Here is a 230,686-nt window from a genome sequence, read left to right as displayed (position 1 = left end):
CATGAGAATGCGCCTGGCCTGCCCGTACCGTGAGCACCGTATTCAGTAACAGTACGCCCTGGCGCGCCCAGCTTTCCAGATAACCGTGCGCGGGGCGAACAAAGCCGGGAATGGAGGCTTCCAGCTCTTTGTACATATTCACTAATGACGGCGGGGGAGCGATCCCAGGGCGCACGGAAAACGCCAGACCATGTGCCTGGCCGGGGCCGTGGTAAGGATCTTGTCCCAGGATCACCACCTTAACGTCGCCCAGTTCCGTGAAGCGAAAGGCGTTAAACACATCTTTTTGCGGCGGGTAGACCGTGATACCCGACTGACGCTCGCCAGCAACAGTGTGAAGCGTATTGATAAAGTAAGGTTGCTGTTTCTCATCAGCCAGCACATCGTGCCAGGTTAACTCAGTCGCCATCTCGCTCTCCTGCGAATTTCCAGTTCCCTTAGCTTAACTGCTTCTTTCTGCAGTGCAAAATCCTGCGTGCTACAAAAACGGTTACCTACAAAAGATAGTTGAAAATTTATGTAAAAAGTTTATAGGTCTGAATGGTGTAAGTTGATGTAAAACAATAAATTCCCTTCATCACCCTTTTTATGGTGTGGTTTTTATTGATTTAAATCAAAGAATGAAGGGTGATCGAAGGGTATATATACACTCAAGCAACAATGGTTTTACCAATTGGCCGGGATTAGGCCGACCGAAATCAAATAATTTTGCCTGGGGAGGCATCACATGATTACAGGTATCCAGATTACTAAAGCCGCTAACGACGACCTGCTGAATTCCTTCTGGCTGCTGGACAGCGAAAAAGGCGAAGCGCGCTGCATCGTTGCAAAATCCGGCTTTGCTGAAGATGAAGTTGTGGCTGTCAGCAAACTGGGCGAGATTGAATACCGTGAAATTCCGATGGAAGTTAAACCGGAAGTACGCGTTGAAGGCGGTCAGCATCTGAACGTTAACGTTCTGCGTCGTGAAACTCTGGAAGACGCGGTTAAGCATCCGGAAAAATACCCGCAGCTGACTATTCGTGTTTCTGGTTATGCGGTGCGTTTTAACTCCCTGACGCCGGAACAGCAGCGCGACGTTATCGCTCGTACCTTTACCGAAAGCCTGTAAGGCTTATCCGGTAATAACAAGCGGAAGAGGCCGGGCCTTTTCCGCTTTTGTTTTATTTGGGTCAGTAAAAAATCCGCACCGCGCAGTACACCAGCAGTAACGCCAGAATGATATTTAACTGGCGACCATAATGGCGAAACGCCCGCTGAAACAGATGTCCCGCCAGCGCCCAACACACATTACCGAACGTGCCGATCAATGCCAGCAATATACTGACGCCGATGACCCAATTCAGCGCCTGCGTTTGCGGTAAAACAAATGTAGACAGAGCGGTAATGCCGTACAGAATAATTTTGACGTTCACAAACTGCAGACCAAAGCTTACCCAAAAGCCAACCGGTTTTGGTCTGGCGTTCTCATCCGCCGCTGGACTGGTAGCAATTTTCCACGCCAGCCACAGGATATACGCAGCCCCCACCCAACTGAGCAAATGAATGATTGCCGGATCGATAACCGCAAGGGAAAACGCGATCCCGGCGCACAGCAGCATGACGACCAAAAATCCCAGACTCATACCTGCCAGTACACGAATACTCTGCCGAAAACCATGTGCAGTTGCTGCGCTAAGCGCGAGAATATTGTTAGGGCCGGGGGTAAGGGCGGTGATTAATGTATAAGTCCAGAAAGCGCTTAAAAGCATCGGTGTCACTTGTCATCTCCTCTGTTTTAGCAGACAGTACCCGATATGAAATATTTAAAAAAATGAATGTTTTTTAATTCTGAATTCGAGATTTTCGATAGGTTGGTGGTTATGGATCTGCGTCGGTTTATTACGCTGAAAACGGTAGTGGAAGAGGGCTCGTTTCTGCGGGCTTCGCAAAAGCTGTGCTGCACTCAGTCGACGGTAACTTTTCATATTCAACAGCTTGAACGTGAGTTTTCCCTGCAACTGTTCGAGAAAATAGGGCGCCGAATGTGCCTGACCAATGAGGGGAAAAAGCTGATGCCGCATATCCATGAACTGACGCGTGTGATGGAGTCGATTCGTGAAGCCGCAAGACAGGATGCGGAACCCGGCGGAGAGCTGCGCGTGGCGACAGGTGAAACCTTACTGGCGTACAAAATGCCGCAGGTTTTACAACGTTTTAAGCTGCGAGCGCCGAATGTCAGATTGTCGCTACAGTCGCTGAATTGCTATGTGATACGTGATGCGTTGCTGAATGACGAGGTCGATCTGGGCGTTTTTTATCGCGTAGGTAATGATGACGCGCTCACGATGCAGCAATTGGGGAAGCAGTCGCTGGCGCTGGTGGCCTCTCCACTGCTACAGGATGCTGATTTTACGCAGCCAGATCAGCATATTCCCTGTAGCTTCATCATCAATGAACCGCAATGTGTCTTCCGCCAGCTGTTTGAAAGTACGCTACGGCAGAGGCGGATTACGCTGGAAAACACCATTGAACTGTGGAGTATTGAAAGCATTAAACAGTGTGTGGCTGCTAACCTGGGCATCAGCTTTTTACCACGTTTTGCCGTTGAACGAGAACTTAGTACCGGTCAGTTGAAAGAGCTGCCGTTTGGCGCGCCGTCGCTATCGATCATGGCGCTGTGCGCCCATCATGCCGGGAAAGCGGTCAGCCCGGCAATGCAGATATTTATGCAGTGTATGGAGGCGTGTTTTACCGTGGAAGATAAAAAAATGCCGGGTTAACGAACCCGGCATTATCATCACTCTTCGCTGGATTGCTCCTGCATTTTCGTACCGCTTGGCTTGCGGCGCTTACCGATATTTTTTGTATCGCGGTGACGTTTCTTCACGCGCGGCTTCTCTTTTTCTTTCTCTTTTTTCTTCTCGGCGCGTTTCGCCAGCACTTTTTTCGACGGTTTGCCGGTCAACTTTTCGCTAGGCGCACGCGTGGTCGGGCGAAGCTCATCAATGACGCGCGCTTTTAGCGGCTCTTCGATGTAGCGACCGATTTTCAGCAGCAACAGATGGTCGTGGGCTTCTACCAGCGAGATTGCAGTGCCTTTGCGGCCAGCACGGCCTGTACGACCAATGCGATGCAGATAGGTATCGCCACTGCGCGGCATGTCGAAGTTAATGACGTGGCTGACGTCAGGAATATCAATCCCGCGTGCCGCGACGTCGGTCGCGACCAGCACGTTAACGCGACCGTCGGTGAGACGCTTAATACCTTCGTTACGTTTGATCTGCGCCATCTCACCTTCAAGATAGCAATTGTTGATCCCTGCCAGACGCAGCGTTTCAGCCAATTCATGGACGCGTTCACGTTTACGTACAAACACGATAGAACGGGTTGCATCGTCTTGTTTTAGCAGGTGCTTCAACAGCGCAACTTTATGTTCGAAATTGTCGGCACGGTAGTACCACTGGTGAATTTTCTTACGCTCGCGGGTTGACGGATTGGCAGAAACCTCAACCGGGTCTTCCAGCAGGCGCTCGGCAAAATCTTTAATCGCATCGCCTTCCAGCGTGGCGGAGAACAGCATCGTTTGTTTACGCCAGCGGGTCTCACCAGCGATATGTTCAATGTCCTGAGCGAAGCCCATGTCGAGCATCCGGTCAGCTTCGTCAAGGATCAGTGTTTCAACCGCCCGGCAGTCAAAGTTCTCTTCTTTTATATATTGCAGCAGACGGCCCGTCGTGGCGACCACGATATCCTGGTTTTCGCTAAACACTTCAGCATGGTTCATATAGGCCACGCCGCCGGTAATCGTGGCGATATCCAGATGAGTATGCTTAGCCAGTTCACGAGCGTGATCGGCAACCTGCATTGCCAGTTCGCGGGTTGGCGTCAGGATCAGAATGCGCGGCGGCCCCGATTTTTTACGCGGAAAGTCGAGCAGGTGCTGCAACGCCGGCAGCAGATATGCCGCCGTTTTACCGGTGCCTGTCGGCGCAGAACCGAGTACATCACGGCCATCGAGCGCAGGCGGAATGGCGGCAGCCTGAATGGCGGTCGGGCGAGTGAAACCTTTATCCTGGAGGGCATCCAGCAGGCTTTCGTCGAGTTCAAGTTCGGAAAAAGTCGTTACAGTCATGTTCTACCTCTGTGTGGGGCGCTGATTATAGACGTTACGGCCGCAATCTTCATCTGTTTGTATGGATATCCCTTCTCAGGTATTGTTTTCACCCGGCGCTGTCGCCGTTTTTTGCAAGGTTGTTTTTACATGTCTCAGTCTGGCTCCGTTCTTCGTCGTAACGGATTTACGTTTAAACAGTTTTTTGTCGCACACGATCGGTGTGCGATGAAAGTGGGAACTGACGGTATTTTACTCGGGGCGTGGGCGCCGGTCGCGGATGTAAAGCGAATTCTGGATATCGGTACTGGAAGCGGTCTGCTGGCGTTAATGCTGGCGCAGCGGACGGATGACAATGTGCCTGTTGACGCCGTGGAACTGGATGCCGGGGCTGCCATGCAAGCGCAGGAAAACGTGGCTCACTCTCCCTGGCCGCATCGAATAACGGTGCATACTGACGATATTCAGCGTTGGGCGCCTCGCCAGACGGTACGCTTTGATCTTATTATCAGCAACCCGCCTTATTACGAACCCGGAGTGGAATGCGCCACGCCGCAGCGGGAGCAGGCGCGTTACACCGCTACGCTGGATCACCAGACGTTATTGGCTATTGCGGCGGATTGTATTACCGAAGACGGCTTTTTTTGCGTAGTCTTGCCGGAACAAATAGGTAACGCTTTTACACAGCAAGCGCTCAACATGGGATGGCATTTGCGATTACGTACTGACGTTGCGGAAAACGAAGCGCGCTTGCCGCACCGGGTTTTGCTCGCATTCTCCCCGCAAGCCGGAGAGTGCTTTAGCGACAGATTAGTAATTCGCGGGTCAGACCAGCATTATTCTGAAAGTTATACGGCGCTGACCCAGGCATTTTATCTGTTTATGTGAGGCGTTAACGGCGAAAGGATCGATGGGCCTGATTCAGCCAGTTGTTGCGGATAATCCAGCGTAAAGTGCAGCCCCCGGCTCTCTTTACGCATCATCGCGCAACGCACAATCAGTTCGGCCACTTGCACCAGATTGCGCAGCTCCAGTAAATTATTCGAGACGCGAAAGTTGGCGTAATATTCGTCAATCTCTTGTTGCAACATAGTAATACGCCGTAGGGCGCGCTCCAGCCGTTTCGTCGTGCGCACAATGCCCACATAGTCCCACATCAGCAGGCGCAGTTCATGCCAGTTATGCTGAATCACCACCCGCTCATCGGCGTTCTCCACGCGGCTTTCATCCCAGGCGGGAAGGACGTCAACGCTGTGGACAGAAGGCATTCGCCTGTCGATATCCATTGCCGCGGACCAGCCGTACACTAAGCATTCCAGCAACGAGTTGGACGCCATACGGTTAGCGCCGTGCAGGCCGGTGTAACTGACTTCGCCAATGGCATATAAGCCGTCTACATCGGTACGACCATAATCATCGACGACCACGCCGCCGCAGGTATAGTGCGCGGCAGGAACAATGGGAATCGGTTCTTTGGTTAAATCCATCCCCAAATCGAGCAGTTTCGCATAGATCATCGGGAAGTGCTGGCGGACAAAATCGTCAGGCTTGTGGCTAATATCGAGAAACATACAGTCTGCGCCGAGTCGTTTCATCTCATGGTCAATAGCGCGGGCGACAATATCGCGCGGCGCCAGTTCCCCGCGTTCGTCAACGTCCGGCATAAACCGTGAACCGTCCGGACGTTTAAGGTATGCGCCTTCGCCGCGCAGCGCTTCGGTAAGGAGAAAATTACGCGCCTGCGGGTGATAAAGGGCGGTGGGATGAAACTGGTTAAATTCCAGATTAGCGACCCGACAGCCTGCGCGCCAGGCCATCGCGATACCGTCGCCGGAGGAAATATCCGGGTTAGTGGTATATTGATACACCTTTGAGGCGCCGCCGGTCGCCAGCACCACCGACTTCGCATGACAGGTTTCAACCCACTCTTTATTGCGATTCCAGATCCAGGCGCCGACGACCCGGCGAGGCCCCGGCAGACCCATTTTATCGGAAATAATTAAATCAACGGCGTTGCTGCGTTCCAGCACCTGAATATTAGGATGATTTTGCGCCCGACTGACCAACGTGGTTTCGACTTCCTTTCCGGTAGCGTCGGCGGCATGAAGGATACGGCGATGACTATGGCCGCCTTCACGCGTGAGATGATAGCTCTCCTTGCCGTTTGGCTGGACATGCGTATCAAACAGGACGCCCTGATCGATAAGCCACTGCACGCAGGTACGGGCGTTGCTGGCGACAAACTCCACCGCGTGGCGATCGCAAATTCCGGCGCCGGCAATCAGCGTATCTTCGACATGCGACGCAATACTGTCGGTTTCATCAAACACGGCGGCAATACCGCCCTGCGCATAAAACGTGGAGCCCTCGCTCACCGGCCCTTTACTCAGGACGATAACCTTATGTTTTTCAGCCAGACGCAGCGCCAGCGAGAGTCCGGCCGCGCCGCTGCCGATAATTAACACATCACAGGACAGTTCAGGAGTTGTCATCATGGTTCTTGTTTAATTTACTAAACATGGTTGCGGCAGATTAGCACTATATGGCGCTAAAAAGCACGTGATGATTTCGCTGGTGTTGTGCTTATTAAACATAAAATAAAAATACGGCGAGAGATAAACGGCAAAAAATATTTTATAGGGCAGGGTGTTAGCGTCGGATTTTGTAGTGAAATAAAGATGCTGTTAGGTTACTCTGCAAACGACGAAATGGGCATTTCTGTACAGATAGTGCGTTGTTCAGCATCTGTAGACTTATAATGGAAGATAAGACCTGTCTACAACATGACAAACAAAAACAAATGCGTAACGGAACTTTACGAAACATAGACACTCTAACCTGTTGCTTGCTCATAGTGCGGCTTATGGAGTGGCGTTTCGAAAGCGCGTGGAAATTTGGTTTGGGGAGACATTACCTCGGATGAGCGAGCAGTTAACGGACCAGGTCCTGGTTGAACGGGTCCAGAAGGGAGATCAGAAAGCCTTTAACTTACTGGTAGTGCGCTACCAGCATAAAGTGGCGAGTCTGGTTTCCCGCTATGTGCCATCGGGCGACGTTCCCGATGTCGTACAGGAATCATTTATTAAGGCCTATCGTGCGCTGGATTCTTTCCGGGGGGATAGCGCTTTTTATACCTGGTTGTATCGCATTGCGGTCAATACCGCGAAGAACTACCTGGTTGCGCAGGGGCGTCGTCCGCCTTCCAGTGATGTAGACGCGATTGAAGCAGAAAACTTTGAAAGCGGCGGCGCGCTGAAAGAAATTTCGAACCCTGAGAACTTAATGTTGTCAGAAGAACTGAGACAGATAGTTTTCCGAACTATTGAGTCCCTCCCGGAAGATTTACGTATGGCAATCACCTTACGGGAGCTGGATGGCCTGAGCTATGAAGAGATAGCGGCTATCATGGATTGTCCGGTGGGGACGGTGCGTTCACGTATCTTCCGGGCGCGGGAAGCTATTGATAATAAAGTTCAACCGCTTATCAGGCGTTGACGATAGCGGGATACTGGAAAAGGTATTAGGCATGCAGAAAGAAAAACTTTCCGCTTTGATGGATGGCGAAACGTTGGATAGTGAGCTGCTCAAAGCGCTTACGCACGACCCGGAAATGCAGAAAACCTGGGAGAGTTATCACCTGATCCGCGATTCAATGCGGGGGGATACGCCTGACGTTCTCCATTTCGATATATCCGCTCGCGTGATGGCCGCTATTGAAAACGAGCCAGTACGTCAGGTGTCGCCATTAATCCCTGAGGCCCAACCCGCTCCGCAGCAATGGCAGAAAATGCCGTTCTGGAAAAAAGTGCGTCCGTGGGCGGCGCAGCTTACCCAAATGGGCGTGGCGGCGTGCGTTTCACTTGCAGTTATCGTCGGTGTCCAGCACTATAATGGGCAATCTGAAACATCCCAACAACCTGAAACGCCGGTTTTCAATACCCTGCCTATGATGGGGAAAGCCAGCCCGGTAAGTCTGGGAGTGCCTTCTGAAGCAGCGCCTGTCGGCAGTCAGCAACAGCAGGTACAGGAGCAGCGTCGTCGCATTAATGCCATGTTGCAGGACTATGAACTGCAGCGCCGACTGCACTCCGAACAGCTTCAGTTTGAGCAGGCGCAAACCCAGCAAGCCGCGGTACAGGTGCCAGGAATCCAAACTTTAGGAACGCAATCGCAGTAATGAAGCAACTTTGGTTTGCCATGTCCCTTGTGGCGGCTAGCCTGTTCTTCTCAGTAAACGCCTCGGCCGACCCTGCGTCCGGGGCGTTATTGCAGCAGATGAACATCGCCAGTCAGTCACTGAATTACGAGCTGTCATTCGTCAGCATCACGAAACAAGGCGTTGAATCTCTGCGTTATCGACACGCACGCCTGGATAGTCGCCCGCTTGCGCAATTGCTACAGTTGGACGGTCCCCGCCGGGAGGTCGTACAGCGTGGTAATGAAATCAGTTATTTTGAACCGGGCCTTGAGCCGTTCACCCTGAACGGTGATTATATTGTCGATTCTCTGCCTTCCCTGATTTACACCGACTTTAAGCGCCTGGCGCCTTACTACGACTTTATTTCTGTCGGACGCACCCGTATCGCAGACAGATTGTGCGAAGTTATCCGCGTTGTGGCGCGCGATGGTACGCGTTACAGCTATATCGTCTGGATGGACATGGACACCAAACTGCCGATGCGCGTTGATCTGCTGGATCGCGATGGCGAGACGCTGGAGCAGTTCCGCGTTATTGCGTTCACGGTGAGTCAGGATATCGGCAGCAACATGCAGGCGCTGGCGAAGGCGAATCTGCCGCCGCTGCTTTCTGTTCCCGGTGGCGAAAAAACGAAATTTAACTGGAGTCCATCCTGGGTACCGCAAGGCTTTAGCGAAGTTTCCAGCAGCCGTCGTCCGTTGCCGACGATGGATAATCTGCCTATCGAATCGCGGCTTTATTCTGACGGTCTGTTTAGCTTTTCCGTCAATGTGAACCGGGCGACGCAAAACAGCAGCGATCAGATGCTGCGCACCGGGCGCCGAACGGTTTATAGCAGCGTTCGCGACAACGCAGAAATCACCATTGTCGGCGAGCTTCCGCCGCAAACGGCGAAGCGCATTGCCGACAGTATCAAATTCAGGGCAGTACAATGATTAAAGAGTGGGCAACCGTTATCTCCTGGCAGAATGGTCAGGCGGTGGTGAGCTGCGACGTTAAAGCGTCATGCAGCAGCTGCGCCTCCCGTGCGGGATGCGGCAGTCGCGTGCTGAATAAATTAGGGCCGCAAACCACGCATACCATTGTTGTGCCAAGCGCGGAGCCGCTGGCGCCGGGGCAGAAAGTCGAGTTGGGCATCGCCGAAAAAAGCCTTTTAGGTTCGGCGTTGCTGGTCTATATGTCGCCTTTAGCGGGGCTATTTCTTTGTGCGGCGCTTTTTCAGATGCTGTTTGGATCTGACCTTGCCGCATTAAGCGGGGCCGTGCTGGGCGGCGTGGGCGGTTTTCTGGTTGCCCGCGGCTATTCCCGAAAACTGGCGGAGCGTGACGCCTGGCAGCCGGTGATTTTAAACGTTGCCCTCCCGCCTGATCTTGTCCGCGTCGAAACTACCTCAATCGAAACGCGCCAGTAAACGTTTTGCCCAACGATACACCTGCCGCGTTGGGTTGTTGTCCCGATAAACATGCGCTTTTCCTGCGTTGCGGTGTTTTACAGGAAAAAAGCGAGGCGTTTTCCAGTTCCCGCTCTCCGTACACTATGAACATTTCCTCGCCTTAGCGTTGTAGTGTAGAATGCGGCGTTTCAGTTAAAACAGACGTTAAGCTCAGAACAGCGACCTCTAAAGTCTGGTCAACCAGGCGTAAGGCATAATAATTTATCTCTATGAAGAACATACGTAACTTTTCGATCATTGCTCACATTGACCACGGTAAATCGACGCTGTCTGACCGTATTATCCAAATCTGCGGTGGCCTGTCTGACCGTGAAATGGAAGCTCAGGTACTTGATTCGATGGATCTTGAGCGTGAGCGCGGTATTACTATTAAAGCCCAGAGTGTGACGCTGGATTTTAAAGCGTCTGATGGTGAAACTTATCAACTGAACTTTATCGACACGCCGGGACACGTTGACTTTTCCTATGAAGTTTCCCGTTCGTTAGCCGCCTGCGAGGGCGCGCTGCTGGTGGTGGATGCCGGCCAGGGCGTAGAAGCGCAAACGTTGGCGAACTGCTACACCGCGATGGAAATGGATCTTGAAGTGGTGCCGGTGCTTAACAAGATTGACCTGCCGGCCGCCGATCCGGAGCGTGTGGCGGAAGAAATCGAAGACATTGTCGGTATCGATGCGACGGACGCGGTACGCTGCTCCGCCAAAACGGGTGTCGGCGTGACGGATGTTCTGGAACGCCTGGTGCGCGATATCCCGCCGCCGCAAGGCGATCCGGACGGCCCGCTGCAGGCGCTGATTATTGACTCCTGGTTCGATAACTACCTGGGCGTGGTATCGCTGGTGCGTATTAAAAACGGCACCATGCGTAAAGGCGACAAAATTAAAGTGATGAGCACCGGGCAGACCTACAACGCTGACCGCCTGGGGATTTTCACGCCGAAACAGGTTGATCGTACCGAGCTGAAGTGCGGCGAAGTAGGCTGGCTGGTCTGCGCCATTAAAGATATCCTCGGCGCGCCGGTTGGCGATACCTTAACCTCAGCGCGTAACCCAGCGGAAAAAGCGTTGCCGGGCTTTAAGAAGGTGAAACCGCAGGTCTATGCAGGTCTGTTCCCGGTCAGCTCCGACGATTATGAAAGTTTCCGCGACGCGCTCGGCAAGCTGAGCCTGAACGATGCCTCACTGTTTTATGAACCGGAAAGCTCCTCGGCGCTGGGCTTTGGTTTCCGCTGCGGCTTCCTCGGCCTGTTGCACATGGAGATCATTCAGGAGCGTCTGGAACGCGAATACGATCTGGATCTGATCACCACTGCGCCGACCGTGGTTTATGAAGTAGAAACAACGGCGAAAGAGACTATCTATGTTGATAGCCCCTCCAAGCTGCCGCCGTTGAATAACATTTATGAACTGCGCGAGCCTATCGCCGAGTGTCATATGCTGTTACCACAAGCCTATTTAGGTAACGTTATTACGCTGTGTATTGAGAAACGCGGCGTACAAACTAACATGGTGTATCACGGTAACCAGGTCGCGTTGACCTATGAAATCCCGATGGCGGAAGTGGTGCTCGACTTCTTTGACCGTCTGAAATCAACGTCGCGCGGCTATGCGTCTCTGGATTATAACTTCAAGCGCTTCCAGGCTTCCGATATGGTGCGTGTTGATGTGTTAATCAACAACGAGCGTGTCGATGCGCTGGCGCTGATCACGCACCGTGATAACTCGCAAAGCCGTGGTCGCGAGCTGGTGGAGAAGATGAAAGATTTGATTCCACGCCAGCAGTTTGATATCGCGATTCAGGCGGCGATTGGTACGCATATTATTGCCCGTTCGACGGTAAAACAGTTACGTAAAAACGTGCTGGCGAAGTGCTACGGCGGTGATATCAGTCGTAAGAAAAAACTGCTGCAGAAACAGAAAGAAGGTAAGAAACGCATGAAGCAGATCGGTAACGTCGAGCTGCCTCAGGAGGCGTTCCTCGCCATTCTGCATGTCGGTAAAGACAATAAATAATCCCTAAGGAGTTGGCATGGCGAACATGTTTGCCCTGATTCTGGTGATAGCCACACTGGTGACGGGCATTTTATGGTGCGTTGATAAGTTTGTTTTCGCGCCAAAACGTCGGGCGCGCCAGGCTGCCGCGCAAACGGCGTCGGGAGATGCGCTGGATAACGCTACGCTCAATAAAGTGGCGCCTAAGCCGGGCTGGCTGGAGACCGGGGCGTCGGTTTTCCCGGTTCTGGCGATCGTTCTGATCGTTCGTTCATTTCTTTATGAACCCTTTCAGATCCCGTCAGGCTCAATGATGCCGACACTGCTTATCGGCGATTTTATTCTGGTGGAAAAATTTGCCTACGGCATTAAAGATCCGATCTACCAGAAAACCCTGATTGAGACCGGTCATCCAAAGCGCGGGGATATTGTGGTATTTAAATATCCGGAAGATCCTAAGTTAGATTACATCAAACGCGCCGTCGGTTTGCCGGGCGATAAAATCACTTATGATCCGGTTGCGAAAGAGGTGACGATTCAGCCTGGCTGTAGCTCCGGTCAGGCGTGCGAAAATGCGCTGCCGGTTACCTACTCTAACGTTGAGCCGAGCGATTTTGTACAGACCTTTGCCCGCCGTAACGGCGGAGGAGCGACCAGCGGTTTCTTTGAGGTTCCGCTAAACGAGACGAAAGAAAACGGCATTCGCCTGACCGAACGTAAAGAGACGTTGGGCGATGTGACGCACCGCATCCTGATGGTGCCGATAGCTCAGGATCAGTTGGGCATGTATTACCAACAGCCAGGACAACCGCTGGCGACCTGGGTTGTACCGCCGGGGCAATATTTCATGATGGGCGACAACCGCGATAACAGCGCGGATAGCCGTTACTGGGGATTTGTTCCGGAAGCGAATCTGGTCGGTAAAGCGGTCGCTATCTGGATGAGCTTTGACAAGCAGGAAGGGGAGTGGCCGACAGGCGTACGCCTGAGTCGTATCGGCGGTATTCACTAACTGTGACGAAATGATCGTTCACGCTGCCGTCTTTTTAGCGGCAGCGTGAATTATTTCCTGGATAAATTCCCTCAGACTAACGACATCCCCTGTCGTTGTGTATAGAATATTCCCCCGAAGTTTTAGGTTGGCGCCGTTTGGTCGCCACGGCACACGAAACAGCGTTGGTTATAGACAACCTTCTTTCCGCTGCAGCGATGCGGCAGGACAGATGACGTGTATCAGGTCTGTTTCGTGTGCTGGATTGTTGACGCATTCATTTATTGGTATCGCATGAACCCCATCGTAATTAATCGGCTTCAACGGAAGCTGGGCTACACTTTTAATCATCAGGAGCTGTTGCAGCAGGCATTAACTCACCGCAGCGCCAGCAGTAAACATAACGAACGCCTGGAATTTTTAGGCGATTCAATCCTGAGCTTCGTTATCGCTAATGCGCTTTATCACCGTTTTCCACGGGTGGATGAGGGAGATATGAGCCGTATGCGCGCCACGTTGGTACGTGGTAATACGCTGGCGGAATTAGCCCGTGAATTTGATTTAGGCGAGTGCCTGCGTTTAGGGCCGGGCGAATTAAAAAGCGGCGGATTTCGTCGGGAGTCCATTCTGGCGGACACCGTGGAAGCGTTAATCGGCGGAGTATTTCTCGATAGCAATATCCAGACCGTCGAGCAGTTAATCCTTAACTGGTATAAAACCCGTCTGGATGAGATAAGCCCGGGCGATAAACAAAAAGATCCTAAAACGCGCTTGCAGGAGTATTTGCAGGGTCGCCATCTGCCGCTGCCATCTTACCTGGTTGTGCAGGTACGCGGCGAGGCGCACGATCAGGAATTTACTATCCACTGCCAGGTCAGCGGCCTGAGCGAACCGGTGGTTGGCACGGGTTCCAGCCGTCGTAAGGCGGAGCAGGCTGCCGCCGAACAGGCGCTGAAAAAACTGGAGTTGGAATGAGCACTGACAAAACTTACTGCGGATTTATTGCCATCGTCGGACGTCCGAACGTTGGCAAATCCACCTTGCTGAACAAACTGCTTGGGCAGAAGATTTCAATCACTTCCCGTAAAGCGCAGACCACGCGCCACCGCATTGTCGGTATTCATACCGAAGGCCCGTATCAGGCAATTTATGTCGATACCCCGGGACTGCATATGGAAGAAAAGCGCGCCATTAACCGTTTGATGAATAAGGCGGCGAGCAGTTCGATTGGCGACGTTGAGCTGGTGATTTTCGTTGTGGAAGGCACCCGTTGGACGCCGGACGACGAAATGGTCCTGAACAAACTGCGCGATGGCAAAGCGCCGGTTATTCTCGCCGTTAACAAGGTGGATAACGTGCAGGAAAAAGCCGATTTGCTGCCGCACCTCCAGTTCCTGGCAAGCCAGATGAACTTTCTTGATATCGTACCCATCTCTGCTGAAACGGGTATGAACGTCGATACCATTGCCGGTATCGTGCGTAAACATTTACCGGAAGCGATTCATCACTTCCCGGAAGATTACATCACCGATCGCTCTCAGCGCTTTATGGCGTCTGAAATCATTCGTGAAAAGCTGATGCGTTTTCTCGGCGCCGAGCTGCCGTATTCCGTTACCGTTGAGATTGAACGTTTTGTTACCAACGAACGCGGCGGCTATGATATCAACGGGCTGATCCTCGTCGAGCGCGAAGGGCAGAAGAAGATGGTGATTGGCAACAAAGGCGCCAAAATCAAAACCATTGGTATTGAAGCGCGTAAAGACATGCAGGAGATGTTCGAAGCGCCGGTACACCTGGAATTGTGGGTGAAAGTGAAATCCGGCTGGGCCGATGACGAACGCGCTCTGCGCAGTCTCGGTTACGTAGACGATCTGTGAGTTAACACAGCGTGGAAGGGTGGCAGCGCGCATTTGTCCTGCACAGTCGCCCCTGGAGCGAAACCAGCCTGATGCTGGACGTCTTCACGGAAGAATCGGGGCGCGTGCGACTTGTCGCCAAAGGCGCGCGATCTAAACGTTCCAATCTGAAAGGCGCGTTACAGCCTTTTACGCCGTTATTGCTACGCTACAGCGGACGCGGCGAGGTGAAAACCCTGCGCAGCGCCGAGGCAGTTTCTCTGGCGTTGCCGTTAAGCGGTATTACGCTCTATAGCGGCCTGTATATCAACGAACTCCTCTCTCGCGTACTGGAATATGAAACGCGCTTCTCCGAACTCTTTTTTGATTATCTGAACTGTATTCAGGCGCTGGCGGGAACCACTGGCTCGCCTGAACCGGCGTTGCGACGTTTCGAACTGGCGTTGCTGGGCCATCTGGGGTATGGCGTCAATTTCACCCATTGTGCAGGCAGCGGCGAACGGGTGGATGACACCATGACCTACCGTTACCGCGAAGAAAAAGGCTTTTTCGCCAGCGTCGTCATCGATAACAACACCTTTACCGGACGGCACCTGAAAGCGCTGGAGGCGCGGGAATTTCCGGATGTAGATACCCTGCGTGCCGCTAAACGCTTTACCCGTATGGCATTAAAGCCGTATCTTGGGGGAAAACCGTTAAAAAGCCGGGAGCTGTTCCGGCAATTTATGCCCAAACGCACAGTAAAAACGAAGAAAGATTAACGAGGATTGTCATGGCTGAATTACTGTTAGGCGTCAATATTGACCACATTGCCACGTTACGTAATGCGCGCGGCACCGACTATCCGGATCCGGTACAGGCGGCGTTTATTGCTGAACAGGCAGGCGCGGACGGCATTACCGTACACCTGCGCGAAGATCGTCGCCACATTACCGATCGCGATGTGCGCATTCTGCGTCAGACGCTGCATACGCGTATGAATCTGGAGATGGCGGTGACCGAAGAGATGCTGGCGATCGCCGTAGAAACCAGGCCGCATTTCTGTTGTCTGGTGCCGGAAAAACGCCAGGAAGTCACCACCGAAGGCGGCCTGGATGTGGCCGGACAGCGCGATAAAATGCGTGATGCCTGTGCGCGCCTGGCGGCGGCTGGCATCCAGGTTTCGCTCTTTATCGATGCCGATGAAAGGCAAATCAACGCGGCGGCGGAAGTCGGCGCGCCGTTTATCGAAATCCATACCGGCTGCTACGCCAACGCAGAAACCGATGCGGAACAGGCAAAAGAGCTGGCGCGTATTGCCAGCGCCGCGACCCTGGCGGCCCGTCTGGGGCTAAAAGTAAATGCGGGTCATGGCCTGACTTACCATAACGTCAAAGCTATTGCCGCACTGCCGGAAATGCACGAGCTCAATATCGGTCATGCCATTATTGGTCGGGCGGTGATGACGGGGCTGAAAGAGGCGGTGGCTGAAATGAAACGTTTGATGCTGGAAGCGCGCGGCTAATGGCGATTCTCGGCCTGGGAACGGATATTGTAGAGATTGCCCGCATTGAGGCAGTGATCTCCCGTTCCGGCGAACGTCTGGCAAGGCGTGTGCTCAGTGACAACGAGTGGGCTATCTGGGAGACGCATCAGCAGCCGGTGCGTTTTCTCGCCAAGCGTTTTGCGGTCAAAGAGGCGGCAGCGAAAGCTTTTGGCACCGGCATCCGCAACGGTCTGGCGTTCAATCAGTTCGAAGTGTTTAACGATGAGCTGGGAAAACCACGTTTGCGGCTGTGGGGCGAGGCGTTAATTCTGGCGGAAAAACTCGGTGTGGCGCACATGCATGTCACGTTGGCCGATGAACGCCATTACGCCTGCGCTACGGTCATTCTGGAAAGTTAGATTTGCCGGATGGCGGCGTAAACACGTTATCTGACCTACAGGCCGATATATTGTCGGCCTGATAAGCATAGCGCCATCAGGCATTGTTGCGTTGGAAGTGCGTTAACCCGCTTACAGTTTATCTGCGTGATGCATCAGAACAAACTTATCCCACAACTGTTCTTCGGTTTCGACATGGGCGGGATCCTGCAAAATCGTATTGGGGATCGGGCAGACTTTCTGACAGGTCGGCGTTTCGTAATGGCCTACACACTCGGTGCATTTGTCGCTGTTAATCTCATAAATGCTGTCGCCCATTGAAATCGCCTCATTCGGGCACTCCGGCTCGCACATATCGCAATTGATACATTTTTTGGTGATTAACAGCGCCATCAGGAAATTCTCAGAAACAACACAAATCGGGCGGGCATTATACGCCTATTTTCTGCTCGGGCCAGCTCTTTTCTGGCGCTGATTTGTTATCTACAGTGTAAAAATTTTTGATCTGCTTGAGCAGGCAGATGGTTGCGTTATCCAGTGAAAGGTCATTACTGTGCACCAGCATGACAGGAATAAAGAATGCGGGGATGCCCAGTGAAACCAGGCGAACATTTTTGGGTGTCGATAAATGGGTTAGCGAGCGGGTAATAAATGCGATGCCAATCTGCGCTTCGGCATACTCAAGGCATGAGTAGTGGTTATCCAGTTCGCAGATGACGTTAGGAACGACTTTGCGGTTATTAAATTCTGTGGTGATGATCCCTCTTAATAGCAGAGAGTCATTAAGCACGATAATGGGCTGGTCGTTTAAATCTTTTAGATGCAGACGTTCGCGTGTCGCCAGAGGATGAGAAAGTGGGATTGCAGCGATAATTTCATCTTCAAACAGCATGGTCGAGCTTAGCTGGGCAGGGAGCACTGTTCGATAAACAATGCCAATATCAACGGCGCTATCCGTCAGCTTTTTAATGGTTTGCTCAGTTGAGAACTCTTTAACATTTAAAGATATTTCCGGATGGTGCGCCATAAAGTTGCGAAAAGCGGGCAGGACCAGGTAGCTGCCTGACACCCCGATTGAAATAGTATCGCGCTGTTGATCCTGATAGGGAAGAAGTTCATTTTCGGCATTTTTTAAATCCAGCATTATTTTGTTAGCGTGTCGTTGCAAAATAATGCCTGCTTTTGTTAATTTAATTCCTCTACCTTTTCGCTTAAATAATATTGTTTTAAGTGATGACTCAAGTTGTTTGATTTGCTGACTTAATGATGGCTGAGTGATAAACAGGCGACTGGCTGCCCGACCATAATGTAATTCATCACACAATATCAGGAAGGAATGTAGTTGTTTGATATTCATTAAAATTTAATGCCAATCGATTGGGTTTTGTTATAACGATTATAAAAAATACCAAATTGTTTGCCTATTTTGCTTTTTTTAAACTGTGATCAGTGCATTTTAAAAAGGGAAAATTATGTCGGCATCAATCAACCGCTGGGGAATGCTTGCCGCTCACGTGTGCATCAATTTTGTGCTCGGGGGCGTCTACGCATTTAGCTATTTCAAAACACCACTCATGGCGCAATATCACTGGGATCCGGCTACGCTGGCGTTAGCATTCTCTATCAACATGGGGATCATTCCTTTACCGATGATTTGGGGTGGGAGAATGATCGACAATGGTAAAGGAAAGCAGGCGATAGTTATCGGCGGTATCCTGTTTTCTTTAGGTTTTATCTTGTCCGGGTTTGTGGATAATTTGCCCATGCTGTTTTTAACCTACGGCGTCATTGCCGGGTTGGGATCGGGCCTGGCTTTTACGGGTAATCTTAATAATATTCTGAAATTTTTCCCTGACCGTCGCGGTCTGGCCAGCGGTATCGTACTGGCGGGTGTTGGCGTCGGGACGCTACTTTGCACCCGCCTGGCCGAATATTTTATGGCGCAAACTCACGATGTTAGTCGGGCGTTGTTATATCTGGGCATTGTTTATCTGGTGGTTATTTTTATCGTCCAGTTCTTTATTCGTAGCGCGCCAGCAAAAGATAGTGGAGGAATTAAAGCGTCGCCACTGGATAAAGACTATCGGCACATGCTGAAAGATCTGCGCTTCTGGCTGCTGTTTATGATTCTGGCGCTGGGCGTGTTCTCTGGGATGGTAATTAGCTCAAGTTCTGCGCAAATTGGTATGACGCAGTACGGTTTATTGTCCGGTGCATTAGTCGTTAGCCTGGTCTCGATATTTAACTCGATCGGTCGCCTGTTCTGGGGAGGGTTAACCGATAAATTAGGCGGCTATAATACGCTGGTTATTGTTTACCTCTTTACTTGCTTGTGTATGCTGCTGTTATTTTTCTTCAATGGCAATACTTCGGTATTTTATTTCAGCGCTCTGGGCGTGGGCTTTGCTTATGCCGGTATATTAGTTATCTTCCCTGGTTTGACCAGCCAGAATTTTGGTATGCGTAACCAGGGGCTAAACTACGGCTTTATGTATTTTGGTTTTGCCGTCGGTGCGGTTATTGCTCCTTATGTAACGTCCGCTATTGCAAAATATACCGGAAGCTACAATACAGTATTTATTTTAACCACGGTGCTATTGCTTATTGGAGTCGTGTTGACCCTGATAACGAAAAAATATGTCGCAACGGTTTTAGCCAAAATTCATTAATCAGATAATAAGGAAATAAAAATGAAAATTGCAATCGCAGGTGCAGGCGCTATGGGGTGTCGTTTTGGCTATATGCTGCTGGAGGCCGGGCACGACGTGACGCTTATCGATAGCTGGCAGGAGCATGTCGACGCTATTCGTAGCAAGGGGTTGTTTGTCGAAACGGAAACGACTCAGAAGTATTACCCCATCCCTGCTATGTTGGCTGATGAATCCCAGGGGGAGTTTGAGCTGGTTATTCTGTTTACCAAAGCCATGCAGTTGGATAGCATGTTACAGCGTATTAAGCCGCTGCTGCCAGCCGCGAAGGTCGTGATGATTTTATCTAACGGCCTGGGAAATATCGAAACGCTGGAGAAATATGTCGATCGGCAGAAAATCTATGCGGGTGTGACGTTATGGTCCAGCGAACTGGAGGGGGCTGGGCATATTATGGCCACCGGTACCGGAACGATTGAACTGCAGCCGATTGCCAGCCAGGATTCGGCTCAAGAGGCTAAGGTCATTGCCACCCTTAATAGCGCGGGATTGAATGCTGAAATAAGCCCTGACGTATTATTATCGATCTGGAAGAAAGCAGCCTTTAATAGCGTAATGAACACCTATTGCGCGCTACTGGATTGTAATGTCGGCGGATTTGGTCAGCGGCCTGGTGCTTTAGATTTAGCGCAAGCGGTAGTTGATGAGTTTGTGTTAGTTGCTGCCAGCCAGAATATTCCGTTGACTGAGCAAATGGTGATGAATACGGTGAAGAAAGTGTTCGATCCGCGTGAGAGCGGCCACCACTATCCTTCTATGCATCAGGATTTACATAAAGGCCGACTGACTGAAATCGACTATTTAAATGGTGCGATTGCGCGAATCGGCGCTCAGAACAATATTGCCGTACCGGTTAACACACTCCTGACGCAATTGATTCACGCGAAAGAAGCGCAATAAACTTGATAGCTCTTCTGCATGAGGCGGAAGAGCCATTTTCAAACCAGTTTTTTTACCAGCGCCTCGCTATGGCGAATACGCTCCGGCGCCCGCTCTAAATCCTGTTGTACCAGCGCCATAAACAGTAAGTCGGTCAACATCATTTGCGCATGTGTCGAGGAGATAGCGGCGCTGCGCGTCGCTTGCTCTTCGGCAATCGTATACAGACAGCGGGTGGCGCGCTGCTGCAAGGCGTTGGGAGAAAAACCGGTAATTGCCAGGATTTTCGCGCCTGCGCGTAATGTTTCGTCCGCCGCCAGGTTCAGCTCGCGCCGCTCCCCGGAATAAGAGATCGCCAGCAGCAGATCCTCCGGCGCCAGCGCCTGCACCGTCGCCAGCAGGGCGTGCATGTCGCGCTCAACCACCGCGTTAATGCCAATCTTCAGTAGCTTCCAGGCAAAATTTTGCGCCACCAGCCCAGAGGCGCCAATCCCGGTGATCACAATACGGCGGGCGTGGCGCAGCATCGTGACGCTTTCTAACAGCTTTTCTTCACTGTTAACGTCCAGCGTGGCGTGCATCGCCGCCACATTCTCTTTAATTAATTTTTCCCCGACCAGGCGCATCGGATCGTCGCCGCGAATCTGGTTATGAACGGGAACGGAATGCGGATTAGGATTGCTGGCCAACGCTTCGCTGAGAGCCAGTTTCAACGCCGGAAACCCTTTAAACCCCAGTTTTTGCGCGAACTTGACTACGCTGGATTGGCTGACGCCCGCTTCAGCCGCCAGTTGCTGCGAGCTCAGATGCCGCGCCGTATCCGGTTGCGCGAGCAGATAATCCGCCAGTTTCCTGTCGCTTTGCGCGAGATCCGGATAACGCTGGCGAATACGAATCAAACAGTTCATGAGCAGCTCCTGCGAAACGTGATGGCGACGACAAAACGAAATTTCACTCGCCTGGGGGAATATTCTATTCCATCATGGACGCTTATTATGAATTAAAAATTCCAGAGGGACAAAAATGAATCTTGGTACCTTAGTGTCTGAAACCCGTAACCCGCAAACGATGGATCTGGATGCGTTGCCTACTCCTGAATTAGTTAAGCGTTTTAATGAACAGGATACGCTGGTAGCGGAAGCGGTAAAAGCCACTCTGCCTGACGTTGCGCGTGCGGTGGATGCCGCGGCGGCGGCGCTGAAGTCTGGCGGACGTATCATCTATATGGGCGCGGGCACCAGTGGTCGGCTTGGCGTACTGGATGCCTCAGAATGCCCCCCGACGTTTGGCGTTCCGCACGGTCTGGTCGTCGGGCTGATTGCCGGCGGGCCGGGCGCGTTGCTGAAAGCGGTCGAAGGCGCGGAAGACAGCCAACAGGCAGGCGAAGACGATCTTGTCGCGCTAAATCTGCAAGAACAGGATCTGGTCGTGGGGCTCGCGGCGTCGGGTCGTACACCCTATGTGATTGGTGGCCTGCGCTATGCGCGACAGTCCGGTTGTACCACTGTTGCCGTCTCCTGTAATCCAGATTCGGCTATTGCGCGGGAGGCTAATATCGCTATTTCGCCCGTTGTCGGGCCGGAAGCGCTTACCGGCTCCACGCGGCTGAAATCCGGCACCGCGCAGAAAATGGTGCTCAATATGATTTCTACCGGCGCGATGGTGAAGTTCGGTAAGGTCTATCAGAACCTGATGGTGGATATGAAAGCCACCAACGTCAAACTGGTCGATCGCGCGTGTCGGATGGTCGTTGAAGCGACCGGGATAGGTCGTGAAGAGGCGGAAACGTTGCTGAAACAGACCGATTTTGAGGTTAAGCCCGCCATTTTGATGGCGCTTACGGGGCTGGATGCTGCAGCCGCCAGGGAAAAACTCGCCACTCATCAGGGCTTTTTAAGGGCGGCGTTAGAACACTAAAGAGGTGTGTATGGATAAGACGGCAGCGCTCGCCAGCGACATTTTACGTGGTATCGGCGGAGAGCAAAATATTCTGCGCCTGGAAAACTGTATGACGCGAGTCAGGGTGGAGGTACAGGACGACAGCCAACTGGATATTCCGCGCTTAAAAGCGTTGCCTGGCGTCAGTGGATACGTAAAGCAAGGGGAGCAACATCAGCTGATCGTTGGGCCGGGGAAGGCTGCGCAGGTGGTTGATGCGATGCGCGTGCAGATTGCCGCAGGTGGTGTAAAGCCGGATGACGCTATGGCGCGTACCAAATCCGAGGCGAAAGCGAAGTATAAAGCGCCGATGAGCGATGCGTTGCGTAAGCTGGCGAATGTTTTTATACCGCTTATCCCCGCCTTTATCGCATCCGGCTTGATTACCGGCATTATCAACATTCTTAAACGTCCGGATATCGTCGGCGATGTTGCCGTCCACTATCCTAACCTGCTGGGCCTGATGGGGATATTTGGTAGCGCGGTGTTCGCTATCATGAACATTCTGGTTGGCGTCAATACCGCGAAAGTCTTTGGCGGATCGCAGGCGTTAGGCGGCGTGATGGCGGGGATCCTTTCCAGCCCGCAACTGGCGCAGATTACGCTCTTTGGCGAGGCGCTTCAGCCGGGACGGGGCGGCGTTATCGCCGTCCTGCTGGTGGTGGCGTTAATGTGCTGGATTGAGCGCCAGTTCCGTAAGCTGCTGCCGGGGTCGCTGGAGTTAATTCTTAACCCTTTATTGACGACTGTTATCACCGGCGCGGTAGCGATTGTCGCTCTGCAACCGCTTGGCGGCTGGATTTCAGACGCTATCGCTCACGGCGCGTCCTGGGCTATCGATCGCGGCGGTTTTCTGGTGGGCGCGGTGTTAGCCGGAACCTTCCTGCCGTTGGTACTGACCGGGCTGCATCAGGGGCTGGTGCCTATTCATGTGGAGCTGGTGCAAGCGCACGGCTATAACGCGCTGTTTCCCATCCTGGCGATGGCGGGCGTTGGTCAGATAGGCGCGGCCATTGCCGTACTGATGAAAACCCGCAATGCGCGGCTCAAAAAGGTGATTAAAGGCGCGCTTCCGGTCGGACTGCTGGGGATTGGCGAGCCGCTGATTTTTGGCGTCACGCTGCCATTGGGTAAGCCATTTATTGGCGCTTGCCTCGGCGGCGCGGTAGGCGGGGCGTTGATCAGCTACTGGAAAGTGGCGACGGTAATTACCTTTGGTATTTCCGGTTTGCCGCTGGCATTAACAATTGTTGCCGGAAAAGTCCTGTTCTATCTGTTAGGCTATTTAATAGCGGTAATTGCCGGGTTTATTTTTACCTGGCTGCTGGGGTTCAATGATCCAGAGGAGTAAGGTTTGGTCAGCCACGAGCGTCGTGTCGTCTTTTTTGATTTGGATGGAACGTTACATCAACAGGATATGTTCGGCAGTTTTCTGCGTTATTTGCTGCGCCGTCAGCCGCTAAATGCGCTGCTCGTACTGCCGCTGTTGCCCATTATCGGTATCGGTTTACTGGTAAAAGGGCGTGCGGCCCGCTGGCCGATGAGTCTGTTATTGTGGGGCTGTACTTTTGGCCATAGCGAAACGCGTTTGCAGGCGCATCAGGCGGATTTTGTCCGTTGGTTTCGCGCTAACGTCACGGCGTTTCCGGTTGTACAGGAGCGTCTGACCACCTATCTATTGAGCTCTGACGCGGATATCTGGCTTATTACCGGTTCTCCGCAATCATTGGTAGAGCAAGTCTATTTTGATACGCCGTGGTTGCCGCGCGTTAACCTCATCGCCAGTCAGATGGCGCGACGGTATGGCGGCTGGGTATTAACCGTGCGCTGTCTGGGCCATGAAAAAGTCGCGCAACTGGAACGTAAAATCGGTACGCCGCTGCGTCTTTATAGCGGCTACAGCGACAGCAAACAGGATAACCCGCTGCTTTATTTTTGCCAGCATCGCTGGCGGGTGACGCCGCACGGCGAGTTGCAGCAGCTCGAATAGTGAAACGCATAGCGTCTGTGTATAATGCCGCCCGCTTTCATTACCGGAGTTACCTCTTTGTCTGATGTCGAATTAGATCACGAATACTGGATGCGCCACGCGCTGACGCTGGCGAAACGCGCCTGGGACGAACGCGAGGTTCCGGTTGGCGCGGTATTGGTGCATAACCATCGCGTCATTGGCGAAGGCTGGAACCGACCCATTGGCCGCCACGATCCTACTGCGCACGCTGAAATAATGGCGCTGCGTCAGGGCGGTCTGGTATTGCAGAATTACCGGTTACTGGATACCACGCTGTATGTCACGCTGGAACCCTGTGTGATGTGCGCAGGCGCTATGGTGCATAGCCGCATTGGACGCGTTGTCTTTGGCGCGCGCGATGCAAAAACCGGCGCGGCCGGATCGCTAATTGATGTGCTGCACCATCCGGGAATGAATCACCGGGTCGACATTATTGAAGGGGTGCTGCGCGATGAATGTGCGACGCTGCTCAGTGATTTTTTCCGTATGCGTCGTCAGGAAATTAAAGCCCTGAAGAAAGCCGACCGTGCGGAAGGCGCGGGGCCGACAGTATAGCGCAATGCCGGATAAGAGGTTACGCGTCGCCATCCGATAAGACCACCGCGCTATTTTTCTTCTTTCTTCTGCGGCGTAAACAGTAAAGACGGCGAATGCGTCAGGTAGCCTGATGACTGCGATAAAAACGACAGGAAGGGGAAGGGCGCTTTATTCAGCTCCTCCGGCGACACCGCCGGATAATCCTGCGCCAGTTTCATGGCTTCCGCTTCCTGCTTTTCTTTTTCCTGCAAATACCCCACCAAACTTATCTGGTATTTACGGATATTTTCCACATAAGCATAAGCCTCATGTCCACGCGCGTAACCGTAGGTTAGCTTACTGTAATACGGTTTTTGGCTTAACAGAGGCAAACGCTGCTTCACATCGGTCCAGCTATCCGGATTGCCTTTGGTTTTTACCGTCAGCGATCTGGCATCGAGCATGTGCGCATAACCCATATTGTAGGCGGCTAAGGCAAACCAGATGCGCTCGTCTTCCGGAACGGTTTCGGGAACTTTAGCCATCATATCTTCAAGATAGCGAGCGCCGCCGCTGATGCTTTGCTCCGCATCGGTACGGTCGGTCAGCCCCAGACTTTGGGCGGTATTTTTAGTCAGCATCATCAGGCCGCGCACGCCGGTTGGCGAGGTCGCCAGCGGGTCCCAGTGTGATTCCTGATAAGAAATCGCCGCCAGCAGGCGCCAGTCTATCTCTTTGGCATATTTTTTAAATAACGGTTCCAGCTCCGGCAGGACGTTATCTACCGCTCGCAGGAAAGAGCGGGTATCAACGTAGTCGAAATCATCGCCATGTCCCAGATATTTCTCTTCGATCCGCGCCAGAGAACCGTCTTCATTGATCGAATTGAAAAAATCGAGCAGCGCGGCGGAGAGCGTATTATCGTCGTCCAGTCGGCTAAACCAGGTCACGGGCTGTTCATCCGTGACATCCAGCGCCACGGCCAGCTCGGGATGAACGCGCTGAAACAGACTGATCGCCACTGAATCGGCAATGGTGTAATCCAGTTTGCCGCTGATGACCTCTTCCAGCAGCGTCGTCGAGCCTTTTTTATCATCCACTTTCCAGCTCAGGTCGGGAAACTTTGTCTCTTTTAAACGCTGTAAGTCATTGACCACGACGTGCCCTGGCGCAATGGTAAGCTGATTCTCGTTAACGGTCGCCAGCGAACGTGGGCGATATTGTCCGACCCGGTAGACGAGCTGTTGCGAAACCGAATAATACATGGGACCAGGCTGATAGTTTTTAACGCGCGCGCTGTCGTAGACCAGCCCTGCCGCGAGCAGGTCGGCATTGCCGTTATCGAGATCGTCAAACAACTGGCTGATATTCTGGCGCACCGTCACTTTCAGCTTCACGCCGAGATAGTTGGCGAACTGCTGCGCCAGTTCATAGTCCAGACCATATTTTTTACCGTTGATAACGGAATAGGTTAATGGCGAGTCGATCGTACTGACGCGCAGTACCCCCCGGGCTTGAATCGCGGCGATATGGTTTTCGGTTTTACCGAACCAGGGGATTGAGGGCCAAAGGGCTGCTGCCAGCAGCAGCGTCAATATGCCGATGAACAGATAATTAATCTTTAATTTTTTCAATTAGTTAATTCTCTGGATCGTGCGTTGCCTCGGGCTGAAAAAGATGTTTTGCTGCAATAGATAAGTCATTAATGAGCGGCATTTTGCGTAACAATGCGCCAGTTGGCAACTTATTCGCAACGATAGCCGCACCGTATGACAAGAAAAAGCGGTGATTTTATTTCTACGCAAACGGTTTCGTCGGCGCGTCAGATTCTTTATAATGACGGCCGTTTCCCCCCTTGCGCACACCGAAGCTTAGAAGACGAGAGACTTATGATGGAAATTCTGCGTGGTTCGCCTGCACTGTCTGCATTCCGTATCAATAAACTGCTGGCGCGCTTTCAGGCTGCCAACCTCCAGGTCCACAATATATACGCTGAGTATGTCCATTTTGCTGACCTGAACGCCCCGTTAAATGATAGCGAGCAGGCGCAGCTTACCCGTCTGCTGCAATACGGCCCGGTGCTTAGCAGCCATACGCCGGCGGGTAAACTCCTGTTGGTCACACCGCGTCCTGGTACCATCTCCCCCTGGTCTTCAAAAGCAACGGATATCGCCCACAACTGCGGCCTGCAACAGATTGACCGTCTGGAGCGCGGCGTAGCGTACTATATCGAGGCTTCGACGTTGACGTCGGAACAGTGGCGACAAGTGGCCGCAGAGCTGCACGACCGTATGATGGAGACGGTGTTCTCTTCTTTAACCGATGCGGAAAAACTGTTTATCCACCATCAGCCTGCGCCGGTTTCCAGTGTCGATCTGCTGGGAGAAGGCCGTCAGGCGTTAATTGACGCCAACCTGCGTCTTGGTCTGGCGCTGGCGGAAGATGAAATCGACTATTTGCAGGAGGCGTTTACCAAACTGGGGCGCAACCCGAACGATATCGAACTGTACATGTTCGCCCAGGCGAACTCCGAGCACTGCCGCCACAAGATTTTTAACGCCGACTGGATTATCGACGGTAAACCGCAGCCGAAGTCGCTGTTTAAAATGATTAAAAACACCTTCGAAACCACGCCGGACTATGTGCTCTCTGCCTATAAAGACAATGCTGCGGTGATGGAAGGATCTGCGGTGGGGCGCTACTTCGCCGACCACAATACCGGCCGTTACGATTTTCATCAGGAGCCCGCGCACATTCTGATGAAGGTCGAAACGCATAACCACCCAACCGCCATCTCTCCGTGGCCGGGGGCGGCGACCGGTTCCGGCGGCGAAATTCGTGATGAAGGCGCCACCGGGCGTGGCGCGAAACCAAAAGCCGGGCTGGTGGGCTTCTCCGTTTCCAACCTGCGTATTCCGGGCTTTGAACAGCCGTGGGAAGAGGATTTTGGCAAGCCGGAACGTATTGTCACCGCGCTGGATATCATGACCGAAGGTCCGCTGGGCGGCGCGGCGTTTAACAACGAATTTGGTCGCCCGGCGCTGACCGGTTACTTCCGTACTTATGAAGAGAAAGTGAACAGCCACAATGGTGAAGAGCTGCGCGGCTACCATAAGCCGATCATGCTGGCGGGCGGGATCGGTAATATCCGCGCCGATCACGTGCAGAAAGGCGAGATCGTCGTCGGCGCGAAGCTGATCGTCCTTGGCGGCCCGGCGATGAATATCGGCCTCGGCGGTGGGGCGGCTTCTTCAATGGCTTCCGGCCAGTCTGATGCGGATCTCGATTTTGCCTCTGTTCAGCGCGATAACCCGGAAATGGAACGCCGCTGCCAGGAGGTGATCGACCGCTGCTGGCAGTTGGGCGACGCTAACCCAATCTTGTTTATCCATGATGTGGGCGCGGGCGGTCTCTCCAATGCGATGCCGGAGCTGGTAAGCGACGGCGGGCGCGGCGGGAAATTCGAACTGCGCGACATTCTTAGCGACGAGCCGGGCATGAGCCCGCTGGAAATCTGGTGTAACGAATCCCAGGAGCGCTATGTGCTGGCGGTCGCGGCTGACCAGTTACCGCTGTTCGATGAACTGTGTAAGCGCGAACGCGCGCCGTATGCGGTCATTGGCGACGCTACCGAAGAACAGCATCTCTCGTTGCATGATAACCATTTCGACAATCAGCCGATCGATCTACCGCTGGATGTCCTGCTGGGCAAAACACCGAAAATGACCCGCGATGTGCAAACATTGAAGGCGAAAGGCGATGCGCTGAACCGCGCGGATATCACGATTGCCGACGCGGTAAATCGTGTTCTGCATCTGCCGACCGTGGCGGAAAAAACCTTCCTTGTCACTATTGGCGACCGTACCGTCACCGGTATGGTGGCGCGTGACCAGATGGTTGGCCCGTGGCAGGTCCCGGTGGCTGACTGCGCGGTCACTACCGCCAGCCTCGACAGCTACTACGGCGAAGCGATGTCGATTGGCGAGCGCGCGCCGGTGGCGCTGCTGGACTTTGCCGCCTCCGCCCGTCTGGCCGTCGGTGAAGCGTTGACTAACATTGCCGCGACGCAGATTGGCGATATCAAGCGCATCAAGCTTTCCGCTAACTGGATGGCGGCAGCCGGTCATCCTGGCGAAGATGCCGGTTTGTATGACGCGGTTAAAGCGGTGGGAGAGGAAATCTGTCCGCAGCTTGGCCTGACGATTCCGGTGGGCAAAGATTCGATGTCGATGAAAACCCGCTGGCAGGAAGGTAACGAACAGCGCGAAATGACCTCGCCGCTGTCGCTGGTGATTTCCGCGTTTGCCCGCGTGGAAGACGTGCGTCACACCCTTACGCCGCAGCTGTCAACGGAAGATAACGCCTTGCTGCTGATCGATCTTGGCAAGGGCCACAACGCGCTGGGCGCAACGGCGCTGGCGCAGGTCTATCGTCAGCTTGGCGACAAACCCGCGGACGTGCGTGACGTCGCGCAACTGAAAGGCTTCTATGACGCCATGCAGGCGCTGGTCGCTGCGCGTAAATTACTGGCCTGGCACGACCGTTCCGACGGCGGTCTGCTGGTGACGCTGGCCGAGATGGCCTTTGCCGGCCACTGCGGCGTGCAGGTCGATATCGCCGCGCTGGGCGATGACCATCTGGCCGCACTGTTCAACGAGGAGCTGGGCGGCGTGATTCAGGTACGCGCTGAAGACAGAGACGCGGTCGAAGCGCTGTTGGCGCAGTACGGCCTTGCTGACTGCGTCCACTACCTTGGTCAGGCCCTGGCTGGCGATCGCTTTGTGATTACCGCTAATGACCAGACGGTATTCAGCGAAAGCCGCACTACGCTGCGTGTCTGGTGGGCGGAAACCACCTGGCAGATGCAGCGTCTGCGCGACAATCCGCAATGTGCCGACCAGGAACACGAGGCGAAAGCGAATGATGCCGATCCGGGCCTCAACGTGAAGCTGTCGTTTGATATTAATGAAGATATCGCCGCGCCGTACATTGCGACAGGCGCACGACCGAAAGTCGCTGTACTGCGCGAGCAGGGGGTGAACTCTCACGTGGAGATGGCGGCGGCGTTCCATCGTGCGGGCTTTGACGCGATTGACGTCCATATGAGCGACCTGCTGGGCGGTCGTATCGGTCTGGGCAACTTCCATGCGCTGGTGGCTTGCGGCGGCTTTTCCTACGGCGACGTGCTGGGGGCGGGCGAAGGCTGGGCGAAATCCATTCTGTTTAACCATCGGGTGCGCGACGAATTCGAAACCTTCTTCCATCGTCCGCAGACGCTGGCGCTGGGCGTGTGCAACGGTTGCCAGATGATGTCGAATCTGCGCGAGCTGATCCCGGGCAGCGAACTGTGGCCGCGTTTTGTACGTAACCATTCTGACCGCTTCGAAGCCCGCTTCAGCCTGGTGGAAGTGACGCAAAGCCCATCGCTGCTGCTGCAAGGAATGGTAGGCTCACAGATGCCGATTGCGGTTTCCCATGGGGAAGGGCGCGTTGAGGTGCGTGACGATGCGCATCTTGCCGCGCTTGAGAGCAAAGGCCTGGTCGCCCTGCGCTACGTTGATAACTTTGGTAAGGTGACCGAAACCTATCCGGCTAACCCGAACGGTTCGCCGAACGGCATCACGGCGGTGACGACCGAAAACGGTCGGGTGACGATTATGATGCCGCATCCGGAACGCGTATTCCGCACCGTCGCCAACTCCTGGCACCCGGAAAATTGGGGCGAAGATAGCCCGTGGATGCGTATCTTCCGTAATGCGCGTAAGCAGCTTGGTTAATTAGCCCGATAGCCATTAAGCCCCTCTTCACGAGGGGCTTTTTTGTAGACGGCGCTTATCAGGCCCACGGGGAAGCGCGGTTGAAGCTACCGTCTTGAACGTCAAGCGGTAGGCCGGATAAGGCGTTTACGCCGCCATCCGGCAATAAACTAGTGCTTATGCCGCAAGATTAAAGTGTCGGGAAATCCCGACATGAGTGGGGATAGGTTGTCGCCAAAAGGAGACGTTTAACCATTTGATTTAAAATGATTTTATTTTTAGGTGTTGCAGGTGTTGCTGATTGGCGACAGAAAGGGCAAAAAACAGACAGAGCCATTTTTAGCATGAATAGCGATATTTTTCATATCTATCATTGTGTTAACAAAGTCTTTTGAATGTTGGCACAATTACTGCATAATGATAACCAGTGGCTCATTCACCTTCTTATGTCAGCCCCTTAGGGACGCGCTACATAAACTTCGAATGACGCACAACAAGGTGCCTGCCGTCCAACTTCTGATAATAGCGTAGCTTTATCAACCTCCGGGCGAAACGTCGAGTTAGGCACCACCTTATTCCATAACAAAGCCGGGTTTAGCCCGGCTTTGTTGTATCTGGCGCTTCCCTCGGTTAGCATCTTTTTTATTCTTCTTTTATGTGAGCGACACGTTGAAGCGCTGGTCTGTTTTCCCCCGTTCTTTACGACAATTGGTCATGCTGGCCTTTTTGCTGATCCTGCTGCCGTTGCTGGTTCTGGCCTGGCAGGCGTGGCAAAGCCTTAACGCGTTAAGCGATCAGGCTGCGGTGACTAACCGCAGCACGCTTATTGACGCCCGGCGCAGCGAGGCGATGACCAACGTCGCGCTGGAGATGGAGCGAAGCTACCGACAGTATTGTGTGCTTGACGATCCGACGCTGGCAAAAGTGTATCAAAGCCAGCGTAAGCGCTATAGCGATATGCTGGATGCCCATGCCGGCGTATTGCCGGATGATAAGTTGTATCAGGCGTTACGCCAGGATTTAAACGCGCTGGCGCAATTGCAGTGTAAAGATAGCGGCCCGGAAGCGGCAGCGGCCGCGCGTCTGGAGGCCTTTGCCAACGCTAATACGGAAATGGTGCAGGCGACGCGTACTGTGGTTTACTCGCGCGGGCAGCAGTTACAACAAGAAATCGCCGAGCGCGGACAATTTTTCGGCTGGCAGGCGCTGGTGCTATTTCTGGTGAGTCTGGCGATGGTGCTACTTTTTACCCGCATGATTATCGGGCCGGTGAAAGGAATTGAACGGATGATTAATCGCCTGGGTGAAGGCCGTTCTTTGGGGAATACCGTCACCTTTACCGGTCCGCGTGAATTACGATCGGTGGGGCAGCGCATTATCTGGCTGAGTGAGCGTCTGGCGTGGCTGGAATCCCAACGCCATCAGTTTCTACGTCACTTGTCCCATGAGCTGAAAACTCCGCTGGCCAGTATGCGCGAGGGGACAGAGCTGCTGGCCGATCAGGTGGTTGGGCCGCTGACGCCGGAGCAAAAAGAGGTGGTCGATATTCTGGATGACAGCAGTCGTAATTTACAAAAATTGATTGAGCAATTGCTTGATTACAACCGGAAACTGGTAGACAGTGCCACAGAGCTGGAAGCGGTCGATATCGCGCCGCTTGTGGATATGGTGGTTTCCGCCCACAGTTTGCCTGCCCGCGCTAAAATGATGCATACCGATGTCGACCTGGAGGCCGAACGCTGCATAGCAGAGCCCATGTTGCTGATGAGCGTGCTGGATAATCTCTATTCCAACGCGGTGCACTATGGCGCTGAATCCGGTAACATTTGTATCCGTAGTCGCTCTCAGGGCTCCACGGTTTATATCGATGTGGTTAATAGCGGCGAACCGATTCCGCAAACCGAAAGAGAAATGATTTTTGAGCCTTTTTTCCAGGGAAGCCACCAGCGAAAAGGGGCGGTAAAAGGCAGTGGGTTAGGGCTGAGTATCGCCAGAGATTGTATTCGTCGAATGCAGGGAGAGATCCAACTGGTGGATGACAACGCGCAGGAAGTTTGTTTTCGCATCTCGCTGCCATTGCCTGCATCTGACAAACACTAATATGAATTTAAGCCTGGTGCGTATGTCACACGTTTTCGTCCAAACTATTAAACGATGCCTTTTGCGGTGGGGAATACCGGTGGGCATATCGTGTCTGGCGCTGACCGCATGTGTTCCCCATGCTTCACAGCAACTGCCCGGTAGCGCAGCGCAGGACACGCTCCCCCATTATCAACTGGCGGATTATCTCCCGACGGCGTGCGCGGATATCTGGTCGCTACGCGGGCAGGCGGTAGAGACGAATCCGCTGTACTGGCTACGCACGATTGACTGCGCCGATCGTCTGATGCCGGTTCAGTCGCGCGCAGAGGCGCGCGCGTTGACGGATGATAACTGGCAAAATGCCTTCAGGCGCGGGATCTTACTGGCGGATGCAAAAATTACGCCGCCGGAGCGGCGCGCCATAGTGACCCGTCTGGAGGCGTTAAGCGCGCAAATACCGGCTCAGGTACGGCCCGTCTACCAAATCTGGCATGACGGTCAGGCGCTGCAATTAGCACTTTCTGCCGAACGTCAGCGTTATAGCAAACTCCAGCAAACGTCAGATAGTGAGCTGGATGCGCTGCGCCAGCAGCAACAGGCCTTGCAAACGCAGCTCGATCTTACCACCCGTAAGCTGGAGAGTTTAACCGATATTGAGCGCCAGCTTTCGACACGAAAACCGGCAGGGAATTACAACGCCGATACGCCGCATACGAATGACAAACCCGCGACGTCTGAAGATGGCGCGGCGCCGTCGCCGTCACAAGATGAGGTAACGCCATGATAAGCCGTAAACCGGCGCACCTGCTGCTGGTCGATGACGATCCCGGATTACTGAAATTGCTCGGTATGCGCCTGACCAGTGAAGGATACAGCGTCGTGACCGCAGAGAGCGGCCAGGAAGGACTACGGGTACTACATCGGGAAAAAGTGGATCTGGTAATAAGCGACCTGCGCATGGACGAAATGGATGGTATGCAACTGTTCACAGAAATTCAGAAAGTACAGCCAGGAATGCCGGTTATCATTCTGACGGCGCATGGCTCCATTCCGGATGCGGTGGCCGCTACCCAGAAAGGCGTATTCAGCTTTTTGACGAAGCCGATCGACAGAGACGCGTTATATAAAGCGATAGATGAAGCGCTGGAACAGTCCGCTCCCGCGATGGACGATAGCTGGCGCAACGCTATCGTTACCCGTAGCCCGCTGATGCTGCGACTGCTTGAACAGGCGCGCATGGTCGCGCAGTCGGATGTCAGCGTATTGATTAACGGACAAAGCGGCACCGGAAAAGAGATTTTCGCACAGGCGATTCATAATGCCAGCCCGCGCAGTAACAAGCCGTTTGTCGCCATCAACTGCGGCGCGTTACCGGAACAGTTGCTGGAGTCCGAATTATTCGGCCATGCGCGCGGCGCCTTTACCGGCGCAGTGAGCAATCGTGAAGGGTTGTTCCAGGCGGCGGAAGGCGGCACGCTGTTTCTGGATGAAATTGGCGATATGCCCGCGCCGTTACAGGTGAAGCTGCTGCGGGTGTTACAGGAGCGCAAAGTCAGGCCGCTGGGCAGCAATCGCGATATTGATATCGACGTGCGAATTATTTCCGCGACGCACCGCGATCTGCCGAAGGCGATGGCGCGGGGCGAATTTCGTGAAGATTTGTACTACCGGCTGAATGTCGTGAGCCTGAAAATTCCGGCGCTGGCGGAGCGTACCGAGGATATTCCGCTGCTGGCTAATCATCTGCTCAGACAGTCGGCACAGCGGCATAAACCGTTTGTTCGCGCCTTTTCTACTGATGCAATGAAACGGCTGATGACGGCAAGCTGGCCGGGCAACGTGCGCCAACTGGTCAACGTCATTGAACAATGCGTGGCGTTAACTTCTTCGCCGGTGATCAGCGATGCGTTGGTCGAGCAGGCGCTGGAAGGCGAAAACACCGCGCTGCCCACCTTTGCCGAAGCGCGAAACCAATTTGAACTGAACTATCTGCGCAAGTTACTGCAAATTACCAAAGGTAACGTGACGCACGCGGCAAGGATGGCGGGGCGCAACCGCACGGAATTCTATAAGCTACTCTCCCGTCACGAACTGGATGCGAATGATTTCAAAGAGTAGTTTTCATGCCGTAAAGTAGCGCGAAATATGTTACGTTTAACCGATCAAAACACAGGCGACCTTTTCAAGGAATAGCATGAAAAAGATTGATGCGATTATTAAACCCTTCAAGCTGGACGATGTCCGTGAAGCGCTGGCCGAGGTAGGTATTACCGGCATGACGGTCACCGAAGTCAAAGGCTTTGGCCGTCAAAAAGGCCACACCGAGCTGTATCGCGGCGCGGAATATATGGTGGATTTTCTGCCGAAGGTAAAAATTGAAATCGTTGTGCCTGACGACATCGTGGATACCTGTGTTGACACCATCATTCGTACCGCGCAGACGGGGAAAATCGGCGACGGTAAGATCTTTGTCTTTGATGTCGCCCGCGTTATTCGTATCCGTACTGGCGAAGAAGACGACGCGGCTATCTGATGTGCCGATTCGCTGCCCGTCCCCTCCTTGTGGGCAGCGAACCACCGTTTAATCGCCCTGCGGTAGCGCCGATGTTGTCCGGGTGCAAACCCATCTCAGGCCGACAATGGCGACGATCAGCGCCACGCAACTTAGCGTCCACTCGCCCATTTGCGAGAAAAAGTGTCCGTAGGCGGCTACCGCCGTATCACTAATTTGCGATTCCGTGGTTTGTTGCGCGACGACGCCAGCCAGCCAGTTAGCGACCGCGCCGGTCGCCAGCATATAAATACCGGTCAGTACACCCGTGACGCCAGGCAGGTTGAGGCGGGTAATTTGCGCCATCGCGACCGGATCAATAAACAGCTCTGCAAAGCCCATCAGCGCCAGCCCTGCGATCATCATTCCCATTGATGCCTGCCCATCTAACCGGGCCTGATGCGCGTTTAGCGCCAGCAGCATAAAACCGCCGCCCATTAATACCAGCCCCACGGCAAATTTAAGCCAGACGCGCAGCACCGAGCGGGCGCTCTCTTTCGGGCTGCTCAGCCACGCCAGCACCACGCCTGCCGCCATCACCGCAATCGCATTGACCGACTGGAACAATGCGGTGGGGACGGTCATGTTCAGCCAGTGGCGGTTGACAAAACGGTCGATGAATAAACTGATCGAACTTCCGCCCTGCTGCGCCAGAACCCAGAAGAGAGTGCCGGTGATCATTAACAGAACGATTTGCCACAAGGCGCGACGGTGTTCGGGAAATTTAACCATAATACGGGCGATAAGTTGCGCCGCGAAGACGCAGACAATGGCCAGCACATAGCCAGACCAGTTATTTTCCAGCAGGAGGGTGAAGAATACCGGCGCGATACACAGCATTAATACCAGCCAACCCCAGGTTGGAAGGGCGAATTTAACCGCCCGCAGCGCGGGGCGATTAACACCGCGTGTCTGCTGAAAGTGGCGATGACCGCTTAAAAAGATGAGCAGGCCGATGAACATTCCCACGCCCGCCAGCGCAAAGCCGACATGCCAGCCATACCACTGCGCCGCCAGACCACAGGCGATCGGCGCGGCTATCGATCCAATATTTCCGGCGGCGTAGAGCAGCGAGAATCCCCCGTCGCGGCGGTTGTCATCAGGGGCGTAAAGTTCGCCCAGCAGACAGCTAATATTGGATTTAAACAAGCCGTAGCCGCAGATAATAATGGCGAGCGCCGCATATAAACTCAGCGTTGAATCAGATTCTAAGCCCAATACCACATGACCCAGCGTCATCAATAAGGCGCCGGTGATAACCGCCACGCGGTTGCCAAGCAGGCGGTCGGCAAGCCAGCCGCCAAGAATAGGGGTAACGTAAACTAAAGAGGCGTAGGCGCTGAAGAGGTTGATCGCGTGGCTGTCATTAAAACCAAGCTGGTGGGTAAGATAAAGGATGAGTAAGGCACGCATGCCGTAAAAGCTGAAGTATTCCCAAATTTGAATCGCCACGATGTAAAAAATCGCGCGCGGTTGTGAGGGTGTTTTCATAAAGTCTCCTTGCTGCGTGAAAAAAGGGAAGTGGCAAGCCACTTCCCTTTGGTACTTATTTCGTATTTTCTTTCAGCACCTTAACGGTGTAACGTCCGTCTGCCTGACGATAGGCGCCGTGGATATCGGTTTCGAAGCCCGGATAGTGGGCGCCGATTTCGCACAGCATTTGCAGGAATTCCAGTACCGGACGGCTTTCCTCGGTGATCATTTCACCAGGCATCACCAGCGGCACTCCCGGAGGGTAAGGAAGGATCATGTTGGCGTTGACGCGTCCAACCATCTCTTCAAGATACACCTCTTCCGTTTCGCCATGCAGCTCTTTCTGGAACGCAGTATACGGCGTCATCACCATTTTCGGCAGCACTTCAAACGCACGGTACATTAAGTCCGGCAGATTATGATGTTCGACCAGTTTATGAATATTCTGCGCCAGTTCCTGGATGCGCATATTTTCATAAAACTCAGGCGCTTCGCGATACAGTGCCGGCAGAATGTTTTTGACGCGCAGGTTCAGGTCAAAGGCGCGTTTAAATTCAGTGAGCGCGCGCAGCAGGCTCAGAGCTTTGGTTTTGTCGATACCAATGCTGAACAGGAACAGCAGGTTGTATGGACCGGTTTTTTCTACGATGATGCCGCGTTCATCGAGATATTTGGCGACCAGACTTGCCGGAATACCGAACTCATCCATCGTACCGTCTTTCTTCATCCCCGGCGTCAGGATAGTGACTTTGATCGGGTCGAGGTACATGTGTTCGTTATCGATATTTTTGAAGCCATGCCATGCGCTATCTGAACGCAGCGGCCAGCACTCAGCTCCATCGATATGCTCCGGCTGCCATACGTCAAAGAACCAGCCGTCAGATTCGCTTTTCAGGCGTTTAATTTCTTTACGGAATTTAATCGCACGTTCAATAGAGCCGTTAATCAGGCGTTTACCCGCATTACCTTTCATCATCGCCGCTGCGGTTTCAGTAGACGCTACGATACCGTAGTGCGGAGAAGTGGTGGTATGCATCATGTAGGCTTCGTTAAAGGTTTCTTCGTTAATGTCGCCTTTAACATGAATCATGGATGCCTGTGAAAACGCCGCCAGCAGTTTATGCGTGGACTGGGTTTCATAAATGATTTTGCCTTCTACACGGTCGCCGCTCATACCGCATTTACCCTGATAAATAGGGGAGAAATTGGTATAAGGCACCCAGGCGGAGTCAAAATGAATGGACTTCACATCCAGAGTTTTCTTGATGTAGTCAGTGTTATACAACAAACCGTCATAGGTTGAGTTAGTAATAACAGCATGGACCGGCCAGGTTGCGTTAGGCGTCTCTTTTACCCGTTTAGCGATAGTGGCGTGCTGGAACTCGCTTTGCGGGATACCGCCAAGAATACCGTAGGCGTTACGGGTTGGGCGGAAATAAATCGGCGTAATGTCGCTCATCATCATCAGATGGGTCAGCGATTTATGGCAGTTACGGTCAATCAGTACCGTGCTGCCTGCCGGCGCGGAGTACATACCGACGATTTTGTTCGCCGTAGAGGTGCCGTTCGTCACCATGTAGCTACGTTCGGCGTTAAAGACGCGGGCGATATACTCTTCCGCTTCTTTATGCGGGCCGGAGTGGTCCAGCAGCGAACCCAGTTCAGAAACGGAAATCGAAATATCGGATTTCATCGTGTTCGGGCCGAAGAAATCATAAAAGATGCTGCCGACGGGGCTTTTCTGGAAAGCGGTCCCGCCCATGTGGCCAGGCGTACAGAAAGTATATTTCCCTTCGCGCACATATTTGAACAACGCTTTTGTCAGCGGCGGCAGAATATTGTCGATGTATTCATCGGTATTCTGGCGAATTTTCGCCGCTATATCGGCTGCGGCGCCTAAAGCATATTCAAAGAAGCGAACCTGCATTCTCAGATCGTTGAGGCTGACGTCCAGCGTAGAGTAGCTGTTGGCGAAGGCGTACAGCGGCATATACTCGTTCAGCTTGCTAATCTCTTCGCAAAGCTCAAGGTTATATTTATCCCAGTCGAAAATGACGCCGCAAAGGCGGGAGTTATTTTCAATCAGCTTCAGCAGGTCTTCTCGGTCGTTTGGATAGACGATACGGAAATTTAAACCTTCCAGTGCACGATGCAGTTCACGAATAGGCTCTTCTTTAAAGTAGACGCCCATGTGGTTCATGATAGCAATAACGTTCATAGTCTTGTTCCTGGTAAAGTGGGCCCCTCCCGCTACGCTATAGCAGGTGACGAAAGGGGCTTTGAGAAAAAGGAGTTAGCGGTTAAAGCGCTTCAGCCGTATTGTTGTCGCTGTCGTTGTTCTGGCGCTGGTGCATTTTGCGACCGTAGAACATCAGGATGATCAGACTGACGATAAAGGTGCCGGAGAGTTCGAAGGAGCTGGCGCCCATCAGTGCGATGAAGCAAAATGCGCAGCCCAGTACAGAACAAATCAGGCTTACCGAGTTACGGATGTTGAACCCTTCGAAGCGAATCAGGTCAACACAGGAGTAGAAGTACGGCAGCATGGTAAGCAGTACGGCAATCCCGGTCAGTTCGCCGAACAGGTCGGACGCTTTACCGCCGCTGGAGTTCATGATGGTGATCAGAATCATCAGCGCCGTCATTTTCACCGCAGCCAACAGCAGACCTTTTTTCGGAATACCGTTTTTATCCATTTCACCGTAAATTTTCGGGAAGTTGCCGTCGTTGGCGGCGCGAACCCCAGCCTGGCCGACCAGCATCATCCAGGAGCCCAGAGACGTCAGGCAGGCGAAAGCGGTAAAGGCGGAAACCAGCGGCGCAGCCCAGCCACCCAGAATCGTGGAGGTACTGATAGCGAACGGCGCGCCGGAAGAGGCCATAACGGAAGCTGGGAACATCCCGGCGATAACCTGAGTCGCGGCGATATAGATGATGCCTGCCAGCGCGGTACCCAGCATGGTTGCCAGCGGTACGGTGCGTTTCGGGTTTTTCACCATGCCGGTGCTGACGGCGGCAGACTCAACGCCAACGAACGCCCACAGGCAGAGCAGAATACTTTTAACAATGGCGTGAGAGTCGGTCGTCGTGGACGTGTTCCAGTTCGCGTGATAGGTCGCGATATCGAACCAATGCCAGCCGGCGACTGCGGTCAAGACTACCGGGATCAGCACCAGGAATAGGCCAATCGTTGTCAAGCGGCTGACCCAGGCCCCACCCAGCATATTAATAAAGGTGAACAGCCAGACGATAGCAATACAGGCAATACCTGCCGGTATTGGATTATTTAATGCCGGGAAGAACGTAGAAAGATAAGAAACAGCGGTAATACCGATAGCTAAGTTACCAATCCAGTTTGCGTGATAATAAAGAACGCCGGTCTGGAAACCAAACGCCGGAGATATTTCCCCAGCATAAGCGATAGGGCCACCCTGTTGCGGGTTTTTGGTTGCCAGCCTCGCATAAACATAAGCCAGCGACATTGCCCCAATAATAGAAATTACCCAGCCCCAGATGGCAATGCCACCAATACTGGCAAGGTTGGCGGGTAATAATGCAATCCCGCTCCCCATCATATTACCGGCAACGACGCCAGTACAGGCAAATAGCCCGATCTTTTTGACAGAACTCATGTTCATTTCTCCTGAGCTGTATTTTTAAGAACCGGGCTTATGCTTCATATATGCTGCGTGCCCGTTCAACTGTCGACAAGATTAACGAATGGGTTGAGATAAGTCCTAAAGAAAAAGTGAAATAAACACAAACATGAAAAAACTGATAGATTGATTTTTTTGAATTAACATATAAATATCATGGAAAATATCATGAAAGGATAAACATCTTTTAATTACAAAGAGTTATATTTACATATCTTTGCGATGAATATGTTGCCAAAATTAACATAAGCTATTTTTGGCAACATGTTTTTCACAAAATAAAAGCGAAAAATTTAATATCTTTTCGCTTTTATTTGTCATGGTTCAGCGTTAAATTTAATCTTCTGCCAGAAAACTATTCAGATAAGGGACAATTTTCTGAACGGATGTCTGAAATACGCCATTTTCGATCCAGTACAGCGTGTTTTCACCTGGACGTAAATTAAAGGCGGTCAGATAGGCATCAGCGGCCAGACGATTCTCACCTTTCATTTCGTAAACTTTCCCCAACAGGACATAGTTAAACCACGACATTTCAAGCTCGATGCTTTTATTGATTTCCTCATACGCTGCATCGATATCACCTTTGCCCAAAAGATCAACGGTCTTGATTTTATAATAAACAGACGTTTTCTCAACGCCCGGAATTTGATCTATTTTTTTAAACTCTTCGTTCAGCGCAGCCACTTGTTCTTTATCAAACGGCTGTTGTGATTGCCGTAATACATCTACCAGCACTTTATATTCATAGGCATAGTTGAAATCAGGCGTTTCCTTAATAATGCCATTCAGAATATCGCTGGCTTTACTTAGCGCCTGCGCATCGCCGCTCAGAATAAGCTGGCGCGCCTCATAAAAACGCATCAGCGCGGTATTTTGCGGCGTTCTGAACAGGGCCAGTTGTTCTCGCATACGATTAGGCCAGGGCTGTGTTAAAACGAAAGACAGGCTATTAAACAGATCATCCTGGATGGACAACTGGTTAGTATTGGTGACGAAATAACGCTTATCCAGCATGGTTGAACCATCGGCGTTATCAATGAGCACCACAGACATAAAGCACTGCTGCGCCCGATAGTGGCGCTGATTGACAAACTGAATGGTTAACGTCTTACCGGAGCTGCTTGGCTCATTGACCCGGTAATTGGTTTTATCGTGCACCATAAAGGTCGAGTAGGTGTTCAGCAGGTCGGTGATTAAGCCGCCCAGACCGATGGCGTAGGACTCCTGCGAGACCCAGTTATTACAGGAATTGCCGCCTTCAAAACGAACATCTATATCTCGTGGGTTAAGTAATAACCGCGTTTTTGTTACCGCGGCATTATGATCTACCACCGACATCACGATAAACACCACCAGCGTCGCCAGCGAGAGCAGGAACATCACCCACGTCCAGAAAGCGGCGATACGCGGCTTTTTCGCCTTTTTAGTCGGCGTTTGCAAAGAGGCGGGCGGCACAGGCGCAGCGGCAGGAACCCCCTCCGTCGGTTCTGCATTCGTCGCTGCGATCGGCGGCGGCGGCGACGTTGATGAATTATCGATCTCATCGCTATTTTCTTCGCACCAGATAACCGGCGCCGTCAGCTTATAGCCGCGTTTAGGTACGGTAACGATGTATTCAGCATTGCTGTCTCCGCCATCTCTTAATGATTTGCGTAGTTCAGAAATGCTTTGGGTGACAACATGGTTGGTCACGATGGTGCGCATCCAGACATGATCAATAATGTTATCCCGGCTTAACACTTCATCCGGATGATGCGCAAAATACATCAGAAGATCGATCAGCCGTGGTTCAAGAGTAATCTGACGTCCCTGGCGACTGATCTGATTAACAGAAGGTGTAACCAGCCACTCTCCAATGCGTACAACAGGTTGCTGCATAAAAAGATGCCCTAACGAGCTAAGTCAAACGTTAATAATAACACGATTTGCACAGACTTTTTTTATTCCCCTTTTTTGTAAAAGAAAGGCATAAAAAGCAGCGCAATAAGCAGGGGAACGGGGAGGAAAACGGGCGTTCGCCTTAACGATAACGCCCGTTTTTTCAGAGGATTTCTTGCAATTACAGCACTTTATGCGGGCCGAAGCATTCGTAATGAATGTTTTCGTGATTCACGCCAAGGGAAACCAGTTGTTTTGCGGCAAACTGCATAAAGCCTACCGGGCCGCAAAGATAGAACTGCATTGCCGGATCGCTGATCGCGGCTTCCAGTTTGCTTAAATCCATCAGCCCTTCGCTGTCGAAGAGGCGTTGGGTGCGATCGGCCTCGGTCGGCTCGCGGTACCAGGTATGGGCAGTGAAACGCGGCAGTGTACGGCCCAGCTCGCTCACTTCGTCGGCAAACGCATGAACGTCGCCGTTCTCCGCCGCGTGGAACCAGTTCACCTGCGCGGTATGCTGTCCTTTCGCCAGCGTATCGAGCATCGCCAACATCGGCGTCTGGCCGACGCCAGCGGAAATCAGCGAAACGGGGGTATCAGCGGCGACATTCATAAAGAAGTCACCTGCCGGCGCAGCCAGATGCACCACATCGCCTACGCTGGCGTGATGGTGTAACCAGTTTGATACCTGGCCGCCGTCTTCACGCTTCACGGCAATCCGGTACCCTTTGCCATCGGGTTTACGGGTCAGTGAATATTGGCGGATCTCCTGATGCGCAAAACCTTCCGGCTTCAGCCAGACACCCAGATACTGCCCGGGACGGTATTCCGCCACCGTACCGCCGTCGACCGGTTCAAACTCAAAGCTGGTGATCAGTGCGCTACGCGGGGTTTTCGCAACGATGCGGAAGGGGCGCGTGCCTTCCCAGCCGCCGTCTTTGCTGGCGTTCTCGTGATAAATCTCGGCTTCCCGATGAATAAAGACGTTAGCCAGTACGCCATAGGCTTTGCCCCACGCGTCCAGCACTTCCTGGCCTGGGTTGAACATTTCGTCCAGCGTCGCCAGCAGATGCGTCCCGACGATGTTGTACTGCTCCGGCTTAATCTGGAAGCTGGTGTGCTTCTGCGCGATTTTTTCTACCGCCGGCAGCAACGCCGGTAAATTTTCGATATTGCTGGCGTAGGCCGCGATAGCATTAAACAGGGCTTCGCGCTGATCGCCGTTACGCTGGTTGCTCATATTGAAGATTTCTTTGAGCTCCGGGTTATGCGTAAACATACGGTCGTAGAAGTGGGCGGTCAGTTTCGGTCCTGTTTCAACCAGCAGGGGAATGGTGGCCTTTACTGTAGCGATGGTTTGTGCGTCAAGCATACGTGCTTCCTTTATGTGAAAATCTAATGATGTATATCAAATGCATCTTATAAAAATACCCTTGCATTGTAAATGGATCTTCTCTGCTTTACGTTATGGATGTAACAACGTGAAAAATCTGCATCACAAAGCTGAAAAGAAATCCGTTGAAATTCGTCAGGCTCTCGTTCAGGAAACCCTTATCTGACGCATAGGTAATCGTTTGCGTAAAAACCTTTGTCAAGACCTGTTATCGAAGAATGATTCGGTTATACTGTTGGCCGAAGTCCCACGGACTGCCTTTTCAGGCACAAATTTTATTGTTAGCTGAGTCAGGAGATGCGGATGTTAAAGCGTGAAATGAACATTGCCGATTATGATGCCGAATTGTGGCAGGCTATGGAGCAGGAAAAAGTACGTCAGGAAGAGCACATCGAACTGATCGCCTCCGAAAACTACACCAGCCCGCGCGTGATGCAGGCGCAGGGGTCTCAGCTGACCAACAAATACGCTGAAGGATATCCGGGCAAGCGCTACTACGGCGGTTGCGAATACGTTGATGTCGTTGAGCAGCTGGCTATCGACCGCGCGAAAGAACTGTTCGGCGCCGACTACGCTAACGTGCAGCCGCACTCCGGTTCTCAGGCTAACTTCGCTGTTTACACCGCGCTGCTGCAACCGGGCGATACCGTTCTGGGTATGAACCTGGCGCAGGGCGGCCACCTGACTCACGGCTCCCCGGTTAACTTCTCCGGTAAACTGTACAACATCGTACCTTACGGTATCGATGAGTCCGGTAAAATTGACTATGACGAGATGGCGAAGCTGGCCAAAGAGCATAAGCCGAAGATGATTATCGGTGGCTTCTCTGCCTACTCCGGCGTGGTTGACTGGGCAAAAATGCGTGAAATCGCTGACAGCATCGGCGCATACCTGTTTGTCGACATGGCGCACGTGGCGGGCCTGATTGCCGCAGGCGTTTACCCGAACCCGGTTCCCCATGCTCACGTTGTCACCACCACCACCCACAAAACCCTGGCGGGTCCGCGCGGCGGCCTGATCCTGGCGAAGGGCGGCGATGAAGAGCTGTACAAAAAACTGAACTCCGCCGTGTTCCCAAGCGCGCAGGGCGGCCCGCTGATGCACGTGATCGCGGGTAAAGCGGTAGCACTGAAAGAAGCGATGGAGCCGGAGTTCAAAGTTTACCAGCAGCAGGTGGCGAAAAACGCCAAAGCGATGGTAGAAGTGTTCCTGAACCGCGGCTACAAAGTGGTGTCTGGCGGCACTGAGAACCACCTGTTCCTGCTGGACCTGGTGGATAAAAACCTGACCGGTAAAGAAGCTGACGCCGCGCTGGGCCGTGCTAACATCACGGTGAACAAAAACAGCGTGCCGAACGATCCTAAGAGCCCGTTCGTGACCTCCGGTATCCGTATTGGTTCTCCGGCGGTTACTCGTCGCGGCTTCAAAGAAGCGGAAGTGAAAGAGCTGGCTGGCTGGATGTGTGACGTGCTGGACAACATCAATGATGAAGCCACCATTGAACGCGTGAAAGCGAAAGTACTGGATATCTGCGCCCGCTTCCCGGTTTACGCGTAAGCGTTTGTGTTGTGTAAATGTCCCGATGGCGCTGCGTCTGTCGGGCATTACTTATGCGCCATAACGTGACGCCGCCGGAAGTCATTATCCGGCGGCGTTGCCGTTTGAACTTCTCCCTCCGCCTGTTAACCTTATGTTACCCTTGCCAGCGCAACCGTTTACCGCCAGACTATCGCCTCCAAACGGGAGGGAATCATGGCATTGCATTCCACGCGCTGGCTGGCGCTCAGTTATTTCACCTACTTCTTTAGTTACGGTATTTTTCTGCCCTTCTGGAGCGTCTGGCTCAAAGGTCTTGGGCTAACGCCGGAAACCATCGGTCTTCTTCTGGGCGTGGGTCTGGTCGCGCGTTTTCTCGGTAGTCTGCTCATTGCGCCTCGCGTAAGCGATCCTTCGCGGTTGATCTCCGCGCTGCGCGTACTGGCATTGCTGACGCTGGTATTTGCGCTGGCATTTTGGGCAGGAACGCATGTCGCGTGGCTAATGGTGGTGATGGTTGGGTTTAACCTCTTCTTTTCACCACTGGTGCCGCTGACCGATGCGCTGGCCAATACCTGGCAAAAGCAAATTACCCTGGACTATGGTCGGGTGCGGCTGTGGGGGTCCATCGCCTTCGTGATAGGGTCGGCGCTGACCGGTAAGCTGGTGAGTTTATACGATTACCAGGCGATTCTGGCGCTACTGACGCTCGGCGTCGCCTCGATGTTGCTGGGTATGTTGTTACGTCCCAGCGTGCCGCCGCAAGGGGAAAGTCGTCAGCAGGAGAGCGCAGGCTGGCCCGCCTGGCGTACGCTGGTGGCACAAAGTTGGCGTTTTCTGGCCTGCGTCTGTTTGCTGCAAGGGGCGCACGCCGCCTACTACGGTTTTAGCGCCATCTACTGGCAGGGGGCTGGCTATTCAGCATCGGCGGTCGGCTATTTATGGTCGTTGGGCGTGGTGGCGGAAGTGATCATTTTTGCCCTGAGTAAAAAGCTATTCCGCCGGTTTAGCGCCCGCGACTTGCTGTTGCTTTCCGCTGTGTGCGGGGTGGTACGCTGGGGACTGATGGGCTGGAGTACGGCGTTGCCGTGGCTGATTGTGATACAAATCCTGCACTGTGGCACGTTTACCGTTTGCCATCTGGCCGCCATGCGCTATATCGCTGCGCGTCAGGGAAGCGAGGTGATTCGTTTGCAGGCCGTCTATTCCGCTGTGGCGATGGGCGGCAGCATCGCGATTATGACGGTATTTGCCGGTTTTCTGTATCAACATCTGGGCGGCGGCGTGTTCTGGATTATGGCGCTGGTGGCATTGCCCGCTATCTTCCTTCGGCCCAAAGTGGTTGCCGCGTCATGATTCCAGGATCTTGCGGATCTGCTGCTGCTGGTGCGCTGTGAGGGTGCGATCCGCATGAATTAACGGCGGTGAGAAGAGCGGTAGCGGCGTGGCGTAAGGGGTAACAATCAGCGCTACGCCGCGCGGGCATCCCTCTTTTTGAAACGCCTGGAGCGATATCCGTCTGATATTCAGCGGCAATAGGGTCAGTTCACGCAGTTGCTGCTCAATATGCGTCTCCAGCGCATCATTTTTATCTGCTAACAATACGATCTGTCTCTCATGCAAATCGTTATCCTGCATTAGCCAGGCGCCGAAAATCACTGCCACCAGCCCCGTCTCTTCCTCGGAAAAGTGGATACCATATTCGGCTTCAAACCCGGCGAGCGCCTCACGTGTGGTGCGAACCAGACGCGGATAAAGACGGTTAAACTCTTCCGGAAGCGTATTATCGATGCCAATCGTGAATAAACTTCGGTTCAGCGCCTGGGCGAGATGGACATACAGCTGATCGTTAAGCCCTTGTTCGTCGCTGAAGCGTACGTTCCCTTTTTCTCGAAAGCGCAGCACCAGCCGCGCCACTTCCAGTCGCAGTTGCTGCGCCCGTTGATGCGTGTCGCGAATCGGGTCGGGGAGGCGAATCATTGAAAACAGTAACGCCATAAACAGCGCTTCATTGAGCGGTGCGGCCTGCATCACGTGGCGCTGCCAGTGACGACCAATTTCCTGGGCGAGTGGATATTCCGCGCACGACTGCGCCCAAATCTGCTGCACAGGGTTGAATTCCGGGGTGATGCCGGCATGGTGTTGTAGCAGACAATACTGTAAAAAGAGACGCAGGAACTGCACGTCGCGATGTTCAAATGGTTTTTGCAACCGGCGGGCGCACAGATTGATGAGCGCGTGAAGATTAATATCATCATACAGCGGACGCGCGATACCGCGCTGTTTTAGCGCGTTTTTTAAGGCCGGGGTAAACTGTTGCGTGACGAAGGTCGGGCATAAACGCAGGCCGCGCCTGAGCCAGTGTAAAAGGCAAAGGCGCTGATCGAGTGCTGTACCTTCGATCCGATAGCAACCGTTCTGGCATGTTGTGATGGCAAGGCGATGATAGCGCTGGATCTCCAGGCTTGTCTCAGTGATATCCTCACGGGCAGTATCATCATCAACGCCATTAAGCGCGCTGAAGATTTCCACCGTGGCAATTGGCTCCGGCTGGAAAAGCGTCAGCAATACCTGACAGCGGCGCTGGGGAGCGGAAAGTACAGATGGTGGGGCAATTGTCGGCATCATCTGTCAGGTCTCCCGTTAGTTTGTCTGGTAAGGATAGCTAAAGTTTGCGCGTGAAAAATGTGATAAGCGTGCTTTTAGGCCAGGAATGCTGAGGAACGTCACAGAATTTTTATCGCGAGGAACAGATGAAGCCAGTGAAACGCAGCGCCTTAACACTATTTCTTGCCGTTTTATCTTTCGTGGCGGCGGCGCATCCGCACAGCTTCATCCGTCTGCAAACGCAGGTGGTCAGTGAAAATGAGCAATTTGTGGCGTTAAAAATGCGCTGGACAATGGACGCGCTGACGTCCGCAGATCTGCTGTATGACGCCGGAAACGCGGCACCGGGGTCAGAAATATGGAAAAAGTTGGCGGCGGAAGTGATGGCTAACGTACTTGGGCAGCACTACTTTACAGAAGTGTGGCGCAATGGCGCGAAAGTGAAGTTTAAAAACAGGCCGACAGAATACGGTATGACGCGTGACGCGCATCAGGCGGTATTGACCTTTACGCTGCCGCTGGCTGAACCGCAGCCGTTAAGCGGACAGACTTATACCTTTTCAACGTTTGATCCCTCTTATTATGTCGATATGCATTATGACCAGGACAGCGATATCACGATGCCGGAACCGCTGCGCGAAAAGTGTCGGATTCAGGTTTATACTCCTGCGCCCGGCGAAGAGACACTACGTTTCGCCCAGTCGCTGGATAAAGAGGACGCGCCGCCGGAGGATATGGATTTAGGTAAACAGTTTGCCCAAACGGTGACCTTGCAATGTCAGTAATTTTTTCTCAACGCACTCCGGGGCGGCGCTGGCTCTCGCTGTGGCCATTGGCGTTATTCCTGCTGCTGATGCTGGTTGGCGGTCTGTGGATATGGCAGGCCTGGCCGCAGGTGATGTTGAAAAGCGCTCTTTGGCAGCGGGACGTGAATCAGCAGTTGAGCGCGCTGCTTAACGCGGTGTCGACGCATCCTGAGCGGGCGGGCAGATCGTTGCTTCTGCTGAGTTTTATGTATGGCGTGCTTCATGCGCTGGGGCCGGGACACGGCAAAGTGGTGATCGCGACATGGCTGGCGACGCATCCTTCGAAGCTGAAATCAAGTATCGTGTTAACCCTCGCCGCCGCGTTATTACAGGGGTTCGTGGCTATCGGGTTGGTGGTGGGCGTGCTGACCGTATTGCAACTTCCGGCCAGGCAGCTCCATCTGAGCGGCTTCTGGCTGGAAAAGGGGAGCTATGCGTTAGTTGGCGGGCTGGGCATTTTGCTGTGCTGGCGGGCCATAAAAAGGTTACGCGCGCTGCTACGTAAACCTGTCTTTATCGCTTTTACGCCGCGCCATGTTCACCATGAAAAATGCGGCTGCGGACATCAGCATCTACCGACGCAGGAACAATTGCATAGCGGCGATGACTGGCGCGCGCGATTCATGATCGTACTGTCTATGGGGATGCGGCCCTGTTCCGGCGCGATAATGGTGCTGTTATTCAGTAAAGTGATTGGCGTTTTTAGCTGGGGAATGGCGTCGGTACTGGCGATGGCGGCGGGAACCTCGCTAACGATTACCTCGCTGGCGTTGCTGGTACACACTTTTCGTGCTCTGGCGGTGAAGCTCAGTGGAAACAAAGCGCCAGCGTTATGGCGGCAGGTAGGCTGGTCAACGCTGGCGCTGGCCGGAGGGGTCATACTGCTTGTTGCGGCGCTGGTCATGTGGTTTAGCGTGCCGCAGCCTGTGGGCGGGCTGCGGCCATGGCGTGGTTGATTAGTGCCCGGCGGGTTTGAGATGCATCCGCGCGACGGATTCGTCTTCGGCCCAGTAAATGCGTTCGGCGACCATCGCTTCCGGATTGAGCTGAACGCCGCGCAGTACCCGTTCTTTAAAACGCAGGTAGCCGCCTTTGTCGATCAGATGGCCCATATGGAGATAGATCGGTTTTCCGCCGAGCATCTCTTTTTCAAATTCATACAGGTTAACGATCACCTGCTTTATCACATCTTCAGTCACCCAGTTGAGGAAGAGCTTGCCGACGCGCGGCGTCTTTTTACTGGTGCGTCCGCCCAGACGGACTTGCCAGAGCTGATCCGGCTTACGTTGCCAGGCCAGCGTCGGACAGGCCAGCACGCACTCGCCGCAGCCGATACAGGCGGACTCTTCTTTGACCGCTTTGCCGTTCTTCAGCGCCAGGCAGCCTACCGCGTGGTGACTACAGGCCTTCACGCAGGCGCCGCAACCGATACAGCGATCGGCAGTGAAGCGCATTTTCGCCACGCCAATAATTCCCAGATCGGCCATTGACGCCTTCGCGCAATCATTCGGGCAGCCAACGATGACCGTTTTGAGATGATAAGGGCTGGGATAGACCAGTTTTTCAAGACGACGGGACAGACCGGTCGTGTCAGTGTTGGCTTTCTGGCAAATGCGGTTCCCCTGACAGGCGACAATATTTCGCCCGCCAATAGCGAGATAGCCCGCTTTGGTATCCTCAACCTGGACGTCGCACAGTTCTATTTCAATCTCGCGAAGAAACGGCTCCAGCGCAGCGTTCACGTTGTCGATATCTTCGTAACGGATACCCGGCATCGCCAGCTTCTGGCGGGTAGTGAGGTGAATTTGTCCGTTGCCCCAGGTTTCGGCGATGTCACGCGCCACCGTTAGCAAATGCGCAGGCAAAATACCACCGGGAATGCGGACGCTGATCATGGCTTCGCCGCGCACTTTTGACAGGCGATATTCGTTTTTCGCACGGGCTTTAATGATATCAATATCAATGCTCATGATGTTCTCCTTAATCGGCAAAACGTTGCGCGACAGCGTAGTTAAATATCGGGCCGTCGGTGCAGACATACACTTCGCCCATACGGCAGTGGCCGCACTTCCCGACGGAGCAGGCCATCCGGCGTTCGTAGTCCACCCAAATTTGCTCCGGCTTGAGCCCTTTTTGCAGCAGCATTTTTACGGTAAAGGTAATCATTATTGGCGGCCCAACGACGATGGCCTGCATGGTGTCGATATCGCTAAGCGTCATGTCGGCAAGCCGATCGGTCACCCGACCAATCTGGTAACGGTCATCAGCCTCGCCTTCATCCAGCGTGAGCACCAGATTATGTTTGCCGCGCCACGTCGCCATTTCTTCTTTGTACAGCACGCAATCGCGATTTTTATAGCCGAGAATCATATCCAGTTGACCAATTTCCTGGGGATTCTCAACGAAATAGCGCATTAAGCCTTTCACCGGCGCGACGCCCGTGCCGCCTGCGACAACCAGTAAGGGTTTATGGCGCAGCGTATCGACCGGATAGCCATTGCCATAGCAGCCGCGTAGCCACACGTTGTCGCCTTCTTTCAGCGTAAAGAGGGCGCTGGTCACTTTTCCGACATTACGGATCAGCAGATCTATCCAGCCGTCGCCGTAGTCGGAAACGGAGATGGGCGCTTCGCCGACGCGCGGCAGCGACACCTCAACAAATTGCCCCCAGTGCGCAGGAAAATCGACGGCCACGCGGAAATTCCACTCCAGCGGCGTGTGGCGAGTAATACTGAGGATGCGGTACGCCGCAGGCAGCAAACTGTGCTGCGGTTTATCATGACAGGAACAATGTGACATGCGTTATGCCTCCTCTGCCAGCGCCTGCCGAACGGCAGCGGTCATTTTATTGATAATCAAAGAAAATTTGATGTATTGCGGGCAGCGATCGTCGCAGCGGCCGCAGCCGACGCACATATGTTCAATGCCGTTGCGCGCTTTGTAGTCATTGACCTTATGCAGGGCGCGGTAGCGCAGACGCTCGCCGGGTTTTTCGCGAAAACCATGACCGCCGGCCATGTCGCTAAAGCCCGGCACCATGCAGCTTGCCCACTGGCGACGGCGTTCGCCGCGCTGCGGATTTTCATCATAGGCGATGTCAAAGACGCTATAGCAGGTACAGGTTGGGCATCCGGTAGTGCAGCGGCCACAACTGATGCAGCGGCTGTCGTAGGCGTCCCATAGCGGATGGCGGGTGAGAATGTCGCGAATTTTTTGCGGATCGCGGCAAACGCTGTCCGGCGTGACGACGGTTTCCCGGTTTTCGCTGACGAAAGAGGGGGTATAGTCAGCCTCCTGCCCCAGCCCTTGTATCGCCGCCTCGATAAAGGGATCGCGGATGCTGACAAGCGCGCCCTCATCGCTAAAACGCATGGCGGCGCTATAACAGTCAGTTTTATTAGTACCCATTGAGACGCAGAAACAATTTTCGAAGCTTTCTTCACACTCAATAAGGACGAAACGAATATGCTCCCGTAGCAGTTGATAACTGTAATCGGAATTATTCCCATTTGATAAATACATATAATCCAGCCGCGACATGGCGTTAATGTCGCAGGCGCGGGCAAAGATGATTATCGGGGAAGTGTCTGTCTCGGCAATTTGGATGGTGTCTTTATCGAAATAAAAGAGCGTTTCGGTGATAGGGGCAATTATGGTATTCGGCGACATGTGCGATTTCTCGTGCCAGATGAGATCGCGCCAGCCGCTAATCCGTTGATAAATAATGTTGTCAGTGTCGGAAAAACGTCCGCCGCGAAACTCTGCGGACGGGGCAAACACGCGCCATTTTTTGTTTAATCGCTGGATAAGCAAACTAAACTCGTCAGGCGTAATTTTGATAGCCATCACATACTCCACAGTAATATTCAGGAAAAACAAATGAAAATAAATTGTTATAAAAATCAGTTGAATATTACTGTTACGCTAGCGCTAATCCACTGCCTTCGCTAACGGGAAAAAATGGTTTTTACTATCGGTATAATAAATATATTCTTAATCATAAAATATGCATATATACAGCGTCGCGCTATTTAGCGGATAGCGCGGTCTGAATAAATTTAATCATTGCATCACGGTAAAGGTTTGCATAACGTCCGGAAAAAGCATCAATGTGATCGCCGTCAGGAATGAAGATTTTTTGTTTGGGCTCCCGGGCGAGGGCATACAATTTCTCACTGTCCTGCCAGGGAATAACATGGTCTGCCGTGCCATGAAGAATCAATACCGGAATGGGGCTGACGCTGGCGATATTGCGATCCGCGCTATAGCGGTCATCAAGCAAATAGCCGCTGCCCGGGATCATCTGGTTGGCGATGGAGGAATAGGATAAAAACGTTGAGTCGAGGATAATCGCACGTATCCCCGCCTGGTCGGCGTAGCGCATATTTGCGCAGCCTACGCAGTGGCCTACGGCGGCCAGCACATTATTACCGCCCAGGCTCTGCCCCAGCAGTATCAGGCGCTCGGGGTTAACGTCGGCACGATGCCGCACATAATCTATCGCGCTTTTCGTATCGTCCAGTAGCCCTTCTTGTGATGGGGTACCCTCAGATTCGCCAAAACCACGGTAATCAAACATAAACAGGTTTACGTTGCGTTCTGGCAGCCAACTGACTAACGGCCAGTGCGCCGACATATTTCCGGCGTTGCCATGGACATGAATCACCGTCGCGACGGCGTTTTCCGGCCTGCCGAAAGCAGTGGGAATAAACCAGCCGTGCAGATGCGTGCCATCTTTGGCGGTAAAGGTAATGGATTCAGCTTCGGCAGGGGTTGGTCCATAGACTTTATTGTCCGGGTAATAAAAGGCATTGATCGCTACGCGGGGTAGCAGGTAAATACAGACCACAATAATAAACAGAATAAAAAGGGATTTGACGATGCGTCGGGTATGTTGAAGGGTCATGTTCGCTTCCTTGCCGCTTTATGCCAATAGCGGAGCAGGGAGCGATCGTACAAAAACATGCAGGCAAGTAAAGCGATGAGGCTGTGTTTAGGAAAAACGCCTGAAAAGGCACGGCGGATGAGTGGCCCCATCCGCCGAAGAGACTTAGCGCTTCAGCGCATCGCTCAGTTCGTCGCGCATATTCGCCAGCATGGCTTTAACGACGCGCGGATTCCCCGCCACGATATTACCGGTCATCATGTAGTTATGACCGCCGGTGAAATCGCTGACGATACCGCCCGCTTCACGAACCAGCAGTTCGCCCGCTGCGAAATCCCACGGACGAAGGCCAATTTCAAAGAAACCATCGACACGACCTGCAGCCACATAGGCCAGATCCAGCGCGGCGGAACCGGTGCGGCGGAAATCGGCGCATTCGGTGAACAGCTTGCCGATAATATTAATGTAGGTGGTCGCGTATTGTTTGGCTTTGAACGGGAAGCCGGTAGCGAGAATAGTGCCGTCCAGATCGCGAGCGGTACTGCCGCGCAGACGGTAGCCGTTCAGCTGCGCGCCCTGACCGCGGGTGGCGGTGAACAGTTCGTTACGCATCGGATCGTAAACGACAGCCACTTCAGTACGGCCTTTAATGCGTACGGCAATGGAAACGGAGAAGTGTGGCAGACGTTTGATGAAGTTGGTGGTGCCATCCAGCGGATCGATAACCCATTGAACATCCTGATCTGTGCCAACGTGCTCACCGCTTTCTTCGGTGATAATAGTGTGTTGCGGGTAAGATTTGCGAATGGTGTCGATAATTACCGCTTCAGCGGCCTTATCTACATTGGTCACAAAATCGTTACTGCCTTTTTGGCTCGCTTCTACAGCGTCCGGAGTTTCATAGTTTTTGGCAATTACATTACCCGCCTTGCGCGCTGCGCGCACGGCGATGGTCAGCATCGGATGCATCGGTCTCTCTCACTGGATGTTAAAGAACGGGAAAACGGCGCAGAGTATAGCAGCGAGATCGGAATCTGTCTTGGTTTTATGGTAAGATGTCAGAATAATCTTTAGCTGAAGAAAGACAATGCTGCAAAACATTCGAATTGTGCTGGTGGAAACCTCCCACACCGGCAATATGGGCTCTGTGGCTCGCGCTATGAAAACCATGGGCTTAACTAACCTGTGGCTGGTAAACCCGTTGGTGAAACCGGACTCCCAGGCCATCGCCCTGGCGGCGGGCGCCAGCGATGTGATCGGTAATGCGCAGATCGTCGATACGCTGGATGAAGCGTTGGCTGGCTGTAGCCTGGTGGTCGGCACCAGCGCCCGTTCCCGTACTTTGCCGTGGCCGATGCTTGATCCGCGCGAGTGCGGCTTAAAAAGCGTGGCGGAAGCGGCAAATACGCCGGTTGCGCTGGTTTTTGGTCGTGAGCGTGTCGGGCTGACTAACGATGAGTTGCAAAAATGCCATTATCACGTCGCGATTGCCGCTAACCCGGAGTACAGCTCGTTGAATCTGGCGATGGCGGTACAGGTCATCGCGTATGAAGTCCGTATGGCCTGGCTGGCGACGCAGGAAAACGGCGACGCGGCAGATCATGAAGAGACGCCGTATCCGCTGGTGGACGATCTTGAACGTTTCTACGGCCATCTGGAGCAGACGTTGCTCTCCACTGGCTTTATTCGCGAAAACCATCCGGGGCAGGTGATGAATAAATTGCGCCGTCTGTTTACCCGCGCCCGCCCGGAAAGCCAGGAGTTGAATATTCTGCGTGGGATTCTGGCGTCTATTGAGCAGCAGAATAAAGGCAAGTAACCGCGTCAATACCGCACGGAACGCTAAATACCTGACTAATTTACTCAAGTAAATAGTTGACCAAATTACTCGGGAATGTCAGACTTGTCCCTGCTATGCAATACCCCCATTTTACAATAAAAAACCCCGGGCAGGGGCGAGTTTGAGGTTAAGTAAGACATGAGACTGACATCTAAAGGGCGTTATGCCGTGACCGCAATGTTAGACGTTGCGCTCAACTCCGAAGCGGGCCCGGTACCGTTGGCTGATATTTCTGAACGTCAGGGGATTTCCCTTTCTTATCTGGAACAGCTATTTTCCCGTTTACGTAAAAACGGTCTGGTTTCCAGCGTACGCGGGCCGGGCGGCGGTTATCTGCTGGGTAAAGATGCTGGCAGTATCGCGGTCGGCGAAGTGATCAGCGCGGTTGATGAATCCGTTGACGCGACCCGTTGCCAGGGCAAAGGCGGCTGCCAGGGCGGCGATAAATGCCTGACCCATGCGCTGTGGCGTGATTTAAGCGATCGTCTGACCGGTTTTCTCAACAATATTACTTTAGGCGAGCTGGTGAATAACCAGGAAGTTCTGGATGTGTCTGGTCGCCAGCACACGCATGACGCGCCGCGCGCCAGTGGTCGTGCGCAGGACGCTATCGACGTTAAATTACGCGCTTAATTAAAATATTACGCCATCTCTTCTGGCGGCCTCATGCGGTGAATGCCGCGGTCGTCTGAAGGATGAAGCGTAAAAAAGAATTCAGAATCAGGCCGGGACGCGGACGTCCCGTCAACACGGTCGTACATCCAGCCGGTTGCCTGATTCCTTGCATTGAGTGATGTACGGAGTTTAAGAGCAATGAAATTACCGATTTATCTCGACTACTCCGCAACCACGCCGGTGGACCCGCGTGTTGCCGAGAAAATGATGCAGTTTCTGACCCTGGACGGAACCTTTGGGAACCCGGCGTCTCGTTCACACCGTTTCGGCTGGCAGGCTGAAGAAGCCGTCGATATCGCCCGCAACCAGATTGCTGAACTGGTCGGCGCCGACCCGCGTGAAATCGTCTTTACCTCAGGGGCGACGGAGTCCGATAACCTGGCGATCAAAGGCGCTGCCAACTTTTATCAGAAAAAAGGCAAGCACATCATCACCAGCAAGACCGAGCACAAAGCGGTGCTGGACACCTGCCGTCAGCTTGAGCGCGAAGGGTTTGAAGTGACCTACCTGGCACCGCAGCGCAACGGCATCATCGATCTCAACGAGCTCGAAGCAGCGATGCGTGACGACACCATTCTGGTTTCCATCATGCACGTGAACAACGAAATCGGCGTGGTGCAGGATATCGCGACCATCGGCGAAATGTGCCGCGCGCGCGGTATCATCTACCACGTTGACGCCACCCAGAGCGTGGGCAAACTGCCTATCGATCTGAGCCAACTGAAAGTGGATCTGATGTCCTTCTCCGGTCATAAAATTTATGGTCCGAAAGGCATTGGCGCCCTGTATGTGCGTCGTAAGCCGCGTATTCGCATTGAAGCGCAGATGCATGGCGGCGGGCACGAACGCGGTATGCGCTCTGGTACTCTGCCTGTCCACCAGATCGTCGGCATGGGCGAAGCTTACCGTATCGCGAAAGAAGAGATGGAGACCGAAATGGCCCGTCTGCGCGGTCTGCGTAACCGTCTGTGGAACGGTATCAAAGATATTGAAGAAGTTTACCTGAACGGCGACCTTGAGCAGGGCGCGCCAAACATTCTCAACGTGAGCTTTAACTACGTTGAAGGCGAGTCGCTGATCATGGCGCTGAAAGACCTGGCGGTCTCTTCCGGTTCCGCCTGTACATCCGCCAGTCTGGAACCGTCCTACGTGCTGCGCGCGTTGGGCATGAATGACGAGCTGGCGCATAGCTCTATCCGTTTCTCTTTAGGTCGTTTTACCACTGAAGAAGAGATCGACTACACCATTGATCTGGTACGTAAATCCATTGGCCGTCTGCGTGACCTTTCTCCACTGTGGGAAATGTACAAGCAGGGTGTGGATCTGAACAGCATCGAATGGGCACATCATTAATCGGTATCGGAATCAGGAGAATTTATAATGGCTTACAGCGAAAAAGTAATCGATCACTATGAGAACCCGCGTAACGTAGGGTCGTTTGACAACAACGACGATAACGTGGGAAGCGGCATGGTTGGCGCTCCGGCCTGCGGCGACGTCATGAAGTTGCAGATTAAAGTTAACGATGAAGGTATCATTGAAGACGCGCGCTTCAAGACTTACGGCTGCGGTTCCGCTATCGCCTCCAGTTCTCTGGTAACGGAGTGGGTGAAAGGGAAATCCCTGGACGAAGCGCAGGCGATTAAAAACACCGACATTGCAGACGAACTGGAGCTGCCGCCGGTGAAAATTCACTGCTCTATTCTGGCGGAAGACGCGATTAAAGCCGCTATTGCGGATTACAAAAGCAAACGCGAAGCGAAATAAAATAGAACGTTAACATTGAGGTTTTGTTATGTCGATTACACTTAGCGACAGTGCAGCAGCGCGAGTTAATACCTTCCTGGCCAACCGTGGTAAAGGGTTTGGTCTGCGTCTGGGCGTGAGAACCTCCGGCTGCTCAGGTATGGCTTATGTACTGGAATTTGTTGACGAGCCAACGGCGGAAGACACCGTGTTTGAAGACAAAGGCGTTAAGGTAGTGGTTGACGGCAAGAGCCTGCAATTTCTGGACGGTACACAGCTGGACTTCGTAAAAGAAGGTCTGAACGAAGGGTTTAAATTCTCCAACCCGAATGTGAAAGATGAGTGTGGTTGCGGCGAAAGCTTCCACGTGTAACCGTGTTCCGCTGTTATACCGAGCATTCGTGCTGCAGAAAAGCGGCAATCGAGTGAATCCCCAGGCGCTTACTTGAGTAAATGACTGGGGGAACCCGCGCAGACAACGCATCTGCGGCGCGAAGTAAGAAGGTATAACCCCACCGTGGTCGCCTGCGTGTGGGGTTTGTTCTGACAGGCTATCCCTGAGAATGTTATGGATTACTTCACCCTCTTTGGCTTACCAGCCCGTTATCAGATTGACACCCAGGCGCTGAGCCTTCGTTTTCAGGATCTGCAACGCCAGTATCACCCTGACAAATTTGCCAACGGCACCCAGGCGCAGCAGCTTGCCGCCGTCCAGCAATCCGCCACGATCAACCAGGCCTGGCAAACGCTGCGTCACCCTTTGACGCGCGCGGAGTATCTGCTCTCCTTACACGGGTTCGATCTGGCCAGCGAGCAACATACGGTACGCGACACCGCGTTTCTGATGGAACAACTCACGCTTCGCGAAGAGCTGGACGATATCGAACAATCAAAAGACGACGTGCGGCTGGAAAGCTTCATCAAACGCGTACAAAAGATGTTTGATGCTCGTCTTCAGCAAATGGTGGAACAGTTGGACAACGCCGCGTGGGACGCGGCGGCGGATACGGTACGCAAACTGCGGTTTCTCGATAAACTGCGAAGCAGCGCAGAACAACTCGAAGAAAAGCTGCTCGATTTTTAACTGGAATCTAACATGGCCTTATTACAAATTAGTGAGCCTGGTCTGAGCGCCGCGCCGCATCAGCGTCGTCTGGCGGCGGGCATCGACTTAGGCACTACCAACTCTCTGGTTGCGACGGTTCGCAGCGGCCAGGCGGAAACTCTGCCTGACCACGAAGGGCGCCACCTGTTGCCTTCAGTGGTTCACTATCAGCAGCAGGGCCATACGGTCGGTTACGCTGCGCGCGACAATGCCGCGCAGGATACGGCCAACACTATCAGCTCTGTGAAACGCATGATGGGACGCTCGCTGGCGGATATCCAGGCGCGCTATCCGCATCTGCCTTACCGGTTTAAGGCAAGCGTTAATGGGCTGCCGATGATTGACACGGCGGCTGGATTGCTCAATCCGGTACGCGTATCGGCTGATATTCTCAAAGCGCTGGCCGCGCGGGCTAGCGAATCGCTCTCCGGCGAGCTGGATGGCGTGGTGATTACCGTTCCCGCCTATTTCGATGATGCCCAACGTCAGGGGACGAAAGACGCCGCGCGGCTGGCAGGCCTGCATGTGCTACGCCTGCTCAACGAACCGACGGCGGCGGCGATTGCCTACGGTCTGGACTCAGGCAAAGAAGGCGTTATTGCTGTTTACGATCTCGGCGGCGGTACCTTCGATATCTCTATTTTACGCCTGAGCCGCGGGGTGTTTGAAGTGCTGGCGACGGGCGGTGATTCTGCGCTCGGCGGCGACGACTTTGACCATCTGCTGGCGGACTATATTCGCGAGCAGGCGGGAATTGCCGATCGTAGCGACAATCGCGTTCAGCGCGAACTGCTGGATGCCGCGATTGCGGCGAAAATCGCCTTAAGCGATGCCGATACCGTTCGCGTTAACGTTGCGGGCTGGCAGGGGGAGATCACTCGCGAGCAGTTTAACGATCTCATTTCCGCGCTGGTTAAGCGCACGCTATTGGCCTGCCGTCGCGCATTGAAAGATGCCGGCGTTGAGCCCCAGGACGTTCTGGAAGTGGTCATGGTCGGCGGTTCGACCCGTGTACCGCTGGTGCGTGAGCGGGTGGGCGAATTTTTTGGCCGCACGCCGTTAACCGCTATCGACCCGGATAAAGTGGTCGCTATCGGCGCAGCGATTCAGGCCGATATTCTGGTCGGCAACAAGCCGGACAGCGAAATGCTGCTGCTGGACGTGATTCCACTCTCTCTTGGGTTGGAGACGATGGGCGGCCTGGTGGAAAAAGTCATTCCGCGCAACACCACTATCCCGGTGGCGCGCGCGCAGGATTTCACCACCTTCAAAGACGGTCAGACTGCGATGTCTATCCATGTGATGCAGGGCGAACGCGAACTGGTGCAGGACTGCCGTTCGCTGGCGCGCTTTGCGCTGCGCGGGATTCCGCCGCTGCCGGCGGGCGGGGCGCATATTCGCGTGACCTTCCAGGTAGACGCCGATGGCCTGTTGAGCGTCACCGCAATGGAAAAATCCACCGGCGTCGAGGCCTCCATTCAGGTCAAACCTTCCTATGGCCTGACCGATGGCGAAATCGCCTCGATGATCAAGGATTCCATGAGTTTTGCCGAGCAGGACGTGAAAGCGCGTATGCTGGCGGAGCAAAAAGTCGAAGCCGCGCGCGTGCTGGAAAGTTTGACCGGCGCGCTAACTGCCGACGCCGCGCTGTTAAGCGCCGCAGAACGTCAATGCATTGATGATGCCGCCGCACATTTAAGCGCGGTCGCACAAGGCGATGATGTTGACGCCATAGAACAAGCCATTAAAAACGTAGATAAACAAACCCAGGAATTTGCCGCTCGCCGCATGGACCAGTCGGTTCGTCGCGCGTTGAAAGGCCATTCCGTAGACGAGGTTTAACATGCCGAAGATTGTTATTCTGCCTCATCAGGATCTTTGTCCGGATGGCGCAGTTCTGGAAGCTGAGACCGGTGAAACCATTCTTGACGTTGCGCTGCGCAACGGCATCGAGATTGAACACGCCTGTGAGAAATCGTGCGCCTGCACCACCTGTCACTGTATTGTACGTGAAGGCTTCGACTCCTTGCCGGAAAGTTCGGAAGAAGAAGACGATATGCTGGATAAAGCGTGGGGGCTGGAGCCGGAAAGTCGACTGAGCTGCCAGGCCCGCGTTACCGACGACGATCTGGTTATCGAAATTCCACGTTACACAATCAACCATGCGCGTGAGCATTAACAGAGGGTAGTATGGGACTCAAGTGGACCGATAGCCGCGAGATCGGTGAAGCGTTATACGACGCATATCCTGATGTCGATCCTAAAACCGTTCGTTTCACCGATCTGCATCAGTGGATCTGCGAACTGGACGATTTTGACGACGACCCTAACGCATCCAATGAAAAAATTCTGGAGGCGATTCTGCTAGTCTGGTTGGATGAAGCAGAGTAAGTCAAATAACGGGCTGCCCTACGGCGGCCCGTTTGCTAATAAGGAAAATAACAATGACAGAAGCCATGAAAATTACGCTTTCCACGCAGCCTGCCGATGCGCGCTGGGGCGATAAAGCCACTTACAGTATTAATAACGACGGTATTACCTTGCATCTTAACGGTAAAGACGATCTGGGGTTGATCCAGCGTGCGGCGCGTAAAATCGACGGCCTGGGAATAAAACAGGTCGCGCTGACAGGCGAAGGATGGGATACCGAGCGTTGTTGGGCATTCTGGGCGGGTTACAAAGGACCAAAAGGCGTCCGTACCGTAATGTGGCCGGATTTAGACGATGCCCAACGTCAGGAGCTGGATAACCGCCTGACCATTATTGACTGGGTGCGCGACACCATTAATGCTCCGGCGGAAGAGCTTGGGCCGGAGCAACTGGCGCAGCGCGCGGTGGATCTGCTGTGCAGCGTCGCGTGCGATAGCGTCACTTATCGTATCACCAAAGGCGAAGATCTGCGCGAGCAGAACTATATGGGGTTGCATACCGTAGGCCGTGGTTCTGAGCGTCCGCCAGTGCTGCTGGCGCTGGATTACAACCCGACGGGAGACAAAGATGCGCCGGTTTATGCTTGCCTGGTCGGTAAAGGTATCACCTTTGACTCCGGCGGCTACAGTATCAAGCAAAGCGCTTTTATGGACTCAATGAAATCCGATATGGGCGGCGCGGCGACAGTAACGGGCGCGCTGGCGTTCGCTATTACCCGTGGGCTGAATAAACGCGTAAAACTGTTCCTGTGCTGCGCCGATAATCTGATCAGCGGCAATGCGTTTAAACTGGGTGATATTATTCGCTACCGTAATGGTAAGAATGTCGAAGTCATGAATACCGATGCGGAAGGGCGACTGGTACTGGCGGATGGCCTGATTGACGCCAGCGCGCAACACCCGCAGCTAATCATTGATATGGCGACGTTAACTGGCGCGGCGAAAACGGCGCTGGGTAACGACTATCATGCGCTATTCAGTTTTGACGATACGCTGGCGGGGCGCTTGCTGACCAGCGCGGCGCAAGAGAATGAACCGTTCTGGCGTCTGCCGCTGGCGGAGTTCCACCGTAACCAGCTGCCGTCTAACTTTGCGGAACTGAACAACACCGGCAGCGCGGCGTATCCCGCCGGGGCAAGCACCGCCGCGGGTTTTCTGTCGCACTTTGTTGAAAATTACCGCGAAGGCTGGCTGCACATTGACTGTTCCGCCACTTATCGCAAAGCGCCGGTTGAGCAGTGGGCTGCCGGGGCAACCGGTCTGGGTGTGCGCACCATCGCGAATTTGCTGACCGCCTGAACGGTGTTTTTGTAGGCCGGGTAAGCGAAGCGCCACCCGGCATTTTGCCTGATGGCGACGCCGTGCGTCTTATCAGGCCTACAACCCATATACATAATTTGTGATTCCTATGTCCGAAACTAAAAATGAATTAGAAATCTTGCTGGAGAAAGCGGCGACTGAGCCCGCGCATCGTCCGGCATTTTTCCGTACCTTACTGGAGTCCACCGTCTGGGTGCCGGGCAGCGCTGCCGAAGGCGAGGCGATTGTGGAAGACAGCGCTCTGGATTTGCAGCACTGGGAAAAAGAAGACGGCACGACCGTCATTCCCTTCTTTACTTCTTTGGAGGCGCTGCAGCAGGCCGTGGAAGACGAACAGGCGTTTGTGGTGATGCCAGCGCGCACGCTGTTTGAAATGACGCTTGGCGAAACGCTATTCCTCAACGCTAAATTGCCGACCGGCAAAGAGTTTATGCCGCGTGAAATCAGCCTGCTTCTCGCTGAGGAAGGCAGTCCGTTAAGTACGCAGGAAGTGCTGGAAGGCGGCGAGTCGCTTATTTTATCCGAAGTGGCCGAGCCGCCGTCGCAGATGATTGATTCCCTCACTACGCTGTTTAAAACTATCAAACCGGTGAAACGCGCATTTCTCTGCGCGATTAAAGAACATGCGGACGCCCAACCCAATCTGCTGATTGGCATTGAGGCTGACGGCGAAATTGAAGAGATCATTCACGCAGCGGGCAATGTGGCGACCGACACGTTACCGGGTGACGAACCGATCGATATTTGTCAGGTGAGGAAGGGCGAGCAGGGTATCAGCCACTTTATCACCGAGCATATCGCGCCGTTCTACGAGCGCCGCTGGGGCGGGTTCCTGCGCGATTTTAAACAGAACCGCATCATCTGAAGAAAAGAAAGCCGCCCAACAGGGCGGCCTCCTGGCTTACCTGCTCTGGACGTTGAGCGTTACGGGAACAGAATTACCTGGGTGGCTTCTGTCTGCGTGAAGACACAACGTGCCAGAAACAAGAAGCACGACACAAAAGTATCGTACCTTCATGTTGCGGTCCTTGCGAAGACCGCATCACGGCAGCACCGCTGGCGATAATGCCGTGATAGCAGGCACTACGGTGTGCCTGCGCTTACGGCCATGGGTTATCCTCTCCTGAAGCCAGCGCCCGTTTGCGAGACGGCGGAAAGGGCCGGGAAAGATAATACCTCAAATGTTGAATAGTTTCCCGGTAAATCATATTGACATTTGCTCCCTTAAAAGGGAGTATTAATCCCCTACGGTGTGCCTGCGTTGCTATGGCAACAAAGCCTGCTGGAAAGGCCGCGAACCGGACCAGCACAAAAAAACCGCTCAATTGAGCGGTTTTTTTGTGACCTGCTTAAACCGAATTTATGTAGATTCGTTTTACATCAGCCTGAACGGTAGGCCGGATAAGCGTGAGCGCCACCCGACATCATGTCGATTAATCGACGAGCGCGTCCAGTTTTGCCCAAAACGCCTCATGATAATCCTCCAGGTCAAGTAAAGCGGCATCGCGTTTTTCATTCATTTTTTGCTGTGCCTTCCATTGCGGAAGATGTAAATCCTCTTCGGTAAAGCCGATGTCTTTAGCGCCCGAAATAATATTATAGAGATATTCCACCAGAGAAGACTCCGCCAGCCAGAACTCATTACGTTCCATGCGGGCAATAGGGTATTCGCCGTTGGCATCCCGTTCTGTGATATAGATAAAAATGGCCTGATCGCCGACATGATCGATACGAATTAATGCCGGAAGACGGGGATCGTTACTCCAGACAGGCATCAGATCTTCAATATCAATACCTGAGCTATCCATGCCAGCGCCGTAATACGCCTCTTCATCAGGGGAGTAAGAATGAATTACTCCCTCTTTATCAATAGATCTTTGTAATGTTTCAATCACAGGCATATTATAATTGCTAAGTAGATCGCGGTCGTAGGCCAGTAGCGCCTTCAGGCTTTCAGGCAACTCAGTGGTTTCCGTATTTTGCGGATCGCGATACTTACGCACTCGCAGACGACTTATTTCCTCGGCAGGCATAGAATTAGGCACCTTATTACGGTTAACCTTTTTAACCAACTCAATTAAATTAGCGAGTAAAATATCCATTTTCCATCCTTAAAAATTATCTTTACAGGAGTTATTTCCCGGTGAAAACCAAAACAGCGGTGATGATACTCCTTATACCCGGCGTAAAGTATTTACCGATAAAAAATAGGATTTTATTAAGAGAAAATAATGCCCGTTTGCAGGACAGCGGAAAAGAGCTGAATAAAAACAATGTCTGTAGATCGTTTTACATCAGCCTGAACGGTAGGCCGGATAAGCGTGAGCGCCATCCGGCATGGCGGATATTAAGCGGGTTCAACCGGTAAATCGGTACGCGCGCCCCATTCGCTCCACGCGCCGTCGTAAAGCGTGACGTCAGGCACATCCAGCGTGGCGAGCGCCAGCACCACGACCGCGGCCGTCACGCCGGAACCGCAGCTGGCGATAATCGGTCTGTCGAAACTCACGCCGTGGCTGAAAAAAACCTCATTCAGTTCGTCAGTGGTCTTTAATTCGCCCTCATACACCAGTTCCGTCCACGGGACGTTTAGCGCGCCAGGAATGTGTCCGCGCCTCAGTCCCGGACGCGGTTCATCAGCCTGAGCGTTAAAACGTGCCGCCGGACGCGCGTCAACGATTTGCGCGGTTTTTTCATGACTTGCCAGCAATACGTCGGTGAGACGCACCACGGCTTGCGGCGCGAATTTCGCCTCAAACTCGCCTCCTTCATGCGCTTCTTCGCCTTCGCGCAATAGCCATTCGTCGCGCTGCCAGCCCGCCAGTCCGCCCGCCAGAATGGACACTTTCTCGGCACCGAACGTGCGCAGCATCCACCATGCCCGCGGAGCGGAGAACAGATTGCCTTCATCGTATATGACCAGGTGTTTATCCTGGCGAACACCCAGTTCACGCATGGCCACCGCAAACGCTTCCGGGCGCGGCATCATATGCGGCAGCGGCGATGCGCGATCGGAAAGCGCTTCAATATCAAAAAACAGCGCGCCGGGAATATGTCCGGCGCGATATTCGCCCGCCATATCACGATGTTCCTGTCCCGGCGGCGCCATACGGGCGTCAAGAATCTGTATTTCCGGATCATCAATATGTTCGGCAAGCCAGTCGGCGGCGACAAAAAAGGCGGTGGTCATGGGCATCTCCATTGTTACCTGATTATGGTCAAATTGTCGGACGTTTCCCGAAAAGGGACAAGTAGAAGAGGCTGTTTTGGCTGGCGAAACCACATTTCTGCGTAAAATTTTCGCATCATCACAGTAATACGGACTTACACAATAAAATTTCTCGCGCATAATATCTCATCAACCGTTGCTGACAGGCCGTTAAGGCCAGGGATGAAAGATGAAACATTTACGCGTGGTGGCCTGCATGATCATGCTGGCGCTGGCGGGATGCGATAACAACGATAAAACCGCCCCGACGACTAAAAGCGAAGCGCCAGCCGTAGCGCAGCCCTCGCCCGCGCAAGACCCGGCACAGCTACAAAAGCTGGCGCAGCAAAGCCAGGGCAAAGCGCTCACGCTATTAGACGCCTCCGAAGCGCAGCTCGACGGCGCGGCGACGCTGGTGCTGACGTTTTCAATTCCTTTAGATCCTGAACAGGATTTCTCCCGTGTGGTTCACGTGGTTGATAAGAAAAGCGGCAGCGTTGACGGCGCATGGGAGCTGGCGCCAAATTTAAAAGAGCTAAGGTTACGTCATCTGGAACCTGAGCGTGTGCTGGTGGTCACGGTTGATCCCGCCGTTAAGGCGCTGAATAACGCCACCTTCGGCAAGTCTTATGAAAAAACGATTACCACGCGTGATGTCCAGCCCAGCGTCGGCTTTGCCAGCCGGGGATCGCTGCTACCGGGGAAAATCGCGGAAGGACTGCCGGTCATGGCGCTTAACGTCAACCATGTTGATGTAAACTTTTTCCGCGTTAAGCCCGGATCGCTGGCGTCATTTGTCAGCCAGTGGGAGTACCGTAGTTCTCTCTCTAACTGGGAGTCCGATAATCTGCTGAAAATGGCGGATCTGGTTTATACCGGTCGTTTTGATCTTAATCCGGCGCGTAATACGCGTGAGAAACTGCTGCTGCCATTAAGCGATATTAAGCCGCTGCAACAGGCGGGCGTATATGTGGCGGTAATGAATCAGGCTGGACACTACAACTATAGTAATGCCGCTACGTTGTTTACCCTTAGCGATATCGGCGTGTCCGCGCACCGTTACCATAATCGGCTGGATATCTTTACGCAAAGCCTGGAAAACGGCGCGGCGCAGTCGGGAGTTGAGATCGTTCTTCTGAATGATAAAGGTCAGACGCTGGCGCAGGCGACGAGCGACGCGCAGGGACATGTACAACTGGAGGCTGATAAAGCGGCGGCGCTATTACTGGCGCGTAAAGAGGAGCAGACCACGCTGCTCGATCTCACGCTTCCGGCTCTGGATCTGTCGGAATTTAATGTCGCTGGCGCGCCCGGCTACAGCAAGCAGTTCTTTATGTTCGGCCCGCGCGATCTCTACCGACCGGGCGAAACGGTTATCCTCAACGGATTACTGCGCGATAGCGACGGTAAAACGCTGCCCGATCAACCCGTTAAGCTGGAAGTGGTAAAACCAGATGGACAGGTGATGCGTACCGTCGTCAGCCAGGCGGAAAACGGGCTATACCGTTTGAATTATCCGCTGGATATCAACGCGCCGACCGGCTTGTGGCATGTCCGCGCCAACACCGGCGATAATTTGCTGCGGAGTTGGGATTTCCACGTGGAAGACTTTATGCCGGAGCGGATGGCGCTCAACCTGACGGCGCAAAAAACACCGCTGGCGCCTGCGGATGAGGTGAAATTCTCCGCTGTCGGCTATTACTTGTATGGCGCGCCTGCTAACGGCAATACCCTGCAAGGGCAACTTTTCCTGCGTCCGCTGCGCGACGCTGTCGCGGCGTTGCCTGGCTTCCAGTTCGGCAATATTGCCGAAGAGAATCTTTCGCGCAGCCTGGACGAAGTTCAACTGACGTTGGATAAAGGCGGACGTGGTGAAGTGAGTGCTGCCAGCCAGTGGCAAGAAGCGCATTCGCCGCTGCAGGTAATTCTACAGGCCAGCCTGCTGGAGTCTGGCGGTCGTCCGGTCACTCGTCGCGTAGAGCAGGCGATTTGGCCTGCCGATACGTTACCGGGAATTCGTCCACAGTTCGCCGCCAAAGCGGTATACGACTACCGTACGGATACCACCGTTAATCAACCGATTGTCGACGAAGACAGCAACGCCGCATTCGATATTGTTTACGCCAACGCGCAGGGCGAGAAAAAAGCGGTGTCCGGTTTACAGGTGCGGCTCATCCGCGAGCGTCGCGACTATTACTGGAACTGGTCGGAAAGCGAAGGCTGGCAGTCGCAGTTTGATCAAAAAGATCTGGTGGAGGGCGAGCAGACGCTGGATCTGAACGCGGATGAAACCGGAAAAGTCAGCTTCCCGGTGGAATGGGGCGCGTACCGTCTGGAGGTCAAAGCGCCGAATGAGACGGTCAGCAGCGTTCGTTTCTGGGCCGGCTATAGCTGGCAAGATAACAGCGACGGTAGCGGCGCGGCGCGTCCGGATCGCGTCACCCTCAAACTGGATAAAGCGAATTATCGTCCAGGCGATACCATGAAATTGCATATCGCCGCGCCGGTCGCCGGTAAAGGTTATGCCATGGTGGAGTCCAGCGACGGTCCGCTGTGGTGGCAGGCGATCGATGTGCCGGCACAAGGTCTGGAGCTCACGATTCCGGTGGATAAAACCTGGAATCGCCACGATCTCTATCTCAGTACGCTGGTGGTGCGTCCCGGCGATAAATCTCGTTCCGCGACGCCAAAACGCGCCGTGGGGTTACTACACCTACCGCTGGGGGATGAAAATCGCCGCCTCGATCTGGCGCTGGAAAGCCCGGCTAAAATGCGCCCGAATCAGCCGCTCACCGTCAGGGTGAAAGCCAGCGTTAAACACGGCGAAATGCCAAAACAGATCAACGTGCTGGTCTCCGCGGTCGATAGCGGCGTATTGAACATCACCGATTACGCGACGCCGGACCCGTGGCAGGCGTTCTTCGGTCAAAAACGCTACGGTGCGGATATCTACGATATTTACGGCCAGGTCATTGAAGGGCAGGGGCGGCTGGCGGCGTTGCGTTTTGGCGGCGATGGCGACGCCCTTAAGCGCGGCGGAAAACCGCCGGTAAACCATGTCAATATCATCGCGCAGCAGGCGCAGCCGATCACGCTCAATGAGCAGGGCGAAGGGGTCGTAACGCTGCCGATTGGCGACTTTAACGGCGAACTGCGGGTTATGGCGCAGGCATGGACAGCGGACGATTTTGGTCGCGGCGAAAGCAAAGTCGTTGTCGCCGCGCCAGTGATTGCCGAGCTGAATATGCCGCGTTTTCTGGCGGGAGGGGATGTTTCGCGACTGGTGCTGGACGTCACCAATCTGACCGACCGCCCGCAGACGCTGAATATTGCGCTCGCCGCCAGTGGGTTACTGGAACTGCTTAGTCAACAGCCGCAACCGGTCAACCTGGCGCCGGGCGTGCGCACCACCTTATTCGTTCCGGTACGCGCGCTGGAAGGTTTTGGCGAAGGCGAAATCCAGGCGACCATTAGCGGTCTGAATCTGCCGGGAGAAACCCTCGGTGCGCAGCATAAGCAGTGGCAAATCGGCGTGCGTCCGGCCTGGCCTGCCCAAACGGTAAATAGCGGCATTGCGCTGGCGCCGGGAGAGAGCTGGCATGTACCAGAGCAGCATCTGGCAAACGTCTCGCCAGCCACGTTACAGGGACAACTGCTGTTAAGCGGAAAACCGCCGCTCAATCTGGCGCGCTACATTCGCGAACTGAAAGCATATCCGTACGGGTGCCTGGAACAAACCGCCAGCGGGTTATTCCCGGCGCTGTATACCAATGCCGCTCAATTGCAGACGCTCGGTATTGTCGGCGATAGCGATGAAAAACGGCGCGCCGCGGTGGATATCGGCATCTCACGGGTACTACAGATGCAGCGTGATAATGGCGGTTTTGCGCTATGGGATAAAAATGGGGCGGAAGAGCCCTGGCTAACGGCCTACGCGATGGATTTCCTCATTCGCGCGGGCGAGCAGGGATATAGCGTCCCGCCGGAGGCGATTAACCGGGGCAATGAGCGACTGCTGCGCTATTTGCAGGATCCCGGCACGATGCTGATTCGTTATAGCGATAATACACAGGCCAGTACTTTTGCCGCTCAGGCTTACGCCGCGCTGGTACTGGCGCGTCAGCAGAAAGCGCCGCTCGGCGCGCTGCGCGAAATCTGGGAGCGCCGTAGTCAGGCGGTTTCAGGACTGCCGCTGATGCAATTGGGCATCGCGTTAAATACGATGGGCGATGCCAGACGCGGCGAAGAGGCCATTACGCTGGCTCTGAATACGCCGCGTCAGGACGAACGTCAATGGATAGCGGATTACGGCAGTTCTCTGCGCGATAACGCTCTGATGTTGTCGTTACTGGAAGAGAACAACCTCAGACCGGACGCGCAAAACGCGCTATTAAGCTCGCTTTCTGAGCAGGCCTTCGGTCAGCGCTGGCTCTCTACCCAGGAGAACAATGCCTTGTTCCTCGCCGCGCATTCGCGACAGGCCAGCGCAGGCGCCTGGCAGGCGCAGACCTCTTTAGAGGCGCAGCCGCTGGCGGGCGACAAGGCGCTGACCCGTAATCTGGATGCTGACCAGTTGGCCGCCCTTGAGGTGACGAACACCGGTAGCCAGCCGCTATGGCTGCGTCTGGATAGCAGCGGCTATCCCTCATCTGCGCCTGAGCCTGCCAGCAACGTTTTGCAGATTGAACGACAAATACTGGGGACCGATGGTCAGCGCAAATCGCTGTCCTCGTTGCGTAGCGGCGAACTGGTGCTGGTCTGGTTAACGGTAGTGGCCGATCGCAATGTGCCGGATGCGCTGGTGGTGGACCTGCTCCCGGCCGGGCTGGAGCTGGAAAACCAGAATCTGGCTGACAGCAGCGCCAGCCTGCCGGAGAGCGGTAGCGAAGTGCAAAATCTGCTTAATCAGATGCAGCAGGCGGATATTCAGTATATGGAATTCCGCGACGATCGGTTTGTGGCTGCCGTCGTTGTCAATGAGGGCCAGCCCGTGACGCTGGTCTACCTGGCGCGCGCGGTAACGCCGGGGACGTACCAGCTTGCACAACCGCAGGTGGAATCGATGTACGTGCCTCAGTGGCGGGCAACCGGCGCGAGCGAGGGGCTGCTGATTGTGACGCCTTAAATGAACGGTTGGCGTGGTAAACGTGGCCGCTGGCTGTGGCTGGCGGGCGCGCCGCTTTTTATTTTCCTGGCGTTATGGGCAGCGGATAAACTCTGGCCGCTGCCGCTCAATGAGGTCCATCCTGCGCGGGTCGTGGTAGCCCATGACGGTACGCCGCTGTGGCGCTTTGCCGACGCCGGGGGGATCTGGCGTTATCCGGTGACGATTGAAGAGGTCTCTCCCCGCTACCTGGAGGCCCTAATCAATTACGAAGATCGCTGGTTCTGGCGGCACCCTGGCGTTAACCCTTTCTCCGTCGCGCGCGCGGCATGGCAGGATCTTACCGCCGGGCGCGTTATTTCCGGCGGCAGTACGCTGACTATGCAGGTGGCGAGACTGCTGGACCCGCATTCGCGCACGTTCGGCGGTAAAATCCGCCAGCTTTGGCGCGCCTTCCAGCTTGAATGGCATTTGTCCAAGCGCGATATCCTGACGCTGTACCTGAACCGCGCGCCGTTCGGCGGCACGCTACAGGGTATTGGCGCTGCAAGCTGGGCCTACTTCGGCAAGCCGCCCGCGCGCCTGAGCTACGCTGACGCGGCGCTGCTGGCCGTATTGCCGCAGGCGCCGAGCCGGCTACGCCCCGACCGCTGGCCTGCGAGAGCCGAAGCGGCACGAAATAAAGTGCTGGATCGGATGGCGGCGCAGGGCGTCTGGCCTGCCGAAACGGTACGCGAGTCGCGTGAAGAGCCGGTCTGGCTGGCGCCGCGTCAAATGCCGCAACTGGCGCCGCTTTTTGCCCGAATGATGTTGAGTAAAAGCCAGAACGACAAAATTGTGACCACGCTGGACGCCGGATTGCAGCGGCAACTGGAAGATCTGGCGCGGGCATGGAAAGGGCGGCTGCCTGCACGCAGTTCGTTGGCGATGATCGTTGTCGATCATACCGATATGAGCGTGCGCGGTTGGGTAGGATCGGTAGACCTTAATGACGACAGCCGTTTTGGTCATGTCGACATGGTAACGGCGATCCGATCGCCGGGATCGGTACTCAAACCCTTTGTGTACGGTCTGGCGCTGGATGACGGCTTGATCCATCCCGCATCATTATTACAGGACGTTCCGCGCCGCACCGGAGATTACCGCCCGGGAAACTTCGACAGCGGATTTCACGGCCCGGTCAGCATGAGCGACGCGCTGGTACGCTCGCTGAATCTGCCTGCCGTTCAGGTGCTTGAAGCCTATGGGCCGAAACGATTTGCGGCAAAACTGCGTAACGTCGGCCTGCCGCTATATTTGCCTGCTGGCGCGGCGCCCAATCTTTCGCTGATTCTGGGCGGCGCGGGCGCGCGGCTTGACGAGATGGCGGCGGCATACAGCGCGTTCGCTCGTCATGGGAAAGCGGCGAAACTACGGTTACAGCCGGACGATCCGCTGTCGGAAAGACCATTAATGTCGCCGGGAGCGGCGTGGATCATTCGACGGATTATGGCGGATGAAGCGCAACCCTTGCCGGATAACGCGCTGCCGCGCATTGTGCCGTTGGCGTGGAAAACCGGCACCAGCTACGGCTATCGCGATGCGTGGGCTATTGGCGTTAACGCGCGCTATATCATCGGCATCTGGACAGGCAGACCCGACGGCACGCCTGTGGTGGGGCAATTTGGTTTTGCCAGCGCGGTGCCATTACTTAACCAGGTCAATAATCTGTTACTGGCGCATACGGGACGCCTGCCGGAAGATCCGCGTCCGCAGACGGTAAGCCGCGGCGTCATTTGCTGGCCGGGTGGACAGACTCTGCCTGCCGGAGACAGCAACTGTCGCCGCCGACTGGCGACATGGCTGCTTGACGACAGCCAGCCGCCCACGCTGCTGTTACCTGAGCAGGAAGACATCAACGGTATTCGTTTCCCGGTCTGGCTGGATGATACGGGGCGGCGTGTCGCTGCCGACTGTCCGCAGGCGCGTGCGCATACGTTTATCGTCTGGCCGCGGCCGCTGGAGCCGTGGCTGCCGCCTGCGGAAAGACGTAGCGCCCGCTTGCCCGCGGCGTCCGACCACTGTCCGCCGCTACAGGGCAATGATGCCGCGCCGTTAATGCTGTCAGGAGTGAGGGATGGCGCGGTGATCAGGCAATTGCCAGGCCAGGAAAACGTCACGCTGCCCGTCTCGACTACCGGCGGCAAAGGGCGTCGCTGGTGGTTTTTAAATGGCGAACCTGTTAATGGCGAAAATAATCGCCTTTCTTTATTACTCAATATCGCTGGACGTTATCAACTTGTCGTAATGGATGAGTCCGGTCAGGTTGCAGCGGTTAATTTTGAATTAATACGTTAACAACTCTTCAGAATAAATTATGAATTTCATTTAATTTAAAGTTAATGAGAATTATTAATTTTTCCGGAATTACCCTTAATGAGGGAGCTTGATAAATATCAAGAGATCTAACACTTAAAAACGTGAGAATGGGTTTTTATTTGACGAGTCGGATCATGAAAAATATAAAAAGCCAGGGAAATGGCGAACAGCCCGCTATTTCTCGCCGCCACTTTATCCAGGCCAGCTCCGCGCTTATTGCGTTACCGTTTGTCTCCTCGCCAGCTACCGCTCAGGCGCGTGCTGTGACGGCAACTGAAAACAGGCCTGCGGAAAAAGTCGTTCAGACATGCAGCACTTTTGACTGCGGGGGCAAATGCGATATTCGGGCGCATGTTAGTGACGGTATCGTGACGCGAATTTCAACGCGACCGGATAATGCGCTGGATGCGCAAATGCCGGTGATGCGTGCCTGTGTTCGTGGACGCGCATACCGTAAATTTGTTTATCATCCTGACAGACTTAAATATCCCATGAAGCGCGTAGGAAAACGCGGTGAAGGAAAATTCGAGCGAATTTCCTGGGATGAAGCGACAACCTTAATCGCCGATAATTTAAAATCGATTACTGAAAAATATGGCCCGGCTTCGCGCTATGTTCATGTTGGCACCGCCGTTTCCGGCGGCACCTTTTCCGGCGATAAAATGGCGCGTCGCCTGCTGAATCTGACCGGCGGCTATCTCGAAAGCTACCATTCTGTGAGTATGGGCAACACGGCGGCCGCGACGCCTTATACTTACGGCATTGCCGCCAGCGGCAGTTCGCTGGATACGCTTTTGGACACCAAACTGGTGATTCTGTGGGGCCATAACCCGACGGAGACCATTTTTGGTCATACCAACTATTTCTTGCAGAAGATGAAGCAGAACGGTACGCGGTTTATCGTGGTCGATCCGCGCTATTCCGACACCGTTTCGTCGCTGGCGGATCAGTGGATCCCGCTACTGCCCACCACCGACAATGCGCTGATGGACGCGATGATGTACGTCATCATCAGCGAGAATCTGCACGATCGCGCATTTATTGCGCGCTACGCTATCGGTTTTGACGAAGACTCAATGCCGGAAGGCGTACCGGCTAACGAATCGCTGGTGGCGTATCTGACCGGCGCCAAAGACGGTGTCGTTAAGTCCCCCGAGTGGGCGGAAAAGATCACCCATGTGCCGGCGCAAACCATACGCCAGTTAGCGCGTGATTACGCGAATACCAAACCCGCCGCGTTGATTCAGGGGTGGGGACCACAGCGCCACAACTGCGGCGAGCGCACCGCGCGCGGCTCGACCCTACTGGCGACCATTACCGGTAATGTCGGCATCAAAGGCGGTTGGGCTGCGGGTTACGGCGGCTGCGCTAACCGTAAATTCGCCGCGGGTCCGGAGATGCCGGATAACCCGGTAAAAGCCAAAATTTCGGTGATGAACTGGGTGCAGGCCGCAGACGACGCCAGCAAAGTGACGCCGGATATGGGGCTGAAAGATGCCGATAAGCTGGACAGTAACATTCGTATTCTGTTCTCGCTGGCCGGGAACTATCTGGCGAATCAGAACCCCGATCTGCACCAGGCGGTACGCGTACTGGAGGATGAATCAAAGATCCAGTTTATTGTCGCCAGCGATCTGTTTATGACGCCGAGCGCGAAATACGCTGATCTACTGCTGCCGGAAACCAGCTTTATGGAACGCTGGAACATCGGTGAAACCTGGGGTACGGCAAGCTACCTGATACTCTCTGAAAAACTGATCGAGCCTGAATTTGAGCGGCGCTCCGACTACGACTGGCTACGTGAGGTGGCGGCGAAATTAGGCATTGAGAATGAATTTAGCCAGGGGCGCGATGAGAAAGCGTGGATTGAACACATCTGGGAACAGACGCGCCTGGCGATGCCGGACGAAAATCTGCCGGATTTCGCCACGCTGCAAAAGACCCGTCAGCATCTGTTCAAAAGCGCGCCATTTATCGCCTTTGAAGACAATATTCGCGATCCGGAAAATCATCCGTTCCCGACGCCGTCAGGGAAAATAGAGATCTTCTCGAAGCGCCTGTACGACATGCAGCATCCGGAAATCCCGGCGTTATCGCACTACGTTCCCGCGCATGAAGGCCCGGAGGATGCGCTGGCGAAAGATTTTCCGCTCCAGTTAATTACGTGGAAAGGAAAAAACCGCGCCAACTCAACGCAATACGCTAACCCGTGGCTGATTGAAGTGCAGCAGCAGACATTGTGGATCAACCCGCAGGATGCGCAAAAGCGCGGCATTACGCATGGCGACATGGTGCGCATTCATAACTCACGCGGGATTTGCGAAATCCCGGCGGAAGTGACGCCGCGCATTATTCCCGGCGTTGTCGCGATGCAGGCCGGCGCCTGGTGGCAGCCGGATGAGCACGGTATTGATAAAGGCGGCTGTGCGAACGTCCTCAGCTCGGCCCGTATTACCGCGCTGGCGAAGGGAAATTCACATCAAACCATGCTGGTGGAGGTGGCTAAAGCATGAGTCAGTTTACACATTACCCGCCGGTGAGCGATAAACAACTGGGGTTTTTCATCGACTCCTCACGCTGCTCCGGTTGTAAAGCCTGCCAGGTGGCCTGCAAAGACAAAAACAATCTGGAAGTAGGCCGTCGTTTCCGCCGCGTCTATGAAGTCAAGGGCGGAAGTTTCATCCCGACCGGGCAGGGCGGGGTCAGCAATAACGTATTTGCTTATACGCTTTCCATTTCCTGCAACCACTGTGCGGACCCTGTCTGCACCAAAAATTGCCCGACTACCGCTATGCATAAACGCCCGGGCGACGGCATCGTGCGCGTTGATACCGACAAATGCGTCGGCTGTGGCTATTGCGCCTGGTCCTGCCCTTACGGCGCGCCGCAGCTTAACGAGCAGACTGGCCAAATGTCCAAGTGCGACATGTGCGTTGATTTACTGGCGAAAGGTGAACCGCCCGTCTGTGTTGCGACCTGTCCGCTGGAGGCCATCAAGTTTGGCCCGATTGATGAACTGCGCGCGAAGTACGGTAGCGTATGCGACGTTAACGGGCTGCCAGACTCATCCATAACCAAACCTAATCTGGTTGTCAAAGCGCATCAGGGCGCAGAAAAAGAGGGTAAACGCCATGCATGAGTTACCGCTGCTGATTTTTACGCTCTGTTTGCAAGGGTCTGTGGGTGTGACTCTGTGGCTGGCGTTGGGCCGCCAGTACGCCGTAGAGGGACGCGTGCCTGCACGCGGCGCGCTTCCCGCGATGGCGGGGGCGTTTGTACTGGCCTGCGTGGGGCTGCTTGCTTCAGCGCTGCACATGGGCTATCCCCTGAATGCGCTAAATGCGTTACGTCATGTCGCCAGTTCGTGGCTGAGTCGCGAAATCGTCTTTGCCAGCCTTTATCTGGCGGCGCTGGGGCTAGGGGTTGTGCTGCTGTTTTTCCGAAAGCCAGGCTGGCAGCCGCTGCTGGCGCTGGCGGCAGCGTTTGGGCTGGTGGATGTATTCTGCATGGCGCAGGTTTATATCCATGCCTCGGTGGCGACCTGGCAGCATAGCAACACGCTGGCGCTGTTCTTTGGCACGTCAGGCATTATCGGCTCGGTAGTCATTGCGCTGGCTTATCTACGCAACGCTGGCGCCGCAATGCGCTGCGCTGTGGTGGTGGTCGCACTGATGGTGCTGATTCGCCTGATCATGCAGCCGCTATGGCTGGCGGATATTAATGCGGTGGATACGACGGTCGTCACTTTCCCGCATCATCCGCTACAGGCGCTGGCGCAGTTGCGTGACGTCTATCTTCTCGGCTGGTGTGTCTCAGCGGCGGGAATGCTCTGCTTTGCCGCAGGCGGTCTGCGAAACGCCAGAGGGACTCTGGTGGCGGGCAGCGTATTGCTGCTTCTCGGCGAGATTATGCTGCGCTACGTCTTCTTTAGTATTGGCTGATGGTTAACCTGACGATCGATCCGGCGGTAGACGTGACGCAGGCCTGCGTCCGTCGTCGCTTTCGTTTTTCTTCCTGCCGCGCTTGCACCGATGTTTGTCCGGCGCAGGCGTTTTCGCTGGCGCAGGGGCAGGTCAGCATAGATACGACACGCTGCATAGCCTGTGGCGACTGTCTGTTTGTCTGTCCTGTTGACGCCATTACCGGTATCAAACCGGTTAAACGCTTTGTGCAGGGGGATACGTTGGTGGGGCCGTTTTCGCTACAGGCGCCAACGGTCGATGAACTGCTTCTCTGGCACAGCCAGTACGGTATTCGCTTTATTGATATTGCGGTGGAGCGATCGGCGCAGTGGCTGATGGCGCTGGCGGGGCTAAATTTAGCGCTGCGCCGCTACGGCGAGCCGGGCTGGTCTTTCAAACACGTTGTCGGCGCGGAGATTAACGCCTCGCGGCGCACTCTGTTTCATGTTCCGCGCGACGCCATTACCCCGTGCGCCGTCGAGCCGGGGAAACGGCGTCTCAGACAGGCGTTTTCCGCGTTCAGCGAATGCGTACCCGAAATCAGTCCGCAAGAGTGCAGGATGTGCGGCGCCTGCTGGCGAAGCTGCCCGGAGAACGTTATCCAGTTTGACGACAATACCCTGACGATAGCGGCGGCGCGTTGTACGGGATGCGGCGGCTGTGCGGCGGTATGTCCGCATCAGGCGCTGCGGCTGCGGTTTGACGTGGAACCCGCCTCAACGCGGCATAGTGCGGCGTATACGCTCACCTGCGAAAGCTGCAAACGTACTTTCCATGCTCTCACGCCTGAACACACGCACTGCGTGCTGTGTCAGTCCCCTGAGTTTGCTGTGCGCCTTTAACTTTTGTTGCTAATGCTCATTTTATTTTAAAAAAATGTTACCTGCATCCATAGGCAATTGATGGGATGCTCTTTATAATCCGCGCCTGACATAACAACAGAACATATTTCAGAGGTAAACATGGCTATTGAACGGACTTTTTCCATCATTAAACCCAACGCGGTGGCAAAAAACGTTATTGGCAGCATCTTTGCGCGCTTTGAAGCTGCAGGGTTCAAAATTGTTGGCACTAAAATGCTGCACCTGACCGTTGAGCAGGCGCGCGGCTTCTATGCTGAGCACGACGGCAAGCCGTTCTTTGACGGTCTGGTGGAGTTCATGACCTCTGGCCCTATCGTGGTATCCGTGCTGGAAAGTGAAAATGCGGTACAGCGTCACCGCGATCTGCTTGGCGCCACCGATCCGGCGAACGCGTTGGCGGGTACGCTGCGCGCCGACTACGCTGATAGCTTAACTGAAAACGGCACCCACGGTTCGGATTCGCTGGAATCCGCGCAGCGCGAAATCGCCTTTTTCTTCGGTGAAGGCGAAGTGTGCCCGCGCACCCGTTAATCTCCTTCGTCTTTCACGCTGCAAATGCGTTGGCGATAAATTATCGGTTCAAATATTATTTTTGCTAATGCCGCGTGCAGACGTGGCATCCTTACGCCAGAATTTGTACAATGCAGCGCCCCCGGACGAGCAGTAAGCTTACCGGGGCGTTTCTTTTTTCAACCCTCCAGGGGCCATAACGTGTAATAACGAGGCCGGAATAGCATATGTCTGAACAAATTGTCACACCTGAAAGCAGTACCCCGGTAGTTCTTAACAACGAAACAAAAATCAACCTGCTGGATCTCAACCGTCAGCAGATGCGCGAGTTTTTTAAAAACTTAGGTGAAAAGCCTTTCCGCGCCGATCAGGTGATGAAATGGATGTATCACTATTGCTGCGATAATTTTGATGAGATGACCGACATCAACAAAGTGTTGCGCGGCAAATTAAAAGAGGTCGCGGAAATCCGCGCGCCGGAGGTCGTTGAAGAGCAGCGTTCCTCAGACGGCACCATTAAGTGGGCGATTGCTGTCGGCGATCAGCGCGTTGAAACGGTCTATATCCCGGAAGACGACCGCGCTACGCTGTGCGTCTCTTCACAGGTAGGGTGCGCGCTGGAGTGCAAGTTTTGTTCAACTGCGCAGCAGGGCTTTAACCGCAACCTGCGCGTATCGGAAATTATCGGTCAGGTCTGGCGTGCGGCGAAAATCGTCGGCGCGGCCAAAGTCACCGGCCAGCGTCCGATCACCAACGTGGTCATGATGGGGATGGGCGAGCCATTGCTTAACCTGACCAATGTCGTACCGGCGATGGAAATTATGCTCGATGACTTTGGTTTCGGCCTGTCCAAACGTCGTGTCACGCTCTCAACGTCCGGCGTGGTGCCTGCGCTGGATAAACTGGGCGATATGATAGATGTCGCGCTGGCTATCTCCTTACATGCGCCGAATGACACTATTCGCGACGAAATCGTCCCGATCAACAAAAAATACAATATCGAAACGTTCCTGGGCGCGGTTCGCCGCTATCTGGAGAAATCCAACGCCAATCAGGGGCGCGTGACGATTGAATACGTGATGCTTGACCACGTCAACGACGGCACTGAACACGCGCATCAACTGGCGGAGCTATTAAAAGAGACGCCTTGCAAGATTAATCTGATTCCGTGGAACCCATTCCCTGGCGCGCCGTATGGCCGCAGCTCTAACAGCCGTATCGATCGCTTTTCTAAAGTTTTGATGAGTTATGGTTTCACGACCATCGTACGCAAGACGCGTGGCGATGACATTGATGCGGCATGCGGACAGTTGGCAGGCGATGTGATTGACCGTACTAAACGTACCCTGCGTAAGCGTATGCAGGGAGAGGTGATTGACATCAAGGCTATTTGATAGCAGTTGCGCCACGGTGCATTCATTATACCGTGGCGCAATGTCAGTTGAATAATGTCTGGCGTTGTACTTGTCTGGTCAATAATAACGGTGCGTTTTTGTCGACTTTAAGGCAGTATGTAATGGTGCAACAAGAGTTTAGCCTTGTGTCTTAGCGGTTTTGTCATCTGCGGCCTGACAGGCTTATACTGTCTGACTAAGGTTAACTAACCTGATGTTTCGCGGTGTGGGCGGGCATTACGGCTCGTCGGCGCCTGAATCCTAATTTACACGTACCTGTAGCTGTAGCGAATGAATACTGAAGCCACGCACGACCAAAATGAAGCACAAACCACCGGCGTTCGTCTGCGCAATGCCCGTGAACAACTCGGACTCAGCCAGCAGGCTGTCGCTGAGCGACTTTGCCTGAAGGTTTCTACGGTACGCGATATTGAAGAAGATAAGGCGCCGTCCGATCTTGCTTCAACCTTCCTGCGCGGATATATCCGCTCATATGCGCGTCTGGTGCATGTTCCAGAAGAGGAACTGTTGCCGGGGCTGGAAAAGCAGGCCCCGCTGCGCGCCGCCAAAGTCGCCCCGATGCAGAGTTTCTCATTAGGAAAGCGTCGTAAAAAACGCGACGGCTGGTTAATGTCTTTTACCTGGCTGGTACTGTTTGTGGTCGTAGGGCTGACCGGCGCCTGGTGGTGGCAGAACCATAAGGCGCAGCAGGAAGAGATCACGACAATGGCCGATCAAAGCACGGCTGAACTGAACGCAGATAAAGACAGCGGCCAAAGCGTACCGCTGGACACCGGTGCCGCGACAAGCCAGGATACGACGCCAGCGCAAACGGCTCCGGCTCCTGCGACGCCGGTTGATTCGACGGCGGCGACGCAAACGCCAGCGCCAACGGCGGCGGCGGCGCAAAATACGGTAGTCGCGCCTTCGCAGGCGAATGTCGATACGGCTGCGACATCTGCCGCGCCAGCGGCAACGGAGACGCCGTCCGCGCTGCCGACCAGTCAGGCTGGCGTAGCGGCGCCTGCTGCCGATCCGAACGCGCTGGTGATGAATTTTACCGCTGACTGCTGGCTCGAAGTCACTGACGCCACGGGTAAGAAGCTGTTTAGCGGTATGCAGCGTAAAGATGGCAATTTAAACCTAACCGGTCAGGCGCCTTATAAACTTAAAATTGGCGCGCCGGCCGCGGTGCAGATCCAGTATCAAGGAAAACCTGTCGATCTGAGCCGCTTTATCAGAACTAATCAGGTTGCGCGTCTGACCCTTAATGCCGAACCGACACCGGCGCAGTAACAGACGGGTAACGCGGGAGATTTTTCATGCATAACCAGGCTCCGATTCAACGTAGAAAATCGACACGTATTTACGTTGGGAATGTGCCGATTGGCGATGGCGCCCCCATCGCCGTCCAGTCGATGACTAACACGCGTACCACTGACGTGGAAGCGACGGTTAATCAGATCAAAGCGCTGGAGCGCGTTGGCGCAGATATTGTTCGTGTTTCTGTACCGACCATGGACGCCGCCGAAGCGTTCAAGCTTATCAAACAGCAGGTTAACGTCCCGCTGGTTGCCGATATTCACTTCGACTACCGCATTGCGCTGAAGGTGGCGGAATACGGCGTTGACTGCTTGCGTATCAACCCCGGCAATATCGGTAACGAAGAACGTATTCGTATGGTGGTGGACTGCGCGCGCGACAAAAACATCCCTATTCGTATAGGCGTAAATGCCGGATCGCTGGAAAAAGATCTGCAGGAAAAATACGGTGAGCCGACGCCGCAGGCGCTGCTGGAATCAGCCATGCGCCATGTCGATCATCTCGATCGTCTCAACTTTGATCAGTTCAAAGTGAGCGTAAAAGCGTCCGATGTATTCCTTGCCGTTGAGTCTTATCGTTTGTTGGCTAAACAGATCGATCAGCCGCTGCATCTGGGGATCACCGAAGCGGGCGGCGCGCGTAGCGGGGCGGTCAAGTCGGCGATCGGTTTAGGTCTGCTGTTATCGGAAGGTATCGGCGACACGCTGCGCGTATCGTTGGCGGCCGACCCGGTGGAAGAGATCAAAGTCGGTTTTGATATCCTGAAGTCGCTGCGCATTCGCGCGCGCGGCATCAATTTCATCGCTTGCCCGACCTGTTCTCGCCAGGAGTTCGACGTTATCGGCACGGTGAACGCGCTGGAGCAGCGTCTGGAAGATATCATCACCCCGATGGACGTCTCGATCATCGGTTGCGTAGTGAACGGGCCGGGCGAAGCGCTGGTATCGACGCTGGGTGTGACGGGCGGCAATAAGAAAAGCGGCCTGTATGAAGACGGCGTGCGTAAGGACAGACTCGATAACGACGATATGATCGCGCAGCTTGAATCCCGTATTCGCGCGAAAGCAAGTCAACTTGATGAAGCGCGTCGGATTGACGTGCTGCAGGTTGAAAAATAAGAACGTGATGGGAAGCGGCGCGCTTCCCGTGTATGATTGAACCCGCATGGCTCCCGGTTCGTTCGGGGAAGCGCTGAGGGTTCATTTTTATATTCAGAAAGAGAATAAACGTGGCAAAAAACATTCAAGCCATTCGCGGCATGAACGATTATCTGCCTGGCGAAACCGCCATCTGGCAGCGCATTGAAGGCACACTCAAAAACGTGCTCGGCAGCTACGGTTACAGTGAAATCCGCTTGCCGATTGTAGAGCAGACCCCGTTATTCAAACGTGCGATCGGTGAAGTTACTGACGTAGTTGAAAAAGAGATGTACACCTTTGAGGATCGCAACGGCGATAGCCTGACATTGCGCCCTGAAGGTACGGCGGGCTGTGTACGCGCCGGCATCGAACATGGTCTCCTGTACAATCAGGAACAGCGTTTGTGGTATATCGGCCCGATGTTCCGTCATGAGCGTCCGCAAAAAGGCCGCTACCGTCAGTTCCATCAGCTAGGCGCCGAAGTCTTCGGCTTACAAGGCCCGGATATTGACGCGGAGCTGATTATGCTGACCGCACGCTGGTGGCGCGCGCTGGGCATCGCTGACCACGTTAGCCTGGAGCTGAACTCTATTGGTTCATTAGAGGCGCGTGCGAACTATCGCGATGCGCTGGTCGCGTTCCTCGAACAGCATCAAGAGACGCTGGACGAAGACTGCAAACGCCGTATGTATACCAATCCGCTGCGCGTGCTGGATTCAAAAAATCCGGACGTGCAGGCGCTGCTCAACGACGCGCCCGCTCTCGGCGACTATCTCGATGACGATTCACGCGAGCACTTTGCCGGCCTGTGTAAATTGCTGGACGCGGCGGGGATTGCCTACACCGTCAACCAGCGTCTGGTACGCGGTCTGGATTACTACAACCGCACCGTATTTGAATGGGTAACAAACAGTCTGGGGTCACAAGGCACCGTCTGTGCGGGTGGTCGTTATGACGGTCTGGTGGAACAACTGGGCGGTCGCGCTACCCCGGCAGTGGGCTTTGCGATGGGCCTGGAACGACTTGTTTTGTTAGTTCAGGCAGTTAATCCGGAATTTATTGCCTCTCCTGTTGTCGATATATACCTGGTAGCTGCCGGCGCACAAACGCAGTCTGCGGCAATGACGCTGGCGGAGCGGCTGCGCGATGAAATGCCAGGCGTGAAGCTAATGACAAACCACGGCGGCGGCAACTTTAAGAAACAGTTTGCCCGCGCCGATAAGTGGGGCGCCCGTATTGCACTGGTTCTTGGCGAATCTGAAGTCGCCGATGGGACTGTTGTAGTGAAGGATTTGCGCTCCGGTGAGCAAACGGCAGTGGCGCAGGACAGCGTCGCCGCGCATTTGCGCACTTTATTGGGCTAAGGAGAAGGACAGCGTGGAAATTTACGAGAACGAACACGACCAGGTGGATGCGATTAAACGCTTCTTTGCCGAAAACGGCAAAGCGCTGGCTGTCGGAGTGATTTTAGGGGTTGGCGCGCTGGTTGGCTGGCGTTACTGGAGCAGCCATCAGACGGAGTCCGCGCGTGCTGCTTCTCTGGCGTATCAAAATGCGGTGACGGCGGTAAGCGCCGATAAGCCGGATAGCATTCCCGCCGCTGAAAAATTCGCGGCTGAGAATAAAAATACCTATGGTGCGCTGGCGTCTATGGAACTGGCGCAGCAGTTTGTGGATAAGAATGAACTTAAAAAAGCCGAAGCCCAGTTGCAGCAGGGGTTGGCGGCCACCAGCGATGAAAATCTCAAAGCGGTGATTAATCTGCGTCTCGCTCGCGTTCAGTTGCAGCTTAAGCAAGCTGACGCCGCGCTGAAAACTCTGGATGCCGTTAAAGGCGAAGGATGGACGGCCATTGTCGCTGATTTGCGCGGCGAAGCGTTGCTGAGTAAGGGTGATAAAAAAGGCGCGCGCAGCGCATGGGAAGCGGGCGTCAATAGCGATGCTTCTCCGGCGTTGAGCGAAATGATGCAGATGAAAATCAATAATTTGTCCATCTGAGAGGGACCCGATGCAATTGCGTAAATTACTTCTGCCAGGGTTGCTTTCCGTTACCCTGCTCAGCGGCTGTTCACTGTTTAGCGGCGAAGAAGATGTCGTCAAGATGTCTCCATTACCGCAGGTTGAAAACCAGTTTACACCGACCACTGTCTGGAGCACCTCTGTCGGTAACGGAATTGGCGAATTTTATTCTAACCTTCATCCGGTAATGGCAGATAACGTGGTCTATGCAGCCGATCGCGCGGGCGTGGTAAAAGCGCTCAATGCGGATGATGGCAAAGAGATCTGGTCTGTGAATCTGGGCGAGAAAGACGGCTGGTTCTCTCGTTCGTCCGCGCTGTTGTCCGGCGGCGTCACTGTCGCGGGCGGTCACGTCTATATCGGCAGTGAAAAGGCCGAGGTTTATGCGCTGAATACCAGCGACGGCACTACAGCATGGCAGACGAAGGTCGCAGGCGAAGCGTTGTCTCGCCCGGTTGTCAGTGATGGAATCGTCCTTATCCATACCAGCAACGGTCAGTTGCAGGCGCTAAATCAGGCGGATGGCGCCATTAAATGGACGGTGAACCTGGATATGCCTTCGTTGTCGCTGCGCGGCGAATCTGCGCCGGCAACCGCGTTCGGCGCGGCTATTGTTGGTGGTGATAATGGCCGCGTCAGCGCCGTGTTGATGCAACAAGGCCAGATGATTTGGCAACAGCGTATCTCCCAGGCCACTGGCCCAACGGAAATTGACCGTCTGAGCGACGTTGATACCACGCCGGTTGTGGTAAACGGCGTTGTTTACGCGTTGGCGTATAATGGTAACTTAACGGCGCTGGATCTGCGCAGTGGTCAGATTATGTGGAAACGCGAGCTGGGTTCGGTCAATGACTTTATTGTCGACGGCGACCGTATCTACCTGGTCGATCAGAACGATCGCGTGCTGGCGCTGACCACTGACGGCGGCGTAACGCTGTGGACGCAAAGCGATCTGCTGCACCGTTTGCTGACCTCCCCGGTGCTGTATAATGGTGATTTAGTCGTCGGCGATAGCGAAGGTTATCTGCACTGGATTAATGTTGATGACGGGCGTTTTGTGGCCCAACAAAAAGTAGACAGTTCCGGTTTCCTGACCGAACCAACGGTGGCGGATGGTAAACTGCTCATCCAGGCCAAAGACGGTACGGTCTACGCGATTACGCGTTAATCGTCACGGTTGTGCGTTTTAAAAAACGGCTCCTGGTGTAGGGGCCGTTTTCCTGTTTTTAACAATGGCGCAAAATGCGCGCGTTGTCTGATGATTTTTTTAATGAGGCTTTAAACATGGTACCTGTGGTCGCGCTTGTCGGGCGCCCTAACGTCGGAAAATCCACGCTATTTAACCGTCTGACCCGCACCCGAGATGCGCTGGTTGCGGATTTCCCGGGTCTGACTCGTGACCGTAAGTACGGTCGTGCGGAAGTTGAAGGCCGCGAGTTTATCTGTATCGACACCGGCGGTATTGACGGCACCGAAGACGGCGTCGAAACGCGGATGGCGGAACAGTCGCTGCTGGCGATTGAAGAAGCGGATGTGGTGTTATTCATGGTAGATGCGCGCGCTGGCCTGATGCCGGCGGATGAAGCGATTGCCAAACATCTGCGTTCCCGTGAAAAACCGACCTTCCTGGTGGCGAATAAAACGGATGGTCTCGATCCCGATCAGGCGGTTGTCGATTTTTACTCGCTGGGATTAGGCGAAATTTACCCTATCGCCGCCTCACATGGTCGCGGCGTATTGAGCCTGCTGGAACATGTGCTTCTGCCGTGGATGGATGATGTCGCGCCGCAGGAAGAGGTGGATGAAGACGCGGAATACTGGGCGCAATTCGAGGCGGAACAAAATGGCGAAGAAGCGCCGGAAGATGATTTTGACCCGCAAAGCCTGCCGATAAAGCTGGCGATTGTCGGTCGCCCGAACGTAGGTAAGTCCACACTCACTAACCGTATTCTCGGTGAAGAGCGCGTGGTGGTATACGACATGCCGGGCACCACTCGCGACAGCATTTATATCCCGATGGAACGCGACGAACGGGAATATGTGCTGATTGACACGGCAGGGGTGCGTAAGCGCGGAAAAATCACCGATGCGGTAGAAAAGTTCTCGGTGATTAAAACGTTGCAGGCGATTGAAGACGCTAACGTCGTACTGTTGGTTATCGATGCGCGCGAGGGGATCTCCGACCAGGATTTGTCTCTGCTGGGCTTTATCCTCAATAGTGGGCGCTCACTTGTTATCGTAGTCAACAAATGGGATGGCCTGAGTCAGGAAGTCAAAGAGCAGGTGAAAGAGACGCTGGATTTCCGTCTGGGCTTTATTGATTTTGCCCGCGTTCATTTTATCTCTGCGCTACACGGCAGCGGTGTCGGCAACCTGTTTGAGTCCGTACGCGAGGCTTACGACAGTTCCACTCGCCGGGTGAGCACTGCGATGCTGACCCGTATCATGACGATGGCGGTGGAAGATCATCAGCCGCCGCTGGTGCGCGGTCGCCGTGTGAAACTGAAATATGCCCACGCTGGCGGCTATAACCCGCCGATTGTGGTTATTCACGGCAACCAGGTAAAAGATCTGCCAGACTCCTATAAGCGCTATCTGATGAACTACTTCCGCAAGTCGTTGGAAGTGATGGGGACGCCGATTCGCATTCAGTTTAAAGAAGGGGAGAACCCGTATGCGAACAAGCGTAACACACTGACGCCAACGCAAATGCGCAAACGTAAGCGTCTGATGAAACATATCAAGAAAAGCAAGTAATGCTTTTTCAGTAATATTCCAGGCCTGACAAGCGCTGCGCTATCAGGCCTTTCAAGTAAAAGTGAGTCATGCGCCTGAGGAGAATGTTATGGAAATAACCTGCCCCGTTTGCCATCACGCGCTGGAGCGCAATGGCGATACTGCGCATTGCGAGACATGCGCTAAAGATTTCTCGTTACAGGCACTTTGTCCTGACTGCCGCCAGCCGTTACAGGTGTTGAAAGCCTGCGGCGCAGTGGACTATTTTTGCCAGAACGGTCATGGTTTAATTTCAAAAAAACGGGTTAATTTCGTCATTTCCGATCAATAAAACCGCTGTCGACGTTGCGCCGCAGAGCAGAGGCGCCGACGTCTTATCCGGCTAAGGGCAAAAGCGTTATTCGATACTCCCGTAATATCAGTATAGTATCCTGCCCGGCGGCTATTTTATTCTTTTTATTGATTCAACTATTTATAGAGAATATTATTCCCAAAAATTAATATTAGAAATAAATAAAAGCTTTCTTTTTATTTATTATATCAATATTATAAGTCTGTTTCATATTAAAATTTTCTTTTTAGGAATATATTTAGGCCTGTTAGTTATGATTCCATCTGAATCATCCATATAATATCTTTTCATCGAGGCGTGTTTATTTAACGACAGGGATATCATATGGTGCGAAGGATTCGCATTCTGGTTTTGCTATTAGTGTCTGGAGTCTCAGTTGCGGCTTCCGGCGCAGATAACTCTGTATCTGCAAATGATGAAAGCCACTCCTCTCTGCCTGATTTAGCCAGCGAATCCGCGAAAAAAGAAGAACAGGAAAATAAAGGAAAGTCCTTTAAAGAACAGGGCGCTGACTACTTTATTAATTCCGCCACCCAGGGCTTTGATAATCTCACCCCGGAAGCGCTGGAATCCCAGGCGCGTAGCTATTTGCAAAACCAAATCACTTCCTCAGCACAGTCATATCTTGAAGGCGTAATGTCACCTTATGGCAAGATCCGTACCAGCCTCACCGTGGGCGAAGGTGGCGATCTGGACGGCAGTTCGCTGGATTATTTTATTCCCTGGTATGACAATCAGAGCACGCTTTTCTTTAGCCAGATTTCGGCTCAGCGTAAGGAAGACCGCACCATTGGTAACTTTGGGCTTGGCGTTCGCCAGAACGTCGGCAACTGGCTGCTTGGCGGCAACGCATTCTATGACTACGATTTTACGCGCGGTCACCGTCGATTAGGTCTGGGAACCGAAGCCTGGACGGATTACCTGAAATTCTCCGGCAACTATTACCATCCTCTTTCTGACTGGAAAGACTCCGAAGATTTCGACTTTTATGAAGAACGACCCGCGCGCGGCTGGGATATCCGCATGGAAAGCTGGCTGCCGTTTTATCCGCAGCTTGGCGCTAAATTAGTTTACGAACAGTACTACGGCGATGAAGTAGCGCTGTTTGGCACCGATAATCTGCAAAAAGATCCTCATGCCGTCACTTTGGGGCTGGAATATACGCCGGTACCGCTGGTCACGGTTGGTACGGATTACAAAGCCGGTACTGGCGATAGTAACGATTTTAGCGTTAACGCGACCGTGAACTACCAGATAGGTACGCCGCTGGCGGCGCAACTCGATCCGGAAAACGTTAAAATTCAGCACTCCTTAATGGGCAGCCGCACCGATTTTGTCGATCGTAACAATTTCATCATTCTCGAATATCGCGAGAAAGATCCGCTGGACGTCACGCTGTGGCTGAAGGCTGACGCCACCAACGAACACCCGGAATGCGTGATTGAAGATACGCCTGAGGCCGCGGTGGGGCTGGAGAAATGTAAGTGGACGGTCAACGCGCTGATTAACCACCATTACAAAATTATTTCTGCTTCCTGGCAGGCGAAAAACAACGCCGCCCGTACGCTGGTGATGCCGGTAGTAAAAGCTAATGCGTTAACCGAAGGCAACAATAACAGCTGGAATCTGGTGCTTCCTGCCTGGGTTAACGCCGATACCGAAGAGCAGCGCATCGCCCTGAACACCTGGAAAGTACGCATGACGCTGGAAGACGAAAAGGGCAATAAGCAGAACTCCGGCGTGGTGGAAATCACCGTCCAGCAGGATCGCAAAATTGAGCTGATCGTCGACAACATTGCCGATACCGATCGCAGCGATCACAGCCATGAAGCCAGCGCGCTGGCTGATGGCGAAGACGGCGTGGTGATGGATCTCCTGATCACCGATTCCTTTGGCGACTCCACGGATCGCAATGGCAACGAACTGGTGGACGATGCCATGACGCCCGTGTTGTACGACAGCAATGATAAAAAAGTCACCCTGGCCCAGACGCCCTGCACCACGGAAACCCCCTGCGTGTTTATTGCCAGTCGTGATAAAGAAGCGGGGACGGTGACGCTTTCCAGCACCCTGCCAGGCACTTTCCGCTGGAAGGCGAAAGCAGACGCCTATGGCGACAGTAACTACGTTGATGTCACTTTTATCGGCGACAACCTGAGCGCGCTGAATGCGGTGATTTATCAGGTCAAAGCCGCCAACCCTGTCAACCTTATCGGCAAAGAAGATAAGCACCCTACGGTCAATAATGCTTACCGTTTCCTGCTGTGGCGCGACAAAAATAAAGACAATGTTTTTCAGATGTCCGAGCAGCTCACGGAAGAAGAGATGGCGCTGTACGACTACCAGTGGGAGTTTACCGGGCAGAGTACAAACGGACATACCGGCGCGTTGGCCAACACCATGAATGAAGATCTTGTCCTGCCAGTAACCAATAAAGAGGCGGCGCAGAAGTTTGCCGCCAATGAGGAAGATGGCGTTCAGGGTTACGGCATACGCGTTACGTATAGCCAGAAATAGCGTCAGCGTTATGGCTGACCAGCCAGCCGCTGAATTTGGAGAAAAAGGAGAGTCTGAATGCAAGCAACAGTAAAACGGCGGCTGACGAAGGTCGCTTTAGCATTAGTAGTTGCCGGATATTGCGCCGCGCCAGCGGTGGCGGCAAACGGTAATCTGAAATCGGGGCAGTGGCAGAGTGCCACTGAACAGACGGGCACCATTCAGGGTACGGTGCCGTGGATTACCCGTGCGGCGGATAAAACCGCGGATACCGACAAAGATCACGTAACGGTAACTATCGAGCGCGGCTCAAGGACCATTACGACCGACGGCGATAAGCAGTTCCACGTTGGCGATAAGGTCACGGTGAACTGGGCGATTGGCGATAAGGAAGGCGACCTTGACACCGACAACGCCGCCACGAAACTGACGCTACAGTGGATGAGATACAGCGACCAGAATGGTAGCAATCCCGAAGAGATTGGCACCGAAGGTAGCGATACCTATGAAATTCAGGCGAGTGACGCAGACCATTATATCGGTATCAAAATCACGCCGACCACCACCACCGGTGACCCGACCGTGGCAACCGAACTGCTGTTGAAAGACCTGTCGACCGATGCGGGTGGTGGTTCAGATGACGACGATATTCCGGAAGGTCCGGTGGTGGATGAAAACGTCCATGTTGTGATCTACGAGTCTGGCTCAACCACCAACCTGCTGGGTACCTCTACTCCGCTCAAAACCAACACAACTTATAAGGTTCTGTTGTGGAAAGATAAAGAGGGTGGTACGGCAGGTAAATACGATACCGGTGAAGAGGTTACCAGCCAGTATGACTACCGCTGGAAATTCATGGGGACCAGTGCAAAAGCAGGTACTGGTGCCGGCGGTATTGTCAACGAAAGCTGGAACGATAAAGACCTTGTCATCCCTGTCACCAACGCCGACGCGAAAGCAGCGTTCGAGGGTGCGGAAGGCGGCGTTACCGTGGGTAGCGACGGTGTCCAGGGCTTTGCTTTGTCCATCGACTACAAACGCAAATAAGTTGTCCTCAACATACCACTCCCCGCGGGGAGTGGTATTTTCCGCGCACTTTGCTTAGCCGCGCGCTAAGCAAAGTGGGTTGAATTACGACAGAGAATGAAAACGGGTGGCTATCGCTCATGGACAGGAATCGGCAAGTGAATAAAGTTGTACATTTCTTACTGACATTACTGGTCATGTTTGCAGCGTCGATCGCGCCTGCGCAGGCGCTATTGAAGGGCGGAACCTGGCAAGAGCTGAACTCGACGACCGGCGCGGTTAACGGCACCGCACCGCAGGCCGACGGCGCCATCATCCCCCTGTATCAGGGCAGTATACTGCTCGACCCTACCAAAACCCACGATATTGAATTCAGCGCCATGCCGCGCGATTTTAGCGCGGATGCTACCTCAACCTCGATGCGGGCGGTCAATTCCACCGATACCGAAGGCGATCTCTTTAGCGATCCGCCCACCATCGCCTGGGAAAACCGCCAGCCGCCAGCTATGGGGCTGGTATGGGCCGATGCCGCCACGCCCGATACGCCGCTCTCGCCGCAGCCGGTTCCGAACCTGACCTTTTGCGCCCAAAACCTCGCCGGGCGACAGCTGGTGGCCTGGGCGCAGGTGGAAGATGAAACCAACGTTCCCGCGCTGTGGCTCTTTACGAATACCGGGGTGCCGAATTATGCGACCATTCCGCTGTTAAGCCCGAAAGTGACGCTGAATATCAAACCAGCGGTGAGCGATCCTGTTTCTGTGAGCGGCGATCATGTCGATGCCAGTTTTGAAGCATCGAAAGTTAAGGTCGGAGAAAGTATTACTCTTACTGTCACCACCAAAGCGTGTGATGGCGAACCTGCGATCAATGCGCCGTTTGTGATCCGTCGCGAGGATGCAATAAATCGCCAGGGTGTGGTCAATAACGCTAACCCGGTGCGCGTTGGCAATACCGAGTTAACAACTGCGCAAACAGAATATCATGGTGTAACGGACGGGCAGGGCAACGCCACGGTGGTGGTAACGCAAGAGAACGGTCCGGGGGTAAAAACGCGACTTATCGTCTCTTCGCAAAACTATCCCACGCTGACCGACAATGTCGACGTCATTTTCACCACTATCACCAGTCCGGACAGCGATAAGGCCAATATGTACGGCCACATGATAGAGAGCGCTACCGCGACGCTGAACGGTATAACCTACACCTTCACCCGCCCGAAACTGCTGGCGGAAGCGAGCGGCGCGGATAGCCGCGTCGACGATACCAACGAAACCTGGGCGCAGTTTACCTGGAGCGGCGCCGATAACCACTGCAACATTCTGCCGGATGCCGAACAACTGGTGGCGTTCAGGCATGAGCACAGCACACTGGCGACGTACACCGGCTGGCCGGCGACGGACGATGCCGAATACTGGTCGTCGACCAAAGATCAGATGAGCGACTACCACGCTGCCGTACATATGAACAGCGCATCGGTCGTCAGGGCCGCCAACAGCGACACGCTGCTGGTCAGCTGCGTGGATAAAGCCCAGCCTGCGGCGCACCCGCAGATTACCCTTTCTCCGGTGGGGCCGTATAAAGCGCAGGTGGGGGACGAGATCAATCTGACGATGACCGTAGTCGACCGGGACACGCAAAAACCGCTGCCTTACCGTTATATGGAGCTGTTTATCGATCCGGCGACAAACCGCAAAGGGGAGCACCAGGACGCGTGGGATAACCAGCGGGTCACCGTCGATTCCGAAGGCATGAGCGCCTCCTCGCCGGAGCACTATACCGGCGTGACTGACGTCAACGGCCAGGCGCATCTGACGTTAAAACACAACAGCGGTATGGGGGTCGAAACGCCTATCCGCATCGTGATGCCGGACGATGAAGGCGGCAACGTCGAGCTGCCCTTTAGCGTGATTTTCACCGTGGTCACCAGCCCGGACGTGGACGGCGCCAACATGTGGGGCCATATGCGCGGCGTGGTGGATGCGGGCAACCTGTACAAACGTCCGCTGCTGGCGGTGGAGGCCAGCCATAAAGACGGCCAGTTCGACGAAAACAACGAACAGTGGGCGACATTTAACTCCGTGGCGTCGGCCACCGCGCAGTGCGGTACCGGCCAGGTGCCGGATCAGTCGTCGCTGGCGCATTTGTACAGCGAACATGCGGGCGGACAGATGGAAAGCGAGCACGGCTGGCCGACCGAAGATTATTTCATCGCCGCCGACAATGACGCCTCCGGGACGGTACACGTCAACCTCGAAAACGGCGATAGCGGCAAATTTACCGATACGCCGAACTACCTGACCTGCTCGGCCAACGAAATGGTGGCAGTGCTGGACGTCTACTTCAACGACGACCCGGTGATCAAAAACGCCGACGCCAAAGTGGGTGAACAGGTTAAGCTCAACATCCATTCGCGCAACGCCCTTAACGGCATGGCAATCGGCAATACCGACTTCACCATCACCATGGATAACGGCAGGCGGCGCGACGGGCTGACGACCGGTTTTACCGATACCAGCAACGGCGAGATGCAGTTTGACGGTGTCGGCTATATTGCCGGGCAGGTTTATCGGGGAGTTACCGACGCCAACGGCGATGCGACCATTATCCTCACCCAGGATAAGGGCGTGGGGTTACTGACGCCGTTAAACATCACGCCCGTCGATTCATTAATCAGCACGCCGATTTCCCGCAGCGTGAAGTTTACCGTCGCCACCAGCCCGGATACGGCAAAAGCCAAAATGTGGGGCCATATGGCCGACACGATTACCGTGGGCGACTGGACCTTTGAGCGCCCCAAACTGGCAGGTGAAGTGAGCAACCCGCTGCGTACCCAAGACGAGAGCAATGAGACCTGGACGCGTGTGGCCCACACCGACGCGGCGAGCAACCCGGAGGCGGGCGGCTGCGCGGCGAACCGCCTGCCGCGCATCGACCAGCTTGAGGCGCTGTATAACGCCAACAGCGGCGGCAAAATTAACGGCATTCAGGGCTGGCCAGTCTATCTGAACTACTGGTCGTCCACCTTCCAGAGCGCCAGCACGTGGAAACTGATTGCGCTGGCGAACGGCAGTGAATTTGCCAACAGCAACGTCTCGATTTACACCAGTTGCCTGGCCAGCGACAACCCGGTACCAGCCGCCATCACCATTGAACCGGTCGATCCGTCGCAGTGGTACGACGGCAGCGACGTGCATGCAGTCAAAGTGAAAAAGGGCGAGACGATGCAGCTCAAGGTGACGGTGAAGGACGCCAGCGGCAACCCGATCCCGGAAGCGCCGTTTGTACTCACTCGCGGCGACGGCTACGACCGCCGGGGCGAGAAGTATACCGCTCAGGACGGCGACGATCTGCAAGGCATCGTGACGCCCGTGGTGATCGACGGCGAATCGCTGGCCTGGACCACCACTAAAATGGGGTCGCTGACCGGCCCTGACGGCACCCGCATTATTAACGTTACCCGCCCGGACACCCACGGCACCCGCACCGCGATTAACGCGACGCTGTATGAAAATGCCGCCGTGAGCGCCAGCATCGACACCATCTTTACCGTCGTCACCAGCCCGGATGTCAGCGTCGCCCGCATGTGGGGGCATATGGCGCCGTCGCTGACGGCGGCGGATGGCGCGGTGTACCAGCGCCCGCTGCTGTTCGCTGAGCTGTCCAGTACGGACAATACTACGTCTAAGCAAGAAACCAACGAAACCTGGGCGGTTTTTCATGGGCCAGCCAGTGAAGGGGCAAATCCGGCCCGCTGCGCGGCGGGCTATTACCCTGCCGTTGAGGCGCTGGATTCGCTCTACAGCAAATACCCGAGCCGAACGATAAATACCGCCCAGGGCTGGCCGGTCTACTATTCTTACTGGAGCGGATCGAACTCGACGTCATTTTCCAGCGGGGCAAAAGTTGACTTCTATTACGTTGTCGATCTGGCTGATGGTTCGCGTCGGTCAGAAAACAGCTCGCCCAGCACTGCCTGGCAGTACCAAATTTGCGCTACGACGCCGATGCCGCAGGCCACGCTGATTACCCTCACCTCCCCGCAGGCGATGGATGACGCTATTCAGGCGGTGAAGGCGAAAAACAGCGAGTCGATCCCGCTGCTCATCACCACGACAGATGCGATGGGCAACCCGGTGCCTTATGCGACTTTTTCGCTTAAACGCGACGCCGGGACGCCGCGCAACGCCGACTATAAAAAATTTGTAGCCACTAACGGCACCAATATGACGGTAAAGCCGCTCGCCGGTGCGCAGCAACAGTTTTACTATGCCACATCGGTTCTGACCGGCGCCACCGGCGCGGACGGTACGCTGACTCTGACGCTTGCCGAACCCGGCGGCATAGGGTTGAAAAACGTGCTGACCGCGAGTCTGTACGATACGCCGACGGCGACCTCAACGCTGCCGGTGGTGTTCACCGTCCTCACCAGCCCGGACAGCGACAAGGCCAACATGTACGGCCATATGCCGGAGACCTTCACCGCCAGCAACGGTGCGGAGTTTAAGCGCCCGCTGGTGGTAGGCGAGCCCTCATCGGAGGCGCACACGGATACCTATTTCGAAACCAATGAATACTGGGTCATGGTGAATAGTTTTAATACCGGTAATTACGGCGGATGTCCGATGAACCAGATGGCTGCGATGGATGATTTCACGGCGCTGTACAACGATCACCCAGGCGGCAAGGTGGCGACCGATATTGGATTGCCCGTCGGGAAGCGGTGGTGGGCTGGCGATAGCCTGCTGAAAGGCTCAACCCTTTACTGGCAGTATAAAGATCTCAAGACGGGGAGAGACTACAGCATGTCGGAAAACCCGGGTAACTACTACTTACAACTCTGCCTGACAACATCGCGCAGCGGGCTGAATATCGCGCTCTCTTCTGACGCATGGAACGCCGATAAATCAGCGGCCGTGGCGAAAAAAGGCGAAACGATACCGATGACGGTAACGGTGACTAACGACGACGGGCAGCCGCAGGCCGGGGTGGCCGTACTGTTGACGCGTGAATACGCTTATTCGCGCGGTGAGGTGGATAAGCAATACATTGAACCAGGCGTGATTGGCGAGCCGGTTCCGTTTACAACTTCGCCGGCGAATATGATGCTGACGCCGATTTCACCTGTGGCGGGTACGGCAGTGGCGTTTAATAACCAGAATGGCCTCAGCACAAAATGGTCTGGCTTCACCGGCGATGACGGTAAGTTGCGGTTTACGTTAACTCAGGATAAATCGCTGGGGTTAAAAACGTCTGTCACGGCGGCGCTTGCGAATCAATTTGATGAGGCGGCGAGCGTGGATGCAATCTTTACGATACAAACCAGCCCGGACACGCCGTATGCGTCATACTGGGGTCATATGCCGGATACCGTGCAGGTGAACGGCGTTACGCTGCGCCGCCCGTATCTGAAAGCCGAGCTCTCTGCCATGCCCCGGGATACCTGGCCGTTTAATAATGAAATCTGGGGGTCGAACTATTATTATCAGTCCCAGCACGTGGAAACGTCGTTGACGCATCTTTGCGGATCGCAGGAAAATATAGCCTCGCTGGACGATCTGAAAGCGTTGCAGAGCGTTATCGGCACGTTGCAATGGCCGACGACATCGTCCTGGGATTATGTGTCGCAAGATGAAGGTCAAAGCAATAAGTACTACTGTTCATTTAACGAAACGACCGGCCAGACAACCTGTACTCGTGAAAAATCGGCTACCGCGGGCTTTGGCTCGTGCCGGGTGCCGTAGTGAATGGGGCCGGGAGCGCATTTGAATGTTGGGTGACGCTTTGCGTCGCCCAACCTGGGTATCCCTTGCGGCTGGCGTTGTTCCGGTAGCGATGCATTTTTACGTTTTTGTATTCATGGAATGAACTGCAACGAAATGGACCTTTCTCAGGTACGTCAGTGAAATCGAAAAAGTGTGTCGGTTTTTTATTCTGGCTGCTGCTATGCGCCCTCAGTTTAACGCCTTTCTTCGCGCAGGCCGTGCGAAGCAGCGGCGCATGGCAGGAACTCACTGAGCAAACTGCGGCTATTAACGGCACTCCGCCTCAGGCCGATAGTGTAACGATCCCGGTATATCAGGGTAGCGTTCAGTTGCGCTCTGATGCGGCGAATCCTGTAGCTCGTTAGGCTGGCCGACGCAGGGCTATCCCTGTTTATCTAAATCAACCTCGAGCGGCGGCATGTATTGCGGCGTGGATGAGAATACCAGGCAACAAAACTGCGCCATTAAGCCGGCAAGCACAGCAGGTTATGCGACGTGTGTGGAGTAACGTATTACGCATCTGGCGCTACCTATATACTCTAAATAATTCGAGTTGCAGGAAGGCGGCAAGCGAGCGAATCCCCGGGAGCTTACTAAAGTAAGTGACTGGGGTGAGGGAACGCAGCCGCAGCACATGCAACTTGAAGTATGACGAGTATATTTAAAATAACGCCAGGTGTCGCATGATAATTACCCCTTTTTGCTTCGCGCATCTATTTATCTCAATATATGAAATCATTAAATGATATTCACAATATAAATATATATAAAAGAGATGGATATATTTATATCAATTATAAATTAATCAAAAATTGACCCGATATTGAAATAGGCCTTGAAATTGGTTAATAATTTGGCTTTGATAATATATTGTTACAGGTGATTGCAATCATTCATAAAACCATATTTTTATCATTTATTATTTATCTCATTTATATACACCATTTAAAAGCTATTTACAGCCAATCAAAATCCAGTTTGCTTCGTGAACGTTATTAAAAGGAAATTTAAAAATTGAACAGGACCTACAGTATTGTCTGGAGCGCCGTGCGAAATATGTATGTTGTGGCTTCAGAACTGGCGCGAGGCCACAGCAAAGTTAAAGCGCAAGTATGCGTGAGTGAAACCCATTCCCCAAACAAAAAGTCCGAATATGGACAAATAATAAAAGCAACGCGCAATGTGCTGGCTTGCGCCGTGGCTGCGGCGCTCGGATTTTTCAGCCCGCTGGCCATGGCCGATAATCCGGTATCCTACATTGACGGAACCGAGCACGACTTGAGCACAGAAACGTCTCCAATTTCTTATTCAGGTACCGGCCAGGGTACAGCACTGTCTCTGGAAGGTCTGTCAACGGATAAGGGGGGCTGGCAGGCAACGTCGGGTACAGGCACGGATGTTGTGATTGAAACAGACGGCGGTGGAGACATCCTCTCAGGTAGTACTCGTGCGATCGGCACGGCGGTTTCGCTTAACAAAGGGGCGACGCTTAACCTTACCGACGCACAAATCACTACGACAGGAATCTACACTGCCGGCATCGATCTCAAAGAACAAAGTAGCATGACACTAACGGGGGGAATCATCCAGATCGGGGGGAACTATGGTGTCCTGACGCTCAATGGCGAGTCAAAAGCAACCTTGATAGGGACTGAGGTTAAGGCGACAACGGAAAATACCAGTGACTTAACATCGCAAGAAGGAAGTACGCTGAGAATTGAGGGCGGCAGCACAATCACGCTGACAAACGGCCAGGTGCGTGTGGTTGGCGATACGACATACAACACCTGGCTGGAGGTGGACGGTAGTGCAGTTAATTCCACGGGTACAGACAGTACTGTTATCGCGTCCAACAAGGGCGTTCTTGATATTACGAACTCTACCGTCACGCACGATAATGCCAAAGGCGCCGCCATTGAGGCCGCTAACGCCTCAACGGTGAATATTTCCGGCGACAATAAAAGCTCAATGTTCATTAAATCCGAAGGCATAGGCATTAAAAGCGCGAGATCTTCCGTCAACATTGACGGTGCCACCGTCGAAGCCAAAGGCGATGGCATTTTGATGACCACGGGAGGTAGCACCTTTTACAGCAATATCTCCGGGCTGACGGTCGAAAATGCGGACGTGACTTCATCAGACGCCGCCGCGCTGCACGTTGATAAAAACACGGTGATAGAAACGCCCATTACACTAACCGACAGCACATTGACCGGCCCAACGGCTATTAAACTGGATAATGCGGCAACCGTAGAGGCCAAAAACACAACGCTGAATGGCAACATTGAAGCGGGGAGCACAGTATCGGCCTTGTCGCTGGCCGAAAAATCCTCACTGCAAGGGAGCGTCAACGGCCTGAACAGTTCATTGTCGCTCGACGACACCAGCCAGTGGAACATGACCGACCCGTCAACCGTCGGCAACCTGACCAACAACGGCGGCATTACGCTGGGCAACGCGAGCGGTTCGACAGGTACGCTGCTGACGGTGGACAATACCCTGACTTTGCAGGACGACAGCCAGATAAACGCGACGTTGGATACCGCCAACAGCTCGCCAATTATCAAAGCCGCCAACGTCACGCTGGGCGGGACGCTGAACCTTAGCTCAACGGCCACCTTTGTCGCGCCCGAAACCGACGAACACTTTGGATCGATCACGCTGATTGATTCGCAAACCGCGATCACTACCGATTTTGACAGCGTAACGCTGGATGCCGACACTTCCGCTATGCCGGATTACCTTACGATCAACGCGGGCGTTGATGCGAATGATAATACCAACTACGAGTTGTCTACGGGCTTGAGTTGGTACGCGGGCGCAAATTCTGCGCGCGCTGCGCATGGCACTTTTACCGTTGATGCAGACAGTACCTTTACCGTCACCAGCGAACTGGACGAAACCACGGCTACCTCCAACTGGAACGGCAGCAAGCTAACCAAACAAGGCGACGGCACGCTGATCCTCAGCAACACCGGCAACGACTACGGCGACACCGTCATTGACGGCGGTATTCTGGCTGCCAAAGACGCCGCCTCGCTCGGCACTGGCGATGTGACGATTGCAGAAAGCGCAACGCTTGCGCTGAGCCAGGGCACGCTGGATAACAACGTGACCGGCGAGGGCCAAATTGTCAAAAGCGGTAGCGATGAGCTGATCGTGACCGGCGATAACAATTACTCCGGCGGCACCACTATTTCCGGCGGTACGCTGACGGCTGACCATGCGGATTCGTTGGGCAGCGGCGATATCGACAACAGCGGCGTGCTTAAGGTGGGCGAGGGCGAGCTGGAAAATACGCTTTCCGGCACTGGTTCGCTGGTGAAAACCGGTACGGGCGAACTGACGTTAAACGGCGATAACGATTACTCCGGCGGCACCACCATTGACGACGGTGTGCTGATTGCTGACAATGCGGATTCACTGGGCAGCGGCGATATCGACAACAGCGGCGTGCTTCAGGTCGGCGAGGGCGAGCTGAAAAATACGCTTTCCGGCACCGGTTCGCTGGTGAAAATCGGCACGGGCGAGCTGACGTTAAACGGCGATAACGATTACTCCGGCGGCACCACTATTTCCGACGGTACGCTGATTGCTAACCATGCGGATTCGCTGGGCACTGGCGCTATCGATAACAGCGGCGTGCTTCAGGTCGGCGAGGGCGAGCTGAAAAATACGCTTTCCGGCACCGGTTCGCTGGTGAAAATCGGCACGGGCGAGCTGACGTTAAACGGCGATAACGATTACTCCGGCGGCACCACTATTTCCGACGGCACGCTGATTGCCGCCAGCGTCAACGCGCTGGGCAGCGGCGATATCGACAACAGCGGCGTGCTTCAGGTTGGCGAGGGCGAGCTGAAAAATACGCTTTTCGGCAGCGGCTCGCTGGTGAAAACCGGTACGGGCGAGCTGACGTTAAGCGGCGATAACACTTACTCCGGCGGCACCACTATTTCCGGCGGTACGCTGATTGCCGCCAGCGTCAACGCGCTGGGCAGCGGCGATATCGACAACAGCGGCGTGCTTAAGGTTGGCGAGGGCGAGCTGAAAAATACGCTTTCCGGCAGCGGTTCGCTGGTGAAAACCGGTACGGGCGAGCTGACGTTAAGCGGGGACAACAACACTTACTCCGGCGATACCACCATCGCCGACGGCACGCTGATTGCCGCCAACGTCAACGCGCTGGGCAGCGGCAATATCGACAACAGCAGTACGCTGATGCTGGATGCCAACGGCGCATTCAAGCTTGCGAACATCACCACCCATAGCGGCGCCACGACCGCGCTGGCGGCGGGCAGCACCCTTTACGCGAGCCAGCTTACTCAGGAAAACGGCAGTACGTTAAGTATTGACCTCGGCGCGGCCACCGACGACGCCATGATTACCGCCGACAGCGTCACGCTGGGCGGCACGCTCAACATCAGCGGTATCGGCAACGTCACAGACAGCTGGACGCCTGAGGCATACACCTACACGCTGATTGACAGCGACAGCGCCATTACGAGCGATTTCGACGATCTGACCATTGCAGGGATGAACCGCGAAGATGTTGACTTCCTGACTATCGACGGAAAAGTCGATGAAACGGACAACACCAACTATGACCTGACGGCCTCCCTCTCCTGGTATGCGGACAGAGACAACGCCACTACCGACGCCCACGGCACCTTTACCCTGAGCGACCCTGACGGCAGCTTTAACGTTGCGGCTACACTGACAGACGTTGATGACACGCTGGATCCGGGTAGCAGATGGGACGGTAAATCGCTGACCAAAGAAGGCGCAGGCACGCTGATCCTCTCCGGCGACAACGACTACAGCGGCGGCACCACCATCAATGAAGGTACGCTGGTCGCCGCCAGTACGACGGCGCTGGGCACCGGTCTGGTAGACAATAACGCCACGCTGGTGCTGGACGTAGACGGTGAAGTCAGCGCGGTGGGCGGCATCACCACTCATAGCGGCGCGACGACCCAACTGGCGCTCGGCACCTCGTTGGATCTCGGCGACAGCGCGTTAATTCAGCAAGATGGCAGTACGCTGAACGTTGAGCTGAATAGTGACTCAGTGCAACCGCTGATCACCGGCGGCAGCGCCACGCTTGGCGGCGATTTGGTCGTCAGCGACGCCAGCCTGCAAGCGCGCGCCTCCGACGCGGAGTTCCAGTCCTTTAAACTGATGGATATGGACAGCGATATCAGCGGCGACTTTACCAGCCTGACGATGAACCTCATCGACAAGCCGGACTATCTGACCGTAACCGGGACAATCAATCCTGCAGATGCGTCAGAATATTTGCTTACTGAAGGGCTGAGCTGGAATGCGACCGCCACGTCAGCGACGCCAGCACACGGCACGTTTACCCTGAGCGCAGGCGACAGTTTTGAAGTCACCAGCGTACTGGGCGATAAAACCGGCAACGGCGATTGGGACGGTAAATCGCTAACCAAACTGGGCGCGGGTAAACTGACGCTGAGCGGCGCGAACACTTACACCGGCGATACTAACGTACAGGAAGGCACGCTGTGGCTGTCCGGAGACGGCTCGATTGGCGAGATGGGCAGCCAGCAGGCGGTGAACGTCGCCTCCGGGGCAACCTTCGGCGGCAGCAATGGTACGACCGTTAACGGTAAGGTGACCAACGAAGGGACGCTGGTCTTTGGCGACAGCGAGGAAACAGGCGCCATCTTCACCCTCAATGGCGATCTGATCAACATGGGGACAATGACCAGCGGTAGCAGCTCCAGCACGCCTGGCAATACGCTTTATGTTGATGGCAATTACACCGGCAACGGCGGCTCGCTTTACCTGAATACCGTCCTGGGCGACGATGATTCGGCGACCGATAAGTTGGTGATTACCGGCGATGCCTCCGGCACCACCGATCTGTACATCAACGGCATCGGCGATGGAGCACAGACCACTAACGGTATCGAAGTGGTGGATGTTGGCGGCGTATCGACCAGCGATGCGTTTGAGCTAAAAAATGAGGTTAACGCCGGTCTCTATACCTACCGTCTGTACTGGAATGAAAGTGACAACGACTGGTATCTGGCGTCAAAAGCACAGTCTGATGATGACGACAGCGGCGGTGATGACACGCCTTCGGATGGCGGTGACGATGGCGGTAATGTCACGCCTCCGGACGATGGCGGCGATGGCGGTAATGTCACGCCTCCGGACGACGGCGGCGACGGCGGCGATGTCACGCCTCCGGACGATGGCGGCGATGTCGCACCGCAGTACCGTGCGGATATCGGCGCGTACATGGGCAACCAGTGGATGGCGCGCAACCTGCAAATGCAGACCCTCTATGACCGCGAGGGCAGCCAGTATCGTAATGCCGATGGCAGCGTATGGGCGCGCTTCAAAGCGGGTAAAGCGGAATCCGAGGCTGTCAGCGGCAATATCGATATGGACAGCAACTACTCCCAGTTCCAGCTAGGCGGCGACATTCTGGCCTGGGGTAACGGCCAGCAGAGCGTTACCGTTGGCGTCATGGCGAGCTACATCAACGCCGATACCGACAGCACCGGTAACCGTGGCGCAGACGGTAGCCAGTTCACCAGTAGCGCCAACGTAGACGGCTACAACCTCGGTGTCTATGCCACCTGGTTTGCCGATGCCCAAACGCATAGCGGCGCGTATGTCGACAGCTGGTACCAATATGGTTTCTACAACAACAGCGTAGAGAGCGGTGATGCGGGTTCTGAATCTTACGATTCAACCGCTAACGCCGTCTCGCTGGAAACCGGTTATCGCTACGATATTGCGCTTAGCAACGGTAATACTGTCAGTCTGACGCCGCAGGCGCAGGTTGTCTGGCAGAATTACTCAGCGGATAGCGTGAAAGATAACTACGGCACCCGGATCGATGGTCAGGATGGCGACAGTTGGACAACGCGTCTGGGTCTGCGTGTTGACGGCAAGCTGTACAAAGGCAGCCGTACGGTTATCCAGCCGTTTGCTGAAGCTAACTGGCTGCACACCAGCGATGATGTGTCGGTATCGTTTGATGATGCCACGGTGAAACAGGATCTTCCGGCTAACCGTGCGGAGCTGAAAGTGGGTCTGCAGGCAGATATCGATAAGCAGTGGAGCGTTCGCGCTCAGGTTGCCGGGCAGACTGGCAGCAATGATTTTGGCGATCTGAACGGTAGCCTGAATCTGCGCTATAACTGGTAAGTTAGACAAAACCGGGCGGGCGTTCCCTGCCCGGTTCTGAGGCGAATGACAAACCGGTTGATCGTCAGATTATGGCTACACCTTATCCGACGTGGCGCGTAGGTTGGCTGAGGCGAAGTCGAAACCCAACATCGAGCTACAAAGGGTGGGGGTGTGTTGGATTACGTTCCCGGCGTGACGGATTTGACTTCACTTTCAAGCCAGCCGTCCTCCAGTCGCGTAGTCATAATATCGCCTGCTTTGACCTGTTTGATCTTTTTCAGCACCTTGCCGTTCGTTGTCGTCGAAACCGTATAGCCGCGCGCCAGCGTGGCTAACGGGCTGACCGCCTCCAGATGCGTGACCGCGTTGCCGAAACGCTCGCGCTGTTCGCTTAACCGTGAGCGGATATTCTCCGTCAGACGATATTCCAGCTGTTGGATGCGCGACTGCGCGCGGTGAATGCGCGGCTGCGGATTTTGCTGGCTCAGGCGTTGACTTACGCGCTGTTGGCGCTGATTGGCCTGCTTAATCCTGGCCTCAAGCGCAAATCCCATCCGTTGGCGTAGACGTTCCAGCGCGGTTTGCTGACGGGCCAGACGCAGCTGCGGATGTTGCTGTTGCAGACGGTGAAAAATCTGCGTGAAACGGCGGCTGCGGTTGGCGAGGTAGTAGTCCATCGCCATGCCCAGACGCTGCTGGGCGGATTGAATCTGGCGCAACAACTCCTGCTGGTTGCGGCTGACAATTTCTGCCGCTGCTGATGGCGTAGGCGCGCGCAGGTCGGCGACAAAATCAGCTATCGTGACGTCGGTTTCGTGGCCGACGGCGCTGACTACCGGAATGCGGCTGGCAAAAATCGCCCGCGCCACGCGTTCGTCGTTAAAACTCCACAAATCTTCCAGCGAACCGCCGCCGCGTCCGACGATCAGTACATCACACTCGCCCCGCGCGTTCGCCAGTTCGATAGCACGAACGATCTGCCCCGGCGCGTCGTCGCCCTGGACTGCGGTTGGATAGATAATAACGGGTAGGGATGGGTCACGACGCTTTAGCACGTGGAGAATATCGTGCAGCGCCGCGCCGGTTTTCGAGGTGATCACCCCCACGCAGTGGGCCGGGGAGGGCAACGGCTGTTTATGCTGCTGATCGAACAAGCCTTCGGCCTGCAGTTTGGCTTTTAGCTGCTCATATTTCTGCTGCAACAAGCCTTCGCCCGCGGGCTGCATACTTTCGGCGATGATTTGATAATCGCCGCGCGGCTCGTACAGCGTGATATTGGCGCGTACCAGCACCTGCTGCCCGTGCTGCGGACGGAACGTCACCCGGCGGTTGCTGTTACGGAACATCGCACAGCGCACCTGAGCGGTATCGTCTTTGAGCGTAAAGTACCAGTGGCCCGACGCAGGCTGCGTGAAATTAGAAATCTCGCCGCTGATCCATACCTGTCCCATCTCCTGTTCTAACAGCAGACGAACCGTCTGGTTAAGGCGGCTTACGGTAAAAATTGAGGAAGTTTGAGAGGATAACATGTGAGCGGGATCAAATTCTAAATCAGCAGGTTATTCAATCGATAGTAACCTGCTCACGGGGGATCGCAAGCACTATTTGCAAAAAAATGTAGATGCAACCGATTACGTTCTGTATAATGCCGCGGCAATATTTATTAACCTCCCAGGTGAGATATTGCCCATGCTACGTATCGCTAAAGAAGCCCTGACGTTTGACGACGTCCTCCTTGTTCCCGCTCACTCCACCGTTTTGCCGAATACTGCCGATCTCAGCACGCAGTTGACGAAAACTATTCGTCTGAATATTCCTATGCTTTCTGCGGCGATGGACACCGTGACGGAAGCGCGCCTGGCAATTGCCCTGGCCCAGGAAGGCGGCATTGGTTTTATCCACAAAAACATGTCTATTGAGCGCCAGGCGGAAGAAGTTCGCCGCGTGAAGAAACACGAGTCCGGCGTAGTGACCGACCCGCAGACCGTCCTGCCAACCACCACGTTGCATGAAGTGAAAGCCCTGACCGAGCGTAACGGTTTTGCGGGCTATCCGGTGGTGACTGAAGATAACGAGCTGGTGGGTATCATCACCGGTCGTGACGTGCGTTTTGTGACTGACCTGAACCAGCCGGTTAGCGTTTACATGACGCCGAAAGAGCGTCTGGTGACCGTTCGTGAAGGCGAAGCCCGTGAAGTCGTGCTGGCAAAAATGCACGAAAAACGCGTAGAAAAAGCGCTGGTCGTTGATGATAACTTCCATCTGCTTGGCATGATTACCGTAAAAGATTTCCAGAAAGCGGAACGTAAACCAAACTCCTGTAAAGATGAGCAGGGCCGTTTACGTGTCGGCGCGGCGGTCGGCGCAGGCGCGGGCAACGAAGAGCGCGTTGACGCGCTGGTGGCGGCAGGCGTTGACGTACTGCTGATCGACTCCTCTCACGGTCATTCGGAAGGTGTGTTGCAACGTATCCGTGAAACCCGTGCTAAATATCCTGACCTGCAAATCATCGGCGGCAACGTCGCCACTGGCGCAGGCGCTCGCGCACTGGCGGAAGCCGGTTGCAGCGCGGTGAAAGTGGGTATCGGCCCGGGTTCCATCTGTACCACTCGTATCGTGACTGGTGTGGGCGTTCCGCAGATCACCGCTGTTTCCGACGCGGTAGAAGCGCTGGAAGGCACCGGGATTCCGGTTATCGCTGACGGCGGTATCCGTTTCTCAGGCGATATCGCCAAAGCCATCGCCGCAGGCGCGAGCGCGGTAATGGTGGGCTCTATGCTGGCCGGTACCGAAGAATCCCCGGGCGAAATCGAACTCTACCAGGGCCGTTCGTACAAATCTTACCGCGGCATGGGCTCGCTGGGCGCGATGTCCAAAGGTTCCTCCGACCGTTACTTCCAGAGCGACAACGCCGCCGACAAACTGGTGCCGGAAGGTATCGAAGGCCGCGTAGCCTATAAAGGTCGCCTGAAAGAGATCATTCACCAGCAGATGGGCGGCCTGCGCTCCTGTATGGGGCTGACCGGTTGTGCTACCATCGACGAACTGCGTACTAAAGCGGAGTTTGTGCGTATCAGCGGTGCGGGTATCCAGGAAAGCCACGTTCACGACGTGACCATCACCAAAGAGTCCCCGAACTACCGTCTGGGCTCCTGATTTTCTTCGCCCGACCTTCGCGTCGGGCGATTTATTTAATCTGTTTCACTTGCCTCGGAATAAGCGTCAATGACGGAAAACATTCATAAGCATCGCATCCTCATTCTGGACTTCGGTTCTCAGTACACTCAACTGGTTGCACGCCGCGTGCGTGAGCTGGGTGTTTACTGCGAACTGTGGGCGTGGGATGTGACAGAAGCACAAATTCGTGACTTCAACCCAAGCGGCATTATTCTTTCCGGCGGCCCGGAAAGCACCACCGAAGAAAACAGCCCGCGCGCGCCGCAGTATGTCTTTGAAGCAGGCGTGCCGGTATTTGGCGTCTGCTACGGGATGCAGACCATGGCGATGCAGCTTGGCGGTCATGTAGAAGGTTCTAATGAGCGTGAATTTGGTTACGCGCAGGTCGAAGTGTTGACCGACAGCGCGCTGGTTCGCGGTATTGAAGATTCCCTGACCGCAGACGGCAAACCGCTGCTGGACGTGTGGATGAGCCACGGCGATAAAGTGACGGCGATTCCGTCCGACTTCGTGACCGTCGCCAGCACCGAGAGCTGCCCGTTCGCCATTATGGCCAACGAAGAAAAACGCTTCTACGGCGTACAGTTCCACCCGGAAGTGACCCACACCCGCCAGGGTATGCGCATGCTGGAGCGTTTTGTACGCGATATCTGCCAGTGTGAAGCGTTGTGGACGCCGGCGAAGATCATCGATGACGCCGTGGCGCGCATTCGCGAGCAGGTAGGCGACGATAAAGTGATCCTCGGTCTCTCCGGCGGCGTGGATTCTTCCGTCACCGCAATGCTGCTGCACCGCGCGATCGGTAAAAATCTGACCTGTGTTTTCGTCGACAACGGCCTGTTGCGCCTGAACGAAGCCGAGCAGGTGATGGACATGTTTGGCGACCATTTTGGCCTGAATATCGTTCACGTACCGGCGGAAGAGCGCTTCCTGTCCGCGCTGGCTGGCGAGAACGATCCGGAAGCCAAGCGTAAGATCATCGGTCGTGTTTTTGTAGAAGTGTTCGACGAAGAAGCGCTGAAACTGGAAGACGTGAAATGGCTGGCGCAGGGCACCATCTACCCTGACGTTATCGAATCTGCGGCGTCTGCAACCGGTAAAGCGCACGTTATCAAATCTCACCACAATGTCGGCGGCCTGCCGAAAGAGATGAAGATGGGTCTGGTTGAACCGCTGAAAGAGCTGTTCAAAGACGAAGTGCGTAAGATTGGTCTGGAGCTGGGCCTGCCGTACGACATGCTGTATCGCCATCCGTTCCCGGGGCCGGGCCTCGGCGTGCGCGTACTGGGCGAAGTGAAGAAAGAGTACTGCGACCTGCTGCGTCGCGCGGACGCTATCTTCATTGAAGAGCTGCGCAAAGCGGATCTGTACGACAAAGTCAGTCAGGCGTTTACCGTCTTCCTGCCGGTTCGTTCCGTTGGCGTTATGGGCGATGGTCGTAAGTATGACTGGGTTGTCTCCCTGCGTGCCGTCGAAACCATCGACTTTATGACCGCGCACTGGGCGCATCTGCCGTATGACTTCCTGGGTCGCGTTTCCAACCGCATCATCAATGAAGTCAACGGGATTTCCCGTGTGGTGTATGACATCAGCGGTAAACCACCGGCTACCATTGAGTGGGAATAAGTCGATAACCCTTCCTGTGTTTTCATGAACAGGTAAAAGTGAATTTAACCCTCTGTTTTTGCAGAGGGTTTTTATTTATGCGCATAGATGAGTTTTCTGTGTAGTGCACAGCTCCTGACGGCAAATTTGACGTAATTACGAACCCACGAAGGTTGGCTGTATCTTGCCGTGGTCGTTGATTTGTTCTCGCGCAAAGTTATCGGTTGGTCAATGCAACCACGAATGACAAAAGATATTGTCCTGAATGCGCTTCTGATGGCCGTGTGGCGACGTCATTCCCAAAAACAGGTGCTGGTTCATTCTGATCAGGGTAGTCAGTACACCCGCTATGAATGGCTGAAATCGCACGGACTGGAAGGCAGTATGAGCCGTCGTGGCAACTGTTATGACAATGCGGTTGCAGAAAGCTTTTTCCAGCTACTGAAGCGTGAACGGATAAAGAAAAAGATCTACCAACGACTCAGAAGTGTCCAGGTTATCCGTGGCGATTCAGCCCAAATAAGGGGTATTTAAAATATAGTAACTTTATTCTTCAACTATATAACCAACGTCCAGCTTTAGCACTTTCAACGAGCATACCAACTGTTAGTGGCTTACGCGGATCAGGCTCTTTACTTCCAAAGTACTCTGGATTCAGATAGTTGAGTATGTCAAATCCTTCTGAATCTACATTCCAACGCTTGAAGTACTCTTGTAGAAGTTCTTCACTATCTTCAAAAACGAGTTTTAGATCATCCCTAATACTGGTATCAAGCGTGATGGTTCGCTTTGGCCCACAGAGAAAGTACTTTTTAGTGTTATATTCCTGATCGATAAAATCGATAATTTCTTTCTCAATATCTCTCATTAGAAGCACGTCCACTGAATGCGATCTTTAGGAACCGCCACACGATTAAATGTATCTTTAATATCACGCTGGATATCATAAATCGTAGTGAATGTCATAACCCAACCGAGCCAGGGTACATTACGACCAACGAAACGACCTAAATTATTCGTTGAGCTTAGCTGTAATGAGTTGATGGTTTTGCCTGTCAACGTTGGTAATCTGATCCCAGGTGGCTCTTTACAAAACAAATTCTGACGTATAGGACTGGTCACCTTATTCTCCTCCCACGATGGTTATCTTCCTGATTTCGCATTGACTCTGGCGGATAGGTCGGAGCCGCAGGTGACCTTTGAGTATACGTTTACGGTAAAGCACTGCATCGACACAATAGCGGGTTTCCTGAAGTGCGTTGAGGTTGAGCCGCATCCGCCTATCGCAGAGATACTTACACAGTTTGAGAGTACCGTACGCCAGTGCCCGCTGGGATGCCAGATTTGCCCTGAACTTGTGCCAGCTACCGGGAGTTTAACCACGCTGAAGGCTATCGGGTTTTGTATTCGGTCGAGGGAATCTTAGTAACCGCGCATGTGATCTTATCACCCAGGCAGGATATCCCGCGGTTGCTCTTTAAGCGTCTGATCATGGCCTGAACCCATTGAGTGGGATTGTCTTTTTGCGTTAACGCTAAAGCTTCTTTTTCTTGCGCGGGCTTTTTAACGGATAACAGCTTAACGTTGTCCCGGCGTGGTGACAGAAAGCGATGACTGTTGCGCTTCTTTTTTATCCTGATGGTGCTGCCAGGCGCCGATAGAAGAGTAGACGAAACGTCCAAAGAAGAAGAGAAAACTGATAAGCAGTACGATACGGGTCATGCGAGTGTTAAATCGATGTCGTTTTCGCATACTGTTGGCCTGACTCACAAAGGGTTCCTTAACGTTGGCCCAGCGGTATGGGCGGGATCAGGCTGGGTTCTTCAAGGGTATTATCAAGGCGAAGAACGTAACAAGCCTGCGTTCACTCTACATTAAGGCATACTGCGAACCGATGGTCAATTCCTCTTAATGTAAAATTGCGTCAGTTGATTTATCTTATATTGTTATGGAAGATAATTTTAGTATTTACATTAATAATAAATTAATGATAACAAAGAATAAAAAGGCGAATAAAGGCTGCAGGAGAAAGGTAATAATTGACTTAAATCAAATGTTACTTTTGTTTAATAATTACAATCGATGACTATCGTGTGATGTATATCGCATCATCAATTTAAAGTCAGGTGGGATGCCTGTCTGTTAACGCCCCTTTGGGATTGGGGGGTTCTGCTGAGCATCTATGAAACTAAATAAAACTTATATAAATATCAGAGATAAATGGTGGGGACTACCGCTCATTCTCCCTTCGATTTTACTGCCTGTTTTAAGTAGCGCAAATACTTATGCGCTTACCAGCACTGGAAATGTGGTTCTTTTTTACCTGCCGTTAGCTTTTATGCTTAGCCTGATGCTCTTTTTCGGCTGGGCAGCACTGCCGGGCATTGTGCTTGCTATCTTCTGGCGCAGATACCCGCAGACAGGGCTGTATGAAACCCTTTCTGTGACGATGCACTTTATCATTACTATCGTGCTAAGCTGGGGCGGCTATCGTGTCTTTTCCCCCCGGCGAAACAATGTTTCCCACGGCGACGCCCACCTGCTGTTTCAACGAATATTCTGGCAGGTATTTTGTTCAGCAACATTATTTCTGGTCATCTACCAGTTTGCCGCTTTTGTTGGCATGTACGAAAGTAAAGCCAGCCTGATGGGGGTAATGCCCTTTAATATCAACACGCTGATTAATTACCAGGCGTTACTGGTCGGTAACCTTGTCGGCGTGCCATTGTGCTATTTTATTATTCGTACTCTCCGTAATCCGCTGCACCTGCGGGGGTATTATCAGCAATTAAAGCTACAGATTGATAGCAAGGCCACTAAAAAAGAGATCGTTATTTGGCTGGCCGTATTGACTACACTAATGTTTATACTGTGTATGCCATTGACTGATAATAGTTCAATATTTAGTACCAACTATACGCTTTCGTTATTATTGCCGGTCATGCTGTGGGGCGCGATGCGCTATGGCTATAAGTTTATTTCAATTATCTGGGCCGTCGTGCTAATTACGTCGATTCATTATTATCAGCGTTATATGCCCTGGTATTCAGGTTATGATACGCAATTAGCGATTACCTCTTCGAGCTATCTGGTTTTTTCTTTTATTGTTAATTATATGTCTGTACTGGCCACGCGTCAGCGCGTAGTGAGTGGTCGCGCACGGCGGCTGGCCTATCTTGACCCGGTTGTACATCTTCCCAATTTACGTGCGTTAAACCGCGCGCTTAAAAATGCGCCCTGGTCTACGATCTGTTTTTTACACGTGCCGGGTCTGGAGCTATTGGGTAAAAATTATGGCGTCATGCTACGCATCCAGTATAAGCAAAAGCTCTCTCACTGGATTACGCCGATGTTGGCCTCAAATGAGTGCGTCTACCAGATGTCAGGGCACGACCTGGTGCTGCGTCTTAATACAGAGGCGCATCAGCAGCGTATTGAAGCGCTGGATAAACATATTAAGCAGTTTCGGTTTATCTGGGATGGACTGCCGCTACAGCCGCCTGTCGGCGTGAGCTACTGCTGCGTGCGTTCTCCGGTTAGCCACCTTTATCTTCTGCTGGGCGAATTAAGCACCAGTTCCGATCTTTCGTTGACGACTAACGCGCCGGAGGATTTACAGCGGCGCGGCGCAATGCACCTGCAGCGCGATTTGAAGGGCAGAATTGCGATGATGAATCGCCTGCAACAGGCGTTGGAGCACGATCATTTTTTCCTGATGGCGCAGCCTATTTTCGGTGTTCGTGGGGACGTTTACCATGAAATCTTACTGCGACTCAGGGATGACAACGGCGACGTTATCAACCCGGACAATTTTTTACCCGTGGCGCATGAGTTTGGATTGTCTTCCGCTATCGATCTCTGGGTGATTGAAAACACGCTGCGGTTTATGGCGGCCAGCCGGGAATATATGCCCGCGCATCGTTTTGCCATTAATCTGTCGCCAACATCGGTATGCCGCGCTCGTTTCCCTGCAGAAGTTAAGCAGTTGCTTACGCAATATCAGGTTGAACCCTGGCAACTGGTTTTTGAGGTAACGGAAAGCAACTCTCTCACCAATGCTGAGCAGGCGCAGTTGACGCTGGGACAGCTACAGCAGTTTGGCTGTCAGATAGCGATTGATGATTTCGGTACTGGCTACGCCAGCTATGCGCGGCTGAAAAACGTTGACGCCGATATTCTTAAAATTGATGGCAGTTTTATTCGCAATATAGTGTCAAACAGTCTCGATTATCAGATTGTGGCTTCTATTTGTCATTTAGCGCGAATGAAAAATATGCAGGTCGTCGCGGAGTATGTCGAGAGCGAAGAAATACGAAGCGTAGTGCTCTCGTTGGGGATCGACTATCTTCAGGGATATTTAATTGGCGAGCCGCAGCTATTATCTGAGATTCAGTAAAGACAGACGCCGCGGCGCGGCGTCTGATCCACAATTTACGCGGCGATCTCCGGCGAGCTTTCTTCCTCAATATTGAGACGCCAGCCAGTTACCGCTTCCCAGTACTGCTGTTCTTTTTCCAGATCAAGCAGTACCAGCGCATTCTGGCTGAACCAGTCATGCGGAAAACATAACGTCCAGTGGCTGTCATCGGTCGTTAGTCGCAGCGTTGGCGGCGTAGTGGTCGCCTGCCGCTGGTTGTTCAGTAATACGCCCAGCCGAAGTAGCTGAATTAACGGCAGATACTGTTTTTTCTTAAACAGCGTAAAGCGGGGCATATCATCCAGTTTTATGGCTTTACGATGGTAACGCACCAGCGTCGCCATCATCATTTGCTGCTCCTGATTAAAGCCGGGCAAATCGCTGTGTTGCAGAATATAAGCCGAATGGCGATGTAAACCGCTGTGATTAATATTCAGTCCAACCTCATGCAGCATTGCCGCCCAGCGGAGCAACGCTTCAAGCTGCGGATGCGCCAGTTTTGGCTGCTGGGCCTGCCACTGCTCGTACATCTGCATGGTGGTTTCCAGCACGCGTCTGGCCTGTTCTCTGTCAATGTTGTATTGATTGGCCAGACTTTTTGCGGTACGGCTGCGAACATCCTGATGGCGGAAGCGGCCTTCCATTTCATACAGCACGCCTTCGCGCAACGCGCCGTCGGAAAGGCGAAGCTCGCGGATAGCCAGAGCATCAAAAACGCCGCACAGAATCGCCAGGCCCGGCACAAAGACCGCTTTGCGTTCTTCAGACAGACCCGGCAGGCTGAGCGCATTAAAGGAACGGTGCTTCAACACTTCTGACTTCAGTTTATCAAGGCGCTCCGGCGTAATGAAGCCATCTTTCTCACCCAGCGCCAGGAGAACTTCATGAGCGGCCTTAATCGTACCGGAAGCGCCCATCGCTACGTTCCAACCCTGAATACGATACTGCCAGGTTAAGGTTTCCAGTTTTTGCGCCGCCGCCATTCGGGCGCGCTGGAAGTTTTCTTTATTGATAACGCCGCCGGGAAAGTAGAGCTGCGCGAAGCTCACGCAGCCCATACGACGGCTTTCAACCAGCCTGGGTTCGAAGTTTTCGCCAATGACCAGCTCTGTTGACCCGCCGCCGATATCGATCACCAGCTTGCGGCCTTTTTCCGGCTGCGTATGTTCTACGCCCATAAAAATCAGGCGCGCTTCTTCGTTACCGGAAATAATCTCTATCGGGTAGGGAATAACCTTTTCCGCACGTTTGAGAAAATCAGCGGCATTTTGCGCCTGACGTAACGTATGGGTGCCTACGATACAGACGCTGGAAGGGGAGAAACCTTGTAAGCGTTCAGCAAACAGCGACAGACAGCTAAGCCCCCGTTCCATGGCTTCTTCGCTGAGTTTGTTATCTGCGCCCAGCCCGTCCGCCAGATGGACGCGCTGTTTTAAGCGCCCGATAATCTGCATTGCGCCGTCAACCACGCGGGCAATGACCATATGAAAGCTGTTTGAGCCGAGATCGACCGCAGCGAACTCCTGCGGGCGAGGGGATTTATCGTAAATTGGCATAGCGTTAGTCTGGTTGCTCGAGTGATTTGATGTAGTCATAAATTGCCAGCTGCGCCTGAACTTTACGGCGATTGCCGCGCGGTACGTAGCGGTTGCTGAGTTCTTTATCGATAAAACGCGCTTTTACCGTGTCGCTAAACAGAATGTCAATGATATCCAGGACGCGTTGTTTAAGCCGCGGGTCGAGGATAGGCGTAGCGACTTCGATACGGTAGTCAATATTACGCGTCATCCAGTCAGCTGAAGAGAGCCAAACTTGCTTATCACCGCCGTTTTCGAAAATATAAACCCGATCGTGTTCCAGATAGCGATCCACAATGCTAATCGCACGAATATTATCGCTTATGCCTTCCAGTTGCGGAATAAGCGAACACATACCGCGCACCAGCAGATTGACCTGGACGCCCGAACCCGACGCGGCGTATAGCCTGTCGACCAACCCTTTATCGACCAGGTTGTTAAGCTTTAAGGTAATCCCTGACGGTAAGCCTTGCTGGGCATTGGCGATTTCACGATCGATCATCTCATACAGCAGACGCCGTGAGTTTTGTGGAGAAACCATCAAATAATCGAAAGTGACCGGGCGATAGGGGTTTTCAATAAAATTAAAGACCCGACGCACTTCATTGGTAATGCGCGCATCGGCGGTCAGCAGCGAATAATCGGTATACAGCCGCGCCGTTTTTTCGTTGAAGTTACCGGTGCCGATATGCGCATAACGCACCACGTCATCACCCTCTTTTCGTGAGATGAGAAAGAGTTTGGCGTGAATTTTCAGCCCGGGCGCAGAGAAAATAACATGGACGCCCGCTTCGGTTAACCGCTTGGCCCAGTGAATATTCGCCTCTTCATCGAAGCGCGCCTGCAACTCCACCACCACGGTGACTTTTTTGCCGTTATGGGCGGCATGGATCATCGAGTCAATAATGCGCGAGTCTTTCGCTACGCGATAAATATTGATTTTGATCGCCAGCACGCTTGGGTCAAACGACGCCTGACGCAGCAGTTCCAGCACATGTTCAAAGGTGTGATAAGGATAATAGAGCAGCACATCACGTTCGCGAATCGCGTCGAAACCGTTACGAAACTTCTCTTTATCAAACCAAAGATGGCGTAACCGCGGTAACGGTTTATTGACCAGGTTGGCTTTACCGACATTCGGAAAATTAATAAAGTCTTTAAAATTGTGGTAGCGCCCGCCGGGTACGATTGAGTCATACCGGGAGATCGTCAGTTTTTCCCGCAGTACGTCGACCAGCGCGGCGGGCATATCGCGTTGATAGACAAAGCGCACAGGCTCAGCGGTCAGGCGCTGCTTCAGGCTGGAAGACATCAGCTCCATCAGACTGGATTCCATCTCATGCACCAGGTCATATTCGGCATCGCGGGTCATTTTCATCGAATAGGCATTAAGCGCGTCATAGTCGAAGAACCCTTTAAAAATGTCATCCAGGCAGTAGCGCAGAATATTATCCAGCAGGATCATCGGCTTGCGTCTGCGCGGTGTCTCCGGCGGCAGATTAACGAAGCGTGGGACTTTGTCGGACGGTATCTCCAGCAGCGCATAGTTGATGGTGTCGCCGCGGATAATCTCCACCGCCAGATAGGTGTAATCATCTTTTAAAAACTGAACAAGATCCGTCTCCCGGTTAATAAGAATCGGGGTAATATGCTGGCGCAAATAGTGCTTAAAATAGTGGCGCAACCAGCTTTGTTGGTTCACCGAGAGCTGACGCTCGTTGATCAGAAAGATTTGATTACGCGCCATTTCCAGCAGTAATTCGTTGTACAGGCCGTCGAACTCCTGGTCTGCTTTCAACACGCGGGACTGAATTTTGCCTAACAAATGGCGTGAATGAGAATTTGAACCCTGTTCTTCGCTGATAATAATGCGTCGTTTCAGTTCAGCGAAACGCACTTTGTAGAACTCGTCGAGGTTATTAGAATAGATTCCCAGGAACCGCATCCGCTCAATCAACGGGTTGGATTTGTCCGCCGCTTCCTGTAACACGCGTTCGTTAAATGCTAACCAGCTCAGTTCTTTCTCGATATATAGCTTTTCCTGACCCATTACTACCTATACTCCGTTTTATTCACGGGACACTGCCTGATGATTATGGCGAGCATTACGCGTTAATGTCCAACTGCGCCAGAAAAATATGACAATAAACTGATAGCATAAAGGAAGGGAAAAGAGTAGGCCGGATAGGCATTTATGCCGCCATCCGGCAAGCAGACGCAGTCCTGTCCGATGACATATTATTCGTCAGACGCATAACCTTGCGGCGGCAGACGACGCCCGTCCAGCCAGGCGGCGTTATCGCGCATCTTTAGACGCCCCTGCGCAAACCAGCTAATCACCAGCGGATAAATCGCATGTTCCTGAGTCTGTACGCGTGCGGTGATATCATCTTCGCTGTCGTTGGCAAAAACCGGCACCTTCGCCTGGAGAATGACCGGGCCGCCGTCGAGTTCGTCTGTCACGAAATGTACCGAGGTACCGTGCTCCTCATCGCCGTTTTCCAGCGCCTGGCGATGGGTATGCAACCCCGGATATTTTGGTAGCAGGGAAGGGTGAATGTTCAGCAGACGCCCGTAGTAATGCGCGACAAACATCGGACTCAGAATACGCATAAAACCGGCCAGCACGACCACATCAGGCGCATACGCGTCTATCTTGCGAATCAACTCGCGATCAAAGGCGTCGCGGCTGTCAAACCGATCGGCAGTCAGCGCTTGCGCCGGAATGCCGGCTTCTCTGGCGCGTTCAAGGCCGAACGCGTCGGCCTTATTGCTGAATACTGCCCTGAGGGTGCCTTTAATTTTCTTCGCTTCGCAGGCATCGATAATCGCCTGTAAATTGCTTCCATTGCCGGAAATCAGCACCACAATATTCATTATTCAATAACCACACGCTGTTCGGAATCAGAGGCTTTGATGATACCGATTTTCCATGCGTTTTCACCTTTCTCGTTTAGCAGAGCAAGCGCTTTGTCCGCCTCCGGAGCGGAGAGCGCAATCACCATGCCGACGCCGCAGTTAAAGGTACGGTACATTTCATGTCGGCTGACATTACCGGCGGTTTGCAGCCAGGTAAAGATGGCGGGCCACTGCCAGGACGACTCATTAATTACCGCCTGGGTATTCTCCGGCAGAACGCGCGGAATATTTTCCCAAAAGCCGCCGCCGGTGAGGTGGGCGATAGCGTGTACATCGACGTTTTCAATCAGTTCCAGAACCGATTTTACGTAGATACGGGTCGGTTCAAGCAGATGATCGGCCAGCGGCTTCCCTTCCAGCAGAGTGGTTTGTGGGTCGCAGCCGCTAACGTCAATAATTTTCCGCACCAGCGAATATCCATTCGAGTGCGGGCCGCTGGAGCCGAGCGCAATCAGCACGTCGCCTTCGGCAACCCGGGAGCCGTCGATGATTTCTGATTTTTCGACTACGCCGACGCAGAAACCCGCCACATCGTAATCTTCGCCGTGATACATGCCCGGCATTTCCGCCGTCTCGCCGCCGACCAGCGCGCAGCCGGATTGCAGGCAGCCTTCGGCAATACCGTTGATCACGCTGGCAGCGGTATCGACATCCAGTTTACCCGTGGCATAGTAATCGAGGAAAAACAGCGGTTCCGCGCCCTGAACGACCAGATCGTTTACGCACATCGCCACCAGATCAATACCGATAGCGTCGTGACGCTTTAAGTCCATCGCCAGGCGAAGTTTGGTGCCTACGCCGTCAGTGCCGGAAACCAGTACCGGTTCACGATATTTTTGCGGCAACGCGCACAGCGCACCGAAACCGCCCAGACCGCCCATAACCTCCGGGCGGCGAGTTTTCTTCACTACGCCTTTGATTCGATCAACCAGAGCGTTACCCGCATCAATATCGACGCCGGCATCTTTATAGCTAAGAGAGGTCTTATCGGTCACTGCCTGGTTCCCCACGTTTTTTCTTGCGGTAAAAGTTAAATTCGGCGCAATTCTAACAGGGAAAGCAAACGTTTGCGAGCGTGGTCTGCGCCCTGGTTATCCGGGCGATTTTTTTTGCATGGTTTCGGTCGCTGCTTGAAAATTTCTCTGTTGGTAAAAAAGAAAAGGATATCCAGCACTTGGTTTACGACAGGTGGCCTGGACAGGCCATTCACCCTTAAAATTGCTAAGATTCAATCGGTTGTTAGCCTTTATCGCCTGTTTCAACGTGAGTGATTTATACTCACTTTTCCACTATCAGCGCTTTTGGTTGATCCAGGTCAAGCATACATTGTGTTGCGTCAGAGAGGAAAAGCGGTATAATCCGGCGATTTTTTTTGTGGTTGCCAGTCATCTGAGGATAGGAGAAGAGTATGAAGATCGTGGAAGTCAAACACCCACTCGTCAAACACAAGCTGGGTCTGATGCGTGAAAACGACATTAGCACTAAACGCTTTCGTGAACTCGCCTCAGAAGTAGGCAGCCTGCTGACGTATGAAGCGACAGCCGACCTGGAAACGGAAAAAGTCACCATCGAAGGCTGGAATGGCCCGGTGGAAATCGACCAGATCAAAGGTAAAAAAATTACCGTTGTGCCGATTCTGCGCGCGGGTCTGGGCATGATGGAAGGCGTTCTGGAAAATGTACCGAGCGCGCGTATCAGCGTAGTCGGGATGTACCGTAACGAAGAGACGCTTGAGCCAGTACCTTATTTCCAGAAACTGGTATCGAACATTGATGAGCGCATGGCGCTGATCGTCGACCCGATGCTGGCGACTGGCGGTTCTGTCATCGCGACCATCGACCTGCTGAAAAAAGCAGGCTGTAGCAGCATTAAGGTGCTGGTGCTGGTCGCCGCGCCGGAAGGCATTGCGGCGCTGGAAAAAGTGCACCCGGACGTTGAACTGTACACCGCCTCTATCGATCAGGGGCTTAACGAGCACGGATACATTATTCCGGGGCTTGGCGATGCCGGCGATAAGATTTTTGGTACCAAATAAGTGAATAAATAATTAAAAGCCGACTTTAAGAGTCGGCTTTTTTTTGAATAAAACCACTCATAACAAACACACTTAGAGGAAAACACTATGACGCGCCGTGCTATCGGGGTGAGTGAAAGACCGCCGCTTTTACAGACAATCCCGCTTAGTTTACAGCACCTTTTCGCCATGTTTGGCGCGACCGTGCTGGTGCCAGTTCTGTTTCATATCAACCCCGCGACGGTGCTGCTGTTTAACGGTATCGGAACGCTGCTGTATCTCTTTATCTGCAAAGGTAAAATTCCGGCCTACCTCGGATCGAGCTTTGCCTTTATTTCCCCGGTATTACTGTTGTTGCCGCTGGGTTATGAAGTGGCGCTGGGCGGTTTTATTATGTGCGGCGTGCTGTTCTGTCTGGTCTCTTTCATCGTTAAAAAAGCGGGCACCGGCTGGCTGGATGTGATGTTCCCGCCTGCGGCAATGGGCGCAATCGTTGCCGTCATCGGTCTGGAGCTGGCTGGCGTCGCGGCGGGGATGGCCGGATTGCTGCCTGCGCAAGGGCAGTCGCCGGACACGAAAACAATTATCATCTCCATGGTCACGCTGGCGGTGACGGTGTTCGGCTCCGTACTGTTTCGCGGTTTCCTGGCGATCATTCCGATTTTGATCGGCGTGCTGGCGGGCTATGCGCTGTCATTCGCGCTGGGAGTGGTCGATACCACGCCGATTGCCCAGGCGCACTGGTTTGCGCTACCGACTTTCTATACGCCGCGTTTTGAATGGTTCGCGATCCTGACGATTCTGCCCGCGGCGTTGGTCGTGATTGCCGAGCATGTCGGTCATCTGGTGGTGACGGCGAATATCGTCAAAAAAGATTTAGTGCGCGATCCCGGTTTGCACCGCTCGATGTTCGCTAACGGACTGTCGACGATCATTTCCGGTTTCTTCGGCTCCACGCCGAATACTACCTATGGGGAAAATATTGGCGTCATGGCGATCACCCGCGTTTACAGTACCTGGGTTATCGGCGGCGCGGCGATTTTCGCCATTCTGCTTTCCTGCGTTGGCAAACTGGCGGCGGCGATTCAGATTATCCCGTTACCCGTGATGGGCGGCGTCTCGCTGCTGTTGTACGGCGTTATCGGCGCGTCGGGGATTCGCGTATTGATCGAATCGAAAGTCGACTACAACAAAGCGCAAAACCTGATCCTCACCTCGGTGATTTTGATCATCGGCGTGAGCGGCGCGAAAGTGCATATCGGCGCGGCAGAATTGAAAGGGATGGCGCTGGCGACCATCGTCGGGATTTGCCTGAGCCTGATTTTTAAACTGATTAGCCTGTTGCGTCCGGAAGAAGTGGTACTGGAGGCAAATGATGCGGAGCCTCCGCATCAGTAACGGGTTGCCGGGCAGCGATGCTGCCCGGTTCTATCTCAAGGGAATTATGTGGTAAACTCAGCGCGATTTTATGTCATCCTGGGTTGAGGTATCTCTGAACACACCGGCACAGCTCTCTTTGCCACTTTATCTTCCTGACGACGAAACTTTCGCAAGTTTCTGGCCGGGGGATAACGCCTCTCTACTGGCCGCGTTACAAAACGTGTTGCGCCAGGAACATAGTGGATATATCTACCTTTGGGCGCGTGAAGGCGCGGGCCGCAGCCATTTACTGCACGCCGCCTGCGCTGAATTGTCGCAGCGTGGAGATGCGGTAGGCTACGTCCCGCTCGATAAACGTACCTGGTTCGTGCCGGAAGTGCTCGACGGTATGGAACACCTCTCGCTGGTGTGTATTGATAACATTGAGTGTGTCGCTGGCGATGAACTGTGGGAGATGGCGATCTTTGATCTCTATAACCGCATTCTGGAGTCCGGTAAGACGCGGTTATTGATCACCGGCGATCGTCCGCCAAGACAGTTAAATCTGGGCTTGCCCGATCTCGCTTCCCGTCTGGACTGGGGGCAAATCTATAAACTCCAGCCTCTTTCCGATGAAGACAAACTTCAGGCGCTACAGTTGCGCGCCCGGTTACGGGGGTTTGAACTGCCGGAAGATGTCGGGCGGTTTTTACTCAAACGTCTTGATCGCGAAATGCGTACGCTGTTTATGACGCTGGATCAGCTCGATCATGCGTCGATCACTGCCCAGCGAAAACTGACGATCCCGTTTGTCAAAGAGATCCTGAAACTGTAATACGCCGCGACGGCGGCGTTCAACGGTTAACCGAGGATGTCCAGCACCTGCTCAGGCGGTCGGCCAATGCGCGCCTGACCATTTGCCACCACAATGGGGCGCTCCATCAGTTTAGGGTGTTCAACCAGCGCCTGGATTAACGCCTCTTCACTCAGCTGGCTGTCCGCCAGGTGAAGCGTCTTATAGAGATCTTCTTTCTGGCGCATCAGTTCGCGCGCGCTGGACATGCCCAACATACGCAGCAGTTCACGCACGGTGGCGGCGTCGGCGGGCGTATCCAGATAAAGCACCACTTCCGGTTCCACGCCGTTAGATTTCAGCAGGTTCAGCGTGTCGCGGCTCTTCGAGCAGCGCGGGTTATGGTAGATTTTAATCGTGTCGGTCATGAGTTCTCCTTGTGACGCCATCCGGCTAATAAACGGCGATTACATTTTCGTGTATGGCTTGAAGCGTTCCTGTAACTGGCGCAACTGGTCGATACGCGCATCGTAACGCGCCTGTTGCTGGCTACCCAGTTTTGCCTGGGCGCTGGCGCTACTGAGCAGTGAAATTGCCTGATCCAGTCGTCCCGCCAGCGCATAACTTTCAGCGCGCGCCGCCAGCTCCTGATCGCGGTTGTTCAGCGCGGCTTCGGCCTGAGCAAGCAGATCCCAGCCGTTACCGTCATCTTTATGGCTAAAGGTGTAGCGATTCAGAATGGTTTCCGCCGCTTTTGGCTGGCCTCCCTGGAGGTACGCATTGGCGAGGTTTAACTGCAGCACAGGATTAACGCGCAGATCGCGGGCATTTTTCAGGCGATTAATCGCGTCGTTGGCTCTTTTCTGCCCGAGGTCAATATCGGTGGCGAGGTCAAGATACCAGGCATTGTTCGGTTCTGCGCTTAACAGCGGCTGCAACGTTTTGCGCGCTTCATCGTACTTGCTCGCTTCCATCGCCTGCAACGCCCGGCCATATTGCGCCGCATGTTGCTGACGCACGTTGCCTTTAGACCACTGATCCAGCAGGTCGCTGGTGAGCTGGTTACGTCCGGAATTGTACATTCCCAGGGCGCGCGCTTTGGCGAAATAAAAGTCGGCGGAAGATTGCACCACGACCGGGCGCATCTGGTTGGCACGGTTGCGGGCATCCGCAAGGCGGCTTTCCGGTAAGGGGTGAGTGAGCAAAATTTCAGGCGGACGCGTGGAGTAACGCGCCTGGTCGAGCAGTTTTTCGAGGAAAGAGGGCATCGCCTGTGGGTCAAATCCGGCGCGTTGCAGTACCTGAATACCAATACGGTCGGCTTCTTGCTCATTTTGCTGGGTGAAACTTATCATTCCCTGGCGCGTTCCCGCCAGAGTACCGGTTAGCGCCGCCATACCGGCCTGTGGGCTGGCCATGGCCAGCAAAATGGAACCCAGCGCGCCCACCCAGGTAAGCGGCGCGCTGCGCTTTTGATCTTCCATCGCGCGCGCCAGGTGGCGCTGCGTCACGTGGGAGATTTCATGCGCCATGACTGAAGCTAGCTGGCTTTCGTTATCCGCGTAGCGAAAAAGCGCCGAGTGCAGCACCACATTGCCGCCAAAGAACGCGAACGCGTTGATTTCGTCATTATTGATCAAGAAAAAATGGAAGGGCGTTTTGACGGAGTCGGCGTGCGAGACCAGACGCATCCCCAGCGCGTTAATGTATTGCACCAGCAGCGGATCGTTGATTAACGGCGCGCTACCGCGTAGCTGGCGTACATAAAAGTCGCCCATTTGCATCTCTTGTCCGATAGAAAGCGTGCTTCCTGCCGAGGTTCCCATATCGGGCAGCGTGTCGGCAGGGTCGGCAAATGCGGGCGCGACCTGACCGAGAGCCAATGCTGCAATGAGGGTTGCCACCAGGTTTTTTTTCAACTGCCTGAACATAACCTCTATCCTGTTGTTTTGAGATAGCCCTTTGACCAACGTCGTGAAATATCGTTCCACGCTCCGACACTTCATAAGTGTAACTGTGATGAGCACAGACTCACTATTTTAGTTTCCTGAATCAACGATAAAAAGCGAAGTCTTTTTTGTGACATTTCGATACAATTCGGCATCACAATCCCGCAGTTGAGTTCTGGGAAGGGTTTTATGCTCGAAATGTTAATGCAATGGTATCGCCGTCGCTTCAGCGACCCGGAGGCGATTGCCTTGCTGGTCATTCTGGTGGCTGGTTTTAGCATCCTCTTTTTCTTTAGCGGCCTGTTAGCGCCGCTGCTGGTCGCAATCGTACTGGCCTACCTGCTGGAGTGGCCGACGGCGCGCCTGCAGGCGATTGGCTGTTCCCGGCGCTGGGCAGCCTCCATTGTCCTTATCCTCTTTGTCGGCATTCTGTTATTAATGGCCTTTGTGGTGATGCCGATTGCCTGGCAGCAGGGTATTTACCTGATTCGTGATATGCCCGGTATGCTGAATAAACTGTCCGATTTCGCCGCGACCTTGCCGCGACGCTATCCGGCGCTGATGGATGCGGGCATTATTGATGCGATGGCGGAAAACATGCGTACCCGGATGCTTAACATGGGCGATTCGGTGGTGAAGTATTCGCTGGCGTCGTTAGTCGGGCTACTGACGCTGGCGGTATATCTGGTGCTGGTGCCGCTGATGGTCTTTTTCCTGGTAAAAGATAAAGAGCAGATGCTGAATGCCGTGCGCCGCGTGCTGCCGCGTAATCGCGGGCTGGCGGGGCAGGTGTGGAATGAGATGAATCAGCAGATCACCAACTATATCCGCGGAAAAGTGCTGGAGATGGTGGTGGTGGGCGTGGCGACCTGGCTGGGCTTTTTGCTGTTTGGCCTCAACTATTCGCTGCTGCTGGCGGTACTGGTGGGCTTTTCGGTCCTGATCCCCTATATCGGCGCCTTTGTGGTGACAATTCCGGTGGTGGGCGTCGCGCTGTTTCAGTTTGGTCTGGGGACGGAATTCTGGAGCTGTTTTGCCGTTTATCTGATTATTCAGGCGCTGGATGGCAATTTGCTGGTACCGGTACTTTTCTCCGAAGCGGTGAATTTGCATCCGCTGGTGATTATTCTGTCAGTGGTGATTTTCGGCGGTCTGTGGGGATTCTGGGGGGTGTTTTTCGCCATTCCATTGGCGACGCTGATTAAAGCCGTTGTCCATGCCTGGCCGGATGGTCAGGTGACGGATGCCTCATCCTGAGCGGTCTGTACAAAAGTTGTAAAGCGTGAACGACATCATAGTGCCCTGCCGCCATTTTGCGCACGCCTGATGAGGGACAAGCGCTTAGAAAGCCGCTCTTTTTTTTAATGCCGCACCGTGTTGCGGCATTTTTATTGTCGGAACCTACAAAACTCTCGCTGTAAAGCCGCCAAAATTTGGTGACTTAGCCTAAGCATTCTTCTGAGAAATTCGTTAATAAGTGACATCATTGATGCGAGATTGTTTTTTTAATGTGAAGCGATAACGAAACAGGGAATGAGTGTGTTGAGAAAACATTACTTGAAAGGGTATACCGCGCGGCAAATTGTACAGCGAGCCATGAAAATTATTCCTTACTCGGTAAACGTCATGGATGAACATGGCGTCATTATCGCGTCTGGCGAACCTTCGCGGCTTCGCCAGCGTCATGAAGGGGCCATTCTGGCGCTGAAGGAAAACCGTATTGTAGAAATTGATTCCGCTACCGCCAATCAGCTAAAAGGCGTGCGATCCGGCATTAATCTTCCCATCTCTTTTCATGAACAGCTTATCGGCGTGGTCGGCATTACCGGCGAACCGGAGGAGGTTCGCGCGTATGCCGAGCTGGTTAAAATGGCGGCGGAGCTGGTGATCGAGCATATGGTGCTGATCGAACAGCGACAGTGGGATAAACGCTATCGCGAAGAGCTGATCAACCAATTGATTTTGCGAGAAAATTCAACAGAGTCGTTGCGCTCTATGGCGGCCTATCTGGGCATTGATCTGGCGGTTCCCAGAGTGGTGCTGATTATTGAACTTTCCCAGCCGGATCGCGAAGCGCTGCGCAATGTAATGGATTATTTCGAGAATCACGCGCGCAACCATTTGGTGACGTTTACCGAATTTAATGAATTAATCATTATTAAGCCTATCACGTTAAAAGAGGGAAAGTGGAATACCCGCCAGGAAATGGGGGAATTGCAGATTTTTAAATCATGGGCTGCATCATCGGGCTTTAGCCGTATTTTGGTTGGGGGCTATTTTGCCGGCGAGACGGGATTGCACCGATCTTTGCTCACAGCGAGAGCCACGCAGGCGATGGCGAAAAGACAAAAGCTGCGCAGCCAGTATATTTTTTATCATGACCACGCGCTTCCCGCGCTGCTAAGCGGGCTGTCTGAAAGTTGGCAAGTGCAGGAGTTATCGCGTCTGTGGCTACAACTGGCGCAACATGACGCGAAAGGCGTATTGCAACAGACGCTGCGGACCTGGTTTGAACATAATTGTGACCTGACGCAAACGGCCAAAGCATTGCATATTCATGTGAATACATTGCGCTATCGCTTACAGCGCTGTGAGGATATTACGCACATAAAAATCAATGAGTTAAAAAGTACGCTTTGGCTTTATATCGGTATGGAGCTCCAGGCCGAATCTGTACCGTCCGACAAGTTACCGCTGCCAGGTCGAATCGAAATTTGTTGAAAGCTCCAGCGGATTTTTAGGCGGGTTTTTCCATACTGCGCGCTCCATGTTAAAGGAGGCGCAGTATATGACGTCGATATCCACCCTGGGAGCCATTGCCGCATTGGTTGTGGCCATCGTATTAATTTTAAGAAAAGTGTCGCCAGCCTACGGCATGATGGCGGGCGCGCTGGTCGGCGGTTTGATTGGCGGCGCCGATCTTCTGCAAACCGTGTCGCTGATGGTGTCAGGCGCGCAGGGCATCGTTAATGCCGTATTGCGTATTCTGGCCGCAGGCGTACTGGCGGGCGTATTAATTGAGTCCGGGGCGGCGAATACGATTGCTGAGACGATTGTCCGCAAAGTGGGGGAAACCCGGGCATTATTGGCATTAGCCATTGCCACACTATGTTTGACCGCCGTCGGCGTATTTATTGATGTGGCGGTGATTACCGTCGCGCCGATTGCGCTGTCGATTGCGCGTAATGCAGGCCTGTCAAAAAGCGCTATTCTGCTGGCGATGGTTGGCGGCGGCAAAGCGGGTAACGTGATGTCACCCAACCCGAACGCTATTGCCGCCTCTGATGCGTTTCATGTTCCTCTTACCTCTATTATGCTGGCGGGCGTGGTTCCGGGCATCGTTGGGCTTATTATCGCCTATCTGTTAGCGAAACGGCTGAATAATAAAGGCGCGGGCGTCGCCGATCATGAAGTGACTCACCATGATGACTCCGTCGCCAGACCCGGCTTTCTGGTGGCGATTAGCGCGCCGCTGGTCGCTATTTTCCTGCTTTCTCTCCGTCCGTTTGCCGGCATTTCCATTGACCCGTTAATTGCCCTGCCCGTAGGGGGATTGGTCGGTCTGCTGTTGATGGGACGCGCGCGCCACTGTAACCAGTACATGGTCGCCGGTCTGATGCGTATGGCGCCTGTCGCTATTATGTTGCTGGGAACCGGTACGCTGGCCGGCATTATCGCTAATTCCGAACTTAAAGATGTCCTGATTCATGGCCTCACCGCTTCGGGATTGCCATCCTGGCTGCTGGCGCCCGTGTCTGGCGCCATGATGTCAATGGCGACGGCCTCAACCACAGCGGGAACGGCGGTGGCGTCCGGCGTTTTCTCTCCCACGTTACTTGAACTTGGCGTTTCCGCCCTGGCGGGAGCCGCTATGATCCATGCGGGCGCCACGGTGCTGGACCATCTGCCGCACGGCAGCTTTTTCCACGCGACGGGCGGCAGCGTCAATATGCAAATTCATGAACGTTTAAAGCTAATGCCGTATGAAACGCTGGTGGGGTTAGCCATTACCTTTATTTCTACTCTGATGTTCGGTTTCTTTGGTTTTGCAGGATAATCCCTATGAAAATTGTTATTGCTCCTGATTCATTTAAAGAAAGTTTGTCCGCAATGGCGGTCGCTGAGGCGATAGAAAAGGGGTTCCGCGAAATTTATCCTGACGCCGACTACATTAAAGTGCCCATGGCGGATGGCGGGGAAGGAACCGTACAATCAATGGTGGAGGCCAGCGGCGGGCGTTATGTTGACCAGTGGGTACAAGGCCCGCTTGGGCAACCGGTGGCCGCGCGCTGGGGAATGCTGGGCGATAGCGATACCGCCGTGATTGAAATGGCGGCGGCATCCGGACTGCATCACGTTTCGCCTGAATTGCGCAACCCGCTTAATACCACCAGCTACGGCACCGGCGAGTTAATCGTCGCGGCGCTGGAGCGTGGCGTAAAGCGTATTATTCTGGGAATTGGCGGCAGTGCGACGAATGACGGCGGCGCGGGGATGATGCAGGCGCTTGGCGTTATATTGCGCGATAAACAGGGGCGCTCGCTTTCTCCAGGCGGCGAGGCGCTGGCGGCGCTGGCGTCTATCGATTTGTCCGGTTGTCACCCATTGCTGCGTAAGGTATCGATAACCGTGGCGTGTGATGTCAACAATCCGTTGTGTGGTCCCCAGGGCGCATCGGCCATCTTTGGCCCACAAAAAGGGGCGACAGCGGAAATGGTGAACACCCTGGACGCGGCGCTGGAAAACTGGGGCCGACATATTTATCAGGCTACGGGGCGTGAGGTGATTAACGCTCCCGGCGCGGGCGCGGCAGGCGGAATGGGCGCCGCGCTTTTAGGGTTGCTCAATGCGGAATTACGCGCCGGCGTAGAGATTGTCGTGGAAACGCTACAGCTTGAGCAGGCGGTTAAAGATGCCGATCTGGTGATTACCGGAGAAGGGCGGCTGGACAGCCAAAGTATTTGCGGCAAGACGCCGATTGGCGTCGCCAGAGTGGCGAAGCGGTATCATAAACCGGTTATCGCGCTCGCCGGTGGGCTGCAACACGATCATCACGTTGTGTATCAGCAGGGTATCGATGCGGCGCTATCGATTTTGTCGCATATCGTTACGCTGCCGGAAGCCTTACACGAGGCGGAATATAACCTGAGCCTGTCGGCGCGCAATGTGGCGGCGATATGGCGTCTGGCGCGGCAAGCCTGACGGCGCATTCCCTTTCCAGGCCGCGCATCAGCGCGGCCTGAGGCTTTTACGCGTTTTCTTTCAGCCAGTTCAGCACCACATCATGGTGATTGCTGGTTTTAAAATCATTAAAGACGTGTTCAATCTTACCATCAGCGTCAATCAAAAAGCTGATGCGGTGAATGCCGTCATACGTTTTGCCCATAAACGACTTTTCGCCCCAGACGCCGAACTGTTCACACACCTGATGGTTTTCATCGGACAAAAGGGTAAAGTTCAGCAGCTCTTTTTCAGCGAAACGGGAGAGTTTTTCAGGTTTATCGGTGCTGATGCCCAGCACGTCCACGCCTGCTTTTTTGAGCTCGTCCATGTTATCGCGTAAGCCGCAGGCCTGCACGGTACAGCCGGGTGTCATGGCTTTTGGGTAGAAATAAACCAGAACGCGCTGTCCCTGGAAGTCGGTCAAATTTACTTGTTCCCCGTCTTGATCCGGCAAGCTAAATTTCGGTGCGATATCACCGGCTTTCAGTGGATTCATTACTTAACTCCATCCTGTTCATCATGTTGTGAGTAATTGACGACGTTTATACTGCCTTGCGCATTGAGTTCTGTACATAGTGCTTTAAAGGCTTGCTCAATATTTGCGGAATTTTGCGACGCCGGGCTATGTGCGGTGATTTGAATAAATAATTGCGCAGCTTTATCACCTTCAGCCGGCTGCGTGCGGGAGACCAGCTCCGCAATATTCATTTCATGACTATTAAACAGCGCGGTGAATCGCTCAATTAAATGCGGGGAGTCGGCGACCTCAACCTGAACCCATACCGTCGCGGGCATTGCCGGGCGGGGGCGGTCGGACGTCCGTTTCATCACAATCAGCAGATCCAGCTCCGCGCCTTTTAACGGCAATGTCGATTCAATCAAGGTAATCGCGTTCCACGTGCCGGACAACAGCATAATAAACGTGAATTCATCGCCCAGCATCGCCAGTCGGCTGTCTTCGATATTACAGCCGCAACTGCTGACATGGCGAGTAATGGTATTCACAATACCGGGCCTGTCGGCGCCCAGCGCAGTGATAACCAAATAGTGTTGTGATGACGGTGTCAAACCAGTTATTCCTTTGAGCGGTGAGGTAATCTTAAGGAAACCATAAAAAAAACCTGCATACAACAATCAGAACGGCTTTGGTCGCTTGCTTTTATTGCCATACCAAACGTACCATTGAGAGACTTGTTTGCACAGAGGATGGCCCATGTTCACGGGAAGTATTGTCGCGCTTGTTACGCCGATGGATGAGAAAGGTAACGTCAGTAGGTCTTGCCTGAAAAAACTCATTGATTATCATGTCGCCAACGGTACCTCGGCGATTGTTTCGGTTGGCACCACCGGCGAGTCTGCCACGCTAAGCCATGATGAACATGGCGATGTCGTGATGATGACGCTGGAACTGGCTGACGGACGTATTCCGGTTATCGCCGGCACGGGCGCAAACGCGACCGCGGAAGCGATTAGCCTGACGCAGCGTTTTAACGATAGCGGTATTGTAGGCTGCCTGACGGTAACGCCGTACTACAATCGCCCCACGCAGGAAGGTTTGTTCCAGCATTTCAAAGCCATCGCGGAACACACTGACTTGCCGCAAATTCTGTATAATGTGCCGTCCCGTACCGGTTGCGACATGTTGCCGGAAACCGTGGGTCGTCTGGCGGAAATAAAAAATATTATCGCTATCAAAGAGGCGACAGGGAACTTAACCCGCGTTCACCAGATCAAAGAGCTGGTTTCAGACGATTTTATTCTGCTTAGCGGCGATGACGCGTCTGCGCTGGACTTTATGCAACTGGGTGGTCATGGCGTGATTTCCGTTACGGCTAACGTAGCGGCGCGCGAGATGGCTGACATGTGCAAACTGGCGGCGGAAGGGCAATTTGCCGAGGCGCGCGCTATCAACCAGCGTCTGATGCCGTTACACAACAAACTATTTGTCGAACCCAATCCTATCCCGGTGAAATGGGCATGTAAGGCATTGGGTCTTGTGGCGACCGACACGCTGCGCCTGCCAATGACGCCTATCACGGACCATGGTCGTGACATCGTCAAAGCAGCGCTTCAGCATGCTGGCCTGCTGTAAAGTTTAGGGAGATTTGATGGCTTACTCAGTACAAAAGTCGCGCCTGGCGAAGGTTGCGGGTGTTTCGCTTGTTTTGCTGCTCGCTGCCTGTAGTTCCGATTCGCGCTACAAGCGCCAGGTAAGCGGCGATGAATCCTATCTGGATGCCGCGCCGCTTGCTGAACTTCACGCCCCGGCAGGAATGATCCTGCCGATAACGACCGGCGACTACGTTATTCCGGTCACGAAGGGGAGCGGCGCGGTTGGTAAGGCGTTGGATATCCGTCCGCCAGCGCAGCCGTTAGCGTTAGTGAGCGGCGCGCGTACCCAGTTCTCTGGCGATACCGCTACGCTATTGGTGGAGAATGGCCGGAGCAGCACGCTGTGGCCGCAAGTCGTCAGCGTGATTCAGGCGAAAAATTATCCGATTGAAAAACGTGACGATGCCAGCCAGACCCTGACGACCGATTGGGTGAGCTGGAACCGCCTGGATGAAGACGAACAGTATCGTGGACGTTATCAAATCTCGGTGAAGCCGCAGGGCTATCAGCAGGCGGTAACGGTAAAACTGGTTAATCTGGAACAGGCTGGCAAGCCGGTCGCTGACGCGGCGTCGCTGCAGCGCTATAGCACGGAAATGATGAACGTCATTTCCGCCGGTCTGGATAAGACCGCTACGGATGCGGCAAATGCCGCGCAGAACCGTTCCGCCGCAACGATGGATGTGCAGAGCGCCGCTGATGATACCGGTTTACCTATGCTGGTCGTTCGCGGTCCGTTCAACCTCGTGTGGCAGCGCCTCCCGGCCGCGCTGGAAAAAGTGGGCATGAAAGTCACCGACAGCACTCGCTCTCAGGGCAGCATGGCGGTAACGTACAAACCGTTGTCTGACAGCGACTGGCGGGATCTGGGCGCTAGCGACCCGGGCCTGGCATCCGGAGACTATAAATTGCAGGTCGGCGATTTAGATAACCGCAGCAGCTTGCAGTTTATCGATCCTAAGGGGCATACTCTGACGCAAAGCCAGAACGACGCGCTGGTTGCCGTCTTCCAGGCAGCGTTCAACAAGTAATTTAACAGGGCTGGAGTAATCCGGCCCTTTTTTCTGATAAGATACGCAAACGTGTGCGTCGGTACAAAAACGCGATTTAACCGCTATTTCGCACCACAATTACAGGCCGACGTCTCCGGCAGGCGTAGCAGGAAATGAATACTTATCGTTAATTCACACCCAGGAGTGTTAAAGATGCAAAAGCAAGCTGAGTTGTATCGTGGTAAAGCGAAAACCGTATACAGCACGGAAAACCCGGACCTGTTGGTGCTCGAATTCCGCAATGATACGTCAGCAGGGGATGGCGCGCGCATTGAACAGTTTGATCGCAAGGGCATGGTAAATAACAAATTCAACCATTTCATTATGACCAAACTGGCCGAGGCGGGCATCCCGACCCAGATGGAACGTTTGCTGTCTGATACCGAGTGTCTGGTGAAGAAGCTGGAGATGGTGCCGGTTGAATGTGTGGTGCGCAACCGTGCGGCTGGGTCGCTGGTCAAGCGTCTGGGCGTGGAAGAAGGCATGGAGCTTAACCCGCCGATATTCGATCTGTTCCTGAAAAACGACGCGCTGCACGACCCGATGGTGAATAGTTCCTACTGTGAAACGTTCGGTTGGGTAAGTCAGGAAAATCTGGCGCGTATGAAAGAGCTAACCTACAAAGCCAACGACGTACTGAAAAAACTGTTTGATGACGCGGGTCTTATCCTGGTGGATTTCAAACTGGAGTTTGGCCTGTATAAAGGCGAAGTGGTGCTGGGCGATGAGTTTTCGCCGGACGGCAGCCGCCTGTGGGATAAAGAGACGCTGGACAAAATGGACAAAGACCGCTTCCGCCAGAGCCTGGGCGGTCTGATTGAAGCCTATGAAGCCGTCGCGCATCGACTGGGCGTGAAATTAGATTAATTCCGCTTCTGACCGGGGGGCAACCGCTCTCCGGTATCATCCTTTCCTCATTCTGATAGCGTTTACCTGTGGTAATCCTGCGCCTGACCGCCTACGATCATCTGTATAACAAAGAGAGAATGAGGTGATTATGCGCTGGCAAGGGCGTCGTGAAAGCAACAATGTAGAGGACAGACGTAATCGGCCAGGCGGCCCCTCGCTGGGTGGCCCAGGCTTTCGTCTTCCGCGCGGGAAAGGCGGCATCATTCTGTTGGTGGTGGTGTTGGTCGCAGGGTACTATGGGGTGGATTTAACCGGTCTGTTGACCGGCCAGCCGGTTTCGCAGCAGCAGTCGACGCGTTCGATAAGCCCCAATGATGATGAAGCGGCAAGATTTACCTCGGTGATTCTGGCGACGACCGAAGATACCTGGGGTCAACTCTTTCAAAAAATGGGGCGCGGCTATCAGCAGCCAAAACTGGTGATGTACCGTGGTATGACGCGCACCGGCTGTGGTGCGGGTCAGTCCGTGATGGGGCCGTTTTACTGCCCGGCGGACGGCACCGTTTATATCGATCTCTCATTTTACGATGATATGAAAAATAAGCTGGGCGCGGACGGTGATTTTGCTCAGGGTTATGTCATCGCCCACGAAGTCGGCCACCACGTACAAAAACTGTTAGGTATTGAGCCGAAAGTACGCCAGTTGCAGCAAAACGCGTCGCAAACGGAGGTGAATCGCCTTTCGGTGCGCATGGAGCTACAGGCGGATTGCTTTGCCGGCGTGTGGGGACACAGTATGCAGCAGCAAGGCGTACTGGAGGCGGGCGATCTGGAAGAGGCGCTCAATGCCGCACAGGCTATCGGCGACGATCGCTTACAGCAACAGGGGCAGGGGCGTGTCGTGCCGGATAGTTTTACCCACGGCACCTCAGAACAGCGCTACAGCTGGTTTAAGCGTGGCTTTGACAGCGGCGACCCGGCGCAATGTAATACGTTTGGCAAAAACTTTTGATAAACCGGGGCAGGGATGTCTGATATCGATGCGCTACAGGCGTTAACGTCGCAAATGACACAGGAAGGTATTCGCCGTTTACTGGTCATCAGCGGCGATGCGGCGTGGTGCCGGGAACGGGCCGAGGCGATACGCGCTGTATTGCCCGGTGACTGGCTGTGGGTCGCGCCTGACGCGCCCGCCCAGCCGCGCTGTACGCCACAGGCGTTACAAACGCTGCTGGGCCGTGAATTCCGTCATGCGATATTTGATGCCTGGCAGGGCTTTGACGCCGCAGCGTTTGCCGCTCTGAGCGGGACCTTGCAGGCCGGAAGCTGGCTGCTTCTGCTGATGCCGCCGTACGAGACGTGGGAAAGCAGGCCTGATACCGATTCACTGCGCTGGAGCGACTGCGCGCAGCCTATCCCTACACCGCAGTTTGCACAGCATCTTAAACGGACTCTTTCCCGCGATCCGCAAACGCTGCTTTGGCGACAGCGCCAGCCGTTTTGCTGGCCATCTTATCCTTTCCGTGGACGCTGGCGACCCGCCACCGGCGAGCCGCAGCCGGAGCAGGCGGCTATCTTATCGCGTTTACGTGAAATGCCGCCCGGCGTGGCGACGGTGATTGCCCCCCGTGGGCGCGGCAAATCGGCGCTGGCCGGGCAATTCATCTCCCGGATGGCGGGCACGGCTATCGTGACCGCACCGGCGAAAACGGCAACGGATATCCTGGCAGCGTTTGCCGGTGAGCGGTTCTGCTTTATGGCGCCGGATGCGTTGCTGGCGAGCGGGGCAAGAGCCGACTGGCTGGTGGTTGACGAGGCGGCGGCAATCCCCGCGCCGCTGCTGCTGCAACTGGTTTCGCGCTTTCCCCGCATACTACTCACCACCACCGTTCAGGGCTACGAAGGCACCGGACGCGGTTTTTTACTTAAGTTTTGCGCCCGTTTTCCGCAGCTTCACCGCTTCACGCTTCGTCAGCCTGTCCGCTGGGCGCCAGAATGCCCGCTGGAAAATATCGTCAGCGAGGCGCTGATATTCGACGATGAAGCGTTTGCGCAGGCGCCACATGGCGCGATAGCAATCTCGGCGTTTTACCAACAGGCCTGGGTGAATACGCCCGCGTTGCCGAGGTCTGTGTATCAATTACTGTCGGGGGCGCACTATCGTACTTCGCCGCTGGATCTGCGCCGAATGATGGATGCGCCAGGACAGCATTTCTTGCAGGCTACGGCGAATAACCGTGTGGCGGGTGCCCTCTGGCTGGTCGAAGAGGGTGGGTTATCCGCAGAACTCAGTCACGCTGTATGGGGCGGTTTCCGGCGGCCGCGTGGAAATCTGGTGGCGCAGTCGCTGGCGGCGCACGGTAGCGACCCTTTAGCCGCGACGCTGGTCGGGCGTCGCGTAAGCCGTATCGCGGTGCACCCCGCCCGCCAGCGCGAAGGCATCGGTCAGCAGTTGATTGCCTGCGCGTGCGAGCAGGCGGCGCAGTGTGATTATCTTTCCGTCAGCTTCGGCTATACGCCGGAGCTGTGGCGTTTCTGGCAACGCTGCGGCTTTGTGCTGGTACGGATGGGCAACCATCGGGAGGCGAGCAGCGGTTGCTATACGGCGATGGCGTTATTACCGCTGAGCGACGCGGGAAAACGGCTGGCGCAGCAGGAACACCGACGTTTGCGCCGCGATGCGGATATCCTGACGCAGTGGAACGGTGAGGCGATACCGCTGGCGGCGTTAGATGAACAGGCGCTTAATGATGAAGACTGGCGTGAGCTGGTCGGTTTTGCGTTCGCGCACCGTCCGCTACTGACATCGTTAGGTTGCCTGCATCGTTTACTGCAATACAGCGCATTGCCATTACCGGCGCTGAGAGGGCGGCTGGAGGAAAAAGCCAGCGATGCCGAACTGTGCGCCCGGCTACGCATTTCAGGCCGTAAAGCTCTGCTGGCGTTGCAGCGTGCGCAGGCGGCGCAGGCGCTGATTGCGCTGGATGCCGGACGAACGCAGCGTTTGCGCGACGTAATGCCCGGCGGTGGGGACCATGCCGGATAGCGATACCTGTCCGGCATGATATCCGGTTACTTTTTCGGCTGATCTTTCTTCGGCCAGTCGTCTTCATCGTCCCACTTATCGTTAAAATCGCGATGCGGGGGCAGCTCAGGTTTATTGGCAAGGAATTTCTTATGGTCGATGCGTTTGAGATCTTTGATCACATTCAGCAGTACGCCTACCAGAAACACCAATACCAGAATCCACCAATATTTTGCCAGCCAGTCCATGCTTATTTCCTCTTACCGGAACGCTCATCAGGCGACGAGCTGTTCCATAATGCGTTGATACATACGGGCCAGTAGCTGGAGATCGGCGGCATTCACACATTCATTAATTTTATGAATGGTGGCGTTCACCGGCCCCAGTTCTACCACCTGCGCTCCCATACGGGCGATAAAACGTCCGTCGGACGTACCGCCCGTCGTCAGTAATTGCGGTTTAATTTCATTATAGTGCTCAATGGCGTTTACCACCGCGTCCACCAGCTTGCCGCGTGCGGTCAGGAACGGCTGGCCGGAAAGCCACCAGTCTACGGTATAGCGTAGCTGATGCTTCTCAAGCAGCGCATGTACCCGCTCTTTGATCATCTCATCGGTCAGTTCCGTGCTGAAACGGAAGTTAAACTGCACGAACAGTTCACCGGGAATGACATTATTGCTGCCGGTGCCTGCCTGGATATTGGCTACCTGCATGCTGGTGGCCGGGAAAAAGTCATTGCCCCGATCCCACTCGATAGCGACCAGTTCATTGAGAAAAGGCGCAGCGCGATGAACAGGGTTATCCGCCAGATGCGGATAGGCGACGTGCCCCTGAACGCCATGAATAGTGAGGTTACAGGTGAGGGAACCGCGACGCCCGTTTTTGACGACATCGCCCACAATTTCAGTACTGGAAGGTTCGCCGACCAGACAGTAATCCAGCCGCTCGTGACGGGCCATCAGCGCTTCAACCACCTTTACGGTGCCATTTTTTGCGCTGGCTTCCTCATCAGAGGTAATCAAAAATGCGAGGCGGCCCCGGTGATGAGGATGCTGCGCAACAAAACGTTCAGCAGCCACCACCATGGCCGCCAGTGAACCTTTCATATCCGCCGCGCCGCGACCGAACAACATTCCGTCGCGAATCGTAGGCTCAAACGGCGGATTGATCCAGCGATCGACATCGCCAGCCGGTACGACGTCAGTATGCCCGGCGAACGCCAGCGTTTCGCCACGCCCACGCCATGCCCAAAAATTTTGCGTGTCGCCAAAATCCATATGCTCAATGGTAAAACCGATTTTACGCAGGCGTTCAATCATTAATGCCTGACAGCCTGCGTCATCCGGACTCAGGGAGGGGCGACGAATAAGTTGCTGTGTCAGCTCAATAACCGGGCACGACATAGACTACACCTCATCAAAAAACTGCTGATAACGGGATTCACTGAAACCAAGCAGCATAGGCTTCCCGGGCGCGCAGAGCAATGGGCGTTTGATGATTGCCGGCTGTTCAACCATGAGAGCAGCGGCGGAGTCGGCATCGGTAATCCCGCTGCGGTCGCCTTCATCCAGTTTGCGCCATGTTGTGCCGCGCGTATTCAGTAACGGCTGCCAGCCGAGTTCGGCAATAAAGGTATTAAGAAGAGGGAGGTCTATGCCATCCACACGGTAATCGTGAAAACGATAATCAATGCCATGCTCCTCCAGCCAACGGCGCGCTTTTTTGATCGTGTCGCAATTCTTAATGCCATAGAGGGTAATCATATTGAATCCTTTAACGCGAAATTCGAATAAATAATCAATAGTATCGTCTGCGGGATAATAAGTGTGGCTGTTAATGGTTATTTATCCAGCGCTGATCGGCAATCAATATAACATTGTTGAGTGAATGTGAATAATGATTCCAAAACGTTCCAGATGTGGCTTGTTTATAATTCGCGGGACAAATCCTATTTTGCGCACATGCAATTGATTGTTTTTTAACCCGATTTGATAAAGTAGTAGAAAAGGTATTAATGTTGCTAAATATTGCAGTAAGTCACATAAAATTTACGGCTACAGCGCCATAGTAATATCATAGACAGCATAACCAGAGGATATCGCAACAATCGGTTAAATGAACTTCTCTCTATACCGCTAACTACGTAGAATACCCATAATAATAAGAGAGGCTATTATGATTGAACGTGAACTGGGGAACTGGAAAGATTTTATCGAAGTCATGCTTCGTAAATAAATGCCTGGAAGGCACCGCGCTCCCATAGGGGATAAGAAAAGGCGACTCAACGAAAGTCGCCTTTTTTGTGCCCGACACCTCATATCAGGCTGGCCGGGAGCTTATTCCGGGCGCGGCTTCAGCGGGAAGCGGCGACGTACCAGCACGAAAAACAGAGGTACAAAGAAGATAGCCAGAATGGTTGCTGAGATCATTCCCCCCATCACGCCGGTTCCGACAGCATGTTGGCTACCCGAGCCTGCCCCGGTGCTGGTGGCCATCGGCAATACGCCAAAGATAAACGCCAGCGAAGTCATCAGTATCGGTCGCAGGCGCTGGCGGCTGGCGTACAGCGTGGCGTCTAACAGCGCGTGTCCCTTCTGATTCATTTCGTTGGCGAATTCCACAATCAGAATCGCGTTTTTCGCCGAGAGGCCGATAACGGTCAACAGCCCCACCTTGAAGTAAACATCGTTTTCCAGCCCGCGCATCCAGGTAGCGAGTAGCGCGCCAATGACGCCGAGCGGCACAACCAGCATCACCGAGAAGGGCACCGACCAGCTTTCATACAATGCCGCCAGACACAGGAAGACGACTAATAGCGAAATAGCGTACAGCGCGGGCCCCTGCGCGCCGGAGAGCCGTTCCTGGTAAGACATGGCTGTCCATTCCAGGCCAAAACCGCCCGGTAGCTGATGCACCAACGACTCCATGACATCCATCGCAGTCCCGGTACTGACTCCCGGCGCGGCCTCTCCGACAATTTCTACCGCCGAATAGCCGTTATAGCGTTCCAGACGCGGCGAGCCGGTTTCCCAGCGCGAGGTGGCGAAGGCGGAGAAGGGGACCATGCCGCCATCTTTGTTACGGACATACCAAAGATTAATATCATCCGGCAACATACGATATTTCGCTGCGGCCTGAACATAGACCTTCTTCACGCGGCCCCGGTCCATAAAGTCGTTGACGTAGCTCGATCCCCAGGCTGTTTGCAGGGTGTCGTTGATATCGTCAATCGATACGCCCAGCGCCTGCGCTTTTCGTTGGTCAATATCAATTTGCAGTTGCGGGCTGTCGTCCAGGCCGTTGTGGCGCACGCGGGTCAAGGAACTGTTTTTCCCGGCCAGCTCAATGAGTTGATCTCGTGCGGCCATCAGCGCGTCATGGCCTGCTCCGGCGTGATCCTGTAATTCCATATCAAAACCGGCGGAGCTGCCCAGACCGCTAATTGCCGGCGGGCTGCTGGCGAAGACGCGAGCTTCTTTAATCTGGTTAAATGCTTTTGTCGCCCGCTCAATAATGGCGAACGAGGAGCCGGTGGTGGGATCGCGCGCGTCCCAGTCTTTCAAGCGAACAAACATGCGCGCGACGTTTTGCCCGTTCCCGCCAGGGCCGGAACCGACCGTCGAGAAGACCGACATAATGTTGTTTTTCTCATGGGTGAAGTAATAGTTTTCAACCTTTTCAACAACTTTCAGGGTCTGCTGTTGCGTAGAGCCGCTCGGTAGCTGGATAGACGTAGTGAACATGCCCCGATCTTCTTGCGGCAGAAAGGAGGTGGGGAGGCGCAAAAACAGGAACACCATGCCGCCAAGCAACAGAACATAAATCAGAATCCAGCGCAGGCTGCGATGCAAAATTTTCGCTACGCCTTTCTCATAACGTTCGGCATTACGATTGAAGGTACGGTTAAACCAGCCGAAAAATCCGCGTTGCCCGTGCTGCTCGCCTTTGTGCAGCGGTTTTAATAACGTTGCGCACAGCGCCGGTGTCAGGATCATGGCGACCAGCACCGACAGCACCATTGCCGAGACAATGGTAATAGAAAACTGACGATAAATTGCCCCGGTGGTACCGCCAAAGAACGCCATCGGCACGAATACCGCAGACAGCACCATCGCGATACCGACCAGCGCCCCCTGGATTTGTCCCATGGATTTGCGCGTCGCTTCACGCGGCGTGAGCCCTTCTTCGCTCATGATACGTTCGACGTTTTCCACCACCACGATGGCATCGTCGACCAGGAGCCCGATTGCCAGCACCATCGCGAACATGGTTAATGTGTTAATACTGTAGCCGAACGCGTAAAGCACGGAGAAGGTGCCCATTAATACTACCGGCACGGCGATCGTCGGAATCAGCGTGGCGCGAAAGTTTTGCAGGAACAGGTACATCACCAGGAAAACCAGCGCGATAGCCTCCAGCAACGTTTTGACCACATCGATAATCGAGGCTTTGACAAAGGAGGTGGTTTCATACGCGATCTTGTATTCCAGCCCTTGAGGGAAGTACTGCGCCAGCTCGTTGAGGCGATCCAGCACCAGCTTCGCGGTCGCCATTTCGTTCGCGCCGGAGGCCAGCTTAACGCCAAGACCGGAAGCCGGCTTGCCGTTAAAACGGCTGAGGTAGTCATATTTTTCCGCCCCCAGCTCCACGGTGGCGACATCGCCCAGTTTGACCTCGGAACCGTCCTGATTAACGCGCAGGGTGATATCGCGAAATTGTTGCGGCGTTTGCAGCAGCGACTGTGCATTGATGGTGGCGTTCAGCGCCTGCTTGTCGACCGAAGGCGTACCGCCAAGCTGCCCGACGGCGATTTGCGCATTCTGCGACTCAATCGCATCGGTCACGTCTTTCGTGGTCATCTGAAAACTATTCAATTTGGCCGGATCGAGCCAGATACGCATAGAGTACTGTGAACCATAAGCGTCAATATCGCCGACGCCGTTGACGCGGCTGAGCGGGTCCTGAATATTACTGGCGACGTAGTCGGCGATATCCTGCTTGTCCATAGAACCGTCGGTAGAGACGAAAGCGATGGTCAAAATATTGGTATCGCCCGTTTTGCGTACCGTGACGCCTTGATCCTGTACCGCCTGCGGCAGTTTACGCATCGCGGACTGTAACTGGTTTTGCACCTGCTGAACCGCCTCATCAGGATCGGTTCCCGCAATAAAGCTCAGCGTGATGGTCGCCTGTCCGGTTCCGCTGCTTTGTGATGACATGTACATCAGATTATCGAGGCCCGTCATATTCTGCTCAATAACCTGGGTTACGGTATTTTCCAGCGTTTGCGCCGACGCTCCCGGATAATTCGCGGTAATACGTACGTTGGGCGGCGCCAGATCGGGATATTGTTCAACAGGTAAAGAGAAAATGGCTAACGCCCCTGTCAGACACAACAGGATAGCCAGCACCCAGGCAAAAATGGGGCGATCGATAAAAAAATTCGCCATTAAAGGGAAACCTCGTGTTTCTACATATCGTTATAGATTTGAACTGCTTCACTGTAGCGGCAAGCTACGAGCCAAACGTGGAGAAATAAAGGAGATAATGTAAATTATCATGCGCTTTTACAGCATACTTTTTGTGCCAACGCCGAAAAGCCTGACATCTGGCCTTCCGGCGATTTGCCGTTCTTTACGTTAACTGACTCTCTTCCTTGTTGGAGGAGCGAAAACTGATACTGACCAGCGTGCCGCCGCCGGAGGGTTGCGAAAAATTCAGCGTGCCGCCAAGGCGCTCCGCGCGCTCACGCATTATATTCAGACCATAGTGTCCGGCAGGCTCATGCGGTTCGCCGATACCAATGCCATTATCGCGAATATAAACGGTATGATCGCCGTCAGGCGCGGTGACGCAGCTCACGGCGATTTCGCTCGCGTTGGCGTGTTTAATGGCGTTCAGGACCGCTTCGCGCACAATTTGCAACAAATGCACCTGCATTTGCGCATCCAGCGCCAGCGTGGGTAAACGGCAATCCAACGTGAGTTTAGCCGGAGTCTGACTCTGTAAATCTTCCAGCATCTCATGCAATGCGGAGGGTAAATCGGCCTGCTGTAACGTCAGACGGAACGTGGTGAGTAACTCCCGAAGCTGACGGTAGGCGTCGTTCAGCGCTCTGGAAAAATCCGCCATGATGCTTTGCGCGCCGGCGTTATCTTCTGGAATGGCGCGCTTCAAAAGCGTTAACTGAATACGTAAATAAGAAAGTACCTGCGCCAGCGAATCGTGTAGCTCACGGGCAATCGTCGCGCGCTCTTCCATTAACAAAAGTTGCTGGAAGTGTTTTTGCGCCTGATTAAAGTACAAACCACGCCCCAGCATCGTGGAGACGCTGTTCAGCAGCGGCGTAGAGGCATTAACGTTGGGGCTTTGCCAGTGGAGTTCGCCATAGACCGTATCCTGCATCGTCACTGGCAGCATTTGCATCGGCAGGTCGGGGCTTTGCGTGCCTTCGCTAATCCGCCAGTTATCGCCCACGGTTAACTCCAGATACCAGGCGGCGTCATGTTCACGGACAATTTGCAAAATATGGCGAAAACAGTGGACATCGATTTGGCTGGTATTCAGCGCCTGAGAGCACTGGTATAACACCTCCAGGCGGCGATGCGCTTCGTGCAGATCGTGCGTTTTTTCTTCCACCGAGGCTTCCAGCGAACGGTAAAGTTTATGCAGCTCGCTCGACATCTGGCTAAACGTTTTCGCCAACAATCCCAGCTCATTGGGTAAGCTGGTATCCAGCGGCAGCGGGGCGAACTGACCATGTTCAATTCGCTGACTGGCGGTGACCAGTTGATTCAGCGGGCGAACGACCTGCTGGCGAATACGCCGTAGGGTAAAAAAGACCAGCGTAAATATGCCGATACCGCCCGCCAGCGATATGGCGACGACCAGCATGACTTTACGCTCGGCGTAATGCTGTAACGCCAGAACGAAGAGATCAATTTGATCGACATAATTGTTGATATTGGTCTGATACCAGGCAATGTCGCCGTCCTGTAGGCGGCTATTCATCTCCAGCCAGTTGGCGTGCAGGCGCGCATAGCGAGTTTTCACCGCCTGCGGCACATACCAGGCGTTGAGATTTTGCAGTACTGGCGAGTTGAGCGCGTGCTGGAAAAGTTGACGATGCGCATTAATCTGCGGGCTACGGCTTTGCAGATCGTAACCCAGCCGATAGCTCTGCATTCGTAGCGAACCGGCGATATTGATCGCTTCGGCATCCCGTAAACTGCTGGTCAGCGTCAGTAATGCGCTGCCGGTGGACAGAATAGACAACAGCACAATATAGAAAAAAGCCTTAGCCAGACTGGCTGAGACCGGGCGTTTAACCGTCACGCTGGTACTCCCCGCATTTAGCTGAATCGCAATTGCATTTGCTTTGAAATAAATTGATCTGCCACAGGTTCTGGACAGATAGTTGTGCTTCCTGGGCAGATGAACATTGCCGACCCCGCCTTCGTCAGTTAATAACAATGCTCATATAAAGAATAAGGTTTTTACAACCAAAACAGAAGGATGCCATGAATCGTTTTATTATGGCCAATAGCCAGCAGTGTCTGGGCTGCCATGCCTGCGAGGTCGCCTGCGTAATGGCTCACAATGATGAGCGCCATGTCCTGACGTCACAGCGCTATCAGCCCCGAATTACTGTCATCAAACATCAGCGCCAGCGCAGCGCGGTCACATGTCACCATTGCGAAGATGCGCCCTGCGCCCGTAGCTGTCCGAACGGCGCGATCGCGCATATTAACGACAGCGTGCAGGTCAATGCGCAGAAGTGCATCGGCTGTAAATCCTGCGTCGTCGCCTGCCCATTCGGCACCATGCAGATGGTATTGACGCCTGTCGCGCCAAACCAGTTCAAAGCCAGCGCGCATAAATGCGATCTGTGTCAGGGACGTGAACAGGGCCCGGCCTGTGTGGAAAATTGCCCGGCGGATGCGCTGCAACTGGTCACCGAAGACTCGTTGACCCGTCTGGCTAAAACGCGACGGCTGCGTACCGCCCGGCAGGAGATTCGCCCCTGGCATACCGTTGATACACAACACAGTGAGACAGTAAGCAGCAAAGTCGAGCGTATGCAGGCGACGCCGCCGCGCGGCGAACCGGATAAACTGGCGATTGAAGCGCGTAAAACCACCTTTGAGGAAATTTATCTGCCGTTTCGCGCCGCGCAGGCGGAGCGTGAAGCGTCCCGCTGCCTCACATGCGGGGAACACAGTATCTGCGAATGGACCTGTCCGCTGCATAACCATATTCCCCAGTGGATCGAACTGGTGAAAGCTGGCGATATTGATGCGGCGGTAGAGCTTTCCCACCAGACCAACTGTCTGCCGGAAATTACCGGGCGCGTCTGTCCGCAGGATCGGCTATGCGAAGGCGCGTGTACACTCCGCGATGAGTATGGCGCGGTTACCATCGGCAACATTGAGCGCTATATCTCCGATCGCGCTCTGAGCAAAGGCTGGCGTCCCGACCTGTCGGACGTACAGAAGAGCGATAAGCGCGTGGCGATTATCGGCGCGGGGCCGGCAGGTCTTGCCTGCGCTGACGTGCTGGCGCGCCATGGCGTAAGCGCCACCGTCTACGATCGCCACCCGGAAATCGGCGGTTTGCTCACCTTTGGTATTCCGGCTTTCAAACTGGATAAATCTCTGCTGGCGCGCCGTCGGGAGATCTTCAGCGCGATGGGGATTCGTTTCGAGCTTAACTGCGAAGTAGGGAAAGATATTTCTCTGGAGACGCTGCTGGAGAGTTATGACGCCGTCTTTGTCGGGGTAGGAACCTATCGTTCCATGAAGGCTGATTTACCGAATGAAGACGCGCCGGGGGTATATGATGCGTTGCCATTCCTCATCGCCAATACCAAACAGGTGATGGGGCTTCCGGCGTTGCCTGACGAGCCGTTTATTGATACTGCGGGCCTTAACGTGGTTGTGCTGGGCGGCGGTGACACCGCAATGGACTGCGTACGTACGGCGCTGCGTCATGGCGCTGCCAACGTCACCTGCGCTTATCGCCGCGATGAGGCCAATATGCCGGGGTCGAAAAAAGAGGTGAAAAACGCGCGGGAAGAGGGCGCGAACTTTGAATTTAACGTTCAGCCGGTTGAGTTGGTGCTGGATACGCACGGGCGCGCCAGCGGTATTCGCTTTTTGCGTACGCGGCTTGGCGAACCGGATGGTCAGGGGCGACGCCGCCCGGTACCTGTACCGGACAGCGAGTTCGTGATGCCGGCGGATGCGGTCATTATGGCGTTTGGTTTTCATCCGCATGGTATGTCGTGGCTGGAATCGCATGGCGTGAAGGTGGATAACTGGGGACGTATTGCCGCCAGCGTCGAGAGCGAGTTTCGTTACCAGACGTCCAACCCGAAAATTTTCGCTGGCGGCGATGCGGTGCGCGGCGCCGATTTGGTGGTGACGGCGATGGCAGAAGGCCGACATGCTGCGCAGGGGATACTCGACTGGTTAGCTAAATAAGCGTATTTGTAGGCCGGTTAAGGCCTGGAACGGTTAAATGATTGAGTGATAAAAAATCTTAAACTTATTGGCTAACCTTACTCCGTTTGCAGAAATGTTGACGCTCGCAGGGCTGGACGCCCTGCGATAAACATTTTCCCGTCGGGTCGACGTTTAACCGGCCTGATGAGGCCAATCTTAGTATTGAAAATAGAGTGTAAATTGAAGGAAGGGACGCTATCAGAATCCCTTCTTAGAGCCTATCCCATTAGGGCTATTTTACTTGCCATTTTGGACCTGGGCAGTGCTCGCCAAAACGCGTTAGCGTTTTGAACGCCGCTTGCGGCGGCCCGAAGGGCGAGCGTAGCGAGTCAAACCTCACGTACTACGTGTACGCTCCGGTTTTTGCGCGCTGTCCGTGTCCAAACTGGCTGCGTCAATAACGCCTGGTGGGACAGGCTCTTAATTTTTATTTTAAGGAACCATATATCTGGTCAACAATCCAGCCATACGTCGCCGCAGGTAATAATCCACTGACAAAAACATTCGGATTCACTTTAGGATTTGCTACCGGCGAGTGCGGCCTGTTACCTAAAATCACAATCGCCATATGATTAACCGGATCGATAGACGTCAGCGTGCCGGTCCATCCGGTATGTCCATACGTTTGCGGGCTGGCTAATACCCCGAACGTGGGGGTCATTGAGGCGTTGCCGTTAACGCGCCACCCCAGACCAAAGGTAGCGTCTTCTGGCGAGCGGCGAGTAAACTGCGCAACCGTTTTGTCGTCGAATAGCTTCACGTTACCGTAGCCGCCCCCATTGAGCATGACTTGCATTAACACAGCCATATCATGGGTGTCAGAAAACAGTCCGGCGTGTCCTGAAACGCCGCCCATTGAGTACCAGGCTTTTTCGTTATGCACCTGGCCCCATAGTGTACCGGTGCGAATATTGGGGAAATGAATCACGCCGTCACGCGTGTTGCCATGTAGTTCCGTTGCGGCGATTTGCGGCGGCGTGAAGCCTTTCATCAGCGGGTTAAAGACGGTATGTTTTAATCCGAGCGGTTTATAAATGGTGGTTTCGACGTAGCGATCTAATGGCATTGCCGTTATCGATTCAATGATAAAACCAAGAATCATATAATCCACGTCGCTGTAGATATGCTTCGACCCAGGTTGATATTCCAGTGGTGTCTTTTTAATCATCTCCAGAGTAGTGCTTTTACTCTGTGAAAATAATTTACCGGCGACGTTTTTATTGGGATATTGTGGGTCGGCAGGAAAGCCCGCGACGTGATGAAGAATATCAATAATGCGGAGTTTATCTTTGCCTTTTATTTTATCCCCAGGCATATCCTTAAAGCCGGGGATATATTTTGATACCAAATCATTGACATCTATTTTTCCTTCATACACTAGTTTTTGCAATGCGAAGTTAGTGGCATACATTTTTGTGTTTGAAGCCAGATCATACATCGTGTTAGTGGTCGCCCGAATGGGATGGGCTAACAGCGTGGAACCGTCATATTTTTTGGCATAGCCCCAGGCTTTTTGTAGAACAATATGATTATCTTTTATCACCAGAAGATTGATGCTGGGATATCCGGCATCAATTTGATTTTGAATCCAGCCATCAAGTCGGTGAAGTTTTTGGCTATCAAATCCCACCTGATCAGGGCTCGCGGTGATCAATACCGGATACTCAACGGCAAAAGCTGAAAGGGAAAACGTCAGTAGAACCGTCGCAACGAGAGTAAATTTCATGATGATTCCCTCAGTCTCACTCCGGCCGTCAAATCATATCGCGAGCATGGACTCTGCGGCCCGGAGAAGCAGAATATGGTCATGGCAGTGACAGAAAAATATGGCTGTACATCCGTTCAGTCGGCATTAAGGATTAACCCTTCAGCAGACAAAACCGACCTCACGGCGTAATATTAATGCTCTTTTTACACCCTGGAGCCAGCATGTCGCAAACCATTACGCTTATTAAGGATAAAATTCTTTCTGATAATTATTTTACTCTGCGCAACATTACCTATGACCTGACCCGTCGTAATGGCGAGGTTATCCGTCACAAGCGTGAGGTTTACGATCGCGGGAATGGCGCAACCATTCTGCTTTACAACTCAACTAAAAAAACCGTAGTTCTGGTTCGTCAGTTTCGCGTGGCGACATGGGTCAACGGTAATCAAGACGGTATGTTAATTGAAACCTGCGCTGGCCTGCTTGATAACGACGAGCCGGAGGTCTGTATCCGTAAAGAGGCCATTGAAGAGACAGGGTATGACGTTGGTGAGGTACGCAAGATATTTGAGCTTTATATGTCGCCTGGCGGCGTCACGGAGCTGATTCATTTCTTCATTGCCGAATATCATGATAGCGAGCGTGCCAGCATCGGCGGCGGCGTGGAAGACGAAGAGATTGAGGTGCTTGAACTGCCGTTTTCCCGGGCGCTGGAAATGGTGCGCTCAGGCGAGATTCGGGACGGTAAGACCGTGTTATTGCTTAACTATTTACAGACGTCTCATCTAATGGACTGAAAAAAAAGAAATATATTTCTTTACACAAAAAAGACCAATCCGATAAATCTGATTGAGAACCCTGAGGCGCGCAAGGAAGATACCGCCTTAGCTGTGTTGTTCTGAATCTGGGGTTGTTCCGTTCATGCGCTACCGCGTTATTCTTTTTTGTCTGTTTGGCCTGTTGCCGGTCCAGCTACTGTGGGCTGCGCCAGCGCAACGGACTTTTTCCGACTGGCAGGTCACCTGCAATAACCAAAATTTTTGCGTAGCGCGCAATACTGGCGAACATCATGGGCTGGTGATGACATTAAGCCGCAGCGCCGGGGCGCGTACCGATGCGGTACTGCGTATCGACCGCGGCGGTTTGGCGCCGCCCGACGCTAAAGAAGCCGCAATTGCGCCTCGCTTATTGCTGGATGGCAAACCGCTTTCGTTCAACAGTCCACACTGGCGCGTGTCGCCCTGGCATCTCATGACCGGCGATCCTGCCACCATCACCGCATTTTTACAGACGATTCAGGATGCGCAGGCCATCACCTTAAAAAACGGCGTTCAGACGCTTTCGCTGGCGGGATTAAAAGCGGCATTACTGTTTATCGACGCGCAACAAAAACGTGTGGGCAGCGAAACCGCCTGGATTGAAAAAGGAAACGAACCGCCGCTCAGCGTGCCCCCGGCACCGGCATTGAAGGGGATCGCCGTGATTAATCCAACGCCCGTACCGCTGAGTGAGGAAGAACGCGACGATCTGCTGGACTACGCAGCATGGCGGGTAAACGGCATTCGCTGTTCGCTTGACCCGCTGCGTCGCGAGACGCAGGTCAGCGCGTTGACGGATGATAAAGCGTTATTGATTGTTAACTGCGAAGCCGGCGCCTATAACACTATTGATCTCGCCTGGGTAGTTTCACGCAAAAAAACGCTCGCCTCGCGCGCCGTACGTTTGCGGCTGCCGTTTAATCGCGGCGTCGAAAGTAATGACATGGAGTTGATGAACGCTTTCTTTGACGAGAAAACGCGCGAGCTGGTGACGTTGGCGAAAGGGCGGGGGTTAACCGACTGTGGTATCCAGACGCGCTGGCGTTATGATGGCGATCGTTTTCGTCTGGTACGTTATGCCGAAGAACCGAGCTGCGATAACTGGCACGGGCCGGATGCCTGGCCTACGCTGTGGATCACGCGTTGAATCCTGGTTGTTATCCCCTTTTCAGAATAGGGATACACCTATTGAGGTTTCATTTATGGTATAGAGATTGCTACGTTACGGTAGGATTGTTACTTTACCCGATAGCCTCACCACAGCAGGAAATAGTATGAAAATAAATAATGGCCCCGTATTATGCCCCCATTGTGGCTGCCTGAGCGCTTATTATGAAATAGATCGGCTGGCGGCGATAAGAGAAAAAGTGAATAAAGAAGGCGGATCAGCGGCGTGGGATTCAACATTGCAGGCGCATAAAAAAAAGGCCTTTTGCCTGATGTGCCATAAATCCATTGATGAGGTCGTCATCGGGCAGTCAGATGCGCCTGAGTCTACGAAGTAATTTTGCACAGCCTACAGAACAGGTCTGCAGACTGTGCAAAGTCTGTGTTGCTAACGCTCGCCTTAGCCTTTGATGTTCAGCACCCGGCGGGCTTTTTCTACAATATTTTCCACGGTAAAGCCAAAATACGGGAACAGTTTGTCAGCCGGGGCGGATTCACCGTATCCCGTCATGCCGATAATTGCGCCTTTTAGGCCAACATATTTATACCAGTAGTCGGCTATACCGGCTTCCACCGCGACGCGGGCGGTCACGTGCGCCGGTAGCACTGATTCGCGATATGCCTCGTCCTGCGCATCGAAAATATCCGTTGAAGGCAACGACACCACGCGAACGTTATGCCCCTCGCCAGTCAATTTTTCCGCCGCCTGGAGGGTAATTTCCATTTCCGATCCGGTAGCGATCAGAATGATATCCGGCTTGCCGCCGCTATCTTTCAGAATATAACCGCCGCGGGCAATCGCTTTCACCTGTTCCGGCGTGCGTTCCACCTGCGCCAGATTCTGCCGCGAGAGAATCAGCGCCGTCGGCCCGTGCTGACGTTCAATGGCCAGCTTCCAACCGACTGCCGCCTCAACCTGATCGCAGGGACGCCAGGTGCTGAAGTTAGGCGTTAAGCGCAGGCTCGCCAGTTGTTCCACGGCCTGGTGCGTCGGGCCATCTTCGCCCAAACCGATGGAGTCGTGGGTATAGACCATAATCTGCCGGGCTTTCATTAAGGCCGCCATACGCGCCGCGTTACGCGCATATTCAACAAACATCAGAAACGTGGCGGTATACGGTACAAAGCCGCCGTGGTGGGCGATGCCGTTGGCAATGGCGGTCATGCCGAATTCGCGCACGCCATAGTGGATGTAATTACCTGCCGGATCCTCTTTCAACGAGGTCGAACCTTTCCAGATAGTCAGGTTGCTCGGCGCCAGATCCGCCGATCCGCCCAACAGTTCCGGCAACAGGGGACCGTAGGCATTGAGCGTATTTTGCGATGCTTTACGGGTGGCGATTTTGGCCGGATTAGCCTGCAAGTCGTTAATAAATTTTTGCGTGGCGGACTCCCATGTCTCCGGCAGTCCGCCGCTCATCCGGCGGGTAAACTCCGCGGCCAGCTCAGGATAAGCCTTCTCATAAGCAGCAAACTTTTCCTGCCACTGCTGCTGCGCTTTCTCGCCTTTTTCACGGCCATCCCACGCGCGGTAAATTTCTTTTGGGATCTCAAACGCCGGATGATGCCATCCCAGCTTCTGGCGAGTCAGCGCCACCTCTTCTTCGCCCAGCGCCGCGCCGTGCGACTCCTCCTTCCCGGCTTTATTCGGCGAGCCAAAACCTATCACCGTCCGACAGATAATTAGCGAAGGTTTATCTTTTACGCTCTGGGCTTCGAGAATGGCTTTTTTCACCGCCTCCGGATCGTGCCCGTCAATGTCATGTACGACATGCCAGTGGTAGGCTTCAAAACGTTTGGCGGTATCGTCGGTAAACCAGCCTTCGGTTTCGCCATCAATGGAGATGCCGTTGTGATCGTAAAAGCCGATCAGTTTGCCCAGCCCCAGCGTACCAGCCAGCGAACACACCTCATGCGAGATCCCCTCCATCAGACAGCCGTCGCCCATAAAGACATAGGTGTAGTGGTCGACAATCTCATGGTCCGGCCGGTTGAACTGTGCGCCTAACGTACGCTCGGCAATCGCCAGCCCGACGGCATTCGCCAGCCCCTGGCCCAGCGGCCCGGTGGTGGTTTCAACGCCGGGCGTATAGCCAATCTCCGGGTGGCCTGGCGTTTTAGAGTGCAGTTGACGGAAGTTTTTTAGCTCCTCCAGCGGCAGGTCATAACCGGTTAAATGCAGCAGACTATAGAGCAGCATGGAGGCGTGACCGTTGGAAAGGATAAAACGGTCACGGTCATACCAGGTTGGATCGGTGGGGTTATGTTTAAGAAAATCGTTCCATAGCACTTCAGCGATATCCGCCATCCCCATCGGCGCGCCGGGGTGCCCGGAATTGGCTTTTTGAACGGCATCCATGCTCAGCGCACGAATCGCATTGGCAAGGTCTTTACGGGACATAAATCACTCCATGCAAGGTTTATAGTTTGGCGGCAAGCAGGTCTTCCAGTTTGCGCTGGTCAACGGCGAAAAGGCGGATACCTTCCGACAGCTTCTCTACGGCCATCGCGTCCTGATTATGTTCCCAGCGGAACTCCGCTTCCGTCATTGGCGTAGGACGGTGAAACATCTGTGAGGAAGGCACCAGTTTACGGATCACCGGTTCTTCTTTTTCTTTCAGCTCTTTAAGCAGATTAGGGGAAATAGTCAGTCGATCGCAGCCGGTTAGCGCGAGGATTTGCTCAGTACGGCGGAAACTTGCACCCATCACGATGGTTTCATAGCGATGTTGTTTAAAGTAATCGTAGATATTGCGTACCGATTTCACGCCGGGATCTTCCTCCACGACATACGGCTCCAGCGGACTACGCGCTTGATACCAGTCGTAAATTCGGCCCACGAACGGAGAGATTAAATAGACGCCCGCTTCGGCGCAGGCGCGCGCCTGGGCAAAAGAGAACAACAACGTCAGGTTGCAATTAATGCCCTCTTTTTCGAGCTGCTCGGCGGCGCGAATACCTTCCCAGGTCGCGGCGAGCTTGATCAGAATGCGTGATTTATCAACATCCTGCTGCTGGTAGAGATCCACCAGATGGCGCGCTTTCTCGATACTTTTTTCTTTATCGAATGATAACCGCGCGTCGACTTCAGTGGAGACGCGACCGGGAATACTTTTCAGTATTTCCGCGCCAAAATTGACCGCCAGTTTATCGCTGGCTGCTGCAACCTGCTGTTCCTGCGTACCGCCGTGTTTTTTTCCCCAGGCAATAGCATCCTCAATCAAATGACCATACTGCTCAAGCCCGGCGGCTTTCAGCAGTAAAGAGGGATTTGTCGTGGCATCCTGCGGCTGGTAGTGGCGGATGGACTCGATGTCGCCGCTATCGGCGACGACGGTAGTGAATTGTTTGATGCCGTCTAGCTGGTTCATAGGAAATACTCCTTGAAAAGTAAAGTGTTAGATGAGTGTGTTGATTCACACTTCTGAAAGATTGATACACTACATAACCAAAAAGCATAGCAGACAGGCATGGTATTGCTGGTATAAGCAGGTAACATGGCCGTTATAAGTTGATAACAAACTCTTGCGCCGCGTCGTGATAGTTTGCAGACCTTCAAAGTTTGTGTTGCGCAGTACGGTGATAATGTGCGGCGCACCAGGCCGCGTCACTTTTTGAACGATACGTGAAAGGAACAACAAAATGGATGAGCAGTTAAAACAAAGCGCCCTTGATTTCCACGAATTTCCGGTACCCGGTAAAATTCAGGTTTCTCCGACTAAGCCCCTTGCCACCCAACGCGATCTGGCGTTGGCTTACTCGCCAGGCGTGGCGGCGCCCTGCCTGGAAATCGAAAAAGATCCGCTGGCAGCCTACAAATACACCGCGCGTGGCAACCTTGTCGCGGTCATTTCCAACGGTACAGCGGTGCTGGGGTTAGGCAACATTGGCGCGCTGGCCGGCAAGCCGGTCATGGAAGGCAAAGGCGTTCTGTTTAAAAAATTCGCCGGCATCGATGTGTTTGACATTGAAGTCGATGAGCTTGACCCGGACAAATTTATCAACGTGGTCGCAGCGCTGGAGCCGACCTTTGGCGGCATTAACCTCGAAGACATTAAAGCGCCGGAATGTTTCTATATTGAACAGAAACTGCGCGAGCGCATGAACATCCCGGTTTTCCATGACGATCAGCACGGAACGGCGATCATCAGTACGGCCGCCATTCTTAATGGTCTGCGAGTCGTAGAGAAAAATATTTCCGACGTACGGATGGTCGTCTCCGGCGCAGGGGCGGCGGCAATCGCTTGTATGAACCTGCTGGTCGCGTTGGGGATGCAAAAGCACAACATCGTGGTGTGCGACTCTAAGGGCGTTATTTACAAAGGCCGTGAGCCGAATATGGCGGAGACCAAAGCGGCCTATGCGGTAGACGACAGCGGCAAGCGCACGCTGGATGAGGTCATTGACGGCGCGGATATTTTCCTCGGCTGTTCAGGCCCGAAAGTGCTGACTCAGGAGATGGTGAAGAAAATGGCCCGCGCGCCAATGATTCTGGCGCTGGCTAACCCGGAACCGGAAATTCTGCCGCCGCTGGCGAAAGAAGTGCGTCCGGACGCCATCATCTGTACCGGTCGTTCCGACTATCCGAACCAGGTGAACAACGTATTGTGCTTCCCGTTTATCTTCCGCGGCGCACTGGACGTCGGCGCGACGGCGATCAACGAAGAGATGAAACTGGCGGCGGTCCGTGCGATTGCCGAGCTGGCGCATGCCGAACAGAGCGAAGTGGTGGCCTCGGCCTATGGCGATCAGGACCTGAGCTTTGGGCCGGAATACATTATTCCGAAACCGTTCGATCCGCGTCTGATTGTCAAAATCGCTCCGGCGGTCGCGAAAGCGGCAATGGATTCCGGCGTGGCGACGCGCCCGATTGCTGACTTTGATGCCTATATCGATAAACTGACCGAGTTTGTCTACAAAACCAACCTGTTCATGAAGCCGATCTTCTCGCAGGCACGCAAAGATCCGAAGCGCGTAGTGCTGCCGGAAGGGGAAGAAGCGCGCGTGCTGCACGCAACCCAGGAGTTGATAACCCTGGGGCTGGCGAAGCCCATCCTGATCGGGCGTCCGAGCGTGATCGAAATGCGTATCCAGAAACTGGGGTTACAGATCAAAGCGGGCGTTGATTTCGAGATCGTGAATAATGAATCCGATCCGCGCTTCAAAGAGTACTGGAGCGAGTATTACCAGATCATGAAGCGTCGCGGGGTAACTCAGGAACAGGCGCAGCGTGCGATGATCGGCAACCATACGGCCATTGGCGCGATCATGGTGCAGCGTGGGGAAGCGGATGCGATGATCTGCGGCACCATCGGCGACTACCATGAGCATTTCAGCGTCGTGAAAGCCGTCTTTGGCTACCGTGACGGCGTGCATACGGCAGGGGCGATGAACGCCTTACTGCTGCCAAGCGGCAACACTTTTATCGCCGATACTTATGTTAACGAAGATCCCACGCCGGAACAGTTGGCGGAGATCGCCGTAATGGCGGCGGAAACCGTTCGCCGCTTTGGTATTGAGCCGAAAGTCGCGCTGTTGTCGCACTCTAACTTTGGTTCCTCAAATTCGCTGTCCGCCAGCAAAATGCGCGAAACCCTTGAGCGGGTACGCGAACGAGCGCCCGATCTGATGATTGACGGTGAGATGCACGGTGATGCGGCGTTGGTGGAAAGTATTCGTAATGACCGGATGCCGGATAGCCCGCTGAAGGGAGCCGCCAATATTCTGGTGATGCCGAATATGGAAGCCGCCCGCATTAGTTACAACTTACTCCGCGTCTCCAGTTCCGAAGGCGTCACGGTCGGCCCGGTCCTGATGGGCGTGTCTAAACCGGTACATGTATTAACGCCGATCGCCTCTGTACGCCGTATCGTGAATATGGTGGCGTTAGCGGTAGTTGAAGCGCAAACCACGCCGCTTTAATAACGCATTACTCTCTCTCTTCTGGCGCAGGTTCTCCTGCGCTTTTTTTATGCGCCGCTGGGCTTCGCCATGGCATGAAAGGCTCGGGTGGGGATATTCTGGAACCTGTTGCGCTTACCCCTACTTATTTCACTGAATCTGTACTATGCACAAATCGAGTGATACGCATTATTTTTATCAATAGTAGTAATACAAAGAATAGCCGGTGGGTATTTATTGCGGAACAAGCTTAAATTCAGAATGACGCCTGAAAATGTGATGCACCACGATATTTATCGTTAACACCTTCGACAGAAGTCCCTTTTATTTTCTTTCTCTTAGTGATCTACCTCACCTTTTACATCACCTTGCCGAATTTTGTTATTTACTCCGACAAAAAATTGCCACGATGACGGCAGTTTCAGTGGAGACGGTGAGCAATGAATAAAGAACGCATTATTCAGGAATTTGTGCCGGGCAAACAGGTCACGCTGGCGCATCTCATTGCGCACCCTGGTGAAGAACTGGCGAAAAAGATCGGCGTTCCCGATGCCGGCGCGATTGGCATTATGACCTTAACGCCGGGGGAGACGGCCATGATCGCTGGCGATTTAGCGATGAAGGCTGCGGATGTACACATCGGTTTTCTCGACAGATTTAGCGGCGCGCTGGTGATTTATGGCACCGTCGGCGCAGTAGAAGAAGCGCTATTACAGACGGTCAGCGGGCTGGGGCGATTATTAAACTTTACCCTGTGTGAGTTAACAAAAAGTTAATTGGTGGCGGTAATGAAACGTATTGCTTTTGTCGGCGCGGTCGGTGCCGGAAAAACAACGCTTTTTAACGCGTTACGGGGAAATTATTCCCTCGCCAGAAAAACGCAGGCCGTGGAATTTAATGATCATGGCGATATCGATACGCCGGGTGAATATTTTAGCCATCCCCGTTGGTATCACGCCTTAATTACCACGTTGCAGGATGTGGACACGCTGATTTATGTCCACGCGGCAAACGATAAAGAAAGTCGCTTACCTGCCGGGTTATTGGATGTTGGAACCCGTAAACGACATATCGCCGTTATCAGCAAAACGGACATGCCGGATGCCGACGTCGCCGCTACGCGGCAGTTGCTTTGCGAGATTGGATTCCGGGAGCCGATTTTCGAGCTCAACGGCCACGACCCGCAAAGCGTGCGGCAGTTGGTGGATTATCTGGCGGCTCTCAGTGAACAGGAGGAAGAGGCAGGTGAAAAAACTTATCACAGCTAACGATATTCGTGCGGCCCACGCCCGCGGCGAACAGGCGATGTCGGTAGTGCTGCGCGCCAGCATTATTACCCCGGAGGCTCGCGAAGTGGCGGAACTACTGGGCTTCACGATTACCGAATGCGACGAGCCCGTCCCGGCATCCACATCGGCGCAGTCGTGTAAAAGCGAAAGCCAGCGCATTCGGGAAGCCATCATCGCGCAGCTCCCGGAAGGGCAGTTTACTGAAAGCCTGGTGGCGCAGTTGATGGAAAAAGTGCTGAAGGAAAAGCAGTCGCTGGAACTGGGGACGATGCAGCCGAGCTTTACCTCCGTCACGGGTAAAGGCGGCGTGAAAGTCATTGACGGCAGCAGCGTGAAATTTGGCCGCTTCGACGGCGCCGAACCGCACTGCGTCGGCTTAACCGATCTGGTTACAGAGCAGGATGGCAGCAGCATGGCCGCCGGGTTTATGCAGTGGGACAACGCCTTTTTCCCGTGGACGCTGAACTACGACGAAATCGACATGGTGCTGGAGGGCGAATTGCACGTACGCCATGAAGGCGAAACCATGATTGCCAAAGCCGGAGATGTCATGTTCATCCCTAAAGGCTCCAGCATTGAATTTGGCACGCCAACGTCCGTGCGCTTTCTGTACGTCGCCTGGCCTGCGAACTGGCAATCCGTATGAACGATTTCATCACCGAAACGTGGCTCAGAGCGAATCATACGCTCAGCGAAGGATCGGAAATCCATCTGCCCGCTGATGCCCGCCTGACGCCCTCGGCCCGGGAACTGCTGGAAAGTCGTCGCCTGCGCATTAAGTTTCTGGATCCGCAAGGCCGGCTGTTTGTCGATGATGACGAACAGCAGCCGCAGCCGGTACATGGCTTAACCAGTAGCGATACGCACCCACAGGCCTGCTGTGAACTGTGCCGCCAGCCGGTGGTGAAAAAGCCCGATACGCTGACCCATCTGACGGCGGACAAAATGGTCGCCAAAAGTGACCCGCGCCTCGGCTTTCGCGCCGCGCTCGACAGCGCCATCGCACTGACCGTGTGGCTACAAATCGAACTGGCGGAACCCTGGCAGCCGTGGCTTTTCGATATCCGCTCGCGGCTGGGCAACATTATGCGCGCCGACGCTATAGATGAACCGCTGGCGGCGCAGTCTATCGTCGGGTTGAACGAGGATGAGCTGCATCGGCTTTCCCACCAGCCGCTGCGCTACCTCGACCACGATCACCTGGTGCCGGAGGCTAGCCACGGTCGCGATGCGGCGCTGCTTAATCTCCTGCGAACCAAAGTCCGCGAAACGGAAACCCTCGCCGCACAAGTGTTTATTACCCGTAGTTTTGAGGTCTTGCGCCCGGACATTTTACAGGCGCTAAACCGTCTCTCCAGCACGGTTTACGTGATGATGATTTTGAGCGTGGCGAAACATCCGCTGACGGTCGCCCAAATTCAACAACGGTTGGGAGAGAAGCCATGATCATTGAACGCGCCCGCGAACTGGCGGTACGCGCCCCCGCCAGAGTCGTCTTTCCCGATGCGCTGGACGAACGCGTGCTGAAAGCGGCGCATTACCTGCAACAGTACGGTCTGGCTCGCCCCGTTCTGGTCGCCAGTCCGTTTGCGCTGCGTCAGTTTGCCCTGAGTCATCGTATGGCGATGGATGGCATTCAGGTCATCGACCCACACAGCAACCTGAGTATGCGCCAGCGTTTTGCGCAACGCTGGCTTGCCCGTGCCGGAGAAAAAACGCCGCCGGACGCAGTGGAAAAGCTTAGCGACCCGCTAATGTTCGCTGCCGCCATGGTGAGCGCCGGTGAGGCTGATGTGTGTATCGCAGGCAACCTGTCGTCAACGGCGAATGTGCTGCGCGCAGGGCTGCGGGTGATTGGCCTGCAACCCGGGTGCAAAACATTGTCGTCTATTTTCCTGATGCTGCCGCAGTATGCCGGTCCGGCATTAGGGTTCGCCGATTGCAGCGTAGTGCCGCAGCCGACGGCGGCGCAGCTGGCGGATATCGCTATCGCCAGCGCCGACACCTGGCGGGCCATTACCGGCGAAGAGCCGCGCGTGGCGATGCTGTCATTTTCAAGCAACGGCAGCGCCCGTCACCCCAATGTTGCCAACGTGCAGCAGGCGACAGAGCTCGTTCGCGAACGTGCGCCGCAACTGCTTGTGGACGGTGAATTGCAGTTTGACGCCGCTTTCGTGCCGGAGGTCGCCGCGCAAAAAGCGCCTGACAGCCCGCTGCAAGGCCGCGCCAACGTGATGATTTTCCCGTCGCTGGAGGCGGGCAATATTGGCTACAAAATCGCTCAGCGTCTGGGAGGCTATCGCGCTGTTGGGCCGCTAATTCAGGGGCTTGCCGCGCCGCTTCACGACCTCTCCCGAGGCTGTAGCGTGCAGGAAATTATCGAACTGGCGTTGGTGGCAGCCGTGCCGCGCCAGGCTGACGTGAGCCGCGAACGCAGCTTACACACACTGGTTGAATGAACGGTCCCGTTCTGGACCCCTTTAATGAGAGGAAAACACGATGGAAGCATTAGGAATGATTGAAACCCGGGGCCTGGTTGCGCTGATTGAGGCCTCAGATGCGATGGTAAAAGCCGCACGCGTGAAGCTGGTCGGCGTGAAGCAGATTGGCGGTGGCCTGTGTACGGCCATGGTGCGTGGCGACGTGGCGGCGTGCAAAGCCGCAACCGATGCTGGCGCCGCTGCGGCGCAGCGCATTGGCGAGCTGGTCTCTGTACACGTGATTCCACGCCCGCACGGCGATCTGGAAGAAGTGTTCCCGATCAGCTTCAAAGGCGACAGCAACATTTGATGGTAGGCCGGATAAGACGCGCAGCGTCGCCATCCGGCATGAATGCGCGCCATTGCCTGATGGTGCGCAGATTCAAGGCCTACGACCCAACGGGCAATCCATGGAGGCGGATATGAAACTGGCAGTCGTCACAGGACAAATCGTATGTACCGTCCGCCATCAGGGACTGGCGCATGACAAATTGCTGATGGTGGAAATGATCGATGCCCAGGGCAACCCCGACGGGCAGTGTGCCGTCGCTATCGACAGTATCGGGGCGGGAACCGGAGAGTGGGTACTGCTGGTCAGCGGCAGTTCCGCACGCCAGGCGCATCGCAGCGAATTATCACCGGTCGATCTGTGCGTCATTGGCATCGTCGATGAAGTGGTGGCTGGCGGGAAAGTGGTTTTCCATAAATAGGACTGAACATCATGAATCAACAGGATATTGAACAGGTGGTGAAAGCGGTACTGCTGAAAATGAAAGACAGCAGCCAGCCGGCCAGTACTGTTCATGAGATGGGCGTTTTTGCCTCCCTGGATGACGCAGTGGCGGCAGCAAAACGGGCCCAGCAGGGGCTGAAGAGCGTGGCGATGCGCCAGCTTGCCATTCATGCCATTCGCGAGGCGGGCGAAAAACACGCCCGAGAATTAGCGGAGCTTGCCGTCAGCGAAACCGGCATGGGACGCGTTGACGATAAATTTGCTAAAAACGTGGCGCAGGCGCGCGGCACGCCGGGCGTCGAGTGTTTATCTCCGCAGGTGCTGACCGGCGATAACGGCCTGACATTGATTGAAAATGCGCCGTGGGGCGTGGTGGCCTCGGTCACGCCGTCCACCAATCCGGCGGCGACGGTGATCAATAACGCCATCAGCCTGATTGCCGCAGGCAACAGCGTCGTGTTTGCCCCGCATCCGGCGGCGAAAAAGGTCTCTCAGCGGGCAATCACTCTCCTCAATCAGGCGGTGGTCGCCGCCGGTGGCCCGGAAAATTTGCTGGTCACCGTGGCGAACCCGGATATCGAAACCGCCCAGCGGCTGTTCAAGTACCCCGGTATTGGCCTGCTGGTGGTGACCGGCGGCGAAGCGGTGGTGGACGCGGCGCGTAAACATACTAATAAACGCCTGATCGCCGCCGGTGCCGGTAATCCCCCGGTGGTGGTGGATGAGACCGCCGACCTGCCGCGCGCCGCACAATCCATCGTCAAAGGCGCGTCGTTTGATAACAACATCATCTGTGCTGACGAAAAAGTGCTGATTGTGGTGGATAGCGTCGCCGACGAGCTGATGCGTCTGATGGAAGGTCAGCACGCGGTGAAACTGACCGCCGCTCAGGCCGAACAGCTCCAGCCGGTGCTGCTGAAGAATATTGATGAGCGCGGCAAAGGCACCGTCAGCCGTGACTGGGTCGGTCGTGACGCGGGCAAGATCGCCGCAGCCATCGGCCTGAACGTCCCGGATCAAACGCGCCTGCTGTTTGTGGAAACGCCCGCTAACCATCCCTTTGCCGTCACTGAAATGATGATGCCGGTACTGCCGGTGGTGCGGGTCGCCAACGTCGAAGAAGCCATCGCCCTGGCGGTTCAGCTTGAAGGCGGTTGCCACCATACGGCGGCGATGCACTCGCGCAATATCGACAACATGAACCAGATGGCGAACGCCATCGACACCAGCATTTTCGTCAAAAACGGGCCGTGCATTGCCGGGCTTGGATTGGGCGGAGAAGGCTGGACCACCATGACTATCACCACGCCAACCGGCGAAGGGGTGACCAGCGCGCGTACCTTTGTGCGGCTGCGTCGATGCGTGCTGGTGGATGCGTTTCGCATTGTATAAGGGATGACTCATGGCGCACGACGAACAACTCTGGCTCACCCCAAGACTGCAAAAAGCGGCGGCCCTGTGTAACCAGACGCCCGCCGCCAGCGATACACCGCTGTGGCTGGGCGTCGATTTGGGCACCTGCGACGTGGTGTCGATGGTGGTCGACGGCAACGCCCAGCCGGTGGCGGTATGCCTTGACTGGGCCGACGTTGTGCGTGACGGCATCGTCTGGGATTTCTTCGGCGCCGTCACCCTCGTGCGCCGCCATCTCGACACCCTTGAACAGCAGCTCGGCTGCCGCTTTACCCACGCGGCGACCTCGTTCCCGCCGGGCACCGACCCGCGTATTTCGATCAACGTGCTGGAGTCTGCTGGGTTAGAAGTCAGCCACGTACTGGATGAACCGACGGCGGTGGCGGATCTGCTGGCGCTTGATAATGCAGGCGTGGTGGATATTGGCGGCGGCACTACCGGCATTGCCATCGTCAAACAGGGCAAGGTGACTTACTCCGCCGATGAAGCCACTGGCGGGCACCATATCTCCCTGACGCTGGCGGGCAACCGCCGTATTCCCCTGGAAGAGGCGGAACAGTACAAGCGCAGCAATGCGCAGGAGATTTGGCCGGTAGTGAAGCCGGTGTACGAAAAGATGGCGGAGATCGTTGCTCGCCACATTGAAGGGCAAGGAATTGCTGATTTATGGCTGGCGGGCGGTTCCTGTATGCAGCCGGGCGTGGAGGCGTTATTTCGCCAGCGTTTCCCGGAGTTACAGGTGCATTTACCGCAGCACAGCCTGTTTATGACCCCGCTGGCGATAGCTAACAGCGGGAGAGCGAAAGCGGAGGGACTCTATGCAAGCTGAACTACAGACGGCGCTGTTTCAGGCATTCGACACCCTGAATCTACAACGGGTGAAAACGTTCAGCGTACCGCCGGTCACGCTATGCGGGCTTGGGGCGCTCGGCGCCTGCGGCCAGGAAGCGCAAGCGCGAGGCGTAAGCCATTTGTTTGTGATGGTCGACAGCTTTCTGCATCAGGCGGGAATGACCGCGCCGCTGGCACGCAGCCTGGCGATGAAAGGCGTGGCGATGACGGTCTGGCCGTGTCCGCCTGGCGAGCCGTGCATCACCGACGTCTGCGCGGCGGTGGCGCAACTGCGTGAGGCGGCGTGCGACGGCGTAGTGGCCTTTGGCGGTGGTTCGGTGCTGGACGCGGCGAAAGCGGTCGCCCTGCTGGTGACTAACCCTGACCAGACGCTGAGCGCCATGACCGAGCACAGTACATTACGCCCGCGTCTGCCGCTGATTGCGGTGCCGACCACCGCCGGAACCGGTTCTGAAACCACCAACGTAACGGTGATTATCGACGCGGTCAGCGGGCGCAAGCAGGTACTGGCACACGCGTCACTAATGCCGGACGTGGCGATTCTTGATGCTGCCGTGACCGAAGGCGTTCCGCCAAACGTGACGGCAATGACCGGTATCGATGCGTTGACGCATGCGATTGAGGCCTACAGCGCGCTCAACGCCACGCCGTTTACCGACAGCCTGGCGATTGGCGCGATAGCGATGATTGGCAAATCGCTGCCGAAAGCCGTGGGTTACGGCCACGATCTGGCGGCGCGTGAAAATATGTTACTGGCCTCCTGTATGGCGGGAATGGCCTTTTCCAGCGCTGGTCTGGGGCTGTGTCATGCGATGGCGCACCAGCCAGGGGCGGCGCTGCATATTCCGCACGGCCAGGCCAACGCCATGCTGCTGCCAACGGTCATGGGCTTTAACCGGATGGTATGCCGCGAACGCTTCAGTCAAATCGGTCGGGCGCTAACCAATAAGAAATCGGACGATCGCGATGCGATTGCGGCGGTGAGCGAGCTGATTGCCGAAGTAGGGCAGAGCAAACGGCTGGCTGACGCTGGCGCCAAACCCGAACACTACAGCGCGTGGGCGCAAGCCGCGCTGGAGGATATTTGTCTGCGCAGTAACCCACGCACCGCCACACAGGCACAGATTATCGACCTGTACGCGGCTGCCGGGTAATGCCTGTAGGCCGGATAAGGTGCTCGCACCGCCATCCGGCAATAACACGGCGTTAATGCCGGAGGCGACGTAAACGTCTTATCCGGCCTACAAATCATAAATGGCAGGGAGTAAGGGCTATGGGAATTAACGAAATCATCATGTACATCATGATGTTCTTTATGCTGATTGCCGCCGTGGACAGAATCCTGTCACAGTTCGGCGGGTCGGCGCGCTTTCTCGGTAAATTCGGCAGGAGTATCGAGGGGTCTGGCGGCCAGTTTGAAGAGGGCTTTATGGCGATGGGCGCGCTGGGACTGGCGATGGTCGGTATGACCGCGCTGGCGCCGGTGCTGGCGCATGTACTGGGGCCGGTTATTATCCCGGTATACGAAATGCTGGGCGCGAACCCATCCATGTTCGCGGGTACGCTACTGGCCTGTGATATGGGCGGATTCTTCCTCGCCAAAGAGCTGGCCGGCGGTGATGTCGCGGCGTGGCTATACTCAGGGTTAATACTTGGGTCGATGATGGGACCGACCATTGTGTTCTCCATTCCGGTGGCGCTCGGCATTATCGAACCGTCTGACCGCCGCTACCTGGCGCTTGGCGTACTGGCGGGTATCGTCACCATTCCCATTGGCTGCATTGCGGGGGGATTGATCGCCATGTACTCAGGCGTGCAGATCAATGGTCAGCCAGTGGAGTTTACCTTCGCGCTGATCCTGATGAACATGATCCCGGTATTGATCGTCGCGGTGCTGGTAGCGCTGGGGCTGAAGTTCATCCCGGAAAAAATGATCAACGGTTTCCAGATTTTCGCCAAATTTCTGGTGGCGCTGATCACCATCGGTCTGGCGGCTGCGGTGGTTAAATTCCTGTTGGGTTGGGAGTTGATTCCGGGACTCGACCCGATCTTTATGGCGCCAGGCGACAAGCCCGGCGAAGTGATGCGCGCCATTGAAGTGATCGGCTCTATCTCCTGCGTGCTGCTTGGCGCGTATCCGATGGTGCTGTTACTGACCCGCTGGTTTGAAAAACCGTTGATGAATGTCGGTAAACTGCTGAACGTAAATAATATTGCGGCGGCAGGCATGGTAGCGACCCTGGCGAACAATATCCCCATGTTCGGCATGATGAAGCAGATGGATACCCGCGGCAAAGTGATTAACTGCGCATTTGCCGTCTCTGCGGCGTTCGCGCTGGGCGACCATTTAGGCTTCGCCGCCGCGAATATGAACGCCATGATCTTCCCGATGATTGTCGGCAAGCTGATCGGCGGCGTGACGGCGATTGGCGTGGCGATGATGCTGGTGCCGAAAGATGACGCCGCCCAGGTGAAAACCGAAGCGGAGGCGCAATCGTGAACACTCGCCAGCTACTGAGCGTCGGTATCGATATCGGCACCACCACCACGCAGGTGATCTTCTCGCGCCTGGAGTTGGTTAACCGTGCGGCGGTGTCGCAGGTGCCGCGCTACGAATTCATCAAACGCGACATTAGCTGGCAAAGCCCGGTCTTCTTTACGCCCGTGGATAAGCAGGGCGGTCTGAAAGAGGCCGAACTTAAAGCGCTGATTCTGGCCCAGTATCAGGCCGCAGGCATCGCGCCTGAATCGGTGGACTCAGGGGCTATCATTATCACCGGCGAAAGCGCCAAAACCCGCAACGCCCGTCCGGCGGTCATGGCGCTCTCGCAGTCGCTGGGCGACTTTGTGGTCGCCAGCGCCGGGCCGCATCTGGAATCAGTCATTGCCGGTCACGGCGCCGGAGCGCAAAGCTTGTCTGAGCAGCGGATGTGCCGGGTGCTGAATATTGATATCGGCGGCGGCACGTCTAACTACGCGCTGTTTGACGCGGGAAAAGTCAGCGGCACCGCCTGCCTTAACGTCGGTGGTCGTCTGCTGGAAACCGACGCTCAGGGGCGCGTGGTTTATGCCCATCAGCCGGGGCAGATGATTATCGATGAGGTATTCGGTTCGGGTACTGATGCTCGCGCCTTAGCTGCCGCACAGTTGGGGCAGGTGGCGCGGCGGATGGCGGATCTCATCGTCGAGGTTATCACCGGCGCGCTTTCGCCGCTGGCGCAATCGCTGATGCAAACCGGGCTGCTGCCCGCCGATATTACGCCGGAGGTGATCACTCTTTCCGGCGGGGTGGGCGAGTGCTATCGCCATCAGCCTGCCGATCCGTTCTGCTTTTCTGACATTGGACCGCTGCTGGCGACCGCGCTGCATGAGCACCCGCGTCTGCGCGAGATGAACGTGCAGTTTCCGGCGCAAACCGTGCGCGCCACGGTGATTGGCGCTGGGGCCCATACGCTCTCGCTTTCCGGCAGTACTATCTGGCTGGAAGACGTCCAACTGCCGCTGCGCAACCTGCCGGTGGCGATCCCGCAGGATGACGCCGATCTGGTGAACGCCTGGCGGCAGGCGCTTCTCCAGCTTGATCTCGACCCGCAAACCGACGCTTACGTGCTGGCGCTTCCCGCCACGCTCCCGGTGCGTTACGCCGCATTAATCACGGTCATCAACGCGCTGACGGCTTTTGTCGCGCGTTATCCCAATCCACATCCCCTGCTGGTGGTGGCCGAGCAGGATTTTGGTAAAGCGCTGGGCATGTTATTGCGCCCACAGTTACCGCAACTTCCGCTGGCGGTCATCGATGAGGTGGTCGTGCGGGCGGGAGACTATATCGACATTGGTACGCCTCTTTTTGGCGGATCGGTTGTGCCGGTGACGGTGAAATCACTCGCATTTCCTTCCTGAGGGAACGACTTATGAAACTAAAGACCACATTGTTCGGCAATGTTTATCAGTTTAAGGATGTAAAAGAGGTACTGGCTAAAGCCAACGAACTGCGTTCGGGGGATGTGCTGGCCGGGGTTGCCGCGGCAAGTTCGCAGGAGCGCGTAGCGGCAAAACAGGTACTGTCGGAAATGACGGTGGCGGATATCCGCAACAATCCGGTGATTGCCTATGAAGAGGATTGCGTGACGCGCCTGATTCAGGACGACGTCAACGAAACGGCCTATAACCGGATTAAAAACTGGAGCATCAGCGAACTGCGCGAATACGTACTGAGCGATGAAACCTCCGTGGACGACATCGCGTTTACCCGCAAAGGCCTGACCTCCGAAGTGGTGGCGGCAGTGGCGAAAATCTGCTCCAACGCCGACCTGATCTACGGCGGCAAGAAAATGCCGGTGATCAAAAAAGCCAATACCACCATCGGTATTCCGGGCACCTTTAGCTGTCGTTTGCAGCCGAACGATACCCGTGACGATGTACAGAGTATCGCCGCGCAAATCTACGAAGGGCTTTCTTTCGGCGCAGGCGATGCGGTGATCGGTGTTAACCCGGTGACCGATGACGTGGAGAACCTGACCCGCGTGCTCGACACCGTTTACGGCGTTATCGATAAATTCAATATTCCGACCCAGGGCTGCGTGCTGGCGCACGTCACCACCCAGATTGAAGCGATTCGCCGCGGCGCGCCGGGCGGACTGATTTTCCAGAGCATTTGCGGCAGCGAGAAGGGCTTAAAAGAGTTCGGCGTCGAGCTGGCGATGCTCGATGAAGCGCGGGCCGTGGGGGCGGAGTTCAACCGCATCGCCGGGGAAAACTGCCTGTACTTTGAAACCGGGCAAGGGTCTGCGCTCTCTGCTGGCGCGAACTTTGGTGCCGACCAGGTGACGATGGAAGCGCGTAACTACGGGCTGGCTCGCCACTACGATCCGTTCCTGGTGAACACCGTGGTGGGCTTTATCGGGCCGGAGTATCTCTACAACGACAGGCAGATTATCCGCGCCGGTCTCGAAGATCACTTTATGGGCAAGCTGAGCGGCATCTCCATGGGCTGCGACTGCTGCTATACCAACCATGCCGACGCCGACCAGAACCTTAACGAAAACCTGATGATTCTGCTCGCCACTGCCGGCTGTAACTACATCATGGGGATGCCGCTCGGCGACGACATCATGCTCAACTACCAGACCACCGCTTTCCACGATACCGCCACCGTCCGTCAGTTGCTGAATTTACGGCCATCGCCGGAGTTTGAACGCTGGCTGGAAACGATGGGCATTATGGCAAATGGTCGTCTGACCAAACGGGCGGGCGATCCGTCACTGTTCTTCTGATGACGCGGGGATAACACCATGGATCAAAAACAGATTGAAGAAATTGTACGTAGCGTGATGGCGTCAATGGGACAGGACGTACCGCAGCCCGTCGCGCCGTCAACGCAGGCAGGCGCAAAGCCGCAGTGTGCTGCGCCGACGGTGACCGAAAGCTGCGCGCTGGATTTAGGTTCCGCAGAGGCAAAAGCCTGGATTGGCGTCGAGAATCCGCATCGTGCGGACGTGCTGACCGAACTGCGTCGCAGTACCGCTGCTCGTGTATGTACCGGGCGCGCTGGCCCACGTCCACGTACCCAGGCGCTGTTGCGCTTCCTGGCGGATCACTCCCGTTCGAAAGACACCGTGCTCAAAGAAGTGCCGGAAGAGTGGGTAAAAGCGCAAGGGCTGCTGGAAGTGCGTTCGGAGATCAGCGACAAAAACCTGTACCTGACGCGCCCGGATATGGGGCGTCGCCTGAGCCCGGAAGCCATTGACGCGCTGAAGTCGCAGTGCGTGATGAACCCGGATGTGCAGGTAGTGGTCTCCGATGGCCTCTCTACGGATGCGATCACCGCCAACTATGAAGAGATCCTGCCGCCGCTGCTTGCTGGTCTGAAGCAGGCCGGGCTGAACGTCGGCACGCCGTTCTTTGTGCGCTATGGCCGTGTGAAGATTGAAGATCAGATTGGCGAAATTCTCGGCGCGAAGGTCGTCATCCTGCTGGTGGGCGAACGTCCGGGGCTGGGGCAGTCGGAAAGCCTTTCCTGCTACGCGGTCTATTCCCCGCGCGTGGCGACCACCGTCGAGGCCGACAGAACCTGTATTTCAAACATTCATCAGGGGGGGACGCCGCCAGTAGAAGCCGCCGCCGTGATTGTGGATTTGGCCAAACGGATGCTGGAGCAGAAAGCGTCCGGCATCAACATGACCCGTTAAGGAGACATCATGCCTGCATTAGATTTAATTCGACCTTCAGTGACTGCCATGCGCGTGATTGCCTCCGTGAATGACGGCTTTGCGCGGGAACTTAAATTACCGCCACATATACGTAGTCTCGGACTCATCACGGCAGATTCTGATGATGTGACCTATATTGCCGCTGACGAAGCGACAAAACAGGCGATGGTGGAAGTGGTCTATGGCCGCTCCCTCTATGCCGGGGCGGCTCACGGGCCGTCGCCTACCGCTGGTGAGGTGTTGATTATGCTGGGCGGACCGAACCCGGCGGAAGTGCGCGCCGGTCTGGATGCAATGGTCGCCAGCATTGAAAACGGCGCGGCGTTCCAGTGGGCGAACGATGCGGAAAATACCGCATTCCTGGCGCATGTGGTTTCGCGTACCGGCTCGTACCTCTCGTCTACCGCAGGTATCGCGCTGGGCGATCCAATGGCCTACCTGGTGGCGCCGCCGCTGGAAGCGACATTCGGCATTGACGCGGCGATGAAATCCGCTGACGTTCAGCTGGTGACTTACGTGCCGCCGCCGTCGGAAACCAACTATTCGGCCGCGTTCTTAACGGGAAGCCAGGCCGCGTGTAAAGCCGCCTGCAACGCCTTTACCGACGCCGTGCTGGATATCGCCCGTAACCCTGTCCAGCGTGCGTAACGGAGGCTGCCAATGATCAATGCCCTGGGATTACTGGAAGTGGACGGAATGGTCGCCGCCGTCGATGCGGCGGATGCCATGCTGAAAGCGGCCAACGTGCGTTTGCTCAGTCATCAAGTGCTCGACCCTGGCAGGCTAACGCTGGTGGTGGAGGGCGATCTGGCGGCGTGTCGTGCGGCGCTGGATGCCGGAAGCGCCGCCGCGCAGCGCACAGGCCGTGTGATTAGCCGCAAAGAAATTGGTCGTCCGGAAGAGGACACCCAGTGGCTGATTGGCGGGTTTGCGCGTGCGACAACGCCGACTGAGAAAGCGCCTCAGGTACCCGCAACGCCTGAGTTCGCTGAAGCGTTACTGGCGCTGCTGGCATCAGTACGCCAGGGAATGACGGCGGGAGAGGTTGCCGCGCATTTTGGCTGGCCGCTGGAGCAGGCCAGAAACGTGCTGGAACAACTCTTTTCTGACGGAGCGTTGCGTAAACGCAGTAGTCGCTATCGCATCAAAAATTAATCTGTCGGAGGGCCGGGCGTCCTGGCGGGCGTCCGGCATAGAAGATCATGAAAAAGACCCGTACAGCGAATTTGCACCATCTTTATCATGAAGCGTTACCCGAAGACGTTAAACTTACGCCCAGAGTCGAGGTGGACAATGTTCATCAGCGACGGACGACGGATGTCTATGAACATGCTCTGACTATCACCGCCTGGCAGCAGATCTACGATCAGTTACACCCGGGTAAATTTCATGGCGAGTTCACGGAAATCCTGCTTGATGAGATTCAGGTGTTCCGTGAATACACCGGCCTGGCGCTGCGTCAGTCGTGTCTGGTTTGGCCAAACTCTTTCTGGTTTGGTATTCCGGCGACGCGCGGCGAACAGGGATTTATCGGCGCGCAGGGGCTCGGCAGCGCCGAGATTGCCACCCGACCGGGAGGCACCGAGTTTGAACTGAGCACGCCGGATAATTACACCATTCTGGGCGTCGTTATCTCGGAAGATGTTATTTCCCGTCAGGCCACGTTTTTGCATAACCCGGAAAGGGTGCTGCATATGCTGCGTAACCAGTTAGCGCTGGAGGTAAAAGAGCAGCATAAAGCGGCGCTGTGGGGCTTTGTGCAGCAGGCGCTGGCCACCTTTAGCGAGAGTCCTGAAACCCTGCATCAACCTGCGGTGCGTAAGGTCTTGAGTGATAATTTGTTGCTGGCGATGGGCACGATGCTGGAAGAGGCGAAGCCGATTCATAGCGCTGAAAGCATCAGCCATCAGGGATATCGTAGGCTACTGTCGCGGGCGCGGGAATATGTGCTGGAAAATATGTCGGAGCCGCTGACGGTGCTCGACTTATGTAATCAGCTACACGTAAGCCGTCGCACGCTGCAAAATGCGTTTCACGCCATTTTGGGCATTGGCCCCAATGCGTGGCTGAAACGTATTCGCTTAAACGCAGTACGCCGGGAACTGATTAGCCCGTGGTCGCAGAGCGCCACGGTCAAAGATGCCGCGATGCAGTGGGGATTCTGGCATCTGGGGCAATTTGCCACCGATTATCAGCAATTATTTGCTGAAAAACCGTCGTTGACGCTGCATCAACGGATGCGGCAATGGGCTTGATATTGATGGGTAGGCTCTCCGGTTGCTGATAACGTGCGCGTGTCGGGAATTGCCCGGTGGCGGGGGGGGGGGGGGGGGGGCGGCGGGGGGGGGGGGGGGGGGGGTTTGTGGCCCGGACCACGGGCCCGCCCCCGGCTGGCGCCTTACCGGGCCTACGGATTCGCTGCTGTCTGTGGTTGGTAGCCCGGACAAGGCGCCAGCCGCCTCCGGGGAAGCGCGCACAACGTGCAAAACAGTTTTGTCATCAGATCATGAGGATGAGCGTTTATGTTTGCTGATAAGACGTTGCCGTTGTTTGGCAGGAGGGGCAGATAAACCCATAAAGCATTCCTTCCGCATATTCCTCTTCCTCGATATCTTCATAGCTTAGCTGCGCAAGAAACATCATCGTTTGCGTGCACGTTGGGCACGTGGGATAGTCTGCATCCTGAACCCATGCGGGATGGCCGCCGAGCTGTGAGAAGGTGGTGGGTAAAAATATTTCAGCAGCGAATAGCGGCAAACGGGATTCCCCGGGGTGCAGAACATCAAGCGGTAGCGTTATCCAGTCAGAGGAATTCTCCACCGCCAGCGTCGAGAGCGCATTTTTTTCGTACCATCGCGGCTGGCCTTGCGGATCGACGGTGGCGAAAACGGTGTTATATGCCGTACAACACTGACAGGTCAGAATACGAATTTGACCGGGCCAACCCTGCGTGCTGAGGCCGACGGCGCTCGGCGCAACCTCAAACAGATTGATTAGCGGCAGGGAACAGTGTGGGCAGTTTTCACCATATTCTGCGACGGCGCGAAAAACGGCAGGCTGTTCAGGTGCCTGTTTTACCAGATGGGTACATTGCGTAAAGTAAAGATCGCGCCTGCGGCCATTTTCAGTGAGCTCCCATCCCGCCTGGTGAGCATAGCGATGAGGGAGGATATGAAGTGAAGCACTCCACGCAGGTGGTTCCTGGCGCCAGCGGTTAAAATGCTCAACGACAACCTCATCGCCAATCCAGGCCAGGGCGCAAAGAATGCCGTCACGGTTTTCGTCATCGGTTTCCACCTTCTGCAAAAGCGCGTCGCGTACGTCAGGCGGCGCACGGTGAAAAGGTAGGGGTGAAGAGAGCTCCAGTTCTTCTTCATTTATTACCTGGCGCAGGAAATTATCCAGATTGGCCTGGGTAAATGCCGCCAGGCACAGCGCAATTTCCTGAGCTTCCTCCTGCCATCCGGAATCAAATAATTCTTCTGCATAATCGACCATGTCGCGGCTTTCATCATCGGAGAGCTTTTTGTAAAGCTCATCGGTCGGAATGGGGCAGGGAATCCACTCGATTAACGGATCGTGTTCCCGGGGTTCATGAACGAGTTTAAGCATTTCAACAGGGTTAGTAATGCCACTGAACGCGTCGATCGTTTTTCTGTTTTTCCGGATATATTCTTCCTGCTCTTGCCGATAGCGCGCCTGGACGCAGGGCATGCAATAGCCCTCCGTGCGGGCAGCCGTTGCTGGCAGGATGAAATGTGAGCATTGCGGGTTTTTACAAGGAATACGCTCGTCCATGTGGTAGTGCTCCACTGCAAATTCTACGAGTGCTTACTGTACTGTTTTACTAATGATAACGGCAGCGGGCGGTTATCCGAATTCTTTATCTACAATGAACTCGTTTATTTCTACGAGCCTACTTTTACTCAACGACCAACCGGATAGGCGATAAACAAACCGGCTATCGTCAGAATACATGCCAGTATGCATAGCAAGATACAGTTAACGCTTTTACGCGGAATATGAATAATAAAGCAGAGTAATGCTATCAGGGCCATGACCACAGGGATGGTCACCATATTGATAACCAGAAGCACGATCAGACCGAAGCTCACCCCTCCGCTATGAGGGATGAATATTCTTTCTTCAAAATATATTTCTAGCGTAATGGCAAGCAGGCAGCCAATAAAACTTATACCCAGATGGGGATGCCATTTGGCGTCACTGGTTACTACTTTCCGTGTATTTGTTTGCATTGTTTTACTTTATAAATAAGCTAAATCCAGTCGCGTACCTGAATAAACTCGCTCAGCGCCGCTTCCGGGCTACCCGCTTCTGGCTGCCAGTCGTACTCCCAGCGCACCAGCGGCGGCATCGACATCAGGATAGATTCAGTGCGCCCGCCGGTTTGCAGACCAAACAGGGTGCCTCTGTCCCACACCAGATTGAACTCCACGTAGCGCCCGCGGCGATAAAGTTGAAAATTACGCTCCCGCTCTCCCCAGACCATCGCTTTGCGTCGTTCGACAATCGGTAAATACGCCTCGGTGTAGCCGTTGCCGACCGCCTGCATAAAGGCGAAGCAGTAGTCGAAATCCGGCGTATTCAAATCGTCAAAAAACAGGCCGCCGATACCGCGCTGCTCGTTACGATGCTTGAGGAAAAAGTAGTCATCGCACCACTTTTTATAGCGCGGATACACATCGTCGCCAAACGGCTGGCACAGGTCGCGGGCGGTGCGGTGCCAGTGAACGGCATCCTCTTCAAAGCCGTAGTAGGGCGTTAAATCGAACCCGCCGCCAAACCACCACACCGGATCGGCGCCCGGTTTTTCGGCAATAAAAAAGCGCACGTTAGCATGGCTGGTGGGAATATACGGATTGTGCGGATGCACCACCAGCGATACGCCCATCGCTTCAAAACTACGCCCGGCCAGTTCTGGCCGATGCGCGGTGGCGGACGCGGGCATTGCATCGCCGTGAACGTGAGAGAAATTAACGCCCGCCTGTTCGAAAATCCCGCCGTTGCGTAATACCCGGCTGCGTCCGCCGCCGCCCGCTTCGCGTCGCCAGCTATCTTCGACAAAGTTTGCGCCATCCACAGCGGATAACGTTTGGCAAATATCATCCTGCAGGCGTAGCAGAAACTGTTTTACGTGATGTGCATCGGGTTTCATGATTACCGTTTCTTCGTGTGCGCTTTCTGGTTATCAAACCAGTGAAAATAACTGATGATGCCGTTGGCGATCGCCGTAGCGATTTTCTGGCGAAACGCCGTCGTGCCCAGCAGGCGTTCTTCTTCCGGATTGGTAATAAACGAGGTTTCAACCAGCACCGACGGAATTGACGGTGATTTTAGCACCACGAAAGCCGCTTGTTCGGTAGTGCGGCTGTGTAATTTATGTATGGGTTTGATTTTCTTGAGAATATGCGAACCCAGCGTCAGACTGTTTTTAATCGTATCGGTTTGCACCAGATCAAACAAAACTTGTTGTAATAGATGATCCCGGTCAGTGGCTTTTTTACCCGCCACTTCGTCCGCGCGGTTTTCACGCTCGGAGAGATACTTCGCCATGGCGCTACTGGCCCCGCGGTTGGAAAGCGCAAAAACGGAAGCGCCCGCCGCTTTCGGATTGGTAAAACCATCGGCATGAATGGACATAAACAGATCCGCGCCGTGCTTATGGGCGATTTCCACCCGATCGTACAGCGGAATAAAGGTATCCCCTGTCCGGGTTAAACGCGCATCGATTCCGTGATTTCGCAAAATAGCGCGTACGTTTTTGGCAATTGCCAGCACGACGTGTTTTTCCTGAGAACCGTTGCGGCCAATCGCGCCGGTATCGATGCCGCCGTGTCCGGGGTCGAGCATCACCAGCCGTTTACTGCCGGTTTTTTTGGTTTTGGGTTTGCTGTGACCATTACTGGTTTTTAGCGTTTCTTCTTTGGCTATTGCGTGCGACATACCTGACAGCGTCAGGGCCGCCAGACCTGTTTTAAGTACCTGGCGGCGCGAAGTGAGAGTTTTTAGGAGTTTAAAAGTGCTCATACGGCCTGAGTTGTGAAAATTAAGTTCAAGATGTTATATCGTATCGCGTAATCCGTTACGACGGTTGGTGATGAGAATTGTTTTACTTTTCATTTCAATACGTGACACATCGCCATTATGCCATTTTTTCCGCTACATCGCGTCAGATATTGGCTGAATCAGATGTTTGCGCCATAATCTTGGTTTTTCCACCCGAAAAGGCAACGAATACCATGGAAATACGCGTTTTTCGCCAGGAAGATTTCGAAGAGGTGATTACCCTCTGGGAGCGTTGCGACCTGCTGCGTCCATGGAACGATCCTGAAATGGATATTGAACGCAAGGTGAATCACGATGTCAGCTTGTTCCTCGTTGCGGAAGTTAGCGGCGAAGTCGTCGGTACGGTAATGGGCGGTTATGACGGGCATCGCGGCTCGGCGTATTACTTGGGCGTTCACCCGGAGTTCCGCGGGCGCGGCATTGCGAATGCGTTGCTTAACCGGCTGGAAAAAAAACTCATCGCTCGCGGGTGTCCGAAAATCCAAATTATGGTGCGTGATGATAACGACGTTGTGCTGGGCATGTATGAACGTCTGGGGTATGAGCATTCTGACGCCCTAAGTTTGGGTAAACGCCTGATTGAAGATGAAGAGTACTGAGTTTCATCCAGCCGATTATGATGTACACGGACGTTTACGCCTGCCGTTTCTGTTCTGGTGCGTACTGCTACTTCAGGCGCGCGCCTGGGTACTCTTTGTCATTGCCGGTTCATCCCGTGGACAGGGTAATACTTTGTTAAACTTTTTTTATCCCGACCATGACAATTTTTGGCTGGGGCTGTTGCCCGGCGTTCCGGCGGTAGTGGCATTTTTACTCAGCGGGCGGCGTGAAGCGGTTCCTGGTGTGTGGCGCTGGCTGCGCGGACTCCTGATCCTTGCTCAACTGGTGTCGTTGTGCTGGCTGCCGGTGATGTGGCTGGGTGGCGACCCGGTCAACGGCGTCGGGCTGGCGCTGCTGCTGGCGGACATCGTCGCGCTGATCTGGCTGTTAACCAATCAACGTTTGCGTGCCTGTTTTTCCCTTGAGAAAGAATAACGGCACTTTTTGGCGAACCCGCACTCCAACCAACGTTAATTAATAAAAGAAAGGAAGTGAGATGAAATCGCTGCGTTTGACTTTACTCGCACTGCCGCTGGCGCTGACCGGCTGCTCGACGCTCTCCTCGGTCAACTGGTCTGCCGCAAATCCGTGGAACTGGTTTGGTTCCTCGACAGAAGTCACTGAGCAAGGCGTGGGAGCGCTGACCGCCGCCACGCCGCTGGAAGAGCCGGCTATTGCAGAGGCATTAGATGGCGATTATCGCCTGCGTAGCGGTATGAAAACCGATAACGGCAACGTGGTGCGCTTTTTCGAAGCGATGAAGGGCGACAATGTCGCGATGGTGATCAACGGCGAGCAGGGAACCGTGAGCCGTATTGATGTGCTGGACAGCGATATCCCAACCGCCGCGGGGGGCAAAATCGGTACGCCGTTTAGCGACCTTTACAGCAAAGCGTTTGGTCACTGCGAGCCGGTTTCCAGCGATAGCCATACCAGCGTCGAATGTAAAGCCGAGGGAAGTCAGCATATTAGCTATGTTTTCTCCGGCGAGTGGAGCGGACCGGAAGGCTTAATGCCTCCTGATGACGTCTTAAAAAACTGGGACGTGCGCAAAATTATCTGGCGTCGTTAATTTGCGCCTGAACAAACCGCTTCGCTTAAAAACAAGGTAAAATAGCCTCCATTAATGCCACGACTGCGTGGCATTCTCATTTTCAGGAGGAATCATGTCTCAGGTTCAAAGTGGCATTTTGCCGGAACATTGCCGTGCGGCAATTTGGATTGAAGCCAATGTGAAAGGCGACCTGGACGCCCTGCGCGCGGCCAGCAGAACATTTGCCGATAAACTGGCGACCTTCGAAGTCAAATTTCCGGACGCCCATCTTGGGGCCGTTGTGGCGTTTGGCAACAACACCTGGCGCGCCCTGAGCGGCGGCGTCGGGGCGGAAGAACTGAAAGATTTTATTCCTTATGGTAAAGGGCTGGCGCCGGCCACGCAGTATGACGTGCTGATCCATATCCTTTCTCTGCGCCACGATGTGAATTTTTCTGTTGCCCAGGCGGCGATGGAAGCCTTTGGCGACTGTATCGACGTGAAAGAAGAAGTTCACGGCTTCCGTTGGGTGGAAGAACGCGATCTGAGCGGCTTTGTCGACGGGACAGAGAACCCGGCAGGCGAAGAGACGCGCCGTGAAGTGGCGGTGATCAAAGATGGCGTGGATGCAGGCGGCAGTTATGTGTTCGTGCAGCGTTGGGAACACAATCTCAAGCAACTTAACCGGATGAGTATTCACGATCAGGAGATGATGATCGGGCGTACCAAAGAAGCCAATGAAGAGATTGACGGCGATGCGCGTCCGGCAACGTCTCACCTGAGCCGCGTCGATCTCAAAGAAGATGGCAAAGGGCTGAAGATTGTGCGCCAGAGCCTGCCATACGGCACCGCCAGCGGTACTCATGGTCTCTATTTCTGCGCTTACTGCGCACGTCTGCACAATATCGAACAGCAGCTTCTGAGTATGTTCGGCGATACCGACGGTAAACGCGACGCGATGCTGCGCTTCACCAAACCGGTGACTGGCGGCTACTATTTTGCGCCGTCGCTGGATCGCCTGTTAGCGCTATAAGGTAAAACCCTGTCGGATGGCAGCGCAAACGCTTTATTCGACCTACGATTGGTAGGCCTGATAAGCGCAGCGCCATCAGGCAGAACAGCATAAAAATGCCCATCCCCGCCTCCGCGGGGATTTTTTTACCTAATATTTACCTGAATTAGTGAGCTATTCCTCAGCACTTATTTGTTATTACTGTATTTTCAGTGTTAATGGAGTGTAAGACTCCATATTCAAAAGGAGACATTGAAAATGGGTAAACTCACGGGCAAGACAGCATTGATTACGGGCGCATCGCAGGGCATTGGCGAAGGGATCGCTCGCGTATTCGCACGCCACGGCGCGAACTTAATCTTGCTGGATATCTCCGATGAGATTGAAAAGCTGGCGGATGAGCTGGGCGGGCGCGGGCATCGCTGCACTGCCGTTAAGGCTGACGTCAGAGATTTTGCTTCGGTGCAGGCGGCGGTTGCGCGCGCCAAAGAGACTGAAGGTAGAATTGATATTTTGGTGAATAACGCTGGCGTGTGCCGTCTGGGCAACTTCCTCGATATGAGTGAAGAAGATCGCGATTTCCACATTGATATTAATATTAAAGGTGTCTGGAACGTCACCAAAGCCGTCCTGCCGGAGATGATTAAACGTAAAGATGGCCGCATTGTGATGATGTCTTCCGTCACGGGAGATATGGTGGCGGACCCGGGTGAAACGGCCTATGCGCTGTCAAAAGCCGCCATTGTCGGTTTAACCAAATCGCTGGCGGTAGAGTATGCGCAGTCCGGTATTCGTGTGAATGCCATTTGCCCCGGTTATGTAAGAACGCCGATGGCGGAAAGCATTGCCCGTCAGTCTAACCCTGACGATCCGGAATCGGTATTAACGGAAATGGCAAAAGCCATTCCGCTACGCCGCCTTGCCGATCCGCTGGAAGTAGGGGAACTGGCGGCATTTCTGGCTTCCGATGAGTCCAGCTATCTTACCGGAACGCAAAACGTCATTGATGGCGGCAGTACCCTGCCTGAAAGCGTAAGCGTAGGCGTCTGATTGATGCCGGTCTCCTCCCCGCGCCGCGTGGGGAGGGATTCTCTTATTCCCTTTTCAACTTTCAAATCATCAAACGGTATATAAAACCGTTACTCCTTTAGCGCTGGTTATAAATATGATGACCATAAGAAAGTCATTAAATTTATAAGGGTGCGCAATGGCCGTTAACTTACTGAAAAAGAGACCCCTGACGCTGGCAGCAATGCTGTTACTGGCAGGGCAGGCGCAGGCAACGGAGCTGCTGAACAGCTCATACGATGTCTCCCGCGAGCTGTTTGCCGCCCTTAACCCGCCGTTTGAGCAACAATGGGCGAAGGATAACGGCGGCGATAAGCTGACGATTAAGCAGTCTCATGCCGGGTCATCAAAACAGGCGCTGGCGATTTTGCAGGGTCTGAAGGCAGACGTCGTGACCTACAATCAGGTGACTGACGTACAGATTCTCCATGATAAAGGCAAACTGATCCCTGCCGACTGGCAAAGCCGTCTGCCGAACAACAGTTCGCCATTCTATTCCACTATGGGCTTCCTGGTGCGCAAGGGGAACCCGAAAAATATTCACGACTGGAGCGATCTTGTACGTTCCGACGTGAAGCTGATTTTCCCTAACCCGAAAACCTCCGGCAACGCCCGTTACACGTATCTGGCGGCATGGGGCGCGGCGGATAACGCGGACGGCGGCGATAAAGCCAAAACCGAACAGTTTATGACCCAGTTCCTGAAAAACGTCGAAGTGTTTGATACCGGCGGCCGCGGCGCTACGACTACCTTTGCCGAGCGTGGTCTGGGCGATGTGCTGATTAGTTTTGAATCGGAAGTGAACAACATCCGCAAACAATATGAAGCCCAGGGATTTGAAGTGGTGATCCCGAAAACGAACATTCTTGCTGAATTCCCGGTTGCCTGGGTAGATAAAAACGTGCAGGCCAACGGCACAGAAAAAGCCGCCAAAGCTTACCTGAACTGGCTGTATAGCCCGCAGGCGCAGACCATCATCACCCATTACTACTACCGCGTGAATAATCCGGAAATCATGGGCAAGCAAGCAGATAAATTCCCGCAAACCGAACTGTTCCGCGTGGAAGACAAGTTTGGCACGTGGCCTGAGGTGATGAAAACGCACTTTGCCAGCGGCGGCGAGCTGGACAAACTGTTGGCGGCGGGGCGTAAGTAATGCTTGCCGTTTCTTCCCGACGCGTGCTGCCCGGCTTTACGTTAAGCCTCGGCACCAGTTTGCTGTTTGTCTGCCTGATCCTGCTGTTGCCGTTGAGCGCGCTGGTGATGCAGCTCTCACAGATGAGCTGGTCGCAATACTGGGATGTCGTGACCAACCCACAGGTGGTGGCTGCTTATAAAGTGACGCTGCTGGCGGCATTTGTGGCGTCGATTTTTAATGGCGTGTTTGGCCTGTTGATGGCGTGGATTTTAACCCGCTACCGTTTTCCAGGGCGCACGTTGCTGGATGCGCTGATGGATCTGCCGTTTGCGCTGCCGACAGCGGTGGCGGGGTTAACGCTGGCCTCGCTGTTCTCAGTGAACGGTTTCTACGGTCAGTTTCTAGCGCAGTTTGATATCAAAGTGACCTATACCTGGCTCGGTATTGCGGTGGCGATGGCCTTTACCAGCATTCCATTTGTGGTACGCACCGTCCAGCCGGTACTGGAAGAGCTGGGGCCGGAATATGAAGAAGCGGCACAAACCCTAGGGGCCACCCGCCTGCAAAGTTTTCGCAAAGTCGTGCTGCCTGAGCTGTCGCCTGCGCTGATTGCCGGCGTGGCGCTCTCTTTTACCCGTAGCCTGGGCGAGTTTGGCGCGGTGATTTTTATCGCCGGAAATATCGCCTGGAAAACAGAAGTGACCTCGCTGATGATTTTTGTGCGTTTGCAGGAGTTTGATTACCCAGCTGCCAGCGCCATTGCCTCGGTGATCCTTGCGGCATCACTGCTGCTGCTGTTCTCAATTAACACTCTGCAAAGTCGCTTTGGTCGACGTGTGGTAGGTCATTAATGGCGGAAGTGACTCAATTGAAGCGATACGACGTCCCCCGTATTAACTGGGGAAAATGGTTTTTGATTGGCGTCGGGATGCTGGTTTCGGCGTTTATCCTGCTGGTGCCGATGATTTACATCTTCGTGCAGGCGTTCAGCAAAGGGTTAATGCCGGTACTGCAAAATCTGGCCGATCCGGACATGCTGCACGCCATCTGGCTGACGGTGTTGATTGCCTTGATCGCAGTGCCGGTGAATCTGGTGTTCGGCATTCTGCTGGCGTGGCTGGTGACGCGCTTTAACTTCCCCGGACGTCAGCTATTGCTGACCCTGCTGGATATTCCCTTTGCCGTCTCACCGGTGGTGGCCGGTCTGGTTTATCTGTTGTTTTATGGTTCCAACGGCCCGTTGGGCGGCTGGCTGGATGAGCATAATTTGCAAATGATGTTCTCCTGGCCGGGGATGGTACTGGTCACTATTTTTGTCACCTGTCCGTTTGTGGTGCGCGAACTGGTGCCAGTGATGCTCAGTCAGGGCAGTCAGGAAGATGAGGCGGCGATTTTACTGGGCGCATCCGGCTGGCAAATGTTTCGCCGCGTGACGTTGCCGAATATTCGCTGGGCGCTACTTTACGGCGTGGTGTTAACCAACGCCCGCGCGATTGGCGAGTTTGGCGCGGTGTCGGTGGTGTCCGGCTCGATTCGCGGCGAAACGTTATCGCTACCGTTACAGATTGAATTACTGGAGCAGGACTACAACACCGTCGGCTCCTTTACCGCCGCCGCATTGTTGACGCTAATGGCGATTATTACCCTGTTTTTGAAGAGCATGTTGCAATGGCGTCTGGAGAATCAGGAAAAACGCGCGCAACAGGAGGAAAATCATGAGCATTGAGATCGCCAGAATTAAGAAATCGTTTGGTCGCACTCAGGTACTGAATGATATCTCGCTGGATATTCCTTCCGGCCAGATGGTTGCCTTGTTGGGGCCGTCTGGTTCCGGCAAAACGACGCTGCTGCGCATTATTGCCGGGCTGGAACATCAGTCCAGCGGCCATATTCGTTTCCACGGTACGGACGTTAGCCGCCTGCACGCGCGTGAGCGTAAAGTCGGTTTTGTGTTTCAGCACTATGCGCTGTTTCGCCATATGACGGTGTTTGACAACATCGCTTTTGGCCTGACGGTGCTGCCGCGACGCGACCGGCCAACTGCGGCGGCGATTAAAACGAAAGTGACGCAATTGCTGGAGATGGTGCAACTGGCGCACCTCGCGGATCGCTTCCCCGCCCAGCTTTCCGGCGGACAAAAACAGCGCGTGGCGCTGGCGCGCGCGCTTGCCGTAGAACCACAAATTCTACTGCTGGATGAACCCTTTGGCGCGCTGGATGCCCAGGTACGTAAAGAGTTACGTCGCTGGTTACGCCAGTTACATGAAGAACTGAAATTCACCAGCGTCTTTGTCACCCACGATCAGGAAGAAGCGACGGAAGTGGCGGATCGGGTGGTGGTAATGAGTCAGGGCAATATCGAACAGGCTGACGCGCCGGATCGGGTGTGGCGTGAACCGGCAACCCGCTTCGTACTGGAGTTTATGGGCGAGGTGAACCGCCTGACAGGCACCGTCCGCGGCGGGCAGTTTCACGTTGGCGCGCATCGCTGGCCGCTGGGTTATACGCCCGCGTACCAGGGGCCGGTCGATCTGTTCCTGCGTCCGTGGGAGGTGGATATTAGCCGCCGCACCAGCCTGGATTCTCCGCTACCAGTACAGGTCATTGAGGCCAGCCCGAAAGGTCACTATACACAGCTAGTGGTGCAGCCGCTGGGGTGGTATCACGATCCGCTGACGGTGGTGATGGCGGGTGAGGATGTTCCGGTTCGCGGCGAGCGTTTGTTTGTTGGACTGCAAAAAGCGCGTCTGTATAACGGCGACCAGCGTATTGAAACGCGTGAAGAGGAACTTGCTCTGGCGCAATCGGCCTGATAGGTTAATTTGTATAGTTATCGCCCGGTGGCGCTACGCATACCGGGCTTTTTTACGAGCTGAAAACGTGAATACATTAGAACAAACCATCGGCAATACGCCGCTGGTCAAATTACAACGGCTGGGGCCGGATAACGGCAGTGAAATCTGGGTCAAGCTGGAAGGCAATAATCCGGCAGGATCGGTGAAAGATCGCGCGGCGCTATCGATGATTGTCGAGGCGGAAAAGCGCGGGGAAATTAAACCGGGCGATGTCCTGATTGAAGCGACCAGCGGCAACACTGGCATTGCGCTGGCGATGATCGCCGCGCTGAAAGGTTATCGCATGAAGCTGTTGATGCCAGACAACATGAGTCAGGAGCGTCGGGCGGCAATGCGGGCCTATGGCGCGGAACTGATTCTGGTCACTAAAGAGCAGGGAATGGAAGGGGCGCGCGATTTAGCGCTCGCTATGTCTGAACGAGGCGAGGGCAAACTGCTCGATCAGTTTAACAACCCCGATAACCCGTATGCCCACTACACCACCACCGGCCCGGAAATCTGGCAGCAAACCGAAGGGCGTATCACCCATTTTGTCTCCAGCATGGGCACTACCGGCACCATTACCGGCGTGTCGCGTTTTCTGCGCGAGCAGGAAAAACCGGTCACCATCGTTGGCCTGCAGCCGGAAGAGGGCAGCAGTATTCCGGGCATTCGCCGCTGGCCTGCGGAATATATGCCGGGCATTTTTAACGCCTCGCTGGTAGATGAGGTGCTGGATATTCACCAGAATGATGCCGAAAACACCATGCGTAAACTGGCCGTTCGTGAAGGCATTTTCTGCGGCGTGAGTTCCGGCGGCGCGGTAGCGGGCGCGTTACGCGTCGCACGTGCCACGCCCGGCGCGATAGTGGTGGCGATCATCTGCGATCGCGGCGACCGTTACTTGTCTACCGGCGTGTTTGGTGAAGAGCATTTCAGCCAGGGGGCAGGGATTTAAACTAATGGGTTCAGCTGATTGGGATAAACACAGGCAACGGCGCCTTTGACAAGCGGGAATATCCTGCCGATTTCCCGTGTGCGCCAGCGCATTACCGCCGCCTTTTATAATAAAAGCTCGTCTGTTGTTCTTATTGTTGTATTTGTTCCTGGCAAAGCGTCATGTAATGCTTGCTGCTTTCTACCAGCCTGGCTGAACCAGGCCGGTAAAGTGACGGCGCTTTAAACATATAAATCAGTTGTACTTGTTGCTGGCAGGTCATCTCTGTCACTGGTACGTGAAATAACGTTAACGCCGCATTTTTCGTACCGTAAACCGCGTTACCCTGCGAATCCCGGCCATAATACGCTTGCGCCAGCATCATGGCATACAGCTCGTCGTCGCGGTACAGGCTGTCCAACCAGAACACCCAGATCGCGGTCCTGAAATGCCCATCCACGCCGGCTTGGGTATAGAGCAATCTGGCAGTATAAGATTTGGGGTGTATTTTGGCCGTAGCGCGGCGCAAAAAACGCGTCTGCGGCGATTCGGACAACCAGAAAGAGGCGCTCTGTAATACGGTCTGGGCTATGGGACGAATTTCCAGATAATAGTAAACGGTTAACCCTACAGCAAACGCTAACAGAAGCGCGATAACGCCTTTAAAAAACCACAGTAACACGCCTGGCATTATGATTTTTTCTTACTCAACATTCTTATCCGTTTCCGCAATAAGCGCATGTAAATAAGGCTGCGCGTTTTCATCGCTTTTACCAGGAATTTTAACGATATAGGGTTTTCCGGTGATGGACGACGACGACGCGACTTTATCGATAAACTGTTCGGCGGTGTCGATACGATTGCGTGTGTTACCCAGTTTTAAGCGCAGGTGCGATACGGCTTCCTCGCAGTTATGCGCATCACCGTTACGAACGAATGTCAGATCCTTTTTCTGCGCCAGCGCATTCAGCATGGCGTTAATGCGCGCTTCTTCATGGGCGTTTAGCTTCGCCCAGGCGGGTAGGGTCAGCAGGAGCGCAACGACGGCGCAGACAATTTTCTTCATGGTAAAATCCTTTTTCATGCAATAATCACTGCACCTCAGACCGTTAGCCGGGTAATAAGTTGCACTCCTGGTGTGGTTATTTCTGTGAGTGCGCCAGCGTGAGTTCATCCAGAAAACGCCACAGCTTTTCATTCATCTGCTGGTAATCCCATGCGCGCATCTCGGCAACCGAGCGGATAAAACGCTTCCCTTGCGCGTCGGCCAGCTCCTGCTGCGAATGTTGGATTAATCCTTCAACCGCCTCGACGGTAAATTCCATATGACACTGGAAGCCGTAGACAAAATTGCCGTACTGCACTATCTGACGTGGACAGCCTTCGCTTTCGGCCAGCACGGTCGCCTGATCGGTGATTCCTGGCATATCGTTGTGCCAGTGGCCGACGGTTAACGGGGAGCCAAAGTGGGCGATAAGCGGATGCCGCAGACCGGCTTCAGTGAGCGTAATAGGGTAGTGACCAATCTCTTTTTCCGGACTTTGGCACACAGCGGCGCCCAGCGCCTCGCCAAGGAGCTGCGAACCAAGACAAATGCCGATAACCATTCGCCGGGCCGTAATCGCCTGATTAATTAAGTGCTGTTCGGCGCGAGAGTCAAAGTACGGGCACTCTTCGCGGGTGGTGCGCGGCGACTGCGGACCGCCAAATACCACGAGCATATCGAACTTATCGGCATTGGGCGGTAGCGCTTCTCCGGCATAGACGCGCGACCATGAAATGGTATAACCGCGATCTTCAGCCCATTTCAGATAAGCGCCAGCGGATTCAAACGACTCATGGACAACAAAATGAACTCGCACGTTATTTTCTCCTGTTAGCGATTTAGCGCCTGATGGATATCAGCTGCCAGCGTGTTGATCTCGCTGTCATTTAATGTCGACAGCGTGATACGTAGACCGTGAGACGGCGCGCTTACGCCAAAGGCTTCTCCCTCACGTACCAGCCAGCCGGATTTTGCCAGCGTAAACGCGGTAGCCTGGCTATGGGTGTCCAGCGGGAGCCAGGCATTCACGCCGTCGCCGGGAGAAATGGCGATGCCATATTGCTGTAGGGCGCGGGCCAGTTTTTGTTGCCGGGCGGCGTAAAACAGCCGCGTTTGCGCCAGCCTGTGCTGATACTCAGGGTCGGTCAGGCAGGCGTAGACCAGATCCTGTAACAGATGGCTGACCCACTGACTACCGGCATTTAGCCGCAGCCGAAGTTTTGCCGAGGTCGCGCTGTCGCTGGCGACAATAGCAAGACGTAAATCGGGGCCGAGGGCTTTGGAAACGGAGCGTATCACCGCCCAGTGTTGCGTTGTCTGCGCAATAACCGGCTGCCAGGGCGACGAAGAAAGCAGGGCGAAGTGATCGTCGATAATGACCACTACCTGAGGGTAACGCGCCAGTATATTTTGCAGCGCAGCGGCACGGCGAGCGCTCAGGCTACAGCCGGTAGGGTTGTGCGCGCGCGGCGTTAAGATCACTGCCCGCGCGCCCTGATTTAGCGCCTGTTCCAGCTTTTCAGGCTGCATTCCTTCGCTATCTACGCTGACCGGGCTGGCGCTAAAACCGGCATAGCGCAGCATATTGATACTGCTTAAAAAACAGGGATCTTCCACCGCGACGCTGTCGCCCGGCAGCAGATGCGCGCAAAGCAGTCTTTCGATAGCGTCGATAGCTCCGCTGGTGATATCAATTTCGCCTGCGACGGGGGTGGCATCTCGTAGCCAGCGCGCCGCCCAGGCGTGTAGTTCAGGGGAAACGGGCGCATCGCCGTAGAGATGCGGCGTGCGGCTGAGACGGGCAAAATAACGGCTAAGGTCAGGCAGACGCTGCGGATCGGGATTGCCGCCGGAAAGGTCGTGCAGAGGCGTATGTGGATCGCCGCCTTCCAGCGCTACGGGAGACGGACTGCCTTTAATCACCGTCCCATTGCGGCCTAAACTTTGCGCCAGTCCCGCCGTTATCAGCCGTTTATACGCCGCTGCGACGGTATTGCGGTTCACCTTTAATTCGCTTGCCAGCTCCCGTACCGGCGGGAGCGAATCCTCCGCCCGTAACGTGCCGGCGATAATGTGTTGACGGATACTGTCAAAAATTTCGTTAGCGGTTTTTCCGTCGATCATTATTGACCTATGACAAAATGAATTTTAGCATATGACAATGATAATGAGGCGGTAGCCTGCTGTCCAGCGAGAGGAAAATTTTATGGGACAAGAGAGTGATATTCAGTCAGTGCTCTTCGACGACAACCATCGGGCGTTACAGACCGATATCGTCGCCGTCCAGTCACAGGTCGTGTACGGCAGCGTAGGCAACAGTATCGCTGTTCCGGCCATTAAAGCGCAGGGACTACGCGTGACGGCGGTCCCGACGGTGCTGTTCAGCAATACGCCGCACTATAAAACGTTTTATGGCGGCATTATTCCCGCCGAGTGGTTTGCAGGCTACCTTACGGCGTTGAATGAGCGCGATGCGCTACGTGAATTAAAAGCGATTACCACCGGTTACATGGGCAGCGCAGACCAAATTGTCTTGCTTTCGAAGTGGCTAATGGCGATCCGGGCTTCGCATCCGGAGGTGTGTATTCTTGTTGATCCGGTCATTGGCGATACCGACAGTGGAATGTATGTGCAGGCGGAAATTCCGCAGGCTTATCGCACACATTTGTTGCCGCAGGCGCAGGGGCTAACGCCGAACGTATTTGAGCTGGAGATGCTGAGTGGTAAACCGTGTCGCACGCTGGAAGAGGCGGTGGCGGCGGCGCAATCGCTGCTTTCCGATACGCTGAAATGGGTGGTTATCACCAGCGCGCCGGGCGAATCTCTGGAGACCATAACGGTTGCCGTTGTTACCGCGCAGGTCGTGGAGGTCTTTGCCCATCCGCGGGTGGCGACGGAATTAAAAGGGACGGGAGATCTCTTCTGCGCCGAGCTGGTTAGCGGTATTGTGCAGGGGAAAAAACTGACGACCGCGGCAAAAGATGCGGCGCAGCGCGTGCTGGAGGTGATGACCTGGACACAGCAGTGTGGCTGTGATGAGTTAATTCTGCCGCCGGCAGGGGAGGCGCGATGAAGAGTTATCGGCTGGTGGTTCGCCAGCAGGGGCGTATCGTGGGGCATTTTGAAACGAGCGGGCTGGACGCGCTGGAAGATATCTGCGTGGCGCGGGCGATGTTTGGCATCACTGGCGGCTATCAGTGCGAGTTGCAAGTGTCCGATTCCGAACGCAGGATGCTGGAGAGTGGCCCGGATGGGATGAAGATCCTGATGCGCGAGAAGTGCTTTCGCCCGGTGACCTCGCAGTTGTAACCCGTGGATTGGCGCTGAAATGTTCGCAACCTTGTAGGCCTGATAAGCGTAGCGCCATCAGGCAGTACGCCGCACCATCGCCGGATGGCGGCGCAAGCGCCTTATCCGGCCTACAGGCAAAAAGAATGGCGCCCAAAGGCGCCATTCTTCACTGCGGCAAGAATTACTTCTTAATGCGGATAACCGGAGTTTCACCCACGGTCACGCTACCGGACAGTTTGATCAGTTCTTTGATTTCATCCATGTTGGAGATAACAACCGGAGTCAGGGTAGACTTGGCTTTTTCTTCCAGCAACGGCAGATCGAACTCGATGACCGGATCGCCAACTTTCACGCGCTGACCTTCTTCAGCAATACGCTTGAAGCCTTCGCCTTTCAGCTCAACGGTGTCGATACCGAAGTGAACGAACAGCTCAATGCCGCTATCGGATTCGATAGAGAACGCATGGTTGGTTTCAAAGATTTTGCCGATGGTACCGTCAACAGGGGCGACCATTTTGTTACCGGTTGGTTTGATAGCGATGCCATCACCAACGATTTTTTCAGCAAAAACTACATCCGGCACGTCTTCGATGTTGACGATCTCGCCAGAGAGCGGGGCAACAATCTCAATAGTTCCGGTGTCTTTCTTATCATCAGAAACCAGAGATTTTAGTTTATCGAACAAACCCATGATCTTCTCCTAAGCAGTAAATTGGGCCGCATCTCGTGGATTAGCAGATTGTTTTTTCTTCAATGAACTTGTTAACCAGCGTCATTAACTCGTCCGTTGTCGGTTGAGCAAGAGCCTGCTCTGCTAACACCTTCGCATCTTCGAAGTTCGTGTTACGGATAATCTTCTTAATGCGCGGGATAGAAATGGCGCTCATAGAGAATTCGTCCAGACCCATCCCCAGCAACAGAAGTGTAGCACGTTCGTCGCCTGCAAGCTCACCACACATGCCAGTCCATTTACCTTCTGCATGAGAAGCATCAATAACTTGCTTGATCAAGTTCAGTACGGACGGTGACATTGGCTGGTAAAGGTGTGAAATCATATCATTACCACGGTCAACTGCCAGGGTGTACTGCGTTAAATCATTGGTGCCGATACTAAAGAAATCAACTTCTTTGGCTAAATGACGCGCAATTGTCGCCGCAGCCGGTGTTTCCACCATCACGCCAATCTCAATGCTTTCGTCAAATGCTTTACCTTCGTCACGCAGTTCCTGTTTGTAGATTTCAATCTCTTTGCGCAGCGCGCGAACTTCTTCAACAGAGATGATCATCGGGAACATAATGCGCAATTTACCGAAAGCGGAGGCACGCAGAATCGCGCGAACCTGGTCACGCAGGATCTCTTTGCGATCCATGGCGATACGCACGGCGCGCCAGCCCAGGAACGGGTTCTCTTCTTTCGGGAAGTTCATGTACGGCAGCTCTTTGTCGCCGCCAATGTCCATGGTACGGACGATAACCGCCTGCGAGCCGCACGCTTCAGCGACCGCTTTATAGGCGGCAAACTGCTCTTCTTCCGTCGGCAGCGCGTCGCGATCCATGAACAGGAATTCAGTACGATACAGACCAACGCCTTCCGCGCCGTTGCGCTCAGCGCCTTCAACGTCGCGAACGGTACCGATGTTGGCGCAAACTTCAACCTGATGTCCATCCAGCGTGATTGCCGGCAGATCTTTCAGTTTTGCGAGTTCCGCTTTCTCGGTCGCAACCTGCTCCTGGACGGCGCGCAGTTGCTCAATAACATCGTTGGTCGGGTTGACGTAAACCTGGTTGTTTACGGCATCCAGAATCAGATAGTCGCCGTTTTTCACCTGAGAGGTGACGCTACCGGTACCTACGATCGCTGGCAGTTCCAGAGAACGCGCCATGATGGAGGTATGAGACGTACGTCCGCCCGCGTCGGTGATGAAGCCCAGCACTTTCTGCAGGTTCAGCTGTGCGGTTTCTGACGGCGTCAGGTCAGCGGCAACCAGGATAACTTCTTCCTGAATCGCGCTCAGATCGATAATGGCCAGACCCAGGATGTTGCGCAGCAGGCGCTTACCGATATCACGTACGTCAGCCGCACGCTCTTTCAGGTATTCGTCATCCAGTTCTTCCAGGGCAGTGGCCTGACCTTCGATAACTTCATGTGCGGCTGCGTCAGCCGTCATGTGCTTATCTTTAATCAGGGCTATGATTTCCTGCTCCAGCTCCTCATCTTCGAGCAGCATAATATGCCCTTCAAAGATGGCTTCTTTTTCTTCACCGAACGTTTCACCAGCTTTTGTCTTGATCGCTTCCAGTTGCGCAGATGCCTTGGCACGACCGCTCAGAAAACGTTCAACTTCCTGATCAACCTTGTCGGCAGAAATTTTTTTCCGGTCAATGACGATTTCGTCTTCTTTCAGCAGCAGTGCTTTGCCGAAAGCGATACCCGGGGATGCTAAAATGCCTGAAATCATAACCCTACCTTACTTGTGACTGATTTTTAAAAGAACCCGGAAAAAAACTTACTCGAGTTCCGCCATCAGTTTGACCAGATGTTCAACCGCTTTCTGCTCATCTTCACCTTCTGCGGAGATGGTGACGACGGTGCCTTGAGTCAGGCCCAGAGTCTGCAGTTTAAACAGGCTTTTCGCGCTGGCGCTTTTGCCGTTGGAAGTCACAGTAATCTCAGAAGTGAAGCCTTTTGCTTCTTTAACAAACTGAGCAGCAGGGCGGGTGTGCAGACCGTTCGGAGCGGTAATGGTAACTTCTTGCTGGAACATTGTATTTCCCCAACTTATAGGTTTAGTGTTGTGGAACTAAAGTCTAGCCTGGCGGCTCAACTTTAGCCTGTATTGTTAGCGCCGGCGTAAACGGGACGCGACACAAAAGGTGTTCTACGCAATCCGTTGCTGGCAACTTATGGCCGCTGACGTTTCGCTCGTCATTAAACATTATGCCGCGAAAGGAAGATTTGAACCAAATCATAAAATCGATTCAGCTAACGCTTTTCCTGTAACGATTAATTTCGCGCATCAAAATAATTAGTCTGGTTAAATACCAGTTCCGGCAGGGTGAATCAATGCCAGGTGAGGTGAAAGTTTGAAGCAGGCCACAAAAAAGCACCCAAAAAGGTGCTTTTTTACGCGTTTTTAACATGCTGGCATCACTGTTGCAGTTCTTTCTCAGTAAAGAGATCGGCGAACAACGCGGTGCTCAGATAACGCTCACCTGATGAGGGTAGGATAACCACAATATTCTTATTGGTAAAGCTTTCATCTTCCTGCAGCTTAAGCGCTGCAGCAACCGCGGCGCCGGAAGAAATTCCCGCCAGAATACCTTCCTCTTCCATCAGACGGCGCGCGGTAGAAATGGCTTCTTCATTGGTGATGCCAACCACTTTATCAATCAGTTTCAGATCCAGGTTGCCCGGGATGAAGCCTGCGCCGATGCCCTGAATTTTATGCGGGCCTGGTTTGATCTCTTCACCAGCCAGCGCCTGGGCGATAACCGGGGAGTCAGTGGGTTCTACCGCAACGGTGATAAGATCGGTTTTACCCTTCGTCCCTTTGATATAACGCGTGACGCCGGTTAACGTACCGCCAGTGCCGACGCCGGAGATAAACACATCCACCTGACCATCGGTGTCTTCCCAGATTTCCGGGCCGGTGGTTTTTTCATGGATTTCCGGGTTGGCAGGGTTACTGAACTGCTGGAGCAGGAGATATTTTTGCGGATCGCTGGCGACAATTTCTTCGGCTTTCTGAATAGCGCCTTTCATCCCTTTCGCCCCTTCGGTCAGCACCAGATTCGCGCCTAATGCTTTGAGTAGCTTGCGGCGTTCAATGCTCATGGTCTCCGGCATGGTCAGGGTGAGTTTGTAACCGCGCGCGGCGGCGACATACGCCAGCGCAATACCGGTGTTGCCGCTGGTCGGCTCCACCAGTTCCACGCCAGGTTTCAGTACGCCACGCTTTTCGGCATCCCAAATCATATTGGCGCCGATACGGCACTTGACGCTGAAGCTCGGGTTGCGCGACTCCACCTTCGCCAGAATGCGTCCATTACCGATACGGTTCAGTCGAACCAGCGGCGTATGACCGATAGTCAGCGAGTTATCTTCATAAATCTTACTCATGGCCTGTCCTTAACTGTATGAAATTGGGATACCTTCCCAGCATACCTTCCAGCCAGATATGGGGAAGTAAGGATTTCGCATATCTATATGCTGATGGGGAATAATGGTTATCAGTATGGAATAAGAGACAGGATAAGCCATCTCTTATTTATACATTTTTACGTTATTTCCATAACGCGTGCTTAGCACGCCAGCAATCAACCCACATTGCCGTCGCGCCACAGACGGCGACAGGCATAATGAACAGGTTAAGCACCGGAATCATCGTAAAGAGGCTGGTGAGCGCGCCAAATTGCATATTCGCCACCTTCTGCGTGCGCAACGCGGCGCGCATCGTTTTAAACGGCACTTTGTGGTTATCAAACGGGTAGTCGCAATACTGGATCGCCAGCATCCAGGCGCTGAACAAAAACCACAGCACCGGCGCGATGGTTTGGCCAATGCCAGGAATAAAATAGAGAACCAGCAGCACAATAGCACGCGGCAGATACCACGCCAGCTTTTGCCATTCACGTTTCATAATGCGCGGTACATCTTTCATGATGCCGAGTATGCCGGTATCTGGCGGCGTGGCGCCGGTTAACCGCGCCTCAAGCTGTTCGGCTAAAAGGCCGTTAAACGGCGCGGCGATCCAGTTGGCGAGGGTAGAGAAAAAATAGCCAAAGACCAACAGAACAGAGATAACTGCAATCGGCCACAGCAGATAGCTCAGCCATTGCAGCCAGTCCGGCACATGACTCATCAACGAAGGTATCCAGGCGTCAAGCTGGGTAAACAGCCACCAAAATGCGCCGCCCATCAGCACAATGTTGACTAGCAGAGGTAAAATAACAAAGCGGCGGATTCCCGGTAGGGTGACTAACTTCCATCCTTGCGAGAAATAATAGACGCCGCTACGTGGTACGGTTGTGGATGATGAAACCATATTCAGGACATACTCCTTTTTCTTAAAGCCCTGGGTAAACGTGGGATATCTTACCCGGTTATCAGACGGTGGATAGTTCGGAAATGTTCGAAAAAACAGCAAAAAGCACATTTTCCTTCATCTTTATGCTGCGAAAGCCAACAGTACACTTGCACTTGACGTAATCGGCAAATACTCTTAGTGAGTAAATGTTTGCCGTGGTGGCAAGGTGTTAGAACAACAGAGAATATAATGATGCAGGATTTGCGTCTGATATTAATCATTGTTGGCGCGATCGCCATAATCGCTTTACTGGTACATGGTTTCTGGACCAGCCGTAAAGAACGATCTTCTATGTTCCGCGATCGTCCACTAAAACGCATGAAATCGAAACGCGACGACGACTCGTATGACGACGATGTCGAAGAAGACGAAGGCGTGGGTGAAGTTCGTGTTCACCGCGTAAATCATGCCCCCGGCCAGTCGCAGGAGCATGATGCCCCTCGTCAGTCGCCGCAACACCAGTACCAGCCGCCTTATGCGTCTGCGCAACCGCGTCCAGCGGTGCCGCCGCAGCCGCAAGCGCCGATGCAACAGCCGGTTCAGCAACCGGTCCAACCTGCGCCGCAGCCTCAGCAGGTTCAGCCATCTGCGCCGCCGGTACAGCCGCCGCAACAGCAGCCTGCACCGCCGTCGCAAGCGCCGCAGCCTGTTGCGCAGCCCGCGCCGCCGCCATCAGCGCAAACCTTCCAGCCTGCGGAACCTGTGGTTGAGGCGGAACCGGTAGTGGAAGAAGCGCCGGTTGTGGAAAAACCGCAGCGTAAAGAGGCGGTCATCATTATGAACGTCGCGGCCCATCATGGCAGCGAGCTTAATGGTGAAGTGTTACTGAACAGTATTCAGCAGTCAGGCTTTAAATTTGGCGATATGAATATTTTCCATCGTCATTTGAGCCCGGACGGCAGCGGCCCGGCCTTGTTCAGTCTCGCGAATATGGTCAATCCGGGAACGTTCGATCCTGAAATGACGGACTTCACTACGCCTGGCGTCACTATCTTTATGCAGGTACCGTCTTACGGCGATGCGCTGCAGAATTTCAAGCTGATGCTGCAATCCGCGCAGCATATCGCTGATGAGGTCGGTGGCGTCGTGCTGGATGACCAGCGTCGGATGATGACGCCGCAGAAACTGCGCGAATATCAGGACCGCATCCGCGAGGTGATGGACGCTAACGCCTGAGGTTAACGCAGGTGTGACATTTTTAACGTAACCCCCGCCTGTCGGGGGTTTTTTATCATTGATGGTGTGATATGGAACCAATCGAACAACAACTGACAGAACTGCGAACCACGCTTCGCCATCATGAATATCTGTATCATGTGATGGATGCGCCAGAGATTCCCGACGCCGAATATGACCGCCTGATGCGGGAACTGCGAGAGCTGGAGGCGCAACGTCCGGACCTTATCACGCCGGATTCGCCCACGCAGCGCGTTGGCGCGGCGCCGCTGACGGCATTCAACCAGATTCGCCATGAAGTACCGATGCTGTCGCTCGATAACGTATTTGATGAAGAAAGCTTCCTGGCGTTTAACAAGCGAGTGCAGGATCGTCTAAAAAGCACGGAAAATGTCATCTGGTGCTGCGAGCTAAAACTGGATGGCCTGGCGGTCAGCATTCTGTATGAAAACGGCGTGCTGGTGAGCGCTGCGACGCGTGGCGACGGCACCACCGGTGAAGATATTACTTCAAACGTGCGCACGATTCGCGCCATTCCGTTAAAGCTGCACGGCGATAACATTCCGGCGCGTCTTGAAGTTCGCGGAGAGGTATTTTTACCGCAGGCCGGGTTCGAAAAGATCAATGAAGACGCGCGCCGTACTGGCGGCAAAGTGTTTGCTAACCCGCGTAACGCGGCGGCGGGCTCGCTGCGTCAGCTCGATCCGCGTATTACGGCGAAGCGACCGCTAACATTTTTCTGCTACGGCGTCGGTATTCTGGAAGGCGGCGAGTTGCCGGATACGCATCTGGGGCGTTTGCTGCAATTTAAAGCGTGGGGGTTACCGGTCAGCGATCGCGTGACGCTGTGCGATTCTCCCCAGGCGGTACTGGATTTTTATCACAACGTCGAAAAAGATCGCCCCACGCTCGGTTTTGATATCGACGGCGTGGTGATTAAGGTCAACTCGCTGGCTTTGCAGGAACAGCTGGGCTTTGTGGCCCGCGCGCCGCGCTGGGCAGTGGCGTTTAAATTTCCTGCTCAGGAGCAGATGACTTTTGTGCGCGACGTTGAGTTTCAGGTCGGGCGCACCGGGGCGATTACGCCGGTGGCGCGTCTGGAACCGGTTCAGGTGGCTGGTGTGCTGGTCAGCAATGCCACGTTGCATAATGCCGATGAAATTGAACGGCTTGGCTTGCGCATTGGCGATAAGGTGGTTATCCGTCGGGCAGGAGATGTGATCCCTCAGGTGGTCAACGTGGTTCTGTCCGAACGCCCTGAAGAGACGCGTCCAATTGTGTTTCCAACGCACTGTCCGGTGTGCGGATCGGACGTAGAGCGCGTCGAAGGCGAAGCCGTTACCCGTTGTACCGGCGGGCTGATTTGCGGCGCGCAGCGTAAAGAGTCGCTAAAACATTTTGTGTCGCGTCGGGCGATGGATGTAGACGGGATGGGCGATAAGATCATCGACCAACTGGTGGAAAGGGAGTATGTCCATACGCCAGCGGATCTGTTCCGTCTGACGGCGGGTAAACTGACCGGCCTGGACCGAATGGGGCCAAAGTCCGCGCAAAATGTTGTAAACGCGCTGGAAAAAGCCAAAGCGACGACCTTTGCGCGTTTTCTCTATGCGCTGGGCATCCGTGAAGTGGGTGAAGCGACGGCGGCGGGGCTGGCGGCTTATTTCGGCACGCTGGAGGCGCTGCAGGCCGCCACGATTGACGAGTTGCAGAAAGTACCTGACGTGGGGATTGTGGTTGCTACGCACGTCTTTAACTTTTTTGCCGAAGAGAGTAATCGTGACGTGATTGGGCAGCTACTGGCGGAAGGGGTGCACTGGCCCGCGCCGGTAGTCATTAATGTGCAAGAGATCGATAGCCCGTTTGCCGGTAAAACCGTGGTACTAACCGGTAGCCTGAGCCAGATGTCTCGCGATGACGCTAAAGCGCGTTTAGTGGCGCTGGGCGCGAAAGTGGCAGGCAGCGTATCGAAGAAAACCGATCTGGTGATTGCCGGTGAAGCGGCGGGTTCCAAACTTGCCAAAGCGCAGGAACTGGGTATTACCGTGATTGATGAAGCGGAAATGATCCGCTTACTGGGTGCCTGAGATGGAAAAAGAGCAGCTGGTTGAAATCGCCAACACCGTGATGCCGTTCGGCAAATATCAGGGACGTCGATTGATCGACCTTCCGGAAGAGTATTTGCTGTGGTTTGCCCGTAAAGATCAATTTCCGGCGGGTAAACTGGGGGAATTGATGCAAATCACGCTGCTGATTAAAACCGAGGGGCTGACGCAACTGGTGCAGCCCCTGAAACGCCCGCTTTAAGCTTTTGCGGCGCGGCTTTCCTGCTGCGCCTGTAACTTCTCGGTCTGGCGTTTGTAGCGCCGCGCCAGCCCTGCGCAGACCATCAGTTGGATCTGGTGGAAGATCATCAGCGGTAATACCATCATACCCAGCACTGACGTCGGAAACAGAATATTGGCCATCGGGATCCCGTTGGCCAGGCTTTTTTTCGAACCGCAGAAAACAATAGTGATTTCGTCGGCTTTATTGAAGCCGCATTTACGGGCGACAAAGACGTTAATGGCGATGACGATCGCCAACAGTATGAGGCTGACCACGACGATAAACAGCAACGATCCCCAGCCGACTTTGTGCCAGATGCCGTTGACCACCGCTTCGCTGAACGCCGAGTAGACCACCAGCAAAATAGAGGTCTGATCCGTTTTCGCGATCCACTTTTTGTTGCGCGCGACCCAGTTGCCGATCCACGGGCGAGACAGGTGTCCCAGCACAAAAGGCAGCAGCAGTTGCAGCATAATTTTGCCCACCTCTTCCAGACTGCCCTGCGCGCCATGAATATTCATTACCAGACCGACCAGCAGCGGCGACAGGAAAATGCCCAGCAGACTGGACGCAGACGCTGAGCACACCGCGGCCGCGACGTTACCGCCCGCGAGTGAAGTAAATGCAATCGCCGACTGCACGGTGGCGGGCAAAATGCACAGATACAGAAAGCCACTGTAGAGCATAGGGTCGACATTGACAGGCGCCCACCAGGCAAACAGTACGCCGAGGACAGGAAAGAGCACAAAAGTGCTGCACATGACCCACAGATGCAACCGCCAGTGGCTGCCGCCAGCGATGATCGCTTCACGCGAAAGCTTCGCGCCATGCATAAAAAACAGCAGAGCGATGGCCGCTGTCGTAATACCTTCAACGACAGGCACAAAGCCGCCTTCCGCCGGGAAAAAAGAGGCCAGTAGTACCACGGTGATAAGTGTCAGCGTGAAAGGGTCAAGGATACGAAAAAGTTTCATAAAAACTCCTGAAAGTCGGTGCAGCTATTTTGCGTTTTTCGCTTTGAGAAATAAAATTGATTTATTGCATCTATATATGAATCTAGTCGATGAACTATTCACTGCGTCAACTGCGTATTTTTATTACCGTCGCCCAGGCCAAAAGTTTCAGTCGGGCAGGGGACAGGATTGGACTGAGCCAGTCTGCGGTCAGTCATAGCGTAAAAGAGCTGGAGCGGCAAACCGGCGTCAGACTGCTGGATCGCACCACGCGTGAGGTGGTGCTGACCGAGGCGGGGCAACAACTGGCGACGCGTCTGGAGCGGGTGCTTGATGAACTGAACAGCATACTGCGCGATGCAGGCAGAGTAGGGACACAATTAACCGGCACCGTGCGCGTTGCCGCGAGCCAAACCATTTCTGCGCATCTTATTCCGCAATGCATTGCCCAAAGTAATTCACTTTATCCCGCTATTGATTTTGTATTGCACGATCGTCCGCAGCAGTGGGTGCTGGAGAGTATCCGCCAGGGAGAAGTGGATTTTGGCATCGTTATCGATCCTGGCGCAGCGGTGGATTTACAGTGTGAAGCCATCTTATCAGAGCCTTTTTTACTGTTGTGTCGCCAGGATCATCCGCTGGCGCATCAGGAATGGGTGAGCTGGCAGGATCTTAAACAGGCATCGCTGGTCTTACAGGATTATGCTTCCGGCAGTCGACCGCTGATTGATGCGGCGCTGGCCCATTTTGCTATTGAGGCGGATATCGTGCAGGAGATTGGTCACCCGGCCACGCTTTTTCCAATGGTGGAAGCGGGAATCGGCATCAGCGTGCTGCCCGCGCTGGCGTTACCGCTCCCGCAGGGCAGCCACTTACAGGTTAAACGGCTGACGCCCGTAGTTGAAAGGCAGCTCATGCTGGCGCGGCGAAAAAACCGATCGCTCTCCACGGCGGCGCAGGCGTTGTGGGACGTGGTGCGTACTCAGGCCAGCGAATTAACCGCCGCGAGGGCGAAAGATCCGCTGTATCAGCTATAAATATCTATCTGTCCGTGTGTGAGGTGCGGTCTTGCCCTGCCATTTTTGACAGGGCAGTGTGTTAAAACAGGTATTTGATGGAATAAATAATGCCATCCTGCAGGAAGGATTCTCCTAACTTATTATCAGCGTAACGATATTGTACTCCTGCGGTCAGGTGAGGAGTCGCATTCCACCACAGCGCTACTGCGCCATTAATGCCATCTTTCCCGCCATTGCCCGCAGCGTAGGACGCATCACGGTCAAACTCATACTCATTCCAGTTCGTTACGCTGAATTTCTCACTACCCAACGAGAAGCTATAGCCGGCCACCCAACCTAATACATAACCATTATCGCCTGTGTAGTAGGTCTGATCGGTATAACGTTTGGCAAAGAAGGGTTTAAACCAGTAACCGTTACCTGTGAAGTTATAGCCTAAACCATAGAGAAACATGTCATCATGGAAATTAGCGCGATGAGGTGAACCGTACGTCCCGTAGGCATGGAGATAGAGGTTTAATCCTGTATCACCCAGATAAATACGGTTGGTATTTTTAAAGGTGTAACGCTGTTCGCTGCCTGGTTTAGCGTGGCGGCCATTGTAAAAATTTTCCCAGTCGAAGAACCCGTACATTTCTCCCCAGCTAAAATTCGCTCCGCCTTCCAGTTCCAGGTACCCAAAATCATCTTTATGGGATTTTTTACTGGTTTTTTCCGTGGTGTCTGATGTCCAGTCGAGGTAATGGAGGCCGATATCGGCGAACCCGCCTTTAAATTCCGCATGGGTGAGTGCGGGAATAATGAGTAAAGAAGAAAGCGTCAGAGTAAGAATTTTTTTCATAGCATATTTCCCTATGCCGATAATTATTAATGGGTTAATTAAAAAGAGGCAATTTATAAATATGAAAGCGGCATATTGTTAATATGAAGTGCAAGCAAAAACCAATACTGTTTTCCCTCTGTATTAATACAGAAGCGATCTAAATCTATCGATATTAAATGGCTATTGATGACACGTGAAAAGTGTATTGGTCAGCAAGGGGCGATGGTCGTTATAAAAAGGAGTCAAATTAAATCCGATAGAACAAGGAAACTTATGCCTCACGCTATTTTTTCTCATAATCCTGAGTATTGTGTTGATATTATTCATGCACATAAACCGGCATTTACCCCGCGCGTCGCGTTTATTTTAGGCTCCGGGTTGGGTGCTCTGGCGGATCAAATCGAAGATGCGGTAGCCATTTCTTACGAGAAATTGCCGGGATTTCCCGTCAGCACCGTACACGGCCATGCTGGTGAACTGGTGCTCGGCCATCTGGCGGGGGTTCCGGTGGCCTGTATGAAAGGCCGCGGGCATTTTTATGAAGGGCGTGGAATGGCGGTGATGACCGATGCCATTCGCACGTTGAAATTACTGGGCTGTGAAGTGTTGTTCTGCACCAATGCGGCAGGATCTCTGCGTCCGGAAGTGGGGCCGGGTAGCCTGGTTGCGCTTAGCGATCACATTAATACGATGCCCGGTACGCCGATGGTGGGGCCAAACGATGATCGTTATGGCGATCGCTTCTTCTCGCTGGCTAATGCTTATGACGCAGATTATCGCGCCATGCTTCAGTCCGTTGCGGTAGAGGAGGGATTCCCCCTCACTGAAGGCGTATTTGTTTCTTATCCGGGTCCGAACTTCGAAACGGCGGCAGAAATCCGCATGATGCAGATTATTGGCGGCGATGTGGTCGGAATGTCCGTTGTCCCTGAGGTGATTAGCGCACGTCATTGTGGTCTCAAAGTTGTTGCCGTCTCAGCGATCACCAATCTGGCGGAAGGGCTGGGCGATGTAAAACTCTCCCATGCGCAAACGCTGGCGGCGGCTGAACTTTCTCGGCAGAACTTTATAAATCTGATTTGCGGCTTTTTACGTAAGCTGGCCTAAACACAATGACTACGGCCCCGTATTGGGGCTTTATCTCACGGCAAGGAATAAAAAATGGGTATTACGTCCCGCTTAAAAGTCATGTCGTTCTTGCAATATTTTATCTGGGGGAGCTGGCTGGTTACCCTGGGCTCTTACATGATCAACACTCTGGATTTTACCGGCGCGAATGTCGGTATGGTCTACAGCTCAAAAGGACTGGCAGCGATTATCATGCCGGGCATTATGGGGATCATTGCTGATAAATGGCTGCGCGCTGAGCGAGCCTATATGCTTTGCCATCTGGTTTGCGCGGGGGCGTTATTATACGCCACCACCGTTACCGATCCCCAGACGATGTTCTGGGTGATGTTGGTTAATGCGATGGCGTATATGCCAACGATTGCATTATCCAATAGCGTTTCGTACTCTTGTCTGGCGAAAGCAGGTCAGGATCCGGTAACGTCATTTCCGCCTGTGCGCGTTTTCGGCACAATAGGTTTTATTGTTGCGATGTGGACGGTGAGCCTGATGGGGCTGGAACTGAGCAGTGCGCAATTATACATCGCTTCTGGCGCATCGTTATTGCTGGCCCTGTATGCGCTGACGTTACCGAAAATTCCGGTAGCCGAGAAGAAGGCGAACACCACGCTTGCCAGTAAGCTCGGACTGGATGCTTTTGTTCTGTTTAAAAATCCACGCATGGCAATCTTCTTTTTGTTTGCGATGATGTTGGGGGCGGTGCTGCAAATTACCAATGTCTTCGGTAATCCGTTCTTGCATGATTTTGCCCGTAACCCAGAGTTTGCCGACAGCTTTGTGGTGAAGTATCCCTCTATCTTGCTTTCAGTTTCGCAGATGGCTGAAGTGGGCTTTATCCTCACCATTCCGTTTTTCCTTAAACGCTTTGGTATTAAAACGGTAATGCTGATGAGCATGCTGGCGTGGACGCTGCGTTTCGGCTTCTTTGCCTTTGGCGATCCATCCCCGTTTGGCTTTGTGCTACTGCTGCTGTCGATGATTGTTTATGGCTGCGCATTTGATTTCTTCAACATCTCAGGGTCGGTATTTGTAGAGCAGGAGGTGGACTCAAGTATTCGCGCCAGCGCGCAGGGGCTATTTATGACCATGGTTAACGGCGTGGGGGCGTGGATTGGGTCTCTTTTAAGCGGTATGGCCGTGGATTATTTTTCTATTGATGGCGTAAAAGATTGGCAAACCATCTGGCTGGTCTTTGCCGCCTACGCTCTGGCATTGGCCGTTATTTTTGCATTGTTCTTTAAATATCAGCACCATCCAGAAAAACTGTCGACCAAATCATTAGCACATTAATTTTATTTGACTGGCGAGAGGATGTTCGCCAGTCCATTTTTATGAACAAGGACACAGCATGAAAGAAATTATTCTCTCCTCCGGTATTGGATTTGGTATTGGCGCATTTTTTACTTTATGCCGAATACCTATTCCTGCACCAAATGTTTTACCCGGGGTTTTATCTATTGTATTTATGTATATTGGGTATCTTGTCGTTAAATCTATTTTTTACTAAGTAATATGGTAAATTCCAGACGTTATCCTTTATTGCTGGAGTGCGATAGTGATGGAACGAGCCCATCGTATTGATCTAAAGCTATTACGTTATTTCCTCGCTGTTGCAGAAGAATTGCATTTTGGCCGGGCTGCTGCCCGGTTAAATATGTCACAACCTCCCTTGAGTATCCATATCAAAGAACTTGAACAGCAACTGGGTACATTGCTGTTTATTCGTCATTCCCGCAGCGTTGCATTAACCCATGCCGGGAAAGTTTTAATGGAGGAGTCACGTCGCTTGTTAGCCAATGCAAATCAGGCGCTGGCGCGAGTGGAGCAGATTGGTCGCGGTGAAGCGGGGCGCATTGAACTGGGTGTGGTTGGTACGGCGCTGTGGGGAAGAATGCGTCCTGCGATGCGTCACTTTTTGAAAGCAAATCCCAATGTTGAAGTACTTTTTCGCGAAAAGTCTCCAGGTATGCAAATGGCGTTGTTAGAGCGTCGGGAACTTGATGCAGGGATCTGGCGTATGGCTATCGAACCGGCAGTCGGTTTTACCAGCATACGTTTGCATGAATCTGCATTCATGGTTGCAGTTCCGGAAGATCACGATCTGGCATCCAGAGATTCTGTGCCGCTGGCGGCGTTGCGCAATGAATATTTTGTTACATTGCCTTCCGTACATTCTGATTGGGAATTTTTACAACGTGTATGCCAACAGGCAGGCTTTTCGCCAATGATTATTCGGGAAGTGGTTGAGCCGCAAACGGTGTTGGCGATGATCAGTATGGGGATCGGGATTACGTTGATGGCTGATGGCTATGCGCAAATGAGCTGGCCGGGTGTGGTGTTCCGTCCGTTAGAGGAACGTATTCCGGCGGATTTGTATATTGTGTATGACCAGCAGCAGGCAACGCCAGCACTGGAGAAACTGGTGGCGGCGTTGACGGTATGATGTCTGTGCCGGATGGCGACTAACGTCTTATCCGGCCTACGTGTGCGGTGTCGTCTGTGCCGGATGGCGATTAACGTCTTATCCGGCCTACGCGTGCGGTGTCGTCTGTGCCGGATGGCGATTAACGTCTTATCCGGCCTACGTGTGCGGTGTCGTCTGTGCCGGATGGCGATTAACGTCTTATCCGGCCTACGTGTGCGGTGTCGTCTGTAGGCCTGATAAGCGCAGCGCATCAGGCAAGACCCGAACCTGCGGCAGGTTCGAATCTTATAAATCGCAGATAGCAAAAAAGCGCCTTTAGGGCGCTTTTTTACATTGGTGGGTCGTGCAGGATTCGAACCTGCGACCAATTGATTAAAAGTCAACTGCTCTACCAACTGAGCTAACGACCCGAAGTGGTGGGTGATGACGGGATCGAACCGCCGACCCCCTCCTTGTAAGGGAGGTGCTCTCCCAGCTGAGCTAATCACCCACTTCGGTACTTCACACAATAAGAAATTTAGCTGGCGAGAAAGTGGTGGGTGATGACGGGATCGAACCGCCGACCCCCTCCTTGTAAGGGAGGTGCTCTCCCAGCTGAGCTAATCACCCACTTCTCAATTTCTTATCTACACGGCGGAGACTACATAAAGTAGTTGGTGGGTGATGACGGGATCGAACCGCCGACCCCCTCCTTGTAAGGGAGGTGCTCTCCCAGCTGAGCTAATCACCCCCGCTGTGTGGAGTCGCATTATAGGGAGAGTTGAAAATGAGTCAACGCATTTTCTAAAGTTTTTGTTTGTTCGTCGTAAAATTAAACAAAACGATCGTGAATTACCCCGCGCTGCATGATTTCTATACGGAAATAGCAAAGCGCAGTGTTCTGACCGGATCAACATTGAGGAATCAAGCCACAGTGATAGAATACAAGGCTATTCATCTTTCCAGGATTTGCCGGTTGTCGGCATCTTTATAAACGTAAGGCCATTTCATGAAAATCAAAACTCGCTTCGCGCCTAGCCCGACAGGTTATCTGCACGTCGGTGGCGCGCGTACTGCTCTTTATTCCTGGCTTTTCGCACGTCACCACGGCGGTGAGTTCGTGCTGCGTATTGAAGACACCGATCTTGAGCGTTCCACGCCGGAAGCCATTGAAGCCATCATGGATGGTATGAACTGGCTGAACCTGGAATGGGACGAAGGCCCATATTTCCAGACCAAACGTTTTGATCGCTATAACGCGGTGATTGACGAGATGCTGGAGGCGGGAACAGCCTATAAATGCTACTGCTCTAAAGAGCGTCTGGAGCAACTGCGTGAAGATCAGATGGCGAAAGGCGAGAAGCCGCGTTATGACGGGCGTTGCCGTCACAGCCACGAACATCATGCCGACGATGAGCCATGCGTGGTGCGCTTTGCCAACCCGCAGGACGGTTCCGTTATTTTTGATGATCAGATCCGTGGCCCGATCGAATTCAGCAATCAGGAGCTGGACGATCTGATCATTCGTCGTACCGATGGTTCGCCGACCTACAACTTCTGTGTGGTGGTGGACGACTGGGATATGGAAATTACCCATGTGATTCGTGGCGAAGACCATATCAACAATACTCCGCGCCAGATTAACATTCTGAAAGCGTTAAACGCGCCGGTGCCGATGTACGCGCATGTGTCGATGATTAACGGCGACGACGGTAAAAAGCTGTCTAAACGTCACGGTGCGGTGAGCGTGATGCAGTATCGCGATGACGGTTATCTGCCGGAAGCGTTGCTGAACTATCTGGTGCGTCTGGGCTGGTCCAGCGGCGATCAGGAAATCTTCACCCGCGAAGAGATGATCAAGCTGTTCTCCCTCGGTGCGGTGAGCAAGTCTGCGAGCGCGTTCAACACCGATAAACTGCTGTGGCTGAACCACCACTATATCAATACGCTGGCGCCGGAATATGTGGCGACGCATTTGCAGTGGCATATCGAGCAGGAAAATATCGACACCCGTAACGGCCCGCAGCTTGCTGAACTGGTGAAGTTGCTGGGCGAGCGCTGCAAAACTCTGAAAGAGATGGCGCAGAGCTGCCGCTACTTCTATGAAGACTTCAGCGAGTTTGACGCCGATGCGGCGAAAAAACACCTCCGCCCGGTGGCGCGTCAGCCGCTGGAAGTGGTGCGCGACAAGCTGTCGGCGATTACGGACTGGTCAGCAGAAAACGTCCACCACGCGATTCAGGCCACGGCGGATGAGCTGGAAGTGGGGATGGGTAAAGTGGGGATGCCGCTGCGTGTGGCTGTGACCGGTGCCGGGCAGTCGCCTGCGCTGGATGTCACCGTACATGCGATTGGTAAAACCCGCAGCATTGAGCGTATCAACAAAGCGCTGGGCTTTATCGCCGAGCGTGAAAGTCAGCAGTAACGCCAGCTAAAACAGAATAAACGGCAGGGCAGACGCCTGCCGTTTATTCTTTGTTAGTCCGCCTCATTGATACCTAAACGCGTCAGAAATCCGCGAATACCTTCCCGCGATAAAAACAGCGCAAGTTTTTCCTGTTCCTGAGCAGACATATTTTCAACGGCATCAATAATTTGTCGATAAGCGTGACTGTGCGCCGCGTTCGCATATTCTGCGAAAGCCTCTTCCGCCTGATAAAACGCAGGCAGTTTGCGAAAAGCCGGAATATTGAGAATAAACTCCCGCACGCTGGCATCAATATGGATGAGTCTTGCGCGTCCGCCTTTGACGCCGGGAAATTTTTCGGTTTTCCAGTGTTGTTCTCTGATCCAGCGATTGACGGTTTGTCTGGCCACGCCGAGGCATTCAGCCAGCTCTTCAGTGGTCATTTTACTGCGTAATCTTTTCATATTATTTGCTATCGCGTATCCCTAAGCGTTGTAACAAACCGGTAATCCCTTCACGCACGAGGAGAGAGGTAAACTGTTTCTGCTCGGATGAGGTCATCTCTTTGGCGAGCGTCATGAGCAGCGCTTCAAGCGATGCGTTGCTGGCAGGCGTGAATGTGTCTGCGTGATGGTCAACTGAACGTTCAGCGCTGCGGATATATTCACGAACCTGTTCGTTTACATGAACCAGACGGGCTTTACCGCCCTGGACGCCAGGTTTGGGCGATGTTGCCCAGCCTTCTTTCCGTACCCATTTATTGATGGTTTGTCGGCTGTAACCGGTGAGATTAGCGAGTTCTTCTGGCGTCATCCGTTCCTTGAACATAACGATTCCCTGAATAGTCGTGGGGTTAATTAGTGGTTCATTTTATAGCACCATTTTAGTCGAAACCGTGACGTGTTTAACTACTGAATGCGAGTTGTGCCGCAATGTCCTTTATTTGAATGCTTTTTCAGCGATTGAATTCGGCAAGTTCATTTTGCCGTTGACACATGCCGAGGGAATTCATATGATGCCGCCCGTCAACTCGACAAGCTTTACGTAGTGGGGCTATAGCTCAGCTGGGAGAGCGCTTGCATGGCATGCAAGAGGTCAGCGGTTCGATCCCGCTTAGCTCCACCAAATTTACTCCCGATAAATTTGGCGTATACGTAAAAGCACTATGGGGCTATAGCTCAGCTGGGAGAGCGCTTGCATGGCATGCAAGAGGTCAGCGGTTCGATCCCGCTTAGCTCCACCAACATTCGAACCCTCGCTGAAAAGCGGGGGTTTTTGCTTTTTGTCACAAAATTTATGGCCTCTGATCTGCTCTTCAGGTGCGTTTGTTTGCCGCTGCTTTTGCGGTCAATATGAGCTTTTGTTAGATTGCTTCATAATGCGAATATACTTATTATTCATGCGCCTTATATAATGATGTGAGCATTAAAGCAATGCCGGATAAGTGTAACGTATTAAAAAATATAAAAATATTCTTACTGGCCTTCTGCCTGACCGTTCCGGCTATTCTGCTATCTCGTCTCATTTCTCCCCGCGCCACAATTGATTCCAGCTATATCTTTCTGGCCTGGCTACCGCTCTGCGTCATGTTTTCCGTGCTGTTTTTATTTGGCCGCCGTGGCGTCGCGCCGATGGTAGGCGGAATGATGTTGACTAATGAATGGAATTTTCATTTACCTCTGCCACAGGCGATGGTGCTGCTATTTTGCCAGACGTTTCCTGTGTTGCTGGTTTGCGCTATCGTACGCTGGCAGTTGGGCGCGCGCTGGCGCTACGGAATACCCAACCAAGGCATCTGGCTACGCGTTTTCTGGTTAGGGTTAATGACGCCGTTTGGCATAAAAATCAGTATGCATCTGGCGGGGCACTACCTGGCTTTCCCGGTGACCATCTCTACCTTCTTTGGCACCGGCACCGCTATTTTCTCGATTGTTGATTTATTGAGTCTGATTTCTGCCGCGCTTATTTTTACCCTCTTTTTCTATTATCCGCTGCGGATGATAGTCAGCCCGCACTATATTCGTATTTTCTGGCGGAGGGATGTCGCTCCTTATCTCGCCAAAGAAAAACGCCTGTTTACGCTTCTCTGGTTTGCCACTCTGGCGACGCTATTAGCGGTGCTGTGTACGCCTTTCGAGACAAAGTATATTGCTGGCTATCTGGTGCCAGTCCTGTTCATTGGATTTACCATCGGCGTGGGGAAAATCAGCTATCCGCTGTTGAATTTTAGTTGGGCTCTCACTGCGCTATTCCTGCTTAGCTATAACCGCAATTTTCTGCAGGGCGTGGGCTCAGAATATTCGCTGGCATTTATCCTTTCAGTTCTCATTTCTTTTAGTATTTGTTTGTTATACATGGCGCGGATTAATCAGCGCAGCGAATGGTTGAATCGACAATGGCATTCGCAGGCATTAACCGATCCGTTGACGCAACTGCCTAACCTGCGTGCGCTGGAGCAGTTTCTTTTACAGGATGCCGGGCAAAGCGTGTGTTATTTACGCATGGAAAACCTGGAATTTCTGAGCCGTCATTACGGTATGCAGATGCGCGTGCATTGCGAACGCGAGGTGTTTCGCGTGTTGCAGCCGCTGCTGCTGGAAAAGGAGAAAATTTTCCATCTGCCGGGCAGTGAATTATTGCTGGTATTGACGGGACCGGAGACGGAAGCCCGCCTGCAATATATGCTCAATGTGCTTAATAACCGCAAAATTTACTGGAACAATACCGGTCTGGACATGGAATACGGCGCATCGTGGGGAACATTCGATGGTCGCCAGGAAACCTTGCAACCGCTGTTGGGGCAATTAAGCTGGCTGGCGGAGCAATCCTGTTCGCACCGTCGGGTGCTTGCACTGACCCAGAGTATTGAAGCCGCTTCCGGGCAGACGACGGAACGGGTGCTGCGGTTGCAGAAAATCCGTCAGGCGCTGGAGCGCGGCGCGCTGGTTTTGTATGCGCAACCCATTCGCGACGCGCAGGGAAAAGGGTATGACGAGATTCTGACGCGGCTTCGGTGCGACGACGGTATCATGATGCCCAATCAGTTCATTCCGCTTATCGCCCAGTTTAACCTGAGCGTACGGTTTGATATGCAGGTGATGGAAGCGCTCCTGCAATGGTTGTCCGCGCATCCTTCGGCGGAGCAGGGGGCGCGTTTCTCGGTTAATTTGATGCCGCTGACGCTGCTGCAAAAAGAGACGGCGTCGCGCATTATGCAGCTTTTTAAACGCTATGGCGTCCCGCCTGCTTCGGTCATCATCGAAATTACTGAAGAACAGGCCTTCTCTCATTCCGAAATCAGTATGCACAATATCAACCAGCTGCGTAAGTTTGGCCTAAAAATCGCCATTGATGATTTCGGCACCGGTTATGCAAACTATGAACGGCTAAAACGCCTCAAGGCGGACATCATTAAAATCGACGGCTGTTTCGTAAAAGATATTCTGACGGACTCCCTGGATGCGATGATCGTGAAATCCATCACTGATTTAGCGAAAGCGAAATCGTTGAGCGTCGTGGCTGAGTTTGTTGAAACGCCTGCGCAGCGCGATCTGCTATTGCAGCTTGGCGTACACAGTTTGCAGGGATATCTGATTGGCCGCCCGCGCCCGTTAGGTAAATAAGCGGCATAAAAAAACCGGGGATAGCTCCCCGGTTTCTACATTAAACGCAGACTTACAGTACCAGCGCCGCGATAGAGGCGGACAGTACGCTCACCAGCGTAGAACCGTAAACCAGTTTCAGACCAAAACGGGAAACCACGTTGCCTTGCTCTTCGTTCAGGCCTTTAATCGCGCCCGCAATAATACCGATGGAAGAGAAGTTCGCGAAGGACACCAGGAAGACGGAGATAATGCCTTCAGCGCGTGGAGAGAGGGTAGAGGCGATTTTCTGCAGATCCATCATCGCCACGAATTCGTTGGAAACCAGTTTGGTCGCCATGATACTTCCTACCTGCAGCGCTTCACTGGACGGTACGCCCATTACCCATGCGACCGGGTAGAAGATGTAACCCAGAATGCCCTGGAAGGAGATGCTGTAGCCGAACCAACCGGTAACCGTTGCGAACAGCGCGTTCAGCGCCGCGATCAGCGCGATGAAGCCGATCAGCATCGCCGCGACGATAATCGCCACTTTAAAACCTGCCAGAATGTACTCGCCCAGCATTTCGAAGAAACTTTGGCCTTCATGCAGGTTCGACATCTGAATATTTTCTTCGCTGGCATCAACGACATAGGGGTTGATCAGCGACAGAACGATAAAGGTGCTGAACATGTTCAGAACCAGCGCTGCGACCACATATTTAGGGTCCAGCATGGTCATATACGCGCCCACAATAGACATGGAAACGGTCGACATCGCCGTTGCAGCCATGGTGTACATACGGTTGCGAGACATTTTGCCGAGGATATCTTTATAAGCGATAAAGTTCTCAGACTGGCCGAGGATCAGCGAGCTGACGGCGTTAAAAGATTCCAGTTTGCCCATACCGTTTACTTTGGACAGCAGGAAACCAATAGCGCGGATGACCACTGGCAGAACACGGATATGCTGGAGAATACCGATCAACGCGGAAATAAAGACGATCGGGCACAATACTTTCAGGAAGAAGAACGCCAAACCTTGGTCGTTCATACTGCCAAAGACGAAGTTTGTCCCTTCGTTGGCAAATCCGAGCAGTTTTTCAAACATCTCGGAGAAACCTTTTACGAAGCCAAGGCCAACATCCGAGTTCAGGAAGAACCAGGCCAGTAATACTTCGATAACAAGTAACTGAATGACGTAACGAATGCGAATTTTTTTACGGTCGCTGCTAACCAGCAGTGCGAGTACCGCAACAACGGCAAGCGCCAGGACAAAATGAAGGACGCGGTCCATATTTGCTCCAAATATGAGGCAGGTTTAATTTTCGTGCACATTCTATGCAACAGCCGTAAAGAAAACGAGATCCAACACACACTATAATAAGGACCTGTGACGAGATTCAAAATTAGTGATCTGTAATACACTTTTACTGTACTGAATATGAAAATGAAAAGTTATATCAGTGTGCTAATCTTGTAATGTTAAGCCAAACTGTTCTGATACAGGTCGTCATCGTATCGGTCTATCGTTTCACACTATCAAAGTAATCACCCGTACCCATTGAAATGCACTTGATAATCATTATCAATAAACATAGCATGAAACATAGCAAAGGCTATGTTTTTGAGGCAAAAGATGACTGACAATCGCGTAGAGAATAGCAGCGGACGGGCGGCGCGCAAGCTAAGGCTCGCATTAATGGGACCTGCGTTCATTGCCGCGATTGGTTATATCGATCCCGGTAACTTCGCGACCAATATTCAGGCCGGCGCCAGCTTTGGCTACCAGCTACTCTGGGTGGTGGTCTGGGCGAACCTGATGGCGATGCTGATTCAAATCCTCTCGGCAAAACTCGGAATCGCCACGGGCAAGAACCTGGCGGAGCAAATTCGCGACCATTATCCGCGCCCGGTAGTCTGGTTTTACTGGGTACAGGCGGAAATCATCGCGATGGCCACCGATTTAGCTGAATTTATCGGCGCGGCAATAGGTTTTAAGCTGATCCTGGGCGTCTCTTTATTACAGGGCGCGGTATTGACCGGTATCGCGACGTTTCTGATTTTAATGTTACAGCGCCGCGGTCAAAAACCGCTTGAAAAAGTCATCGGCGGTTTACTGCTTTTTGTCGCCGCTGCTTACATTGTGGAGCTGTTTTTCTCTCAGCCTGATATGGCGCAGCTCGGCAAAGGAATGGTTATCCCGGCGCTACCGAACCCGGAAGCCGTATTCTTAGCCGCCGGCGTGCTTGGCGCGACAATTATGCCGCACGTGATTTATCTGCACTCGTCATTAACACAGCATCTGCACGGCGGAACGCGGCAACAACGGTACTCAGCAACGAAATGGGATGTCGCTATTGCTATGACGATTGCCGGTTTTGTCAATCTGGCAATGATGGCGACCGCCGCGGCGGCGTTTCATTTTAGCGGCCACACCGGCATCGCCGACCTCGATCAGGCATACCTGACGCTGGAACCGTTACTAAGCCATGCGGCGGCAACGGTGTTTGGTCTTAGTCTGGTAGCGGCAGGGCTTTCCTCCACTGTGGTAGGGACTCTGGCGGGGCAGGTGGTGATGCAAGGGTTTGTCCGTTTTCACATTCCGCTGTGGGTACGGCGCACCATTACCATGCTGCCCTCATTTATTGTGATTTTGATGGGGCTGGACCCTACCCGAATTCTGGTGATGAGCCAGGTGCTGCTGAGTTTTGGTATTGCGCTGGCGTTGGTGCCGCTCCTGATTTTCACCAGTAACGCTACGCTAATGGGCGAGCTGGTGAACACGCGGCGGGTAAAACAGATTGGCTGGATAATTGTCGTGCTGGTCGTCGCCCTGAATATCTGGTTACTGGTTGGAACGGTGATGGGGTTGTCATAAAGACAGAAAGATAGCAGGCCCGATGCGTGGGCGTCATCGGGCTGTTATTCAGCAGGAGGCTTAGTGATGATGTTTGTGACCCCGGCCTCGCCCGCGATGATCGTCGCGATCGCGCCAGCCTTCCCGATAACCGCGTTCATACGCTTTACGCTTATCCCAGCCGCGATGATAGCCGTTGTCATGGCGCCACCAGCGATTTTTACGCCATTCATAATGGTTGTGCCAGTAATCCCGGTCGCGCCAGCGACCACCGTCCCAGTAGTTACCGTAATCATCGCGATCGCCAATCTGTAATTTTATTGAGGGCAACAGGGTGATTTCGCCCGCATTCGCGGCAAGCGGTGTAAAAGCCAGCAAGGCTGCCGCCAGAATCAGTGACCTGAACATACTTTCTCTCCTTCACGATCGAGCCGTCGCCGGCCTGTTAATGCAATATTACAAAGCAGTAAAGATTTGTTTCATCGCCTTAACTCTTAAATCATGAAGGAGAGCATTTTTTGCTAAAACCGGCCCTCCAGAATAGCGTCAATTTCTGCACATTCCGCCGCCGAAAAACGGCGATTGGCCAGCATTCCTACGGCGTCTTCGATTTGCGACGGTTTGCTGGCGCCAATCAGTACCGAGGTAACGTTATCGTTACGCAGCACCCAGGCGAGCGCCATCTGAGACAATTTTTGGCCCCGTCGTGCAGCCAGTTCATTCAACCGGCGAACTTTTTCCAGTTTGTCGGCGGTAATCTGTTCTGGTTTAAGGAAACGGCTTCCGCTCGCCGCGCGGGAATCTTCCGGAATACCATTCAAATAACGGTCAGTGAGCTGCCCGCCCGCCAGCGGCGAGAAGGCAATACTGCCGACGCCTTTTTCCTGCAACAGCGCCAGCAGCCCGTCCTCTACCCAACGCTCAAAAAGCGAATATTTAGGCTGATGAATCAGGCAAGGCGTGCCGAGATCCTCCAGAATATCGATAGCTTGTCTGGCCAGATCGGCAGGATAGTTAGAGATCCCCACGTACAACGCTTTGCCCTGGCGCACAAGGTGATCTAACGCTTTCATCGTCTCTTTAAGCGGCGTTTCGGGATCGGGACGATGGTGATAAAAGATATCGACATACTCCAGCCCCATACGTTTCAGGCTTTGATCGAGGCTGGCGATAAGGTATTTCCGTGAACCCCAGTCGCCATAAGGGCCATCCCACATGGTGTAGCCCGCTTTGGTGGAGATGACTAACTCATCGCGCCACGGTAAAAAATCTTCCTGCAGAATGCGGCCAAAATTGCATTCTGCGGAGCCCGGCGGCGGCCCATAATTATTGGCGAGATCAAAGTGGGTAATGCCCAGATCGAACGCGCGTTGCAGCAGCGCCCGGCTATTTTCTATCCGTGTCGCATCGCCGAAGTTGTGCCATAACCCCAGCGAAATAGCGGGAAGTTTGACGCCGCTACGCCCGCAGCGACGATACTCCATTGTGTGATAACGATTTTCATCGGGCTGATAAATCATGACCTTTCCCCCTGTGGCGTGAATAAATAGTGTATACGGTTACACTCGCCAGGCGGTATCCGGATTTTACTGTTTGCCGCTGTAAACATTGTTTTCCAGGCTTTCATCCCCGTCGTGCTGGACAGCCATCGGCATTCCTTAATACTCAACATAATGTCAACGTCAAAAGGAAAGCTGTCATGCAAAACCCCTATACCGTGGCCGACTATTTGCTGGACAGACTGGCAGGATGCGGCATTGGCCATCTTTTTGGCGTACCGGGCGATTATAACTTGCAGTTTCTTGACCATGTGATTGACCACCCGACCTTGCGTTGGGTGGGATGCGCCAATGAGCTGAACGCCGCTTATGCCGCGGACGGCTATGCGCGCATGTCGGGCGCTGGAGCGCTACTCACCACCTTTGGCGTGGGAGAACTTAGCGCTATTAACGGTATCGCGGGCAGTTACGCGGAATATGTCCCGGTCTTGCATATCGTCGGCGCGCCTTGTAGCGCTGCGCAGCAGCGTGGCGAATTGATGCACCATACCCTCGGCGACGGCGATTTTCGTCATTTTTATCGCATGAGTCAGGCGATATCCGCTGCCAGCGCAATATTGGATGAACAGAACGCCTGTTTCGAGATTGACCGCGTATTGGGTGAAATGTTTGCCGCACGCAGGCCAGGATACATCATGTTGCCCGCCGACGTGGCGAAAAAAACGGCCATCCCGCCTACGCAGGCGCTGACGTTGCCCGTGCATGAAGCGCAAAGCGGCGTGGAGACGGCTTTTCGTTACCACGCCCGTCAGTGCCTGATGAACAGTCGGCGCATTGCGCTCTTGGCCGACTTTCTTGCCGGGCGTTTTGGTTTACGACCACTGTTGCAGCGCTGGATGGTGGAAACGCCCATCGCTCATGCCACACTACTGATGGGGAAGGGGCTTTTTGATGAGCAGCACCCGAACTTCGTTGGCACCTATAGCGCTGGCGCCAGCAGCAAAGAAGTGCGTCAGGCCATAGAGGACGCCGATAGGGTTATCTGCGTCGGCACCCGTTTTGTCGATACCCTTACGGCCGGATTTACCCAACAATTGCCGGCGGAACGCACGCTGGAGATTCAGCCTTACGCGTCGCGCATCGGCGAAACCTGGTTCAACCTCCCGATGGCGCAGGCTGTGTCTACGCTGCGCGAACTGTGCCTGGAATGCGCTTTTGCGCCGCCGCCGACGCGTTCCGCCGGACAGCCAGTGCGGATTGATAAAGGAGAACTGACCCAGGAAAGCTTCTGGCAAACCTTACAGCAGTATCTCAAACCCGGCGATATTATCCTTGTCGACCAGGGGACTGCAGCTTTTGGCGCTGCCGCGCTGTCGCTTCCTGACGGCGCGGAAGTTGTGGTACAGCCGCTGTGGGGGTCTATCGGCTATTCCTTGCCCGCCGCGTTTGGCGCGCAAACCGCCTGCCCCGATCGGCGGGTAATTCTGATTATTGGCGATGGCGCGGCGCAGCTCACGATTCAGGAGATGGGCTCGATGTTACGCGACGGGCAGGCGCCGGTTATCCTGCTGCTCAACAATGACGGCTATACCGTAGAGCGCGCCATTCACGGCGCGGCCCAGCGGTATAACGACATCGCGAGCTGGAACTGGACGCAGATACCACCGGCGCTAAACGCGGCGCAACAGGCGGAGTGCTGGCGGGTGACGCAGGCTATCCAACTGGCAGAGGTCCTCGAACGTCTGGCGCGCCCACAACGTCTGTCATTTATTGAAGTGATGTTGCCAAAAGCCGATCTGCCGGAATTACTGCGTACCGTGACCCGGGCGCTGGAAGCCCGCAACGGGGGATAATGGCCCCCGCTGCGCCGGATTAGGGTTCGTGACGGTTGGCGGCCAGCAACGGTTTTCCCGCCAGCAATAGCCAGGCGGGGAGCATCACAATGCAGAGCAGCGGCAGCAGATTGGTATCCGGTACGACGACTGCCGCCATAAACAGACTGAGCCAGCCGTCGCGCGTCACTACCAGCACTAAGCCAAGAATCGCGCAGGAGACGGTAATCGCCGCGGGTACGGCCTCAACATGGGCATGGAGCATGAGCCCCAGCGCCGCGCCGATAAACACAGCCGGAAAAATGCGCCCGCCGCGAAAGCCGCTCGCCGCCGCGATGACCAGCGCGGCGAGTTTGACGACGGCTAAGGTAAAATAATCTCCCGCGCCCAACGTCTGGCTAAACGCCATTTGTTGCATTTCGTCCAGGCCTTTAAACAGGGTAAGCGGCCCGCCAATGACGCCCAGAATACCCAGTATAAAACCGCCAATGCCGAGAATCAGGACCGGATTTTTCAGTCGGTGCAGCAACTCATGCAGACGCGGAAGGCACCAGACGGCGACCATCCCTGCGGCAATGGCGATCGCCGCGACGATCGCTCCGCTGGCAATGTCCACCAGCCGCATCTGCGTGTAATGGGCGATGGGTAACGAAAAATGCGGATGAAAGAACAGGCTGGTGGTGAGTGACCCCGCCGCTGCCGCCATTAACGGCGCAAACAGGCGATCCCACATGGGAATATCGTTAGAGCCGCTAAGCGTTTGCGAAAAAATCAGCGCTGCGGCGACGGGCGTGCCGAACAGCGCGCCGATGGTGCCCGCTGAGGCCAGAATCGTCCAGTCTAACGCCGTGATACGCGGAAACAGGCGGGAGCCGAAAGCCGCCGCCAGCGCGATATTTATTGTCATTATCGGATGCTCTGGCCCCAAACTTACCCCACCAGCAAGGCCGATGATTAAGGCGAGAAGCAGCCCGGGTAGCGCAGATGGCGAGACCGGCATACTGATTAACGGTTCGATGGCCGGATCGGGGCCAGCGTGTCCGGGACTGTAACGGATAATCAAACCCACCACGATCCCGGTTAGCGTGAGCATACCCACTATCCAGAACGGCGAATCATAAGCGATGCCGATGCTGGTGGGCAGTCGTTGCCAAAGAAATTGCTGAAAAACCGACGCGACTTTCATCGCCGCGATTAAAACCAGGCTTGACGCTACGCCAATAATCAGCGCGGGGAGCGACAGCAGCAGCATCGTTCGGGCACGCGGGTGGAACATAATCTCTTCCTTACACGGGGTCGTATACCTATTTTGCACAGCCTGCCCGACGGCATTGCTGCAATTGGTGCTGAAACAAGAAAGTAATTCTGTGATGAAGATCTATATTTATAGGCAGTCAGCCTGATGGCCGTTGTTGTTATGCCCCCATGAATTTACAGTGTGACAAAGACTTATTTTGACTTTAGCGGAGCAGTAGAAGAATGACAAAGTATGCTTTAGTAGGAGATGTAGGCGGCACGAATGCGCGTCTTGCCCTGTGTGATATCGCCAGTGGAGAAATCTCGCAGGCCAAAACGTATTCCGGCCTGGATTATCCCAGTCTTGAGGCCGTGGTGCGCGTTTATCTCGATGAGCATAGCGTCAGCGTGGAAGATGGTTGTATCGCCATAGCCTGCCCGATTACCGGTGACTGGGTAGCGATGACTAACCATACCTGGGCTTTTTCTATTGCGGAAATGAAAAAAAATCTCGGCTTTAGCCATCTGGAAATCATCAACGATTTCACCGCCGTGTCGATGGCGATCCCGATGCTGAAAAAAGAGCATTTAATTCAGTTCGGCGGCGGCGAACCGGTAGACGGCAAACCTATTGCGGTGTATGGCGCGGGAACCGGCTTGGGCGTGGCGCATCTGGTGCATGTGGATAAGCGTTGGATTAGCCTTCCGGGCGAAGGCGGGCATGTCGATTTTGCGCCTAATAGCGAAGAAGAAGCTATGATTCTGGAAATATTGCGCGCCGAAATTGGCCACGTTTCCGCCGAGCGCGTGCTGTCTGGTCCGGGGCTGGTGAATCTTTACCGGGCGATTGTTAAGTCCGACAACCGTCTGCCGGAGAATCTGCGCCCGAAAGATATTACCGAACGCGCCCTGGCGGATAACTGTATCGATTGTCGCCGCGCGTTGTCGCTCTTTTGCGTCATCATGGGGCGATTTGGCGGCGATCTGGCGTTAACCATGGGGACATTTGGCGGCGTTTATATCGCTGGCGGTATTGTCCCGCGCTTCCTGGAATTTTTTAAAGCGTCCGGCTTCCGTGGTGGCTTTGAAGATAAAGGCCGCTTTAAAGATTATGTACACGGTATTCCGGTCTATCTGATTGTCCATGATAACCCTGGCTTGTTAGGCTCCGGCGCGCATCTGCGCCAGACATTAGGCCATATTCTATAAGCCAGATGGTGGCATAAACGCCTTATCCGGCCTACAAAAGTGTGTCATCTGTAGGCCTGATAAGCGCAGCGTCATCAGGCAATTAAACATTCTCTTGTCAGTCTCAAACCGCGTGCCTCACGCGGTTTTTTTCATTGTCTTTCCTGTGCATGAATGCTTCAACTGTCTGAATTATTTCACTTTACTCTTGCTGAGCGAAAGGTCAAACACCAGCTCGTTGAGTCATCATGTCATGGCGGTTAGTCAGGCGAAAACAGGGATTTATTTTACTATACGTATCCGGTTCGCTGCCTTATTTACGGTTTCATCGCGGCAGCTTGCCGGAAAGGATCCTCATTTTCGGGGAAATGTCCCTGAAAAACACCGTAATATGACATGATTGAATACCATTATTTTTAGTAAGGGCTTTAATTAAAGAGGAAAAACCACAAAATCAAAAGGGGATTATTTGATATAAGGTTTATTGACAGGAAATTATCGTCGGCTGCGCCACGTTACGTAAATTCAATGATATCAATTTGTTAATAATATGATTTGTTTGATGCTATAACTGACACGTTTAAAAAGTAAGTTTTTACGCTTGTTCCTCTTTTTTGTCGCTAAAAATATTTTCATTAGCCTCTCGACAGGAAGAAAATTTTCAGGCTATTTTCTAAAGGAGCCACCATCGTGGCAGCGTCGCTCGGACGGTCCGGGCGCTAACGTTAATCTGAGGATATTATGGCTGACTTCCGCCCTGAACGTCGCTTTACGCGTATCGATCGCCTTCCGCCCTATGTTTTTAACATCACCGCTGAACTCAAAATGGCTGCGCGTCGGCGCGGCGAAGATATTATTGATTTCAGTATGGGTAATCCTGATGGCGCAACCCCTCCCCACATTGTCGAAAAACTTTGCACCGTCGCGCAGCGTCCGGATACGCACGGTTATTCCACGTCTCGCGGCATACCGCGTTTACGCCGCGCGATTTCTCACTGGTATCAGGAACGTTATGATGTCGATATCGATCCGGAAACCGAAGCGATTGTGACCATCGGTTCCAAAGAGGGACTGGCGCATTTAATGCTGGCGACGCTGGATCATGGTGATACGGTACTGGTGCCGAACCCGAGTTACCCGATTCATATCTATGGCGCCGTTATCGCCGGGGCGCAGGTGCGTTCGGTTCCATTGGTAGAGGGAGTGGATTTCTTCAACGAGCTGGAGCGCGCTATTCGCGAAAGTTATCCGAAACCGAAAATGATGATTTTGGGTTTTCCATCTAACCCTACGGCCCAGTGCGTCGAACTGGAATTTTTTGAAAAAGTGGTCGCTCTGGCTAAACGTTATGATGTGCTGGTGGTGCACGATCTGGCGTATGCCGATATCGTGTACGACGGCTGGAAAGCGCCATCCATTATGCAGGTGCCCGGCGCGCGCGACGTGGCGGTTGAATTTTTCACGCTGTCAAAAAGCTATAATATGGCGGGCTGGCGTATTGGGTTTATGGTGGGCAATAAAACCCTGGTCAGCGCGCTGGCGCGCATTAAAAGTTATCACGATTATGGCACCTTTACCCCGCTTCAGGTGGCGGCTATCGCCGCTCTGGAAGGCGATCAGCAGTGCGTGCGCGATATCGCCGAGCAGTATAAACGTCGTCGCGATGTGCTGGTGAAGGGGCTGCATGAGGCGGGCTGGATGGTTGAAATGCCGAAAGCCTCAATGTACGTCTGGGCGAAAATCCCGGAGCAATATGCGGCGATGGGGTCGCTTGAGTTTGCCAAGAAGCTGCTGAATGAGGCGAAGGTTTGCGTTTCTCCAGGGATAGGCTTTGGTGACTATGGCGACACCCATGTACGCTTTGCATTAATAGAGAATCGCGACCGCATTCGCCAGGCCGTCAGAGGGATTAAAGCGATGTTCCGCGCCGATGGCGTGCTGCCGTCACATCCAAAACCCGTTGAGGCGAGCACGGAGTAGAAAAGCAAACAGGAGCCCCATGGCTCCTGTTTTTCTTTGCATTGTACTTTTAAATCATCAGGGCGAAAGTACCGGCCCAAACGATGACCATAAATGAAATGCCCATAAAGAAATATTTCACGTTTCATCTCTCCGCGTACCTGTCGTACGCCTAAATGAACTTACACTTACCTGATTATAGAGAGTTGATGCCGGACAATACGAAATTGAGAATTATTCGTGTTTCGACCGCCTGCATCACCTCAGAATTCTGCGCGTCATCGCTCCAGACGGCGCTAATGTACGCCTAAAAATGAGGTGAAACAAGAGGCATTTTCTTATTTACTTTTAGCAACTTACAAGTGTCGGGAATCGGCGACAGTTTAATTTCTGACAGTGATGAATCGCTATTGAGCGACGCCGCCGACACAGTAAAAAAACGCCTGTAAACAGGAGACTTATCGCTAAAAGCAGGAATGAGTAATTTACGATGTGAATATTATGGCAATGCGAAATGACAAAATAAAAGGCCTTGCGGCCTTTTTCAGATGTAGAGTGACGCTTCCCCCAACGGGCGAGTCTTGAAACGGCGATGAATCCAGAGATATTGCTCCGGGGCGCGCATGATCTCTTTCTCAATAATTTTATTCATATAGGCAGCGGCTTGATTTTCATCTGCCGGGTAACCTTCCATTTCAGGGGTAATATACAGACGATAACCCGAGTTATCGGATTTCCTTACCATTGTAACGGTCAACATGGCGGCGCCAGACAGCCTGGACAGTACATAGGTGCCGTTGGTGGTGGCGACGTTTTCAACCGCGAAAAATGGCGCAAAGGAGCTGCCTTTAGGGCCGTAGTCCTGGTCGGGAGCAAACCAAACGGCTTCCCCTTTTTTTAGCGCGCCCACAATGCCGCGCAGATTGTTTCTGCCGATCATCGCTTTATTTGAGCGCATACGACCGCGCGTCTGCACCCACTCCATGAGCGGATTGTTATGCGGACGATAGGTCGCCATCATCGGCTGGCAGAGACCCATTACCCGGCCTCCCAATTCCAGCGACATAAAATGCACGCCAACGACCATTACGCCGCGATTTTGCGCCTGCGCACGGGTAAGGTTGTCCAGCCCGTCCACATCAAACCATTTGCGAACCCGGCTATCAGGCCAGAACCAGGCCATGCCCGTTTCAAGCAGCGCCATGCCAAGAGAGTGGAAATTCTCGGCGATCAGTTTTTCCCTTTCTTCCCGGGAGAGGGTCGGAAAACAGAGTTCAATATTTTTCTGGGCGATCGACTCACGTCGCTTCAGGAAGGGGCGCGCCAGCTTACCGGTGCGGGTGCCCAGAAAACGCAAAACCGGGTAGGGAAGCTGCACCAGTAACCAGAGGACGCCAACGCCAAACCACGTCAGCCAGTAGCGCGGGTGCAAAAACGCGCGTGAAAATTTGCTTTGAGGAAACATAAAATACCTTCTGTAGATACGAAAATAATGTATCGCAGAAGAGTCATTATCCGCAGCGGTACACTCTGAAATACGCATCATCCTTCAAGTTGCGTTCGCTTATCCGAAGCACTTACTTGAGTAAGCTCATCAGGGTAACTTGAATGATTTACGTATAGTTAGGCCATCATGTACGACAATGGTTCCCGTAAGGAGTGTAAAACTAAGTCAGTACTAAACCACGAGGGCATGAACGCCAGGCAGGCTAATGTACCACCAGTTATTTACTCGCGCCCAGAAATTCTTTATCAAGAAGCGTAAATATTTCTCCCGTAGCAAAAATAAGCTAATCATTATTTTTAATGCATTGTTTTTACAGTAATAATTTTATTTCAGACGAAGGTCATTGAAAAATGATTAGAAAAATAAAATGTGAGATAAATGTTATGGAAATGACGTGCTGATAAGGTTTATCTTAAAGGAGAAGTGAGAGGGACCGTAAGGCTATATGGAAGCCTTGCCATAGACAGGAGGTATTATAGATGATCTATTTATGGACATTTCTTGCAATAAGTATACTTGCCGTGAGTGGCTATATCGGTCAGGTGATGGGGGCTTTTTCTGCGGTTTCTTCTTTTACGGGAATGGTTATCCTTGCCGCGCTGATTTATTTACTCAATGTATGGCTGCAGGATGGCGATGACATCGTTAGCGGATTATTGCTTTTTCTCGCACCGGCATGTGGGTTAATTATTCGCTTTATGGTGGGATACGGTAAGCGTTAGTCAGTACATACCCTTCATACTTCAAGTTGCTGATGTGTTGGCTATGGATTACTCGGCCCATTCATGGGCCTCGCCCTGACGGGACGTCGCTCACCCCAGTCACATCGTTATCTATGCTCCCGGGGACTCACTCCCTTGCCGCTTTTAAGCAACTCGAATTATTTTTGGTATACACGATGTCAGCGAATAGATAGCGCCGACAATGTCGGCGCTTCTGTTCCCCGGGAAGGCTAATCGTTTATTGTGCGTCCGCAAGCTGCAGTGAGTCCTGATTATGTAACGCATTCTGGCGCTGGCGTTCCAGTTCCAGCGCGCCGCGATGGGAGAGGTAACAGAATAGAATGCAGCACACGATGCCGCCCATCAGAAGATAAAATCCGCCGTACCAGCCCAGTTTATCCACCATGACGCCAAACAGGCTGGTGCCCAACGAGGCGCCGAAAATATAGCTCATGAACCCACGTAATCCGACGGCGGAACCTACGGCAAAGCTGGGGACTATCTCCATTGTCTGTACGGACGCGAGGAACTGCGGGACGTAAATCAGACAACCTACAATGGCGGCGAAAATCGTTACCATCAGCAAAGATTCACTTTTCCAGTATCCGATCAGACAGACAAAAATCAGCGCCATGCAAATCATGGCTAACGGCATTCTGCGGCCCTTAAACAGTTTATCTGACAGCCAGCCTGCCAGTAGCGTGGAGGGAATCGCCGCCCACTCGAAAAAGAGAAACGCGACGCTCATCTGTTCTTTTGAAAAGTGTTTTACTGTCAACAGATAGATAGGCAACCAGCTAATCATGCCAAACCGCACCATATAGACGAAGACATCCACCAGCGAAATATACCAGGCATTTTTATTGCGCAGCACATAAGTACAGAAGATTTGCCATGCGCTCATATTTTCCGGCGCTTTTGCCGTATTCTTCGTTTTCAGTATGACTTTTTCTTCCGGCATCATCTGTTCCAGGGAGGGAAGACCTTCTTCGCGCGGCGAACCTTTTCCCAAGACCAGAACAATTAAGGCAAAAATGACGGCGACGCAGGCCGGAACGATATAACTGGCGCTTTGCCAGTGTTCGCTGCCCAATATCGCAAAAGCCGCACCGACGATAGGCGCGACGATCCCGCCGCCAACGTTATGCGAGATATTCCAGAAGGCGCCTACGCGTCCGCGTTCCCGGCGAGGGAACCAGTTTGCAATAGTAATAAACGAGGGGCCGACGCCCATGCCCTGAAAAAGGCCATTGAAGACCACCAGAGCGGCAAATATCCAGAATGCGCTACTGAATCCCAGCCCAACGTTAACAATCGCGCAGAGTACCAGACCGCACGCCATGAAGACTTTTGGGCTGGCTTTATCCGCCAGACTGCTCATTACGCCTTTACTGATTCCGTAAGCAATAAGCATACAGCTACTCAGCAGGCCGATTTGCGTAGCGCTGAGATCCAATTGCTCTTTTAAATAAGGCGTCGATAATGTGAAGTTGTTTCTGACTATATAGTAAGCGAGATATCCCAGAAATACGCTTAACAATGCCTGTATACGATATCGACCATATGTGGCCTGGACTTTTTCCGGTGGGACTTTATGCGCCGATTGCCCTGTTTTTAATATTGTTAACATGGAGTCACCTGTATTTTATAGTGAGATGAACATCAGGAGGTTTTGTCGGTAGAGTGAAAGGAGTGACAATAAAATTCAAGTCGAAGAAATGTGTCAAAATTGACTCAATTGGGTGAATCTAAAGGTTATTTTTGACCCATTTTAAAGGGTGTGGTGAAACTTTAATTATTGGCATGGCCGTTTTATCGTTAGCATGTGCGGATATTAACAAATTTGCTGCCAGTAATCTGATACGCTTTATTGATGTTTTCGAGCGACGGACCCGTTATTATTCAAATAACGCTGTTCTGGATGCCAACAGAAATAAAAGGGTAAGTTTTGTCTCAATATTTTCTTTATGTGATATCGATATTTATGAACGGGATCACAAATCGACTTTTCTCATGCTGTAGTCGTTTCGCCAGAGTGGGCGCTTTTACGCTATGGCTGGCGGCGATGTTCGGTTCTTGCCAGGCGTACAGCCGCGAGCTGGTGATGGCAACGACCTTTTCACCCAGCGCGACCGCCTGGATTATCCAGCGCTGGCAGACGGAGCCGGGTTCCGTCATGATTCGTACGCTCAACCGTACCAGCGGTTCTTTAGAGCAATTACTTGATACGGCGAATGCGGAAAATGTCGATCTGATCCTGACGTCATCCCCCATGCTGTTGCAACACCTTCAGGAGCACCAAAAGCTGGCGCTATTGGATAGCGCGCCTGCCGCCAGCCAGAAGCTGGTGCCGCGTTCTATCCGCTCAACTTCAGTGGCGGTAGCGGTATCCGGATTTGGGCTATTGATCAATCGTTCAGCGCTCGCTGCGCGCCATCTTCCGCCGCCTGCCGACTGGCAGGATATGGGCCTGCCCAGTTACCAGGGCGCTCTATTAATGAGCAGTCCGTCACGCTCAGACACCAATCATTTGATGGTGGAGTCGCTGTTGCAGCAAAAAGGCTGGACGGCAGGGTGGGCGACGCTGCTGGCAATCTCGGGTAATCTGGTCACGATTTCCTCTCGCAGTTTCGGCGTAGCGGATAAAATCAAAAGCGGGCTTGGCGTTGCCGGGCCGGTCATTGATAACTATGCTAATTTGCTACTTAACGATCCTAATCTTACTTTTACCTATTTTCCGTATTCTGCGGTGTCGCCCACTTACGTCGCGGTGTTGAAAAACAGCCGTCATGCAGACGAAGCGCGTGCTTTTATTCATTACTTATTAAGTCCGAAAGGGCAAAGGATACTGGCTGACGCGAATACCGGTAAGTATCCCGTCGCACCGCTTAGCGCCGATAATCCTCGCGCCGCGCAACAACAGCGTTTGATGGCCCAGCCGCCGTTGAACTATCGTCTGATCCTGAAGCGTCAGCAACTGGTACAACGCATGTTTGATACCGCGATCAGTTTTCGTCTTGCGCAGCTTAAAGATGCATGGCGAGCGTTGCACAGCGCAGAAACGCGGCTTAAACGCCCCTTACCTGAAATTAGAGCCTTATTGACCAGCGTCCCGGTGGATGCGGCAAGCAGCGAAGATGAAACCTGGCTGGCGCAGTTTGATAATAAAAGCTTTGCCGAACAAAAAATGATGGAGTGGCAGATCTGGTTTCTGAACAATCAGCGGCTGGCGATTCACAAACTGGAAGAGCTGAAATGAAGGGGAGATTATTGCAACGGCTTCGTCAGCTCAGTATCAGCAACAGTTTACGGGGTGCATTTTTAACGGGCGCATTACTGACGCTGATTGTCAGTATGGTCAGCCTTTATTCCTGGCATGAACAAAGTTCGCAGGTTCGCTATTCGCTTGATGAATATTTTCCTCGCATCCACTCCGCTTTTTTAATTGAGGGGAACCTGAATCTGGCCGTGGATCAACTCAATGAATTTTTGCTGGCGCCGAACACGACGGTACGTTTGCAGTTACGTACGCAGATTATTCAGCATCTGGATAAGATTGAGCGTCTCAGTCAGGGGCTTCAGCTTGCTGAGCGCCGGCAACTGGCCGTCATTTTACAGGATAGCCGGACCTTGCTGGCGGAGCTGGACAACGCCCTCTACAACATGTTTTTGGTGCGGGAGAAAGTCAGCGAGCTTTCCGCTCGCATTGACTGGCTCCATGATGATTTCACCACGGAGCTAAATTCGCTGGTACAGGATTTTACCTGGCAGCAGGGGACGCTACTCGATCAAATTGAGGCGAATCAGGGCGACGCGGCGCAGTACTTGCAACGTTCGCGCGAAGTGCAGAACGAGCAGCAGCAGGTATATACCCTGGCGCGAATTGAAAATCAGATTGTTGACGACCTGCGCGACAGATTGAATGAGCTCAAGTCTGGCAATAATGATGGGATGCTGGTGGAGACCCATATTCGCTATCTGGAAAACCTAAAAAAAACGGCGGATGAGAATATTCGTGCGCTGGATGACTGGCCCAGTACGATCACGCTGCGGCAAACCATCGACGAACTATTGGAAATCGGGATGGTAAAAAATAAGATGCCCGATACCATGCGCGATTATGTTGCGGCGCAAAAAGCCTTACTGGACGCCAGCCGCGCCAGAGAGGCTACGCTAGGGCGCTTTCGCACGCTGCTTGAGGCGCAGTTAGGTAGTAGTCACCAGCAAATGCAGACGTTCAATCAACGCCTGGAACAGATTGTTCGCGTTAGCGGCGGGCTTATTTTAGTGGCGACGCTCCTGGCGTTGCTGCTGGCCTGGGGACTCAACCACTATTTTATCCGTTCCCGGCTGGTAAAGCGTTTTACCGCGCTTAATCAGGCTGTGGTACAGATAGGACTGGGGAGAACCGACTCGACTATCCCGGTTTACGGGCGCGATGAGCTAGGACGGATAGCCCGTTTGCTACGTCATACGCTGGGCCAGCTCAATATGCAACGCAGGCAGCTTGAACAAGAGGTCGCCGAGCGCAAAGAGATAGAGGCCGATCTGCGCGCCATGCAGGATGAGTTGATTCAGACGGCGAAACTGGCGGTAGTCGGCCAGACCATGACCACGCTGGCGCATGAAATTAACCAGCCGCTGAATGCGCTTTCAATGTATTTATTTACGGCGGGACGCGCGATTGAACAAGGTCAGAGCGGACAGGCGAGAAATACGCTCACCAAAGCGGAAGGGCTCATTAACCGGATTGACGCCATCATCCGTTCGCTGCGGCAGTTTACCCGCCGGGCGGAGCTGGAAACGCCATTGTATCCCGTTGATCTGCGCCAAACTTTCGTGGCGGCATGGGAGTTATTGGCCATGCGCCACCAATCCCGGCAGGGAGCGCTTTCACTGCCAACCGACACCGTATGGGTTAGCGGCGATGAAGTGCGTATTCAGCAGGTTCTGGTGAATGTGCTGGCGAATGCGCTTGACGCCTGTTCGCATGATGCGGCGATCGCGGTGACGTGGCAGACGCAGGGAGAGGCGCTGGAGGTTTATATTGCAGATAATGGCCCTGGCTGGCCTGTGGCGCTGTTGCCCTCTTTACTCAAGCCGTTTACCACCAGTAAAGCTGTCGGGTTGGGTATTGGGCTGTCGATTAGCGTGTCGCTGATGGCGCAAATGAAGGGCGACCTGCGTCTGGCGTCGACGCTGACGCGTAACGCTTGCGTGGTGCTGCAATTCTCGGTAACGGATGTCGATGATGTTGAATGATGAATGTTCTATTTTGCTGATTGATGATGACGTTGATGTACTTGACGCCTATACCCAAATGCTTGAGCAGGCAGGCTACCGCGTGCGTGGCTTTACCCATCCTTTCGAGGCCAAAGAGTGGGTAAAAGCGGATTGGGAGGGGATCGTTTTGAGCGATGTGTGTATGCCGGGGTGTTCCGGTATCGATCTTATGACGCTGTTTCATCAGGATGACGATCAACTGCCAATCTTATTGATTACCGGACATGGCGATGTACCGATGGCGGTTGATGCGGTGAAAAAGGGCGCCTGGGATTTTCTGCAAAAACCCGTCGATCCGGGCAAGCTGTTGATATTAATTGAAGACGCGCTACGCCAGCGCCGGTCGGTCATTGCACGGCGGCAATATTGCCAGCAGACGTTACAGGTTGAACTGATTGGGCGCAGCGAGTGGATGAATCAGTTTCGACAACGGTTACAACAACTGGCGGAAACGGACATTGCCGTATGGTTTTACGGTGAGCATGGCACTGGACGTATGACTGGCGCCCGTTATCTCCATCAACTGGGGCGTAACGCGAAAGGGCCGTTTGTACGCTATGAACTCACGCCGGAGAATGCCGGGCAGTTGGAGACATTCATCGACCAGGCGCAAGGAGGTACGCTGGTGTTGAGTCATCCCGAATATCTGACACGCGAACAGCAGCACCATCTGGCGCGTTTACAAAGCCTGGAGCATCGGCCTTTTCGTTTGGTGGGCGTTGGCAGCGCTTCGCTGGTGGAGCAGGCGGCAGCTAACCAGATTGCGGCCGAGCTTTACTACTGTTTCGCCATGACCCAAATCGCCTGCCAGTCTCTTTCTCAGCGACCAGATGATATCGAGCCGTTATTTCGCCATTATCTTCGAAAAGCCTGCCTGCGACTCAATCATCCAGTGCCGGAAATAGCGGGGGAATTACTGAAAGGAATAATGCGACGCGCCTGGCCAAGCAATGTGCGCGAACTGGCTAATGCGGCAGAGCTTTTTGCTGTTGGCGTGCTGCCGCTGGCGGAAACGGTCAACCCGCAGTTGCTTCTGCAGGAGCCGACCCCGCTTGACCGGCGCGTTGAAGAGTATGAGCGACAAATTATTACCGAAGCATTAAATATTCATCAGGGACGAATTAATGAAGTGGCGGAGTACCTGCAAATTCCCCGTAAAAAACTTTATCTGCGCATGAAAAAATATGGTCTAAGTAAAGAGCATTATAAATTCTGATATTACAGTTACTTTCAATCTGGCTGACAACATCAGCAACGATGTCGTTAGCCAGATAACGTCGCATCACCGTAATGGTAAATCATTCCATCATGATTATAGATTGCTTATTATTCACCTGAGCATCAAATTCTATTTCTTAACTTCAATATAAGGTAAAAATGCGTCAAGTTCTCTGGCGTAATAAATGTACTCTTGTCCGACGATTTGACAAGATGAAAACTTCATCACCTCTCCAGATTACATCTGAATATGAGGACAAGAGAAATGAAAAAACATGCTATTGCAGTAATGATGATCGCCCTATTTTCTGAGTCGGTTTATGCGGAGTCTACCTTATTTATTCCGGACGTCTCTCCTGATAGCGTCACGACATCCCTTTCCGTAGGTGTGTTAAATGGTAAATCCAGGGAGCTGGTTTATGATACCGACACCGGGCGGAAGCTGAGTCAACTGGACTGGAAAATAAAAAATGTCGCCACGTTGCAGGGGGATTTATCATGGGAACCCTATTCGTTCATGACGCTGGACGCCCGCGGCTGGACGTCTTTGGCGTCGGGATCGGGTCATATGGTTGACCATGACTGGATGAGCAGTGAGCAGCCAGGCTGGACCGATCGTTCAATTCATCCGGACACCAGCGCCAACTATGCTAATGAATACGATTTGAATGTGAAAGGTTGGTTATTGCAGGGCGATAACTACAAGGCGGGCGTGACAGCGGGCTATCAGGAAACCCGTTTTAGCTGGACGGCAAGAGGCGGGTCTTATATTTATGATAATGGTCGATATATTGGTAATTTTCCTCATGGCGTGCGCGGCATAGGTTATAGCCAGCGTTTCGAAATGCCCTATATCGGGCTGGCGGGTGATTATCGTATTAATGACTTTGAGTGTAATGTACTGTTTAAATACAGCGACTGGGTAAATGCGCATGATAATGACGAACACTACATGCGCAAACTTACCTTCCGTGAAAAAACGGAAAATTCACGATATTATGGCGCTTCTATTGACGCCGGATATTATATTACCAGTAATGCAAAAATCTTTGCTGAGTTCGCTTACAGTAAATATGAAGAAGGTAAGGGCGGTACGCAAATCATAGATAAAACCAGCGGTGATACGGCGTATTTTGGTGGCGATGCCGCAGGTATAGCTAATAATAACTATACGGTTACCGCGGGGTTGCAGTATCGCTTCTAGACCACATCAGCATGTCATCGGTCATAACCGGCCGATGACGACTTTTTGCTGAACGTATGGCATGTCCGGTGATATTGCATAGGGGCAATAAAAGCAACATGAAAGGGGAACCGCTCGAAAGACTATGCAGCAAGAAGAGAATTTCCTGGGTATCAATGGTGTCCCCTGCAGGAATCGAACCTGCAACTAGCCCTTAGGAGGGGCTCGTTATATCCATTTAACTAAGGGGACAACGCGGCGCCAGTATAGCGTTTTTTATTCGCCGGAGTAAGTGTAGCGCCGCCTGACTGGTTAAACCGTCGCCACTCAGCGCTGTTTTTCCGCTTTTTTCCGCTCCCGTTCCAGGCGCTCGCCGCGTAGCCTCGCTTCTTCCTTACGCTTATTGCTCATATCGTTGCGGATCTGCGCGTGGCTCATCAATGCGAAAATAAAGGTGCCGCCGCAGATATTTCCGGCAAGTGTGGGAAGGGCGAAGGGCCAGAGAAAGTCGCTCCAGGGCAGCGTGCCGTTGAAAACCAAATACAAAATTTCAACGGAACCGACGACAATATGGGTGGTATCGCCCAGCGCGATAAGCCAGGTCATCAAAATAATGACCACAATCTTTGCCCCGCCTGCTGCAGGAAACATCCATACCATTGTGGCGATGATCCAGCCAGAGATAATCGCGTTGGCAAACATCTCCGTTGGGCTATTTTTCATGACCTCCATACCAATTTTGACAAAGGCGTCGCGGGTCTCTTCATCAAATATAGGCATATATTCAAATGCCCACGCCGCAACCCCGGTGCCAATAAGGTTGCCCAATAAGACTACGCCCCATAAGCGCATCAGCAGGCCAACGTTACTCAGAGTGGGATTTTGCATTACCGGCAATACGGCGGTAACGGTATTTTCAGTAAATAATTGCTGGCGGGCCATGATGACAATGATAAAACCAAAGGTATAGCCGAGATTTTCCAGTAAAAAGCCGCCGGGAACGCCTTCAAGCTGCACGTGGAAAATTCCTTTCGCCAGGAGTGATGCCCCCATAGAAAGTCCTGCGGCAATGGCTGACCAGAGCAAAGCCATCGCATCGCGTTCCATCTCTTTTTCACCATCCTGGCGAATATGTTCATGAATCGCCATGGCGCGGGAAGGAAGACGATCTTCATCCACTTCAATCTCTTTACCGCTTTGTTTTTCTTCGCTTTCAACTTCCAGGTCACTGCTGTGCCGGTTAATTTTATCGTCGTTAAGGCTATCCATGATGATCTCTGCTGATTAATACATATTAATAAAGCGTAGCGGTTTTTCATTTACCCAGGCCGGGGCATTCTCCGAAAAAATAAAAATGATCACGCTCGTTTTTATCTGTTTCGTTAGAATAGGGCCGTCACGTTGTTGCGTTACCAGGCTATGCTCAGAGCAATGAGATCGCGCATATAGACATCGTTTGACGTGCTGTTAAAATCGCTCACACCTAAACAGGCGGATACGGTAGCGTTCCGTCATGGATGGCAATCAGCGATAGCCATAATTCACAGGGAGACATCTATGAAGCTTCGCCTGTCGGCGCTGGCGCTGGGAACCACACTGCTGGTCGGGTGTGCGAGTTCCGGTACAGAACAGCAGGGGCGTTCAGACCCATTTGAAGGGTTTAACCGCACCATGTACAACTTCAACTTTAATGTGCTGGACCCGTATGTTGTTCGGCCGGTCGCGGTCGCCTGGCGTGATTATGTTCCACAGCCTGCGCGTAACGGTTTAAGTAATTTCACCGGCAACCTCGAAGAACCGGCGATCATGGTGAACTATTTCCTGCAGGGCGATCCTTATCAGGGTATGGTGCATTTCACCCGTTTCTTCCTGAATACCTTATTAGGGATGGGCGGCTTTATTGACGTCGCGGGAATGGCGAATCCTAAGCTGCAGCGCGTTGAACCGCATCGCTTTGGCAGTACGCTGGGCCATTATGGCGTGGGGTATGGGCCTTATATGCAACTTCCGTTCTACGGCAGCTTCACGCTGCGTGAAGATGGCGGGGATATGGCGGATACCTTGTATCCGGTGCTCTCGTGGTTGACCTGGCCAATGTCCATAGGAAAATGGACTATCGAAGGGATAGAAACCCGCGCGCAGTTGCTGGACTCCGATGGTTTGCTGCGCCAGTCTTCCGATCCTTATATTATGGTGCGCGAGGCGTACTTCCAGCGTCATGACTTTATCGCCAATGGCGGAAAACTCAAGCCGCAGGAAAACCCGAACGCGCAGGCGATTCAGGATGAACTCAAAGAGATCGACTCGGAATAAACGGCAGTAAAATAAATATCCTCCGGCATAGCCGGAGGTTTTTCAGATGCGCCTGTAAGGCTCTCTTACCAGCCGCGCCCTAACAGGCGCATACGATCTGACATTTGCATCAAACTTCGTTACTTACGGCCCGTAAA

Annotated in this window: 199 protein-coding genes, 7 tRNA genes and 4 pseudogenes (1 of these 210 cut by a window edge); 137 read left to right on the top strand and 73 right to left on the bottom strand. The window is 53.8% G+C overall.

All coding sequences use genetic code 11. The annotated features are described in order from the left end of the window. Window positions 1-409, bottom strand: partial view of a uracil-DNA glycosylase gene (ung, locus tag ABVN44_RS17370; RefSeq protein WP_000179978.1) — the 5' portion only. Its footprint begins 281 nt before the window's first position; only the first 409 of its 690 coding nucleotides appear in the window; the start codon lies at window positions 407-409; the stop codon falls past the left edge of the window. Between the two features lie 318 nt (window positions 410-727). Between ung and grcA the strand changes: the two genes are divergently transcribed. Next, a complete protein-coding gene (grcA, locus tag ABVN44_RS17365) occupies window positions 728-1,111 on the top strand; it encodes an autonomous glycyl radical cofactor GrcA (RefSeq protein ID WP_000627811.1) in 384 nt (127 codons plus the stop codon). 61 nt (window positions 1,112-1,172) lie between these two features. On the opposite strand, the gene eamB is transcribed toward grcA, so the two are convergent. Beyond that, entirely contained in the window at window positions 1,173-1,760 is a 588-nt protein-coding gene (eamB, locus tag ABVN44_RS17360) for a cysteine/O-acetylserine transporter (protein WP_000188414.1), read from the bottom strand. A gap of 102 nt (window positions 1,761-1,862) precedes the next feature. Here eamB and ABVN44_RS17355 point away from each other — a divergent pair, with 102 nt between their 5' ends. After that, a complete protein-coding gene (locus tag ABVN44_RS17355; protein ID WP_001526875.1) occupies window positions 1,863-2,762 on the top strand; it encodes a LysR family transcriptional regulator in 900 nt (299 codons plus the stop codon). 17 nt (window positions 2,763-2,779) lie between these two features. Here the strand turns inward: ABVN44_RS17355 and srmB are convergent, their stop codons facing one another. Continuing rightward, window positions 2,780-4,114, bottom strand: coding sequence for an ATP-dependent RNA helicase SrmB (gene srmB, locus ABVN44_RS17350; RefSeq protein ID WP_000219174.1), 1,335 nt, complete (start codon window positions 4,112-4,114; stop codon window positions 2,780-2,782). A 129-nt stretch (window positions 4,115-4,243) separates the two neighbouring features. Between srmB and trmN the strand changes: the two genes are divergently transcribed. After that, complete coding sequence (trmN, locus tag ABVN44_RS17345) at window positions 4,244-4,981, top strand: tRNA(1)(Val) (adenine(37)-N(6))-methyltransferase TrmN (RefSeq protein WP_023231993.1); 738 nt, start codon at window positions 4,244-4,246, stop codon at window positions 4,979-4,981. Here the strand turns inward: trmN and nadB are convergent. After that, on the bottom strand, window positions 4,966-6,588 hold the full coding sequence (gene nadB / locus ABVN44_RS17340) for an L-aspartate oxidase (protein ID WP_000989184.1): 1,623 nt from the start codon (window positions 6,586-6,588) through the stop codon (window positions 4,966-4,968). The genes trmN and nadB overlap by 16 nt on opposite strands. A 263-nt stretch (window positions 6,589-6,851) precedes the next feature. Between nadB and rseD the strand changes: the two genes are divergently transcribed. From rseD to acpS, 12 genes are all read left to right on the top strand, one after another. Beyond that, on the top strand, window positions 6,852-7,016 hold the full coding sequence (rseD, locus tag ABVN44_RS17335) for a rpoE leader peptide RseD (RefSeq protein WP_014344135.1): 165 nt from the start codon (window positions 6,852-6,854) through the stop codon (window positions 7,014-7,016). Next, on the top strand, window positions 7,013-7,588 hold the full coding sequence (gene rpoE, locus ABVN44_RS17330; RefSeq protein ID WP_000003307.1) for an RNA polymerase sigma factor RpoE: 576 nt from the start codon (window positions 7,013-7,015) through the stop codon (window positions 7,586-7,588). Before rseD ends, rpoE begins: the two co-directional genes overlap by 4 nt. A gap of 31 nt (window positions 7,589-7,619) precedes the next feature. Next, window positions 7,620-8,270 carry an anti-sigma-E factor RseA gene (gene rseA, locus ABVN44_RS17325; protein WP_001168374.1) on the top strand — a complete coding sequence of 217 codons (651 nt, stop codon included), beginning with the start codon at window positions 7,620-7,622 and terminating at the stop codon, window positions 8,268-8,270. Next, a complete protein-coding gene (gene rseB / locus ABVN44_RS17320) occupies window positions 8,270-9,226 on the top strand; it encodes a sigma-E factor regulatory protein RseB (RefSeq protein ID WP_000812021.1) in 957 nt (318 codons plus the stop codon). The genes rseA and rseB overlap by 1 nt, the downstream gene beginning before the upstream one ends. Further along, window positions 9,223-9,702: a SoxR-reducing system protein RseC gene (rseC, locus tag ABVN44_RS17315; protein ID WP_000589049.1), complete on the top strand. Its 480-nt coding sequence runs from the start codon at window positions 9,223-9,225 to the stop codon at window positions 9,700-9,702. Before rseB ends, rseC begins: the two co-directional genes overlap by 4 nt. A gap of 251 nt (window positions 9,703-9,953) precedes the next feature. Then, the gene (gene lepA / locus ABVN44_RS17310; protein ID WP_000790154.1) at window positions 9,954-11,753 is read left to right on the top strand and encodes a translation elongation factor 4; all 1,800 of its coding nucleotides are present in this window, start codon (window positions 9,954-9,956) and stop codon (window positions 11,751-11,753) included. Window positions 11,754-11,769: 16 nt separating this feature from the next. Continuing rightward, the gene (gene lepB, locus ABVN44_RS17305; protein WP_023231994.1) at window positions 11,770-12,744 is read left to right on the top strand and encodes a signal peptidase I; all 975 of its coding nucleotides are present in this window, start codon (window positions 11,770-11,772) and stop codon (window positions 12,742-12,744) included. Window positions 12,745-13,017: 273 nt separating this feature from the next. Further along, window positions 13,018-13,698: a ribonuclease III gene (gene rnc, locus ABVN44_RS17300; protein WP_001068341.1), complete on the top strand. Its 681-nt coding sequence runs from the start codon at window positions 13,018-13,020 to the stop codon at window positions 13,696-13,698. Next, window positions 13,695-14,600 (top strand): GTPase Era, encoded by a 906-nt coding sequence (gene era / locus ABVN44_RS17295; protein WP_000102230.1) that lies wholly within the window; start codon window positions 13,695-13,697, stop codon window positions 14,598-14,600. Before rnc ends, era begins: the two co-directional genes overlap by 4 nt. Before the next feature lie 11 nt (window positions 14,601-14,611). Beyond that, entirely contained in the window at window positions 14,612-15,340 is a 729-nt protein-coding gene (gene recO / locus ABVN44_RS17290; RefSeq protein WP_000399380.1) for a DNA repair protein RecO, read from the top strand. Window positions 15,341-15,351: 11 nt separating this feature from the next. Then, complete coding sequence (gene pdxJ / locus ABVN44_RS17285) at window positions 15,352-16,083, top strand: pyridoxine 5'-phosphate synthase (protein WP_000818969.1); 732 nt, start codon at window positions 15,352-15,354, stop codon at window positions 16,081-16,083. Then, the gene (acpS, locus tag ABVN44_RS17280) at window positions 16,083-16,463 is read left to right on the top strand and encodes a holo-ACP synthase (RefSeq protein ID WP_000986042.1); all 381 of its coding nucleotides are present in this window, start codon (window positions 16,083-16,085) and stop codon (window positions 16,461-16,463) included. Before pdxJ ends, acpS begins: the two co-directional genes overlap by 1 nt. Before the next feature lie 111 nt (window positions 16,464-16,574). Here acpS and ABVN44_RS17275 read toward each other — a convergent pair whose 3' ends face one another. Continuing rightward, window positions 16,575-16,835, bottom strand: coding sequence for a YfhL family 4Fe-4S dicluster ferredoxin (locus ABVN44_RS17275; protein WP_001196291.1), 261 nt, complete (start codon window positions 16,833-16,835; stop codon window positions 16,575-16,577). Between the two features lie 37 nt (window positions 16,836-16,872). Continuing rightward, on the bottom strand, window positions 16,873-17,799 hold the full coding sequence (locus tag ABVN44_RS17270; RefSeq protein WP_129339432.1) for a LysR family transcriptional regulator: 927 nt from the start codon (window positions 17,797-17,799) through the stop codon (window positions 16,873-16,875). Between the two features lie 115 nt (window positions 17,800-17,914). On the opposite strand from ABVN44_RS17270, the gene ABVN44_RS17265 reads away from it, so the two are divergent. After that, a complete protein-coding gene (locus ABVN44_RS17265) occupies window positions 17,915-19,111 on the top strand; it encodes an OFA family MFS transporter (protein WP_001276364.1) in 1,197 nt (398 codons plus the stop codon). Window positions 19,112-19,132: 21 nt separating this feature from the next. Then, window positions 19,133-20,050, top strand: a complete 918-nt coding sequence (locus ABVN44_RS17260) for an oxidoreductase (protein ID WP_000684036.1) — start codon at window positions 19,133-19,135, stop codon at window positions 20,048-20,050. A 38-nt stretch (window positions 20,051-20,088) separates the two neighbouring features. Here ABVN44_RS17260 and ABVN44_RS17255 read toward each other — a convergent pair whose 3' ends face one another. Continuing rightward, complete coding sequence (locus tag ABVN44_RS17255) at window positions 20,089-20,937, bottom strand: MurR/RpiR family transcriptional regulator (protein ID WP_000995703.1); 849 nt, start codon at window positions 20,935-20,937, stop codon at window positions 20,089-20,091. 115 nt (window positions 20,938-21,052) lie between these two features. Here ABVN44_RS17255 and murQ point away from each other — a divergent pair, with 115 nt between their 5' ends. The 4 genes from murQ to tadA are packed head-to-tail and all read left to right on the top strand — an operon-like array spanning window position 21,053 to window position 24,533. Beyond that, complete coding sequence (murQ, locus tag ABVN44_RS17250) at window positions 21,053-21,946, top strand: N-acetylmuramic acid 6-phosphate etherase (RefSeq protein WP_023231995.1); 894 nt, start codon at window positions 21,053-21,055, stop codon at window positions 21,944-21,946. A 10-nt stretch (window positions 21,947-21,956) separates the two neighbouring features. After that, on the top strand, window positions 21,957-23,318 hold the full coding sequence (locus ABVN44_RS17245) for a PTS transporter subunit EIIC (RefSeq protein ID WP_000361660.1): 1,362 nt from the start codon (window positions 21,957-21,959) through the stop codon (window positions 23,316-23,318). Between the two features lie 3 nt (window positions 23,319-23,321). Next, window positions 23,322-23,957: a phosphatidylglycerophosphatase C gene (yfhb, locus tag ABVN44_RS17240; RefSeq protein ID WP_000253558.1), complete on the top strand. Its 636-nt coding sequence runs from the start codon at window positions 23,322-23,324 to the stop codon at window positions 23,955-23,957. 24 nt (window positions 23,958-23,981) lie between these two features. Then, a complete protein-coding gene (gene tadA, locus ABVN44_RS17235; protein ID WP_001134564.1) occupies window positions 23,982-24,533 on the top strand; it encodes a tRNA adenosine(34) deaminase TadA in 552 nt (183 codons plus the stop codon). Window positions 24,534-24,583: 50 nt separating this feature from the next. Here tadA and mltF read toward each other — a convergent pair whose 3' ends face one another. Continuing rightward, window positions 24,584-26,128 (bottom strand): membrane-bound lytic murein transglycosylase MltF, encoded by a 1,545-nt coding sequence (gene mltF, locus ABVN44_RS17230; protein WP_000734248.1) that lies wholly within the window; start codon window positions 26,126-26,128, stop codon window positions 24,584-24,586. Beyond that, window positions 26,129-26,359, bottom strand: coding sequence for a hypothetical protein (locus ABVN44_RS17225; RefSeq protein WP_001667158.1), 231 nt, complete (start codon window positions 26,357-26,359; stop codon window positions 26,129-26,131). 24 nt (window positions 26,360-26,383) lie between these two features. Here ABVN44_RS17225 and purL point away from each other — a divergent pair, with 24 nt between their 5' ends. From purL to glnB, 5 genes are all read left to right on the top strand, one after another. After that, window positions 26,384-30,271: a phosphoribosylformylglycinamidine synthase gene (gene purL, locus ABVN44_RS17220; protein WP_023227947.1), complete on the top strand. Its 3,888-nt coding sequence runs from the start codon at window positions 26,384-26,386 to the stop codon at window positions 30,269-30,271. A 648-nt stretch (window positions 30,272-30,919) separates the two neighbouring features. Further along, on the top strand, window positions 30,920-32,350 hold the full coding sequence (gene qseE / locus ABVN44_RS17215; RefSeq protein WP_001670672.1) for a two component system sensor histidine kinase QseE/GlrK: 1,431 nt from the start codon (window positions 30,920-30,922) through the stop codon (window positions 32,348-32,350). A gap of 1 nt (window position 32,351) precedes the next feature. Next, the gene (gene qseG / locus ABVN44_RS17210) at window positions 32,352-33,116 is read left to right on the top strand and encodes a two-component system QseEF-associated lipoprotein QseG (protein ID WP_001054239.1); all 765 of its coding nucleotides are present in this window, start codon (window positions 32,352-32,354) and stop codon (window positions 33,114-33,116) included. Next, a complete protein-coding gene (glrR, locus tag ABVN44_RS17205) occupies window positions 33,116-34,450 on the top strand; it encodes a two-component system response regulator GlrR (RefSeq protein ID WP_024148517.1) in 1,335 nt (444 codons plus the stop codon). The genes qseG and glrR overlap by 1 nt, the downstream gene beginning before the upstream one ends. Before the next feature lie 76 nt (window positions 34,451-34,526). Next, window positions 34,527-34,865, top strand: a complete 339-nt coding sequence (gene glnB / locus ABVN44_RS17200; protein WP_000717694.1) for a nitrogen regulatory protein P-II — start codon at window positions 34,527-34,529, stop codon at window positions 34,863-34,865. Window positions 34,866-34,913: 48 nt separating this feature from the next. Here glnB and dtpD read toward each other — a convergent pair whose 3' ends face one another. The 5 genes from dtpD to hmpA all read right to left on the bottom strand — a co-directional run bounded on the left by dtpD (window position 34,914) and on the right by hmpA (window position 43,265). Further along, window positions 34,914-36,374 (bottom strand): dipeptide permease DtpD, encoded by a 1,461-nt coding sequence (gene dtpD, locus ABVN44_RS17195; RefSeq protein WP_000856793.1) that lies wholly within the window; start codon window positions 36,372-36,374, stop codon window positions 34,914-34,916. A 55-nt stretch (window positions 36,375-36,429) separates the two neighbouring features. Beyond that, on the bottom strand, window positions 36,430-38,574 hold the full coding sequence (gene cadA / locus ABVN44_RS17190) for a lysine decarboxylase CadA (RefSeq protein WP_001100652.1): 2,145 nt from the start codon (window positions 38,572-38,574) through the stop codon (window positions 36,430-36,432). Between the two features lie 82 nt (window positions 38,575-38,656). After that, on the bottom strand, window positions 38,657-39,988 hold the full coding sequence (cadB, locus tag ABVN44_RS17185) for a cadaverine/lysine antiporter (protein WP_000100008.1): 1,332 nt from the start codon (window positions 39,986-39,988) through the stop codon (window positions 38,657-38,659). Window positions 39,989-40,348: 360 nt separating this feature from the next. Beyond that, a complete protein-coding gene (gene cadC, locus ABVN44_RS17180; RefSeq protein WP_001187146.1) occupies window positions 40,349-41,893 on the bottom strand; it encodes a lysine decarboxylation/transport transcriptional activator CadC in 1,545 nt (514 codons plus the stop codon). A gap of 181 nt (window positions 41,894-42,074) precedes the next feature. Then, window positions 42,075-43,265 carry an NO-inducible flavohemoprotein gene (hmpA, locus tag ABVN44_RS17175; protein WP_023232557.1) on the bottom strand — a complete coding sequence of 397 codons (1,191 nt, stop codon included), beginning with the start codon at window positions 43,263-43,265 and terminating at the stop codon, window positions 42,075-42,077. A gap of 324 nt (window positions 43,266-43,589) precedes the next feature. Between hmpA and glyA the strand changes: the two genes are divergently transcribed. Both glyA and ABVN44_RS17165 read left to right on the top strand, forming a co-directional pair. After that, window positions 43,590-44,843: a serine hydroxymethyltransferase gene (gene glyA / locus ABVN44_RS17170; RefSeq protein WP_000919178.1), complete on the top strand. Its 1,254-nt coding sequence runs from the start codon at window positions 43,590-43,592 to the stop codon at window positions 44,841-44,843. Window positions 44,844-45,038: 195 nt separating this feature from the next. Continuing rightward, on the top strand, window positions 45,039-46,178 hold the full coding sequence (locus ABVN44_RS17165) for a 3-phenylpropionate MFS transporter (protein ID WP_001173729.1): 1,140 nt from the start codon (window positions 45,039-45,041) through the stop codon (window positions 46,176-46,178). Here ABVN44_RS17165 and csiE read toward each other — a convergent pair. Beyond that, window positions 46,173-47,450, bottom strand: a complete 1,278-nt coding sequence (gene csiE, locus ABVN44_RS17160) for a stationary phase inducible protein CsiE (protein ID WP_000982962.1) — start codon at window positions 47,448-47,450, stop codon at window positions 46,173-46,175. The two genes, ABVN44_RS17165 and csiE, sit on opposite strands and share 6 nt — an antisense overlap. 125 nt (window positions 47,451-47,575) lie before the next feature. Here csiE and ABVN44_RS17155 point away from each other — a divergent pair, with 125 nt between their 5' ends. Both ABVN44_RS17155 and ABVN44_RS17150 read left to right on the top strand, forming a co-directional pair. Next, window positions 47,576-48,214, top strand: coding sequence for a DUF1007 family protein (locus ABVN44_RS17155; RefSeq protein WP_000805728.1), 639 nt, complete (start codon window positions 47,576-47,578; stop codon window positions 48,212-48,214). After that, a complete protein-coding gene (locus ABVN44_RS17150; RefSeq protein WP_023232556.1) occupies window positions 48,205-49,191 on the top strand; it encodes a nickel/cobalt transporter in 987 nt (328 codons plus the stop codon). Before ABVN44_RS17155 ends, ABVN44_RS17150 begins: the two co-directional genes overlap by 10 nt. On the opposite strand, the gene asrC is transcribed toward ABVN44_RS17150, so the two are convergent. The 5 genes from asrC to suhB all read right to left on the bottom strand — a co-directional run bounded on the left by asrC (window position 49,192) and on the right by suhB (window position 54,089). Next, window positions 49,192-50,205 (bottom strand): sulfite reductase subunit C, encoded by a 1,014-nt coding sequence (asrC, locus tag ABVN44_RS17145; RefSeq protein ID WP_000020685.1) that lies wholly within the window; start codon window positions 50,203-50,205, stop codon window positions 49,192-49,194. Between the two features lie 10 nt (window positions 50,206-50,215). After that, window positions 50,216-51,034: an anaerobic sulfite reductase subunit AsrB gene (gene asrB, locus ABVN44_RS17140; RefSeq protein WP_000017587.1), complete on the bottom strand. Its 819-nt coding sequence runs from the start codon at window positions 51,032-51,034 to the stop codon at window positions 50,216-50,218. A gap of 3 nt (window positions 51,035-51,037) precedes the next feature. Further along, window positions 51,038-52,081: an anaerobic sulfite reductase subunit AsrA gene (asrA, locus tag ABVN44_RS17135; RefSeq protein WP_023232555.1), complete on the bottom strand. Its 1,044-nt coding sequence runs from the start codon at window positions 52,079-52,081 to the stop codon at window positions 51,038-51,040. A 181-nt stretch (window positions 52,082-52,262) separates the two neighbouring features. Continuing rightward, window positions 52,263-53,141 carry an alpha/beta hydrolase gene (locus ABVN44_RS17130; protein WP_023138115.1) on the bottom strand — a complete coding sequence of 293 codons (879 nt, stop codon included), beginning with the start codon at window positions 53,139-53,141 and terminating at the stop codon, window positions 52,263-52,265. 144 nt (window positions 53,142-53,285) lie between these two features. After that, window positions 53,286-54,089, bottom strand: a complete 804-nt coding sequence (suhB, locus tag ABVN44_RS17125) for an inositol-1-monophosphatase (RefSeq protein ID WP_000553473.1) — start codon at window positions 54,087-54,089, stop codon at window positions 53,286-53,288. 118 nt (window positions 54,090-54,207) lie between these two features. On the opposite strand from suhB, the gene trmJ reads away from it, so the two are divergent. From trmJ to sseB, 11 genes are all read left to right on the top strand, one after another. Continuing rightward, complete coding sequence (gene trmJ, locus ABVN44_RS17120; protein WP_000940032.1) at window positions 54,208-54,939, top strand: tRNA (cytosine(32)/uridine(32)-2'-O)-methyltransferase TrmJ; 732 nt, start codon at window positions 54,208-54,210, stop codon at window positions 54,937-54,939. A 159-nt stretch (window positions 54,940-55,098) separates the two neighbouring features. Then, window positions 55,099-55,593, top strand: a complete 495-nt coding sequence (gene iscR, locus ABVN44_RS17115; protein ID WP_001241346.1) for a Fe-S cluster assembly transcriptional regulator IscR — start codon at window positions 55,099-55,101, stop codon at window positions 55,591-55,593. 180 nt (window positions 55,594-55,773) lie between these two features. After that, window positions 55,774-56,988 carry a cysteine desulfurase gene (gene iscS / locus ABVN44_RS17110; protein WP_000775263.1) on the top strand — a complete coding sequence of 405 codons (1,215 nt, stop codon included), beginning with the start codon at window positions 55,774-55,776 and terminating at the stop codon, window positions 56,986-56,988. Window positions 56,989-57,015: 27 nt separating this feature from the next. Continuing rightward, complete coding sequence (iscU, locus tag ABVN44_RS17105; protein WP_000331704.1) at window positions 57,016-57,402, top strand: Fe-S cluster assembly scaffold IscU; 387 nt, start codon at window positions 57,016-57,018, stop codon at window positions 57,400-57,402. Window positions 57,403-57,430: 28 nt separating this feature from the next. Further along, window positions 57,431-57,754 carry an iron-sulfur cluster assembly protein IscA gene (gene iscA / locus ABVN44_RS17100; protein ID WP_000028952.1) on the top strand — a complete coding sequence of 108 codons (324 nt, stop codon included), beginning with the start codon at window positions 57,431-57,433 and terminating at the stop codon, window positions 57,752-57,754. 195 nt (window positions 57,755-57,949) lie between these two features. Further along, entirely contained in the window at window positions 57,950-58,465 is a 516-nt protein-coding gene (hscB, locus tag ABVN44_RS17095) for a co-chaperone HscB (protein WP_000384398.1), read from the top strand. A gap of 12 nt (window positions 58,466-58,477) precedes the next feature. Continuing rightward, window positions 58,478-60,328, top strand: a complete 1,851-nt coding sequence (gene hscA / locus ABVN44_RS17090) for a Fe-S protein assembly chaperone HscA (protein WP_001196653.1) — start codon at window positions 58,478-58,480, stop codon at window positions 60,326-60,328. Between the two features lies 1 nt (window position 60,329). Then, window positions 60,330-60,665, top strand: a complete 336-nt coding sequence (gene fdx, locus ABVN44_RS17085) for an ISC system 2Fe-2S type ferredoxin (protein ID WP_001124466.1) — start codon at window positions 60,330-60,332, stop codon at window positions 60,663-60,665. An 11-nt stretch (window positions 60,666-60,676) separates the two neighbouring features. Continuing rightward, entirely contained in the window at window positions 60,677-60,877 is a 201-nt protein-coding gene (gene iscX / locus ABVN44_RS17080; RefSeq protein ID WP_000523621.1) for a Fe-S cluster assembly protein IscX, read from the top strand. Window positions 60,878-60,930: 53 nt separating this feature from the next. Further along, window positions 60,931-62,214: an aminopeptidase PepB gene (pepB, locus tag ABVN44_RS17075; protein ID WP_000133541.1), complete on the top strand. Its 1,284-nt coding sequence runs from the start codon at window positions 60,931-60,933 to the stop codon at window positions 62,212-62,214. A gap of 109 nt (window positions 62,215-62,323) precedes the next feature. Beyond that, window positions 62,324-63,100 carry an enhanced serine sensitivity protein SseB gene (gene sseB / locus ABVN44_RS17070; RefSeq protein WP_001533245.1) on the top strand — a complete coding sequence of 259 codons (777 nt, stop codon included), beginning with the start codon at window positions 62,324-62,326 and terminating at the stop codon, window positions 63,098-63,100. Window positions 63,101-63,136: 36 nt separating this feature from the next. Here sseB and timP read toward each other — a convergent pair whose 3' ends face one another. Further along, complete coding sequence (timP, locus tag ABVN44_RS17065) at window positions 63,137-63,253, bottom strand: small toxic inner membrane protein TimP (RefSeq protein WP_353647394.1); 117 nt, start codon at window positions 63,251-63,253, stop codon at window positions 63,137-63,139. Window positions 63,254-63,668: 415 nt separating this feature from the next. Further along, window positions 63,669-64,337: a DUF5066 family protein gene (locus tag ABVN44_RS17060; protein WP_023232554.1), complete on the bottom strand. Its 669-nt coding sequence runs from the start codon at window positions 64,335-64,337 to the stop codon at window positions 63,669-63,671. Between the two features lie 41 nt (window positions 64,338-64,378). On the opposite strand from ABVN44_RS17060, the gene ABVN44_RS17055 reads away from it, so the two are divergent. Then, a complete protein-coding gene (locus ABVN44_RS17055; protein ID WP_001533267.1) occupies window positions 64,379-64,603 on the top strand; it encodes a hypothetical protein in 225 nt (74 codons plus the stop codon). On the opposite strand, the gene sseA is transcribed toward ABVN44_RS17055, so the two are convergent. Further along, the gene (sseA, locus tag ABVN44_RS17050) at window positions 64,583-65,425 is read right to left on the bottom strand and encodes a 3-mercaptopyruvate sulfurtransferase (RefSeq protein ID WP_000205241.1); all 843 of its coding nucleotides are present in this window, start codon (window positions 65,423-65,425) and stop codon (window positions 64,583-64,585) included. The two genes, ABVN44_RS17055 and sseA, sit on opposite strands and share 21 nt — an antisense overlap. 208 nt (window positions 65,426-65,633) lie before the next feature. Here sseA and ABVN44_RS17045 point away from each other — a divergent pair, with 208 nt between their 5' ends. The 20 genes and pseudogenes from ABVN44_RS17045 (at window position 65,634) to shdA (ending at window position 103,672) form a co-directional block, all read left to right on the top strand. Continuing rightward, window positions 65,634-70,568, top strand: coding sequence for an alpha-2-macroglobulin (locus tag ABVN44_RS17045; RefSeq protein ID WP_023232553.1), 4,935 nt, complete (start codon window positions 65,634-65,636; stop codon window positions 70,566-70,568). Continuing rightward, on the top strand, window positions 70,569-72,884 hold the full coding sequence (gene pbpC, locus ABVN44_RS17040; RefSeq protein WP_048348788.1) for a peptidoglycan glycosyltransferase PbpC: 2,316 nt from the start codon (window positions 70,569-70,571) through the stop codon (window positions 72,882-72,884). Between the two features lie 155 nt (window positions 72,885-73,039). Then, entirely contained in the window at window positions 73,040-75,418 is a 2,379-nt protein-coding gene (locus ABVN44_RS17035; RefSeq protein WP_023231852.1) for a DmsA/YnfE/YnfF family dimethyl sulfoxide reductase, read from the top strand. After that, entirely contained in the window at window positions 75,415-76,044 is a 630-nt protein-coding gene (locus ABVN44_RS17030) for a DMSO/selenate family reductase complex B subunit (protein WP_000077436.1), read from the top strand. Before ABVN44_RS17035 ends, ABVN44_RS17030 begins: the two co-directional genes overlap by 4 nt. Continuing rightward, complete coding sequence (locus ABVN44_RS17025; RefSeq protein WP_020899084.1) at window positions 76,037-76,846, top strand: dimethyl sulfoxide reductase anchor subunit family protein; 810 nt, start codon at window positions 76,037-76,039, stop codon at window positions 76,844-76,846. The genes ABVN44_RS17030 and ABVN44_RS17025 overlap by 8 nt, the downstream gene beginning before the upstream one ends. Continuing rightward, window positions 76,846-77,709: a 4Fe-4S binding protein gene (locus tag ABVN44_RS17020; RefSeq protein WP_048348787.1), complete on the top strand. Its 864-nt coding sequence runs from the start codon at window positions 76,846-76,848 to the stop codon at window positions 77,707-77,709. Before ABVN44_RS17025 ends, ABVN44_RS17020 begins: the two co-directional genes overlap by 1 nt. Before the next feature lie 120 nt (window positions 77,710-77,829). Continuing rightward, entirely contained in the window at window positions 77,830-78,261 is a 432-nt protein-coding gene (gene ndk, locus ABVN44_RS17015) for a nucleoside-diphosphate kinase (protein ID WP_023231850.1), read from the top strand. A gap of 206 nt (window positions 78,262-78,467) precedes the next feature. After that, window positions 78,468-79,634 carry a bifunctional tRNA (adenosine(37)-C2)-methyltransferase TrmG/ribosomal RNA large subunit methyltransferase RlmN gene (locus tag ABVN44_RS17010; protein WP_000003206.1) on the top strand — a complete coding sequence of 389 codons (1,167 nt, stop codon included), beginning with the start codon at window positions 78,468-78,470 and terminating at the stop codon, window positions 79,632-79,634. Window positions 79,635-79,925: 291 nt separating this feature from the next. Continuing rightward, window positions 79,926-80,930 (top strand): cytoskeleton protein RodZ, encoded by a 1,005-nt coding sequence (gene rodZ, locus ABVN44_RS17005; protein ID WP_023231849.1) that lies wholly within the window; start codon window positions 79,926-79,928, stop codon window positions 80,928-80,930. A gap of 26 nt (window positions 80,931-80,956) precedes the next feature. Further along, window positions 80,957-82,075: a flavodoxin-dependent (E)-4-hydroxy-3-methylbut-2-enyl-diphosphate synthase gene (ispG, locus tag ABVN44_RS17000; RefSeq protein WP_000551804.1), complete on the top strand. Its 1,119-nt coding sequence runs from the start codon at window positions 80,957-80,959 to the stop codon at window positions 82,073-82,075. A 110-nt stretch (window positions 82,076-82,185) separates the two neighbouring features. Then, complete coding sequence (gene hisS, locus ABVN44_RS16995) at window positions 82,186-83,460, top strand: histidine--tRNA ligase (RefSeq protein ID WP_001107139.1); 1,275 nt, start codon at window positions 82,186-82,188, stop codon at window positions 83,458-83,460. A 13-nt stretch (window positions 83,461-83,473) separates the two neighbouring features. Then, window positions 83,474-84,094, top strand: coding sequence for a YfgM family protein (locus tag ABVN44_RS16990; RefSeq protein WP_000409190.1), 621 nt, complete (start codon window positions 83,474-83,476; stop codon window positions 84,092-84,094). Between the two features lie 10 nt (window positions 84,095-84,104). Then, window positions 84,105-85,283 carry an outer membrane protein assembly factor BamB gene (gene bamB, locus ABVN44_RS16985; RefSeq protein WP_001177072.1) on the top strand — a complete coding sequence of 393 codons (1,179 nt, stop codon included), beginning with the start codon at window positions 84,105-84,107 and terminating at the stop codon, window positions 85,281-85,283. Window positions 85,284-85,399: 116 nt separating this feature from the next. Beyond that, window positions 85,400-86,872 (top strand): ribosome biogenesis GTPase Der, encoded by a 1,473-nt coding sequence (gene der, locus ABVN44_RS16980; RefSeq protein WP_000249411.1) that lies wholly within the window; start codon window positions 85,400-85,402, stop codon window positions 86,870-86,872. Window positions 86,873-86,960: 88 nt separating this feature from the next. Next, the gene (locus tag ABVN44_RS16975; RefSeq protein ID WP_000406466.1) at window positions 86,961-87,182 is read left to right on the top strand and encodes a zinc ribbon domain-containing protein; all 222 of its coding nucleotides are present in this window, start codon (window positions 86,961-86,963) and stop codon (window positions 87,180-87,182) included. 345 nt (window positions 87,183-87,527) lie between these two features. Next, the gene (sinH, locus tag ABVN44_RS16970) at window positions 87,528-89,720 is read left to right on the top strand and encodes an intimin-like inverse autotransporter SinH (RefSeq protein WP_023231848.1); all 2,193 of its coding nucleotides are present in this window, start codon (window positions 87,528-87,530) and stop codon (window positions 89,718-89,720) included. Between the two features lie 57 nt (window positions 89,721-89,777). Beyond that, window positions 89,778-90,746, top strand: a complete 969-nt coding sequence (locus ABVN44_RS16965) for a SinI family autotransporter-associated protein (protein ID WP_023231847.1) — start codon at window positions 89,778-89,780, stop codon at window positions 90,744-90,746. A 119-nt stretch (window positions 90,747-90,865) separates the two neighbouring features. Next, window positions 90,866-96,466 (top strand): DUF823/DUF824 repeat adhesin RatA, encoded by a 5,601-nt coding sequence (gene ratA, locus ABVN44_RS16960; protein WP_072065490.1) that lies wholly within the window; start codon window positions 90,866-90,868, stop codon window positions 96,464-96,466. A gap of 158 nt (window positions 96,467-96,624) precedes the next feature. After that, a pseudogene (locus ABVN44_RS16955) lies at window positions 96,625-96,843 on the top strand (hypothetical protein); the annotation flags it as partial. A 658-nt stretch (window positions 96,844-97,501) separates the two neighbouring features. Beyond that, entirely contained in the window at window positions 97,502-103,672 is a 6,171-nt protein-coding gene (gene shdA, locus ABVN44_RS16950; RefSeq protein ID WP_063054194.1) for a fibronectin-binding autotransporter adhesin ShdA, read from the top strand. 161 nt (window positions 103,673-103,833) lie between these two features. Here shdA and xseA read toward each other — a convergent pair whose 3' ends face one another. Beyond that, a complete protein-coding gene (xseA, locus tag ABVN44_RS16945) occupies window positions 103,834-105,183 on the bottom strand; it encodes an exodeoxyribonuclease VII large subunit (RefSeq protein ID WP_000953168.1) in 1,350 nt (449 codons plus the stop codon). Window positions 105,184-105,343: 160 nt separating this feature from the next. Here xseA and guaB point away from each other — a divergent pair, with 160 nt between their 5' ends. The 3 genes and pseudogenes from guaB to ABVN44_RS16930 form a co-directional block, all read left to right on the top strand. Continuing rightward, on the top strand, window positions 105,344-106,810 hold the full coding sequence (gene guaB / locus ABVN44_RS16940; protein WP_000944174.1) for an IMP dehydrogenase: 1,467 nt from the start codon (window positions 105,344-105,346) through the stop codon (window positions 106,808-106,810). A gap of 69 nt (window positions 106,811-106,879) precedes the next feature. After that, entirely contained in the window at window positions 106,880-108,457 is a 1,578-nt protein-coding gene (gene guaA, locus ABVN44_RS16935; RefSeq protein WP_000138296.1) for a glutamine-hydrolyzing GMP synthase, read from the top strand. Between the two features lie 135 nt (window positions 108,458-108,592). After that, window positions 108,593-108,910 (top strand): annotated as a pseudogene (locus ABVN44_RS16930) (DDE-type integrase/transposase/recombinase); the annotation flags it as partial. 79 nt (window positions 108,911-108,989) lie between these two features. On the opposite strand, the gene ABVN44_RS16925 reads toward ABVN44_RS16930, so the two are convergent. Both ABVN44_RS16925 and ABVN44_RS16920 read right to left on the bottom strand, forming a co-directional pair. Next, the gene (locus tag ABVN44_RS16925; protein WP_023244201.1) at window positions 108,990-109,319 is read right to left on the bottom strand and encodes a DUF1493 family protein; all 330 of its coding nucleotides are present in this window, start codon (window positions 109,317-109,319) and stop codon (window positions 108,990-108,992) included. Then, window positions 109,304-109,525, bottom strand: a pseudogene (locus tag ABVN44_RS16920) (hypothetical protein); the annotation flags it as partial. The gene ABVN44_RS16925 and the pseudogene ABVN44_RS16920, both read right to left, overlap by 16 nt. A 267-nt stretch (window positions 109,526-109,792) precedes the next feature. Here ABVN44_RS16920 and ABVN44_RS16915 point away from each other — a divergent pair. Continuing rightward, window positions 109,793-109,936: pseudogene (locus tag ABVN44_RS16915) on the top strand (hypothetical protein); the annotation flags it as partial. A gap of 78 nt (window positions 109,937-110,014) precedes the next feature. On the opposite strand, the gene ABVN44_RS16910 reads toward ABVN44_RS16915, so the two are convergent. Beyond that, the gene (locus ABVN44_RS16910) at window positions 110,015-110,206 is read right to left on the bottom strand and encodes a YfgG family protein (protein WP_000075924.1); all 192 of its coding nucleotides are present in this window, start codon (window positions 110,204-110,206) and stop codon (window positions 110,015-110,017) included. A 178-nt stretch (window positions 110,207-110,384) separates the two neighbouring features. Here ABVN44_RS16910 and ABVN44_RS16905 point away from each other — a divergent pair, with 178 nt between their 5' ends. Together ABVN44_RS16905 and ABVN44_RS16900 are read left to right on the top strand one after the other, a co-directional pair. Beyond that, complete coding sequence (locus ABVN44_RS16905; RefSeq protein WP_001540598.1) at window positions 110,385-110,522, top strand: hypothetical protein; 138 nt, start codon at window positions 110,385-110,387, stop codon at window positions 110,520-110,522. A 96-nt stretch (window positions 110,523-110,618) separates the two neighbouring features. Then, entirely contained in the window at window positions 110,619-112,832 is a 2,214-nt protein-coding gene (locus ABVN44_RS16900) for a sensor domain-containing phosphodiesterase (protein ID WP_000773645.1), read from the top strand. A gap of 35 nt (window positions 112,833-112,867) precedes the next feature. On the opposite strand, the gene ppx is transcribed toward ABVN44_RS16900, so the two are convergent. From ppx to purM, 4 genes are all read right to left on the bottom strand, one after another. Beyond that, entirely contained in the window at window positions 112,868-114,409 is a 1,542-nt protein-coding gene (gene ppx, locus ABVN44_RS16895) for an exopolyphosphatase (protein ID WP_001123330.1), read from the bottom strand. A 4-nt stretch (window positions 114,410-114,413) separates the two neighbouring features. Then, complete coding sequence (gene ppk1 / locus ABVN44_RS16890) at window positions 114,414-116,480, bottom strand: polyphosphate kinase 1 (protein ID WP_000529555.1); 2,067 nt, start codon at window positions 116,478-116,480, stop codon at window positions 114,414-114,416. Window positions 116,481-116,668: 188 nt separating this feature from the next. Continuing rightward, window positions 116,669-117,307, bottom strand: a complete 639-nt coding sequence (gene purN, locus ABVN44_RS16885) for a phosphoribosylglycinamide formyltransferase (RefSeq protein ID WP_001028593.1) — start codon at window positions 117,305-117,307, stop codon at window positions 116,669-116,671. Then, on the bottom strand, window positions 117,307-118,344 hold the full coding sequence (gene purM / locus ABVN44_RS16880; protein ID WP_000130477.1) for a phosphoribosylformylglycinamidine cyclo-ligase: 1,038 nt from the start codon (window positions 118,342-118,344) through the stop codon (window positions 117,307-117,309). Before purM ends, purN begins: the two co-directional genes overlap by 1 nt. A gap of 413 nt (window positions 118,345-118,757) precedes the next feature. Here purM and upp point away from each other — a divergent pair, with 413 nt between their 5' ends. The 3 genes from upp (at window position 118,758) to ABVN44_RS16865 (ending at window position 121,557) form a co-directional block, all read left to right on the top strand. Continuing rightward, the gene (gene upp / locus ABVN44_RS16875; RefSeq protein ID WP_048348772.1) at window positions 118,758-119,384 is read left to right on the top strand and encodes a uracil phosphoribosyltransferase; all 627 of its coding nucleotides are present in this window, start codon (window positions 118,758-118,760) and stop codon (window positions 119,382-119,384) included. Window positions 119,385-119,471: 87 nt separating this feature from the next. After that, entirely contained in the window at window positions 119,472-120,761 is a 1,290-nt protein-coding gene (gene uraA / locus ABVN44_RS16870) for a uracil permease (RefSeq protein ID WP_000198335.1), read from the top strand. Window positions 120,762-120,855: 94 nt separating this feature from the next. Then, window positions 120,856-121,557, top strand: coding sequence for a DnaA inactivator Hda (locus ABVN44_RS16865; protein WP_061835882.1), 702 nt, complete (start codon window positions 120,856-120,858; stop codon window positions 121,555-121,557). Window positions 121,558-121,583: 26 nt separating this feature from the next. On the opposite strand, the gene arsC is transcribed toward ABVN44_RS16865, so the two are convergent. Further along, the gene (gene arsC, locus ABVN44_RS16860) at window positions 121,584-121,943 is read right to left on the bottom strand and encodes an arsenate reductase (glutaredoxin) (RefSeq protein WP_000132650.1); all 360 of its coding nucleotides are present in this window, start codon (window positions 121,941-121,943) and stop codon (window positions 121,584-121,586) included. A 39-nt stretch (window positions 121,944-121,982) separates the two neighbouring features. Next, window positions 121,983-123,446 carry a beta-barrel assembly-enhancing protease gene (bepA, locus tag ABVN44_RS16855; protein ID WP_000489630.1) on the bottom strand — a complete coding sequence of 488 codons (1,464 nt, stop codon included), beginning with the start codon at window positions 123,444-123,446 and terminating at the stop codon, window positions 121,983-121,985. Window positions 123,447-123,653: 207 nt separating this feature from the next. Between bepA and ABVN44_RS16850 the strand changes: the two genes are divergently transcribed. The 4 genes from ABVN44_RS16850 (at window position 123,654) to ABVN44_RS16835 (ending at window position 128,666) form a co-directional block, all read left to right on the top strand. Further along, the gene (locus ABVN44_RS16850) at window positions 123,654-124,721 is read left to right on the top strand and encodes an AI-2E family transporter (protein ID WP_000892056.1); all 1,068 of its coding nucleotides are present in this window, start codon (window positions 123,654-123,656) and stop codon (window positions 124,719-124,721) included. Window positions 124,722-124,997: 276 nt separating this feature from the next. Beyond that, window positions 124,998-126,185, top strand: a complete 1,188-nt coding sequence (locus tag ABVN44_RS16845; RefSeq protein WP_001533732.1) for a sugar diacid recognition domain-containing protein — start codon at window positions 124,998-125,000, stop codon at window positions 126,183-126,185. Between the two features lie 67 nt (window positions 126,186-126,252). Continuing rightward, window positions 126,253-127,521 (top strand): GntP family permease, encoded by a 1,269-nt coding sequence (locus ABVN44_RS16840; RefSeq protein WP_000200859.1) that lies wholly within the window; start codon window positions 126,253-126,255, stop codon window positions 127,519-127,521. Between the two features lie 5 nt (window positions 127,522-127,526). After that, entirely contained in the window at window positions 127,527-128,666 is a 1,140-nt protein-coding gene (locus ABVN44_RS16835) for a glycerate kinase (RefSeq protein WP_000706368.1), read from the top strand. Window positions 128,667-128,712: 46 nt separating this feature from the next. On the opposite strand, the gene bcp is transcribed toward ABVN44_RS16835, so the two are convergent. Together bcp and ABVN44_RS16825 are read right to left on the bottom strand one after the other, a co-directional pair. After that, complete coding sequence (gene bcp, locus ABVN44_RS16830; RefSeq protein WP_001068686.1) at window positions 128,713-129,183, bottom strand: thioredoxin-dependent thiol peroxidase; 471 nt, start codon at window positions 129,181-129,183, stop codon at window positions 128,713-128,715. Next, window positions 129,183-129,755: a glycine cleavage system transcriptional repressor gene (locus tag ABVN44_RS16825; protein ID WP_000189061.1), complete on the bottom strand. Its 573-nt coding sequence runs from the start codon at window positions 129,753-129,755 to the stop codon at window positions 129,183-129,185. Before ABVN44_RS16825 ends, bcp begins: the two co-directional genes overlap by 1 nt. A gap of 145 nt (window positions 129,756-129,900) precedes the next feature. Between ABVN44_RS16825 and dapA the strand changes: the two genes are divergently transcribed. The 5 genes from dapA (at window position 129,901) to tmcA (ending at window position 135,746) form a co-directional block, all read left to right on the top strand. Then, a complete protein-coding gene (dapA, locus tag ABVN44_RS16820) occupies window positions 129,901-130,779 on the top strand; it encodes a 4-hydroxy-tetrahydrodipicolinate synthase (protein ID WP_000494020.1) in 879 nt (292 codons plus the stop codon). 16 nt (window positions 130,780-130,795) lie between these two features. Beyond that, window positions 130,796-131,830: an outer membrane protein assembly factor BamC gene (gene bamC / locus ABVN44_RS16815; RefSeq protein WP_000331880.1), complete on the top strand. Its 1,035-nt coding sequence runs from the start codon at window positions 130,796-130,798 to the stop codon at window positions 131,828-131,830. 174 nt (window positions 131,831-132,004) lie between these two features. Next, the gene (gene purC, locus ABVN44_RS16810; protein ID WP_001171630.1) at window positions 132,005-132,718 is read left to right on the top strand and encodes a phosphoribosylaminoimidazolesuccinocarboxamide synthase; all 714 of its coding nucleotides are present in this window, start codon (window positions 132,005-132,007) and stop codon (window positions 132,716-132,718) included. Between the two features lie 130 nt (window positions 132,719-132,848). Then, window positions 132,849-133,712: a neutral zinc metallopeptidase gene (locus tag ABVN44_RS16805; protein ID WP_023231928.1), complete on the top strand. Its 864-nt coding sequence runs from the start codon at window positions 132,849-132,851 to the stop codon at window positions 133,710-133,712. A gap of 15 nt (window positions 133,713-133,727) precedes the next feature. Beyond that, complete coding sequence (gene tmcA / locus ABVN44_RS16800) at window positions 133,728-135,746, top strand: tRNA cytosine(34) acetyltransferase TmcA (protein WP_023231929.1); 2,019 nt, start codon at window positions 133,728-133,730, stop codon at window positions 135,744-135,746. A 26-nt stretch (window positions 135,747-135,772) separates the two neighbouring features. On the opposite strand, the gene ABVN44_RS16795 is transcribed toward tmcA, so the two are convergent. From ABVN44_RS16795 to ABVN44_RS16785, 3 genes are read right to left on the bottom strand one after another with little or no spacing between them, the layout of a single operon-like run. Further along, window positions 135,773-135,973, bottom strand: coding sequence for a YpfN family protein (locus tag ABVN44_RS16795; RefSeq protein WP_000383839.1), 201 nt, complete (start codon window positions 135,971-135,973; stop codon window positions 135,773-135,775). A 27-nt stretch (window positions 135,974-136,000) separates the two neighbouring features. Then, a complete protein-coding gene (gene dapE / locus ABVN44_RS16790) occupies window positions 136,001-137,128 on the bottom strand; it encodes a succinyl-diaminopimelate desuccinylase (RefSeq protein ID WP_001277822.1) in 1,128 nt (375 codons plus the stop codon). 3 nt (window positions 137,129-137,131) lie between these two features. Next, complete coding sequence (locus tag ABVN44_RS16785; RefSeq protein WP_000631923.1) at window positions 137,132-137,488, bottom strand: ArsC family reductase; 357 nt, start codon at window positions 137,486-137,488, stop codon at window positions 137,132-137,134. A 412-nt stretch (window positions 137,489-137,900) separates the two neighbouring features. Here ABVN44_RS16785 and ypfM point away from each other — a divergent pair, with 412 nt between their 5' ends. Further along, window positions 137,901-137,960: a protein YpfM gene (gene ypfM / locus ABVN44_RS16780; protein ID WP_001386977.1), complete on the top strand. Its 60-nt coding sequence runs from the start codon at window positions 137,901-137,903 to the stop codon at window positions 137,958-137,960. A gap of 101 nt (window positions 137,961-138,061) precedes the next feature. Here the strand turns inward: ypfM and acrD are convergent, their stop codons facing one another. Both acrD and narQ read right to left on the bottom strand, forming a co-directional pair. Next, window positions 138,062-141,175, bottom strand: coding sequence for a multidrug efflux RND transporter permease AcrD (gene acrD, locus ABVN44_RS16775; RefSeq protein ID WP_048348771.1), 3,114 nt, complete (start codon window positions 141,173-141,175; stop codon window positions 138,062-138,064). A gap of 184 nt (window positions 141,176-141,359) precedes the next feature. Next, the gene (gene narQ, locus ABVN44_RS16770; RefSeq protein ID WP_000216814.1) at window positions 141,360-143,060 is read right to left on the bottom strand and encodes a nitrate/nitrite two-component system sensor histidine kinase NarQ; all 1,701 of its coding nucleotides are present in this window, start codon (window positions 143,058-143,060) and stop codon (window positions 141,360-141,362) included. Window positions 143,061-143,245: 185 nt separating this feature from the next. Between narQ and aegA the strand changes: the two genes are divergently transcribed. Beyond that, window positions 143,246-145,207: a formate-dependent uric acid utilization protein AegA gene (gene aegA / locus ABVN44_RS16765; protein WP_023232236.1), complete on the top strand. Its 1,962-nt coding sequence runs from the start codon at window positions 143,246-143,248 to the stop codon at window positions 145,205-145,207. A 448-nt stretch (window positions 145,208-145,655) separates the two neighbouring features. On the opposite strand, the gene pbp4b is transcribed toward aegA, so the two are convergent. Then, on the bottom strand, window positions 145,656-146,954 hold the full coding sequence (gene pbp4b / locus ABVN44_RS16760) for a penicillin binding protein PBP4B (protein WP_023232237.1): 1,299 nt from the start codon (window positions 146,952-146,954) through the stop codon (window positions 145,656-145,658). 203 nt (window positions 146,955-147,157) lie between these two features. Between pbp4b and nudK the strand changes: the two genes are divergently transcribed. The 3 genes from nudK (at window position 147,158) to ABVN44_RS16745 (ending at window position 149,259) form a co-directional block, all read left to right on the top strand. Next, complete coding sequence (gene nudK / locus ABVN44_RS16755; protein WP_000084037.1) at window positions 147,158-147,733, top strand: GDP-mannose pyrophosphatase NudK; 576 nt, start codon at window positions 147,158-147,160, stop codon at window positions 147,731-147,733. A gap of 124 nt (window positions 147,734-147,857) precedes the next feature. Beyond that, entirely contained in the window at window positions 147,858-148,901 is a 1,044-nt protein-coding gene (locus tag ABVN44_RS16750; protein WP_001270668.1) for a DUF1176 domain-containing protein, read from the top strand. A gap of 127 nt (window positions 148,902-149,028) precedes the next feature. After that, window positions 149,029-149,259: a hypothetical protein gene (locus ABVN44_RS16745; protein WP_000700635.1), complete on the top strand. Its 231-nt coding sequence runs from the start codon at window positions 149,029-149,031 to the stop codon at window positions 149,257-149,259. A gap of 62 nt (window positions 149,260-149,321) precedes the next feature. Here ABVN44_RS16745 and tkt read toward each other — a convergent pair whose 3' ends face one another. Beyond that, the gene (tkt, locus tag ABVN44_RS16740; protein WP_000087331.1) at window positions 149,322-151,322 is read right to left on the bottom strand and encodes a transketolase; all 2,001 of its coding nucleotides are present in this window, start codon (window positions 151,320-151,322) and stop codon (window positions 149,322-149,324) included. Window positions 151,323-151,341: 19 nt separating this feature from the next. Next, window positions 151,342-152,292, bottom strand: a complete 951-nt coding sequence (gene tal / locus ABVN44_RS16735) for a transaldolase (RefSeq protein ID WP_001072436.1) — start codon at window positions 152,290-152,292, stop codon at window positions 151,342-151,344. 271 nt (window positions 152,293-152,563) lie between these two features. On the opposite strand from tal, the gene maeB reads away from it, so the two are divergent. The 18 genes from maeB (at window position 152,564) to eutR (ending at window position 170,053) form a co-directional block, all read left to right on the top strand. Next, window positions 152,564-154,843, top strand: a complete 2,280-nt coding sequence (gene maeB / locus ABVN44_RS16730; RefSeq protein WP_000344299.1) for an NADP-dependent oxaloacetate-decarboxylating malate dehydrogenase — start codon at window positions 152,564-152,566, stop codon at window positions 154,841-154,843. A gap of 419 nt (window positions 154,844-155,262) precedes the next feature. Then, complete coding sequence (gene eutS / locus ABVN44_RS16725; protein ID WP_001031445.1) at window positions 155,263-155,598, top strand: ethanolamine utilization microcompartment protein EutS; 336 nt, start codon at window positions 155,263-155,265, stop codon at window positions 155,596-155,598. A 12-nt stretch (window positions 155,599-155,610) separates the two neighbouring features. Further along, window positions 155,611-156,090: an ethanolamine utilization acetate kinase EutP gene (gene eutP, locus ABVN44_RS16720; protein WP_000820751.1), complete on the top strand. Its 480-nt coding sequence runs from the start codon at window positions 155,611-155,613 to the stop codon at window positions 156,088-156,090. Further along, complete coding sequence (eutQ, locus tag ABVN44_RS16715) at window positions 156,068-156,757, top strand: ethanolamine utilization acetate kinase EutQ (RefSeq protein ID WP_000733862.1); 690 nt, start codon at window positions 156,068-156,070, stop codon at window positions 156,755-156,757. Before eutP ends, eutQ begins: the two co-directional genes overlap by 23 nt. Continuing rightward, window positions 156,754-157,557, top strand: coding sequence for an ethanolamine utilization cob(I)yrinic acid a,c-diamide adenosyltransferase EutT (gene eutT / locus ABVN44_RS16710; RefSeq protein WP_000997656.1), 804 nt, complete (start codon window positions 156,754-156,756; stop codon window positions 157,555-157,557). Before eutQ ends, eutT begins: the two co-directional genes overlap by 4 nt. Next, window positions 157,554-158,570: a phosphate acetyltransferase gene (pta, locus tag ABVN44_RS16705; protein ID WP_000582927.1), complete on the top strand. Its 1,017-nt coding sequence runs from the start codon at window positions 157,554-157,556 to the stop codon at window positions 158,568-158,570. Before eutT ends, pta begins: the two co-directional genes overlap by 4 nt. A gap of 40 nt (window positions 158,571-158,610) precedes the next feature. Continuing rightward, window positions 158,611-158,901 carry an ethanolamine utilization microcompartment protein EutM gene (eutM, locus tag ABVN44_RS16700; RefSeq protein ID WP_000387716.1) on the top strand — a complete coding sequence of 97 codons (291 nt, stop codon included), beginning with the start codon at window positions 158,611-158,613 and terminating at the stop codon, window positions 158,899-158,901. Window positions 158,902-159,013: 112 nt separating this feature from the next. Next, on the top strand, window positions 159,014-159,301 hold the full coding sequence (gene eutN / locus ABVN44_RS16695; RefSeq protein ID WP_001522340.1) for an ethanolamine utilization microcompartment protein EutN: 288 nt from the start codon (window positions 159,014-159,016) through the stop codon (window positions 159,299-159,301). Window positions 159,302-159,312: 11 nt separating this feature from the next. Further along, window positions 159,313-160,716, top strand: a complete 1,404-nt coding sequence (locus ABVN44_RS16690; RefSeq protein ID WP_001075640.1) for an aldehyde dehydrogenase family protein — start codon at window positions 159,313-159,315, stop codon at window positions 160,714-160,716. A 10-nt stretch (window positions 160,717-160,726) separates the two neighbouring features. After that, on the top strand, window positions 160,727-161,566 hold the full coding sequence (eutJ, locus tag ABVN44_RS16685; protein WP_000929675.1) for an ethanolamine utilization protein EutJ: 840 nt from the start codon (window positions 160,727-160,729) through the stop codon (window positions 161,564-161,566). Continuing rightward, on the top strand, window positions 161,556-162,743 hold the full coding sequence (gene eutG / locus ABVN44_RS16680; RefSeq protein ID WP_001147501.1) for an ethanolamine utilization ethanol dehydrogenase EutG: 1,188 nt from the start codon (window positions 161,556-161,558) through the stop codon (window positions 162,741-162,743). The genes eutJ and eutG overlap by 11 nt, the downstream gene beginning before the upstream one ends. Before the next feature lie 119 nt (window positions 162,744-162,862). Continuing rightward, window positions 162,863-164,089 (top strand): ethanolamine utilization protein EutH, encoded by a 1,227-nt coding sequence (gene eutH / locus ABVN44_RS16675; protein ID WP_023232238.1) that lies wholly within the window; start codon window positions 162,863-162,865, stop codon window positions 164,087-164,089. After that, window positions 164,086-165,489 (top strand): ethanolamine ammonia-lyase reactivating factor EutA, encoded by a 1,404-nt coding sequence (eutA, locus tag ABVN44_RS16670; protein ID WP_023232239.1) that lies wholly within the window; start codon window positions 164,086-164,088, stop codon window positions 165,487-165,489. The genes eutH and eutA overlap by 4 nt, the downstream gene beginning before the upstream one ends. 11 nt (window positions 165,490-165,500) lie before the next feature. Next, window positions 165,501-166,862 carry an ethanolamine ammonia-lyase subunit alpha gene (gene eutB / locus ABVN44_RS16665; protein ID WP_000769990.1) on the top strand — a complete coding sequence of 454 codons (1,362 nt, stop codon included), beginning with the start codon at window positions 165,501-165,503 and terminating at the stop codon, window positions 166,860-166,862. A gap of 18 nt (window positions 166,863-166,880) precedes the next feature. Further along, window positions 166,881-167,777, top strand: a complete 897-nt coding sequence (eutC, locus tag ABVN44_RS16660) for an ethanolamine ammonia-lyase subunit EutC (protein ID WP_000372344.1) — start codon at window positions 166,881-166,883, stop codon at window positions 167,775-167,777. Between the two features lie 9 nt (window positions 167,778-167,786). After that, the gene (eutL, locus tag ABVN44_RS16655; protein ID WP_001111056.1) at window positions 167,787-168,446 is read left to right on the top strand and encodes an ethanolamine utilization microcompartment protein EutL; all 660 of its coding nucleotides are present in this window, start codon (window positions 167,787-167,789) and stop codon (window positions 168,444-168,446) included. A gap of 12 nt (window positions 168,447-168,458) precedes the next feature. Then, window positions 168,459-168,953: an ethanolamine utilization microcompartment protein EutK gene (eutK, locus tag ABVN44_RS16650; protein WP_000606266.1), complete on the top strand. Its 495-nt coding sequence runs from the start codon at window positions 168,459-168,461 to the stop codon at window positions 168,951-168,953. Window positions 168,954-169,000: 47 nt separating this feature from the next. Beyond that, entirely contained in the window at window positions 169,001-170,053 is a 1,053-nt protein-coding gene (gene eutR / locus ABVN44_RS16645; protein WP_023232241.1) for an HTH-type transcriptional regulator EutR, read from the top strand. Window positions 170,054-170,318: 265 nt separating this feature from the next. Here eutR and ABVN44_RS16640 read toward each other — a convergent pair whose 3' ends face one another. The 4 genes from ABVN44_RS16640 to amiA all read right to left on the bottom strand — a co-directional run bounded on the left by ABVN44_RS16640 (window position 170,319) and on the right by amiA (window position 173,846). Further along, complete coding sequence (locus ABVN44_RS16640) at window positions 170,319-171,596, bottom strand: DUF1963 domain-containing protein (protein ID WP_031619489.1); 1,278 nt, start codon at window positions 171,594-171,596, stop codon at window positions 170,319-170,321. A gap of 128 nt (window positions 171,597-171,724) precedes the next feature. After that, a complete protein-coding gene (locus ABVN44_RS16635; RefSeq protein ID WP_001194342.1) occupies window positions 171,725-172,054 on the bottom strand; it encodes a hypothetical protein in 330 nt (109 codons plus the stop codon). 20 nt (window positions 172,055-172,074) lie between these two features. Next, window positions 172,075-172,974, bottom strand: coding sequence for an oxygen-dependent coproporphyrinogen oxidase (gene hemF / locus ABVN44_RS16630; protein ID WP_001619258.1), 900 nt, complete (start codon window positions 172,972-172,974; stop codon window positions 172,075-172,077). A 2-nt stretch (window positions 172,975-172,976) separates the two neighbouring features. Beyond that, window positions 172,977-173,846 carry an N-acetylmuramoyl-L-alanine amidase AmiA gene (gene amiA / locus ABVN44_RS16625; protein WP_000102880.1) on the bottom strand — a complete coding sequence of 290 codons (870 nt, stop codon included), beginning with the start codon at window positions 173,844-173,846 and terminating at the stop codon, window positions 172,977-172,979. Window positions 173,847-174,058: 212 nt separating this feature from the next. Between amiA and ABVN44_RS16620 the strand changes: the two genes are divergently transcribed. The 10 genes from ABVN44_RS16620 (at window position 174,059) to cysM (ending at window position 182,528) form a co-directional block, all read left to right on the top strand. Beyond that, window positions 174,059-174,484 (top strand): GNAT family acetyltransferase, encoded by a 426-nt coding sequence (locus tag ABVN44_RS16620; protein ID WP_000406008.1) that lies wholly within the window; start codon window positions 174,059-174,061, stop codon window positions 174,482-174,484. Continuing rightward, window positions 174,471-174,920, top strand: a complete 450-nt coding sequence (locus tag ABVN44_RS16615) for a DUF2919 domain-containing protein (protein ID WP_000842940.1) — start codon at window positions 174,471-174,473, stop codon at window positions 174,918-174,920. Before ABVN44_RS16620 ends, ABVN44_RS16615 begins: the two co-directional genes overlap by 14 nt. A 61-nt stretch (window positions 174,921-174,981) precedes the next feature. After that, window positions 174,982-175,557, top strand: coding sequence for an RpoE-regulated lipoprotein (locus ABVN44_RS16610; protein WP_000838968.1), 576 nt, complete (start codon window positions 174,982-174,984; stop codon window positions 175,555-175,557). 94 nt (window positions 175,558-175,651) lie between these two features. After that, a complete protein-coding gene (gene yfeX, locus ABVN44_RS16605) occupies window positions 175,652-176,551 on the top strand; it encodes a porphyrinogen peroxidase (protein WP_000084583.1) in 900 nt (299 codons plus the stop codon). A 237-nt stretch (window positions 176,552-176,788) separates the two neighbouring features. Then, entirely contained in the window at window positions 176,789-177,580 is a 792-nt protein-coding gene (gene ucpA / locus ABVN44_RS16600) for an SDR family oxidoreductase UcpA (RefSeq protein ID WP_000517460.1), read from the top strand. Between the two features lie 157 nt (window positions 177,581-177,737). Further along, entirely contained in the window at window positions 177,738-178,754 is a 1,017-nt protein-coding gene (cysP, locus tag ABVN44_RS16595; RefSeq protein ID WP_000290274.1) for a thiosulfate/sulfate ABC transporter substrate-binding protein CysP, read from the top strand. Then, window positions 178,754-179,587: a sulfate/thiosulfate ABC transporter permease CysT gene (gene cysT / locus ABVN44_RS16590; protein ID WP_000881746.1), complete on the top strand. Its 834-nt coding sequence runs from the start codon at window positions 178,754-178,756 to the stop codon at window positions 179,585-179,587. The genes cysP and cysT overlap by 1 nt, the downstream gene beginning before the upstream one ends. Continuing rightward, on the top strand, window positions 179,587-180,462 hold the full coding sequence (gene cysW / locus ABVN44_RS16585; protein WP_000852705.1) for a sulfate/thiosulfate ABC transporter permease CysW: 876 nt from the start codon (window positions 179,587-179,589) through the stop codon (window positions 180,460-180,462). Before cysT ends, cysW begins: the two co-directional genes overlap by 1 nt. Next, window positions 180,452-181,549 (top strand): sulfate/thiosulfate ABC transporter ATP-binding protein CysA, encoded by a 1,098-nt coding sequence (cysA, locus tag ABVN44_RS16580; RefSeq protein ID WP_000021076.1) that lies wholly within the window; start codon window positions 180,452-180,454, stop codon window positions 181,547-181,549. The genes cysW and cysA overlap by 11 nt, the downstream gene beginning before the upstream one ends. Before the next feature lie 67 nt (window positions 181,550-181,616). Then, window positions 181,617-182,528 carry a cysteine synthase CysM gene (gene cysM, locus ABVN44_RS16575; RefSeq protein WP_023231426.1) on the top strand — a complete coding sequence of 304 codons (912 nt, stop codon included), beginning with the start codon at window positions 181,617-181,619 and terminating at the stop codon, window positions 182,526-182,528. 130 nt (window positions 182,529-182,658) lie between these two features. Here the strand turns inward: cysM and ABVN44_RS16570 are convergent, their stop codons facing one another. Genes ABVN44_RS16570 through ptsJ form a run of 4 tightly spaced genes read right to left on the bottom strand, consistent with a single transcriptional unit; the run spans window position 182,659 to window position 185,676 of the window. Continuing rightward, window positions 182,659-183,198, bottom strand: a complete 540-nt coding sequence (locus tag ABVN44_RS16570; RefSeq protein ID WP_023231427.1) for a transglycosylase domain-containing protein — start codon at window positions 183,196-183,198, stop codon at window positions 182,659-182,661. Between the two features lie 12 nt (window positions 183,199-183,210). Then, a complete protein-coding gene (locus tag ABVN44_RS16565; RefSeq protein WP_000710730.1) occupies window positions 183,211-183,591 on the bottom strand; it encodes a YfeK family protein in 381 nt (126 codons plus the stop codon). Between the two features lie 58 nt (window positions 183,592-183,649). Further along, window positions 183,650-184,369, bottom strand: coding sequence for a type 1 glutamine amidotransferase (locus ABVN44_RS16560; protein ID WP_023231428.1), 720 nt, complete (start codon window positions 184,367-184,369; stop codon window positions 183,650-183,652). A 14-nt stretch (window positions 184,370-184,383) separates the two neighbouring features. Next, window positions 184,384-185,676, bottom strand: coding sequence for a transcriptional regulator PtsJ (ptsJ, locus tag ABVN44_RS16555; RefSeq protein ID WP_023231429.1), 1,293 nt, complete (start codon window positions 185,674-185,676; stop codon window positions 184,384-184,386). Between the two features lie 82 nt (window positions 185,677-185,758). On the opposite strand from ptsJ, the gene pdxK reads away from it, so the two are divergent. Both pdxK and ABVN44_RS16545 read left to right on the top strand, forming a co-directional pair. Then, window positions 185,759-186,625 carry a pyridoxine/pyridoxal/pyridoxamine kinase gene (gene pdxK / locus ABVN44_RS16550; protein WP_000529613.1) on the top strand — a complete coding sequence of 289 codons (867 nt, stop codon included), beginning with the start codon at window positions 185,759-185,761 and terminating at the stop codon, window positions 186,623-186,625. Then, a complete protein-coding gene (locus ABVN44_RS16545) occupies window positions 186,622-186,861 on the top strand; it encodes a hypothetical protein (protein WP_000844541.1) in 240 nt (79 codons plus the stop codon). Before pdxK ends, ABVN44_RS16545 begins: the two co-directional genes overlap by 4 nt. 163 nt (window positions 186,862-187,024) lie before the next feature. Here the strand turns inward: ABVN44_RS16545 and crr are convergent, their stop codons facing one another. The 5 genes from crr to cysZ all read right to left on the bottom strand — a co-directional run bounded on the left by crr (window position 187,025) and on the right by cysZ (window position 191,888). Beyond that, a complete protein-coding gene (gene crr, locus ABVN44_RS16540; RefSeq protein WP_000522253.1) occupies window positions 187,025-187,534 on the bottom strand; it encodes a PTS glucose transporter subunit IIA in 510 nt (169 codons plus the stop codon). 40 nt (window positions 187,535-187,574) lie between these two features. Further along, on the bottom strand, window positions 187,575-189,302 hold the full coding sequence (ptsI, locus tag ABVN44_RS16535) for a phosphoenolpyruvate-protein phosphotransferase PtsI (RefSeq protein WP_000623118.1): 1,728 nt from the start codon (window positions 189,300-189,302) through the stop codon (window positions 187,575-187,577). A gap of 48 nt (window positions 189,303-189,350) precedes the next feature. Continuing rightward, window positions 189,351-189,608 (bottom strand): phosphocarrier protein Hpr, encoded by a 258-nt coding sequence (gene ptsH, locus ABVN44_RS16530; protein ID WP_000487600.1) that lies wholly within the window; start codon window positions 189,606-189,608, stop codon window positions 189,351-189,353. 383 nt (window positions 189,609-189,991) lie between these two features. Further along, entirely contained in the window at window positions 189,992-190,963 is a 972-nt protein-coding gene (gene cysK / locus ABVN44_RS16525; protein ID WP_000036904.1) for a cysteine synthase A, read from the bottom strand. Window positions 190,964-191,126: 163 nt separating this feature from the next. Then, window positions 191,127-191,888, bottom strand: a complete 762-nt coding sequence (gene cysZ, locus ABVN44_RS16520) for a sulfate transporter CysZ (protein WP_000255008.1) — start codon at window positions 191,886-191,888, stop codon at window positions 191,127-191,129. Between the two features lie 231 nt (window positions 191,889-192,119). Here cysZ and zipA point away from each other — a divergent pair, with 231 nt between their 5' ends. The 3 genes from zipA to ABVN44_RS16505 all read left to right on the top strand — a co-directional run bounded on the left by zipA (window position 192,120) and on the right by ABVN44_RS16505 (window position 195,413). Further along, the gene (gene zipA / locus ABVN44_RS16515) at window positions 192,120-193,106 is read left to right on the top strand and encodes a cell division protein ZipA (RefSeq protein WP_023231430.1); all 987 of its coding nucleotides are present in this window, start codon (window positions 192,120-192,122) and stop codon (window positions 193,104-193,106) included. Window positions 193,107-193,177: 71 nt separating this feature from the next. Continuing rightward, window positions 193,178-195,193 carry an NAD-dependent DNA ligase LigA gene (gene ligA, locus ABVN44_RS16510; RefSeq protein WP_023201637.1) on the top strand — a complete coding sequence of 672 codons (2,016 nt, stop codon included), beginning with the start codon at window positions 193,178-193,180 and terminating at the stop codon, window positions 195,191-195,193. A 1-nt stretch (window position 195,194) separates the two neighbouring features. Then, window positions 195,195-195,413 (top strand): DUF3820 family protein, encoded by a 219-nt coding sequence (locus ABVN44_RS16505; protein WP_001519708.1) that lies wholly within the window; start codon window positions 195,195-195,197, stop codon window positions 195,411-195,413. Here the strand turns inward: ABVN44_RS16505 and ABVN44_RS16500 are convergent. Then, window positions 195,410-196,408 carry a bile acid:sodium symporter family protein gene (locus ABVN44_RS16500; RefSeq protein WP_000765569.1) on the bottom strand — a complete coding sequence of 333 codons (999 nt, stop codon included), beginning with the start codon at window positions 196,406-196,408 and terminating at the stop codon, window positions 195,410-195,412. The genes ABVN44_RS16505 and ABVN44_RS16500 overlap by 4 nt on opposite strands. Before the next feature lie 89 nt (window positions 196,409-196,497). Between ABVN44_RS16500 and ABVN44_RS16495 the strand changes: the two genes are divergently transcribed. Further along, the gene (locus ABVN44_RS16495) at window positions 196,498-197,424 is read left to right on the top strand and encodes a LysR family transcriptional regulator (RefSeq protein WP_001109831.1); all 927 of its coding nucleotides are present in this window, start codon (window positions 196,498-196,500) and stop codon (window positions 197,422-197,424) included. A gap of 61 nt (window positions 197,425-197,485) precedes the next feature. Here the strand turns inward: ABVN44_RS16495 and ABVN44_RS16490 are convergent, their stop codons facing one another. Further along, window positions 197,486-198,247 (bottom strand): outer membrane protein, encoded by a 762-nt coding sequence (locus ABVN44_RS16490; protein ID WP_000722926.1) that lies wholly within the window; start codon window positions 198,245-198,247, stop codon window positions 197,486-197,488. Window positions 198,248-198,502: 255 nt separating this feature from the next. Between ABVN44_RS16490 and xapA the strand changes: the two genes are divergently transcribed. The 4 genes from xapA to ABVN44_RS16470 are packed head-to-tail and all read left to right on the top strand — an operon-like array spanning window position 198,503 to window position 201,800. Next, a complete protein-coding gene (xapA, locus tag ABVN44_RS16485; RefSeq protein ID WP_001119742.1) occupies window positions 198,503-199,336 on the top strand; it encodes a xanthosine phosphorylase in 834 nt (277 codons plus the stop codon). A gap of 54 nt (window positions 199,337-199,390) precedes the next feature. Continuing rightward, entirely contained in the window at window positions 199,391-200,647 is a 1,257-nt protein-coding gene (locus ABVN44_RS16480; protein ID WP_000513241.1) for a nucleoside permease, read from the top strand. A 58-nt stretch (window positions 200,648-200,705) separates the two neighbouring features. Next, complete coding sequence (locus tag ABVN44_RS16475; protein WP_000658727.1) at window positions 200,706-200,864, top strand: XapX domain-containing protein; 159 nt, start codon at window positions 200,706-200,708, stop codon at window positions 200,862-200,864. Window positions 200,865-200,915: 51 nt separating this feature from the next. Continuing rightward, the gene (locus tag ABVN44_RS16470) at window positions 200,916-201,800 is read left to right on the top strand and encodes a LysR family transcriptional regulator (protein ID WP_000438882.1); all 885 of its coding nucleotides are present in this window, start codon (window positions 200,916-200,918) and stop codon (window positions 201,798-201,800) included. A 316-nt stretch (window positions 201,801-202,116) separates the two neighbouring features. Here ABVN44_RS16470 and ABVN44_RS16465 read toward each other — a convergent pair. The 4 genes from ABVN44_RS16465 to ABVN44_RS16450 all read right to left on the bottom strand — a co-directional run bounded on the left by ABVN44_RS16465 (window position 202,117) and on the right by ABVN44_RS16450 (window position 202,512). Then, a tRNA-Lys gene (locus ABVN44_RS16465) sits at window positions 202,117-202,192 on the bottom strand. Window positions 202,193-202,196: 4 nt separating this feature from the next. Further along, window positions 202,197-202,272 (bottom strand) — tRNA-Val (locus ABVN44_RS16460). Between the two features lie 43 nt (window positions 202,273-202,315). Then, a tRNA-Val gene (locus ABVN44_RS16455) sits at window positions 202,316-202,391 on the bottom strand. 45 nt (window positions 202,392-202,436) lie between these two features. Continuing rightward, window positions 202,437-202,512 (bottom strand) — tRNA-Val (locus tag ABVN44_RS16450). A 258-nt stretch (window positions 202,513-202,770) separates the two neighbouring features. Here ABVN44_RS16450 and gltX point away from each other — a divergent pair. Further along, on the top strand, window positions 202,771-204,186 hold the full coding sequence (gltX, locus tag ABVN44_RS16445; RefSeq protein WP_000695623.1) for a glutamate--tRNA ligase: 1,416 nt from the start codon (window positions 202,771-202,773) through the stop codon (window positions 204,184-204,186). Window positions 204,187-204,239: 53 nt separating this feature from the next. Here the strand turns inward: gltX and ABVN44_RS16440 are convergent, their stop codons facing one another. Both ABVN44_RS16440 and ABVN44_RS16435 read right to left on the bottom strand, forming a co-directional pair. Next, window positions 204,240-204,632: a YfeC-like transcriptional regulator gene (locus ABVN44_RS16440; RefSeq protein ID WP_000826514.1), complete on the bottom strand. Its 393-nt coding sequence runs from the start codon at window positions 204,630-204,632 to the stop codon at window positions 204,240-204,242. Window position 204,633: 1 nt separating this feature from the next. Then, on the bottom strand, window positions 204,634-204,996 hold the full coding sequence (locus tag ABVN44_RS16435) for a YfeC-like transcriptional regulator (protein ID WP_000472034.1): 363 nt from the start codon (window positions 204,994-204,996) through the stop codon (window positions 204,634-204,636). A gap of 221 nt (window positions 204,997-205,217) precedes the next feature. On the opposite strand from ABVN44_RS16435, the gene ABVN44_RS16430 reads away from it, so the two are divergent. The 3 genes from ABVN44_RS16430 (at window position 205,218) to ABVN44_RS16420 (ending at window position 207,791) form a co-directional block, all read left to right on the top strand. Further along, window positions 205,218-205,293 (top strand) — tRNA-Ala (locus ABVN44_RS16430). A gap of 42 nt (window positions 205,294-205,335) precedes the next feature. Then, window positions 205,336-205,411, top strand: a tRNA-Ala gene (locus ABVN44_RS16425). A gap of 190 nt (window positions 205,412-205,601) precedes the next feature. Continuing rightward, window positions 205,602-207,791: a sensor domain-containing phosphodiesterase gene (locus ABVN44_RS16420; RefSeq protein ID WP_001112941.1), complete on the top strand. Its 2,190-nt coding sequence runs from the start codon at window positions 205,602-205,604 to the stop codon at window positions 207,789-207,791. A 52-nt stretch (window positions 207,792-207,843) separates the two neighbouring features. Here the strand turns inward: ABVN44_RS16420 and nupC are convergent, their stop codons facing one another. After that, window positions 207,844-209,046, bottom strand: a complete 1,203-nt coding sequence (gene nupC, locus ABVN44_RS16415) for a nucleoside permease NupC (protein ID WP_000376347.1) — start codon at window positions 209,044-209,046, stop codon at window positions 207,844-207,846. A 342-nt stretch (window positions 209,047-209,388) separates the two neighbouring features. On the opposite strand from nupC, the gene ABVN44_RS16410 reads away from it, so the two are divergent. After that, window positions 209,389-210,630 carry an Nramp family divalent metal transporter gene (locus ABVN44_RS16410; RefSeq protein ID WP_000131734.1) on the top strand — a complete coding sequence of 414 codons (1,242 nt, stop codon included), beginning with the start codon at window positions 209,389-209,391 and terminating at the stop codon, window positions 210,628-210,630. A gap of 60 nt (window positions 210,631-210,690) precedes the next feature. Here ABVN44_RS16410 and ypeC read toward each other — a convergent pair whose 3' ends face one another. Together ypeC and mgrA are read right to left on the bottom strand one after the other, a co-directional pair. Continuing rightward, window positions 210,691-211,017, bottom strand: a complete 327-nt coding sequence (gene ypeC, locus ABVN44_RS16405; RefSeq protein ID WP_000490091.1) for a DUF2502 domain-containing protein YpeC — start codon at window positions 211,015-211,017, stop codon at window positions 210,691-210,693. A 113-nt stretch (window positions 211,018-211,130) separates the two neighbouring features. After that, a complete protein-coding gene (gene mgrA / locus ABVN44_RS16400) occupies window positions 211,131-212,129 on the bottom strand; it encodes an L-glyceraldehyde 3-phosphate reductase (RefSeq protein WP_020899059.1) in 999 nt (332 codons plus the stop codon). 179 nt (window positions 212,130-212,308) lie between these two features. Between mgrA and ABVN44_RS16395 the strand changes: the two genes are divergently transcribed. Beyond that, window positions 212,309-213,961, top strand: a complete 1,653-nt coding sequence (locus tag ABVN44_RS16395; RefSeq protein ID WP_023232131.1) for an alpha-keto acid decarboxylase family protein — start codon at window positions 212,309-212,311, stop codon at window positions 213,959-213,961. A 19-nt stretch (window positions 213,962-213,980) separates the two neighbouring features. Here ABVN44_RS16395 and ABVN44_RS16390 read toward each other — a convergent pair whose 3' ends face one another. Continuing rightward, entirely contained in the window at window positions 213,981-215,216 is a 1,236-nt protein-coding gene (locus ABVN44_RS16390; protein ID WP_000468920.1) for an ion channel protein, read from the bottom strand. A gap of 203 nt (window positions 215,217-215,419) precedes the next feature. On the opposite strand from ABVN44_RS16390, the gene glk reads away from it, so the two are divergent. Continuing rightward, a complete protein-coding gene (gene glk, locus ABVN44_RS16385) occupies window positions 215,420-216,385 on the top strand; it encodes a glucokinase (RefSeq protein WP_000170376.1) in 966 nt (321 codons plus the stop codon). Window positions 216,386-217,105: 720 nt separating this feature from the next. Then, window positions 217,106-218,344, top strand: a complete 1,239-nt coding sequence (gene alaC, locus ABVN44_RS16380) for an alanine transaminase (protein WP_000763118.1) — start codon at window positions 217,106-217,108, stop codon at window positions 218,342-218,344. Between the two features lie 49 nt (window positions 218,345-218,393). Here alaC and ypdK read toward each other — a convergent pair whose 3' ends face one another. Both ypdK and lpxP read right to left on the bottom strand, forming a co-directional pair. Further along, on the bottom strand, window positions 218,394-218,465 hold the full coding sequence (gene ypdK / locus ABVN44_RS16375; protein WP_010723117.1) for a membrane protein YpdK: 72 nt from the start codon (window positions 218,463-218,465) through the stop codon (window positions 218,394-218,396). A 402-nt stretch (window positions 218,466-218,867) separates the two neighbouring features. Next, entirely contained in the window at window positions 218,868-219,788 is a 921-nt protein-coding gene (lpxP, locus tag ABVN44_RS16370) for a kdo(2)-lipid IV(A) palmitoleoyltransferase (RefSeq protein ID WP_000484431.1), read from the bottom strand. 521 nt (window positions 219,789-220,309) lie between these two features. Here lpxP and ABVN44_RS16365 point away from each other — a divergent pair. Continuing rightward, a complete protein-coding gene (locus tag ABVN44_RS16365; protein ID WP_000639889.1) occupies window positions 220,310-220,552 on the top strand; it encodes a YfdY family protein in 243 nt (80 codons plus the stop codon). 238 nt (window positions 220,553-220,790) lie between these two features. On the opposite strand, the gene pgtP is transcribed toward ABVN44_RS16365, so the two are convergent. Further along, complete coding sequence (gene pgtP / locus ABVN44_RS16360) at window positions 220,791-222,182, bottom strand: phosphoglycerate transporter PgtP (protein ID WP_000955744.1); 1,392 nt, start codon at window positions 222,180-222,182, stop codon at window positions 220,791-220,793. Between the two features lie 435 nt (window positions 222,183-222,617). Between pgtP and pgtC the strand changes: the two genes are divergently transcribed. From pgtC to pgtE, 4 genes are all read left to right on the top strand, one after another. After that, window positions 222,618-223,811, top strand: a complete 1,194-nt coding sequence (pgtC, locus tag ABVN44_RS16355) for a phosphoglycerate transport regulator PgtC (RefSeq protein ID WP_000467985.1) — start codon at window positions 222,618-222,620, stop codon at window positions 223,809-223,811. Then, entirely contained in the window at window positions 223,808-225,814 is a 2,007-nt protein-coding gene (gene pgtB, locus ABVN44_RS16350; RefSeq protein WP_000678493.1) for a two-component system sensor histidine kinase PgtB, read from the top strand. The genes pgtC and pgtB overlap by 4 nt, the downstream gene beginning before the upstream one ends. Next, window positions 225,804-227,051, top strand: a complete 1,248-nt coding sequence (gene pgtA, locus ABVN44_RS16345; RefSeq protein WP_000930843.1) for a two-component system response regulator PgtA — start codon at window positions 225,804-225,806, stop codon at window positions 227,049-227,051. The genes pgtB and pgtA overlap by 11 nt, the downstream gene beginning before the upstream one ends. A gap of 267 nt (window positions 227,052-227,318) precedes the next feature. Beyond that, window positions 227,319-228,257 (top strand): omptin family outer membrane protease PgtE, encoded by a 939-nt coding sequence (gene pgtE / locus ABVN44_RS16340; RefSeq protein ID WP_000716001.1) that lies wholly within the window; start codon window positions 227,319-227,321, stop codon window positions 228,255-228,257. Window positions 228,258-228,413: 156 nt separating this feature from the next. On the opposite strand, the gene ABVN44_RS16335 is transcribed toward pgtE, so the two are convergent. Together ABVN44_RS16335 and ABVN44_RS16330 are read right to left on the bottom strand one after the other, a co-directional pair. After that, window positions 228,414-228,488, bottom strand: a tRNA-Arg gene (locus ABVN44_RS16335). A 75-nt stretch (window positions 228,489-228,563) separates the two neighbouring features. After that, window positions 228,564-229,505, bottom strand: a complete 942-nt coding sequence (locus ABVN44_RS16330; RefSeq protein ID WP_000377772.1) for a formate/nitrite transporter family protein — start codon at window positions 229,503-229,505, stop codon at window positions 228,564-228,566. Between the two features lie 288 nt (window positions 229,506-229,793). On the opposite strand from ABVN44_RS16330, the gene mlaA reads away from it, so the two are divergent. Next, a complete protein-coding gene (mlaA, locus tag ABVN44_RS16325) occupies window positions 229,794-230,549 on the top strand; it encodes a phospholipid-binding lipoprotein MlaA (protein WP_000776787.1) in 756 nt (251 codons plus the stop codon). Window positions 230,550-230,686 lie beyond the last annotated feature (137 nt).

This window comes from Salmonella sp. SJTUF15570 (assembly GCF_043357055.1).
GTDB lineage: Bacteria > Pseudomonadota > Gammaproteobacteria > Enterobacterales > Enterobacteriaceae > Salmonella > Salmonella enterica.
This window is presented reverse-complemented; position numbering and strand designations above follow the sequence as displayed.

Excerpts from the sequence above, each read along its gene's own strand:
- grcA (WP_000627811.1), top strand. The coding sequence starts at position 728 with ATGATTACAGGTATCCAGATTACTAAAGCCGCTAACGACGACCTGCTG.
- ABVN44_RS17355 (WP_001526875.1), top strand. The coding sequence starts at position 1,863 with ATGGATCTGCGTCGGTTTATTACGCTGAAAACGGTAGTGGAAGAGGGC.
- srmB (WP_000219174.1), bottom strand. The coding sequence starts at position 4,114 with ATGACTGTAACGACTTTTTCCGAACTTGAACTCGACGAAAGCCTGCTG.
- trmN (WP_023231993.1), top strand. The coding sequence starts at position 4,244 with ATGTCTCAGTCTGGCTCCGTTCTTCGTCGTAACGGATTTACGTTTAAA.
- nadB (WP_000989184.1), bottom strand. The coding sequence starts at position 6,588 with ATGATGACAACTCCTGAACTGTCCTGTGATGTGTTAATTATCGGCAGC.
- rseD (WP_014344135.1), top strand. The coding sequence starts at position 6,852 with ATGGAAGATAAGACCTGTCTACAACATGACAAACAAAAACAAATGCGT.
- rpoE (WP_000003307.1), top strand. The coding sequence starts at position 7,013 with ATGAGCGAGCAGTTAACGGACCAGGTCCTGGTTGAACGGGTCCAGAAG.
- rseA (WP_001168374.1), top strand. The coding sequence starts at position 7,620 with ATGCAGAAAGAAAAACTTTCCGCTTTGATGGATGGCGAAACGTTGGAT.
- rseB (WP_000812021.1), top strand. The coding sequence starts at position 8,270 with ATGAAGCAACTTTGGTTTGCCATGTCCCTTGTGGCGGCTAGCCTGTTC.
- rseC (WP_000589049.1), top strand. The coding sequence starts at position 9,223 with ATGATTAAAGAGTGGGCAACCGTTATCTCCTGGCAGAATGGTCAGGCG.
- lepA (WP_000790154.1), top strand. The coding sequence starts at position 9,954 with ATGAAGAACATACGTAACTTTTCGATCATTGCTCACATTGACCACGGT.
- lepB (WP_023231994.1), top strand. The coding sequence starts at position 11,770 with ATGGCGAACATGTTTGCCCTGATTCTGGTGATAGCCACACTGGTGACG.
- rnc (WP_001068341.1), top strand. The coding sequence starts at position 13,018 with ATGAACCCCATCGTAATTAATCGGCTTCAACGGAAGCTGGGCTACACT.
- era (WP_000102230.1), top strand. The coding sequence starts at position 13,695 with ATGAGCACTGACAAAACTTACTGCGGATTTATTGCCATCGTCGGACGT.
- pdxJ (WP_000818969.1), top strand. The coding sequence starts at position 15,352 with ATGGCTGAATTACTGTTAGGCGTCAATATTGACCACATTGCCACGTTA.
- acpS (WP_000986042.1), top strand. The coding sequence starts at position 16,083 with ATGGCGATTCTCGGCCTGGGAACGGATATTGTAGAGATTGCCCGCATT.
- ABVN44_RS17275 (WP_001196291.1), bottom strand. The coding sequence starts at position 16,835 with ATGGCGCTGTTAATCACCAAAAAATGTATCAATTGCGATATGTGCGAG.
- ABVN44_RS17270 (WP_129339432.1), bottom strand. The coding sequence starts at position 17,799 with ATGAATATCAAACAACTACATTCCTTCCTGATATTGTGTGATGAATTA.
- ABVN44_RS17265 (WP_001276364.1), top strand. The coding sequence starts at position 17,915 with ATGTCGGCATCAATCAACCGCTGGGGAATGCTTGCCGCTCACGTGTGC.
- ABVN44_RS17260 (WP_000684036.1), top strand. The coding sequence starts at position 19,133 with ATGAAAATTGCAATCGCAGGTGCAGGCGCTATGGGGTGTCGTTTTGGC.
- ABVN44_RS17255 (WP_000995703.1), bottom strand. The coding sequence starts at position 20,937 with ATGAACTGTTTGATTCGTATTCGCCAGCGTTATCCGGATCTCGCGCAA.
- murQ (WP_023231995.1), top strand. The coding sequence starts at position 21,053 with ATGAATCTTGGTACCTTAGTGTCTGAAACCCGTAACCCGCAAACGATG.
- ABVN44_RS17245 (WP_000361660.1), top strand. The coding sequence starts at position 21,957 with ATGGATAAGACGGCAGCGCTCGCCAGCGACATTTTACGTGGTATCGGC.
- tadA (WP_001134564.1), top strand. The coding sequence starts at position 23,982 with ATGCCGCCCGCTTTCATTACCGGAGTTACCTCTTTGTCTGATGTCGAA.
- purL (WP_023227947.1), top strand. The coding sequence starts at position 26,384 with ATGATGGAAATTCTGCGTGGTTCGCCTGCACTGTCTGCATTCCGTATC.
- qseG (WP_001054239.1), top strand. The coding sequence starts at position 32,352 with ATGAATTTAAGCCTGGTGCGTATGTCACACGTTTTCGTCCAAACTATT.
- glnB (WP_000717694.1), top strand. The coding sequence starts at position 34,527 with ATGAAAAAGATTGATGCGATTATTAAACCCTTCAAGCTGGACGATGTC.
- dtpD (WP_000856793.1), bottom strand. The coding sequence starts at position 36,374 with ATGAAAACACCCTCACAACCGCGCGCGATTTTTTACATCGTGGCGATT.
- cadA (WP_001100652.1), bottom strand. The coding sequence starts at position 38,574 with ATGAACGTTATTGCTATCATGAACCACATGGGCGTCTACTTTAAAGAA.
- cadB (WP_000100008.1), bottom strand. The coding sequence starts at position 39,988 with ATGAGTTCTGTCAAAAAGATCGGGCTATTTGCCTGTACTGGCGTCGTT.
- cadC (WP_001187146.1), bottom strand. The coding sequence starts at position 41,893 with ATGCAGCAACCTGTTGTACGCATTGGAGAGTGGCTGGTTACACCTTCT.
- hmpA (WP_023232557.1), bottom strand. The coding sequence starts at position 43,265 with ATGCTTGACGCACAAACCATCGCTACAGTAAAGGCCACCATTCCCCTG.
- glyA (WP_000919178.1), top strand. The coding sequence starts at position 43,590 with ATGTTAAAGCGTGAAATGAACATTGCCGATTATGATGCCGAATTGTGG.
- ABVN44_RS17165 (WP_001173729.1), top strand. The coding sequence starts at position 45,039 with ATGGCATTGCATTCCACGCGCTGGCTGGCGCTCAGTTATTTCACCTAC.
- csiE (WP_000982962.1), bottom strand. The coding sequence starts at position 47,450 with ATGATGCCGACAATTGCCCCACCATCTGTACTTTCCGCTCCCCAGCGC.
- ABVN44_RS17155 (WP_000805728.1), top strand. The coding sequence starts at position 47,576 with ATGAAGCCAGTGAAACGCAGCGCCTTAACACTATTTCTTGCCGTTTTA.
- ABVN44_RS17150 (WP_023232556.1), top strand. The coding sequence starts at position 48,205 with ATGTCAGTAATTTTTTCTCAACGCACTCCGGGGCGGCGCTGGCTCTCG.
- asrC (WP_000020685.1), bottom strand. The coding sequence starts at position 50,205 with ATGAGCATTGATATTGATATCATTAAAGCCCGTGCGAAAAACGAATAT.
- asrB (WP_000017587.1), bottom strand. The coding sequence starts at position 51,034 with ATGTCACATTGTTCCTGTCATGATAAACCGCAGCACAGTTTGCTGCCT.
- asrA (WP_023232555.1), bottom strand. The coding sequence starts at position 52,081 with ATGGCTATCAAAATTACGCCTGACGAGTTTAGTTTGCTTATCCAGCGA.
- ABVN44_RS17130 (WP_023138115.1), bottom strand. The coding sequence starts at position 53,141 with ATGACCCTTCAACATACCCGACGCATCGTCAAATCCCTTTTTATTCTG.
- suhB (WP_000553473.1), bottom strand. The coding sequence starts at position 54,089 with ATGCATCCGATGCTGACCATCGCCGTGCGCGCAGCGCGCAAGGCGGGT.
- trmJ (WP_000940032.1), top strand. The coding sequence starts at position 54,208 with ATGCTGCAAAACATTCGAATTGTGCTGGTGGAAACCTCCCACACCGGC.
- iscR (WP_001241346.1), top strand. The coding sequence starts at position 55,099 with ATGAGACTGACATCTAAAGGGCGTTATGCCGTGACCGCAATGTTAGAC.
- iscS (WP_000775263.1), top strand. The coding sequence starts at position 55,774 with ATGAAATTACCGATTTATCTCGACTACTCCGCAACCACGCCGGTGGAC.
- iscU (WP_000331704.1), top strand. The coding sequence starts at position 57,016 with ATGGCTTACAGCGAAAAAGTAATCGATCACTATGAGAACCCGCGTAAC.
- iscA (WP_000028952.1), top strand. The coding sequence starts at position 57,431 with ATGTCGATTACACTTAGCGACAGTGCAGCAGCGCGAGTTAATACCTTC.
- hscB (WP_000384398.1), top strand. The coding sequence starts at position 57,950 with ATGGATTACTTCACCCTCTTTGGCTTACCAGCCCGTTATCAGATTGAC.
- hscA (WP_001196653.1), top strand. The coding sequence starts at position 58,478 with ATGGCCTTATTACAAATTAGTGAGCCTGGTCTGAGCGCCGCGCCGCAT.
- fdx (WP_001124466.1), top strand. The coding sequence starts at position 60,330 with ATGCCGAAGATTGTTATTCTGCCTCATCAGGATCTTTGTCCGGATGGC.
- iscX (WP_000523621.1), top strand. The coding sequence starts at position 60,677 with ATGGGACTCAAGTGGACCGATAGCCGCGAGATCGGTGAAGCGTTATAC.
- pepB (WP_000133541.1), top strand. The coding sequence starts at position 60,931 with ATGACAGAAGCCATGAAAATTACGCTTTCCACGCAGCCTGCCGATGCG.
- sseB (WP_001533245.1), top strand. The coding sequence starts at position 62,324 with ATGTCCGAAACTAAAAATGAATTAGAAATCTTGCTGGAGAAAGCGGCG.
- timP (WP_353647394.1), bottom strand. The coding sequence starts at position 63,253 with ATGAAGGTACGATACTTTTGTGTCGTGCTTCTTGTTTCTGGCACGTTG.
- ABVN44_RS17060 (WP_023232554.1), bottom strand. The coding sequence starts at position 64,337 with ATGGATATTTTACTCGCTAATTTAATTGAGTTGGTTAAAAAGGTTAAC.
- sseA (WP_000205241.1), bottom strand. The coding sequence starts at position 65,425 with ATGACCACCGCCTTTTTTGTCGCCGCCGACTGGCTTGCCGAACATATT.
- ABVN44_RS17045 (WP_023232553.1), top strand. The coding sequence starts at position 65,634 with ATGAAACATTTACGCGTGGTGGCCTGCATGATCATGCTGGCGCTGGCG.
- pbpC (WP_048348788.1), top strand. The coding sequence starts at position 70,569 with ATGAACGGTTGGCGTGGTAAACGTGGCCGCTGGCTGTGGCTGGCGGGC.
- ABVN44_RS17035 (WP_023231852.1), top strand. The coding sequence starts at position 73,040 with ATGAAAAATATAAAAAGCCAGGGAAATGGCGAACAGCCCGCTATTTCT.
- ABVN44_RS17030 (WP_000077436.1), top strand. The coding sequence starts at position 75,415 with ATGAGTCAGTTTACACATTACCCGCCGGTGAGCGATAAACAACTGGGG.
- ABVN44_RS17025 (WP_020899084.1), top strand. The coding sequence starts at position 76,037 with ATGCATGAGTTACCGCTGCTGATTTTTACGCTCTGTTTGCAAGGGTCT.
- ABVN44_RS17020 (WP_048348787.1), top strand. The coding sequence starts at position 76,846 with ATGGTTAACCTGACGATCGATCCGGCGGTAGACGTGACGCAGGCCTGC.
- ndk (WP_023231850.1), top strand. The coding sequence starts at position 77,830 with ATGGCTATTGAACGGACTTTTTCCATCATTAAACCCAACGCGGTGGCA.
- ABVN44_RS17010 (WP_000003206.1), top strand. The coding sequence starts at position 78,468 with ATGTCTGAACAAATTGTCACACCTGAAAGCAGTACCCCGGTAGTTCTT.
- rodZ (WP_023231849.1), top strand. The coding sequence starts at position 79,926 with ATGAATACTGAAGCCACGCACGACCAAAATGAAGCACAAACCACCGGC.
- ispG (WP_000551804.1), top strand. The coding sequence starts at position 80,957 with ATGCATAACCAGGCTCCGATTCAACGTAGAAAATCGACACGTATTTAC.
- bamB (WP_001177072.1), top strand. The coding sequence starts at position 84,105 with ATGCAATTGCGTAAATTACTTCTGCCAGGGTTGCTTTCCGTTACCCTG.
- der (WP_000249411.1), top strand. The coding sequence starts at position 85,400 with ATGGTACCTGTGGTCGCGCTTGTCGGGCGCCCTAACGTCGGAAAATCC.
- ABVN44_RS16975 (WP_000406466.1), top strand. The coding sequence starts at position 86,961 with ATGGAAATAACCTGCCCCGTTTGCCATCACGCGCTGGAGCGCAATGGC.
- sinH (WP_023231848.1), top strand. The coding sequence starts at position 87,528 with ATGGTGCGAAGGATTCGCATTCTGGTTTTGCTATTAGTGTCTGGAGTC.
- ABVN44_RS16965 (WP_023231847.1), top strand. The coding sequence starts at position 89,778 with ATGCAAGCAACAGTAAAACGGCGGCTGACGAAGGTCGCTTTAGCATTA.
- ratA (WP_072065490.1), top strand. The coding sequence starts at position 90,866 with ATGGACAGGAATCGGCAAGTGAATAAAGTTGTACATTTCTTACTGACA.
- xseA (WP_000953168.1), bottom strand. The coding sequence starts at position 105,183 with ATGTTATCCTCTCAAACTTCCTCAATTTTTACCGTAAGCCGCCTTAAC.
- guaB (WP_000944174.1), top strand. The coding sequence starts at position 105,344 with ATGCTACGTATCGCTAAAGAAGCCCTGACGTTTGACGACGTCCTCCTT.
- guaA (WP_000138296.1), top strand. The coding sequence starts at position 106,880 with ATGACGGAAAACATTCATAAGCATCGCATCCTCATTCTGGACTTCGGT.
- ABVN44_RS16905 (WP_001540598.1), top strand. The coding sequence starts at position 110,385 with ATGGAAGATAATTTTAGTATTTACATTAATAATAAATTAATGATAACA.
- ABVN44_RS16900 (WP_000773645.1), top strand. The coding sequence starts at position 110,619 with ATGAAACTAAATAAAACTTATATAAATATCAGAGATAAATGGTGGGGA.
- ppx (WP_001123330.1), bottom strand. The coding sequence starts at position 114,409 with ATGCCAATTTACGATAAATCCCCTCGCCCGCAGGAGTTCGCTGCGGTC.
- ppk1 (WP_000529555.1), bottom strand. The coding sequence starts at position 116,480 with ATGGGTCAGGAAAAGCTATATATCGAGAAAGAACTGAGCTGGTTAGCA.
- purN (WP_001028593.1), bottom strand. The coding sequence starts at position 117,307 with ATGAATATTGTGGTGCTGATTTCCGGCAATGGAAGCAATTTACAGGCG.
- upp (WP_048348772.1), top strand. The coding sequence starts at position 118,758 with ATGAAGATCGTGGAAGTCAAACACCCACTCGTCAAACACAAGCTGGGT.
- uraA (WP_000198335.1), top strand. The coding sequence starts at position 119,472 with ATGACGCGCCGTGCTATCGGGGTGAGTGAAAGACCGCCGCTTTTACAG.
- arsC (WP_000132650.1), bottom strand. The coding sequence starts at position 121,943 with ATGACCGACACGATTAAAATCTACCATAACCCGCGCTGCTCGAAGAGC.
- bepA (WP_000489630.1), bottom strand. The coding sequence starts at position 123,446 with ATGTTCAGGCAGTTGAAAAAAAACCTGGTGGCAACCCTCATTGCAGCA.
- ABVN44_RS16850 (WP_000892056.1), top strand. The coding sequence starts at position 123,654 with ATGCTCGAAATGTTAATGCAATGGTATCGCCGTCGCTTCAGCGACCCG.
- ABVN44_RS16845 (WP_001533732.1), top strand. The coding sequence starts at position 124,998 with ATGAGTGTGTTGAGAAAACATTACTTGAAAGGGTATACCGCGCGGCAA.
- ABVN44_RS16840 (WP_000200859.1), top strand. The coding sequence starts at position 126,253 with ATGACGTCGATATCCACCCTGGGAGCCATTGCCGCATTGGTTGTGGCC.
- ABVN44_RS16835 (WP_000706368.1), top strand. The coding sequence starts at position 127,527 with ATGAAAATTGTTATTGCTCCTGATTCATTTAAAGAAAGTTTGTCCGCA.
- bcp (WP_001068686.1), bottom strand. The coding sequence starts at position 129,183 with ATGAATCCACTGAAAGCCGGTGATATCGCACCGAAATTTAGCTTGCCG.
- dapA (WP_000494020.1), top strand. The coding sequence starts at position 129,901 with ATGTTCACGGGAAGTATTGTCGCGCTTGTTACGCCGATGGATGAGAAA.
- bamC (WP_000331880.1), top strand. The coding sequence starts at position 130,796 with ATGGCTTACTCAGTACAAAAGTCGCGCCTGGCGAAGGTTGCGGGTGTT.
- purC (WP_001171630.1), top strand. The coding sequence starts at position 132,005 with ATGCAAAAGCAAGCTGAGTTGTATCGTGGTAAAGCGAAAACCGTATAC.
- ABVN44_RS16805 (WP_023231928.1), top strand. The coding sequence starts at position 132,849 with ATGCGCTGGCAAGGGCGTCGTGAAAGCAACAATGTAGAGGACAGACGT.
- tmcA (WP_023231929.1), top strand. The coding sequence starts at position 133,728 with ATGTCTGATATCGATGCGCTACAGGCGTTAACGTCGCAAATGACACAG.
- ABVN44_RS16795 (WP_000383839.1), bottom strand. The coding sequence starts at position 135,973 with ATGGACTGGCTGGCAAAATATTGGTGGATTCTGGTATTGGTGTTTCTG.
- dapE (WP_001277822.1), bottom strand. The coding sequence starts at position 137,128 with ATGTCGTGCCCGGTTATTGAGCTGACACAGCAACTTATTCGTCGCCCC.
- ABVN44_RS16785 (WP_000631923.1), bottom strand. The coding sequence starts at position 137,488 with ATGATTACCCTCTATGGCATTAAGAATTGCGACACGATCAAAAAAGCG.
- acrD (WP_048348771.1), bottom strand. The coding sequence starts at position 141,175 with ATGGCGAATTTTTTTATCGATCGCCCCATTTTTGCCTGGGTGCTGGCT.
- aegA (WP_023232236.1), top strand. The coding sequence starts at position 143,246 with ATGAATCGTTTTATTATGGCCAATAGCCAGCAGTGTCTGGGCTGCCAT.
- pbp4b (WP_023232237.1), bottom strand. The coding sequence starts at position 146,954 with ATGAAATTTACTCTCGTTGCGACGGTTCTACTGACGTTTTCCCTTTCA.
- nudK (WP_000084037.1), top strand. The coding sequence starts at position 147,158 with ATGTCGCAAACCATTACGCTTATTAAGGATAAAATTCTTTCTGATAAT.
- ABVN44_RS16750 (WP_001270668.1), top strand. The coding sequence starts at position 147,858 with ATGCGCTACCGCGTTATTCTTTTTTGTCTGTTTGGCCTGTTGCCGGTC.
- ABVN44_RS16745 (WP_000700635.1), top strand. The coding sequence starts at position 149,029 with ATGAAAATAAATAATGGCCCCGTATTATGCCCCCATTGTGGCTGCCTG.
- tkt (WP_000087331.1), bottom strand. The coding sequence starts at position 151,322 with ATGTCCCGTAAAGACCTTGCCAATGCGATTCGTGCGCTGAGCATGGAT.
- tal (WP_001072436.1), bottom strand. The coding sequence starts at position 152,292 with ATGAACCAGCTAGACGGCATCAAACAATTCACTACCGTCGTCGCCGAT.
- maeB (WP_000344299.1), top strand. The coding sequence starts at position 152,564 with ATGGATGAGCAGTTAAAACAAAGCGCCCTTGATTTCCACGAATTTCCG.
- eutS (WP_001031445.1), top strand. The coding sequence starts at position 155,263 with ATGAATAAAGAACGCATTATTCAGGAATTTGTGCCGGGCAAACAGGTC.
- eutP (WP_000820751.1), top strand. The coding sequence starts at position 155,611 with ATGAAACGTATTGCTTTTGTCGGCGCGGTCGGTGCCGGAAAAACAACG.
- eutT (WP_000997656.1), top strand. The coding sequence starts at position 156,754 with ATGAACGATTTCATCACCGAAACGTGGCTCAGAGCGAATCATACGCTC.
- pta (WP_000582927.1), top strand. The coding sequence starts at position 157,554 with ATGATCATTGAACGCGCCCGCGAACTGGCGGTACGCGCCCCCGCCAGA.
- eutM (WP_000387716.1), top strand. The coding sequence starts at position 158,611 with ATGGAAGCATTAGGAATGATTGAAACCCGGGGCCTGGTTGCGCTGATT.
- eutN (WP_001522340.1), top strand. The coding sequence starts at position 159,014 with ATGAAACTGGCAGTCGTCACAGGACAAATCGTATGTACCGTCCGCCAT.
- ABVN44_RS16690 (WP_001075640.1), top strand. The coding sequence starts at position 159,313 with ATGAATCAACAGGATATTGAACAGGTGGTGAAAGCGGTACTGCTGAAA.
- eutJ (WP_000929675.1), top strand. The coding sequence starts at position 160,727 with ATGGCGCACGACGAACAACTCTGGCTCACCCCAAGACTGCAAAAAGCG.
- eutG (WP_001147501.1), top strand. The coding sequence starts at position 161,556 with ATGCAAGCTGAACTACAGACGGCGCTGTTTCAGGCATTCGACACCCTG.
- eutH (WP_023232238.1), top strand. The coding sequence starts at position 162,863 with ATGGGAATTAACGAAATCATCATGTACATCATGATGTTCTTTATGCTG.
- eutB (WP_000769990.1), top strand. The coding sequence starts at position 165,501 with ATGAAACTAAAGACCACATTGTTCGGCAATGTTTATCAGTTTAAGGAT.
- eutC (WP_000372344.1), top strand. The coding sequence starts at position 166,881 with ATGGATCAAAAACAGATTGAAGAAATTGTACGTAGCGTGATGGCGTCA.
- eutL (WP_001111056.1), top strand. The coding sequence starts at position 167,787 with ATGCCTGCATTAGATTTAATTCGACCTTCAGTGACTGCCATGCGCGTG.
- eutK (WP_000606266.1), top strand. The coding sequence starts at position 168,459 with ATGATCAATGCCCTGGGATTACTGGAAGTGGACGGAATGGTCGCCGCC.
- eutR (WP_023232241.1), top strand. The coding sequence starts at position 169,001 with ATGAAAAAGACCCGTACAGCGAATTTGCACCATCTTTATCATGAAGCG.
- ABVN44_RS16640 (WP_031619489.1), bottom strand. The coding sequence starts at position 171,596 with ATGGACGAGCGTATTCCTTGTAAAAACCCGCAATGCTCACATTTCATC.
- ABVN44_RS16635 (WP_001194342.1), bottom strand. The coding sequence starts at position 172,054 with ATGCAAACAAATACACGGAAAGTAGTAACCAGTGACGCCAAATGGCAT.
- hemF (WP_001619258.1), bottom strand. The coding sequence starts at position 172,974 with ATGAAACCCGATGCACATCACGTAAAACAGTTTCTGCTACGCCTGCAG.
- amiA (WP_000102880.1), bottom strand. The coding sequence starts at position 173,846 with ATGAGCACTTTTAAACTCCTAAAAACTCTCACTTCGCGCCGCCAGGTA.
- ABVN44_RS16620 (WP_000406008.1), top strand. The coding sequence starts at position 174,059 with ATGGAAATACGCGTTTTTCGCCAGGAAGATTTCGAAGAGGTGATTACC.
- ABVN44_RS16615 (WP_000842940.1), top strand. The coding sequence starts at position 174,471 with ATGAAGAGTACTGAGTTTCATCCAGCCGATTATGATGTACACGGACGT.
- ABVN44_RS16610 (WP_000838968.1), top strand. The coding sequence starts at position 174,982 with ATGAAATCGCTGCGTTTGACTTTACTCGCACTGCCGCTGGCGCTGACC.
- yfeX (WP_000084583.1), top strand. The coding sequence starts at position 175,652 with ATGTCTCAGGTTCAAAGTGGCATTTTGCCGGAACATTGCCGTGCGGCA.
- ucpA (WP_000517460.1), top strand. The coding sequence starts at position 176,789 with ATGGGTAAACTCACGGGCAAGACAGCATTGATTACGGGCGCATCGCAG.
- cysP (WP_000290274.1), top strand. The coding sequence starts at position 177,738 with ATGGCCGTTAACTTACTGAAAAAGAGACCCCTGACGCTGGCAGCAATG.
- cysT (WP_000881746.1), top strand. The coding sequence starts at position 178,754 with ATGCTTGCCGTTTCTTCCCGACGCGTGCTGCCCGGCTTTACGTTAAGC.
- cysW (WP_000852705.1), top strand. The coding sequence starts at position 179,587 with ATGGCGGAAGTGACTCAATTGAAGCGATACGACGTCCCCCGTATTAAC.
- cysA (WP_000021076.1), top strand. The coding sequence starts at position 180,452 with ATGAGCATTGAGATCGCCAGAATTAAGAAATCGTTTGGTCGCACTCAG.
- ABVN44_RS16570 (WP_023231427.1), bottom strand. The coding sequence starts at position 183,198 with ATGCCAGGCGTGTTACTGTGGTTTTTTAAAGGCGTTATCGCGCTTCTG.
- ABVN44_RS16565 (WP_000710730.1), bottom strand. The coding sequence starts at position 183,591 with ATGAAAAAGGATTTTACCATGAAGAAAATTGTCTGCGCCGTCGTTGCG.
- ptsJ (WP_023231429.1), bottom strand. The coding sequence starts at position 185,676 with ATGATCGACGGAAAAACCGCTAACGAAATTTTTGACAGTATCCGTCAA.
- pdxK (WP_000529613.1), top strand. The coding sequence starts at position 185,759 with ATGGGACAAGAGAGTGATATTCAGTCAGTGCTCTTCGACGACAACCAT.
- ABVN44_RS16545 (WP_000844541.1), top strand. The coding sequence starts at position 186,622 with ATGAAGAGTTATCGGCTGGTGGTTCGCCAGCAGGGGCGTATCGTGGGG.
- crr (WP_000522253.1), bottom strand. The coding sequence starts at position 187,534 with ATGGGTTTGTTCGATAAACTAAAATCTCTGGTTTCTGATGATAAGAAA.
- ptsI (WP_000623118.1), bottom strand. The coding sequence starts at position 189,302 with ATGATTTCAGGCATTTTAGCATCCCCGGGTATCGCTTTCGGCAAAGCA.
- ptsH (WP_000487600.1), bottom strand. The coding sequence starts at position 189,608 with ATGTTCCAGCAAGAAGTTACCATTACCGCTCCGAACGGTCTGCACACC.
- cysK (WP_000036904.1), bottom strand. The coding sequence starts at position 190,963 with ATGAGTAAGATTTATGAAGATAACTCGCTGACTATCGGTCATACGCCG.
- cysZ (WP_000255008.1), bottom strand. The coding sequence starts at position 191,888 with ATGGTTTCATCATCCACAACCGTACCACGTAGCGGCGTCTATTATTTC.
- zipA (WP_023231430.1), top strand. The coding sequence starts at position 192,120 with ATGATGCAGGATTTGCGTCTGATATTAATCATTGTTGGCGCGATCGCC.
- ligA (WP_023201637.1), top strand. The coding sequence starts at position 193,178 with ATGGAACCAATCGAACAACAACTGACAGAACTGCGAACCACGCTTCGC.
- ABVN44_RS16505 (WP_001519708.1), top strand. The coding sequence starts at position 195,195 with ATGGAAAAAGAGCAGCTGGTTGAAATCGCCAACACCGTGATGCCGTTC.
- ABVN44_RS16500 (WP_000765569.1), bottom strand. The coding sequence starts at position 196,408 with ATGAAACTTTTTCGTATCCTTGACCCTTTCACGCTGACACTTATCACC.
- ABVN44_RS16495 (WP_001109831.1), top strand. The coding sequence starts at position 196,498 with ATGAACTATTCACTGCGTCAACTGCGTATTTTTATTACCGTCGCCCAG.
- ABVN44_RS16490 (WP_000722926.1), bottom strand. The coding sequence starts at position 198,247 with ATGAAAAAAATTCTTACTCTGACGCTTTCTTCTTTACTCATTATTCCC.
- xapA (WP_001119742.1), top strand. The coding sequence starts at position 198,503 with ATGCCTCACGCTATTTTTTCTCATAATCCTGAGTATTGTGTTGATATT.
- ABVN44_RS16480 (WP_000513241.1), top strand. The coding sequence starts at position 199,391 with ATGGGTATTACGTCCCGCTTAAAAGTCATGTCGTTCTTGCAATATTTT.
- ABVN44_RS16475 (WP_000658727.1), top strand. The coding sequence starts at position 200,706 with ATGAAAGAAATTATTCTCTCCTCCGGTATTGGATTTGGTATTGGCGCA.
- ABVN44_RS16470 (WP_000438882.1), top strand. The coding sequence starts at position 200,916 with ATGGAACGAGCCCATCGTATTGATCTAAAGCTATTACGTTATTTCCTC.
- gltX (WP_000695623.1), top strand. The coding sequence starts at position 202,771 with ATGAAAATCAAAACTCGCTTCGCGCCTAGCCCGACAGGTTATCTGCAC.
- ABVN44_RS16440 (WP_000826514.1), bottom strand. The coding sequence starts at position 204,632 with ATGAAAAGATTACGCAGTAAAATGACCACTGAAGAGCTGGCTGAATGC.
- ABVN44_RS16435 (WP_000472034.1), bottom strand. The coding sequence starts at position 204,996 with ATGTTCAAGGAACGGATGACGCCAGAAGAACTCGCTAATCTCACCGGT.
- ABVN44_RS16420 (WP_001112941.1), top strand. The coding sequence starts at position 205,602 with ATGCCGGATAAGTGTAACGTATTAAAAAATATAAAAATATTCTTACTG.
- nupC (WP_000376347.1), bottom strand. The coding sequence starts at position 209,046 with ATGGACCGCGTCCTTCATTTTGTCCTGGCGCTTGCCGTTGTTGCGGTA.
- ABVN44_RS16410 (WP_000131734.1), top strand. The coding sequence starts at position 209,389 with ATGACTGACAATCGCGTAGAGAATAGCAGCGGACGGGCGGCGCGCAAG.
- ypeC (WP_000490091.1), bottom strand. The coding sequence starts at position 211,017 with ATGTTCAGGTCACTGATTCTGGCGGCAGCCTTGCTGGCTTTTACACCG.
- mgrA (WP_020899059.1), bottom strand. The coding sequence starts at position 212,129 with ATGATTTATCAGCCCGATGAAAATCGTTATCACACAATGGAGTATCGT.
- ABVN44_RS16395 (WP_023232131.1), top strand. The coding sequence starts at position 212,309 with ATGCAAAACCCCTATACCGTGGCCGACTATTTGCTGGACAGACTGGCA.
- ABVN44_RS16390 (WP_000468920.1), bottom strand. The coding sequence starts at position 215,216 with ATGTTCCACCCGCGTGCCCGAACGATGCTGCTGCTGTCGCTCCCCGCG.
- glk (WP_000170376.1), top strand. The coding sequence starts at position 215,420 with ATGACAAAGTATGCTTTAGTAGGAGATGTAGGCGGCACGAATGCGCGT.
- alaC (WP_000763118.1), top strand. The coding sequence starts at position 217,106 with ATGGCTGACTTCCGCCCTGAACGTCGCTTTACGCGTATCGATCGCCTT.
- lpxP (WP_000484431.1), bottom strand. The coding sequence starts at position 219,788 with ATGTTTCCTCAAAGCAAATTTTCACGCGCGTTTTTGCACCCGCGCTAC.
- ABVN44_RS16365 (WP_000639889.1), top strand. The coding sequence starts at position 220,310 with ATGATCTATTTATGGACATTTCTTGCAATAAGTATACTTGCCGTGAGT.
- pgtP (WP_000955744.1), bottom strand. The coding sequence starts at position 222,182 with ATGTTAACAATATTAAAAACAGGGCAATCGGCGCATAAAGTCCCACCG.
- pgtC (WP_000467985.1), top strand. The coding sequence starts at position 222,618 with ATGTTCGGTTCTTGCCAGGCGTACAGCCGCGAGCTGGTGATGGCAACG.
- pgtB (WP_000678493.1), top strand. The coding sequence starts at position 223,808 with ATGAAGGGGAGATTATTGCAACGGCTTCGTCAGCTCAGTATCAGCAAC.
- pgtA (WP_000930843.1), top strand. The coding sequence starts at position 225,804 with ATGTTGAATGATGAATGTTCTATTTTGCTGATTGATGATGACGTTGAT.
- pgtE (WP_000716001.1), top strand. The coding sequence starts at position 227,319 with ATGAAAAAACATGCTATTGCAGTAATGATGATCGCCCTATTTTCTGAG.
- ABVN44_RS16330 (WP_000377772.1), bottom strand. The coding sequence starts at position 229,505 with ATGGATAGCCTTAACGACGATAAAATTAACCGGCACAGCAGTGACCTG.
- mlaA (WP_000776787.1), top strand. The coding sequence starts at position 229,794 with ATGAAGCTTCGCCTGTCGGCGCTGGCGCTGGGAACCACACTGCTGGTC.